The organism is Pseudescherichia sp. AS216 (assembly GCF_037152055.1).
Lineage (GTDB): Bacteria > Pseudomonadota > Gammaproteobacteria > Enterobacterales > Enterobacteriaceae > Pseudescherichia.
In genome coordinates this window covers 455,212-685,382 of the sequence record NZ_JBBCMV010000002.1, presented here as the reverse complement: position 1 = coordinate 685,382, position 230,171 = coordinate 455,212, and the positions used below count along the sequence as shown (strand labels likewise).

At 55.6% G+C, this 230,171-nt stretch carries 209 protein-coding genes, 7 tRNA genes, 7 pseudogenes and 1 other annotated feature (2 of these 224 only partly in view); of the genes and pseudogenes, 127 read left to right on the top strand and 96 right to left on the bottom strand.

The window, feature by feature from the left end; genetic code table 11:
- Window positions 1-426, bottom strand: the start of a protein-coding gene (locus tag WFN61_RS08815) for an MFS transporter (protein WP_144816630.1). It extends 1,029 nt beyond the left edge of the window; 426 of the gene's 1,455 nt are visible here — the first part of the coding sequence; it begins with the start codon at window positions 424-426; its stop codon lies off the left edge, out of view.
- Window positions 427-660: 234 nt separating this feature from the next.
- On the opposite strand from WFN61_RS08815, the gene WFN61_RS08810 reads away from it, so the two are divergent.
- On the top strand, window positions 661-1,503 hold the full coding sequence (locus tag WFN61_RS08810) for an AraC family transcriptional regulator (protein WP_144816628.1): 843 nt from the start codon (window positions 661-663) through the stop codon (window positions 1,501-1,503).
- 44 nt (window positions 1,504-1,547) lie between these two features.
- Window positions 1,548-2,144, top strand: a complete 597-nt coding sequence (locus tag WFN61_RS08805) for a LysE family translocator (protein WP_337038583.1) — start codon at window positions 1,548-1,550, stop codon at window positions 2,142-2,144.
- A gap of 2 nt (window positions 2,145-2,146) precedes the next feature.
- Here WFN61_RS08805 and WFN61_RS08800 read toward each other — a convergent pair whose 3' ends face one another.
- From WFN61_RS08800 to aspA, 5 genes are all read right to left on the bottom strand, one after another.
- Window positions 2,147-2,722 (bottom strand): transcriptional regulator, encoded by a 576-nt coding sequence (locus WFN61_RS08800; RefSeq protein WP_144816850.1) that lies wholly within the window; start codon window positions 2,720-2,722, stop codon window positions 2,147-2,149.
- Between the two features lie 47 nt (window positions 2,723-2,769).
- On the bottom strand, window positions 2,770-4,464 hold the full coding sequence (locus WFN61_RS08795) for a protein-disulfide reductase DsbD (protein WP_257758603.1): 1,695 nt from the start codon (window positions 4,462-4,464) through the stop codon (window positions 2,770-2,772).
- On the bottom strand, window positions 4,440-4,763 hold the full coding sequence (gene cutA / locus WFN61_RS08790; RefSeq protein WP_144816623.1) for a divalent cation tolerance protein CutA: 324 nt from the start codon (window positions 4,761-4,763) through the stop codon (window positions 4,440-4,442). Before cutA ends, WFN61_RS08795 begins: the two co-directional genes overlap by 25 nt.
- A gap of 124 nt (window positions 4,764-4,887) precedes the next feature.
- Complete coding sequence (locus WFN61_RS08785; RefSeq protein ID WP_144816620.1) at window positions 4,888-6,189, bottom strand: anaerobic C4-dicarboxylate transporter; 1,302 nt, start codon at window positions 6,187-6,189, stop codon at window positions 4,888-4,890.
- Between the two features lie 118 nt (window positions 6,190-6,307).
- The gene (gene aspA / locus WFN61_RS08780) at window positions 6,308-7,744 is read right to left on the bottom strand and encodes an aspartate ammonia-lyase (protein WP_042388716.1); all 1,437 of its coding nucleotides are present in this window, start codon (window positions 7,742-7,744) and stop codon (window positions 6,308-6,310) included.
- A gap of 303 nt (window positions 7,745-8,047) precedes the next feature.
- Here aspA and WFN61_RS08775 point away from each other — a divergent pair, with 303 nt between their 5' ends.
- Window positions 8,048-8,518 carry an FxsA family protein gene (locus tag WFN61_RS08775; protein ID WP_144816618.1) on the top strand — a complete coding sequence of 157 codons (471 nt, stop codon included), beginning with the start codon at window positions 8,048-8,050 and terminating at the stop codon, window positions 8,516-8,518.
- A gap of 50 nt (window positions 8,519-8,568) precedes the next feature.
- Here the strand turns inward: WFN61_RS08775 and yjeH are convergent, their stop codons facing one another.
- Window positions 8,569-9,810 (bottom strand): L-methionine/branched-chain amino acid transporter, encoded by a 1,242-nt coding sequence (gene yjeH, locus WFN61_RS08770; protein WP_312283090.1) that lies wholly within the window; start codon window positions 9,808-9,810, stop codon window positions 8,569-8,571.
- 178 nt (window positions 9,811-9,988) lie between these two features.
- Between yjeH and WFN61_RS08765 the strand changes: the two genes are divergently transcribed.
- The 3 genes from WFN61_RS08765 to WFN61_RS08755 all read left to right on the top strand — a co-directional run bounded on the left by WFN61_RS08765 (window position 9,989) and on the right by WFN61_RS08755 (window position 12,581).
- Complete coding sequence (locus tag WFN61_RS08765) at window positions 9,989-10,282, top strand: co-chaperone GroES (protein ID WP_042388708.1); 294 nt, start codon at window positions 9,989-9,991, stop codon at window positions 10,280-10,282.
- Window positions 10,283-10,325: 43 nt separating this feature from the next.
- Window positions 10,326-11,972 carry a chaperonin GroEL gene (groL, locus tag WFN61_RS08760; protein WP_312283089.1) on the top strand — a complete coding sequence of 549 codons (1,647 nt, stop codon included), beginning with the start codon at window positions 10,326-10,328 and terminating at the stop codon, window positions 11,970-11,972.
- Window positions 11,973-12,227: 255 nt separating this feature from the next.
- The gene (locus WFN61_RS08755; protein ID WP_144816614.1) at window positions 12,228-12,581 is read left to right on the top strand and encodes a DUF4156 domain-containing protein; all 354 of its coding nucleotides are present in this window, start codon (window positions 12,228-12,230) and stop codon (window positions 12,579-12,581) included.
- Window positions 12,582-12,686: 105 nt separating this feature from the next.
- On the opposite strand, the gene epmB is transcribed toward WFN61_RS08755, so the two are convergent.
- A complete protein-coding gene (gene epmB, locus WFN61_RS08750; RefSeq protein ID WP_337038540.1) occupies window positions 12,687-13,715 on the bottom strand; it encodes an EF-P beta-lysylation protein EpmB in 1,029 nt (342 codons plus the stop codon).
- A gap of 40 nt (window positions 13,716-13,755) precedes the next feature.
- Between epmB and efp the strand changes: the two genes are divergently transcribed.
- Both efp and ecnB read left to right on the top strand, forming a co-directional pair.
- Window positions 13,756-14,322 (top strand): elongation factor P, encoded by a 567-nt coding sequence (gene efp, locus WFN61_RS08745; protein ID WP_144816609.1) that lies wholly within the window; start codon window positions 13,756-13,758, stop codon window positions 14,320-14,322.
- A 178-nt stretch (window positions 14,323-14,500) separates the two neighbouring features.
- Window positions 14,501-14,647, top strand: coding sequence for a lipoprotein toxin entericidin B (ecnB, locus tag WFN61_RS08740; RefSeq protein WP_042388694.1), 147 nt, complete (start codon window positions 14,501-14,503; stop codon window positions 14,645-14,647).
- Between the two features lie 30 nt (window positions 14,648-14,677).
- Here the strand turns inward: ecnB and WFN61_RS08735 are convergent, their stop codons facing one another.
- Window positions 14,678-15,280, bottom strand: a complete 603-nt coding sequence (locus WFN61_RS08735) for a helix-turn-helix transcriptional regulator (RefSeq protein ID WP_313575331.1) — start codon at window positions 15,278-15,280, stop codon at window positions 14,678-14,680.
- A gap of 265 nt (window positions 15,281-15,545) precedes the next feature.
- Between WFN61_RS08735 and sugE the strand changes: the two genes are divergently transcribed.
- Window positions 15,546-15,863, top strand: a complete 318-nt coding sequence (gene sugE / locus WFN61_RS08730) for a quaternary ammonium compound efflux SMR transporter SugE (protein ID WP_257758600.1) — start codon at window positions 15,546-15,548, stop codon at window positions 15,861-15,863.
- Here sugE and blc read toward each other — a convergent pair.
- From blc to frdA, 5 genes are all read right to left on the bottom strand, one after another.
- The gene (blc, locus tag WFN61_RS08725) at window positions 15,860-16,390 is read right to left on the bottom strand and encodes an outer membrane lipoprotein Blc (protein ID WP_222888975.1); all 531 of its coding nucleotides are present in this window, start codon (window positions 16,388-16,390) and stop codon (window positions 15,860-15,862) included. The two genes, sugE and blc, sit on opposite strands and share 4 nt — an antisense overlap.
- Before the next feature lie 120 nt (window positions 16,391-16,510).
- On the bottom strand, window positions 16,511-16,870 hold the full coding sequence (gene frdD / locus WFN61_RS08720; RefSeq protein WP_312275159.1) for a fumarate reductase subunit FrdD: 360 nt from the start codon (window positions 16,868-16,870) through the stop codon (window positions 16,511-16,513).
- Window positions 16,871-16,879: 9 nt separating this feature from the next.
- On the bottom strand, window positions 16,880-17,275 hold the full coding sequence (gene frdC / locus WFN61_RS08715) for a fumarate reductase subunit FrdC (protein WP_257758656.1): 396 nt from the start codon (window positions 17,273-17,275) through the stop codon (window positions 16,880-16,882).
- Between the two features lie 10 nt (window positions 17,276-17,285).
- Window positions 17,286-18,020, bottom strand: a complete 735-nt coding sequence (locus WFN61_RS08710; protein ID WP_257758599.1) for a succinate dehydrogenase/fumarate reductase iron-sulfur subunit — start codon at window positions 18,018-18,020, stop codon at window positions 17,286-17,288.
- Window positions 18,013-19,803 carry a fumarate reductase (quinol) flavoprotein subunit gene (gene frdA / locus WFN61_RS08705; RefSeq protein WP_257758598.1) on the bottom strand — a complete coding sequence of 597 codons (1,791 nt, stop codon included), beginning with the start codon at window positions 19,801-19,803 and terminating at the stop codon, window positions 18,013-18,015. The genes WFN61_RS08710 and frdA overlap by 8 nt, the downstream gene beginning before the upstream one ends.
- A 240-nt stretch (window positions 19,804-20,043) precedes the next feature.
- Between frdA and epmA the strand changes: the two genes are divergently transcribed.
- Window positions 20,044-21,021 carry an elongation factor P--(R)-beta-lysine ligase gene (gene epmA, locus WFN61_RS08700; protein WP_257758597.1) on the top strand — a complete coding sequence of 326 codons (978 nt, stop codon included), beginning with the start codon at window positions 20,044-20,046 and terminating at the stop codon, window positions 21,019-21,021.
- A gap of 210 nt (window positions 21,022-21,231) precedes the next feature.
- Window positions 21,232-22,734, top strand: a complete 1,503-nt coding sequence (gene yjeM, locus WFN61_RS08695; protein ID WP_257758596.1) for a glutamate/gamma-aminobutyrate family transporter YjeM — start codon at window positions 21,232-21,234, stop codon at window positions 22,732-22,734.
- Window positions 22,735-22,814: 80 nt separating this feature from the next.
- Here the strand turns inward: yjeM and mscM are convergent, their stop codons facing one another.
- The 3 genes from mscM to rsgA form a co-directional block, all read right to left on the bottom strand.
- Entirely contained in the window at window positions 22,815-26,147 is a 3,333-nt protein-coding gene (gene mscM / locus WFN61_RS08690; RefSeq protein WP_337038539.1) for a miniconductance mechanosensitive channel MscM, read from the bottom strand.
- 36 nt (window positions 26,148-26,183) lie between these two features.
- The gene (asd, locus tag WFN61_RS08685; protein ID WP_222888969.1) at window positions 26,184-27,149 is read right to left on the bottom strand and encodes an archaetidylserine decarboxylase; all 966 of its coding nucleotides are present in this window, start codon (window positions 27,147-27,149) and stop codon (window positions 26,184-26,186) included.
- A 98-nt stretch (window positions 27,150-27,247) separates the two neighbouring features.
- Window positions 27,248-28,300: a small ribosomal subunit biogenesis GTPase RsgA gene (gene rsgA, locus WFN61_RS08680; RefSeq protein WP_144816584.1), complete on the bottom strand. Its 1,053-nt coding sequence runs from the start codon at window positions 28,298-28,300 to the stop codon at window positions 27,248-27,250.
- A gap of 94 nt (window positions 28,301-28,394) precedes the next feature.
- Here rsgA and orn point away from each other — a divergent pair, with 94 nt between their 5' ends.
- The 4 genes from orn (at window position 28,395) to WFN61_RS08660 (ending at window position 29,527) form a co-directional block, all read left to right on the top strand.
- Complete coding sequence (orn, locus tag WFN61_RS08675; protein ID WP_144816582.1) at window positions 28,395-28,940, top strand: oligoribonuclease; 546 nt, start codon at window positions 28,395-28,397, stop codon at window positions 28,938-28,940.
- 199 nt (window positions 28,941-29,139) lie between these two features.
- A tRNA-Gly gene (locus WFN61_RS08670) sits at window positions 29,140-29,215 on the top strand.
- A 76-nt stretch (window positions 29,216-29,291) separates the two neighbouring features.
- Window positions 29,292-29,367: transfer RNA gene (locus tag WFN61_RS08665), tRNA-Gly, on the top strand.
- A gap of 84 nt (window positions 29,368-29,451) precedes the next feature.
- Window positions 29,452-29,527: transfer RNA gene (locus WFN61_RS08660), tRNA-Gly, on the top strand.
- Window positions 29,528-29,797: 270 nt separating this feature from the next.
- On the opposite strand, the gene queG is transcribed toward WFN61_RS08660, so the two are convergent.
- Complete coding sequence (queG, locus tag WFN61_RS08655; protein ID WP_337038538.1) at window positions 29,798-30,937, bottom strand: tRNA epoxyqueuosine(34) reductase QueG; 1,140 nt, start codon at window positions 30,935-30,937, stop codon at window positions 29,798-29,800.
- On the opposite strand from queG, the gene nnr reads away from it, so the two are divergent.
- The 15 genes from nnr to WFN61_RS08580 all read left to right on the top strand — a co-directional run bounded on the left by nnr (window position 30,936) and on the right by WFN61_RS08580 (window position 48,631).
- Window positions 30,936-32,474, top strand: a complete 1,539-nt coding sequence (gene nnr / locus WFN61_RS08650; RefSeq protein WP_337038537.1) for a bifunctional ADP-dependent NAD(P)H-hydrate dehydratase/NAD(P)H-hydrate epimerase — start codon at window positions 30,936-30,938, stop codon at window positions 32,472-32,474. The genes queG and nnr overlap by 2 nt on opposite strands.
- Entirely contained in the window at window positions 32,467-32,922 is a 456-nt protein-coding gene (gene tsaE / locus WFN61_RS08645) for a tRNA (adenosine(37)-N6)-threonylcarbamoyltransferase complex ATPase subunit type 1 TsaE (protein WP_238081815.1), read from the top strand. Before nnr ends, tsaE begins: the two co-directional genes overlap by 8 nt.
- An 18-nt stretch (window positions 32,923-32,940) precedes the next feature.
- On the top strand, window positions 32,941-34,275 hold the full coding sequence (gene amiB, locus WFN61_RS08640) for an N-acetylmuramoyl-L-alanine amidase AmiB (RefSeq protein ID WP_144816574.1): 1,335 nt from the start codon (window positions 32,941-32,943) through the stop codon (window positions 34,273-34,275).
- 9 nt (window positions 34,276-34,284) lie between these two features.
- Complete coding sequence (gene mutL / locus WFN61_RS08635) at window positions 34,285-36,168, top strand: DNA mismatch repair endonuclease MutL (protein WP_337038536.1); 1,884 nt, start codon at window positions 34,285-34,287, stop codon at window positions 36,166-36,168.
- On the top strand, window positions 36,161-37,123 hold the full coding sequence (miaA, locus tag WFN61_RS08630) for a tRNA (adenosine(37)-N6)-dimethylallyltransferase MiaA (RefSeq protein ID WP_312282647.1): 963 nt from the start codon (window positions 36,161-36,163) through the stop codon (window positions 37,121-37,123). Before mutL ends, miaA begins: the two co-directional genes overlap by 8 nt.
- A gap of 96 nt (window positions 37,124-37,219) precedes the next feature.
- On the top strand, window positions 37,220-37,528 hold the full coding sequence (gene hfq / locus WFN61_RS08625; RefSeq protein ID WP_042388550.1) for an RNA chaperone Hfq: 309 nt from the start codon (window positions 37,220-37,222) through the stop codon (window positions 37,526-37,528).
- A 67-nt stretch (window positions 37,529-37,595) separates the two neighbouring features.
- Window positions 37,596-38,876: a ribosome rescue GTPase HflX gene (gene hflX / locus WFN61_RS08620; RefSeq protein ID WP_144816571.1), complete on the top strand. Its 1,281-nt coding sequence runs from the start codon at window positions 37,596-37,598 to the stop codon at window positions 38,874-38,876.
- A 66-nt stretch (window positions 38,877-38,942) separates the two neighbouring features.
- On the top strand, window positions 38,943-40,202 hold the full coding sequence (hflK, locus tag WFN61_RS08615) for an FtsH protease activity modulator HflK (protein WP_144816570.1): 1,260 nt from the start codon (window positions 38,943-38,945) through the stop codon (window positions 40,200-40,202).
- Window positions 40,203-40,204: 2 nt separating this feature from the next.
- Window positions 40,205-41,209, top strand: a complete 1,005-nt coding sequence (gene hflC / locus WFN61_RS08610; RefSeq protein ID WP_144816569.1) for a protease modulator HflC — start codon at window positions 40,205-40,207, stop codon at window positions 41,207-41,209.
- Between the two features lie 75 nt (window positions 41,210-41,284).
- Window positions 41,285-41,482: a DUF2065 domain-containing protein gene (locus WFN61_RS08605; protein WP_144816568.1), complete on the top strand. Its 198-nt coding sequence runs from the start codon at window positions 41,285-41,287 to the stop codon at window positions 41,480-41,482.
- A 102-nt stretch (window positions 41,483-41,584) separates the two neighbouring features.
- Entirely contained in the window at window positions 41,585-42,883 is a 1,299-nt protein-coding gene (locus tag WFN61_RS08600; RefSeq protein ID WP_144816567.1) for an adenylosuccinate synthase, read from the top strand.
- A 164-nt stretch (window positions 42,884-43,047) separates the two neighbouring features.
- Window positions 43,048-43,473 carry a nitric oxide-sensing transcriptional repressor NsrR gene (gene nsrR, locus WFN61_RS08595; RefSeq protein ID WP_144816848.1) on the top strand — a complete coding sequence of 142 codons (426 nt, stop codon included), beginning with the start codon at window positions 43,048-43,050 and terminating at the stop codon, window positions 43,471-43,473.
- A gap of 38 nt (window positions 43,474-43,511) precedes the next feature.
- Window positions 43,512-45,980, top strand: coding sequence for a ribonuclease R (rnr, locus tag WFN61_RS08590; protein WP_144816564.1), 2,469 nt, complete (start codon window positions 43,512-43,514; stop codon window positions 45,978-45,980).
- A 181-nt stretch (window positions 45,981-46,161) separates the two neighbouring features.
- Complete coding sequence (gene rlmB, locus WFN61_RS08585; protein WP_172462275.1) at window positions 46,162-46,884, top strand: 23S rRNA (guanosine(2251)-2'-O)-methyltransferase RlmB; 723 nt, start codon at window positions 46,162-46,164, stop codon at window positions 46,882-46,884.
- 112 nt (window positions 46,885-46,996) lie between these two features.
- Complete coding sequence (locus WFN61_RS08580; RefSeq protein WP_312282646.1) at window positions 46,997-48,631, top strand: isovaleryl-CoA dehydrogenase; 1,635 nt, start codon at window positions 46,997-46,999, stop codon at window positions 48,629-48,631.
- On the opposite strand, the gene WFN61_RS08575 is transcribed toward WFN61_RS08580, so the two are convergent.
- From WFN61_RS08575 to bsmA, 3 genes are all read right to left on the bottom strand, one after another.
- On the bottom strand, window positions 48,628-50,553 hold the full coding sequence (locus WFN61_RS08575; protein WP_312282645.1) for a methyl-accepting chemotaxis protein: 1,926 nt from the start codon (window positions 50,551-50,553) through the stop codon (window positions 48,628-48,630). The two genes, WFN61_RS08580 and WFN61_RS08575, sit on opposite strands and share 4 nt — an antisense overlap.
- Window positions 50,554-50,740: 187 nt before the next feature.
- Entirely contained in the window at window positions 50,741-51,016 is a 276-nt protein-coding gene (gene yjfN, locus WFN61_RS08570; protein WP_042388511.1) for a DUF1471 family protease activator YjfN, read from the bottom strand.
- A gap of 106 nt (window positions 51,017-51,122) precedes the next feature.
- Window positions 51,123-51,425: a biofilm peroxide resistance protein BsmA gene (gene bsmA, locus WFN61_RS08565; protein ID WP_337038535.1), complete on the bottom strand. Its 303-nt coding sequence runs from the start codon at window positions 51,423-51,425 to the stop codon at window positions 51,123-51,125.
- 226 nt (window positions 51,426-51,651) lie between these two features.
- On the opposite strand from bsmA, the gene yjfP reads away from it, so the two are divergent.
- The 3 genes from yjfP to WFN61_RS08550 all read left to right on the top strand — a co-directional run bounded on the left by yjfP (window position 51,652) and on the right by WFN61_RS08550 (window position 53,111).
- Complete coding sequence (yjfP, locus tag WFN61_RS08560) at window positions 51,652-52,389, top strand: esterase (protein WP_144816555.1); 738 nt, start codon at window positions 51,652-51,654, stop codon at window positions 52,387-52,389.
- 99 nt (window positions 52,390-52,488) lie between these two features.
- Window positions 52,489-52,758, top strand: a complete 270-nt coding sequence (locus WFN61_RS08555) for a hypothetical protein (protein WP_312177885.1) — start codon at window positions 52,489-52,491, stop codon at window positions 52,756-52,758.
- A 14-nt stretch (window positions 52,759-52,772) separates the two neighbouring features.
- Window positions 52,773-53,111, top strand: coding sequence for a type II toxin-antitoxin system RelE/ParE family toxin (locus tag WFN61_RS08550; protein WP_312235183.1), 339 nt, complete (start codon window positions 52,773-52,775; stop codon window positions 53,109-53,111).
- An 8-nt stretch (window positions 53,112-53,119) separates the two neighbouring features.
- Here the strand turns inward: WFN61_RS08550 and ulaR are convergent, their stop codons facing one another.
- Together ulaR and ulaG are read right to left on the bottom strand one after the other, a co-directional pair.
- Window positions 53,120-53,878 (bottom strand): HTH-type transcriptional regulator UlaR, encoded by a 759-nt coding sequence (gene ulaR, locus WFN61_RS08545; protein WP_312177853.1) that lies wholly within the window; start codon window positions 53,876-53,878, stop codon window positions 53,120-53,122.
- A gap of 106 nt (window positions 53,879-53,984) precedes the next feature.
- Window positions 53,985-55,049, bottom strand: coding sequence for an L-ascorbate 6-phosphate lactonase (gene ulaG / locus WFN61_RS08540; RefSeq protein WP_144816549.1), 1,065 nt, complete (start codon window positions 55,047-55,049; stop codon window positions 53,985-53,987).
- A gap of 351 nt (window positions 55,050-55,400) precedes the next feature.
- Here ulaG and ulaA point away from each other — a divergent pair, with 351 nt between their 5' ends.
- From ulaA to WFN61_RS08510, 6 genes are read left to right on the top strand one after another with little or no spacing between them, the layout of a single operon-like run.
- Window positions 55,401-56,801, top strand: coding sequence for a PTS ascorbate transporter subunit IIC (ulaA, locus tag WFN61_RS08535; protein WP_257758655.1), 1,401 nt, complete (start codon window positions 55,401-55,403; stop codon window positions 56,799-56,801).
- 12 nt (window positions 56,802-56,813) lie between these two features.
- A complete protein-coding gene (ulaB, locus tag WFN61_RS08530) occupies window positions 56,814-57,119 on the top strand; it encodes a PTS ascorbate transporter subunit IIB (RefSeq protein ID WP_144816547.1) in 306 nt (101 codons plus the stop codon).
- A gap of 9 nt (window positions 57,120-57,128) precedes the next feature.
- Window positions 57,129-57,596, top strand: a complete 468-nt coding sequence (ulaC, locus tag WFN61_RS08525) for a PTS ascorbate transporter subunit IIA (protein WP_312177859.1) — start codon at window positions 57,129-57,131, stop codon at window positions 57,594-57,596.
- A gap of 13 nt (window positions 57,597-57,609) precedes the next feature.
- Window positions 57,610-58,260 carry a 3-keto-L-gulonate-6-phosphate decarboxylase UlaD gene (locus WFN61_RS08520; RefSeq protein WP_337038534.1) on the top strand — a complete coding sequence of 217 codons (651 nt, stop codon included), beginning with the start codon at window positions 57,610-57,612 and terminating at the stop codon, window positions 58,258-58,260.
- A 9-nt stretch (window positions 58,261-58,269) separates the two neighbouring features.
- The gene (locus WFN61_RS08515) at window positions 58,270-59,136 is read left to right on the top strand and encodes an L-ribulose-5-phosphate 3-epimerase (protein WP_144816541.1); all 867 of its coding nucleotides are present in this window, start codon (window positions 58,270-58,272) and stop codon (window positions 59,134-59,136) included.
- On the top strand, window positions 59,123-59,809 hold the full coding sequence (locus tag WFN61_RS08510; protein ID WP_257758586.1) for an L-ribulose-5-phosphate 4-epimerase: 687 nt from the start codon (window positions 59,123-59,125) through the stop codon (window positions 59,807-59,809). Before WFN61_RS08515 ends, WFN61_RS08510 begins: the two co-directional genes overlap by 14 nt.
- Before the next feature lie 19 nt (window positions 59,810-59,828).
- Here WFN61_RS08510 and WFN61_RS08505 read toward each other — a convergent pair whose 3' ends face one another.
- Both WFN61_RS08505 and WFN61_RS08500 read right to left on the bottom strand, forming a co-directional pair.
- Entirely contained in the window at window positions 59,829-60,950 is a 1,122-nt protein-coding gene (locus WFN61_RS08505; RefSeq protein ID WP_257758585.1) for an MFS transporter, read from the bottom strand.
- A gap of 73 nt (window positions 60,951-61,023) precedes the next feature.
- A complete protein-coding gene (locus WFN61_RS08500) occupies window positions 61,024-61,233 on the bottom strand; it encodes a hypothetical protein (protein WP_257758584.1) in 210 nt (69 codons plus the stop codon).
- Window positions 61,234-61,600: 367 nt separating this feature from the next.
- Between WFN61_RS08500 and rpsF the strand changes: the two genes are divergently transcribed.
- From rpsF to WFN61_RS08475, 5 genes are all read left to right on the top strand, one after another.
- Window positions 61,601-61,996, top strand: coding sequence for a 30S ribosomal protein S6 (rpsF, locus tag WFN61_RS08495; protein WP_042388484.1), 396 nt, complete (start codon window positions 61,601-61,603; stop codon window positions 61,994-61,996).
- 6 nt (window positions 61,997-62,002) lie between these two features.
- Window positions 62,003-62,317, top strand: a complete 315-nt coding sequence (gene priB / locus WFN61_RS08490; RefSeq protein ID WP_042388482.1) for a primosomal replication protein N — start codon at window positions 62,003-62,005, stop codon at window positions 62,315-62,317.
- A 4-nt stretch (window positions 62,318-62,321) separates the two neighbouring features.
- Window positions 62,322-62,549: a 30S ribosomal protein S18 gene (rpsR, locus tag WFN61_RS08485; protein ID WP_000135199.1), complete on the top strand. Its 228-nt coding sequence runs from the start codon at window positions 62,322-62,324 to the stop codon at window positions 62,547-62,549.
- A gap of 41 nt (window positions 62,550-62,590) precedes the next feature.
- Complete coding sequence (rplI, locus tag WFN61_RS08480; protein ID WP_042388480.1) at window positions 62,591-63,040, top strand: 50S ribosomal protein L9; 450 nt, start codon at window positions 62,591-62,593, stop codon at window positions 63,038-63,040.
- A 155-nt stretch (window positions 63,041-63,195) separates the two neighbouring features.
- The gene (locus WFN61_RS08475) at window positions 63,196-64,125 is read left to right on the top strand and encodes a DMT family transporter (RefSeq protein ID WP_257758583.1); all 930 of its coding nucleotides are present in this window, start codon (window positions 63,196-63,198) and stop codon (window positions 64,123-64,125) included.
- Between the two features lie 85 nt (window positions 64,126-64,210).
- Here WFN61_RS08475 and WFN61_RS08470 read toward each other — a convergent pair whose 3' ends face one another.
- Window positions 64,211-64,852, bottom strand: coding sequence for a LysM-like peptidoglycan-binding domain-containing protein (locus WFN61_RS08470; protein ID WP_144816533.1), 642 nt, complete (start codon window positions 64,850-64,852; stop codon window positions 64,211-64,213).
- A gap of 232 nt (window positions 64,853-65,084) precedes the next feature.
- Here WFN61_RS08470 and fklB point away from each other — a divergent pair, with 232 nt between their 5' ends.
- Window positions 65,085-65,705 (top strand): FKBP-type peptidyl-prolyl cis-trans isomerase, encoded by a 621-nt coding sequence (fklB, locus tag WFN61_RS08465; protein WP_042388474.1) that lies wholly within the window; start codon window positions 65,085-65,087, stop codon window positions 65,703-65,705.
- Between the two features lie 311 nt (window positions 65,706-66,016).
- Window positions 66,017-67,429, top strand: a complete 1,413-nt coding sequence (cycA, locus tag WFN61_RS08460) for a D-serine/D-alanine/glycine transporter (RefSeq protein ID WP_312177870.1) — start codon at window positions 66,017-66,019, stop codon at window positions 67,427-67,429.
- Window positions 67,430-67,477: 48 nt separating this feature from the next.
- On the opposite strand, the gene ytfE is transcribed toward cycA, so the two are convergent.
- Window positions 67,478-68,140, bottom strand: coding sequence for an iron-sulfur cluster repair protein YtfE (gene ytfE / locus WFN61_RS08455; RefSeq protein WP_337038529.1), 663 nt, complete (start codon window positions 68,138-68,140; stop codon window positions 67,478-67,480).
- A gap of 178 nt (window positions 68,141-68,318) precedes the next feature.
- On the opposite strand from ytfE, the gene WFN61_RS08450 reads away from it, so the two are divergent.
- On the top strand, window positions 68,319-69,890 hold the full coding sequence (locus WFN61_RS08450; protein WP_144816527.1) for a methyl-accepting chemotaxis protein: 1,572 nt from the start codon (window positions 68,319-68,321) through the stop codon (window positions 69,888-69,890).
- 40 nt (window positions 69,891-69,930) lie between these two features.
- On the opposite strand, the gene WFN61_RS08445 is transcribed toward WFN61_RS08450, so the two are convergent.
- The 3 genes from WFN61_RS08445 to WFN61_RS08435 form a co-directional block, all read right to left on the bottom strand.
- On the bottom strand, window positions 69,931-70,869 hold the full coding sequence (locus WFN61_RS08445) for a DMT family transporter (RefSeq protein ID WP_257758581.1): 939 nt from the start codon (window positions 70,867-70,869) through the stop codon (window positions 69,931-69,933).
- A gap of 77 nt (window positions 70,870-70,946) precedes the next feature.
- Entirely contained in the window at window positions 70,947-71,771 is an 825-nt protein-coding gene (locus tag WFN61_RS08440) for an AraC family transcriptional regulator (RefSeq protein WP_312235187.1), read from the bottom strand.
- Window positions 71,772-71,851: 80 nt separating this feature from the next.
- Window positions 71,852-72,700 carry an SDR family oxidoreductase gene (locus tag WFN61_RS08435; RefSeq protein WP_257758579.1) on the bottom strand — a complete coding sequence of 283 codons (849 nt, stop codon included), beginning with the start codon at window positions 72,698-72,700 and terminating at the stop codon, window positions 71,852-71,854.
- A gap of 89 nt (window positions 72,701-72,789) precedes the next feature.
- Here WFN61_RS08435 and WFN61_RS08430 point away from each other — a divergent pair, with 89 nt between their 5' ends.
- Complete coding sequence (locus tag WFN61_RS08430) at window positions 72,790-73,176, top strand: winged helix-turn-helix transcriptional regulator (RefSeq protein WP_144816519.1); 387 nt, start codon at window positions 72,790-72,792, stop codon at window positions 73,174-73,176.
- Between the two features lie 46 nt (window positions 73,177-73,222).
- Here the strand turns inward: WFN61_RS08430 and WFN61_RS08425 are convergent, their stop codons facing one another.
- Window positions 73,223-75,169 (bottom strand): bifunctional 2',3'-cyclic-nucleotide 2'-phosphodiesterase/3'-nucleotidase, encoded by a 1,947-nt coding sequence (locus WFN61_RS08425; protein ID WP_337038525.1) that lies wholly within the window; start codon window positions 75,167-75,169, stop codon window positions 73,223-73,225.
- A 185-nt stretch (window positions 75,170-75,354) separates the two neighbouring features.
- On the opposite strand from WFN61_RS08425, the gene cysQ reads away from it, so the two are divergent.
- On the top strand, window positions 75,355-76,101 hold the full coding sequence (gene cysQ / locus WFN61_RS08420) for a 3'(2'),5'-bisphosphate nucleotidase CysQ (RefSeq protein WP_144816514.1): 747 nt from the start codon (window positions 75,355-75,357) through the stop codon (window positions 76,099-76,101).
- Between the two features lie 3 nt (window positions 76,102-76,104).
- On the opposite strand, the gene WFN61_RS08415 is transcribed toward cysQ, so the two are convergent.
- Window positions 76,105-76,662 carry a YtfJ family protein gene (locus tag WFN61_RS08415; RefSeq protein WP_222890669.1) on the bottom strand — a complete coding sequence of 186 codons (558 nt, stop codon included), beginning with the start codon at window positions 76,660-76,662 and terminating at the stop codon, window positions 76,105-76,107.
- A gap of 327 nt (window positions 76,663-76,989) precedes the next feature.
- On the opposite strand from WFN61_RS08415, the gene WFN61_RS08410 reads away from it, so the two are divergent.
- On the top strand, window positions 76,990-77,196 hold the full coding sequence (locus WFN61_RS08410) for a DUF1107 domain-containing protein (RefSeq protein ID WP_042388447.1): 207 nt from the start codon (window positions 76,990-76,992) through the stop codon (window positions 77,194-77,196).
- 104 nt (window positions 77,197-77,300) lie between these two features.
- On the opposite strand, the gene WFN61_RS08405 is transcribed toward WFN61_RS08410, so the two are convergent.
- Window positions 77,301-78,638 (bottom strand): hemolysin family protein, encoded by a 1,338-nt coding sequence (locus WFN61_RS08405; RefSeq protein WP_144816512.1) that lies wholly within the window; start codon window positions 78,636-78,638, stop codon window positions 77,301-77,303.
- Window positions 78,639-78,972: 334 nt separating this feature from the next.
- Between WFN61_RS08405 and WFN61_RS08400 the strand changes: the two genes are divergently transcribed.
- Both WFN61_RS08400 and WFN61_RS08395 read left to right on the top strand, forming a co-directional pair.
- Window positions 78,973-82,902, top strand: coding sequence for an RHS repeat domain-containing protein (locus WFN61_RS08400; RefSeq protein ID WP_337038523.1), 3,930 nt, complete (start codon window positions 78,973-78,975; stop codon window positions 82,900-82,902).
- 47 nt (window positions 82,903-82,949) lie between these two features.
- Window positions 82,950-84,080, top strand: a complete 1,131-nt coding sequence (locus WFN61_RS08395; RefSeq protein WP_337038522.1) for an RHS repeat-associated core domain-containing protein — start codon at window positions 82,950-82,952, stop codon at window positions 84,078-84,080.
- A gap of 47 nt (window positions 84,081-84,127) precedes the next feature.
- Here the strand turns inward: WFN61_RS08395 and msrA are convergent, their stop codons facing one another.
- Entirely contained in the window at window positions 84,128-84,769 is a 642-nt protein-coding gene (msrA, locus tag WFN61_RS08390; RefSeq protein WP_144816508.1) for a peptide-methionine (S)-S-oxide reductase MsrA, read from the bottom strand.
- 211 nt (window positions 84,770-84,980) lie between these two features.
- Here msrA and tamA point away from each other — a divergent pair, with 211 nt between their 5' ends.
- The 3 genes from tamA to WFN61_RS08375 are packed head-to-tail and all read left to right on the top strand — an operon-like array spanning window position 84,981 to window position 90,834.
- A complete protein-coding gene (gene tamA / locus WFN61_RS08385; protein WP_144816506.1) occupies window positions 84,981-86,714 on the top strand; it encodes an autotransporter assembly complex protein TamA in 1,734 nt (577 codons plus the stop codon).
- On the top strand, window positions 86,711-90,487 hold the full coding sequence (gene tamB / locus WFN61_RS08380) for an autotransporter assembly complex protein TamB (protein ID WP_337038521.1): 3,777 nt from the start codon (window positions 86,711-86,713) through the stop codon (window positions 90,485-90,487). Before tamA ends, tamB begins: the two co-directional genes overlap by 4 nt.
- A gap of 2 nt (window positions 90,488-90,489) precedes the next feature.
- Window positions 90,490-90,834, top strand: coding sequence for a gamma-glutamylcyclotransferase family protein (locus tag WFN61_RS08375; RefSeq protein WP_144816502.1), 345 nt, complete (start codon window positions 90,490-90,492; stop codon window positions 90,832-90,834).
- A 48-nt stretch (window positions 90,835-90,882) separates the two neighbouring features.
- Here the strand turns inward: WFN61_RS08375 and WFN61_RS08370 are convergent, their stop codons facing one another.
- Window positions 90,883-91,176 carry a hypothetical protein gene (locus WFN61_RS08370; RefSeq protein ID WP_337038519.1) on the bottom strand — a complete coding sequence of 98 codons (294 nt, stop codon included), beginning with the start codon at window positions 91,174-91,176 and terminating at the stop codon, window positions 90,883-90,885.
- A 165-nt stretch (window positions 91,177-91,341) separates the two neighbouring features.
- Window positions 91,342-91,872: an inorganic diphosphatase gene (gene ppa, locus WFN61_RS08365; RefSeq protein WP_042388429.1), complete on the bottom strand. Its 531-nt coding sequence runs from the start codon at window positions 91,870-91,872 to the stop codon at window positions 91,342-91,344.
- 309 nt (window positions 91,873-92,181) lie between these two features.
- Between ppa and ytfQ the strand changes: the two genes are divergently transcribed.
- The 5 genes from ytfQ to WFN61_RS08340 all read left to right on the top strand — a co-directional run bounded on the left by ytfQ (window position 92,182) and on the right by WFN61_RS08340 (window position 98,494).
- The gene (ytfQ, locus tag WFN61_RS08360; protein WP_042388427.1) at window positions 92,182-93,138 is read left to right on the top strand and encodes a galactofuranose ABC transporter, galactofuranose-binding protein YtfQ; all 957 of its coding nucleotides are present in this window, start codon (window positions 92,182-92,184) and stop codon (window positions 93,136-93,138) included.
- Window positions 93,139-93,292: 154 nt separating this feature from the next.
- The gene (ytfR, locus tag WFN61_RS08355; protein WP_144816500.1) at window positions 93,293-94,795 is read left to right on the top strand and encodes a galactofuranose ABC transporter, ATP-binding protein YtfR; all 1,503 of its coding nucleotides are present in this window, start codon (window positions 93,293-93,295) and stop codon (window positions 94,793-94,795) included.
- A 10-nt stretch (window positions 94,796-94,805) separates the two neighbouring features.
- The gene (ytfT, locus tag WFN61_RS08350; protein ID WP_238081746.1) at window positions 94,806-95,831 is read left to right on the top strand and encodes a galactofuranose ABC transporter, ATP-binding protein YtfT; all 1,026 of its coding nucleotides are present in this window, start codon (window positions 94,806-94,808) and stop codon (window positions 95,829-95,831) included.
- The gene (gene yjfF / locus WFN61_RS08345) at window positions 95,818-96,819 is read left to right on the top strand and encodes a galactofuranose ABC transporter, permease protein YjfF (protein ID WP_042388421.1); all 1,002 of its coding nucleotides are present in this window, start codon (window positions 95,818-95,820) and stop codon (window positions 96,817-96,819) included. Before ytfT ends, yjfF begins: the two co-directional genes overlap by 14 nt.
- A 109-nt stretch (window positions 96,820-96,928) precedes the next feature.
- On the top strand, window positions 96,929-98,494 hold the full coding sequence (locus WFN61_RS08340) for a methyl-accepting chemotaxis protein (RefSeq protein ID WP_238081742.1): 1,566 nt from the start codon (window positions 96,929-96,931) through the stop codon (window positions 98,492-98,494).
- A 44-nt stretch (window positions 98,495-98,538) separates the two neighbouring features.
- Here the strand turns inward: WFN61_RS08340 and fbp are convergent, their stop codons facing one another.
- On the bottom strand, window positions 98,539-99,537 hold the full coding sequence (fbp, locus tag WFN61_RS08335) for a class 1 fructose-bisphosphatase (protein WP_144816493.1): 999 nt from the start codon (window positions 99,535-99,537) through the stop codon (window positions 98,539-98,541).
- Window positions 99,538-99,709: 172 nt separating this feature from the next.
- Here fbp and mpl point away from each other — a divergent pair, with 172 nt between their 5' ends.
- Window positions 99,710-101,068, top strand: a complete 1,359-nt coding sequence (gene mpl / locus WFN61_RS08330) for a UDP-N-acetylmuramate:L-alanyl-gamma-D-glutamyl-meso-diaminopimelate ligase (RefSeq protein ID WP_144816490.1) — start codon at window positions 99,710-99,712, stop codon at window positions 101,066-101,068.
- 45 nt (window positions 101,069-101,113) lie between these two features.
- Here mpl and yjgA read toward each other — a convergent pair whose 3' ends face one another.
- On the bottom strand, window positions 101,114-101,665 hold the full coding sequence (yjgA, locus tag WFN61_RS08325; protein WP_144816488.1) for a ribosome biogenesis factor YjgA: 552 nt from the start codon (window positions 101,663-101,665) through the stop codon (window positions 101,114-101,116).
- Between the two features lie 94 nt (window positions 101,666-101,759).
- Here yjgA and pmbA point away from each other — a divergent pair, with 94 nt between their 5' ends.
- Together pmbA and cybC are read left to right on the top strand one after the other, a co-directional pair.
- Window positions 101,760-103,112 (top strand): metalloprotease PmbA, encoded by a 1,353-nt coding sequence (gene pmbA / locus WFN61_RS08320; RefSeq protein WP_144816486.1) that lies wholly within the window; start codon window positions 101,760-101,762, stop codon window positions 103,110-103,112.
- Window positions 103,113-103,145: 33 nt separating this feature from the next.
- Window positions 103,146-103,535: a cytochrome b562 gene (gene cybC, locus WFN61_RS08315; protein ID WP_337038515.1), complete on the top strand. Its 390-nt coding sequence runs from the start codon at window positions 103,146-103,148 to the stop codon at window positions 103,533-103,535.
- Between the two features lie 34 nt (window positions 103,536-103,569).
- Here cybC and WFN61_RS08310 read toward each other — a convergent pair whose 3' ends face one another.
- The 12 genes from WFN61_RS08310 to arcA (WFN61_RS08255) all read right to left on the bottom strand — a co-directional run bounded on the left by WFN61_RS08310 (window position 103,570) and on the right by arcA (WFN61_RS08255) (window position 114,261).
- Window positions 103,570-104,004, bottom strand: a complete 435-nt coding sequence (locus WFN61_RS08310; RefSeq protein WP_222888933.1) for a hypothetical protein — start codon at window positions 104,002-104,004, stop codon at window positions 103,570-103,572.
- Window positions 104,005-104,139: 135 nt separating this feature from the next.
- Window positions 104,140-104,604: an anaerobic ribonucleoside-triphosphate reductase-activating protein gene (gene nrdG, locus WFN61_RS08305; RefSeq protein WP_144816477.1), complete on the bottom strand. Its 465-nt coding sequence runs from the start codon at window positions 104,602-104,604 to the stop codon at window positions 104,140-104,142.
- Window positions 104,604-106,742 carry an anaerobic ribonucleoside-triphosphate reductase gene (gene nrdD, locus WFN61_RS08300; RefSeq protein ID WP_312633386.1) on the bottom strand — a complete coding sequence of 713 codons (2,139 nt, stop codon included), beginning with the start codon at window positions 106,740-106,742 and terminating at the stop codon, window positions 104,604-104,606. The genes nrdG and nrdD overlap by 1 nt, the downstream gene beginning before the upstream one ends.
- 259 nt (window positions 106,743-107,001) lie before the next feature.
- Window positions 107,002-107,388 (bottom strand): 2-iminobutanoate/2-iminopropanoate deaminase, encoded by a 387-nt coding sequence (gene ridA / locus WFN61_RS08295; protein ID WP_042388394.1) that lies wholly within the window; start codon window positions 107,386-107,388, stop codon window positions 107,002-107,004.
- 74 nt (window positions 107,389-107,462) lie between these two features.
- A complete protein-coding gene (pyrI, locus tag WFN61_RS08290; protein WP_257758572.1) occupies window positions 107,463-107,930 on the bottom strand; it encodes an aspartate carbamoyltransferase regulatory subunit in 468 nt (155 codons plus the stop codon).
- Window positions 107,931-107,947: 17 nt separating this feature from the next.
- Entirely contained in the window at window positions 107,948-108,880 is a 933-nt protein-coding gene (pyrB, locus tag WFN61_RS08285) for an aspartate carbamoyltransferase (RefSeq protein WP_144816469.1), read from the bottom strand.
- Window positions 108,873-109,019 carry a pyrBI operon leader peptide gene (locus WFN61_RS08280; protein ID WP_174435470.1) on the bottom strand — a complete coding sequence of 49 codons (147 nt, stop codon included), beginning with the start codon at window positions 109,017-109,019 and terminating at the stop codon, window positions 108,873-108,875. The genes pyrB and WFN61_RS08280 overlap by 8 nt, the downstream gene beginning before the upstream one ends.
- An 86-nt stretch (window positions 109,020-109,105) precedes the next feature.
- Window positions 109,106-109,597 (bottom strand): arginine repressor, encoded by a 492-nt coding sequence (locus WFN61_RS08275; protein ID WP_257758571.1) that lies wholly within the window; start codon window positions 109,595-109,597, stop codon window positions 109,106-109,108.
- A gap of 21 nt (window positions 109,598-109,618) precedes the next feature.
- Complete coding sequence (locus WFN61_RS08270) at window positions 109,619-111,022, bottom strand: YfcC family protein (protein ID WP_257758570.1); 1,404 nt, start codon at window positions 111,020-111,022, stop codon at window positions 109,619-109,621.
- A gap of 50 nt (window positions 111,023-111,072) precedes the next feature.
- Entirely contained in the window at window positions 111,073-112,077 is a 1,005-nt protein-coding gene (argF, locus tag WFN61_RS08265; protein ID WP_144816462.1) for an ornithine carbamoyltransferase, read from the bottom strand.
- 18 nt (window positions 112,078-112,095) lie between these two features.
- Window positions 112,096-113,025 (bottom strand): carbamate kinase, encoded by a 930-nt coding sequence (gene arcC / locus WFN61_RS08260; RefSeq protein ID WP_337038512.1) that lies wholly within the window; start codon window positions 113,023-113,025, stop codon window positions 112,096-112,098.
- Between the two features lie 15 nt (window positions 113,026-113,040).
- Window positions 113,041-114,261 carry an arginine deiminase gene (arcA, locus tag WFN61_RS08255; protein WP_337038511.1) on the bottom strand — a complete coding sequence of 407 codons (1,221 nt, stop codon included), beginning with the start codon at window positions 114,259-114,261 and terminating at the stop codon, window positions 113,041-113,043.
- Between the two features lie 668 nt (window positions 114,262-114,929).
- Here arcA (WFN61_RS08255) and WFN61_RS08250 point away from each other — a divergent pair.
- On the top strand, window positions 114,930-115,382 hold the full coding sequence (locus tag WFN61_RS08250; protein ID WP_144816456.1) for a YhcH/YjgK/YiaL family protein: 453 nt from the start codon (window positions 114,930-114,932) through the stop codon (window positions 115,380-115,382).
- A gap of 58 nt (window positions 115,383-115,440) precedes the next feature.
- Here the strand turns inward: WFN61_RS08250 and argF (WFN61_RS08245) are convergent, their stop codons facing one another.
- Window positions 115,441-116,445 (bottom strand): ornithine carbamoyltransferase, encoded by a 1,005-nt coding sequence (gene argF, locus WFN61_RS08245; protein WP_337038509.1) that lies wholly within the window; start codon window positions 116,443-116,445, stop codon window positions 115,441-115,443.
- Window positions 116,415-116,489, bottom strand: coding sequence for a hypothetical protein (locus tag WFN61_RS20960; protein WP_238085486.1), 75 nt, complete (start codon window positions 116,487-116,489; stop codon window positions 116,415-116,417). Before WFN61_RS20960 ends, argF (WFN61_RS08245) begins: the two co-directional genes overlap by 31 nt.
- 120 nt (window positions 116,490-116,609) lie before the next feature.
- Here WFN61_RS20960 and rraB point away from each other — a divergent pair, with 120 nt between their 5' ends.
- Window positions 116,610-117,035 (top strand): ribonuclease E inhibitor RraB, encoded by a 426-nt coding sequence (gene rraB, locus WFN61_RS08240; protein ID WP_144816452.1) that lies wholly within the window; start codon window positions 116,610-116,612, stop codon window positions 117,033-117,035.
- A gap of 65 nt (window positions 117,036-117,100) precedes the next feature.
- The gene (gene miaE, locus WFN61_RS08235) at window positions 117,101-117,859 is read left to right on the top strand and encodes a tRNA isopentenyl-2-thiomethyl-A-37 hydroxylase MiaE (RefSeq protein ID WP_337038508.1); all 759 of its coding nucleotides are present in this window, start codon (window positions 117,101-117,103) and stop codon (window positions 117,857-117,859) included.
- A gap of 2 nt (window positions 117,860-117,861) precedes the next feature.
- Here miaE and WFN61_RS08230 read toward each other — a convergent pair whose 3' ends face one another.
- From WFN61_RS08230 to pepA, 4 genes are all read right to left on the bottom strand, one after another.
- Window positions 117,862-118,368 (bottom strand): GNAT family N-acetyltransferase, encoded by a 507-nt coding sequence (locus tag WFN61_RS08230; protein WP_144816448.1) that lies wholly within the window; start codon window positions 118,366-118,368, stop codon window positions 117,862-117,864.
- A gap of 56 nt (window positions 118,369-118,424) precedes the next feature.
- Window positions 118,425-121,280: a valine--tRNA ligase gene (locus tag WFN61_RS08225; protein ID WP_312272852.1), complete on the bottom strand. Its 2,856-nt coding sequence runs from the start codon at window positions 121,278-121,280 to the stop codon at window positions 118,425-118,427.
- Window positions 121,280-121,723, bottom strand: a complete 444-nt coding sequence (holC, locus tag WFN61_RS08220) for a DNA polymerase III subunit chi (protein ID WP_222888918.1) — start codon at window positions 121,721-121,723, stop codon at window positions 121,280-121,282. The genes WFN61_RS08225 and holC overlap by 1 nt, the downstream gene beginning before the upstream one ends.
- 84 nt (window positions 121,724-121,807) lie before the next feature.
- A complete protein-coding gene (pepA, locus tag WFN61_RS08215; RefSeq protein WP_222888917.1) occupies window positions 121,808-123,319 on the bottom strand; it encodes a leucyl aminopeptidase in 1,512 nt (503 codons plus the stop codon).
- 256 nt (window positions 123,320-123,575) lie between these two features.
- On the opposite strand from pepA, the gene lptF reads away from it, so the two are divergent.
- The 3 genes from lptF to WFN61_RS08200 all read left to right on the top strand — a co-directional run bounded on the left by lptF (window position 123,576) and on the right by WFN61_RS08200 (window position 127,511).
- Window positions 123,576-124,676 (top strand): LPS export ABC transporter permease LptF, encoded by a 1,101-nt coding sequence (lptF, locus tag WFN61_RS08210; RefSeq protein WP_222888916.1) that lies wholly within the window; start codon window positions 123,576-123,578, stop codon window positions 124,674-124,676.
- Complete coding sequence (gene lptG, locus WFN61_RS08205) at window positions 124,676-125,758, top strand: LPS export ABC transporter permease LptG (protein ID WP_257758563.1); 1,083 nt, start codon at window positions 124,676-124,678, stop codon at window positions 125,756-125,758. The genes lptF and lptG overlap by 1 nt, the downstream gene beginning before the upstream one ends.
- A 109-nt stretch (window positions 125,759-125,867) precedes the next feature.
- On the top strand, window positions 125,868-127,511 hold the full coding sequence (locus WFN61_RS08200; RefSeq protein WP_257758562.1) for a dihydroxyacetone kinase subunit DhaK: 1,644 nt from the start codon (window positions 125,868-125,870) through the stop codon (window positions 127,509-127,511).
- 41 nt (window positions 127,512-127,552) lie between these two features.
- On the opposite strand, the gene ahr is transcribed toward WFN61_RS08200, so the two are convergent.
- From ahr to WFN61_RS08185, 3 genes are all read right to left on the bottom strand, one after another.
- Complete coding sequence (gene ahr / locus WFN61_RS08195; protein ID WP_144816434.1) at window positions 127,553-128,572, bottom strand: NADPH-dependent aldehyde reductase Ahr; 1,020 nt, start codon at window positions 128,570-128,572, stop codon at window positions 127,553-127,555.
- An 85-nt stretch (window positions 128,573-128,657) separates the two neighbouring features.
- A complete protein-coding gene (locus WFN61_RS08190; protein WP_337038506.1) occupies window positions 128,658-129,245 on the bottom strand; it encodes a class I SAM-dependent methyltransferase in 588 nt (195 codons plus the stop codon).
- Window positions 129,242-130,267, bottom strand: a complete 1,026-nt coding sequence (locus WFN61_RS08185; RefSeq protein WP_337038504.1) for an HNH endonuclease — start codon at window positions 130,265-130,267, stop codon at window positions 129,242-129,244. Before WFN61_RS08185 ends, WFN61_RS08190 begins: the two co-directional genes overlap by 4 nt.
- A 239-nt stretch (window positions 130,268-130,506) precedes the next feature.
- Here WFN61_RS08185 and WFN61_RS08180 point away from each other — a divergent pair.
- The 5 genes from WFN61_RS08180 (at window position 130,507) to WFN61_RS08160 (ending at window position 138,249) form a co-directional block, all read left to right on the top strand.
- Window positions 130,507-130,591, top strand: a tRNA-Leu gene (locus WFN61_RS08180).
- Window positions 130,592-130,789: 198 nt separating this feature from the next.
- Window positions 130,790-132,052, top strand: coding sequence for a tyrosine-type recombinase/integrase (locus WFN61_RS08175; protein WP_337038503.1), 1,263 nt, complete (start codon window positions 130,790-130,792; stop codon window positions 132,050-132,052).
- 202 nt (window positions 132,053-132,254) lie between these two features.
- Window positions 132,255-134,927 carry a DNA methyltransferase gene (locus tag WFN61_RS08170; protein ID WP_337038502.1) on the top strand — a complete coding sequence of 891 codons (2,673 nt, stop codon included), beginning with the start codon at window positions 132,255-132,257 and terminating at the stop codon, window positions 134,925-134,927.
- Window positions 134,928-134,967: 40 nt separating this feature from the next.
- A complete protein-coding gene (locus WFN61_RS08165) occupies window positions 134,968-136,983 on the top strand; it encodes a DEAD/DEAH box helicase (protein ID WP_032662498.1) in 2,016 nt (671 codons plus the stop codon).
- Between the two features lie 3 nt (window positions 136,984-136,986).
- Window positions 136,987-138,249 carry a GIY-YIG nuclease family protein gene (locus WFN61_RS08160; RefSeq protein ID WP_337038501.1) on the top strand — a complete coding sequence of 421 codons (1,263 nt, stop codon included), beginning with the start codon at window positions 136,987-136,989 and terminating at the stop codon, window positions 138,247-138,249.
- 155 nt (window positions 138,250-138,404) lie between these two features.
- Here WFN61_RS08160 and WFN61_RS08155 read toward each other — a convergent pair whose 3' ends face one another.
- On the bottom strand, window positions 138,405-139,610 hold the full coding sequence (locus WFN61_RS08155; RefSeq protein ID WP_337038500.1) for a helix-turn-helix domain-containing protein: 1,206 nt from the start codon (window positions 139,608-139,610) through the stop codon (window positions 138,405-138,407).
- Between the two features lie 12 nt (window positions 139,611-139,622).
- Window positions 139,623-140,291: a hypothetical protein gene (locus WFN61_RS08150; RefSeq protein WP_048215043.1), complete on the bottom strand. Its 669-nt coding sequence runs from the start codon at window positions 140,289-140,291 to the stop codon at window positions 139,623-139,625.
- A 303-nt stretch (window positions 140,292-140,594) separates the two neighbouring features.
- Between WFN61_RS08150 and WFN61_RS08145 the strand changes: the two genes are divergently transcribed.
- The 5 genes and pseudogenes from WFN61_RS08145 (at window position 140,595) to WFN61_RS08125 (ending at window position 146,446) form a co-directional block, all read left to right on the top strand.
- Window positions 140,595-142,748 (top strand): AAA family ATPase, encoded by a 2,154-nt coding sequence (locus tag WFN61_RS08145; RefSeq protein ID WP_337038499.1) that lies wholly within the window; start codon window positions 140,595-140,597, stop codon window positions 142,746-142,748.
- 2 nt (window positions 142,749-142,750) lie between these two features.
- The gene (locus tag WFN61_RS08140; protein WP_337038498.1) at window positions 142,751-143,659 is read left to right on the top strand and encodes a hypothetical protein; all 909 of its coding nucleotides are present in this window, start codon (window positions 142,751-142,753) and stop codon (window positions 143,657-143,659) included.
- A 175-nt stretch (window positions 143,660-143,834) separates the two neighbouring features.
- Window positions 143,835-144,942, top strand: a pseudogene (locus WFN61_RS08135) (IS3 family transposase); the annotation flags it as partial.
- Window positions 144,943-144,960: 18 nt separating this feature from the next.
- Window positions 144,961-145,164, top strand: a pseudogene (locus WFN61_RS08130) (type IV toxin-antitoxin system YeeU family antitoxin); the annotation flags it as partial.
- Window positions 145,165-145,957: 793 nt separating this feature from the next.
- The gene (locus tag WFN61_RS08125; protein ID WP_337038497.1) at window positions 145,958-146,446 is read left to right on the top strand and encodes a hypothetical protein; all 489 of its coding nucleotides are present in this window, start codon (window positions 145,958-145,960) and stop codon (window positions 146,444-146,446) included.
- A 159-nt stretch (window positions 146,447-146,605) separates the two neighbouring features.
- Here the strand turns inward: WFN61_RS08125 and WFN61_RS08120 are convergent, their stop codons facing one another.
- Window positions 146,606-147,121, bottom strand: a complete 516-nt coding sequence (locus tag WFN61_RS08120; RefSeq protein ID WP_337038496.1) for a hypothetical protein — start codon at window positions 147,119-147,121, stop codon at window positions 146,606-146,608.
- A gap of 745 nt (window positions 147,122-147,866) precedes the next feature.
- Between WFN61_RS08120 and WFN61_RS08115 the strand changes: the two genes are divergently transcribed.
- The 3 genes and pseudogenes from WFN61_RS08115 to WFN61_RS08105 all read left to right on the top strand — a co-directional run.
- Entirely contained in the window at window positions 147,867-148,511 is a 645-nt protein-coding gene (locus WFN61_RS08115; RefSeq protein ID WP_337038495.1) for an HNH endonuclease, read from the top strand.
- Between the two features lie 249 nt (window positions 148,512-148,760).
- Window positions 148,761-149,276: a DUF2778 domain-containing protein gene (locus tag WFN61_RS08110; protein ID WP_337038494.1), complete on the top strand. Its 516-nt coding sequence runs from the start codon at window positions 148,761-148,763 to the stop codon at window positions 149,274-149,276.
- Window positions 149,277-149,537: 261 nt separating this feature from the next.
- Window positions 149,538-149,642, top strand: a pseudogene (locus tag WFN61_RS08105) (DUF1493 family protein); the annotation flags it as partial.
- A gap of 376 nt (window positions 149,643-150,018) precedes the next feature.
- Here the strand turns inward: WFN61_RS08105 and WFN61_RS08100 are convergent.
- Together WFN61_RS08100 and WFN61_RS20955 are read right to left on the bottom strand one after the other, a co-directional pair.
- Entirely contained in the window at window positions 150,019-150,270 is a 252-nt protein-coding gene (locus tag WFN61_RS08100) for a MarR family transcriptional regulator (RefSeq protein WP_337038492.1), read from the bottom strand.
- A pseudogene (locus tag WFN61_RS20955) lies at window positions 150,267-150,437 on the bottom strand (colicin); the annotation flags it as partial. The pseudogene WFN61_RS20955 and the gene WFN61_RS08100, both read right to left, overlap by 4 nt.
- Before the next feature lie 608 nt (window positions 150,438-151,045).
- Here WFN61_RS20955 and WFN61_RS08095 point away from each other — a divergent pair.
- The 7 genes and pseudogenes from WFN61_RS08095 (at window position 151,046) to WFN61_RS08065 (ending at window position 161,671) form a co-directional block, all read left to right on the top strand.
- Window positions 151,046-151,471 carry a hypothetical protein gene (locus tag WFN61_RS08095; RefSeq protein ID WP_337038491.1) on the top strand — a complete coding sequence of 142 codons (426 nt, stop codon included), beginning with the start codon at window positions 151,046-151,048 and terminating at the stop codon, window positions 151,469-151,471.
- Between the two features lie 395 nt (window positions 151,472-151,866).
- A complete protein-coding gene (locus WFN61_RS08090; RefSeq protein WP_337038490.1) occupies window positions 151,867-152,193 on the top strand; it encodes a DUF1493 family protein in 327 nt (108 codons plus the stop codon).
- A gap of 26 nt (window positions 152,194-152,219) precedes the next feature.
- Window positions 152,220-152,557: pseudogene (locus WFN61_RS08085) on the top strand (DUF1493 family protein).
- A 167-nt stretch (window positions 152,558-152,724) separates the two neighbouring features.
- Window positions 152,725-156,237 carry an AAA domain-containing protein gene (locus tag WFN61_RS08080; protein WP_337038489.1) on the top strand — a complete coding sequence of 1,171 codons (3,513 nt, stop codon included), beginning with the start codon at window positions 152,725-152,727 and terminating at the stop codon, window positions 156,235-156,237.
- 28 nt (window positions 156,238-156,265) lie between these two features.
- A complete protein-coding gene (locus WFN61_RS08075; protein ID WP_337038488.1) occupies window positions 156,266-157,054 on the top strand; it encodes an MBL fold metallo-hydrolase in 789 nt (262 codons plus the stop codon).
- 274 nt (window positions 157,055-157,328) lie between these two features.
- The gene (locus tag WFN61_RS08070; protein WP_337038487.1) at window positions 157,329-160,247 is read left to right on the top strand and encodes an RHS repeat-associated core domain-containing protein; all 2,919 of its coding nucleotides are present in this window, start codon (window positions 157,329-157,331) and stop codon (window positions 160,245-160,247) included.
- Window positions 160,248-160,774: 527 nt separating this feature from the next.
- The gene (locus WFN61_RS08065; protein WP_312926173.1) at window positions 160,775-161,671 is read left to right on the top strand and encodes a manganese catalase family protein; all 897 of its coding nucleotides are present in this window, start codon (window positions 160,775-160,777) and stop codon (window positions 161,669-161,671) included.
- Between the two features lie 55 nt (window positions 161,672-161,726).
- Here the strand turns inward: WFN61_RS08065 and WFN61_RS08060 are convergent, their stop codons facing one another.
- The gene (locus tag WFN61_RS08060; protein ID WP_337038485.1) at window positions 161,727-165,428 is read right to left on the bottom strand and encodes an NAD(P)-binding protein; all 3,702 of its coding nucleotides are present in this window, start codon (window positions 165,426-165,428) and stop codon (window positions 161,727-161,729) included.
- 425 nt (window positions 165,429-165,853) lie between these two features.
- Between WFN61_RS08060 and WFN61_RS08055 the strand changes: the two genes are divergently transcribed.
- Window positions 165,854-166,759 (top strand): WYL domain-containing protein, encoded by a 906-nt coding sequence (locus tag WFN61_RS08055; RefSeq protein WP_144816395.1) that lies wholly within the window; start codon window positions 165,854-165,856, stop codon window positions 166,757-166,759.
- Here WFN61_RS08055 and symE read toward each other — a convergent pair.
- Window positions 166,756-167,067 (bottom strand): endoribonuclease SymE, encoded by a 312-nt coding sequence (symE, locus tag WFN61_RS08050; RefSeq protein WP_144816393.1) that lies wholly within the window; start codon window positions 167,065-167,067, stop codon window positions 166,756-166,758. The genes WFN61_RS08055 and symE overlap by 4 nt on opposite strands.
- A 205-nt stretch (window positions 167,068-167,272) precedes the next feature.
- On the opposite strand from symE, the gene WFN61_RS08045 reads away from it, so the two are divergent.
- From WFN61_RS08045 to WFN61_RS08030, 4 genes are all read left to right on the top strand, one after another.
- Window positions 167,273-168,394, top strand: coding sequence for a ribosomal protein uL16 3-hydroxylase (locus WFN61_RS08045; RefSeq protein WP_144816391.1), 1,122 nt, complete (start codon window positions 167,273-167,275; stop codon window positions 168,392-168,394).
- Window positions 168,395-168,477: 83 nt separating this feature from the next.
- Window positions 168,478-168,900: a fosfomycin resistance glutathione transferase gene (fos, locus tag WFN61_RS08040; protein WP_257758545.1), complete on the top strand. Its 423-nt coding sequence runs from the start codon at window positions 168,478-168,480 to the stop codon at window positions 168,898-168,900.
- A gap of 208 nt (window positions 168,901-169,108) precedes the next feature.
- Window positions 169,109-170,176, top strand: a complete 1,068-nt coding sequence (locus WFN61_RS08035) for an HlyD family secretion protein (protein WP_257758544.1) — start codon at window positions 169,109-169,111, stop codon at window positions 170,174-170,176.
- Entirely contained in the window at window positions 170,166-171,236 is a 1,071-nt protein-coding gene (locus tag WFN61_RS08030) for a DUF2955 domain-containing protein (RefSeq protein WP_144816378.1), read from the top strand. The genes WFN61_RS08035 and WFN61_RS08030 overlap by 11 nt, the downstream gene beginning before the upstream one ends.
- Here the strand turns inward: WFN61_RS08030 and WFN61_RS08025 are convergent, their stop codons facing one another.
- Window positions 171,237-172,508 carry a DUF445 domain-containing protein gene (locus WFN61_RS08025; RefSeq protein ID WP_257758543.1) on the bottom strand — a complete coding sequence of 424 codons (1,272 nt, stop codon included), beginning with the start codon at window positions 172,506-172,508 and terminating at the stop codon, window positions 171,237-171,239. It lies immediately after the preceding gene.
- 41 nt (window positions 172,509-172,549) lie between these two features.
- Window positions 172,550-173,071, bottom strand: coding sequence for a VOC family protein (locus WFN61_RS08020; protein WP_257758542.1), 522 nt, complete (start codon window positions 173,069-173,071; stop codon window positions 172,550-172,552).
- Between the two features lie 222 nt (window positions 173,072-173,293).
- Between WFN61_RS08020 and WFN61_RS08015 the strand changes: the two genes are divergently transcribed.
- Window positions 173,294-174,664, top strand: coding sequence for an NAD-dependent succinate-semialdehyde dehydrogenase (locus tag WFN61_RS08015; protein ID WP_257758541.1), 1,371 nt, complete (start codon window positions 173,294-173,296; stop codon window positions 174,662-174,664).
- Between the two features lie 32 nt (window positions 174,665-174,696).
- Here WFN61_RS08015 and WFN61_RS08010 read toward each other — a convergent pair whose 3' ends face one another.
- A complete protein-coding gene (locus tag WFN61_RS08010) occupies window positions 174,697-176,109 on the bottom strand; it encodes an aminotransferase-like domain-containing protein (RefSeq protein WP_144816369.1) in 1,413 nt (470 codons plus the stop codon).
- A 177-nt stretch (window positions 176,110-176,286) separates the two neighbouring features.
- Between WFN61_RS08010 and WFN61_RS08005 the strand changes: the two genes are divergently transcribed.
- From WFN61_RS08005 to WFN61_RS07995, 3 genes and pseudogenes are all read left to right on the top strand, one after another.
- Window positions 176,287-176,451, top strand: a complete 165-nt coding sequence (locus WFN61_RS08005) for a DUF1127 domain-containing protein (protein WP_257758540.1) — start codon at window positions 176,287-176,289, stop codon at window positions 176,449-176,451.
- A 27-nt stretch (window positions 176,452-176,478) separates the two neighbouring features.
- A pseudogene (locus tag WFN61_RS08000) lies at window positions 176,479-176,721 on the top strand (amino acid-binding protein); the annotation flags it as partial.
- Window positions 176,705-177,421 carry an ArsR/SmtB family transcription factor gene (locus WFN61_RS07995; RefSeq protein WP_257758539.1) on the top strand — a complete coding sequence of 239 codons (717 nt, stop codon included), beginning with the start codon at window positions 176,705-176,707 and terminating at the stop codon, window positions 177,419-177,421. The pseudogene WFN61_RS08000 and the gene WFN61_RS07995, both read left to right, overlap by 17 nt.
- A 34-nt stretch (window positions 177,422-177,455) precedes the next feature.
- On the opposite strand, the gene WFN61_RS07990 is transcribed toward WFN61_RS07995, so the two are convergent.
- From WFN61_RS07990 to WFN61_RS07965, 6 genes are all read right to left on the bottom strand, one after another.
- Complete coding sequence (locus WFN61_RS07990; RefSeq protein ID WP_257758538.1) at window positions 177,456-178,103, bottom strand: LysE family translocator; 648 nt, start codon at window positions 178,101-178,103, stop codon at window positions 177,456-177,458.
- 48 nt (window positions 178,104-178,151) lie between these two features.
- A complete protein-coding gene (locus tag WFN61_RS07985) occupies window positions 178,152-178,898 on the bottom strand; it encodes an AraC family transcriptional regulator (RefSeq protein ID WP_257758537.1) in 747 nt (248 codons plus the stop codon).
- A complete protein-coding gene (gene yjiA / locus WFN61_RS07980) occupies window positions 178,895-179,854 on the bottom strand; it encodes a GTPase (RefSeq protein WP_257758536.1) in 960 nt (319 codons plus the stop codon). The genes WFN61_RS07985 and yjiA overlap by 4 nt, the downstream gene beginning before the upstream one ends.
- 8 nt (window positions 179,855-179,862) lie before the next feature.
- On the bottom strand, window positions 179,863-180,057 hold the full coding sequence (locus tag WFN61_RS07975; protein WP_144816352.1) for a YbdD/YjiX family protein: 195 nt from the start codon (window positions 180,055-180,057) through the stop codon (window positions 179,863-179,865).
- A 55-nt stretch (window positions 180,058-180,112) separates the two neighbouring features.
- The gene (locus WFN61_RS07970; protein WP_144816350.1) at window positions 180,113-182,263 is read right to left on the bottom strand and encodes a carbon starvation CstA family protein; all 2,151 of its coding nucleotides are present in this window, start codon (window positions 182,261-182,263) and stop codon (window positions 180,113-180,115) included.
- 268 nt (window positions 182,264-182,531) lie between these two features.
- The gene (locus WFN61_RS07965; protein WP_337038478.1) at window positions 182,532-183,029 is read right to left on the bottom strand and encodes a DUF943 family protein; all 498 of its coding nucleotides are present in this window, start codon (window positions 183,027-183,029) and stop codon (window positions 182,532-182,534) included.
- A gap of 186 nt (window positions 183,030-183,215) precedes the next feature.
- Here WFN61_RS07965 and tsr point away from each other — a divergent pair, with 186 nt between their 5' ends.
- Window positions 183,216-184,883 carry a methyl-accepting chemotaxis protein gene (gene tsr / locus WFN61_RS07960; RefSeq protein ID WP_257758533.1) on the top strand — a complete coding sequence of 556 codons (1,668 nt, stop codon included), beginning with the start codon at window positions 183,216-183,218 and terminating at the stop codon, window positions 184,881-184,883.
- A gap of 74 nt (window positions 184,884-184,957) precedes the next feature.
- Here the strand turns inward: tsr and opgB are convergent, their stop codons facing one another.
- The 9 genes from opgB to WFN61_RS07915 form a co-directional block, all read right to left on the bottom strand.
- Window positions 184,958-187,249, bottom strand: a complete 2,292-nt coding sequence (opgB, locus tag WFN61_RS07955) for a phosphatidylglycerol--membrane-oligosaccharide glycerophosphotransferase (RefSeq protein WP_337038476.1) — start codon at window positions 187,247-187,249, stop codon at window positions 184,958-184,960.
- A gap of 201 nt (window positions 187,250-187,450) precedes the next feature.
- Window positions 187,451-187,951 carry a DUF2501 domain-containing protein gene (locus tag WFN61_RS07950; protein WP_257758531.1) on the bottom strand — a complete coding sequence of 167 codons (501 nt, stop codon included), beginning with the start codon at window positions 187,949-187,951 and terminating at the stop codon, window positions 187,451-187,453.
- Between the two features lie 72 nt (window positions 187,952-188,023).
- Complete coding sequence (gene dnaC, locus WFN61_RS07945) at window positions 188,024-188,761, bottom strand: DNA replication protein DnaC (RefSeq protein WP_144816340.1); 738 nt, start codon at window positions 188,759-188,761, stop codon at window positions 188,024-188,026.
- 2 nt (window positions 188,762-188,763) lie between these two features.
- Entirely contained in the window at window positions 188,764-189,303 is a 540-nt protein-coding gene (gene dnaT, locus WFN61_RS07940) for a primosomal protein DnaT (RefSeq protein WP_337038474.1), read from the bottom strand.
- A 123-nt stretch (window positions 189,304-189,426) separates the two neighbouring features.
- Window positions 189,427-189,855, bottom strand: a complete 429-nt coding sequence (locus tag WFN61_RS07935; RefSeq protein WP_042388279.1) for an organic hydroperoxide resistance protein — start codon at window positions 189,853-189,855, stop codon at window positions 189,427-189,429.
- Between the two features lie 90 nt (window positions 189,856-189,945).
- A complete protein-coding gene (locus tag WFN61_RS07930; RefSeq protein WP_144816335.1) occupies window positions 189,946-190,401 on the bottom strand; it encodes a MarR family winged helix-turn-helix transcriptional regulator in 456 nt (151 codons plus the stop codon).
- A gap of 63 nt (window positions 190,402-190,464) precedes the next feature.
- A complete protein-coding gene (locus WFN61_RS07925) occupies window positions 190,465-191,106 on the bottom strand; it encodes a TetR family transcriptional regulator (RefSeq protein WP_144816332.1) in 642 nt (213 codons plus the stop codon).
- 65 nt (window positions 191,107-191,171) lie between these two features.
- Window positions 191,172-191,645: a threonine/serine exporter gene (locus tag WFN61_RS07920; RefSeq protein WP_144816330.1), complete on the bottom strand. Its 474-nt coding sequence runs from the start codon at window positions 191,643-191,645 to the stop codon at window positions 191,172-191,174.
- The gene (locus WFN61_RS07915; RefSeq protein WP_144816328.1) at window positions 191,636-192,412 is read right to left on the bottom strand and encodes a threonine/serine ThrE exporter family protein; all 777 of its coding nucleotides are present in this window, start codon (window positions 192,410-192,412) and stop codon (window positions 191,636-191,638) included. Before WFN61_RS07915 ends, WFN61_RS07920 begins: the two co-directional genes overlap by 10 nt.
- Window positions 192,413-192,888: 476 nt before the next feature.
- On the opposite strand from WFN61_RS07915, the gene WFN61_RS07910 reads away from it, so the two are divergent.
- The 3 genes from WFN61_RS07910 (at window position 192,889) to WFN61_RS07900 (ending at window position 195,751) form a co-directional block, all read left to right on the top strand.
- On the top strand, window positions 192,889-193,626 hold the full coding sequence (locus WFN61_RS07910; protein ID WP_337038472.1) for a helix-turn-helix domain-containing protein: 738 nt from the start codon (window positions 192,889-192,891) through the stop codon (window positions 193,624-193,626).
- Window positions 193,572-194,252: a DNA-binding transcriptional activator BglJ gene (gene bglJ, locus WFN61_RS07905; RefSeq protein WP_257758528.1), complete on the top strand. Its 681-nt coding sequence runs from the start codon at window positions 193,572-193,574 to the stop codon at window positions 194,250-194,252. The genes WFN61_RS07910 and bglJ overlap by 55 nt, the downstream gene beginning before the upstream one ends.
- 155 nt (window positions 194,253-194,407) lie before the next feature.
- Entirely contained in the window at window positions 194,408-195,751 is a 1,344-nt protein-coding gene (locus WFN61_RS07900; RefSeq protein WP_042388263.1) for a PTS sugar transporter subunit IIC, read from the top strand.
- Between the two features lie 3 nt (window positions 195,752-195,754).
- Here the strand turns inward: WFN61_RS07900 and fhuF are convergent, their stop codons facing one another.
- The 6 genes from fhuF to rsmC all read right to left on the bottom strand — a co-directional run bounded on the left by fhuF (window position 195,755) and on the right by rsmC (window position 199,521).
- The gene (gene fhuF, locus WFN61_RS07895; protein WP_337038469.1) at window positions 195,755-196,543 is read right to left on the bottom strand and encodes a siderophore-iron reductase FhuF; all 789 of its coding nucleotides are present in this window, start codon (window positions 196,541-196,543) and stop codon (window positions 195,755-195,757) included.
- 100 nt (window positions 196,544-196,643) lie between these two features.
- Window positions 196,644-197,708, bottom strand: a complete 1,065-nt coding sequence (locus WFN61_RS07890; RefSeq protein ID WP_144816319.1) for a GGDEF domain-containing protein — start codon at window positions 197,706-197,708, stop codon at window positions 196,644-196,646.
- A gap of 324 nt (window positions 197,709-198,032) precedes the next feature.
- Window positions 198,033-198,118 (bottom strand) — tRNA-Leu (locus tag WFN61_RS07885).
- A 39-nt stretch (window positions 198,119-198,157) separates the two neighbouring features.
- Window positions 198,158-198,243, bottom strand: a tRNA-Leu gene (locus tag WFN61_RS07880).
- 29 nt (window positions 198,244-198,272) lie between these two features.
- Window positions 198,273-198,359: transfer RNA gene (locus WFN61_RS07875), tRNA-Leu, on the bottom strand.
- 133 nt (window positions 198,360-198,492) lie between these two features.
- Window positions 198,493-199,521, bottom strand: a complete 1,029-nt coding sequence (rsmC, locus tag WFN61_RS07870) for a 16S rRNA (guanine(1207)-N(2))-methyltransferase RsmC (RefSeq protein WP_042388257.1) — start codon at window positions 199,519-199,521, stop codon at window positions 198,493-198,495.
- A gap of 104 nt (window positions 199,522-199,625) precedes the next feature.
- Here rsmC and WFN61_RS07865 point away from each other — a divergent pair, with 104 nt between their 5' ends.
- From WFN61_RS07865 to deoD, 12 genes are all read left to right on the top strand, one after another.
- Entirely contained in the window at window positions 199,626-200,039 is a 414-nt protein-coding gene (locus WFN61_RS07865) for a DNA polymerase III subunit psi (RefSeq protein WP_144816317.1), read from the top strand.
- On the top strand, window positions 200,008-200,448 hold the full coding sequence (rimI, locus tag WFN61_RS07860; protein ID WP_222888864.1) for a ribosomal protein S18-alanine N-acetyltransferase: 441 nt from the start codon (window positions 200,008-200,010) through the stop codon (window positions 200,446-200,448). The genes WFN61_RS07865 and rimI overlap by 32 nt, the downstream gene beginning before the upstream one ends.
- Before the next feature lie 16 nt (window positions 200,449-200,464).
- Window positions 200,465-201,142 (top strand): pyrimidine 5'-nucleotidase, encoded by a 678-nt coding sequence (gene yjjG / locus WFN61_RS07855; RefSeq protein WP_144816312.1) that lies wholly within the window; start codon window positions 200,465-200,467, stop codon window positions 201,140-201,142.
- A 91-nt stretch (window positions 201,143-201,233) separates the two neighbouring features.
- Window positions 201,234-202,823: a peptide chain release factor 3 gene (gene prfC / locus WFN61_RS07850; RefSeq protein WP_257758526.1), complete on the top strand. Its 1,590-nt coding sequence runs from the start codon at window positions 201,234-201,236 to the stop codon at window positions 202,821-202,823.
- Window positions 202,824-203,168: 345 nt separating this feature from the next.
- A complete protein-coding gene (osmY, locus tag WFN61_RS07845; protein ID WP_042388246.1) occupies window positions 203,169-203,789 on the top strand; it encodes a molecular chaperone OsmY in 621 nt (206 codons plus the stop codon).
- A gap of 129 nt (window positions 203,790-203,918) precedes the next feature.
- The gene (locus WFN61_RS07840) at window positions 203,919-204,080 is read left to right on the top strand and encodes a DUF1328 domain-containing protein (protein ID WP_002437547.1); all 162 of its coding nucleotides are present in this window, start codon (window positions 203,919-203,921) and stop codon (window positions 204,078-204,080) included.
- 116 nt (window positions 204,081-204,196) lie between these two features.
- Window positions 204,197-205,270, top strand: a complete 1,074-nt coding sequence (locus tag WFN61_RS07835; protein ID WP_337038467.1) for a patatin-like phospholipase family protein — start codon at window positions 204,197-204,199, stop codon at window positions 205,268-205,270.
- Window positions 205,267-206,040, top strand: a complete 774-nt coding sequence (locus WFN61_RS07830) for a TatD family hydrolase (protein ID WP_312174703.1) — start codon at window positions 205,267-205,269, stop codon at window positions 206,038-206,040. Before WFN61_RS07835 ends, WFN61_RS07830 begins: the two co-directional genes overlap by 4 nt.
- 285 nt (window positions 206,041-206,325) lie before the next feature.
- The gene (deoC, locus tag WFN61_RS07825) at window positions 206,326-207,105 is read left to right on the top strand and encodes a deoxyribose-phosphate aldolase (protein WP_154058596.1); all 780 of its coding nucleotides are present in this window, start codon (window positions 206,326-206,328) and stop codon (window positions 207,103-207,105) included.
- Between the two features lie 93 nt (window positions 207,106-207,198).
- Entirely contained in the window at window positions 207,199-208,521 is a 1,323-nt protein-coding gene (deoA, locus tag WFN61_RS07820; protein ID WP_337038466.1) for a thymidine phosphorylase, read from the top strand.
- Between the two features lie 50 nt (window positions 208,522-208,571).
- A complete protein-coding gene (gene deoB, locus WFN61_RS07815) occupies window positions 208,572-209,795 on the top strand; it encodes a phosphopentomutase (protein ID WP_144816297.1) in 1,224 nt (407 codons plus the stop codon).
- A gap of 102 nt (window positions 209,796-209,897) precedes the next feature.
- Window positions 209,898-210,617, top strand: a complete 720-nt coding sequence (gene deoD / locus WFN61_RS07810) for a purine-nucleoside phosphorylase (protein ID WP_144816295.1) — start codon at window positions 209,898-209,900, stop codon at window positions 210,615-210,617.
- Between the two features lie 83 nt (window positions 210,618-210,700).
- On the opposite strand, the gene lplA is transcribed toward deoD, so the two are convergent.
- Both lplA and WFN61_RS07800 read right to left on the bottom strand, forming a co-directional pair.
- Complete coding sequence (gene lplA / locus WFN61_RS07805) at window positions 210,701-211,717, bottom strand: lipoate--protein ligase LplA (protein ID WP_222888859.1); 1,017 nt, start codon at window positions 211,715-211,717, stop codon at window positions 210,701-210,703.
- 65 nt (window positions 211,718-211,782) lie between these two features.
- Window positions 211,783-212,430, bottom strand: a complete 648-nt coding sequence (locus WFN61_RS07800) for a YtjB family periplasmic protein (RefSeq protein WP_144816291.1) — start codon at window positions 212,428-212,430, stop codon at window positions 211,783-211,785.
- 119 nt (window positions 212,431-212,549) lie between these two features.
- On the opposite strand from WFN61_RS07800, the gene serB reads away from it, so the two are divergent.
- From serB to nadR, 3 genes are read left to right on the top strand one after another with little or no spacing between them, the layout of a single operon-like run.
- A complete protein-coding gene (gene serB / locus WFN61_RS07795; RefSeq protein WP_337038464.1) occupies window positions 212,550-213,521 on the top strand; it encodes a phosphoserine phosphatase in 972 nt (323 codons plus the stop codon).
- A gap of 10 nt (window positions 213,522-213,531) precedes the next feature.
- A complete protein-coding gene (gene radA / locus WFN61_RS07790; RefSeq protein ID WP_144816286.1) occupies window positions 213,532-214,914 on the top strand; it encodes a DNA repair protein RadA in 1,383 nt (460 codons plus the stop codon).
- A 35-nt stretch (window positions 214,915-214,949) separates the two neighbouring features.
- Entirely contained in the window at window positions 214,950-216,182 is a 1,233-nt protein-coding gene (nadR, locus tag WFN61_RS07785; protein WP_238081573.1) for a multifunctional transcriptional regulator/nicotinamide-nucleotide adenylyltransferase/ribosylnicotinamide kinase NadR, read from the top strand.
- 31 nt (window positions 216,183-216,213) lie between these two features.
- Here the strand turns inward: nadR and ettA are convergent, their stop codons facing one another.
- Window positions 216,214-217,881 carry an energy-dependent translational throttle protein EttA gene (ettA, locus tag WFN61_RS07780; RefSeq protein ID WP_144816281.1) on the bottom strand — a complete coding sequence of 556 codons (1,668 nt, stop codon included), beginning with the start codon at window positions 217,879-217,881 and terminating at the stop codon, window positions 216,214-216,216.
- Window positions 217,882-218,040: 159 nt separating this feature from the next.
- Here ettA and sltY point away from each other — a divergent pair, with 159 nt between their 5' ends.
- Window positions 218,041-220,023, top strand: a complete 1,983-nt coding sequence (sltY, locus tag WFN61_RS07775; RefSeq protein ID WP_436880871.1) for a murein transglycosylase — start codon at window positions 218,041-218,043, stop codon at window positions 220,021-220,023.
- A 53-nt stretch (window positions 220,024-220,076) separates the two neighbouring features.
- Window positions 220,077-220,400: a trp operon repressor gene (gene trpR, locus WFN61_RS07770; RefSeq protein ID WP_312235090.1), complete on the top strand. Its 324-nt coding sequence runs from the start codon at window positions 220,077-220,079 to the stop codon at window positions 220,398-220,400.
- Here trpR and yjjX read toward each other — a convergent pair.
- Window positions 220,397-220,912 carry an inosine/xanthosine triphosphatase gene (gene yjjX / locus WFN61_RS07765; protein ID WP_312235091.1) on the bottom strand — a complete coding sequence of 172 codons (516 nt, stop codon included), beginning with the start codon at window positions 220,910-220,912 and terminating at the stop codon, window positions 220,397-220,399. The two genes, trpR and yjjX, sit on opposite strands and share 4 nt — an antisense overlap.
- A gap of 52 nt (window positions 220,913-220,964) precedes the next feature.
- On the opposite strand from yjjX, the gene gpmB reads away from it, so the two are divergent.
- Window positions 220,965-221,612, top strand: a complete 648-nt coding sequence (gene gpmB / locus WFN61_RS07760) for a 2,3-diphosphoglycerate-dependent phosphoglycerate mutase GpmB (protein WP_144816272.1) — start codon at window positions 220,965-220,967, stop codon at window positions 221,610-221,612.
- On the opposite strand, the gene robA is transcribed toward gpmB, so the two are convergent.
- A complete protein-coding gene (gene robA / locus WFN61_RS07755) occupies window positions 221,609-222,478 on the bottom strand; it encodes an MDR efflux pump AcrAB transcriptional activator RobA (RefSeq protein ID WP_144816269.1) in 870 nt (289 codons plus the stop codon). The genes gpmB and robA overlap by 4 nt on opposite strands.
- Before the next feature lie 210 nt (window positions 222,479-222,688).
- Between robA and creA the strand changes: the two genes are divergently transcribed.
- The gene (gene creA, locus WFN61_RS07750; protein ID WP_144816267.1) at window positions 222,689-223,159 is read left to right on the top strand and encodes a protein CreA; all 471 of its coding nucleotides are present in this window, start codon (window positions 222,689-222,691) and stop codon (window positions 223,157-223,159) included.
- Between the two features lie 56 nt (window positions 223,160-223,215).
- On the opposite strand, the gene arcA (WFN61_RS07745) is transcribed toward creA, so the two are convergent.
- Complete coding sequence (arcA, locus tag WFN61_RS07745; protein ID WP_144816265.1) at window positions 223,216-223,932, bottom strand: two-component system response regulator ArcA; 717 nt, start codon at window positions 223,930-223,932, stop codon at window positions 223,216-223,218.
- Window positions 223,933-224,027: 95 nt separating this feature from the next.
- Between arcA (WFN61_RS07745) and yjjY the strand changes: the two are divergent.
- The 6 genes and pseudogenes from yjjY to thrC form a co-directional block, all read left to right on the top strand.
- A pseudogene (gene yjjY, locus WFN61_RS07740) lies at window positions 224,028-224,171 on the top strand (protein YjjY).
- 399 nt (window positions 224,172-224,570) lie between these two features.
- Window positions 224,571-225,257 carry a tRNA/rRNA methyltransferase gene (locus tag WFN61_RS07735; protein WP_144816263.1) on the top strand — a complete coding sequence of 229 codons (687 nt, stop codon included), beginning with the start codon at window positions 224,571-224,573 and terminating at the stop codon, window positions 225,255-225,257.
- Window positions 225,258-225,468: 211 nt separating this feature from the next.
- The gene (gene thrL / locus WFN61_RS07730; RefSeq protein WP_257758653.1) at window positions 225,469-225,534 is read left to right on the top strand and encodes a thr operon leader peptide; all 66 of its coding nucleotides are present in this window, start codon (window positions 225,469-225,471) and stop codon (window positions 225,532-225,534) included.
- Window positions 225,470-225,590 (top strand) — a sequence feature (Thr leader region). (Overlaps the previous gene by 65 nt.)
- A gap of 24 nt (window positions 225,591-225,614) precedes the next feature.
- Window positions 225,615-228,077, top strand: coding sequence for a bifunctional aspartate kinase/homoserine dehydrogenase I (gene thrA / locus WFN61_RS07725; RefSeq protein ID WP_337038458.1), 2,463 nt, complete (start codon window positions 225,615-225,617; stop codon window positions 228,075-228,077).
- A gap of 1 nt (window position 228,078) precedes the next feature.
- Entirely contained in the window at window positions 228,079-229,008 is a 930-nt protein-coding gene (gene thrB, locus WFN61_RS07720; RefSeq protein WP_257758518.1) for a homoserine kinase, read from the top strand.
- Window positions 229,009-229,011: 3 nt separating this feature from the next.
- Window positions 229,012-230,171, top strand: partial view of a threonine synthase gene (gene thrC / locus WFN61_RS07715; protein ID WP_144816256.1) — the 5' portion only. Its footprint extends 127 nt past the window's final position; only the first 1,160 of its 1,287 coding nucleotides appear in the window; it begins with the start codon at window positions 229,012-229,014; its stop codon lies beyond the right edge, outside the window.

Below are 230,171 nucleotides of genomic sequence, written 5' to 3'. Positions count from 1 at the left end.
AAGAGAACCGTACGGAATGTTTACCAATGAATACACTAAATCCAGCGCCAGATAGACAATAAAAGCAAAGGGAACCGACCCTCTGATGCCGGGGATAGGGGTAAAAAGCAGAGCGGAGAGAATAACCAGCGGCACGCCCGCTCTTAAGAGCCAGGGACGATATTTCCCCGCTGCTGAAATTCTTTTATCAACATAGGTTCCCACCATGGGATCCCAAAAGACATTGATGATGCGGACGAAAAGAAATATAAACCCTGCGGTTGCTGTACCGATGGCGTTGACAGTCAACATATGCAGAGCAAGAAAGCCGCCTATTGTGCCAAAAACAAGGTTTTGCGCAAAATCCCCCATTCCATAACCAATACGTTCCCCGCGAGTTAATATATGGTATTCATCATGGTGATTTTTTAGTATGTCTCTACTCATTTGAATCACATCTCCGGTCTCTTATGAATGAGGGTTACTTTCTGACACAGATGACCGCGGAGAATCTATTGCGTTTTTATATTAATTAATTATGTTTTTTTGCTTCTGTGATCGTTCAAACTCTTCGGCAGTTTGCCGCCATCTCAGTTGTTTTTGTGCCGGGCTGCACAAATCTTCCAGACCTTTCAGGCTGAATGATTGATGCTACACTCGGGAATCATTCAGGAGGTTGATATGGCAGACTGGCTGGAGCTGCGACAGCATGCCGATACCGGCATCGAAACCATCCGTGCACACTTTGAGGGGCACGCCTACGATCCGCACTGGCATGACAGCTACCTGGTGGGCATCACCCTGACCGGCACCCAGCAGTTTCACTGCCGCCGCGAGCGCCATCGCAGCACGCCGGGGGATGCCTTTCTGCTGGAGCCGGGCGAGATCCACGACGGCGACGCGCCGGTAGAGGGCGGCTTTACCTACCTGACGTTCTATCTCGATGACCGCTGGCTAAGCGACACCCTGCGCGGCCTGTACGATGCCACGCCTTCAAGCTACTCGCTGCACTTTGACCAGACCATCGCCCGCGCGCCGCAGCTGGTGAACACTATCGCCCAAACCTTCTTCACTCTGCATAACGATGAGATGCGCATCGTGCAGCAGGGCATGATGGATGGACTACTGAGCCAGCTGACCCATCACTGCCAGTGGCGCAAGCGCCTCTCGGCACAGCGTCAGAGCGCGGCCATAGCCCACCGGGCGAGGGACTATCTCTACGCTCACCGGGGAGAGAACGTCGGGCTGGACGACGTGGCGCGGGAGACCGGTACCGATCGCTTCACACTCACGCGCTGTTTTAAGCGCGAGTTCCACCTCTCGCCGCACGCCTGGCTGATCCAGCTCCGACTGGCGAGCGCCCGCGCCATGCTGGCAAAAGGGGAACAGCCAGCCAGCGTTGCGGCGGCGTTAGGTTTTGCCGATCAGAGCCACCTCGGGCGCTGGTTCCAGCGGGCCTACCGTCTCTCCCCGGCGCGCTACCGCAGCCTGTGCACAAATCTTCCAGACGCGACAGTGAAATAAGGCGACAGTCAGGACAACGATAATAAGGAGTCCTGCCTGTGAATATGTTCTATACCTGGTTGCCGTTTATGCTGTTTGCCTTCGTGGCATCGATCACCCCTGGCCCCACCAACATTTTAATCTTATCCAGCAGCCAGCGCTTCGGCGTAATGGCCACGCTGCCTGCGGTAGTAAGCGCCTGCGTGGCCGCCAGCCTGATTGTCTTGATCTCTGGCGCGGGAGCGGGGAAGGCGCTGAGCCACTATCCGCTGGTGCGGGCGGGGATGAGTTGGGCAGGGGTGCTGTGGCTAAGCTGGATGAGCTGGCAGCTATTTCGTGCTCCGGCGACGGCGCTGGATGGCGAGGCGCAGAGGCCCTTTAGCGTTCGGGCGGCAGCCATGTTGCAGCTGATTAACCCGAAAACCTGGATGATGGCGCTGGCGGTGGTGAGCCTGTTTGCGCCCCACGGAACGCATCCGCTGCGGGAGATCGCCGTGATGGCGCTGCTGTTTCTGATTATCTCCCAGCTCTGCCTGACCGTCTGGGCGTTCGGCGGCAGAGCGGTGAACCAAATCTTTCGCACCCCCGCCTCGCTGGTCTGGTTTCAGCGGGCGATGGCGCTCTGTTTACTGCTCTCTGCGTGGGCGGGTCTGCTGATCTGATATCAGGTCAGCGCGCCGCCCATGCGGCACTGGGCAAAGCGAAGAATGTCCTCTGCCAGCCGGTAGGCGGTATCAACGTCGACCTGGCTACGGTTGACCAGCATCCGGCTGAGGCAGCCTTCCAGCACCAGCTCCATCTGCTTGGCGACCATCGCCGGATCGTCCACCTCCAGCGCCGTCAGCAGCTCGTGGGTGTAGTCGTATGCCGCACTTTTTTGCTGATCCGCCAGCTGATGGATCGGGTGGGCCGGATCCGGATAGATCGTGCAGGCCGCAATGAACAGGCAGCCCGGATAGCGATGGTTGGTGACGCACTCGGTAAGCGCCGTATAGCGGGCCAGCAGCTTCTGCTCTTTGCTTAGCTCATCGTTTAACAGCATCTGCCTGCGCCAGGCGTCAACCTGCTGGCTGAGGTGGCGCAGCGCATCATAATGCAGCGCCTCTTTATCGGGCCAAAAGCGCAAAAACTCGTCCAATGGATAATTAAGACGTTCGGCGATAATTTCGGGCGTCGTGGCAGCAAGGCCTTCGAGCTCAAGCCACTGCAATGTTTTCCCTAAGACGTCTTCACGTTGCACGGTGTTCTCCTGCGTTTTTAGAACCATTTTTCCACTCCTGGTGTAGTTTATGGCTGGCGATTGCGCAAATGTCTACTAAATGCTTCCGCGTCCATAAATCCTGCCACCCGTTGCGCAGGCTGCGCGTTGCCCTGGGCGTCAAAGAACAGAATTGTCGGCAGGCCCGGCACGCCAAGATGGCGAAGCAGGGCGGCATCCTCGGCGCTGTTGGCGGTCACGTCCGCCTGCAGCAGCACCGTCTCCTTCAGCGCCGCCTGTACCTGCGGATCGCTGAAGGTATACTTCTCAAACTCTTTGCAGGCCACGCACCAGTCGGCGTAGAGGTCGAGCATGACCGGTTTACCCTTGGCCTGTGCCAGGGCCTGGTTCAGCTCATCTACGCTGGCGATGCGGGTAAAGTTCAGGTGCGCCTGCGGGACGGAGGTGCTAACGCCAAACGCCCAGTCCTGTAGCGGCTTCGCACTGACCAGCGCCGCGCCCAGCAGGACGATCTGTAGCACGCGTATCCCACGCCGAGTACCACCCAAACAGGTGATAAACCCCCAGCTGAAAAACGCCACGGCGAGCAGCGACCAGAGGCGCAGGCCCCATGTCTCGCCCAACATACGCTCCAGTAAAAATACCGGCAGGGCAAGGATCGCAAAGCCAAAGGCGATTTTGACCTGCTCCATCCACGGGCCGCTTTTCGGCAGCAGGCGGTTGCCAAACAGCGTTACCAGGATGAGCGGGATGCCCATGCCGAGCGCATAAAGATAGAGGGTGCCGCCGCCGAGCCACAGGTTACCGCTCTGGGCGATATAGAGCAGGATAGCGCTGAGCGGTGCGGTGGTGCAGGGTGAGCAGATCAGCCCAGCGATGGCCCCCATCGCAAAGACGCCGCCCGGCGAGCCGCCCTGCTGGCGATTGCTCATCAGGCTCAGGCGCGTCTGAACAGATGACGGCAGCTGGAGGGTGAACAGACCAAACATCGACAGCGCCAACAGGGTGAAAATCACCGACAGGCCAACTAAGACATAGGGATGCTGGAGCGCCGCCTGAAACTGTAGCCCGGCGGCGGCCACAACGAGGCCCAGCGCGGTGTAGGTGAGGGCCATGCCCTGCACATAGAGCACGGTCAGCAGCAGCGCTCGTCCGGTAGAGAGACGCGCTTTGCCCCCCAGCACGATGCCGGAGATGAGCGGGTACATCGGCAGCACGCAGGGAGTAAAGGCGATGCCAATGCCGATCAGCAGCGCCCACAGCGCCGAGAAGGGCAGCGCGGGCGCGGCCGTGGCCGTGACAGGGGCAGATTGATCCGGCACGCTATGCGCCAGCGGCTGCACCTCACTGATCGGCACAACCTTTGTCTCCGGCGGATAGCAGAAGCCCGCCGCCGCGCAGCCCTGCCAGGTGACGGTCAGCGTCGCCGCTTTGTTAGCCGAACGCACCGTCACCGGCAGGCTGAGCCGCTGGCGATAGATTTCGCTGGTGCCAAAGAATTCATCTTTGTGACTTTCGCCTTTTGGGAGCTGGAGCGGGGCGATCTCCGCCTGCGCGGGCGTGACGCTGATCTGCTGGCGATAGAGGTAGTAGCCCTCTTTGATCTGCCAGTTGAGCGTCAGGTCGTGCTCATTTTGCTGAAAATCGAAGGTAAACGCGCTATCTGCGGGAACAAACTTCCCGGAGCCGGGCGCGTCAAACAACCCGGCAAAGGCGGACGTACTGCAAAACAGCAGGATTAACGTAAGGATGCGTTGAGCCATGAGAGGTAATCATTGTCTCCATGTGCGACGGGCAGCACTAATAGTTCGGGGGTTTGATACGGATGGTGCGATTTCAGGCAGGCCAGCAGCGCCTCCTGATGGGCGGCGCTGCTTTTCAGCAGCATCTGGACTTCATACTCCTGCTCCAGCTTACCTTCCCAGTAGTAGAGCGAAGTAGCACCGGGCAAAATCGTCACGCAGGCGGCGAGTTTATCCGCCAGCACTTTCGCCGCCAGGTCCTGGGCGGTAGCTTCATCCGGGGCGGTACAGAGCACAACGACGGCATCAGGCGTATTCATCGGCAATCTCGTATCAGACGAAAAAAGCCACTATAGCACGCCGCTGGGCGCGGATTAATCAACCGGGCCGCCAGGCAGCCCGATTTTAACGACATTTACACCATCATGCCTGTTACAAAACAGGCTACAAAACAAGGCCGCCAATCACGAAGCCCAAAATGACGCACAGGGCGATGGCGATCACGCCGGGGATCAGGAAGGCGTGGTTGAAGACATATTTGCCGATGCGGGTCGAGCCGGTGTCGTCCATCTCTACCGCCGCCAGCAGCGTCGGGTAGGTGGGCAGCACAAACAGGGCCGACACGGCGGCGAACGAGGCGATGGCGGTCAGGGGGGTAACGCCGAGCAGCAGCGCGGCGGGCATCAGCGCTTTGGTGGTCGCCGCCTGGGAGTAGAGCAGGGTGGCAGCAAAAAAGAGTACTACTGCCAGCAGCCACGGATAGCTGTGGAGCAGGTCGCCTGCCACGCTCTGGATATCCTCAATGTGGGTTTTCACAAAGGTGTCCCCAAGCCAGGCCACACCCAGCACGCAGATACAGGCGCTCATCCCGGATTTAAACGTGCTGGCGTTAAGTATCTCCCCAGTGTCTATCTTGCAGCTCAGGCAGATCAGCGTGGCGATGGTGAGCATGAAGACCACAATCGCCTCGTTGCGCGGCAATACCGGATTGGTAATCAGCCCCACCGTCGGGCTGATAATGGTGGCGTAAACCATCACTGCGACAATGCCGATCAGAAACAGCATCACCGAGCGTTTGGCGTGCGGCTTAAGCTGAAAAACCTGATTTCCGCGCAGCTTCACTTCACCCTTGGCCAGCCGCTCCTGATAGACCGGATCGTCTTTTAGCTCTGCGCCGAGGAAGTTACACACCACGGCGGTGAGCATGATAGCGATCAGGGTAACAGGAATGCAGATCGCCAGCAGGGTCAGGTAGCTAACGCCCAGCGGTTCGAGGATCCCGGCGAAAAACACTACCGCCGCGGAAATGGGCGAGGCGGTAATGGCGATCTGCGAGGCTACTACGGCGATAGAGAGCGGGCGAGAGGGGCGAATGCCTTGCTCTTTTGCTACCTCGGTGATCACCGGCAGGGTAGAGAACGCGGTGTGCCCGGTACCGGCGAGAATGGTCATAAACCAGGTCACCAGCGGGGCGAGAAAGGTAATGTATTTAGGGTGACGGCGCAGCAGGCGCTCCGCCAGGCTAACCAGGTAGTCCATCCCCCCGGCCACCTGCATCGCGGCAATCGCAGCGATCACCGCCATGATAATTTCGATAACGTCAAAGGGGATCGCGCCAGGCTTGATCTGGAAAAAGAGCGTCAGGACGAGCACGCCAAGCCCACCGGCAAAGCCGATGCCGATCCCGCCGAGTCTGGCACCTAAGTAAATCGCCAGCAGGACAATCACAAGTTCCGCAGCAAACATAGTTGGCTTCCTTGATGTGTTTACAAGTTGATATTGATTTGTTGAATTTTAGTAGCGCCCAGAAACAAAAAGGCACGTCATCGCTGACGTGCCTTTGAGGTCTTACCCGGTTGAACGGTTACTGTTCGTTCTCATCTGTATACCGTTTTGCTTTATAAGCCGGGTGCATCAGGTTTTGCGCCGAGAAGATATCATCCAGCTCCGCCTCGGTCAGCAGGCCGCGTTCAAGCACGACCTCACGCACGCTCTTGCCCGTTTCGGCACAGATTTTACCCACAATATCGCCGTTGTGGTGACCGATAAACGGGTTAAGGTAGGTAACGATGCCGATTGAGTTATAGACGTAGCTCTCGCATACCGCTTTGTTGGCGGTAATACCGTTGATGCATTTCTCCAGCAGGTTGTAGCAGGCATTGGTCAGAATATGGATTGACTCAAACATTGCCTGGCCGATGACCGGCTCCATCACGTTGAGCTGCAGCTGGCCAGCTTCGGAGGCCATGGTGACCGTGATGTCGTTACCGATCACCTTGAAGCAGACCTGGTTCACGACCTCTGGCACGACCGGGTTGACCTTCGCAGGCATGATAGAGGAGCCAGCCTGCAGCTCCGGCAGGTTGATCTCATTCAGGCCAGCACGCGGGCCGGAGGAGAGCAGGCGCAGGTCGTTACAGATTTTAGAGAGCTTGACCGCCAGGCGCTTCAGCGAGCTGTGAACCATGACGTATGCGCCGCAGTCGGAGGTGGCTTCGATCAGATCTTCCGCCGCAACCACCGGCAGGTTGCTGACTTCCGCCAGCTTCTGTACCGCCAGCTGCTGATAGCCGTCCGGGGTGTTCAGACGAGTACCGATCGCCGTTGCCCCGAGGTTGACCTCCAGCAGCAGTTCGGCGGTGCGCAGCAGGTTGCGCGTCTCTTCATTGAGCAGAACGTTAAAGGCGTGGAACTCCTGGCCCAGCGTCATCGGCACTGCATCCTGCAGCTGGGTGCGACCCATTTTCAGAATGTCTTTGAACTCAACGGCCTTGTTCTGGAACCCTTCTCCGAGCTGGTTAATGGCATCTACCAGCTTAACGATAGAGGCGTAAACTGCAATGCGGAAACCGGTCGGGTAGGCGTCGTTGGTGGACTGGCACTTGTTAACGTGGTCGTTCGGGTTCAGGTACTGGTAGTCGCCTTTCTGGTGGCCCATCAACTCAAGGCCGATGTTTGCCAGCACTTCGTTGGTGTTCATATTCACGGAGGTACCCGCGCCGCCCTGATAGACGTCGACCGGGAACTGATCCATGCATTTACCGTTATTCAGGACTTCATCACATGCGGCGACGATGGCATTGGCCACGCTTTTGGGAATGGTGTGCAGCTCTTTGTTTGCCAGCGCTGCGGCTTTCTTGACCATCACCATGCCACGTACAAATTCAGGGATGTCGCTGATTTTGTTGTTGCTGATGTAGAAATTCTCAATCGCTCTCAGAGTGTGGATGCCGTAGTAAGCGTCCGCTGGTACTTCCCTTGTGCCCAACAAATCTTCTTCGATACGAATGCTGTTTAACATGTGAACCTTCTTTTTCAAGCTGCGAATGAATGTACTAAACACACAGTACATCTGGGGTTTTGTGTGTTTGCTGACCGACGATTATTTCCTTAATCGGCCACGTACCCGGGATCATATGCTGATGATAGCGAAATGCCGTAATCTGGATCACTTATTATCTTAGTCGTTGCATTAGTTTTAATAATTTGTGAAATGCATCACCGGGCAGAGATTTTCAGACAACCTGGCGTGCAATCCTATTGAATTATGCCTATTAAGCACCATCTCAGTAAGAAGCACGCCGCAAACCTACAGGAGACGCCAGTGCGCTGGATACCACTAATTGCAATATTTTTATACGTTTACATCGAAATCTCGATTTTTATCCAGGTCGCCCACGTCTTTGGCGTCCTGCTCACGCTGGTGCTGGTGATCTTTACCTCAGTCATCGGTATGTCGCTGGTGCGAAACCAGGGCTTTAAAAATATTTTACTGATGCAGCAGAAGATGGCCGCCGGAGAGAGCCCCGCTGCGGAGATGATCAAGAGCGTATCGCTGATGATTGCCGGGCTACTGCTGCTGCTGCCGGGCTTCTTTACCGATCTGCTCGGCCTGCTGCTGCTGCTGCCACCGGTGCAAAAATTACTGACCCTGCGCCTGCTTCCGCATCTGCGTTTCTCCCGGATGCCGGGTGGCGGTTTCAGCGCCGGTAGCGACGGCGGTCAGACTTTTGACGGCGAGTACCAGCGCAAGGACGAGTACCGCGACCGTATCGATCATAAAGACGATAAATAACCAGCGGCCGGGTAAGCGCAGCGCTGCCCGGCGTTATTTAATGCATAATTTTAATGGGCACTGCCGCGCTTGGGTAAAAACCACCACAGCGCCGCCAGCATAATAGTGGCATACAGGCTCTTCCAGCCCACCATCGCCAGCAGTAGCAGACAGAGCAGGGCGCCCACCGCCGCCAACGCGCGATAGCGCCCCTTCAGCAAACGACATCCCGCCAGCATACACAGCAGATAGATCATGATGAAAATGCCGTTGGCGTAGATAATCAGCGCGTCGAGGTTGATCTCCAGCGCATAGATAACCAGCGTGCTGATAACGCAGCAGATCAGCACCGCATTCAGGGCATTAAAGGGGATCTGGCGTTTTGAGAGCTGTGCCAGGCGACCCTGCGGGTTGTACATTGCCTGTGACCAGACCAGACGGGCGAAGCTCTGAATGTAGATGTTAAGGCTGGCAAAGCAGGCCAGATAGCCAATTACGCAGGCGATCCACAGCGCCTTCTCACCAAACAGCTGCACCACGATCCCCGGCAGGGAGGCTGCGGCAGCACGATCGACGCCATACGCGTCAAAGTGCAGCACAATCACCGTGCAGGCCCAGTAGACGAAGCCGGCCAGCAGCAGGCCAATCATCAGCGCGCGGGGGAAGTCCCGTTCCGGACGCTTGAATTCAGAGGCTAAGTGGGCAAACGCTTCCAGACCCACGAAGCACCAGAACATCACCGACAGGGCGGCAAACAGGCCAGACGCATCGACCTCCTGTGGGGCAGGGAAGGGAATTTCAGCGACCGTAAGATCGCCATACCACCAGACGGCGGCGATCAGCGCCACGATCAGTCCAGCGACCAGGGTTTGCAGATTGGCGCTGGAGCTGGCCCCCCGCGTTCCCACCGCCCATACCAGCAACAGCGTGCCCAGCTCCGCCATCAGCAGCATTGGACCGTGCCAGCCAAACAGCGCCTGCCAGAAGCCGGCGGCAATGTGCAGTGCGGCGGGCAGTCCCACCGGGATCACTGACAGAAAGAGCCAGCCCGTGACGCGTTCAAGACGCGGACCAAACGCCATGCCGACAAAATGGGCCACGCCGCCCGCGCTGGGAAAGTGCCGCCCGAGCAGAGCGAAGACAATCGCAATGGGGAAAACCAGTACGATCAGCACCGGCCATGCCCACAGGCTGTTGTTGCCCGCCACCAGCGCCGCCAGCGCCGGTACGGCAAACACGCCGGTACCTAACAGTGAGGTCGATAACAGCCCCACGCCCTGAGCCAGTCCCAGCTCCTGTTTTAAGCCACTCATCTATTATTATCCTGCCCCTGTCCAAAGAGCGATGATGGTAACATTTTCACAAATTTTTTTTCGTTGGCCCCTTGAAGGGTGAAAGCCCCATCCCCATCTCTCTCGTCACCAGCCGGGAAGCGAAAAGGAACCGGCGTCATCCATAACCGATACTGACTTTCTCAAAGGAGAGCTATCAATGAGTATTCGTCCACTACATGACCGTGTCATCGTCAAGCGTAAAGAAGTTGAGTCTAAATCAGCTGGCGGCATCGTTCTGACCGGTAGTGCTGCTGGTAAATCTACTCGTGGCGAGATCATCGCTGTCGGTAAAGGCCGCATCCTCGAAAACGGATCCGTGCAGCCGCTGGACGTGAAAGTCGGCGACATCGTTATTTTTAACGATGGCTACGGCGTGAAAGCAGAGAAAATCGACGATCAGGAAGTGCTGATCATGTCCGAGTCTGACATTCTGGCAATTGTTGAAGCGTAATCCACGCGCGAACTGAACCATACGAATTTAAGGGAAAAAGAAAATGGCAGCTAAAGACGTAAAATTCGGTAACGACGCCCGTGTGAAAATGCTGCGCGGCGTAAACGTGCTGGCAGATGCAGTGAAAGTGACCCTGGGCCCGAAAGGCCGTAACGTCGTTCTGGATAAATCTTTCGGTGCACCGACCATTACTAAAGATGGTGTTTCCGTTGCACGTGAAATCGAACTGGAAGATAAGTTCGAGAACATGGGCGCGCAGATGGTGAAAGAAGTGGCCTCCAAAGCGAACGACGCTGCGGGCGACGGTACCACCACTGCAACCGTACTGGCTCAGTCCATCATTACTGAAGGCCTGAAAGCCGTTGCTGCGGGCATGAACCCGATGGATCTGAAACGCGGTATCGATAAAGCCGTTATCGCCGCCGTTGAAGAGCTGAAAACCCTCTCCGTACCGTGCTCTGACTCCCGTGCTATTGCTCAGGTAGGCACCATCTCTGCTAACTCCGACGAAACCGTGGGTACCCTGATCGCGCAGGCGATGGAAAAAGTGGGCAAAGAAGGCGTGATCACCGTTGAAGAAGGCACCGGTCTGCAAGACGAGCTGGACGTGGTAGAAGGTATGCAGTTTGATCGTGGCTACCTTTCCCCTTACTTCATCAACAAGCCGGAAACAGGTTCTATCGAACTGGAAAGCCCGTTCATCCTGCTGGCTGACAAAAAAATCTCCAACATCCGCGAAATGCTGCCGGTGCTGGAAGCCGTTGCTAAAGCAGGTAAACCGCTGCTGATCGTTGCTGAAGACGTTGAAGGCGAAGCGCTGGCGACCCTGGTAGTGAACACCATGCGCGGTATCGTTAAAGTTGCTGCGGTGAAAGCACCGGGCTTCGGCGATCGTCGTAAAGCCATGCTGCAGGATATCGCTATCCTGACCGGCGGTACCGTCATCTCTGAAGAGATCGGTATGGAGCTGGAAAAAGCAACCCTGGAAGACCTGGGTCAGGCAAAACGCGTTGTGATCAACAAAGACACCACCACCATCATCGATGGCGTGGGTGAAGAAGCGGCGATTCAGGGCCGTGTTTCTCAGATCCGTCAGCAGATCGAAGAAGTTACCTCTGATTATGACCGTGAGAAACTGCAGGAGCGCGTAGCGAAACTGGCAGGCGGCGTAGCGGTAATCAAAGTCGGTGCAGCTACCGAAGTTGAAATGAAAGAGAAAAAAGCCCGCGTTGAAGATGCCCTGCACGCAACCCGTGCTGCGGTAGAAGAGGGCGTGGTTGCCGGTGGTGGCGTGGCGCTGATCCGCGTAGCAAGCAAACTGAGCGAGCTGCGTGGCCAGAACGAAGACCAGAACGTCGGTATCAAAGTTGCGCTGCGCGCAATGGAAGCACCGCTGCGTCAGATCGTGCTGAACTGCGGTGAAGAGCCGTCAGTTGTTGCCAACACCGTGAAAGCAGGTGACGGTAACTACGGTTACAACGCGGCGACCGAAGAGTACGGCAACATGATCGACATGGGTATCCTGGATCCGACTAAAGTGACCCGTTCTGCTCTGCAGTACGCGGCCTCCGTTGCCGGTCTGATGATCACCACCGAGTGCATGGTGACCGACCTGCCGAAATCTGACGCGCCTGACTTAGGTGGCGCTGGTGGTATGGGCGGCATGGGTGGAATGGGCGGCATGATGTAATGCCCCCCTCCGCCCGGCATCCTTCAGGCCGCAGGTGTGTTGGCTGCGTTCACGCACCCCAGTCACTTACTTTAGTAAGCTCCTGGGGATACGCGACCTTGCCGCCTTCCTGCAACCAGAATGATTTGGGCGGGCATCCGTCATAATGAGAAACCCTCGGGCAGAAATGTCCGGGGGTTTTTCTTTTGGTCATCTTTTTAGTATAAGGTTTAGACACGGACAGGTTGTGTCCAGCTGATAACAACGAGGAATAAAATGCGCATGAAAGTTTCTGCAGGGATCGTAGGTGCGGCACTGCTGCTGGCGGGCTGTAGTTCTGGCAACGCCCTCACCGCAGGTGGGCAGAGCGTTCGCTTTGTTGAAGATAAGCCGGGCGCGGAGTGTCACTATATTGGCACCGCGACGGGCAAGCAGAGCAACTGGCTCTCAGGCCAGCACGGCGAAGAGGGTGGCTCCATGCGCGGCGCGGCGGTAGCGCTGCGTAACCACGCCGCTGAGATGGGTGGCAACGTCCTCTACAGCGTTACCAGCCCTACCCAAGGCTTTATGTCGAGCTTTGTGCCGACCGCCAGCGAAATGAACGGCCAGGTCTATAAGTGCCCGAACTGATTAGGGGCGGTGCGTTTGGTAGGCCCGGTAAGCGTAGCGCCACCGGGCGTTATGATACTGACGCTGCAACGCCGGGCGGCACTGCGTTTGCCCGGCCTACGGGGGCTAGCTCTGCCTGAGCTGTAAATCCAGCGGCGTTTTGCTCGGCTCGCCGCCGATCTCCCGTGCCAGTCGCGGCACCATATAGCCTGATACCAGCGTCAACAGCTCGCGCATAATCTGGCGGGCTTCATCATCTGTCACCATAAAGTGCGCCGCGCCCTGAACCTTATCCAGCACGTGCAGGTAGTAAGGCATCACGCCCGCATCAAACAGCGCGTTGCTGAGATCCGCCAGCGTCTGGGCACTGTCGTTAACGCCGCGCAGCAGCACGCTCTGGTTAAGCAGCGTCACGCCCGCAGCGCGTAGCGTTGTCATGGCCTGGCGAAACGACGAATCAATCTCCTGAGCGTGGTTAATGTGGTTAACCAGTAGGATCTGCAGTGACGAGCGGGCAAAGCGTGACGCCAGCGCGTCGGTGATGCGCGCCGGGATCACAATCGGCAGCCGACTGTGAATGCGCAGGCGCTTCACGTGCGGGATAGCCTCAAGCTGGGTCAGCAGCCACTCCAGTTCATGATCTTTTGCCATCAGCGGATCGCCGCCGGAGAAGATGATCTCATCCAGCTCAGGATGCGCGGCGATATAGTCCAGCGCGGCCTGCCAGTTGCGCTTGTTGCCCTGATTATCGGCATAGGGGAAGTGGCGACGGAAGCAGTAGCGGCAGTTTACCGCGCAGCCGCCCTTTACCAGCAGCAGGGCGCGGTTACGGTATTTATGCAGCAGTCCGGGGACAACGCTGTGCTGCTCATCAAGCGGATCGGTGCTGAATCCGGGGGCGGCAACAAACTCCTCCTGCGAGGTAAATACCTGTCTTAGCAGCGGATCGTTGGGGTTGCCACGCTCCATTCGCGCGACAAACGCTCGCGGGACGCGCAGGGCAAACAGGCGTTTCGCCGCCCGTCCTGCAAGCAGATTTTCATCGGCGTCTATATTTAACAGACGCAGTAGTTCATCCGGATCGGTAATTACATCGGCAAGTTGTACTAACCAATCTTCTCTGGATGGGGTATTTAGGGTTACAATATGCGCCATTTTGTGGCTTAGCTACCAGTTATCAATTTCAGAGGGCCTTATGGCGACTTACTATAGCAACGATTTTCGTGCTGGTCTTAAAATCATGATGGATGGCGAACCGTATGCGGTTGAAGCCAGTGAATTCGTTAAACCGGGTAAAGGCCAGGCTTTCGCCCGTGTTAAGCTGCGCCGTCTGCTGACCGGCACCCGCGTTGAGAAAACCTTCAAATCTACCGACTCCGCTGAAGGCGCAGACGTAGTAGATATGAACCTGACTTACCTCTACAACGACGGTGAGTTCTATCACTTCATGAACAACCAGACCTTCGAGCAGCTGGCTGCCGATGAGAAAGCGGTTGGCGAGAACGCGAAGTGGCTGCTGGATCAGGCTGAATGCATCGTGACCCTGTGGAACGGCCAGCCTATCGCTGTGACCCCGCCGAACTTCGTCGAGCTGGAGATCGTTGAAACCGATCCAGGCCTGAAGGGTGATACCGCAGGGACCGGTGGCAAACCCGCTACTCTCTCTACCGGTGCCGTTGTTAAGGTTCCGCTGTTCGTACAGATTGGCGAAGTGATCAAAGTTGACACCCGCTCTGGCGAATACGTCTCCCGCGTGAAGTAATTTATGCGCTAAGCCTGTCGGCGTGGCTCCCGCTGCGCCGATAGTTTTTCTACCCGCGTCTCTGCCTTGCCCCTCGCTCGAATTTTCTTAAAAAATCATCCTCTCCCGCCATTTTTTTGGATTTTGTCTATGCTTAAGTGGCAATACACAAATAACTTTGGCCTTAAAGGAAGATATTATGGTTAAGAAAACAATTGCAGCGATCTTTTCTGTTCTGGTGCTTTCTTCAGCATTGACCGCCTGTAACACTACGCGTGGCGTAGGTGAAGATATTTCTACCGGCGGTAGCGCTATCTCTGGTGCAGCAACTAAAGCCCAGCAGTAATCCCGGACGGTACGGCTGCTTGTCGTACCGTTACCTCACGCCTTCCGGCAGCGACAGGAACGGCGTAAAACGATTACACATCCCCAACTTCATCCGAATATTGCGCTTGTAGGTGTAGACGGTTTTCCCGTTAATGCCGAGACGGCTGGCAATACAGTGATTATTTGTCCCTTCCATCCACAGCGATAACACCTTCTCCTCCTGACGCGTAAGCAGCGGTGCAGCGGTCTGTGGCTCGGTATAAACAGGTCGTGCCAGCAGGGCAGTATCAATCGACTGCGCGAGCTTCGCCAGCGAGTCGGTTTTAGCCAGGCGGGCCGCGATTGGAAACTGCTGACAGTAATTTTCCATGTCGGCGTTATGACCGGACTGAAATAAAATAAGCTTGCTACGATCGCTGCAGGCCATGAGCAGGGATGAGAGCTGTTGAACATGGTGCAGATCGCCAGCGAAACCGTAGAGATCGGCAATAACCAGATCCGGCTGCCACTGCATAGCATGCTCTTTTGCCAGCATCAGGTTGTTCAGCCCGGTAACGACAACGGGAGTGGAAAATAAACCAGCTTGATTGAGCCATATCTCCAACCCTAAACGGGTGAAATAACAACGGTCAATCAAAAGAATTTTCAGCATGTCTTTATTCGCAGTCAGGATAGGGGTGACGGCTTGCTGCTAGCAGAAAGCACGCTATCATAGGGGGGAGCGCTAAAGGGTAAATGCGGGAACTCCGCTGCTAACTACCTCTATTTCTTGCTTTAAAGAGGCAAAACAGAGGGATTTATTAAAAAGTTGAAAAACAGAGCACCCCAGGCGACAATTCTTTCTTCACCTCAGCCTTGTGGGACGACCCACAAGCGCCATGTTTCACCGGGGACGGCCCCACAGTCGGGAGCCTGTTATGTCCTGGTTCATTCTGTTTATTGCGGGTTTGCTTGAAGTTGTCTGGGCCATCGGCCTGAAGTACACCCACGGTTTTACCCGTTTGATCCCCAGCCTTATTACCGTCAGTGCGATGATCGTCAGCATTATGATGCTGTCGTGGGCAATGAAAACCCTGCCGGTCGGTACGGCCTACGCCATCTGGACCGGCATCGGTGCGGTTGGCGCGGCAACCGCAGGTATTCTGCTGCTGGGTGAGTCAGCCAGCCCGGCGAGGATCATCAGCCTGGCGTTGATCGTTGCCGGGATTATTGGTCTGAAGCTCAGCACCCACTAGCGGTTCTGCGGTACCCAAATTAACTTTTCTACGGCAAATCCCTGGCGAGTCGCGGTATCCAGCAGCTGCTGTTTTACCTTGTCAGGGATAGTACGGGTGCGTGACAGGATCCACAGGTAGTCACGGTTCGGGCCGCAGACCAGCGCATGCTGGTACTCTTTATCCAACGCAATCACGTTATAGCCGCCGTAGAACGGGCCAAAGAAGGATACCTTCAGCGCGGCGCGATCCGGGCTGCCGGTAAAGTAAGCTTTGCCGTCAGTGGACTGCCACATTCCCCGTGACGGGTTGTAGCCTTTATTGATGACGTTGATCCCGCCATCGTCGCGTAGCGTATAGGTAGCGGTGACGTTAGTCAGACCGCGCTCAAAGCGATGGTCGAGGCGGGCAATCTCGTACCAGGTACCGATATAGCGTTTAGCATCGAAATGCTCGATAACCGTCACGCCAGAGGGCGGAGTAGGGGAACTACAGGACACTACGACAAACGCAGCGGCAACGGCAGCAACAACGGGTAGCAGACGCATGGCATTTTCCTTACAGGCTTTTTGCTAAGTGTAGAACCTGACTAAAGAAAATCTATTTTTACAGCGCAAGATATTTGCAGAATGCGATGCCCGACAGCGTTCCGCCGGGCATTACAGCTGTTAAAGGGTGATAACGCCAATCAGCGTGACAACGCTTAAGATCGCCGCCAGGCCATAGAACACCCATTTACCGTGGGGAATGTGGATTTTAAGATCGTGCATGCCGTGATGAATGCGATGCAGGCCGCACCACAGTGGCAGGACAATCATCAGAAAGATAAACGCCCGACCAATGAGGCTTTGCGCAAAGGCCAGCACCCGATCGTAGCCCAGCGCCTCGCCTGGATAGAGCCCGAGCGGCAGCAGAATGCCAACCAGCAGCACGATGACGGGCGCGACGATTGCGCCCCACATCCCGCCTGCGCCAAACAGCCCCCAGAATACCGGCTCGTCAGCACGTTTTGGGTTTGGGTTAATCATGAGGCCTCCTTACCAGAAGAGTGCAATAAACAGGATCGCTACGCTGACCAGCGCCGTGACGGCCCACAGCGCCCTGATGACCGGCTGCGACCCCAGCTTCTCACCTTTTACGATGACGGTAGCGGCTTTCGGGGCCAGCTCAAACCAGGTTTTAGTGTGCAGCAGCGCGGCGGCAAGCGTCAGCAGATTCAGGATAATCACGACGGGGTTTTGCAAGAAACCGACAAAGCCCGCCCATGACTCCGGGCCATGCTTCAGCGCAAACAGGCCGTAGATCAGCACAATGCTGAACCAGACCGTGGGCACTGAGGTGCCTTCGCGCAGCATGTAGAAGCGGTAAAAGGGCAGGCTTTTCCACCAGCCTGACGGCATCGGCTGCACCCAGGGTTTACGTTTCGTTGTCATCATGCGCTCCTTAGCGTGGTTTCAGGGTGGCGATCAGAAAGTCTTTTGAGCTCTCTACCTTACCCTGCTGAATAGCCGCCGCCGGATCGACATGCTTCGGACAGACTTCTGAGCAGTAGCCGACAAAGGTACAGCTCCAGACGCCGTTCTCGCCGTTTAGCTGCGCCATGCGATCCCGCTTGCCGCGATCGCGGCTGTCTTCGTTATAGCGATGGGCCAGGGTAATCGCCGCCGGGCCGATAAACTCCGGATTCAGGCCAAACTGCGGGCAGGCGGCATAGCACAGCCCGCAGTTGATGCAGCCGGAAAACTGGTGGTATTTCGCCATCTGCGCTGGCGTCTGGCGGTTAGGCCCCTGCTCCGGCGTGCGGAGATTACCAATGATGTAGGGCTTGATGGCCTCCAGGCTCTCGATAAAGTGGGTCATATCCACCACCAGATCGCGTTCAATGGGGAAGTTACCCAGCGCCGCCACCTTCATGCCCTTCGTGTAGTCGCGAAGGAAGGTTTTACAGGCCAGCTTCGGCACGTTGTTTACCATCATGCCGCAGGAGCCGCAGATAGCCATGCGGCAGGACCAGCGGTAGCTCAGGTCGGGCGCGAGGTTATCTTTGATGTAGCCTAGCGCGTCCAGCAGCGAGGTCTGTTCATCGTAGGGCACCTCATAAAATACGCTGTGCGGAGCGGAGTCGACCTCCGGGTTGTAGCGCACCACCTCAACGTTCAGGTTTTTCATCTCAGCCATTCGCCTTCTCCTTGTTCTCGGCGGCTTCCGCTTCCCCACCGTAGACGCGTTTCGCCGGCGGTAGCGTGGTAATGTTGACATCGCTGTAGTCAAGGCGCGTTGTGCCATCGGCATCGCGGAAGGCGAGGGTATGTTTCAGGAAGTTGACGTCGTCACGCTCGGTGCAGCCTTCGTCCAGACGCTGGTGTGCCCCGCGCGACTCTTTGCGGGCCAGGGCGGAGTGCGCCATACACTCGGCGACGTTCAGCCCGTGTCCCAGCTCAATGGTGTAGAGCAGCTCGGTATTAAAGACGCTGGAGGTGTCGGTCACGCGCACGCGCTTAACGCGCTCCTGCAGCTCTGCCAGCTTGTCGACGGTTTTCTGCATCAGCTCTGGGGTTCGGTAGATACCGCAGCCCTCCTCCATCGACAGGCCCATCTCATCACGGATTTTTGCCCAGCTCTCGTTACCCTGCTGGTTAACCAGTGCGTTGAGACGCTGCTCGACATCAACCGCCTGAGCAGTGAGAGCGCTATCGGCAGCGGTACCCGCGGCACGTGAATGCGCAATGGCGCGCTCCCCGGCAAGACGACCAAACACCACCAGCTCCGCCAGCGAGTTTGAGCCGAGACGGTTGGCACCGTGCAGGCCGACCGAGGAGCATTCGCCCACGGCAAACAGCCCTTTAATGCGCGTCTCGCACTGGCTGTCGGTCTCAATGCCGCCCATGGTGTAGTGGGCGGTAGGCCGAACCGGGATAGGCTCTTTCACCGGATCGACGCCGACATAGGCCTTAGCCAGCTCACAGATAAAGGGCAGGCGCTCAAGAATTTTCTTTTCGCCAAGGTGGCGCAGATCGAGGTAGACCACGTCACCGCGCGGAGTGGAGATAGTGTTGCCCTTACGCCACTCGTGCCAGAAAGCCTGGGAGACTCTGTCGCGTGGGCCCAGCTCCATATATTTGTTCTTTGGCTCGCCCAGCGGCGTTTCCGGCCCCATGCCGTAGTCCTGCAGATAACGGTAGCCATCTTTATTAACCAGAATACCGCCTTCACCCCGGCAGCCCTCTGTCATCAGAATGCCGGAGCCCGGCAGGCCAGTGGGGTGATACTGCACGAACTCCATATCGCGCAGCGGTACGCCGTGAGCCAGCGCCATTCCCATGCCGTCGCCGGTGACGATGCCGCCGTTGGTGTTATAGCGATAGACGCGCCCCGCACCGCCGGTGGCCATCACCACCGCGTTGGCGCGGATCTGCATTAGGGTGCCTTCCATCATATTCATGGCGACCAGGCCGCGAACCTGCCCGTCGTCCACGAGGATATCAAGGACAAAATGCTCGTCGAAGCGCTGGATCTGCGGAAACTGCAGGGAGGTCTGAAAGAGGGTGTGCAGCATATGGAAGCCGGTCTTATCGGCGGCGAACCAGGTGCGTTCGATCTTCATCCCGCCGAAGCGGCGCACGTTGACGCTGCCGTCCGGGCGGCGGCTCCACGGACAGCCCCACAGCTCAAGCTGGGTCATCTCCGTCGGACAGTGGTGGACAAAATAGTCGACCACGTCCTGCTCGCACAGCCAGTCGCCGCCGGCTACGGTGTCGTGAAAATGGTACTCAAAGCTGTCATGATCCTGCGTGACGGCAGCAGAGCCTCCCTCGGCCGCCACCGTGTGGCTGCGCATGGGGTAGACCTTTGAGACAAGGGCGATTTTCGCATTGGGATCCGCCTGGGCGGCCGCAATAGCAGCGCGTAAACCCGCACCGCCAGCGCCTATAACGACGAGATCGGCTTGAAAAGTGTGCACGACATTCCTCCAGATTGGCTGTAAACAGTTCCACTGCTCCATTATGGGTACGCCAGTATACCCGTAGGGATCAGAGGGAAATTTGACGTGTTCGATTTTTTTGCCGATCTTTGCAGCCGTTTTTTGCTCTGGCCCGTCACGAAAAAGGGTTCTCATTGCGTAAATTTGCCGCACAGAATTTGTCTCCGGGTCGCCCGTCGAGTAGACTTCGTGCCCTTGTCTGACATCGGAGAACACACCATGAGTGAAACGGCAGCCTGGCGGCCGAGCGCATCTATTCCTAACCTGCTGAAACGTGCAGCAATAATGGCCGAGATCCGCCGTTTCTTTGTCGATCGCGGCGTGCTGGAGGTGGAGACACCCTGCATGAGCCAGGCGACGGTCACGGACGTTCATCTGTTCCCGTTTAAAACCCGTTTTGTTGGCCCAGGCCACTCTCAGGGACTGGATCTCTATCTGATGACCAGCCCGGAGTACCACATGAAGCGCCTGCTGGCTGCGGGCTGTGGACCGGTTTTCCAGCTGTGCCGCAGCTTTCGTAATGAAGAGATGGGGCGTCATCATAACCCTGAGTTCACCATGCTGGAGTGGTATCGTCCGCACTATGATATGTACCGGCTGATGAACGAAGTAGACGATCTGCTGCAACAGGTACTGGATTGCCCGGCGGCGGATTCCCTCTCCTACCAGCAGGCGTTCCAGCGTCATCTGGATATCGATCCGCTCTCAGCCGACAAGCAGCAGCTGCGTGATGCTGCGGCCAGGCTGGATCTGAGCAATATCGCCGATCGGGAAGAGGATCGGGACACGCTGCTGCAGCTGCTCTTTACCATGGGCGTTGAGCCGCACATTGGCAAAGATCGCCCGGCGTTTGTCTATCACTTCCCGGCAAGCCAGGCGGCGCTGGCACAAATCAGCACCGAAGATCATCGCGTAGCGGAGCGGTTTGAGGTCTATTTCAAAGGCATGGAGCTGGCGAACGGTTTCCATGAGCTGACCGACGCCCGTGAACAGCAGCAGCGCTTTGAGCAGGATAACCGCAAGCGGGTGGCCATGGGCCTCGAGCAGCAGCCTATCGATTACAATCTGCTGGGCGCGCTAGAGGCGGGTCTGCCGGACTGCTCCGGCGTAGCGCTGGGTATCGATCGTCTGGTCATGCTGGCGCTGGGCACAGAGACCCTGGCCGAGGTGCTGGCTTTTTCGGTCGATCGCGCCTGATTGTTATTGCCGGGCGGCGCTCTGCTTGCCCGGCCTACGGCAGTGCTGTAATAGTGCAAAATAAAATATTACTTTTTGTGCTAATTTCCTGTTTCATCTTTTGCTTTCCCTCCTGAAGTCACAATTTAAACCTGCCGCTTTGTTACTATCCAGCCGTTCGTTTGGGTAACTTTTTTACCCTCTCTTTCACCAGACAACATGGATAGATCTATGAGCGACAATCTAAAAAAGATGAGCCTGATGGGGCTTGTTCTCATGATATTTACGTCGGTTTTTGGCTTTGCTAACAGCGCCAGCGCGTTTTATCTGATGGGCCACAGCGCCACGCCCTGGTATATCTTTGCAGCCCTGTTCTTCTTCATTCCCTTTGCCTTGATGATGGCCGAGATGGGAGCTGCCTACCGTAAAGAGGAGGGCGGGATCTACTCGTGGATGGAGAACAGCGTCGGGTCACGCTACGCGTTTATCGGCACCTTTATGTGGTTTTCATCCTATGTCATCTGGATGGTAAGCACCGCCGCGAAGGTATGGGTTCCCTTCTCCACCTTTATCGTTGGCGCAGATATGACGCAGCGCTGGCACGTTGCTGGCTTACAGCCCACGCAGGTGGTGGGCGTTTTGGCCGTTGTGTGGATGGTGGTGGTAACCTTTGTGGCGGCCAAGGGTATTAATAAGATCGCCAAAATCACCGCCGTCGGCGGGATTGCCGTCATGTGTCTCAACCTGGTGCTGCTCCTTGCCAGCATCGCGATTTTATTGCTCAACGGCGGGCATTTCGCCGAGGCGATCAACTTTACTGCCTCGCCGAATCCGGGTTACCACTCCGATCTCTCTATGCTGTCGTTTATGGTTTTTGCCCTGTTCGCCTACGGCGGCATTGAGGCGGTAGGTGGTCTGGTGGATAAGACCGAAAACCCTGAGAAAAACTTCGCTAAAGGGATCATCTTTGCCGCGGTGGTGATCTCTATCGGCTACTCTCTGGCCATCATTCTGTGGGGCGTCAGCACTAACTGGCAGCAGGTGTTAAGCACCGACTCCACCAACCTGGGCAACATTACCTACGTGCTGATGGAGAGCCTGGGCGCAACGCTGGGCAACGCGCTGCACATGTCGCCTGAGGCAGCTAGCCTGACCGGCGTCTGGTTTGCCCGAATAACCGGTCTGTCGATGTTCCTCGCCTATACCGGGGCGTTCTTTACGCTGATCTACTCCCCGCTGAAGGCGATTATTCAGGGGACGCCAAAAGAGATGTGGCCTGCGCCGATGACGCGTTTAAACAAGAGCGGCATGCCTGAGACATCAATGTGGCTCCAGTGCCTGCTGGTGAGCCTGATCATTCTGCTGGTCTCGTTCGGCGGCGGTACGGCATCGGCGTTTTATAACAAAGTGACGCTGATGGCGAACGTCTCCATGACGCTGCCGTACCTCTTCCTGGCGCTGGCGTTTCCCTTCTTTAAGGCCAAAACGGATCTGCATCGACCCTTTGTGATTTTCAAATCCCGCAGAACGACGCTGGTGATGACCGCCATAGTTGTGCTGCTGGTGGCCTTCGCCAATATCTTTACGGTCATTGAGCCGGTGATTGAGAAAGGGGATTTGAGCAGCGCTCTGTGGATGGCGGGCGGGCCGATCTTCTTCTCGCTGCTGGCGCTGGGGCTTTATGAGCGCTACCAGCGGCGCATCAGTCGCGTGGGTGGGCTGTCACCCCGCTAAAAAAATGCCGCAGCGATTAAGCTGCGGCGTTGTTACTCAGTTTTGTGACGACTCAGTTTTGAAACTACTCAGTTTTGAAACTACAGGCTACCCGATGGGCGCTGGCCGCGTCCGGCAGAGCTTAACGTCCTGGCGGCGCGTTTGCCGTCAAGAGACTCCAGACGCATCTGGAACGGCGGGAACGGCAGGTCGATGCCGTGCTCGCGGAAGCCTTGCAGGATCAGCTGATGGATCTCGTGGCGCAGCGGCATCCGGTGGCCCATCTCAGCGGCATAGATACGCAGCTCAAAGAGCTGAATACCCTGCTGCAGATCTACCAGGAAGACCTCCGGCGGCGGGTTATCGATCACCAACGAGCAGCGCTCAGCGGCGGTGTAGAGCAGCTGGGTAACCTCTTCGCTGTTGGCATCGGAGGGCGCGGGAACGGTAAGCACCACACGCGTTACCGAATCCGACAGCGACCAGTTGATAAATTGCTCGGTGATAAACGCCTTATTCGGCACGATGATCTCTTTGCGGTCCCAGTCGCTAATGGTGGTGGCACGGGTGTTGATCTTCGTTACGCTACCGGTGAGATCGCGAATGGTCACGGTATCACCAATACGGATCGGTTTCTCAAACAGGATGATCAGGCCAGAGATAAAGTTGGCAAAGATCTCCTGCAAACCAAAACCTAATCCCACACCGAGAGCCGCTACCAGCCACTGCAGTTTTGACCACTCGATACCGATCATTGAGAAGCCCACCAGGCCACCGAACAGCATTAGCAGATATTTGGTGATGGTGGTGATGGCATAGCCCGTTCCCGGCGTCAGGTCGAGATGCTGGAGCAGCGCCAGCTCCAGCAGGGCTGGCAGATGCCGCACCAGCTGGGTGGTGATGATAAACACCAAAATAGCGATCAGCACCGCGCCGAGGGTGATCGGCTCCAGACTCTCTACGCCCTGTACCGTCGAGGTAACGTCCCACAGGGAGATATTCTCCAGGAAGCCAAACGCGGAGTGGATCTCTGACCACAGCACAATCACCGAGAGCAGGGCGATGAGCATCAGAATCGAGCGCACCAGCCGCAGCGACTGGGCGCTGATGGCATCAAGATCCAGCTCGCTTTCGTCCACCTCTACCGCGCCTTCCGTGCTGGTCGAGTGGGCCTGCTCCTCTTCGCCACGGGCGCGCTGGGCCAGAATTTCTGCCCGGCGATGTCTTGCGCGGTCAAAGGCCAGGCGGCGGCGCTGGATCAGCATCCAGCGGCGGATGATGTGATACACCACCAGCAGCAGGAACCAGATCGCCACCGAGGTCTCCAGACGGGCCAGCAGCGCCTGGGCGGTTGCCAGATAGCCCACGGCCGCCGCCAGCATCGCCGCCAGCGGGGCGCTCATCAGCAGGTTCCACAGCATGCGGTTAACCATGTTGTCGCCGCTGCCGGTTTTATCGACGTAGAGCGGGATCCCGGCGCGTTTCAGGCTTAGCGTCACCACGGCCAGCGCGCCGCAGATCAGCATAAAGCAGAGGCGGCCAAGGGAGCCGGAGAACTCCCGGTCGTTGAGATTATCAAACATGATCAGCGCCATAATCAGCGGCACGATCAGGCCGATACTCATCAGGTAGGAGCGCAGGCCGCGTGCGACCCGGCTGCGCGGCCAGCCAAAATGCACGACAAACAGGCCGGTCGGGCGGGCGAAGGTGGCGCAGATCATCACCACCCACAGCAGCGGCACGGTAGCGGTAACGCCGTCGCCAATCGCTACCGCCAGCGGATAGGGCCAGGCGGATCGCAGGCCGTAGCCGAGCGTCGCCCACAGCACCGGCAGCGGAGAGGCCACAAGAATCGACCAGAACACCGTGCGCAGCGTGAGCCAGAAGTGATCCTGTGTTACTTTGCCGACCTTCGCGCTGGAGCGCTCCAGGAAGCGGGTAAAGTGCTTGCGGGAGTAGACGCTGAAGCCTACCAGCACCAGCGCGCCAAACAGCGGCAGCAGCGTCTCTTTGCTGGTCAGCATCATCATCGTCGCCTTGCCGAGCTGGTTTACGGTATCCAGCGAGATGAGGCGACGCAGATCCTGCACGATTTCAATCGGCCAACTGAGCGTCATCGGACTGACGTCGGCGGTCCAGAAGAGATAGCGGTGGGTGGCTTCGTTGACCTCTTTTAGTGCATCCTCAAGCTGGCTGTTGGAGACCTTCAGCTTGGTCAGCTCAAGGATCAGCGTGTCACCTCCCTGCAGCAGAGAGGTGAGCAGCTCGCGCTGGGTGCGCAGCTGCGCCTCCAGGATACGGCTCTGCTCGGCGGTCAGCGGCTGCCCGTCCGCCTGGCGGATCTGGCGCAGCTGAGGCTGCTTGTTGAGCAGATCCTCATAGTGCATGCGGTGTACCCGCAGCTGGGCCATCTCGGTATCCAGCTGCTGCGGCTTCGGCATCTCCGGCAGCCGGGCCACCTGGGCGCGCAGCGCATCGCCGAGCATGTTAGAGACCCCCAGCCACTGGGCCTGCTCACGCAGCGTATTCAGGGCCTGGCGTACCTGCAACGTCTGGCCGGTCGCCTGGCGCTGCTGGGAGGCCACCAGATCCATCCGCTGGGCCTGCTGGTTGAGCGCCTGCGACAGCTCGCGGTTGATTTTGAACTGGTCAACGATGCGCGCAGGCAGGTTAGCGCTGTTCTCTGCCAGCAGCTCGGTGCTCTCCAGCGCCTGCTCGGCCTCGCGCTGACGCTGGCCGTTAAGCTGGTTACGCAGCGCCTGAAGATAGGCATCCAGCTGCTGGGCCTGCTTCTGGGCCAGCTCGGATCGCATCCGTGCCAGCTCTTGACGGTTATTCGCCGACAGCTGGGCAAGCTCCAGCTCATCCACCTGGGCTTTCAGCCTGGCGGAGGCCGCCTGCGCGCTCAGGGTCTGCGCCTGGGCCAGCGCGGTTGTACCGCTCTGCGTGCCGATGCGCCGCTCTACTTCGCTTAGCTGGCGGCGGGCGTCGGTCTGCTGCTGCGGAAGCTGGCTTAAGGAGTCATTGATCTCCCGGGCGCGCTCCTGCTCCTGCTGAGCCTGGCGCGTTTTTTCCAGCAGCTGGCTGCTGACCTGAAGGATCTCCTGGTTCAACGCATCGGTGCTAATGCCAGCCGGAACGGCTTTAGGCTCGTCGCGCAGGTTATTGAACTGGCTACGCAGCGTCTGGGAGAGTTTGGGGAAGTCGTCGATGACCTGCTGATACTGTTTAGTACGCTCAAGGGAGCCGTTACGCTCCTCAAGGGCATTCAGCGCGGACTGGAGCGCCTCCACGGTTTCCGCCTGCTCTGGTGAGGCGGCGGCCGCTTTAGCCTGCTCCAGCTCCTGGGTGATCTGTTTGGCGTCGGGGATCGTCGCAGCGTACGCCCCCGCGCTGAGGCACCATGCCATCAGAAATGCGATAATCAGGCGCACGTTGCTATACCTTTGTGAAAGTAAACCGTTGTTAGATCAAACCGGGTCTTTGTTGTCGTCTACCAGCGGGTTGGCGTCGTGCTCGGCGTCAATCTCTTCCTGCGGCAGCGGGGTAGGGGTGACGTCCGGGGCAACGGCCTCGGTAGAGTAAGCCAGCGGCTCGCCGATTTTAGTCACCGACAGGCTCTCTAAATGCTCTGCCAGCGCTACGCTGCCCGGTGCGAAGAGGTTAATCACCGTTGAGCCGAGCTTAAAGCGACCCATCTCCTGGCCCTTCAGCAGCGCCACCGCACCTTCGCTTTCGCCTTCCGGCCACGTCCAGCGTTTGATGATGCCTTCGCGCGGCGGCGTGATGGTGCCTGCCCAGACGGTTTCGATGCTGCCAACGATGGTCGCGCCAACCAGAATCTGCGCCATCGGGCCAAATTCGGTGTCGAACACGCAGATAACGCGCTCGTTACGGGCGAACAGGTTCGGTACGTTGCGCGCGGTGAGGTGGTTAACCGAGAAGAGATCGCCTGGAACGTAGATCATCTCACGCAGGATGCCGTTGCAAGGCATGTGAACGCGGTGATAGTCACGCGGCGACAGATAGGTGGTCGCGAAACTGCCGTCACGGAACTTGTCCGCCAGCAGATAGTTACCGGCCAGCAGCGCCTCAAGGCTGTAGTGATGGCCTTTGGCCTGCAGCAGCTTGTCGTTTTCGATACGGCCCAGCTGGCTGATCACGCCGTCGGCAGGCATCACCAGCACGTTGGGATCGGTGTTAAGCGGGCGGACTTCGTCGCGCAGCGGGCGAACAAAAAAGTCGTTAAAGGTGCGATAGCTGGCGGTATCCGGCTTTTGCGCCTCCTGCATATTGACCTTGTAGTATTTGACGAACAGATCGATGACCAGCTTGGTCAGCCATCCTCCGCGTTTGCTTGCGCCCCAGCCCGCGAGGCGAGTGAGCCACAGTTTAGGCAGAATGTATTGAAGCGAAAGTTTAAATGAGTCTAACAAGGTAGCCTCCAGGCTAGTATTTTGGTCGTTCCTGATCCGCAACGCAGCAGCGGACCCTTAAAAAAAGGGGACGATTTTAGCGATGCTCAGCTTAATTGTCAGTCGTCGGATTCAGAAAAGCTTTTACGCGTTTTTACCTGCGCCATGCTCTCCAGAATACGGTGATAGTTTTCAAACCGGGTTTCAGCAATGTCGCCCCTGTCAACGGCTTCCCGGATTGCGCAGCCAGGATCGTTGGCGTGCTTGCAGTCACGGTATTTACAGTGACCGAGATAGTCGTGGAATTCGACAAAGCCGCGGGTAATTTGTTCCGGCTCCAGGTGCCAGAGACCAAACTCCCGCACGCCAGGGGAGTCGATCACATCCCCGCCGTGCGGGAAGTGGTAGAGCCGCGCCGCGGTAGTGGTGTGCTGGCCGAGTCCCGAGTTGTCAGAGACATCGTTGGTGAGGATCTCTTCCTGTAATCCCAGCAGGGCGTTCAGCAGGCTCGATTTGCCAACGCCTGACTGGCCGGCAAAGATGCTGATGCGATCGGTCAGCGCCTCTTCCAGCGGTTTCAAGCCGTCCTGGGTATGACTGGAGACCATCAGAACGCGGTAGCCAATCTTACGATAGACATCCATCTGCTCGTCCACAAATGCCCTGCTTTCATCGTCCAGCAGGTCAATCTTGTTGAGCACGATGAGCGGTTCCACGTCCAGGGTTTCACAGGCCACAAGATAACGGTCGATGATGTTAGGCGACAGCTCCGGCAGAATAGCGGAGACAATGATGATCTGATCGATATTGGCAGCGATGGGTTTTACCCCGTCGTAAAAATCGGGGCGGGTTAGCACCGACGTGCGCTCGTGCACTGCCTCAACGATGCCTTTTACGTTAACGCCTTCAGCGGCGGCCTTGCCTGGACGCCAGACCACACGGTCACCGGTGACCAGCGAACGGATCGTACGGCGGATGTTGCAACGGTGAACGTTGCCATCGGCGGCTTCAACGTCGGCGTGCATACCAAAACGGCTAATGACAATCCCTTCGGCGGTTTCGCCAAACAGGTTATCGTCGTAATCCGGCTTCTCCGTAGACGTTTTAAGCCGACGCTGGTGGTTTGCTTTCACACGGCGCTGCTGGCCTTTGGAGAGTTTATTTTTACTCAATCGTACTGACTCCTGGTCGCCCCTGATGGGCAAAACCTCTATGATAGATGCTAATTTAGATAATTATAGTCGTGCGAGATGGGTGGAAAATAGCATGAGTGCAAATGAAAACAACCTGATTTGGATCGATCTTGAGATGACCGGGCTGGATCCCGAGCGCGATCGCATTATTGAGATCGCAACCCTGGTCACCGATGCCAACCTAAATATTCTGGCGGAAGGCCCGGTGATCGCCGTGCATCAGTCCGACGAACAGCTGGCGCTGATGGACGAGTGGAACGTACGCACCCATACCGGCAGCGGGCTGGTGGAGCGGGTTAAGGCCAGCACCCAGGGCGACCGCGCCGCCGAACTGGCGACCATTGCTTTCCTGAAGGAGTGGGTCCCGGCGGGGAAATCCCCGATTTGCGGCAACAGCATCGGTCAGGATCGTCGCTTCCTGTTTAAGTATATGCCAGAGCTGGAAGCTTACTTCCACTATCGCTATCTCGATGTTAGCACCCTGAAAGAGCTGGCACGTCGCTGGAAGCCGGACGTGCTCAACGGCCTGAAAAAGCAGAACACGCACCAGGCGCTGGATGATATCCGCGAGTCCGTGGCCGAACTGGCTTATTATCGCGAGCATTTTATTAAGCTGTAAGCGCAACATACCCGGCGGCACAGGCTTGCCGGGCATGTTGCATGCGATCCGATGTAAAAGTGTGCAATGTGACGAATATTGCAGCGTTTGAACTTAATTTCGCAAAATTCGCTTTGCAGGGGGTTGCAGCTAAAATGATTTCTCGTATAATGCGCCTCCCGTAACGATGAGAAATTAACGTTACGACAGCAACAAGTTTGCGGGAATAGCTCAGTTGGTAGAGCACGACCTTGCCAAGGTCGGGGTCGCGAGTTCGAGTCTCGTTTCCCGCTCCAAAAGTTGCTGCAAGCAGTACCATCCAACTCATTGGATTTCGAGCTGCAACAAGGCAGCTTGAAAGACGAAGATTAAGCGGGAATAGCTCAGTTGGTAGAGCACGACCTTGCCAAGGTCGGGGTCGCGAGTTCGAGTCTCGTTTCCCGCTCCAAAATTTGAAAGTATCGTAAGATACGCACCATCCTAATCACAGGATTTCGAGCTGCAACAAGGTAGCTTGAAAGACAAAGATTAAGCGGGAATAGCTCAGTTGGTAGAGCACGACCTTGCCAAGGTCGGGGTCGCGAGTTCGAGTCTCGTTTCCCGCTCCAAATTTTCTCTTCTGAATAAATTATCCACAGCGCAAATGCCTGCTGGCATCGTTTTATTTCTGTTTTGACATATTCTTGTAAACAGAGTTATCCACAAGGGTACTACCACCTCTCCTTGCGCATAAATGTTAACAATGTAAATAATATATTTGTAACTATATGAATTTAATAAATAAAATATTATTTCAAAATGTTAATGCGATCGCTTGACGAATTTTTCCGTATTGAATCGCAATAGTTTTTTATTTTTATGCACATCCTGTGGAAAGCTCAGGCGTCGCGCGGCAGCCCTTTTTCAACCACTCTGACCAGCCTCAACTTCTGCGGGAGCTGTACCTCGACCACGCAGGCGTTTCGCTTCTCAATCTGCTGCGCAATCGCCCACTCTATGTGCTCATCAAGAAGTGGGTGCTCACCTCGGCGTTGCTCCAGGGCCTGAATATTTGCCTCGTCCCAGGGGGCATTACCCAACGCCACCGCGACATTACGCAGCCAGCGTAGATGACCAATACGGCGAATAGCCGATCCCTCTGTGACCTTGAGAAAATGCGCTTCGCTCCAGCCAAACAGCGCGATCAGCTCCGGGGCGTGCAGCGCCTTACGCGGGCTAAAATCCTCTTCATCAGTAAGCTGGGAAAAACGGTTCCACGGGCAGATAAGCTGGCAGTCATCGCAGCCGTAGATGCGGTTGCCGATCAGCGGCCGGAACTCGGGAGGGATCGCTCCCTCCAGCTCAATCGTCAGGTAGGAGATGCAGCGGCGGGCGTCAACGGTATAGGGCTCAACAATTGCTCCGGTCGGGCAGATGGTCATGCAGGCCACGCATTTACCGCACTTCTCTTCAACCGGCTGGTCGATGGGCAGCGGGAGGTCGATAAGCAGCTCGCCGAGGAAAAAGAATGAGCCAGCCTCCTGGTTGAGAATAAGTGAGTGCTTACCCGTCCATCCCAGGCTCGCTTTTTCCGCCAGCGGACGCTCAAGCAGCGGCGCGGAGTCGACAAAGGGTCTAAAATTCAGCGAAACGCAGTGCTGCTGGATAGTTTCACCCAGTTTTTTGAGGCGGTTACGCAGGAGCTTGTGGTAATCACGGCCCAGCGCGTAACGGCTAACGTAACCGAGCGCAGGATTTTTTAGCGTGCTGGCAAAGGCGGCATTGGCTGGCAGGTAGTTCATGCGCACGCTAATCACCCGCAGCGTGCCGGGTAACAGCTCGTGGGGCCGGGCGCGCATCATGCCATGGCGTGCCATCCATGCCATTTCGCCATGATACTGCTTATCGAGCCATGCCTGGAGTTTCGGTTCGCTGGCGCTAAGATCGGTATCGGTAATGCCGACCTGTTGAAACCCCAGTTCGGTGCCCCACTGCTTAATGTTTTGCGCTAGCTGATTGAGATCGAGGGGCTGTGACATGACGGACCATACGTTGAAAAGTAGACTGAATAAAAACCGTACCACTATACCACACTCTATCTGGCCTGCGCAGGCGCTGCGCGAGGCTGAAAAAGAGGCGGCGGATAGTCTGGGGATTACGCTGTTTGAACTGATGCAGCGCGCCGGGGAGGCGGCATTTAGCGTAGCGCGTGCCGCGTATCCGCCATCACGCCGCTGGCTGATCCTCTGCGGCCACGGTAATAACGGCGGCGACGGCTACGTGGTGGCGCGGCTGGCAAAGGCGGCGGGCATAGAGGTGACACTGCTGGCGCTGGAGAGCGATAAGCCCCTGCCGGAAGAGGCGGAGCTGGCGCGTAGCGCCTGGCTGAACGCTGCCGGTGAGATCCATGCTGCGGACAGCGTCTGGCCGGAAGAGATCGATCTGATTATCGACGGCCTGCTGGGCACCGGTTTAACCGATGCTCCGCGCGAGCCGGCCGCGAGCCTTATTACCCGTGCGAATGACCATGCCGCCCCGGTTATTGCGCTGGATATTCCCTCCGGGCTAAATGCCCAGACTGGTACAACCCCCGGCGCAGTAATAAACGCTGCGCATACGGTGACCTTTATCGCCCTCAAGCCTGGCCTGCTTACCGGAAAAGCGCGGGATGTCACCGGCACCCTTCATCATCACGCCCTGGGGCTGGAGGGCTGGTTGTCAGCACAGGAAACGACGATTCACCGTCTGGAGGCCTCGCAGCTTGCGCAGTGGCTGCCGCCGCGCCGTCCTACGTCCCATAAAGGCGATAATGGACGGTTGGTGATTGTTGGCGGCGACCACGGCACCGCCGGGGCGATCCGCATGACCGGCGAAGCGGCGCTGCGAGCAGGAGCAGGGCTGGTCCGCGTCCTGACGCGCGTTGAGAATATCGCCCCGCTGATCGCTGCCCGACCGGAGCTGATGGTGCACGAGCTTACGGAAAAGCTGCTGGAAGAGAGCCTTGAGTGGGCGGACGTGGTAGTGATCGGTCCCGGCCTCGGCCAGCAGCCGTGGGGCAAAAAAGCGCTGCAAAAAATTGAGAATTTTCGCAAACCCATGCTGTGGGATGCGGACGCGCTGAACCTTCTGGCAATCAATCCCGATAAACGTCACAATCGCGTTATCACTCCGCACCCTGGCGAAGCTGCACGTCTGCTTAACTGTAGCGTGGCAGAAATTGAAAGCGATCGCTTACTTTCTACTCAGCGTCTGGTAAAACGTTACGGTGGCGTTGTCGTGCTGAAAGGCGCGGGTACTGTCGTCGCCAGCACAGACGGTGACGTCGGCATTGTGGATGCCGGCAATGCCGGGATGGGCAGCGGAGGGATGGGAGACGTGCTCTCTGGCATCATTGGTGCCATGCTGGGGCAGTCGTTTTCCCTGTATGAAGCCGCCTGCGTGGGCTGTGTGGCGCACGGTGCGGCTGCTGACTACCGCGCGGCGCGTTACGGCACCCGTGGGATGCTAGCAACCGATCTTTTTTCCGCGCTGATGCGTGTTATTAACCCGGATGTGATTGACGTAGACCATGATTAATCGAGTGATCCCTCTGCCCGACGAGCAGGCAACCTTAACGCTGGGCGAGCGCGTCGCGCAGGCCTGCAACGGCGCAACCGTCATCTACCTGTACGGTGATTTAGGCGCGGGTAAAACCACCCTGAGCCGGGGCTTCCTGCAGGCGCTGGGCCATCAGGGGAATGTAAAAAGCCCAACCTATACGCTGGTTGAACCCTATACCCTCGATAAGCTGATGGTGTACCACTTTGACCTCTACCGCCTTGCCGATCCTGAAGAGCTGGAATTTATGGGCATTCGTGACTATTTTGCCAACGATGCCATCTGCCTCGTCGAGTGGCCGCAGCAGGGGGCGGGCGTGCTGCCCGATCCGGATATCGAAATCCATTTAGAATACCAGGCCCAGGGGCGAGAGGCGCGCATTGCGGCCGTCTCCTCTGCGGGTGAGTCTTTACTGACGCGTTTGTAACTATTACAGGATGACGGGATGATCAGTCGCGTAAAATGCTGGGCCCTGGCTGCGCTGGTCGCGCTAAGCGCGCAGGCCACCGCCGCAAGTCTGTCGGATATTCAGGTCTCCAATGGTGATGACCAGGCCCGTATCACGCTGAGTTTTATGGGCGATCCGGAGTACGCGTTTTCCCAGGAGGGCAAACGCAGCGTGGCGCTGGATATCAAACAGACCGGCGTCATTCAGGGCCTGCCGCTGCAGTTCAGCGGCAACAATCTGGTAAAAAGCATTCGTTCCGGGACGCCGAAAGATAACCAGTCGCTGCGGCTGGTGGTCGATCTCACCGAAAATGGCAAAGCCCGGGCGGTAAAACAGCAGAACGGCGCGAACTATAAGGTGGTGTTCACCATTGATGCCGACGCGCCGCCTCCGCCACCGCCGCCGCCGCCAGTTGTAGCGAAACGCGTCGAGACGCCGGCAGTTGCACCCCGGCCAGCGGAGCCTGCCCGTAACCCGTTTAAAAATGAAAATGACCGGGTGACCAGCGTCACCAGCAGCAATACCGTGACGCGTCCAGCCATGCGCGCCAGCTCTGCTTCCGGTGATAAGGTGATCATCGCCATTGATGCCGGACACGGCGGCCAGGATCCTGGCGCTATCGGCCCAGGCGGCACGCGTGAGAAAAATATCACTCTCTCCGTGGCGCGCAAGCTGCGTACGCTGCTGAACAACGATCCGATGTTTAAGGGCGTGCTGACCCGCGACGGGGACTACTTTATCTCGGTAATGGGACGCTCAGACGTGGCGCGGAAACAAAACGCCAATTTCCTCGTCTCTATTCATGCCGACGCCGCGCCAAACCGTGACGCCACCGGTGCCTCGGTGTGGGTGCTCTCTAACCGCCGCGCCAACAGCGAAATGGCAAGCTGGTTAGAGCAGCACGAGAAGCAGTCTGAGCTGCTGGGCGGGGCGGGTGACGTGCTGGCGAACAGCCAGTCTGATCCCTACCTAAGCCAGGCGGTTCTCGATTTGCAGTTCGGTCATTCCCAGCGCGTCGGGTATGATGTGGCAACCAATATGCTCAGCCAGCTGTCACGTATCGGGTCGCTGCACAAGCGCCGCCCAGAACACGCCAGCCTTGGCGTGCTGCGCTCGCCGGATATTCCGTCGGTGCTGGTGGAGACCGGCTTTATCAGCAACCGCAGCGAAGAGCGTCTGCTGGACAGCGACGACTATCAGCAGCAGCTGGCGGAGGCTATTTACGCTGGGCTGCAAAGCTACTTCCAGGCGCATCCGATGCAGTCCGCGCCGCAGGGCGGTGCAGCACAGACCGCGAGCGCCGGATCGCCGGGGAGCGGCTTTTTTAACTAAGGAGATTTCATGCCGATTCAGGTCTTGCCGCCGCAGCTAGCGAACCAGATCGCCGCTGGCGAAGTGGTGGAGCGCCCTGCGTCGGTAGTGAAAGAGCTGGTTGAGAACAGCCTTGATGCGGGCGCAACCCGCATCGATATCGACATTGAGCGCGGCGGGGCGAAGCTGATCCGCATTCGGGATAACGGCAGCGGCATCGGTAAAGATGAGCTGGCGTTGGCCCTCGCGCGTCATGCCACCAGCAAGATTGCGTCGTTGGACGATCTGGAGGCCATTGTCAGCCTGGGCTTTCGCGGCGAGGCGCTGGCCAGTATCAGCTCGGTATCCCGACTGACGCTGACCTCCCGCACCGCCGACCAGCCGGAGGCCTGGCAGGCCTATGCCGAAGGACGGGAGATGGCGGTCACGGTGAAGCCCGCCGCCCATCCCCCTGGCACGACGCTTGAAGTGCTCGATCTCTTCTATAACACCCCTGCGCGCCGCAAGTTTATGCGTACGGAAAAGACCGAATTCGGCCATATCGATGAGGTGATCCGCCGCATCGCGCTGGCGCGTTTCGACGTCACGATCACCCTGAACCACAACGGTAAGATGGTGCGCCAGTACCGCGCCGTGCCGCCAGGAGGGCAGCGCGAACGCCGCCTGGGGGCCATCTGCGGTCTTCCATTTATGGAGCAGGCGCTGGCAATTGAGTGGCAGCATGGCGATTTAGCCATGCGCGGCTGGGTTGCCGATCCGAAAGCCACCACGGCGGCGCTGGCTGAGATCCAATACAGCTACGTCAACGGCCGCATGATGCGTGACCGGCTGATCAACCATGCTATCCGCCAGGCCTGTGAAGACAAGCTGGGGGCGGATCAGCAGCCCGCGTTTGTGCTCTACCTGGAGATCGATCCGCATCAGGTCGACGTTAACGTCCATCCTGCTAAGCACGAGGTGCGCTTCCACCAGTCACGGCTGGTGCATGACTTTATCTACCAGGGCGTCGCCAGCGTATTGCAGCAGCAGCTCGCTGCGCCGCTGGCGGACGAACCCGCACCGCGTCAGGTGCCGGAGAACCGTATCGCCGCTGGAAAAAACCAGTTTGCCCAGCCACCCGCCGCGCGTGAACCGGCTGCCCCACGCTACGCTGAGCCCGGCGCGCAGCCGCGCAGCCAGGGCGGCGGGGCAGGAAGTCAGGGCAGTGGATCGAGCAGCGCAGGTGGCGCAGGCTGGCCGAATGCCCAGCCGGGGTATCAAAAGCAGCAGGGGGCGCTCTACCGCAAGCTGTTAGAGACGCCGGACACGGCACCCGCGCCCGCCGCGCCGAAAACCGCAGCGCCGCTGCCTGCTTCACGTAGCCAGAGCTTTGGCCGCGTGCTGACCATCGTCAATGACGACTGTGCGCTGCTGGATCGTGAAGGTCAGCTCTGTGTTCTGTCGCTGACGGTGGCCGAACGCTGGCTTAAGCAGGCGCAGCTGTTACCGGTGGAGGGTACGCCGTGCAGCCAGCCGCTGCTGATCCCGGTGCGGCTCAAGGTGTCGGCTGAAGAGCGGGCCGTTTTAACGCGGGCGGCCACTATGCTGAGTGAAATGGGCATTGAGTTTCAGTCAGATGCGCATCATGTGACCATTCGCGCAGTGCCTTTACCCTTACGGCAACAAAATTTACAAAACTTGATTCCTGAACTGATAGGCTACCTGGCGCAGCAGACGACCTTCAGCGTGGCAGAGAGCGCCCAGTGGATTGCCCGCCGGCTAGGCAGCGAACGTCCCCAGTGGAATATCGCGCAGGCCGTGGCGCTGTTAACTGACGTTGAGCGGCTTTGCCCGCATCTGGTAAACGCGCCGCCGGGCGGTTTGTTACAATGTGTTGATATCACCCCGGCGATGAAAGCCCTGAAAGATGACTGACGTAAGTACTGATACCGCTAAGGCGAGCCTGCCTAAGGCAATTTTTTTAATGGGGCCAACCGCCTCCGGGAAAACGGCGCTGGCCATCGCGCTGCGTAAAGTTTTGCCAGTAGAGTTGATTAGCGTCGATTCTGCCCTTATTTATCAGGGGATGGATATTGGCACGGCAAAGCCAGACGCCCAGGAGCAGGCGACCGCGCCCCATCGGTTACTGGATATTCTCGATCCGGCACAGGCCTACTCCGCGGCTGATTTTCGCCGCGACGCGCTGGCCGAGATGGCAGAGATTACCGCCGCAGGTCGGATCCCCTTGTTGGTGGGGGGAACCATGCTCTACTTTAAGGCGCTGCTGGAGGGCTTATCGCCCTTGCCCGCGGCGGATCCTGCAGTAAGAGCTAAAATTGAACAGATGGCGGCAGAGCAGGGGTGGGAAGCGCTGCACAAGCGGCTGGCAGAGATAGATCCGCTAGCGAGTGCACGAATTCATCCGAACGACCCGCAAAGGCTTTCCCGGGCACTGGAAGTTTTTTTCATTTCGGGTAAAACTTTAACGGAACTGACGCAAACGTCAGGAGAAGCTCTGCCGTATCAGGTGCATCAGTTCGCCATCGCCCCGGCGAGCCGTGAACTGCTCCATCAACGAATTGAGCAGCGTTTTCATCAGATGTTGGCTTCAGGTTTTGAAGCAGAAGTGCGGGCGCTTTTTGCTCGTGGAGATTTGCATACGGACATGCCTTCCGTTCGTTGTGTGGGATATCGCCAGATGTGGTCCTATCTTGAAGGCGAGATCTCATATGAGGAAATGGTTTATCGAGGTGTTTGCGCGACGAGACAGTTAGCGAAACGCCAGATAACCTGGCTTCGCGGTTGGGAGGGCGTTCACTGGCTCGACAGTGAAAAGCCGGAACAGGCGCGAAATGAAGTATTACAGGTTATTGGTGCTAACGCAGACTGAATGTGTACAATTACATCGGATCGTGCGCAAAATTTTACGCAGTTTTCAGGGCCTTCGGGTTCAAAGTACAAAACAAGCATATAAGGAAAAGATAGAATGGCTAAGGGGCAATCTTTACAAGACCCGTTTCTGAACGCGCTGCGTCGGGAACGCGTTCCGGTTTCTATTTATTTGGTGAATGGTATTAAGCTGCAAGGTCAAATTGAGTCTTTCGATCAGTTCGTGATCCTGTTGAAAAACACGGTCAGCCAGATGGTCTATAAGCACGCAATTTCTACTGTTGTCCCGTCGCGTCCGGTTTCTCATCACAGTAACAACACCGGTGGCGGCACCAGTAACTATCACCATAGCAGCAACGCGCAGGGTTCTTCTGCATCACAACAGGACAGCGAAGAGACCGAATAAGGTTTTTTGCTGTTTTCCATGTCGGGGAGCCAGGTGTTCCCCGCTGGTATTCTAAGAGGGTTTACGCTTGTTTGACCGTTATGATGCCGGTGAGCAGGCGGTGCTGGTACACATCTATTTTTCGCAAGACAAAGATATGGAAGATCTCCAGGAGTTTGAATCCCTGGTCTCTTCAGCTGGCGTCGACGCAATGCAGGTGATTACCGGTAGCCGTAAAGCACCGCACCCAAAATATTTTGTTGGTGAAGGTAAGGCAGTTGAAATAGCGGACGCCGTTAAAGCATCGGGTGCATCGGTTGTGCTCTTTGATCACGCCCTAACCCCAGCCCAGGAACGAAACCTGGAGAGGCTGTGCGAGTGTCGTGTTATCGACCGCACCGGTCTCATTTTAGACATTTTTGCGCAACGTGCACGTACCCATGAGGGGAAACTGCAGGTTGAACTGGCGCAGCTGCGCCATCTGGCGACGCGCCTCGTGCGCGGCTGGACCCACCTTGAGCGTCAGAAGGGCGGGATCGGTTTGCGTGGTCCGGGTGAAACCCAGCTCGAAACCGACCGTCGTTTACTGCGCAACCGTATTACTCTGATCCTCTCGCGCCTTGAGCGCGTTAGCAAACAGCGCGAGCAGGGGCGTCGGTCGCGCGCGAAAGCAGATATCCCCACGGTATCACTGGTAGGCTATACCAACGCCGGTAAATCGACGCTGTTTAATCAGATCACCGAAGCGCAGGTCTACGCTGCGGACCAGCTGTTTGCCACGCTGGATCCGACCCTGCGCCGTATTGACGTTGCTGACGTTGGTGAGACCGTGCTGGCCGATACGGTAGGGTTTATTCGCCACCTGCCGCACGATCTGGTTGCTGCCTTTAAGGCGACACTGCAGGAGACGCGCCAGGCCACGTTGCTGCTGCACGTGATCGATGCCGCCGACCTCCGTCTGCAGGAAAATATTGATGCGGTGAATACCGTGCTCGAAGAGATTGATGCTCACGAGATCCCGACCCTGCTGGTAATGAACAAGATCGATATGCTGGATGAGTTCGAGCCGCGTATCGACAGGGACGATGAAAACAGACCGATTCGGGTTTGGCTGTCAGCACAAACCGGAGCGGGTGTACCACTGTTATTTCAGGCGCTAACCGAGCGTCTTTCCGGGGAGGTGGCTCAGCACACGCTGCATCTGCCTCCGCAGGAGGGGCGGTTAAGAAGCCGGTTTTATCAGCTTCAGGCGATAGAAAAAGAGTGGATGGAGGAGGACGGCAGTCTGGGTCTGCAAGTACGTATGCCGATCGTGGAGTGGCGTCGCCTCTGTAAACAAGAACCTGCATTGGTTGACTACGTAGTCTGACCTGGCGGCTTGCCTGAAGACATTTCCCCTCCAGGGGATAACGAATAACAAATATGGAGCACATACATGGCGTGGAACCAGCCCGGTAATAACGGACAAGACCGCGACCCGTGGGGAAGCAGCAATAATCAAGGCGGCAACTCTGGGGGAAATGGAAATAAAGGCGGTCGCGATCAGGGGCCTCCTGATTTAGATGATATCTTTCGCAAGCTGAGCAAGAAACTGGGCGGCTTTGGCGGCGGCAAAGGAACCGGCTCGGGCGGTGGTGGCGCTGCGCCAGGCCCGCGCAGCCGTATGGGTGGACGCATCGTGACTATCGTTGCGGTTGCGCTCGTCATCTTCTGGGCGGCCAGCGGTTTCTACACCATTAAAGAGGCGGAGCGCGGCGTCGTGACCCGTTTCGGCAAATTCAGCCATCTGGTGGAGCCCGGCCTGAACTGGAAACCGACCTTTATTGATAGCGTGACGGCGGTCAACGTGGAGTCGGTTCGTGAACTGGCGGCCTCCGGGGTGATGCTGACCTCCGACGAGAACGTGGTACGCGTTGAGATGAACGTTCAGTACCGCGTGACCGATCCTGAGCGCTACCTGTTTAGCGTGACCAGCGCTGACGACAGCCTGCGTCAAGCCACCGACAGCGCCCTGCGCGGCGTGATCGGCAAATACACCATGGACCGTATCCTGACCGAAGGCCGTACCGTGATTCGTAGCGATACCCAGCGCGAGCTGGAGGAGACGATTCGCCCGTACAACATGGGTATCACCCTGCTGGACGTCAACTTCCAGGCCGCCCGTCCGCCGGAAGCCGTGCAGGCCGCGTTTGACGATGCCATTGCCGCCCGTGAGAACGAGCAGCAGTCTATTCGTGAAGCAGAAGCCTACGCCAACGAAGTTCAGCCGCGTGCTAACGGTCAGGCGCAGCGTATCCTTGAGGAAGCGCGTGCTTACCGGACCCAGACTATCCTGGAAGCGCAGGGTGAAGTGGCGCGCTTTGCCAAGCTCCTGCCGGAGTATAAAGCGGCCCCGGAAATTACCCGTGAGCGTCTCTATATCGAAAGTATGGAAAAAGTGCTGAGCCACACCCGCAAGGTGCTGGTTAACGATAAGAGCGGCAACCTGATGGTTCTGCCGTTAGATCAGATGCTGAAAGGCGGCGCGCCTGCGGCAAAAGGTGATACCAGCGGGGCGAATAACCTGCTGCGCCTGCCGCCTGCGTCAAACACCAGCAGCAGCACCAGTAACGCACCGTCTGCTGGCCAGGGTGACATCATGGACCAACGCCGTGCTAACGCACAGCGTAACGACTACCAGCGTCAGGGGGAATAACGATGCGTAAGTCTGTAATTGCGATAATTATCATCGTGCTGGTAGTGCTCTACACCTCAATCTTTGTCGTGAAAGAGGGCGAGCGCGGCATTACGCTGCGCTTCGGTAAAGTGCTGCGTGACGATGAAAACAAACCACTGGTCTTTACGCCAGGCCTGCACTTTAAGCTGCCGTTTATTGAGGCGGTTAAAACGCTGGACGCGCGTATCCAGACCATGGACAACCAGGCCGATCGCTTTGTGACCAAAGAGAAGAAAGACCTGATCGTTGACTCCTATATCAAATGGCGCATCAGCGACTTCAGCCGCTACTATCTGGCAACCGGTGGCGGTGACGTCTCCCAAGCCGAAGTGCTGCTGAAACGTAAGTTCTCTGACCGTCTGCGTTCTGAAATCGGCCGTCTCGACGTAAAAGATATCGTGACCGACTCCCGCGGTCGTCTGACCCTGGAAGTACGCGATGCGCTGAACTCGGGCTCTGCCGGTACGGAAGATGAAGTGGCCACACCAGCCGCTGATGATGAAATTGCCAAAGCGGCCAAGCGCATCACGGCGGAGACCAACGGCAAGGTGCCGGTTGTGAACCCGAACAGTATGGCTGCGCTGGGTATCGAAGTGGTGGATGTGCGTATCAAGCAGATCAACCTGCCGAGCGAAGTCTCTGAGGCGATTTACAACCGTATGCGCGCCGAGCGTGAAGCGGTTGCCCGTCGTCACCGTTCACAAGGCCAGGAAGCGGCAGAGAAACTGCGCGCGACGTCTGACTACGAAGTCACCAAAACGCTGGCAGAAGCCGAGCGTGAAGGGCGTATTCAGCGTGGTGAAGGCGATGCGGAAGCGGCTAAGCTGTTCGCCGATGCATTCAGCCAGGATCCGGACTTCTACGCCTTTATCCGTAGCCTGCGCGCCTATGAGAACAGCTTCCAGAGCAATCAGGATGTGATGGTTCTCAGCCCGGACAGCGACTTCTTCCGCTACATGAAAACGCCTGACGCAGCGACACGCTAAGTCTGCCGTAGTCACTACTCTACTCAAACCACCGTCATCCTCAGGAGACGGTGGTTTTCTTTTGAAGGAAGCATAATGAACTCGACCATTTGGCTGGCGCTGGCATTAGTTTTGGTGCTGGAAGGGCTTGGCCCAATGCTCTATCCGCGCCTGTGGCGACGCATGATCGCCTCGCTGGCCCTGCTGCCGGATAACATTTTACGCCGTTTCGGTGGGGGATTAGTGGTTGCCGGGGTCGTGATCTACTATATGTTGAGGAAAACGATTGGCTAGAGAAATAGCACGCAGATTGGCCGAAATTTGCCGACAAAAAGTGCTGATTATCAGAAAAAGCGATGGTAGAATCCTTTTTTAAGCAAACGGTGATTTTGAAAAATGGGTAACAACGTCGTCGTACTGGGCACCCAATGGGGTGACGAAGGCAAAGGTAAGATCGTCGATCTCCTTACTGAACGTGCTAAATATGTGGTTCGCTATCAGGGCGGTCACAATGCAGGCCACACTCTCGTAATCAACGGTGAAAAAACCGTCCTCCATCTTATTCCATCAGGCATTCTGCGTGACAATGTGACCAGCATCATCGGTAACGGTGTGGTGCTCTCTCCTGCTGCGCTGATGAAAGAGATGAAAGGCCTGGAAGAGCGTGGTATTCCGGTACGCGAACGTCTGCTGCTCTCTGAAGCTTGCCCGCTGATCCTCGACTATCACGTGGCGCTGGACGTGGCGCGTGAAAAAGCGCGCGGTGCGAAAGCGATCGGTACTACCGGTCGTGGTATCGGCCCGGCTTACGAAGATAAAGTGGCTCGTCGCGGCCTGCGCGTTGGCGATCTGTTCGACAAAGAGACCTTTGCTACCAAGCTGAAAGAGGTGATGGAATATCACAACTTCCAACTGGTGAACTTCTATAAAGCCGACGCCGTTGACTACCAGAAAGTGCTGGACGATGTGATGGCGATTGCCGACATCCTGACCGGCATGGTAGTGGACGTTTCCGATCTGCTGGACCAGGCGCGCAAGCGTGGCGATTTCGTCATGTTCGAAGGTGCGCAAGGTACGCTGCTGGATATCGACCACGGTACCTATCCGTACGTGACCTCCTCCAACACCACCGCCGGTGGCGTGGCGACCGGCTCCGGCCTGGGTCCGCGCTACGTGGACTACGTGCTGGGGATCATCAAAGCCTACTCTACCCGTGTAGGCGCGGGTCCGTTCCCAACCGAGCTGTTTGACGACATCGGCGAGTTCCTCTGCAAACAGGGTAACGAGTTTGGCGCGACCACCGGTCGTCGTCGTCGTACCGGCTGGCTGGATATCGTTGCGATTCGTCGTGCTGTGCAGATCAACTCCCTGTCCGGCTTCTGCCTGACCAAGCTGGACGTGCTGGACGGCCTGAAAGAGGTGAAAATCTGCGTGGCTTACCGTCTGCCGGACGGCCGCGAAGTCACCACCACGCCGCTGGCCGCTGACGACTGGGAAGGTATCGAGCCGATCTACGAAACCATGCCAGGCTGGTCTGAAACGACCTTCGGTGTGAAAGAGCGCAGCGGCCTGCCGCAGGCGGCGCTGGACTACATCAAGCGCATCGAAGAGCTGACCGAAGTGCCGATTGATATTATCTCTACCGGCCCTGACCGCACCGAAACCATGATCCTGCGCGATCCGTTTGACGCGTAATGTGATGTGACTTTGCCCGGCGGCACTCTGCTTGCCGGGCCTACTTGCCCGCTTTTCACTTCTTCTATTCAAATAAATTAGCTGCTTACTCTCTGGCTGGTTTATCATCAATAATGTTAATACCAACTGGTATCCCGCGTTTTTCCCTTTATCCTGAGGTTGATGTGCAGTTAACGAGTTTCACCGATTACGGATTGCGTGCCCTGATCTATATGGCATCGCTACCGGAAGGGCGAATGACCAATATTTCTGAAGTGACGACGGTGTACGGGGTTTCCCGCAACCACATGGTCAAAATAATCAACCAGCTAAGCCGGGCGGGCTACGTCGCGGCTGTTCGAGGGAAAAACGGCGGCATTCGCCTGGGCAAGCCTGCTAATACCATCCGCATCGGTGACGTCGTGCGTGAGCTGGAACCGCTCACGCTGGTGAACTGCAGCAGCGCATTTTGCCATATTACCCCTGCCTGCCGTTTGAAGCAGGCACTCTCTAAGGCCGTGAACAGTTTTCTGATGGAACTTGATCACTACACGCTGGCCGATTTGGTTGAAGAGAATCAACCGCTGTATAAATTATTAATGGTGGAGTAAGAGAACGCTCTGCCAGAGCTGACAACGGAGGAACCGCTATGTCACATGATCCTTTCCAGGAGCGCGAAGCTGAGAAGTACGCGAACCCTATTCCTAGCCGCGAGTTCATTCTCGATCACTTATCAAAACGCGAAAAACCGGCTAACCGCGAAGAACTGGCGCAGGAACTGAATATTGAAGGCGAGGAGCAGCTGGAAGGGCTGCGCCGTCGCCTGCGTGCCATGGAGCGTGACGGGCAGCTGGTCTTTACCCGCCGCCAGTGTTACGCCCTGCCGGAACGCCTTGACCTGCTCAAGGGGATAGTTATTGGCCACCGCGACGGCTACGGCTTCCTGCGCGTTGAAGGCCGCAAAGATGACCTCTATCTCTCTAGCGAGCAGATGAAAACCTGCATTCACGGCGACCAGGTGCTGGCCCAGCCCCTTGGCGCAGATCGTAAAGGCCGTCGTGAAGCGCGCATCGTGCGCGTGCTGGTGCCGAAAACCGGCCAGATCGTGGGTCGCTACTTTACCGACGCAGGCGTAGGCTTTGTGGTGCCGGACGACAGCCGCATGAGCTTCGACATCCTTATCCCGCCGGAAGAGATTATGGGCGCGCGGATGGGCTTCGTGGTGGTGGTTGAACTCACCCAGCGCCCAACGCGACGCACCAAAGCTATCGGTAAGATCGTTGAGGTCCTCGGCGAAAATATGGGTACCAGCATGGCGGTGGATATGGCCCTGCGCACCCATGAGATCCCCTACATCTGGCCGCCTGCCGTTGAGCAAGAGGTGAGTAGCCTGAAAGAGGAGGTCCCTGAAGAGGCGAAAGCCGGACGGGTCGATCTGCGTAACCTGCCTCTGGTCACTATCGACGGCGAAGACGCCCGTGACTTTGACGATGCGGTCTACTGCGAGAAAAAACGCGGCGGCGGCTGGCGCCTGTGGGTAGCCATTGCTGACGTAAGCTACTACGTGCGTCCGGGCACCGCCCTGGATGACGAAGCACGCAGCCGCGGCACCTCGGTCTACTTCCCGTCGCAGGTAGTCCCGATGCTGCCGGAAGTGCTCTCCAACGGCCTCTGCTCCCTCAATCCGCAGGTGGACCGTCTCTGTATGGTCTGCGAAATGACCATTTCCACCAAGGGACGCCTGACCGGCTACAAATTCTACGAAGCGGTGATGAGCTCCCACGCGCGCCTGACCTATACCAAGGTATGGCATATGCTGGAGGGCGATCAGGAGCTGCGCGAGCAGTACGCGCCGCTGGTGAAACACATTGAAGAGCTGCATACCCTCTATAAAACGCTGAACCAGGCGCGGGAGGAGCGCGGCGGCATCTCCTTTGAGAGCGAAGAGGCGAAGTTCATCTTCAACGCCGAGCGCCGCATTGAGCGCATCGAGCTGACCGAGCGTAACGACGCCCATAAGCTGATTGAAGAGTGCATGATCCTCGCCAACATCTCCGCCGCCCGTTTTGTTGAGAAGGCGAAAGAGCCGGCGCTGTTCCGTATTCACGACCGCCCAACCACCGAAGCCATTACCTCGTTCCGCTCGGTATTGGCCGAACTGGGTCTGGAGTTGCCGGGCGGCAATAAGCCGGAGCCGGGGGACTACGCCGCGCTGCTGGAGTCTATTGCCGATCGCCCTGACCATGAGATGCTCCAGACCATGCTGCTGCGCTCCATGAAGCAGGCGATCTACGATCCGGAAAACCGGGGCCACTTTGGTCTTGCGCTGCAATCCTATGCCCACTTTACCTCGCCGATCCGCCGCTACCCGGACCTCTCCCTGCACCGCGCCATTAAGTACCTGGTCGCCAAAGAGCAGGGGCTTGAGGGTAACAGCACCCCGTCGGGCGGCTGGCACTATCCGATGGAAGCGGTATTGCAGCTGGGTCAGCACTGTTCGATGGCTGAACGCCGCGCCGACGAAGCGACCCGCGACGTTGCCGACTGGCTGAAGTGCGACTTCATGCAGGATCACGTGGGTAGCAACTTCCAGGGTGTGATTGCCAGCGTCACCGGCTTCGGTTTCTTCGTACGCCTTAACGAGCTGTTTATCGACGGCCTGGTTCACGTCTCCTCGCTGGATAACGACTACTACCGTTTCGACCAGGTGGGTCAGCGCCTGATTGGCGAATCCAGCGGCCAGACCTACCGGCTGGGCGATCGCGTTGAAGTGCGCGTCGAAGCGGTAAACATGGACGATCGCAAGATCGACTTTACGCTGATCTCCAGCGAGCGTGCTCCGCGCAACGTCGGCAAAACCGAACGCGAACGTGCTAAAAAAGGCGCGCCGGGTAAACCCAGCGGCCGTCGTCGCCAGGTCGGTAAAAAAGGTAACTTTGAGCCGGACAGCGAGTTCCGCCGCGAGAAAGGCAAGGGTAAAGGAAAAAACACCGACGGCACCCAGCCGAAGGTGAAGAAAGAGAAAGCGCCTGCGGCAAAAGCGCCTTCTGCGAAAACGCAAAAAATCGCCGCCGCGACGAAAGCAAAGCGCGCGGCAAAAAAGAAAACCGCTGAGTAACCTTATTCATCCCCTTTCTTCGTAAAGGGGATTTTTTTATTGTGCTTAACCAGCATCCGGGTAGGCTTTCAGCGGCGTACGGGCGTGAACGCGTAACGGGGAGGGACGCTGGGGGGCCTCGTGGGGTATAATGAGGCGGAAAGACCCTTTTAACCTCGATCGAGTACCCTTCATGAGTGAAATGATTTATGGCATCCACGCGGTGCAGGCACTGCTGGAACGCGCCCCTGAGCGCTTTCAGGACGTTTATATTCTGAAAGGACGTGAAGATAAACGTCTGATGTCGCTGATCCATGCTCTGGAAGCCCAGGGCGTGACTATCCAGGTGGCGAGCCGCCAGTTTATGGATGAAAAAAGCGAAGGCGCGGTGCACCAGGGGATCATTGCACGGGTGAAACCGGGACGTCAGTATCAGGAGAACGATCTGCCGGATCTGATCGCCAGCCTCGATCGCCCCTTCTTCCTGATCCTCGACGGCGTGACCGATCCGCATAACCTCGGGGCCTGCCTGCGCAGCGCCGACGCCGCTGGCGTCCATGCGGTTATCGTCCCGAAAGATCGCTCGGCCCAGCTTAACGCCACGGCGAAAAAAGTGGCCAGCGGCGCAGCAGAGAACGTGCCGCTCATCCGCGTGACCAACCTGGCGCGCACTATGCGTCTGCTGCAGGAAGAGAACATCTGGATCGTCGGCACCGCGGGCGAAGCGGATCATACCCTGTTCCAGAGCAAAATGACCGGCCCGATGGCGCTGGTGATGGGTGCAGAGGGCGAAGGCATGCGTCGCCTGACCCGCGAGCACTGCGATGAGCTGATCAGCATCCCGATGGCGGGCAGCGTCTCCTCCCTGAACGTCTCCGTTGCAACCGGCATCTGCCTGTTTGAAGCCGTCCGCCAGCGCGGCTAAGCTTCAGCGTTAACCTAACCACCCTGCGGGGTGGTTTTTTGTGACCCCTGCTGCGGTCGTAAAATTCTCCCTGTGCATACTTAGGGCACTGCCATTGAACAGGGGAGAGAGTATGCGCTGGCAAACCCATACCGTTTTCAATCAACCTATTCCGCTCAACAACAGCAACCTTTTTCTCTCTGATGCCGCGCTTCGCGACGCCGTTGCCCGTGAGGGCGCTGGCTGGGACGCTGAGCTGCTGGCCAGCATCGGGCAGCAGCTTGGCACGGCAGAGTCGCTGGAGCTGGGCCGGCTGGCGAACGCTAATCCGCCGGAGCTGCTGCGCTACGATCCCACCGGTGAGCGCCTCGACGACGTGCGCTTTCACCCGGCGTGGCATCTGCTGATGCAGGGATTGTGCGCTAACCGCGTTCACAACCTCGCCTGGGAAGAGGAGGCCCGCGCCGGAGCCTTTGTTGCCCGGGCGGCGCGCTTTGTCCTCCACGCCCAGGTGGAAGCGGGCACCCTCTGCCCAGTCACCATGACCTTTGCCGCCACGCCGCTGCTCCAGCAGGCGCTACCCGCAACGTTTCACGAGTGGTGCAAACCGCTGCTCAGCGATCGCTATGACGCCCATCTGGCCCCCGGCGGGCAGAAGCGCGGGGTACTGATCGGCATGGGGATGACGGAGAAGCAGGGCGGCTCGGACGTGCTCAGCAACACCACCCGCGCAGAGCCGCTGGAGCGCAAAGGTAGCGGCGAGGCCTACCGGCTGGTAGGACACAAGTGGTTTTTCTCCGTGCCGCAGAGCGATGCCCACCTGGTGCTGGCCCAGGCGAAAGGCGGACTCTCCTGCTTCTTTGTGCCGCGTTTTCTGCCCGACGGCACGCGCAACGCCCTGCGTCTGGAGCGCCTGAAAGATAAGCTCGGCAACCGCTCCAACGCCAGCAGCGAGGCGGAGTTTTTAGACGCCACCGGCTGGCTGCTGGGAGAGGAGGGAGATGGCGTCCGGCAGATCCTCAGGATGGGTGGCCTGACACGCCTCGACTGCGCCCTGGGCAGCCACGGCCTGATGCGCCGGGCCTTCTCCGTTGCGCTCTACCATGCCCATCAGCGGCAGGCGTTTGGTAAGCACCTGGTCGATCAGCCCCTGATGCGCGACGTGCTCTCCCGCATGGCGCTGCAGCTGGAGGGGCAGACGGCGTTTCTTTTCCGTCTGGCGCGGGCCTGGGAGAGCCGGAAGAGCGTGCAGGAGACGCTGTGGGCGCGGCTGTTTACCCCGGTGGCGAAGTATGCAGTGTGCAAGGCGGGGATCCCTTTTGTTGCCGAGGCGATGGAGGTACTCGGCGGCACGGGCTACTGTGAGGATAACGAGCTGCCGCGCCTCTACCGGGAGATGCCGGTTAACAGCATCTGGGAGGGATCGGGCAATATCATGTGTCTGGACGTGATGCGGGTGCTCGGCAAGCAGCCCGGCGTGATGGATCTATTGAGCGGCTCCTTTGGCGAGGTAAAGGGTCAGGATCGCCACTTCGATCGCGCCTGGCGACGGCTGCAGCAGCGGCTACATCGACCGCAGGAGGCGCAGGCCCGGGAGATTACCCAGCAGCTCTACCTGCTGGCCGCCGGGGCGCAGATGCTGCGCTACGCCTCACCGCCTGTCGCCCAGGCATGGTGCCAAACCATGCTGGATACCCGCGGTGGCGCGCTGCTTAGCGCTCAGGTGCAGAACGACCTGCTGCTGCGCGCCACGGGCGGGGTAGGTTAGAGGCGGAACAGGCTCACCAGCTGCTTCAGATGCGCGCCTTTTTCCCGTAGGGTCTGGGCCGTCTCTTCGCTGCGGGATACACGTTCGGCGTTGACGTGGGTCGCATCGCCAATGTGGGTCATCGCCAGGTTAACCTGGTTAATCCCTGCCGACTGCTCGCGGGAGGCGTGGTTAATCTCCGTCACCAACTGGTTGATATTGTCCATGTGGTCGATGATCGACGTCATGGCCTGACGCGTCTGCTCAGAGAGCGTGTGCCCTTCGGTGACCTTTTGCAGGGTATCATCGATCAGCGTCTCGATCTCTTTTACGGCGTTGGCGCTGCGGGCCGCAAGGGCGCGAACCTCCTGAGCCACCACGGCAAAGCCTTTCCCGTGCTCACCGGCGCGTGCGGCCTCAACCGCGGCGTTAAGGGCGAGAATGTTAGTCTGGAAGGCAATGGACTCAATCACCTGAGTGATATCCGCAATACGCTGGGAGGCGCTGCGGATATCGCTCATGGTCGCTACCGCACGTCCTACCGTCTGCCCGCCGCTCTGCACCGCCTGCGAGGTTTCGTTCACCAGATGCTGCGTCTGCTCCATGCTGGCTGCGTTTTGCTGTACGGTGGCGGCAAGCTGCTCCATGCTGGCAGAGGTCTCCTCCACGCTGCTCGCCTGCTTGTTGATTTGATCGCTGATTTCGCTGCTGTCCGCCGCCAGCGCATTAGTAGCGAAGTGAATATCGCCTGCTGCCTCGCGGACCTGCTGCACCATGTTTTGCAGGCCATTACCGATGCCGTTGATAGCGTGGATCAGCTGGCCCACTTCATCCTGACGCGTTGAGGTGAGGGAGGCACGCAGATCCCCGGAGGCGTAGGTCTGGGCAAGGGCCGTGACCTCACGCAGCGGGCGAGTCAGCCAGCGGCGGGTGATGATGACAAACAGCACGGCAAAGAGCAGAGAAACCAGCGCGCCGGCAATCAAAAATTGGTTGCGCAGACGCGTCACATCCTGCAGCAGTACGGCCTTATCGACTTCGCCAACAATTGTCCAGTTCCAGCCCGGCAGGGCACTCCAGGAGACCAGCATGGTGCGCCCATCCTGAGTTTTACGCTCCAGCGTACCGGAGGCCAGGGTCAACAGCTGCTGCTCAGCGTCCTCGCCCCACTGCGGACGCTGCCCCTCTTCGCGGGCATGGAACAGCCAGGTGCCATAGTTTTTACCGGCGCTGCGGTTCAGAACGAAGAAATGCCCGCTCTCGCCCAGTCGACGCTGCAGGATCTTGTCACGCATGATGTCCCAGGAGCGGGTGATATCTACGCCAACGAACAGGATAGCAATGGTTTTACCGCTGGCGTCCTTCATCGGTTGATACTGGGTGATGTAGCGCTTGCCAAACAGCAGCGCGAGGCCGCGATAGATATCACCGCGCAGGACGGGAGCCAGTGCCGGGCTGGCGCTGTCGAGCTGCGTACCGATAGCACGCTCGCCGTTCTCTTTACGCAGTGAGGTCGCCACGCGCACAAAGCTATCGCCGTTGCGCACGAACAGGGTCGCAATCGAGCCGGTGCGCTGGAAGAAGTCGTCCGGTATCGCGTTATTTTCGTGCAGCTCCGTCTCGCCGCCCTTCAGTAAGGGAACGGTGAGGCCGTTGATAGTACGGGTTTGTGTTGTATCGAGAGAGACCGGCCGGGGGATAAAGGTGCTGAACTGGCGGGTGTAGCGTTCGACCTCATCGCTGAGGCTGCTGCTAAACATTTCGACCATATCGGCCACGCCGGTAGCCTGGCTATGCAGATCTTCAGTAGCCAGCACTTCAAGCTGCTGGCTTGCCTTGTGGCTCATCAGAGAGGTAAACAGCAGAAAAAGTGCTGCGACGCTGACGCCCGTCAGCAACGAAAGCTTTGTGCCTAAACCAGCACGTCGAATAAGAGCGTTCATAGGATGTCCGTTGCCCGAGAAGTGTGGCTCGTTCAACGGCAGTTAGGCGCTAACATTTAGCAGATCTGTGTAACAAAATGTTACGTAAATGTATTGGCACACTCACAATATGGTAATTAAAAAGCAACAAAATGAGTAGCCACCGTTTTTAGGGGGCCAGCTTACAATGTGATCAAACCGAACGGGCTTAGGCGTAGAGGATCGCCTGTGCCTGCCAGCTATTGGCACTCTGCACCTCATCCATTTTGATGATGCGGTACCAGGACGCGCCCTGTTCGTCGGCTTTCAGGGCAATGGCACGCTCAACATCCTGTACGCTGCCGGAGACGTTGCTCACGGAAATAAGGCCAATCTCATTCAGGCCAGTCACACAATCGGCGCTGGCAAACTCTGCAGACTGCGCGGTGGTGCTCACTAAACCGACGGAAAGCAGCAGCGACGTTAAAGCAAGAGATCGTTTCATAAATCCGCTCCTTTTACATGTTCCTGACCGACCCTGAATGATTGTAAGCGGGAAAAAGTCTACGGACGCAAAGCAGTGTAAATATCCTTTAAAAAACAATGAGCCATTACTGACGATACAAAATAGCCTGTCCATATCGCTGGCCGGGGACCACCGTTTCATCATCTAAGAGAATGACATAGTAGTCCGCCTTCATGGCCGCCGCTTTGGCTTTGATTTCCGACTCGACGTCCATCGGCGATCCACGCACCATCACGCTAATGGTCTCCATCTTTTGCAGACCCGCCGTCTGGTTGCGGCTAATCTCCTGCGGGTGGTCGCTCACTGGCGGGGCCGGATGCGGCGTATTTTGCAGCATGCTACAGCCGCTGAGGCTCAGCGCTAAAAAAAGTGGTGTAAACCGATGCATAGCTTTCCCTCATTTCCCGTTAGCCCTGTCCCGTTAGCGATAGTGTAGTGCTTCCTTTAATAACCTTATGGAGAATGTTCCCATTTTGTTAGCTCTCACGCTATTTTCCGCTGTAAATAATGCGAAAGCGTAATGTACTTCTCACTGTTTTCTTGTACGCGCAGCGGCAGCGGCTTGCGTAGAGCAGGGGGACGTGGCATACCAAGGGCTTTATCAGGAGATCGCCATGATTGAACTTGAAACGCGCCAGCTGGCAGGCATTGAGATCCTGCACGCCGCACCCACCGGAAAACTCACCGTTCCCCTGCCTACGGTGGTGTTTTATCACGGCTTTGGCTCATCAAAGCTGGTTTACAGCTACTTCGCCGTTGCGCTGGCGCAGGCAGGTTTTCGGGTCGTGATGCCCGATGCGCGCGATCACGGAGCACGTTTTAACGGTGACGAGCAGGCGCGGCTGGGTCAGTTCTGGCAGATCCTACAGAGCAACTTTGATGAGTTTCCGGCGCTGCGGGATGCGCTGGCGCATGAAGGCTGGGTTGCAGAGGAGCGTCTGGCGGTGGGCGGCGCGTCAATGGGTGGCATGACGGCGCTTGGCCTGATGTCGCATCACCCAGAGCTGGTGTGCGTCGCCAGCCTGATGGGATCCGGCTACTTTACCTCACTTTCCCAAACGCTGTTCCCCCCGCGCGCAGAGACGGCCGCGGAGCTTAGCGAGATTGTCGCCCCGCTGGCCGACTGGGACGTGGCGGATCGTTTGGCACAGCTTGCTTCCCGTCCGCTGCTGCTGTGGCACGGTGAAGACGATGACGTCGTCCCGGCGGCTGAATCGTACCGCCTGCATCGGGCGCTACAGGATGCAGGCCTGGATCGGCATCTTACCTGCCGCTGGGAGGCGGGGGTTCGCCATCGCATCACCCCAGCGGCGCTGGAGGCGGCGGTAAGTTTTTTCAAAATGTATCTTTGATCTTGGTGGATAAATAAGTACAAAATTTTACCACGCAGAGCTTATACTATGACAACGCGCTACGCCTTTGGCGTTATTTTTATTAAGTGGAAGCAGCCTATGTCACAAACCATGTCCCAGAAAATTGCCAGAGATAGCCTTGGGAATGCTACTACCTTTGAGGGCGGGGTCTACGTAACGAAAAATGGTGTAGCAGAACTCTTCATACAAACCGTCGCCGAGCGCGAGGCCGAACTCAGGGAAATCGAGCAAGAGAAAAATATAAATGCCCTCTTTAAACTGAGCATGCAAGCGAAAAAAGAGATCGCGGAAGGCAACGGTATGACGCCTGAAGAGGTGTTAGAGAGGCTGCGTGCTGCAAGACGTTAACAGGGAGAAGTTACGTGGCAAAACCGTATTCAGTCGCCGTCGCGCCGTTGGCGCTACAGTGCCTGGCAGACATTGAGTCATACAAAAGTGGAACTATTGGTGCGCAGCAGGCTGCCCGCTTCGTTGATAACCTGCTGCTGGACTCAGTTGCGTGCATTATCCAGGATCCTAAAAGGTATCGCTTTAACGTCTATCTTTCAGATCGTGGACTCATGTTACGTGAACGGCTTGATGTTGAAGGTGAATATCGCGTGCTCTACGATTTTGACGGCACGCGTATTGAGATACTGCTCTTTATCAGTATGAAGCAGGATTTTAGCAAGCTGCTTTATCGCTACAACATACTGAAATAGTTGCTTTTCTAAACGCGCATCACCTTAACGCCCTGCGCTTCAAGCTGCTTAACAATCTCCGGGCTGGCCTGCTTGCCGGTGATCACGATAGCGATCTGATTAGCGCGGCTAAAGAGCATTCCGGCGCGCTCGCCGACCTTGCTGCTGTCCACCAGCACCACCAGCTTGCCCACAACGTTAAGCATCTTCTGTTCGGCCATCGCCGTCAGCATATCGGTTTTATAGAGGCCGTCGGCGGTCAGACCGATGCCGCTGGTAAACATCCAGTGCCCGGCATAGAGGCTGTTTTCGCTGCCCTGCGGGCTCAGGGTAATGGACTGGCTCTTGTTGTACTGCCCGCCCATGATCACCACGCTCTCGTGCTCCTGATCGATCAGGTAGTTCGCCAGCGGCAGGTAGTTAGTGATGATCTGGATCGGCCTGCCGCACATTTCACGGCCCAGTAAAAAGGCCGTTGAACCGCAGTTGATCACCACGCTTTCGCCCGCGCTGACCAGCATCGCCGCCGCTTTAGCGATACGCATTTTCTCATCAAGATGCTGCGCCTGATGGATGTTCATTGGCGACCAGCGCGGTCGCTGCTGGCTAATGATGGCTTCTGCGCCGTTGCGGACCTTTTTTAGCCTGCCGCTCTCATCAAGTTTATTAATGTCGCGACGCGCCGTAGCGGGAGAGACGCCAAGCCGGTCAATGACCTGCTCTACGGTCACAAACCCGGTCTGCGCCAGCTGTTCAAGTAAAATTTGGTGTCGTTGCGCTTCCGTCATGAGCTATGCCGATTAAACATGATTTTTTACGATATTATTTGAAATAGTCGTGAATTACTAAGCCTACAGCGAAAAAGTGCCGGGCTTAGCCGGCACGCTCTGCGCTTTACAGGAAGGATTTAAACGGCAGGTCAGGCTCGCAGGTAAAGCAGTCGTCAAACCCGCGTGGGAAGTGGAACTCAAAGTTATCCTTGTCCAGCGGCCAGGTGAACTTGCCGCCCGGCTGCCAGATAAAGGGCTTAAAGCCATACTTCAGGCGATCTTTTTTCATCTCCCACAGGACACGGATCTCCTGCGGATCGGCCTGGAAGTTTGACCAGATATCGTGATGGAACGGAATAACCACTTTGCTGTTCAGCGCTTCCGCCATGCGCAGGATATCGGCGCTGGTCATCTTATCGGTAATGCCGCGCGGGTTCTCGCCGTAGGATCCCAGCGCAACGTCTATCTGATGCTCGTTGCCATGCTTCGCATAGTAGTTGGAGTAGTGGGAGTCGCCGCTGTGGTACAGGGAGCCGCCCGGGGTCTTGAACAGATAGTTTACGGCGCGCAGATCCATGCCGTCCGGCAACACGCCTGCGGCTTTTTGATCCACCGGTAGGGTGATCAGCGCCGTACGGTCGAAGGCATCCAGGGCGTGGATCTCAATATCCTTCACCTTCACCACGTCACCGGGTTTCACGACGATGCAGCGCTCCCGGGGCACGCCCCAGCCGACCCACAGATCGACGCAGGTTTGCGGCCCGATAAAGGGTACGTCGCTGGCGCAGTTCTGCATCACGGCGGCGGCGACGTTAACGTCGATATGATCGTTGTGATCGTGTGTGGCCAGTACGGCGTCGATCTCACGGATAGCAAAAGGATCGAGCACAAACGGCGTGGTGCGCAGGTTTGGCTGAAGCTTTTTCACGCCAGCCATGCGCTGCATCTGATGGCCCTTTTTCATCAGCGGGTTGCCGTGGCTCTGCTTACCCGTACCACACCAGAGATCGACACAGACGTTAGTGCTGCCCTCTGATTTAAGCCAGATCCCGGTGCAGCCCAGCCACCACATAGCAAAGGTGCCAGGAGCGACGCGCTCCTGCTCAATCTCTTCATTTAGCCAGCTACCCCACTCTGGAAAGGTACTCAGGATCCAGGATTCACGGGTAATGGTCTCCACTTTACTCATCGCGCTACTCCTTACAGGTAGTCAATATAAAGCATTTTATGATTACTTTTGATTTATGTTGTCACCGTTTTATCAACAGCGCAACGGAAAAATGTGGCTTAAAAAAAGCGTCAAGATAAGACGTTCCGACGCCAATCCTGCTTTAAATATGCAATTTGTTAATTAAGTAACTGATTTTAATGATTATTATATACATACATTTATTGTCGTATGTAATGTAGGGAAATAAATTGCGTGGCGTATCACAAATAATCATATTCAATCTTTTTGTGATTATTTCTGATGGGTAGAGTAGTGGCACACTCTGTGATGGGTCGCAAGATCCGCTACATTCACTCTCTGGAGAGCGTTATGGAGACCCTCTACACCCTCTTTACCGTGTTCTTTAACCAGGTCATGACCAACGCCCCGCTGCTGCTGGGCATTGTCACCTGCCTGGGCTATATGCTGTTGCGTAAAAGCGTGAGCGTTATTATCAAGGGCACGATCAAAACGATCGTCGGTTTTATGCTTCTACAGGCCGGATCCGGGATCCTTACCAGCACCTTTAAACCGGTCGTAGCCAAAATGTCAGAGGTCTACGGCATTAACGGTGCCATCTCTGATACCTACGCCTCTATGATGGCCACTATCGACCGCATGGGAGATGCCTACAGCTGGGTGGGTTATGCGGTGCTGTTGGCGCTGGCGCTAAATATTATTTACGTCCTGTTCCGGCGCATAACCGGTATCCGCACCATTATGCTGACTGGCCACATCATGTTTCAGCAGGCGGGGCTGATCGCGGTCTCCTTCTATATCTTCGGCTATCCGATGTGGACCACCATTATCTCTACCGCCGTGCTGGTCTCCCTCTACTGGGGGATCACCTCGAACATGATGTACAAGCCGACCCAGGAGGTCACCGACGGCTGTGGCTTCTCCATCGGTCATCAGCAGCAGTTCGCCTCCTGGATTGCCTATAAAGTTGCCCCCTATTTGGGCAAAAAAGAGGAGAGCGTTGAGGATCTTAAGCTGCCGGGCTGGCTGAATATCTTCCATGACAACATCGTCTCAACGGCCATTGTGATGACGATTTTCTTTGGCGCCATTCTGCTCTCCTTCGGCACCGACGTGGTTCAGGCGATGGCGGGTAAAACCCACTGGACTATCTATATCCTGCAAACCGGTTTCTCCTTCGCAGTTGCCATCTTCATCATCACTCAGGGCGTGCGCATGTTTGTCGCCGAGCTCTCTGAGGCGTTTAACGGTATCTCCCAGCGGTTGATCCCTGGCGCCGTGCTGGCGATTGACTGTGCGGCAATCTATAGCTTCGCGCCGAACGCGGTGGTGTGGGGCTTTATATGGGGCACCCTCGGCCAGCTGATCGCGGTTGGCATCCTGGTGGGCTGCGGCTCGTCCATCCTGATCATTCCAGGCTTTATTCCGATGTTCTTCTCAAACGCCACCATTGGCGTCTTTGCCAACCACTTTGGCGGCTGGCGCGCGGCGCTAAAAATCTGCCTGGTTATGGGGATGATTGAAATCTTCGGCTGCGTGTGGGCGGTGAAGCTTACAGGTATGAGCGCCTGGATGGGCATGGCGGATTGGTCAATTCTGGCACCGCCAATGATGCAGGGCTTCTTCTCAATCGGTATCGCTTTTATGGCCGTCATTTTGCTTATTGCGCTGGCCTATATGTTCTTCGCAGGACGCTCGCTGCGTGCTGAAGAAGATGCAGAAAAACAACTGACAAAACAGTCTGCTTTATAAGGAGTTTTGGTTATGACCGTACGTATTCTGGCTGTATGTGGTAATGGGCAAGGCAGCTCCATGATCATGAAAATGAAAGTGGATCAGTTTTTAACCGAGGCAAATATTGATCACACGGTGAACAGCTGCGCAGTAGGGGAATATAAAAGTGAACTGAACGGCGCGGACATCATCATTGCCTCTACCCATATCGCCGGTGAAATTTCCGTTTCCGGCAATAAGTATGTGGTTGGCGTACGCAACATGCTGTCGCCTGCTGATTTCGGCCCGAAGCTGCTGGAGGTGATCAAAGAGCACTTCCCGCAGGATGTGAAGTAAGGACACCTCATGAAACTACGTGATTCGCTGGCACAGAACCACTCTATTCGTTTGCAGGCAGAAGCTGAAACCTGGCAAGACGCCGTAAAAATAGGTGTCGACCTGCTGGTGGCTGCCGACGTGGTGGAGCCGCGCTATTACCAGGCCATTCTCGATGGCGTCGAGCAGTTTGGTCCCTATTTTGTGATCGCCCCAGGGCTGGCCATGCCCCATGGCCGCCCGGAGGAGGGCGTCAAAAAAACCGGTTTTGCCCTGGTGACCCTGAAGAAGCCGCTGGCGTTTAACCACGACGATAACGACCCGGTCGATATCCTGATCACGATGGCGGCCGTCGATGCCAATACCCATCAGGAGGTCGGCATCATGCAGATCGTTAATTTATTTGACGATGAAGCCAATTTTGATCGCTTACGTGCCTGCCGTACCGAGCAGGAGGTTCTTGATTTAATTGATAACGCCACTGCGGCGGCAGTTTAAAAGGAAGACGACGATGCCATTACCGATGTTACAGGTCGCGCTGGATAACCAGACCCTCGCCGATGCTTATGCCACTACACGGCTGATTGCCGAAGAGGTAGACATCATTGAAGTGGGTACCATCCTCTGCATAGGGGAAGGGGTACGTGCAGTGCGCGATCTTAAGGCGCTCTATCCACATAAAATTGTGCTGGCCGACGCTAAAATTGCCGATGCCGGGAAGATCCTCTCGCGTATGTGCTTTGAGGCCAACGCCGACTGGGTCACGGTGATCTGCTGTGCGGATATCAACACCGCCAAAGGCGCGCTCGACGTCGCCCACGAGTTTAACGGCGATGTGCAGATCGAGCTGACCGGCTTCTGGACGTGGGAGCAGGCGCAGGCCTGGCGGGACGCGGGCATTCAGCAGGTAGTCTACCACCGCAGCCGCGATGCGCAGGCGGCGGGCGTTGCCTGGGGCGAGGCGGATATCAGCGCGATCAAACGCCTGGCGGACATGGGCTTTAAGGTCACCGTCACCGGCGGTCTGGCGCTGGAAGATCTGCCGCTGTTTAAGGGCATTCCCATCCACGTGTTTATCGCCGGGCGCAGCATCCGCGACGCTGCCGATCCAGTGCAGGCCGCGCGGCAGTTTAAACGCTCAATCGTCCAGCTGTGGGGTTAAGGAGCGGCTATGCTGTCGAAAACTGTGCCGCTTGGCATCTATGAAAAAGCGCTCCCTGCTGGGGAGTGCTGGTACGAACGTCTTACTCTGGCGAAAACGCTGGGCTTCGACTTTGTTGAAATGTCGATCGACGAAACCGACGCCCGGCTGGCTCGGCTGAGCTGGAGCCAGGAGCAGCGTCTGGCGCTGGTAAAAGCGGTTGCCGACACCGGGGTGCGGGTTCCCTCCATGTGCCTGAGCGCCCATCGCCGCTTTCCGCTGGGCAGTGAAGATGACGCGGTGCGCACCCAAGGGCTGGAGATTATGCGTCGCGCCATTCAGCTGGCGCAGGACGTCGGTATCCGCGTGATCCAGCTGGCGGGCTATGACGTCTACTATCAGCAGGCCAACGACGAGACGCGCCGCCGTTTTCGCGATGGTTTGAAGGAGAGCGTCGAGATGGCCAGCCGTGCGCAGGTCACGCTGGCGATGGAGATCATGGACTACCCCCTGATGAACTCTATCAGCAAAGCGCTTGGCTATACCCACTACCTGAACAACCCTTGGTTCCAGCTCTATCCGGATATCGGCAACCTCTCGGCATGGGACAACGACGTGCAGATGGAGCTGCGGGCGGGCAGCGGGCATATCGTGGCGGTGCACGTGAAGGATACGCAACCCGGCGTCTTTAAAAACGTTCCTTTCGGCAGCGGCGTGGTGGATTTTGAACGCTGCTTCCGCACGCTGAAAGAGAGCGGCTATTGCGGGCCTTATTTGATCGAGATGTGGAGCGAGACGGCGGCCGATCCGCTTCAGGAGGTGGCCGCGGCGCGGGCATGGGTATGCGAGCGTATGGCGCGCGCCGGACTGCTGGAGGATGGCCATGCAGCAGCTTAAACAGCAGGTTTTAGCCGCCAATCTGGATCTCCCGCGCTACGGCCTGGTGACCTTTACCTGGGGTAACGTCAGCGCCATCGACAGAGCGCGTGGGCTGGTGGCCATCAAGCCCAGCGGCGTGTCCTATGACGCGCTGAAGGCTGACGATATCGTAATAGTGGATCTGCAAGGCGACGTTGTGGAGGGCACATTGCGACCCTCTTCCGATACCGCTACCCATCTGGCGCTCTATCGCCGCTATCCCTCCCTCGGCGGGGTGGTGCATACCCACTCCACGCACGCCACCGCCTGGGCGCAGGCCGGGCTGGCGATCCCGGCGCTGGGCACTACCCATGCAGACTACTTCCTGGGAGATATCCCCTGCACGCGGGCGTTAACCGAGCAGGAGGTGCAGGGTGAGTATGAGCTGAACACAGGCAGGGTGATTATCGAAACGCTGAAGGAGGGCGAGCCGCTGCATACCCCAGGCGTGGTGGTGTATCAGCACGGTCCCTTTGCCTGGGGCAAAGATGCGCACGATGCGGTGCACAACGCGGTAGTGATGGAGGAGGTGGCGCGGATGGCGTGGATCGCACGCAGCATCAACCCTGGTCTGAAGCCCATCGATGGCTATCTGATGGATAAACACTTTATGCGTAAGCATGGCGCACACGCCTACTATGGGCAAAAGTAGTGGGCAGAAGTAAACGTGCTTAATGCTGCTGGTATGCCGCAGGAGTGAGCCGCATACCCAGCAGCGTAATCACGCAGATGATGGCCCCCGCGTAGAAGGTGGAGGCAGCGCCCAGTGTCTCCCACAGAATGCCCGCGCCGGTGCTGGCCAGCAGCATCGCGATGCCGCTAATGAGATTAAACATGCCAAAGGCGGTCCCGCGCAGCGCCGACGGGGCGGTGTGGGCGATCATGGCAGCCAGCAGGCCCTGGGTCATACCCATATGGATCCCCCACAGGCCAACGCCGATCAGCAGCGTACTCCAGTGCTGGCTGAGTGCCAGGGTGATGTCAGCGGCAATCAGTACCAGCAGCCCGGCTTGTAACAGGCCGCTATGGCTCATGCGGTCTGAGAGCTTGCCAAACGGATAGGCCGTCACGCTGTAGACCAGATTCATGGCGACCATGACCAGTGGGATAGCGAAAAGCGGAATCTCCATCTGATTGGCGCGCAGAACAAGAAACGCCTCGCTAAAGCGTGCAAGGGTAAAGATGGCTCCTAAGCCCACGACCCACCAGTAGGCGGGACTAAGCTGTTTTAGGCTCTCCCGGCGCAGCGGGTTAGTACGCTTATGGGCAACGGGGGTCTTTGGCTCGCTCAGGCCAAACCAGAGCAGGGCGATGGACATGACGCCCGGAATAACCGCCACCCAGAAGATAGCCTGAAAATCGTTGTGCCAGAGAAACATCAGCGCCACCGCCAGCAGCGGCCCGAGAAAGGCGCCCACGGTATCCAGCGACTGACGTAGTCCGTAAGCCGCGCCGCGGATCTCCGGCGGTGTAACGTCGGCCACCAGCGCATCCCGCGGCGCACCGCGAATGCCTTTGCCGACGCGGTCGATCATCCGCGCAGTAAGAATCATGCCCGATGAGCCTGCGAGGGCGAAGAGTGGCTTGCTTAATGCGCCAAGGCCGTAGCCGAGCATGGCCAGCCCTTTGCGTTTACCAAGGTAGTCGCTGAGCACGCCAGAAAAGACTTTAATAATCAGGGCGGTGGCTTCGGCTAGCCCCTCAATGATGCCGATAATAATCACGCTGGCACCGAGGGTGGTGGCCATAAACAGCGGCAGCAGGCTGTGGATCATCTCTGATGAGACATCCATAAGCAGGCTAACGCCGCCGAGAACCCAGACGCCTTGCGGAATACGACTCAGCGTCGAGGAGCGGTATTCGGTTTTAGTCCTTTGCAGCGTGTGCCTCGCTCTGTTGCGTTGGGGGCTGGTCGGCTTCGCCGTCAGCGGCGTGATTGTGGTTTATATATACTACGCCTAAGCTCATCACGTCATCCATATTACGTTCCGGATGCGGATCGACATAGATGCCCGCCGTTGCGCTGGTACTCAGCAGCAACGCGGTCAGTAACAAAATAGTGATTCTTTTCATCATATTGCACCCCAACTCACCCATCAACAACTCTCTGATGCGCGATCGTAGAGGAGACGTTCCTCACTCGCGTTCGGGCTTATATAAAGTGTATGTCCTGGCGGGCAAACTCACCGCGATCGTTTCTGTTGTAGTTGCGCAAAAAAGTTGTGCAAAAATTCACCGCAATGCTGATTGACCAAGCTTAGCCTCGCCAGAAAAGGGCGCTTTACGCTTTGTGCGAATTATTTGTGCAATCACCTTGAGTTCGTCAGGCTTCGCAAGTATGATTACGCGTCAATTTTTCAGCCGCCTTTCAAACACGTTCCTTGCTTCCATGGGCCGCGGCTGACCCTGACAGGAGGCTGAATAATCCGTAAGGAGCAATTCGATGCGTCATTACGAAATCGTTTTTATGGTCCATCCTGACCAGAGCGAACAGGTTCCGGGCATGATCGAGCGTTACACTGGTGCTATTACTGCAGCAGAAGGCACGATCCACCGTCTGGAAGACTGGGGCCGCCGTCAGCTGGCTTATCCGATCAACAAACTGCACAAAGCACACTACGTTCTGCTGAACGTTGAAGCGCCGCAGGAAGCGATCGATGAGCTGGAAACTAACTTCCGCTTCAACGATGCCGTTATCCGCAGCATGGTTATGCGTACCAAAAACGCTGTTACTGAAGCATCTCCGATGGTTAAAGCGAAAGACGAGCGCCGTGAGCGTCGCGATGATTTCGCTAACGAAACCGCAGATGCTGAAGATGCTGGGGATTCTGAAGAGTAATTTCTGATGACCAACCGTCTGGTGTTGTCCGGCACCGTGTGCAGGATGCCCCTTCGCAAGGTCAGCCCATCAGGAATACCTCACTGCCAGTTCGTGCTTGAGCACCGCTCTGTGCAGGAGGAAGCCGGTTTTCACCGGCAGGCGTGGTGTCAAATGCCTGTAATAATCAGCGGGCAAGAGAACCAGGCCATTACTCACAGTATAACGGTCGGTAGCGCAGTTACCGTGCAGGGGTTCATTAGCTGCCATAAGGCAAAGAATGGCCTGAGCAAACTGGTTCTGCATGCCGAGCAGATTGAATTGATAGATTCTGGAGACTAGCCAAATGGCACGTTATTTCCGTCGTCGCAAGTTCTGCCGTTTCACCGCGGAAGGCGTTCAAGAGATCGACTATAAAGATATCGCAACGCTGAAAAACTACATCACCGAAAGCGGTAAGATTGTCCCAAGCCGTATCACCGGTACCCGTGCAAAATACCAGCGTCAGCTGGCTCGCGCTATCAAACGCGCTCGCTACCTGTCCCTGCTGCCGTACACTGATCGTCATCAGTAATCGGGCACGGTCCATTAATACGACTTTGAGAGGATAAGGTAATGCAAGTTATTCTGCTTGATAAAGTAGCAAACCTCGGTAGCCTGGGTGACCAGGTTAACGTTAAAGCGGGCTACGCTCGTAACTTCCTGGTACCACAGGGCAAAGCTGTTCCTGCTACCAAGAAAAACGTTGAATTCTTCGAAGCACGCCGTGCTGAACTGGAAGCTAAACTGGCTGACGTTCTGACCGCTGCTGAAGCTCGCGCTGAGAAAATCAACGCACTGGGCACCGTTACCATCGCGTCTAAAGCAGGCGACGAAGGTAAACTGTTCGGTTCCATCGGTACTCGCGACATCGCTGATGCTGTAACTGCAGCTGGCGTTGACGTAGCTAAGAGCGAAGTTCGCCTGCCGAACGGCGTTCTGCGTACTACCGGTGAGCACGAAGTGGACTTCCAGGTTCACAGCGAAGTGTTTGCTAAAGTTATCATCAACGTGGTTGCTGAGTAATCTGCGACTCTCGTTTGAGATAACACCGAAACGCCTGCCTCGTGCAGGCGTTTTGCTTTTTGCGACCCCGCCGACACTCCCAACGGTGCTGGGTATCAATTCCTCACCCCTTCACTGATAATAAATCAAAACACGATTTTAATTTTGGTGAGGAAATGGAAACAGTCTCTTCAGTACCGGTTTTCGCCCGTAGAAACGTCGCCTACGCCGGGGCTACGCTCTGCTGTCTGCTCTGGGGCAGCTCCTATCCCGCCATTAAGAGCGGCTATGAACTCTTTGCTATCGCCACCGACGATATCCCCTCGAAGATCGTCTTTGCTGGCTATCGCTTTCTGTTTGCCGGTGTTCTGCTGCTGCTGTTTGCCATGGCGCAGCGCAAACCCATCGCCCGGCTCAGCCAGCGCCAGTATGGGCAGATCGCTATTCTCGGTCTAACGCAAACCTCGATTCAGTACATCTTCTTCTATATCGGCCTCGCGTTTACCACCGGGGTGAAAGGCTCAATCATGAACGCCACGGGCACCTTCTTCAGCGTGCTGCTGGCCCACCTTATCTATAAAAATGACAGGCTCAGCTACAACAAGAGCATCGGCTGCGTGCTGGGCTTTGCCGGGGTGATGCTGGTGAACGTCAACCCTTCGCTGCTGGATTTCAGCTTTAGCATGATGGGGGACGGTTTTGTGGTACTGGCGGCGTTTATACTGTCGGCCTCGATGCTGTATGGTAAACGCATCTCGCAAACCGTCGATCCAACGGTAATGACCGGCTGGCAGCTGGCGTTTGGCGGTGGGGTATTGGTGCTGGGGGGCTATCTTACCGGCGGCACGCTGGCGGTGCATAGCATGAAGGCGGCGGTGCTCCTCGGCTATCTGACGCTGCTCTCATCCATCGCCTTTGCCCTGTGGAGCGTTCTGCTGAAGTACAACCGCGTCAGCATGATTGCGCCGTTTAACTTTGTCGTCCCGGTGGCGGGCACGGTGCTGTCGGCGATCTTCCTTGGGGAGAATATCCTGGAGATGAAATACGCCATTGCGCTGGTGCTGGTCTGCTCGGGGATCTGGTGGGTTAATAAACCCAAAGCATGAATCGGGAAAACGCCGGATGGCGCTTCGCTTATCCGGCCTACAACAGAGATCGCCCCATTAAGCATCCGTGCTACTGGGCATAATATTAGCGGGCGCGGATAAAGCTGCCGTTGGCCTGGCGGGTAAACAGCACGTCGCCATCGCCGGTTTCAATCGTCAGGCCGGTAACCACACCGCTGGCGTTCTGGCGGATCTTCACCACCTGACCGGTTTGCAGCGTGCTGAGCGGCTTGCCGTTGCCCTCGACCTGTGCCATCGCGTAAACATCCGTTGCTGGCAGGTTATGATCGCGGAACAGCTGGGCCAGGGTTTGACCCGATGCGATGCGATAGGTCCGCCACTGCTGATCGATACCCCCTGACTCCTGGAAAGGCTGCACGACACTGTTCTGTGTCGGCTGCGGCTGCGTCTCTTCCGGCTGCTCCTGCTCCTGGATCGGCTCCGGGGCCACCGGTGCAACCAGCTGGGGATCGCTCACCGTAGGCGCTAGCTGCGGCTGGGCGTTGGTGGACGGCTGGGAAGGGGCGATATCCAGCTGCGCGTCGCGCCTGACGGGCGCATCATCGCCGCTGTCCCCGGAAGGCAGCAAAAGGCCGATGACTACAAGCAGCGCCGCAATGATGATGCCGCGACGGTGCGCAGGGGGCAGCGGATCCATAATGCGAAAGTTATCCGGCGCGTACCAGATTTTCGCCAGAGTCGGTTTCAGTGCAAATCGCCCGGGCATGGCTTTCCTCCTGCTCCGCGTCGTTATTTTCCTGTATCACTGAGTATAGATTGCTAACTGCCTGACTCGCGTAGTAAAGCGCTCTTTCGTGACCTGGGATCGGGAATAATCTTACCCCTCTCTATTGTTTCTTTTTCGCTGCGATTTGTCACCCTCCCTGCGACAAAGTTTTACCCGGTGCGGCGTGGCTGCTATGCTGCCCGCTACTTTTAATACGATGAAAGGAAAACCCATGACAACCCCGACGTTTGACACTATCGAAGCACAGGCAAGTTACGGTATCGGCCTGCAGGTAGGCCAGCAGCTGAGCGAGTCTGGCCTCCAGGGCCTGCTGCCGGAAGCGCTGGTTGCCGGTATTGCCGACGCGCTGGCAGGTAAACAGCCTGCTGTGCCGGTGGATGTTGTTCATCGTGCGCTGCGTGAAATTCACGAGCGTGCCGATGCGGTGCGTCGCGAGCGTTTTGCCGCGATGGCTGAAGAGGGCGTGAAGTATCTGGACGAGAACCGCGAGCGTGAAGGCGTGAACAGCACCGAATCTGGCCTGCAGTTCCGCGTGATCAAGCAGGGCGAGGGCGCTATCCCGGCGCGTACTGACCGCGTGCGCGTGCACTACACCGGTAAGCTGACGGACGGTTCAGTCTTTGACAGCTCCGTCGCCCGTGGCGAGCCGGCTGAGTTTCCGGTTAACGGCGTGATCCCAGGCTGGATCGAAGCGCTGACCCTGATGCCGGTAGGCTCTAAGTGGGAGCTGACCATTCCGCAGAACTTGGCCTACGGCGAACGTGGCGCGGGCGCATCGATCCCGCCGTTCAGCACCCTGGTGTTTGAAGTCGAGCTGCTGGAAATCCTGTAACGCCGCTAAACGATTCCTCTCCCCAAACGGGGGGAGGAAGCAATACCTCCGCATATCCTCCACGCTTTACACAAATGTCGATACTTAATCTTGCAAATGCTTTTTTTGCGTGTATTTTTGTGAGCCAAATCAAGTTAGGGTTGTGATATCACACTCATTTTTAACATAAGTGTAACATTGCTTTTAAATCGCAGTATTCATCCCTCCGATTCTTACCTAATATCGATGAGTCCACATTCAGGCGCCCTGCGCGTCAGTAATGAAAGGCCAGAAGAGCCTCAACAACACAGACAGGTACAGGAAATAAACACATGGTAGATCAAATCAAAGTCGCTACCGACGAGCAGGCCCCGGCCGAGCAGTCGCTACGGCGTCATCTCACTAACCGTCATATTCAGCTTATTGCCATTGGGGGTGCCATCGGTACCGGGCTGTTCATGGGATCGGGTAAAACAATCAGTCTTGCCGGCCCGTCGATCATATTTGTGTATATGATCATCGGCTTTATGCTCTTTTTCGTGATGCGCGCCATGGGCGAGCTGCTGCTGTCGAACCTTGAGTACAAGTCGTTCAGCGACTTTGCCGCCGATCTGCTTGGCCCGTGGGCGGGCTACTTTACCGGCTGGACCTACTGGTTCTGCTGGGTAGTGACCGGTATGGCGGACGTAGTGGCCATCACCGCCTACGCCCAGTTCTGGTTCCCTGGCCTGTCGGACTGGGTAGCCTCGCTGGCGGTGATTGGGCTGCTGCTGAGCCTTAACCTGGCGACGGTGAAGCTGTTCGGCGAGATGGAGTTCTGGTTTGCGATGATTAAGATCGTCGCTATCGTGTCGCTGATTATCGTCGGCGTGGTAATGGTCATGATGAACTTCCAGTCACCAACCGGCGTTGAGGCCTCTTTTACCCACCTGTGGGATGACGGCGGCTGGTTCCCGAAAGGGCTGAGCGGCTTCTTTGCTGGCTTCCAGATTGCGGTCTTTGCCTTTGTCGGTATCGAGCTGGTGGGCACCACGGCGGCGGAAACGAAGGATCCAGAGAAGTCACTGCCGCGCGCGATTAACTCTATCCCTATCCGTATCATTATGTTCTACGTCTTCGCGCTGATTGTGATCATGTCCGTGACGCCGTGGAGCTCCGTAGTACCGAACAAAAGCCCGTTTGTGGAGCTGTTTGTGCTGGTGGGTCTGCCAGCGGCGGCGAGCATCATCAACTTTGTGGTGCTGACCTCGGCGGCCTCTTCGGCGAACAGCGGCGTCTTCTCCACCAGCCGGATGCTGTTTGGCCTGGCCCAGGATGGCGTGGCACCAAAGAGCTTCGGCAAGCTGTCGAAGCGCGCCGTACCGGCAACCGGCCTGACCTTCTCCTGCATCTGCCTGCTGGGCGGCGTGGTGATCCTCTACGTTAATCCGAGCGTGATTGAAGCGTTCACCATGATCACCACCGTGTCGGCGATCCTGTTTATGTTCGTCTGGACCATTATTCTCTGCTCGTATCTGGTCTACCGTAAGCGCCGTCCAGAGCTGCACGCGAAGTCCATCTACAAGATGCCGCTGGGCAAGGTCATGTGCTGGGTATGCATGGCGTTCTTCGCCTTTGTACTGGTGCTGCTGACCCTGGAAGAGGATACCCGTCAGGCGCTGATCGTTACGCCGCTGTGGTTTGTGGTGCTGGGGGCGTTCTGGCTGCTAGTCGGCAAGAAGCGCGTAGAGAGTTTCCGCAAGTAAGAGAGTCTGTAGGCCCGGCAGGCGTAGCGCCGCCGGGCAATACAAGGTTTACTCCCCCGCTAGCGCACGCGGGAAGAGCACGTTATTCTCCAGGCTGATGTGCTCCATCAGATCGTCAATCAGCTCGTTAATCCCGTTATACATCGCCCTCCACGTTGTGCAGGCCTCCGGCGGCGGCGTTACGTTATGAGTGGTGTGCTTGATCACCTCCAGCAGCTCGCCCGCCTCATCATGCTCGCTCTCCATTACGCTAACTGGTCCCGCCGCATGGCTGCCCTGACCCTGTTTGATCATCGGAAAGAGGATCCGCTCCTCTTTCATCATGTGGTTAGTGAGCTCCTCATGCAGCATGGTCAGGTATTTGGCCAGCCCGCGCGGCACGTTCGGTTTATCGGCGTGTACGCGCTCAACCTTAGTGGCCTGAAGGATCAGCTCCGGCAGCTGCTCGCGGTGCCTGTCGTGATAGCGGACGATGATATGATCGATAATCTCGGCCAGCGGGGCCACGCGCCACTCTTTGTCCACCGGCTGCTCGGCCAGCTTCGTCAGCGCGGCCTCGATTTCTTCAACGTTTAGCGCTTTACGCTGGGCTGCACGGGCCAGCGTCTGCTTACCGCCGCAGCAGTAGTCCATATCGTACTGACGGAACAGGGCCGAGGCCCGAGGGATAGAGAGCGCCAGCTCACCTAAAGATTGATCGCGAAAGGCCATAGCAGTTACCTCGATGTGTAAATAATAAGATGTATTTTAAATACATCTTTAGAAAGGCGCTATAACCCTTTAGCGGCAGGGGTAAAAATGAGATGTACTTCACAATTTTGTTCAAGAAGCGGCCACGACTGCCGATAGATACAGGCCAGACAATATCCTGCATCCTAAAAGGCAATATATGTTTAAACGTATGAAAGTCATTACCCTGTTGATTTCAGTCCTGCTGGCGCTAGGCGTCATGCAGCTGATCTCAGCCAGCGTGTTCATTACCGCGCTCAATAACGATAAAGATAATTTCAATGTTTCTCAGCTCTCCAGCCAGAACGTGGCCGAGTTTACCGACGCATGGATTAGCCTGAACCAGGCCCGCGTGACCCTCAACCGGGGCATGCTGCGTCTGCAAAGCAGCGAGGCAAGCCAGATTAACGGCGGGCAGCTCAGCGAGCTGGTCACCATCGCGAAAAACCTGCTGGCAGAGGCGAAGGACCATTACGACAAATACTATGCGCTACCGGAAACCCCGGGAATGGATGAGCGCATGGCTGACCGTCTGGAAGAGCAGTATCGCAACTACTCTACGACCCTGACCCAGATGAATACCCTGCTGGCGCAGGGCGATCTGGCTGGAATGTTCAAACAGAACGCCGAGCAGAAACAGAAAGCGATGCAGGCGGTATACCGTGAATGGCGTCAGGCGCAGGCAGATCTGGCCAGCAAAGGCGTGAAAGATAACGAGAGCGACTACAAACGTATTCTGTGGATCCTCTCAGCCATCATGCTGGTGGTGATCGCCGTGATTATTACCAGCTGGATTGCGATGCGCCGTGTGCTGCTCCAGCCGCTGGATGAGGTGCTCGGTCACATCCGCGCTATCGCCGCAGGCGATCTGACCCGGCCGATTGCTGCCGAAGGTAAAAACGAAATGGCGCTGCTGGCTCATAACGTGAAGGAGATGCAGACGGCGCTGGCGAACACGGTTGGCGTGGTGCGTGGCGGGGCTGACGTGATCTATACCGGGGCGAGCGAGATCTCCACCGGCAGCAACGATCTCTCTTCCCGTACCGAACAGCAGGCGGCCTCTCTGGAAGAGACGGCGGCCAGCATGGAGCAGCTGACGGCGACCGTGAAGCAGAATGCCGACAACGCTCGTCAGGCCTCCCGTCTGGCGCTGGATGCCTCCTCTACCGCGAAGAGAGGCGGTAGCGTCGTAGAGAGCGTGGTGCGGACGATGGATGAGATCGCCACCAGCTCCCATAAGATTGCCCAGATCACCAACGTGATTGACGGAATTGCTTTCCAGACCAACATCCTGGCGCTGAACGCAGCGGTAGAAGCGGCGCGTGCCGGTGAGCAGGGCCGGGGCTTTGCCGTTGTCGCCGGCGAGGTACGTACCCTTGCCCAACGCAGCGCCCAGGCGGCGAAAGAGATTAAAGGCCTGATTGATGACTCTGGCGACCGCGTTGACGCAGGCTCTGCGCTGGTGAATCAGGCCGGGGAGACCATGGCAGAGATTGTTAGCGCCGTCACCCGTGTGACCGACATCATGGGCGAAATTGCCTCTGCTTCTGATGAGCAGAGCCGTGGTATCGATCAGGTCGGCCAGGCGGTAGCAGAGATGGACCGCGTAACCCAGCAGAACGCCTCGCTGGTGCAGGAGTCTGCCGCCGCCGCCGCTGCGCTGGAGGAGCAGTCTGCCCGCCTGAGCGAGGCAGTAGCGGTGTTTAAGATCGCTCGTGAAGGCAGCCGCTAATATTCTGATAACGTGCCGGGCGGCACTGCGTTTGCCCGGCCTACTGAACCGGTTTTCCCCTTACGGCCAGCGTGACACCCACGACCAGCAGCAGAATACCGGATGCGGTCAGCACGGGCGGCAGGCTTTGGCGCAGCAGGAAGGTATAGAGCAGTCCTGCTAATGTTTCGAAGACAATCAGCGGACCTAAAATCACCGTCGGCAGCTTCTGGCTGGCGATATTCCAGCACAGCGCACCCACCCACGAGCAGAGCACGGCGATCGCCACCATTAATCCAATGAATACCCAAGGGCGCGGTCCAAACGGCAGCGCAAAGTCAGGCCGATCCAGTTTTAACCAGCCGCATACCGCGACGTAGCCAATCAGCGAGACGGGCAGGGTCACCAGCGCCTGCGCCGTGGCCCACATCATCGGGTTTTTATCCGGATTCTCCCGCAGCCAGCGGGCGTTGCGCAGCGCATACCACGCCCAGCAGACCACTGAGATAGCAGCAAGCAGAATACCAGAGACGTAGCGCCATCCGTCCATATTTGCCACACCGTGCTGCAGTTCGGCGACGTTCACGCATGCCAGGCCAATAGCGATACACACGAGCGCGGGCACCATCTTCGACCAGGCCAGCTTGCCATCGCGATGGCTGTAGAGCAGGTTGGCAAAAACCGGGATCACCACCGGCAGCGTGCCGATAATCATGGTGGAGACAGGCGCGCCGGTACGTTGAATGGCGCTTGCCAGGCAGGCGTAATAGACCAGGTTGCCCATCAGGGTCAGTGCCAGCGCGGTGAGCCAGTCCCGGCGGGTTAGCTTTTGCAGGCGTTTACGCCCGAGCCACGCCAGCGGCACGGCGATCAGCCCCAGCGCCAGGTAGCGCCCCATCGACTGCAACAGCGCCGGGTACTCTGGCACAATCAACGGCCCGACAAAAATCAGTCCCCACATTAAGCCTGCAAGCAGGGCATACAGCACGCCGCTAATCATTTTTTCTCATCTACCTCATTTGAACCAGCAAGCAGTGTAGAGAGACCCAATGCAGGCGTATTGTACGAGATTGCGCATTAGCGCCGGGCCACCTGTTTCTGATAGCGCACCGGGGTGATGCCGTAGCGGCGGGTAAAGGTGCGAGTGAGGTGCGACTGATCGGTCAGGCCGGTAACGGCCGCAACCTCGGCAGCGGGCATGCCGTGGGTAAGAAAATCTTTCGCCCGCCAGAGGCGGATCGCCATCAGCATCTGGTGTGGCGTGACGTGGAAGTGAGCTTTAAACTGGCGCTGAAAGTGGTATGGACTCAACGAGACGACCTGCGCCAGCTCGTCTAGCGTCAGGGAGTGCATATAGTTGTCGTGCAGGTAGTCGCGAACGCGCTCAAAACGGTGGGCACCCTCTGCCAGAACGGGCGCATGGCGGGCCAGCGGGCGAAAGGTATCGATCAGATCCAGCAGCAGCCCCTGCTGCGCCAGCGGATCGTCGCTGTGCCAAAGACTGTGGATTAGGGTGCAGATTTGCCGGGAGCGGAGCGGATCGTAGCGGGTCGCGTCGGCGAACCACCAGTGGCGGATACCGGTCACCTGCTCCAGCAGATCCGGCTCAAGGTAGATCATTCGGTATCGCCAGCCGTCGTCGGCTGCCGCCTCGCCGGTGTGAAGTTCATCAGGGTTCATGGTGACGACCGAGCGAGCCGGGGCGACATGCTGTGCGCCGCGATAGCGAAAACGCTCTGCGCCGGCCTCTATAGTGCCGATGCCAAAGGCTTCGTGAGTATGAGGTTCAAAGGCGTAGCGGGAGATATGCGCATGATAAAGCTCCACGCCAGGAAGCTGCGCCAGATGGCGAAAGCGGGCGCTGTCTCTCTCATCGCTGAACTGCTCCGGTACACCTTGCACTGGCTCTCTCCACGCGGGTCATCGCTTCATTATCAGGAATGACCCGCCGGGATGCCACAAAAATTAACGACGCTGTAACGTCAGACGATTGCACGAATGCTGTCGCGAATCGGCGTGGTAGGGCGGCCAATCAGCGTGCTCAGCGTGCGGCTGCTGTCAAACAGGCCGCCTTTTGCCGCACCCGCGTCAGAGTCCGCCAGCAGGTTAGCAAACGCCTCCGGCAGGCCTGCGCCTTTCAGGGCAGCAGCAAAGTCGGCTTCGCTCAGGTTTTGATAAACCACCGGTTTGCCGCTCTGCTTGCTGAGCTCGGCCGCCAGCTCGCTGAGAGTCCAGGACTCGTCGCCCGCCAGCTCGTACACCTTGCCCGCGTGGCCTTCACTACTGATGACTTTAGCCGCCGCTGCCGCATAGTCACCACGGGTGGCGGAGGCGATTTTGCCCTCGCCGGCGGAGCCGATGAATACGCCGTGCGCTAACGCCGCCGGGGCGCTGGCCAGATAGTTTTCGCTATACCAGCCGTTACGCAGCAGGGCGTAGGGAATGCCGGAGGCCGCCAGATACTGCTCGGTATCCACGTGCTCAACGTGCAGGCCCAGCGGAGATCGATCGGCATGCAGCAGACTGGTGTAGGCAATGAATTTTACGCCTGCCGCCTTCGCTGCATCGATAACGTTGCGGTGCTGAACCGCGCGCTGGCCCACTTCGCTAGAAGAGATCAGCAGCAGCTTATCAACGCCCTCCAGGGCGGCGGTGAGCGCTGCCTGGTCACCATACTCGGCCTGGCGCACAATAACGCCCTGTTGAGCCAGGGTTTCGGCTTTCGCTGGGTTACGCACGATGGCCACCAGCTGGCTGGCGGGAACGGTTTTCAGCAGTTCGGTAAGGGTGAGCTGACCCAGGTGGCCAGTTGCGCCGGTAATTGCAATCATGGAATTTTCCTTCTTGTGGGTAGTGAGTTATGGCACACTAGCACTCTAACTAACTTTTAGTAAGTACGTACAAAAAGGTAAGTATGAAAATGGCGACTACACCTCAGACGCTGAGTGAACGACTGCGCGAAGGAAACCTGTTCGCCGAGCAGTGCCCCTCCCGGGATGTGCTTAAACACCTGACCAGCCGCTGGGGCGTGCTGGTGATGGTGGCCCTGCGCGACGGTACGCATCGCTTTAGCGATCTGCGCCGCAAGATGGGCGGCGTCAGCGAGAAGATGCTGGCGCAAACCCTGCAGTGGCTGGAGCAGGACGGCTTTATCAACCGGGTGGCTTATCCGGTCGTGCCGCCGCACGTTGAGTACAGCCTGACGCCGCTGGGTGAAGAGGTGAGCGAGAAGGTGGCCGCGCTCGCCGACTGGATCGAGCTGAACCTGCCGGAGGTGCTGGCGAGGCGTGACGAGCGGGCGGCGTAGGGGGAGGAAAACGCCCGGCGGCGCTCACGCTTGCCGGGCCTACGGGTTACTTCGCGTTTAGATTAACTTTGTAGATGGCGAACCCAATGTCGTCGCTGCCGACCTGAGTCATCGGGTACTGGGCCTTCTCTTTGATAAACGCTGCTGCTTTAGCGGAGGGGGAGGTCTCAAAGCGAATATCCAGCGGCGTGTCGCTGTGGATCGGAGCAAGACGCCAGTTGTTGTCTGCCGCCGGGTGGATTGCTTTCGTGCGGGCTGACTCAGCGCTAATCCAGGCTGCCAGCACGGCGCGGTTCTCATCCGGCGAAGCAAACGCAATATGTCTGTCGCCGGTCCCGGCAAATTTGCCGCCGTAGGCGCGATAGTTATTGGTCGCTATCAGGAAGGTGGCGTTGGGATCGATAGGTTTGCCGTTAAAGGTTAGCTTTTTGATGCGCTCCGCCTGTGGATTCAGGCTCTGGCACTCACCGTCGTACCGCGCGGGCTGGGTCACGTCGACCTGGTAATTAACGCCATCAATCACGTCGAAGTTATAGGTCCGGAAGGTATCCCAGTTAATCAGCGACTGCGGTTTGCTGCTGTGGGGATCGATCTGGTTAAACTGCCCGGCAGAGCACTCCAGCCACTCCTTTACCTCTTTGCCGCTTGCCTTCACCACCACCAGCGTATTGGGGTAGAGGTAGAGATCGGCGGCATTACGGAAGGTCAGCTGGCCCTTCTCGACCTCAACAAAGCTGGCCGGGTCGTTTTTGCGGCCGCCAGCTTTAAAGGGCGCGGCAGCGGAGAGCACCGGCAGCGAGGCCAGATCCGGATCGCCCTGAATATAGTGCTCAACGTAGGCCTTCTGCGCCATGTTGACTACCTGCACGGTGGGATCGTCCTGCACCAGGGAGAGATAGCTGTACATGTTATCGGCGGACTGCCCGATAGGCTTGCCGACAAACTCGCGGGTGGCATCATGGGATGCTTTGAGAACGGATACCAGCTTGCTGTCCTCTGCCGCCAGCGACCTCTTCGCCGCCGCGTCGTAGATAGGGCGGGCCTCGGCGCGCGAGTGGGTTACCTTCCACGTGCCGCTATCGTTATTCAATACCAAATCGACCACGCCAAGATGATCGCCCCACATGCCTGGCATTACCGCCGGTACGCCGTTCAGGGTGCCGTTGGCGATATCTGCGCCTTTAATTGCGGCAAAATCTTTACCGGGAAATACCGCGTGGGCGTGGCCAAAGAGGATGGCGTCAACGCCGGGTACTTCACTGAGATAGTAAACCGAGTTCTCCGCCAGCGCCTTATAGGGCTCTGCCGACAGCCCGGAGTGAGCGATTACTACCACTACGTCCGCCCCTTTGCTGCGCATCTCTGGAACATACTTGCGCGCGGTTTCGGTAATATCGTTCACCGTCACCTTGCCGCTGAGGTTGGCCTTATCCCAGGTCATGATCTGCGGCGGCACAAAGCCGATATAGCCAATACGCAGGGTCTGCGTTTTGCCCTCTTTATCCTTAACCGTGGTCTCTTTAATCAGGTAGGGGGTAAACAACGGCTGCTGGGTTTTTACGTCAATAATATTGGCGTTCACGTAGGGAAATTTCGCTCCCGCCAGCGCACGGTGCAGGTAATCCAGCCCGTAGTTAAACTCATGGTTGCCGAGGTTACCTACCGCATAATCGAGGCTGTTCATCGCTTTATAAACGGGATGCACCTCGTTCGGGCTTAACCCTTTTGCCGCCATATAATCCCCCAGCGGGCTGCCCTGAATCACGTCGCCGTTATCTACCAGCACGCTGTTTGTGGCCTCCTGGCGGGCGGCATTAATCAGCGTAGCGGTGCGTACCAGGCCGAACTTCTCCGTTGGCGTATCCTTGTAGTAGTCAAAGTCCATCATGTTGCTATGCAGATCGGTCGTTTCCAGCAGGCGGAGATCCACGGTGGCGGCCTGGGCCCCGACCGCCGTCAGCATGGCCAGGAACGTTGCACTAAACTTAATCATCAGAGCGTCCTTTTAGATCTAGTCCACAAAAGAAAATGTATTTACATCTGGTTGCTTACAGATTTGTGAATCTTGCCATAAAAGTGAGCAATAAAACCGCAGGCGTGGTCACAGATGGCAGTTCTGGTCGTGATAGGGTATAAGTAAAACAACGAGTTAAAACCACTGACATAGAGAGGTGGAAAATGTTAGACGCAATTTGTCAGCTCGCGCGGGAAGCGGGGGAAGCTATCATGCAGGTTTACGACGGGAACAGCCCGATAGACGTGAACCGTAAAACCGACGATTCACCGGTGACCGCGGCGGATCTTGCCGCTCACAAGGTGATAGTCGAAGGTTTGCAAGCACTTACACCGGATATTCCGGTGCTCTCCGAAGAGGACCCTCCGGCCTGGGACGTTCGCCAGCACTGGCAGCGTTACTGGCTGGTGGATCCGCTGGACGGCACCAAAGAGTTCATTAAGCGCAACGGTGAGTTTACCGTTAATATCGCGCTGATCGAAGAGGGTAAGCCAGTGCTGGGCGTCGTCTATGCCCCGGTGCTGAAAGTGATGTACAGCGCGGCGGAAGGGAAGGCGTGGAAAGAGGAGAACAACATCCGTAATCCAATCCAGGCGCGTGAAGCCCGCCCACCGCGCGTGGTGATCAGCCGCTCGCATGCCGCGAATGATGCCGAGCTGAAGGAGTATCTGGAGCAGATGGGTGAACACCAGACTACGGCGATCGGCTCGTCGCTCAAGTTCTGTCTGGTGGCTGAGGGTGAGGCGCAGCTCTATCCGCGCTTTGGGCCTACCAGCGTCTGGGATACCGCCGCAGGTCATGCGGTAGCGGTGGCTGCCGGGGCGCACGTCCATGACTGGCAGGGAAAAACGCTGGACTACACGCCGCGTGAATCCTTCCTCAACCCCGGTTTCCGCGTCTCTGTCTTTTAATCTTTAGCTCTCCAGCAGCTTACGCAGCAGGGCAATAACCTGCTGCGACTCCTGCTGGGTCAGTGCGCCATCTTTGGCGTAATGTACTCGGCCCTCTCTATCCAGCACCACGACGGCGGAGCTCTCCTCCTCCAGCTGCCAGGCCTTGCGCGTGACCCCATCACTGTCGACGATAAACTGTGACCACGGGTAGAGCTGCTTGTTGCTCTCAATGCTGCTGCGCACAAACATTGCAGAGCCGGGGATAGCATCATCAGTATTTATAATTGTGGTGGTCTGATACCTGTCGTGCGGCAGATTGGCCGATTTGATTGCTTCGATCAGCGCTGCATTTTTCTCTTTCGCCGAGGTGCGGCCAGCAATGTGCATCACCACGCGAACTTTTCCGTTCAGCTGCGCGCTATTCCATTTTTTATAGCTAAACTTATTGTTATCGAAGACCAGCTCTCCCCGATCGGCCACGCCAACCGGGGGCACGCGCTGATTCTCTTCAAAACGGTGAGCCGAGGCCACCAGCGGCAGCAGCAGGCAGGTTACAGCCAGTGTATTGCGTAACGTCATCATGTTTCCCTTATTCAGTGCAGGTGATCCGACCACTTGGTCTCTGCTTTTAATGATAAGTGCAATTAATCTTCTTTTCTCGCAAATGGGGTGCCAGTTTGCGGGCGGACGCACACATTTGCGTAAAAACCCTGCCTTATACTGTCGTGCTCGGTGCCTGGGGTAGAAAATTCTGATTAATTGTAATCAAACGGTAAATAAACTTATGCATACTGGGTATCAATGAGTTTGTGGTCTATAGTCACTGGGCAACAAAATTTGCGTTCATTAAAGTCGAGCCAATTGTGGCGTCGCTTGGGCGTAAGATTCAGCAGGAGAGAAAGAAGAATGAAAATTTTCCAACGTTACAATCCGCTCCAGGTAGCGAAGTACGTGAAGATCCTGTTCCGTGGACGGTTGTATATCAAGGACGTAGGCGCTTTTGAGTTCGACAAGGGTAAAATCCTGGTCCCAAAAGTGAAAGACAAGCAGCACTATTCTGTAATGTCTGAAGTTAATCGCCAGGTTATGCGACTGCAAACCGATATGGCGTAAGCAACGTACTATATAAACGTACTATGTAAACGTGCTATGCAGTAGTTCATTAACATAATAAGACGGCCCCTAAAGGGGCCGTTGATGTTTCTGAGGAAGAGGCTTTACGCCGCGCTTTGGTTTTCAGCGTCCGGCAGTTTCGGCGTCAGCGTGGTAGGTTTGCTGTCGAGGCGAGTCACCAGCAGCTGGTCGATACGGTAGTTATCGATATCCACCACCTCAAACTTATAGCCCGAGAACTTCACTGAATCGGTGCGTTTCGGGATTTTACGCAGCATGAACATCATAAATCCGCCGATGGTTTCGTAGTTACCCGACTGTGGGAACTCGTCGATATCCAGCACGCGCATGACGTCATCAATAGGCGTACCGCCATCGATAAGCCAGGAGTTCTCATCACGAGCAACGATCTGGTCCTCCTGCCCCTGACCGACCAAATCCCCCATCAGGGTGGTCATCACATCATTGAGGGTGATGATACCTACCACCAGCGCATACTCGTTCATGATCACCGCGAAGTCTTCCCCCGCTGCCTTAAAGCTTTCTAGCGCCTCAGAGAGGGTAAGGGTATCCGGCACGATCAGCGTATTGCGGATCTGCACGCCGCTGTTCAGCGCCAGGCTCTGGTTAGCCAGCACGCGGTTAAGCAGATCTTTTGAGTCGACGTAGCCCACGATGTGATCGATATCCTGATTACAGACCAGGAACTTGGAGTGCGGATGCTCCGCCACCTTGCTCTTCAGGCTCTGCTCATCTTCGTGCAGATCGAACCAGATGACGTTTTCGCGCGAGGTCATGGATGACGGCACGGTGCGCGACTCCAGCTCAAACACGTTCTCAATCAGTTCGTGCTCCTGCTTACGCAGCACGCCCGCCAGCGCTCCGGCCTCAAACACCGCGTAGATGTCATCGGAGGTGAGGTCGTCCTTGCGCTCCATCGGCAGCTTAAAGATGCGGAAGATAACGTTGGACAGCCCGTTAAAGAACCACACCAGCGGACGGAAGATGAACAGGCAGAAGCGCATCGGGTTGATGATGCGCAAAGCCACGGCTTCAGGCGCAATCATACCGATGCGTTTCGGGGTCAGGTCGGCGAAAAGAATGAACAGGCCGGTAACCAGCGAGAAGGAGAGGATAAAGCTCAGCCGATCCGCCAGCTCGGGCGACACGACATTTGATAGCACGTCATAAAACACCGGCGAGAAGGCCGCATCACCGACGATACCACCGAGAATAGCCACGGCGTTAAGGCCAATCTGCACGACGGTAAAGAAGGTGCCGGGGTTTTCCTGCATTTTCAGGATGCGCTGGGCATTGATATTGCCATCGTCGGCCAGCAGCTTAAGTTTGATTTTACGGGAGGCCGCAAGCGAAATCTCCGACAGCGAGAAGAACGCACTTACGGCAATCAGGCAAAGTATCAGTAGAATACTGTTTAACATATCTTATCCAGCCATTGGCCAGATCCTCAAGAGGGGAAAGTTGAAAATCCATGTAATACATCAGGTTAAACGCCGATCCACGGCGAGTGGATCTGCGATCCTGGGGTAGTATAGCGTAAGGCAGGGGAGGGCTGCCAGCGTCGTCAGTACACTGTTTGTACAGTAGCCAGTTTTAAACCTGCTAAGTAGTCGGATTTGCTCTTATTACATCATCTAAATATCAGTCATGGCACGCCAAAAAACGGGCTTTTTAAATAAATTAGAAAACACTAGTTTTATACGTGCCCGCTTATTTTCCCTTATTAATAATTTATTTTATTGCTGAGGTACCGCCATGAGTGCAAATTACTATTCACAAACGCCCAACTTTCTTAGCGCCTCTTCTGAGGATGTCGATCCCCGTACCCGCCTGTTTAGCTTTCAGCACTCCCTTGGCCAAATCATTGGTAATAGCGCCATGGGGCCGGAGCTGACTTTTTCTATCGGCTATTCGGCTACCTCAGGCACTGACTATTATGATTTGGGTATCGGGATTGCGCCAGCGCTGACTCTTTTTGATTATAACAACGGACAGCTTTCGCTGGCATCGGGGGAGAGCTACACAGTAGATGCCTCAGTGAACCCACCTATTGTCCGGCAAAATAAGATGCGCACCTTTGATTTCATTCGGATAAGCAATCCGGACGGTAGCGATGGGTTTAGGGTAATAGAAAATGATGGCAGCGTGACCGATTTAACTGAATATGATTCGGGTATTTATGTCACGACCAGAATATATAACGCGCTGGGGTACTCGTTAAATATTAACTGGGATTTTACGTCCTGGGGCTGGGGGATTGACTCCATTATCGATGACAGCGGCGTAACGCACTTAAAATTCGATCATGATGCCGGGCCTGCCCTGACCTTTTATCCTGGCTCAAGTGAGGAGTACACTATTACCCTGCAAAAATCGAATGGCTATCTGTCAGCTATTTCTCACTCTGGGTTACCGGAAGGCCAGTGGCAATATTTTTATGAAGATGTGGGAATGGGGAACGGGCTGCTTACCCTGACTAAAACCCAGGCGATTACCGGATTAATTAAATCTGTAACCTATAACAGTGGCACAACCAATGGTCTGATGCTGTTTCCGGCTCAGTCCGGGGAAGGTTCACTGCCAGCTGTCACTGAGTTGGTCATCGACCCTGGTTTTGATCAGCCACAAATGATTACAACCTATACGCCAGATACCCCGCAGGGTTTCCCTAACTATCTGGGCTACGATGCGCCGCAGGGCGGCCAGTGGGACGCCTCAACCGACTATGTTTATAGCCTGGCGGGGCAGGACTATTTCTACTCCACAACGCTGATACAGGCCGACAGCGATGGGCAGGCGATTACCACTACCTATACCTACAATAACTACCATCTTCTGAGCAAGCTGGAGGTAGCGCAGGGTGAAACATATTACTCTGCTGAAACTTACTACTATGCCGATGCCTGGCAGGTCGATCATCCTGATACCAGCTACGACGATCTACCTGCGCAATATCAGTATCCGCAAACGCAAACATTGACGTGGACGGACAGCAGCGGCACGCGTAGTGAATTGACGCAATACCAATACGATGATTTTGGCAATCTGACGCAGCAGATCGATCCCGACGGTATCCAGACCGACTATGAGTATTACAGTGCGGACGGTGAAGCAGATAGCGCTGACGGCTACACCGGCTGCCCTGCCGATCCTAATGGCTTCGCCAACCTGGTGAAAAGTAAAAAGATCACTCCTGCTCCTTCTGATTATGACGACGTCCCTGTTCGGGCAACCTACACTCACTATAGCGTTCTTGACGCGTTAGATGATCGGCCTATGGCAACGGCAATCGTCAAAGATAAAGAGTCGCTGGTGAAATTGCTCGACAGTAGCAAACAACCATTAACATCGCTAAATACACAATATTATTCAGACGATAAAACATCATTTGAATATGGGCATATCCAGAGCAAAAACACAACTGTTTATAGTACCGACACACAGGGAACAACGCCCTATTCAGCAATCCAGACACATGATTATGACTTAACCGATGGCGTTCTTGAAAGTAAAATGACATTGGTAAGCTTCGATAATATTTCCTTGACCGGTATTATGGCACGTTCAATCTATTCAGGGAAAATTAACGCGTTAACGGATTTTTTAGGCACACCGCATACCTACTATTATGATGAGGCTGGGCGTTTCTCTTCTATGATAACGCATGAAGGCAATGCTGATTATGAAAGAAAACTTAGCGTTGATTATTCAATGACATCGCTGAGTACCAATTTTACGAATTATAATGATAATGTGTCTCGTCTCAATTATGATGCTCTTGGTCGGGTGATATCACTTGAAAAAAGTGCAACCGAACAGATTAATCAGGAGTTTAGCACAGTATTATCACGTAGCTATGACTCACTTGGTCGGATCCTTTATGAGACCATAACGGACAGTTATCTGGACGATCAGGGTAAGATTCAATGCGCTGTAATTAATATTAAAAACCAATTCAACAACTGGGCACAGATCTGCGCGCATGATTTTTTCTCGGACGTTAACGATCCTGAAGCCAGCGTCTGGCTGACCCGGATGCTGCAATTTGATGCTGTCGGTAAAGACTATAAAAAATTTTTACAATCTGCAGCAGGCCATAAGGCCTCAAAAAGCACGCTATCGCTTAATGATATGAATGTCCCGCAATCTATTACTGTTTATGATAAAAACGATAATATCTATTCTACGACGCACTCTTCCTATGATGGTTTGAAGCGCCTTCGTCACGCCGTCGATCCGATGGGTCATGCAGTTGATTATGAATACGATGATTTCGATCGCGCATATAAAACAACGTATGCGGATGGTACTACTATAAAACAGGAGTATGCTCCTCATTTTAGTATTGCCATAGTTCAGAAGATAACCGTTATCGACACGGATGGGACAGCCTATGTGATGGGTACACGGGAGATTGATGGTTTAGGCCGGATACATAACTCGACGGTAGGTGGTCGATATGAAGTCTATACATATAGCGATAATACTCCCGACCCTCGTACCCTTACCGATAGTCTAAACAGGGTCTTTACCTATGGGTACGATCCTATGCTGGAGAATGCTCTAACCTCTATTACTGCGGATGACAACGGGCAAAGCACAGAGCAAACCTATACCTATTTTAAAAATCGGGGGTTACTTGATACCGTTATCGAAACCGGGCAGCAAGAAAACTCGTATACATGGTTTACATCCGGACAGGTCAATACTGAAACTGTAGCCAATAGCCTTGGTAATAAAACGCCGGTTTACAAATGGAGCGTAATGAATAAACCGGTGAGCTATACCGACATTGCAGGTAATATACAGTGGATAAGCTATAACCTTTCAGGAAAAGATGCAGGCAAGCCGCTTACTATTAGAGACCCTGCTGTCACGCTCACTTTTTCCTATGATGAATTTGGCCGACTCCAGACACAAATAGCTGAAACGAGCAATGGCTCAGCCAGCCTTGAGACAACGATTGGCTATGATGATTACGGCCGTGAACAGTCTCGTACGCTCACGCCTAACAGTGGCGAGGCTATTACTATCACCACCGGATACTATGAAAACAATCAAATCTCAAATGTTACTATTACGCAAGGAAAAACAACGCTTAGTGATAACCAGTATTATTACGATTCACGTAATCGGCTTCGGCAGCATGACTGCAGTGGTAGCATATTGCCAAAAGATGGTTATGGGGTGGAGTTTACTTCGCAGGTTTTTGAATATGATTGCCTGAATAATATTAGAGCCTGCACGACGGTCGGCAGCAACGGCGCTACGGATAAAGCCACTTTTAAATATATTAATAGCGGCGATTCATCTGCTATATATATTAATAATGACGATGCAACCCAACTTACCTCAATCACACACAGTGGTAACCCTGCATATCCACCTGTTATTAATTTGGCTTATTATGATGATGGGCGCCTGAAAATTGATGAAGCTGGCCGGACGTTACACTATGATGCATCGGGTCGTCTATTTAGCATAGAGACAACAGATGGTAGTCAGGCGGGCTACGGCTACGATGGTCTGCATAACCTTGTCTTCCAGTCGATAAATAGTCAGGAGCAGTATCTTTATTACCGTGGTTCGCAACTGGTTAATCAGATTCGCCAAAGCGAGCAGCAGCAGGATCGTATTATCTCTGGCCTGGCAGGCAATGCTGCGGTAAGTCACGAACAGCTATAGCTATGAGAGTGTTGTTGGTAGAATATCTAATCACTGGAGCGTAAATTATGTCTTTACAACTCATTGGTACTAACCAGACTAATAGTACGCTGCTGGCTTATGACGGTGGCACCCAGCAGGTTAATCTCTTTTCTACTTTTGGTGCTGCTGATAAGCCACAAAATGGCCAGCTTCCTGGCTTTAACGGTGAGCGCCCGGATCCTTTAACCGGCACGTCGCATTTAGGCAACGGCTATCGTGCCTATAACCCGATATTAATGCGTTTTAACTGTCCGGACAGCGAAAGCCCATTCGGGGTAGGGGGAATTAATCCTTATGCTTATTGTGAGGACGATCCCGTAAACTTTACCGACCCAAGTGGTCATGGGATTTTAAAATTGTTTACCTTTGGCTTTGCATCTCTTTTTCGACATCTTTTTGCAGATGAAACTGCTGACGCTTTTGCAAGCACCGTAGCTAAAACAACAAGTAATGTATTGACATATGGTACACAGGTATCTTCAGCCCTAACTAACTATATTGCTTTCGCTGTAGCTAGTAACAATCCTCAAGCAGCGATGAAATTAGAAAAGGCTTCTTATGCTTTGGGTATAATAAACTCAGTATCAACATTATACTCTTCTTTTAATTACATTTCTAAAAAAATTAAGGCTTCAAGAATCAACAGATCGTTAGATAAATTCATGAAGGATGTCAAAAAATCACTCACTAAGTTTGATGAGCTTGGTAATGTACAGCATACAAGTAATGATATAGCGGACATGCTGGAACATAATTTAGCAAATAATTTAGTAGATGAAGTTGCAGAGGTTGCTGAAGAGCTTACTGAAGAGTTCCTTGATACCGAAATCAACATTCGAACAAAAGCTGAAAGCATCGATCATGGTCTCAGTAATGCTAAACTATTATATGAAACGATAAATTTTACAGCAAGTTTGACATCTACTGTTTTCAATATAGCCAGTGAGTCGATAAGGAAAAATAATCCCCAAAAAGCAGAGGATTTATCATATGTGTCGTCTATTTTTGGCAACATTGATTTAGGGATGGGGCTTTTCGGAACTATTCACGGCTTAAAAGAAAAAGTGTTGTGGATTCATGATAAAGGGCGTCAATTTCACAGCTATGCTAAGTTTAAAATAAGTATTCTAAAATTAGATAGTTCATCAGAAGCTTAATTCGCTTTAATAAAATGCGCCACGCTTGCGTGGCGCATTTACAACAGCTATACCGTCTGCGGCGGCAGGCACACCCCAATCCCACCGATCCCACAGTACCCGTACGGGTTCTTGTGCAGATACTGCTGGTGATCGTCCTCAGCATAGTAGAACGGCCCGGCGGTTTTGATCTCGGTGGTCACCTGACGATCGTCCCCGGCGCTACGCATTGCCTGCTGGAAACGGGCCAGGCTCGCCTTCGCGGCTGCTTCCTGCTCCGGCGTCAGCGGGTAGATGGCCGAGCGGTACTGGGTTCCGTGGTCGTTGCCCTGGCGCATGCCCTGGGCCGGATCGTGATTCTCCCAGAAGACCTGTAGCAGCTGCTCGTAGCTAATCACGCTCGGGTCATAGACCACGCGCACGGCTTCGGCGTGCCCGGTCTCGCCGGAACAGACTTCACGGTAGGTGGGATTCGGCGTATAGCCGCCCGCGTAGCCTGCTGCGGTGCTGTAGACACCGGGCAGTACCCAGAACAGGCGCTCCACGCCCCAGAAGCAGCCCATCGCAAACAGCGCGGTCTCCATCCCTTCGGGTACATTGGTCATCGAGTGTTCGTTAACGGCATGCAGACTGGCTACCGGCATAGGTGTATTGCGTCCTGGCAATGCATCCGCTTGAGTAACGAGGTGCTTCTTATCAAATAGACTCACGGTGTGGCCTCCCAGGAACAGATCTGTGATCAAGGTTGTAACGCAGCGTTGAATTGAACACAATAAATGCTGCAAATACGGCTAGATTTAAACATTAAGAAGTATTGGGCTAGCCAGCCATTTTTCAACCCACTATGGTGGGTATTTGTTTAGCCGGGGAGCGGCATTTCGGTTTCCTTACCTTCAGGGAGCCTGATATTCAGGAGAGAACGTGCCACACATCCGACTGATAGGTTTCACTACCCTGCTGCTGGTGAGCGGAACGGCCTTAGCGGCAAACGTCCGTTTACAGGTAGAGGGGTTATCGGGCGCGCTGCAAAAAAACGTTCGTGCCCAGCTCTCAACCATCGAGAGTGATGAAGTAACGGCGGATCAGCGTTTCCGCGCTCGCGTTGATGATGCCATCCGCGACGGACTAAAAGCGCTAGGCTACTATGAGCCAACCATCGATTTTGAACTGCGTCCACCGCCGGCGAAGGGCCGCCAGGTACTGATCGCCCGCGTCTCGCCCGGCACGCCTGTGCGCGTCGGAGGAACGGATGTGATCCTGCGCGGCGGAGCGCGCACCGACAGTGACTACCTCGACCTGCTAAAAACCCGACCGGCGATTGGCACGGTGCTGAACCATAACGACTACGACAGCTTTAAGAAGGGCCTTACCAGCGTCGCGCTGCGCAAAGGCTACTTCGACAGCGCCTTCAACAAAAGCCAGCTCGGCATCGCCCTCGATCGCCATCAGGCATTCTGGGATATCGACTACGATAGCGGGCAGCGCTACCGCTTCGGCAAGGTGACTTTTGAAGGCTCGCAGATCCGCGACGAGTATCTGCAAAACCTGGTGCCCTTTAAAGAGGGCGACGAGTACCAGACCAAAGATCTGGCGGAGCTAAACCGCCGCCTCTCTGCTACCGGCTGGTTTAACTCGGTGATTGTTGCTCCAGAGTTTGAAAAATCGCGTAAAACCAAGGTGCTGCCGCTGCACGGGGTGGTTTCGCCCCGCACGCAGAATACGATAGAGACCGGGGTGGGCTACTCTACCGACGTCGGTCCGCGCGTGAAGGCCACCTGGCGCAAGCCGTGGATCAACTCCTACGGCCACAGTTTTACTACTTCCACCAGCATCTCCGCGCCCGAACAGCAGCTCGACTTTAGCTACAAGATGCCGCTGCTGAAGAATCCGCTGGAGCAGTACTACCTGGTGCAGGGCGGCTTTAAGCGTACCGATCTCAATGATACCGAGGCGGACTCCACCACCCTGGCGCTCTCCCGCTACTGGGATCTCTCCAGCGGCTGGCAGCGCGCCATTAACCTGCGCTGGAGCCTGGATCACTTTACCCAAGGCAGCGTGACCCATACCACCATGCTGCTCTACCCTGGCGTGATGATTAGCCGGACCCGCTCGCGCGGCGGCCTGATGCCGACCTGGGGCGACTCCCAGCGCTACTCCATCGACTACTCCAACACGGCCTGGGGGTCCGACGTCGACTTCTCGGTCCTGCAGGCGCAGAACGTCTGGATCCGTACCCTCTACGATCGCCACCGCTTTGTGGTGCGCGGCAACCTGGGCTGGATCGAAACCGGCGATTTCGATCGGGTGCCACCGGATCTACGCTTCTTTGCTGGGGGCGATCGCAGCATCCGTGGCTATAAGTACAAATCGATCTCGCCAGAGGATAGCGAAGGCAAGCTGAAGGGGGCTTCCAAGCTGGCCACCGGCTCGCTGGAGTATCAGTACAACGTGACCGGCAAGTGGTGGGGCGCGACCTTCATCGACAGCGGCGAGGCAGTGAGCGATATCCGCCGCAGCGACTTTAAAACCGGTGCAGGCGTGGGCGTGCGCTGGGAGTCGCCGGTCGGGCCGATAAAGCTTGATTTTGCCCTGCCTATCGCCGACGACGACAAGCACGATCTACAGTTCTACATCGGTCTGGGGCCTGAATTATGAGTTTATGGAAGAAGATAAGCCTCGGGGTGGTGGTGTTTATTGTGCTGCTGCTGGGGGCGGTGGCGTTTCTGGTGGGCACCACCAGCGGGCTGCATATTGTGTTCAAGGCCGCGAACCGCTGGGTGCCAGGGCTGGAGATTGGCCAGGTTACCGGCGGCTGGCGTGACCTGACTCTGCGTAATATCCGCTATGACCAGCCCGGCGTGGCGGTTAACGCCGGAGAGATCCACCTTGCGGTAAAGCTTGCCTGCCTGCGGGACAGCAGCCTGTGCGTTAACGATCTGTCGCTAAAAGACATTAACGTGACGGTAGATAGCACTAAGATGCCGCCTGCCGCTCAGGTGGAAGAGGAGGATAGCGGGCCGCTCGATCTCTCTACTCCCTATCCGATTACCCTCAGCCGGGTGGCGCTGAACAACGTTAATATCAAGATTGATAACACCACCGTTTCGGTGATGGATTTCACCACCGGGCTGAACTGGCAGGAGAAAAACCTGACCGTTAAGCCAACCTCGTTACAGGGGCTGCTGATTGCCCTGCCGAAGGTGGCCGACGTGGCGCAGGAGCAGATCGTCGAGCCGAAGATCGAGCAGCCGAAGCCCGAGGAGAAGCCTCTGGGTGAAACGCTGAAGGATCTCTTCTCTAAGCCAGTGCTGCCGGAGATGACCGACGTCCATCTGCCGCTCAACCTCAATATTGAAGAGTTTCGCGGCGAGCAGCTGCGTCTTACCGGTGATACCGACATTGTGGTGCGCAGCCTGCTGCTGAAGGTGAGCAGCATCGACGGCAACACCCGACTCGACGCCCTTGATATCGACTCAAACCAGGGCACCGTTAACGCCACCGGCACGGCGCAGCTGAGCAACAGCTGGCCGGTGGATATTACCCTCAACAGCACATTGAACGTCGATCCTCTGAAGGGCGAGAAGGTGAAGCTCAAGGTCGGCGGCGCGCTGCGCGAGACGCTTGACGTGGGGGTTAACCTCTCCGGCCCGGTGGACATGGTGCTGCGGGCGAAGACGCAGCTGGCAGAGGCGGGGCTGCCCCTGAACCTGGATATCATTAGCGAGCAGCTCTACTGGCCCTTTACCGGCGAGCGACAGTATCAGGCTGACGACCTGCGGCTGAAGCTGAGCGGTAAGATGACCGACTACACCCTCTCGTTCCGCACGGCGGTGAAAGGGCAGCAGGTTCCGCCTGCGACCATCACGCTGGATGCGAAAGGCAACGAGCAGCAGATCAATCTCGACAAGCTGACCATCGCCGCGCTGGAGGGCAAAACCGAGCTGAAGGCGCTGCTCGACTGGCAGCAGGCCATCAGCTGGCGTGGGGAGTTAACGCTTAACGGCATCAATACGGCTAAAGAGGTGCCCGACTGGCCGTCGAAGCTCAACGGCCTGATTAAAACGCGCGGCAGCCTCTACGGCGGCAGCTGGCAGATGGAAGTGCCGGAGATGAAAATTACCGGCAACGTCAAGAACAACAACGTAAACGTCAACGGCTCGCTCAAGGGCAACAGCTATATGCAGTGGACCGTACCGGGCCTGCACCTTGAGCTGGGGCGCAACAGCGCCGACGTTAAGGGCGAGCTGGGGGTTAAGGCGCTGAATCTCGACGCCAACATCGATGCACCGGGGCTGGATAACGCGCTACCGGGCCTGGGCGGCACGGCGAAGGGGTTAGTCAAAGTACGGGGCACGGTGGATGCGCCGCAGGTGCAGGCGGATATCACCGCCAACAACCTGCGCTGGCAGGAGCTCTCCATCGCCCGCGTGCGCGTTGAGGGTGACATAAAATCTACCGACCAGATCGCCGGGAGTCTCACCGCCCGCGTAGAGCGCATCGTTCAGCCGGGCGTTAACCTGAGCCTGGTCACTCTGGATGCCAAAGGCAGCGAAAAGCAGCACGAGCTGAACCTGCGGGCGCAGGGCGAGCCGGTGTCCGGCCAGCTACGCCTGGCGGGCAGCTTTGACCGTGCTCACCAGCGCTGGAAAGGGACCCTGAGCGATACGCGTTTTGCTACGCCGGTCGGGCCGTGGTCGCTGAATCGCGCCATTGCCCTCGACTACCGTGGCGAGGAGCAGAAGGTAAGCATTGGGCCACACTGCTGGACCAACCCTAACGCGGAGCTGTGCGTGCCGCAGACCGTGGACGCAGGCGCAGAGGGACGGGCGGTGGTTAACCTGAACCGCTTCGACCTGGCGATGCTGAAACCCTTTATGCCAGATACCACCCAGGCCAGCGGATCGTTCAGCGGCCGGGCGGACGTCAGCTGGGATACCACCAAACCGGGACTGCCGCAGGGTGAAGTGACCCTGGCCGGGCGCAACGTGCGGGTGACGCAGACCGTTAACGATGCGCCGCTGCGAGTCGCATTCGATACGCTTAACCTCAACGCGAAGCTGCGCGACAACCGCGCCGATCTCGGGTGGATGATGCGCCTGACCAATAACGGCCAGTTTGACGGCCAGGTGCAGGTCACCGATCCTCAGGGGCAGCGCAACCTCGGCGGCACGGTGAATATCCGCAACTTCTCCATCGCGATGATCAACGCCATCTTCTCCCGTGGTGAGAAGGCGGCGGGTACGCTCAACGCTAACCTGCGGCTGGCGGGCAACGTGCAGAGCCCGCAGCTGTTTGGCCAGATGGGGCTGAACGGCGTGGATATTGACGCTAACTTTATGCCGTTTGAGATGCAGCCCAGCCAGGTAGCGATGAACTTCAATGGCCAAAGTTCGACTCTGCAAGGGGTGGTCCGCACTCGACAGGGCGAGATTAACCTAAGCGGTAATGCCGACTGGAGCCAGATCGACAACTGGCGTGCACGGATCGCGGCGAAGGGCAGCCGGGTACGGATTACCGTCCCGCCGATGGTTCGCCTTGACGCGTCCCCGGACGTGGTATTCGAAGCTACGCCGCAGCTCTTCACCCTCGACGGCAGCATTGATGTGCCATGGGCACGCATTGTGGTCCACGACGTACCGGAGAGCGCGGTAGGGGTTTCCAGCGACGAAGTGATGCTTAACAGCCAGCTGCAGCCGGAGGAGCCGCAGACCGCAGGCATCCCGATCAACAGTAATTTAACCGTTCACGTGGGCAATAACGTGCGTCTGGACGCGTTTGGCTTAAAAGCACGCTTAACGGGCGATCTTAAAGTTGCTCAGGATAAACAAGGACTTGGCTTAAATGGACAGATTAATATTCCTCAGGGTCGCTTCCATGCGTACGGTCAGGATTTGATTGTGCGCAAAGGTGAGTTATTGTTCTCGGGTCCGCCGGATCAACCTTTGCTTAACATCGAAGCGATCCGTAACCCGGAATCCACTGAAAACGACGTTATTGCCGGCGTACGTGTGACCGGAACTGCCGACGAACCTAAGGCTGAGATCTTCTCTGACCCGGCGATGTCGCAGCAGGAAGCACTCTCCTATCTGCTTCGCGGCCAGGGGCTGGAGAGCACACAGAGCGACAGCGCAGCGATGACGTCGGCGCTGGTGGGCCTGGGCGTTGCCCAGAGCGGACAGGTTGTGGGTCGAATCGGCGAGACCTTTGGCGTCAGCAATCTGGCATTGGACACGCAGGGCGTAGGCGACTCCTCCCAGGTGGTGGTCAGCGGCTATGTTCTGCCGGGATTGCAGGTGAAGTATGGCGTGGGTATTTTTGACTCTCTGGCGACGCTCACGTTACGCTATCGCCTGATGCCTAAGCTATATCTGGAAGCGGTGTCTGGCGTAGACCAGGCACTAGATCTGCTCTATCAGTTTGAGTTTTAGCAATGCGAATATTTGTTTACGGCAGTTTACGACGCAAGCAAGGTAACAGTCACTGGATGACTAATGCTCAATGGCTGGGCGATCACAGCGTTGAGAATTATCAACTTTACAGTCTGGGGCACTACCCAGGTGCGGTGCCCGGTCCGGGCCATGTGCTGGGTGAAGTTTACCGTATTGACGCCGAAACCCTGGCCGAGCTGGATCAGCTCCGCACCGCGGGCGGGGAGTACAAGCGTCAATTGATTCAGACACCGTACGGCAGTGCATGGATGTACGTGTACCAGCTGTCGGTGGATGAACACACGCGGATAGAGACCGGGAACTGGTTAGACAGGGATCGGGACTAACAGCAGCGCCACCTTCGGGTGGCGCTGTTTTTTCTAACGACCCGCGTTTTAGTTTTCTCTATCGGCGCGTCGCTTTTTTAAAAACAGCGGGACAAACAACATGATATACGGCGCAATCAGCCATAGCAGACACAGCGCTCGCGAGTAACCGTGATAGTTGATGCAGCGCGTGTTGCTTGAGATAACGGGCAGGAAAAAGAGTAAAAAAATCAGAATGGCATAATCGCTTTGGTAGGGGAGCCATAGGTAGAGCAAAAACCAGGCAAGCTGAAATGCCATGATGCAGAGATACTGCCACTTGCTGTCTTTGCCGTAACAGTCAAACGCCTTTATGTATCCCATTTTTATGCTTTGAAGAAAGAAACGTAGCATGTAAAACGCTCATATTGACGAAAATAACCAGTCCTGAAGCGATAATAAAATCCGTCGGGTCAGTTTACTAATATGTCTTATTATACAGGGCACAAAAAAGCCCCAACGCGTGGGGCTTGATGACAATAATAACTATTACTTCTTCGCAGCGCGTTCGAAAGAGGCCACGATTTCAGCTTTCGCCGCTTCGGCGTTATCCCAGCCGTCAACCTTAACCCATTTGCCTTTTTCGAGATCTTTGTAGTGCTCGAAGAAGTGGGTGATCTGCGCTTTCAGCAGTTCCGGCAGGTCGTTCACGTCTTTGATGTGATCGTACTCTTTGCTCAGCTTGGTGTGCGGAACCGCAACCAGCTTGGCATCTTCGCCCGCTTCGTCGGTCATCTTCAGCACGCCAACCGGGCGGCAACGCACCACTGAACCCGGCTGCAGCGGGTACGGGGTTGGGACCAGAACGTCAACCGGGTCACCGTCCAGAGAGAGGGTGTGGTTGATGTAGCCGTAGTTACACGGATAGAACATCGCGGTAGACATAAAGCGGTCAACGAACAGCGCGCCAGTGTCTTTGTCGATTTCGTATTTGATCGGATCGGCGTTTGCCGGGATCTCGATAACTACGTAGATGTCTTCTGGCAGATCTTTACCCGCCGGTACGTTCAGTAAGCTCATGTTTGTTTCCTTTAAAATGTGTGGCAAACAAGTGCCGGGTATTATAGCCAACTCACGCCGAAAGTCTTCGCCTGTTTTCGCTTTCCCCCTGCCAATCGCGCGTTTCTCAGACCATTCACATAACCGAAAAGTACATAACCTCAGCCGCATTTTTCATAGCAAAATGAAAGCGATTACAAACTTGTGATTAACGTTTTATTTACTTTTTTGAAGTGTGATGTAACGCAATTCGTTACATCTTCCATTCGCTATAGTCTCTTCGCGAACATCTTTTAGCCAAACAATAATCACCCCTACGAGGACGTTATTATGTGGAAGCGCTTACTTCTGGTCACAGCAGTCTCAGCAGCCATGTCGTCTATGGCGATGGCAGCCCCGTTAACCGTCGGTTTTTCACAGGTCGGCTCCGAATCCGGCTGGCGAGCCGCTGAAACCAACGTCGCGAAAAGCGAAGCGGAAAAACGCGGTATTACGCTGAAAGTCGCCGACGGTCAGCAAAAACAGGAGAACCAGATCAAGGCGGTACGTTCGTTCATCGCCCAGGGCGTGGACGCCATCTTTATTGCCCCGGTAGTGGCGACCGGCTGGGAGCCGGTGCTGAAAGAGGCTAAAGATGCCGAGATCCCGGTGATCCTCCTCGACCGCTCCATTGATGTGAAAGATAAGTCGCTCTACATGACTACCGTTACCGCCAATAACGTGCTGGAAGGCCAGCTGATCGGCGAGTGGCTGATCAAAACCGTCGGCGATAAGAAATGTAACGTTGTCGAACTGCAGGGCACAGTAGGGGCGAGCGTAGCGATTGACCGTAAAAAAGGGTTCGCTGACGCCATCGCCAAAGCGCCAAACATCAAAATCATCCGCTCCCAGTCCGGCGACTTTACCCGCAGCAAAGGGAAAGAGGTCATGGAGAGCTTTATCAAAGCCGAGAATAACGGCAAGAACATCTGCATGGTTTACGCCCATAACGACGATATGGCGATCGGTGCTATTCAGGCCATCAAAGAGGCGGGCCTGAAGCCAGGCAAAGATATCCTGACCGGCTCTATCGATGGCGTGCCGGATATCTTTAAAGCGATGATTGAAGGCGAAGCCAACGCCAGCGTTGAGCTGACGCCGAACATGGCTGGCCCGGCCTTCGACGCGCTGGAGAAATTCAAAAAAGACGGTACCCAGCCTGAGAAAATGACCATGACCAAATCGACGCTCTACCTGCCGGATACGGCGAAAGAAGAGCTCGAGAAGAAGAAAAATATGGGTTACTGAGCCTGAACTTCATGGGCCATGGTAAACATGGTTTTGTAGGCCTGATAAGCGTAGCGCCATCAGGCAATGCCGCGCCGGATGGCGACGCAGGCGTCTTATCCGGCCTACAGGGTGCTGCGGCATCAAGTATCAGGTTCGTTTCGGGGAGGCCATCATGACCACCGACCAACACCAGGAAATTCTGAGTACCGAGGGGTTAAGTAAATTTTTCCCCGGCGTAAAGGCGCTTGATAACGTCAACTTTAGCCTGCGCCGGGGCGAAATTATGGCGCTCCTCGGTGAGAACGGGGCCGGTAAATCAACGCTCATCAAGGCGTTGACCGGCGTCTACCATGCCGATCGCGGCGTTATTCGCCTCGAAGGCCAGGCGATCTCGCCTAAAAACACCGCCCATGCCCAGCAGTTGGGCATCGGAACGGTCTATCAGGAGGTTAACCTGCTGCCGAACATGTCGGTGGCAGATAACCTGTTTATCGGCCGCGAGCCGCGGCGCTTTGGTTTCCTGCAGCGTAAAGAGATGGAGCGCCGTGCCACGGCGCTGATGGCCTCCTACGGCTTCTCGCTTGACGTGCGCGAGCCGCTGAATCGTTTTTCGGTAGCGATGCAGCAGATTGTTGCTATCTGTCGCGCTATCGACCTCTCGGCAAAGGTGTTGATCCTCGACGAGCCTACCGCCAGCCTCGATACCCAGGAGGTGGAGATGCTCTTCACCCTGATGCGCCAGCTGCGCGCCCAGGGCGTGAGCCTGATCTTCGTCACCCATTTCCTTGATCAGGTGTATGAGGTCAGCGACCGCATTACCGTTCTGCGCAACGGCGGCTTTGTTGGCTGCCGCGAAACCCGCGAGCTGCCGCAGATCGAGCTAGTGAAAATGATGCTGGGGCGCGAGCTGGAGAGCAACGCCCTGCAACGGGCGGGCCGGACGCTGCTCAGCGACAAGCCGGTGGCCGCCTTCACCGATTTTGGCAAGAAAGGCACCATCGCACCCTTTAACTTTGCAGTGCGCCCCGGCGAAATCGTCGGTCTCGCCGGGCTGTTAGGCTCCGGACGGACCGAAACCGCCGAGGTGATTTTCGGCATCAAGCCCGCCGACAGCGGCAGGGCGCTCATCAAAGGCAAGCCGCAGACCCTGCGCTCGCCGCATCAGGCGTCGTGCCTGGGGATCGGCTTCTGTCCGGAGGATCGCAAAACCGACGGCATTATTGCCGCGGCCTCGGTGCGGGAGAATATTATTCTCGCCCTGCAGGCCCAGCGCGGCTGGCTGCGGCCCATTCCCCGTCGGGAGCAGAATGAGATCGCCGAGCGCTTTATTCGCCAGCTCGGTATTCGCACCCCCAGCGCCGAGCAGCCGATTGAGTTTCTCTCCGGCGGCAACCAGCAGAAGGTGCTGCTCTCCCGCTGGCTGCTGACCAAACCCCAGTTCCTGATCCTCGACGAGCCGACGCGCGGCATCGACGTAGGGGCTCATGCCGAAATCATCCGGCTTATTGAAACCTTGTGCGCCGACGGCTTAGCGCTACTGGTGATCTCCTCTGAGCTGGAGGAGCTGGTCGGCTATGCCGATCGGGTGATCATCATGCGCGACCGCAAACAGGTGGCAGAGATCCCGCTCGCAGAACTTTCGGTTCCGGCGATCATGAATGCCATCGCGGCATAAGGAGTAGAGTGTGATGCCCCGTTCCCTTCCGCAAACCGGCCAGCCGAAGCGGCGCATAAGCTGGCCGACGGGTATGCCGCAGCTGGTGGCGCTGATCCTGGTGCTGCTGGTTGACAGCCTGGTTGCGCCGCATTTTTTCCAGATCGTTCTGCAGGATGGGCGGCTATTCGGCAGTCCCATCGATATTCTTAACCGTGCTGCACCGGTAGCGCTGCTGGCCATCGGCATGACGCTGGTGATCGCCACCGGGGGGATCGATCTCTCCGTGGGGGCCATCATGGCGATTGCGGGGGCGACGGCGGCTTCGATGACCGTCGCCGGGCACAGCCTGCCAATTGTGCTGCTGGCGGCCATCGGCAGCGGTGTGCTGGCCGGGCTGTGGAACGGCGTGCTGGTGGCCATCCTCAAGATCCAGCCTTTCGTTGCCACGCTGATACTGATGGTCGCCGGGCGCGGCGTGGCGCAGCTGATCACCTCCGGGCAGATCGTCACCTTCAACGCCCCCAGTCTCTCGTGGCTCGGCAGCGGCTCGCTGCTGCTCTTCCCGACGCCGGTGATTATCGCTCTGATAACGCTGGTGGTGTTTTGGCTCTTCACCCGCAAGACGGCGCTGGGCATGTTTATTGAAGCGGTGGGGATCAACATCCGCGCCGCCAAAAATGCCGGGGTGAATACCCGGGTAGTCGTGATGCTGACCTACGTCCTGAGCGGCGTCTGCGCCGCCATTGCTGGCATCATCGTCACGGCGGACATTCGCGGGGCGGATGCCAACAACGCCGGGCTGTGGCTGGAGCTGGACGCCATTCTCGCGGTGGTGATTGGCGGCGGCTCGCTAATGGGCGGGCGCTTCAACCTGCTGCTGTCGATTGTCGGGGCGCTGATTATCCAGGGAATGAACACCGGCATTTTACTCTCGGGTTTCCCGCCGGAGCTGAACCAGGTCGTGAAGGCCGTCGTCGTAATGTGCGTGCTGATTGTGCAGTCGCCGCGCTTTATCGATCTGATTAAGAGGAGCCGTGGTCATGATAAAACGTAACCTGCCGCTGATGATCACGCTCGGCGTGTTCGTGCTCGGCTATCTCTACTGCCTGACCCAGTTTCCGGGCTTCGCCTCGACGCGGGTTATCTGCAACATTTTGACCGATAACGCCTTCCTTGGGATTATCGCCGTTGGCATGACCTTTGTGATCCTCTCCGGCGGCATCGACCTGTCGGTGGGGTCGGTGATCGCCTTTACCGGCGTCTTTCTGGCGAAGGCGATTGGCTTCTGGGGCATCTCACCCCTGCTGGCCTTCCCGCTGGTGCTGGCGATGGGCTGCGCCTTCGGGGCATTTATGGGCCTGCTGATCGATGCCCTGAAGATCCCGGCGTTTATCATTACTCTCGCCGGGATGTTCTTCCTGCGCGGCGTCAGCTACCTGGTCTCTGAAGAGTCGATTCCCATTAACCATCCGATCTACGACACCCTCTCTAGCCTGGCGTGGAAAATTCCCGGCGGCGGTCGCCTGAGCGCGATGGGGCTGCTGATGCTGGGCGTGGTGGTGATAGGCATCTTCCTCGCCCACCGCACGCGCTTTGGCAATCAGGTCTATGCCATTGGCGGCAGCGCCACCTCGGCCAACCTGATGGGCATCTCTACCCGCAGTACCACGATCCGCATCTATATGCTCTCAACCGGGCTGGCGACGCTGGCGGGCATCGTCTTCTCTGTCTACACCCAGGCGGGTTATGCCCTGGCGGGCGTTGGAGTAGAGCTGGACGCCATCGCCTCGGTGGTGATTGGTGGCACGCTGCTCAGCGGCGGCGTGGGAACGGTATTAGGCACGCTGTTTGGCGTGGCGATCCAGGGGCTGATCCAGACCTATATTAACTTCGACGGCACGCTCAGCTCGTGGTGGACAAAGATCGCCATCGGCATTCTGCTGTTTATCTTTATCGCCCTGCAACGCGGCCTGACGGTACTGTGGGAGAACCGGCAGAACTCCCCGGTCACACGGGTGAGCATTCCGGCAACGAAGTCATAACTTTTTGATATGGTTAAAAAATAGCTAAAGCTTTCCCGGTAGCGGTCGATAACTGTTCGAATCAGCACTATTCACGCTACGAAGTCTCTCTGCTACCGGGATCACCATCATGCTTAGAACGCTTTCGATTCGCACTGGCCTGCTCTCTCTGCTGGCCGTAATGACGTTACTCCTCCTTCTGGTCAGCGGCATCGGTATTTATGCCCTTACCCAGAGCTCCTCCTCGCTACAGCGTATTAATCACCTTCAGGGTGAGCAGATGGCAAACCTCAACGAGGGCTATACCCTGATCCTGCGTGCGCGCAACGAAGCCGGACAGGCGGTGCGCATGATGGAGGTCGGGCTGCTGGACGACGCCGGCAAGTCGGTAAAAAACATCAATAGCGAGATCGCGCAGGCCCAAAAAGGGTTGCAGGAGACCATCGACGCGGGCGTCGAGGACGAGAGCGGCAAGGCCCTGCTGGCGGCGGTCGCCAAAAGCTATCAGGCCTACAATACCCAGGGTATCGTTCCCATGCTGAAGGCCCTCAATCAGCAGAGCGCGGACGACTACTACTCCCTGCTGGAGAATCAGCTGGTGCCGGTGTCGCGTCAGTTTGATAACGATATGCAGGCGTTTCTGAACTGGGGCGAAGCACGCGGCAAGGCCGAAGTGGACGCAGTACAGGCGAGTAAAAAACGGGTGATGGCGCTGATCGTCATCGCCGCGCTGGTGACCGCCGGCATCATTGCCCTGGCATGGCTGGCGCTGCGCCATATGCTGCTTAAGCCGCTTAACGTCTCTATTCAGCAGCTGGAGCAGGTGGCGGCGGGTAACCTGACGCCGATGCAGACGGAGATAACCAGCAAGGAGTTCTCCCGCCTCAACGCCGCCATTGAGAACATGCGTCACTCGCTGGTGGGGTCGGTGACCCGCGTTCGCGACGCCAGCGCTCAGATCGATACCGGCAGCCGGGAGTTAACCGCAGGCAACGTCGATCTGGCCCAGCGCACCGAGTCTACCGCCTCCTCCCTTGAGCAGACTGCCGCCAGCATGGAGCAGATCACCGCCACGGTGAAGCAGAACGCCGCCAACGCCGAGCAGGCGCACCAGCTGGCGAAGACGGTCTCTGACACCGCCGATCGCGGCAGCGAAATGGTCTGTTATGTGATCGAGAAGATGCAGGATATCTCCGGCAGTTCGGCACGTATCGCCGATATTCTTAGCGTTATCGACGGTATTGCCTTCCAGACCAACATTCTGGCGCTTAACGCCTCGGTAGAAGCGGCGCGGGCAGGGGAGCAGGGCCGCGGCTTTGCGGTCGTGGCGGGCGAAGTACGTAACCTCGCGAGCCGCAGCGCGGACGCGGCGAAAGAGATCCGCACCCTGATCACCGACTCGCAGACTCACGTTGGGGAGGGGAGCAATCTGGCAATGCAGGCCGGTGAGACAATGGATGAGATCGCCAGCGAAGTAACGCGCATGACGAAGCTGATGCGGGAGATCGCTAACGCGTCCCACGAGCAGAGTCGGGGTATTGAGCAGGTGAATATTGCGGTGAACCAGATGGATGAAACCGCCCAGCAGAATGCCGCTCTGGTGCAGCAGTCTTCTGCTGCGACCCACTCCCTGGAGCAGCAGTCCCGCGAGCTGGTGGCCGCGATGGCCTCGTTCCGCCTGCAGGCCGCAGGCTAAAACACGTTACCCTCTCCGGCCGGAGAGGGTAACGTTACTGCGCGTCAGGCGTCCGGGTACTCGCGCATAAAGCGCTCAACGTCCTCGACCATCGCGTTGGTCCCCACGAAGAACGGACGGCGCTGGTGCAGCGACTCCGGAATAATATCCAGAATACGCTCTTTACCGTCGCTCGCCTTGCCGCCCGCCTGTTCGGCCAGGAAGGCCATCGGGTTGCACTCGTACAGCAGGCGCAGCTTGCCTTCCGGGTGGGTTGCGGTGCTTGGATAGAGGTAGATCCCGCCTTTCACCAGGTTACGGTGGAAGTCCGCTACCAGCGAGCCGATATAGCGGGAAGTGTAGGGACGGTGGGTAAGCTTATCCTCTTCCTGACAGAACTTGAGGTACTTCTTCACGCCCTGCGGGAACTTAATGTAGTTGCCTTCGTTAATGGAGTAGGTCGTACCCAGCTCAGGGAACTGCATACGCTCCTGGCAGAGGGCAAAGACGCCAAGGGAGGGATCGTAGGTGAAAGCGTGTACGCCGCAGCCGGTGGTGTAAACCATGATGGTTGAGGAGCCGTAGAGCACGTAGCCCGCAGCCACCTGCTTGTTGCCCGGCTGCAGGAAGTCTTCCACGGTGACCGGAGTGCCTACCGGCGTGATGCGGTGGTAGATAGAGAAGATGGTGCCCACAGAGACGTTAACGTCAATGTTGGAGGAGCCATCCAGCGGATCCATCAGCACCACGTACTTCGCATGCTCATAGCCATCAAAAACAACGATCTCATCTTCTTCTTCTGAGGCAATACCGGCTACGATATTCCGCGCGCGCAGCGCCGCCTTCAGTTTCTCATTCGCGAACAGATCAAGTTTTTGCTGCACCTCGCCCTGCACGTTTTCGGCCCCACTGGCCCCCAGAATATCGACCAGCCCCGCTTTATTAATATCGCGGTGGATGATTTTGGCGCCCAGCTTTATCGCCGACAGCAGCGAGGTCAGTTCCCCGGTGGCATGGGAGAAATCATGCTGCTTCTCAACGATAAATTCACCTAACGTTTTCATAACACTTTCCCTGCAATTAATGTGGAGTAAAGCGACTGTAACCATACTAACAAAGATCCGAATTAATGCGCACAGGTGAATCGCGCCAGCCAGAGTGAGATTCCGCTTAAATGCGTTTCTCTGGGCCGGACATGTGAGTAAAATGGACGCCAGTTAAAATAAGGACCGACGTATGCGCATTCATATTTTAGGAATTTGTGGAACCTTCATGGGCGGGCTGGCGCTGTTGGCACGTGCTTTAGGTCATGAAGTAACGGGATCGGACGCCAATGTGTATCCGCCGATGAGCACCCTGCTGGAGAAGCAGGGCATCGCTTTAATTCAGGGTTACGACGCCAGCCAGCTCGATCCGGCTCCGGATCTGGTGATTATTGGTAATGCCATGACGCGGGGCAATCCGTGCGTTGAGGCAGTCCTGGAGAAGAGCATTCCCTATATGTCCGGCCCGCAGTGGCTGCACGACTTTGTGCTGCGCGATCGCTGGGTGTTGGCGGTAGCCGGTACCCACGGTAAAACCACCACGGCGGGCATGGCGACCTGGATCCTCGAAGCCTGCGGCTATCAGCCTGGCTTTGTGATCGGCGGCGTGCCGGGCAACTTCGACGTCTCCGCGCGCCTGGGCGACAGCCCGTTCTTTGTGATTGAGGCCGACGAGTATGACTGCGCGTTCTTTGATAAGCGCTCCAAGTTCGTACACTATGCGCCGCGCACGCTGATCCTCAACAACCTTGAGTTCGATCATGCCGACATCTTTGACGATCTGAAGGCGATTCAGAAGCAGTTCCACCACCTGGTGCGTATCGTGCCGGGGCAGGGCAAGATCATCCTGCCAGAGAACGACATCAATCTGAAGCAGGTGATGGCGATGGGCTGCTGGAGCGAGCAGGAGCTGGTGGGCGAGCAGGGCCACTGGCAGGCGAAAAAGCTCACTACCGACGCCTCGCAGTGGGAAGTGCTGCTGGACGGCGAGCGTGTGGGCCAGGTGAAGTGGGATCTGGTGGGCGAGCACAACATGCACAACGGCCTGATGGCGATTGCCGCCGCCCGCCACGTCGGCGTCACGCCGGCGGATGCGGCTAACGCCCTCGGCACGTTCGTCAACGCTCGCCGCCGCCTGGAGCTGCGCGGCACCGCCAACGGCGTCAGCGTCTACGATGACTTCGCCCACCACCCGACCGCGATTCTGGCTACCCTCGCCGCGCTGCGTGGCAAGGTTGGCGGCACGGCGCGCATTATTGCGGTGCTGGAGCCACGCTCGAACACCATGAAGATGGGTCTCTGCAAGGACGATCTGGCCCCGTCGCTGGGTCGGGCCGATGAGGTCTTCCTGCTGCAGCCGCAGCATATTCCCTGGCAGGTATCGGAAGTGGCGGAGGCCTGCGTGCAGCCTGCCCACTGGCATGTGGATGTCGATGCGCTGACGGATATGATCGTGAAAACCGCCCAGCCGGGAGATCACATTCTGGTGATGAGCAACGGCGGCTTCGGTGGCATCCACCAGAAGTTGCTGGACAGGTTAGCGCAGAAATAAGCGTTGTAGGCCGGGGAAGCGTTAGCGCCACCCGGCGTTTACACATTACTCTTCGGCTTCCGACAGCTCGCGCAGATACTGGAAGATCAGGCGCGCGGACTTCGGCGGCTTGTTGCCGTCGCGCTCTTTCTGCGCGTTACGGATCAGCGAACGCAGCTGCTGACGGTCAGCGTTCGGCCACAGGTTTAATACGTCCGGCACCGCGTCATCACCCTCGGCGATCAGGCGATCGCGAATGTGCTCCAGCTTGTGGAAGAACGCCACCTGCTGGTTATGGCGGTTTTTCAGCTTGTCCAGCGCCTGGCGAATCGGATCGACGTCGCGCTGGCGCAGCAGTTTGCCAATCAGCTGCATCTGGCGGCGGCGGCCCTCTTTCTTGATACGCTGCGCCAGCTCAATGGCCGCGCGCAGATCGTCATCCAGCGGGATCTTATCGAGGGCGTTCTTGCCCAGGTCTACCATCTCTGCGCCGAGGCGTTTTAACTCTTCCGCATCGCGCTTAATTTCACTTTTACTGACCCAGATGATCTCATCATCTTCATCGTTGATATCATCACCGGGTACGTCGTCGAGCCAGTCATCAGGCTGCTTGGTCATCTCAGGCTCCTTAAAAAAGAGGCTAATACTAACACCCTGGGAGCACACTGAGAATGGGTTCTCTGTTAGACTTCTTTAAAACTCCCCTTACATTATGGCATTGGCGATGAAAGTAATCACACAAGTTGCAGAGCAACGCAAAGCACTGGAAGAAGCCGTCTCCACCGCCCTGGGCTTAGCCGCAGGTAAATCAGACGGCGCAGAAGTGGCGGTATCAAAGACTACCGGTATTAGCGTCAGCACCCGCTACGGTGAGGTGGAGAACGTTGAATTCAATAGCGATGGCGCACTGGGCATCACCGTTTATCATCAAAACCGCAAGGGCAGCGCCTCGTCCACCGACCTGAGTCCGGACGCTATCGCCCGCACCGTGCAGGCGGCGCTGGATATTGCCCGCTACACCTCGCCGGATCCGTTTGCCGGCGTTGCGGACCGCGATCTGCTGGCGTTTGAGGCCCCGGATCTGGACCTCTTCCACCCGGCAGAGGTTACGCCGGATCAGGCCATTGAGCTGGCCGCCCGCGCCGAGCAGGCGTCGCTGAAGGCGGACAAGCGCATCACCAACACCGAAGGCGGCAGCTTCAACAGCCACTACGGGATTAAAGTCTTCGGCAACAGCCACGGCATGCTGCAAAGCTACTGCTCCAGCCGTCACTCACTCTCCAGCTGCGTGATTGCTGAAGAGAATGGCGACATGGAGCGCGACTACGCCTACACCATGGGCCGGGCGCTGGGGGATCTCAAGTCGCCAGAGTGGGTGGGAGACGAGTGCGCGAGACGCACCCTGGCACGTCTGGCGCCACGCAAGCTCTCCACCATGAAAGCACCGGTGATCTTCGCTAACGAAGTGGCCACCGGGCTGTTTGGCCATCTCGTCGGGGCGATTGCTGGCGGCGCGGTTTACCGTAAATCTACCTTCCTGCTGGACTCCCTCGGCAAGCAGATCCTGCCGGAGTGGCTGACCATTGAGGAGCACCCGCACCTGCTGAAAGGGCTGGCCTCAACGCCGTTCGACAGCGAAGGGGTACGTACCGAACGCCGGGACATCATCAAGGATGGCATCCTGACCCAGTGGCTGCTGACCAGCTACTCCGCACGCAAGCTGGGGCTGAAAAGCACCGGTCACGCGGGTGGCATCCATAACTGGCGTATTAACGGGCAGGGCCTTAGCTTTGAGCAGATGCTGAAAGAGATGGGCACCGGGCTGGTGGTGACCGAGCTGATGGGCCAGGGCGTGAGCGGTATTACCGGCGACTACTCCCGCGGCGCGGCAGGCTTCTGGGTAGAGAACGGTGAAATTCAGTACCCGGTGAGCGAAATTACCATCGCTGGCAACCTCAAAGAGATGTGGCGCAATATGGTGACCATCGGTGACGATATTGAAACACGCAGTAATATACAGTGTGGTTCAGTGCTGCTGCCGGAGATGAAGATCGCCGGGCAGTAAGCCATTTTTAACAATAATAAAAGGACATGAGCAATGCGGAAAATGTTGTTAGCGATGTTAGCAGTCTCCTCTTTCGTTCTGGCCTCTTCTGCCGCGTTTGCGGCAGATCTGGAAGAGGATATGGAGACCCTCAACGATAATTTGAAAGTGGTACAGAAAACCAGTGATGCGGCGGAGATGAAGGATGCATTAACCAAAATGCGTACCGCCGCGCTGGACGCCCAGAAAGCGACCCCGCCGAAGATGGAAAACAAAGCGCCAGACAGCCCGGAGATGAAGGACTTCCGCCACGGGTTTGATATTCTGGTTGGTCAGATTGACGGTGCGCTAGAACTTGCCAACGCGGGTAAGGTGAAAGAGGCGCAGGCGGCAGCGGAAGAGTTTAAAACCACCCGCAATACTTATCATAAGAAGTTCCGCTAATATAACGGCGGGAGTCACCTCCCGCCGGATCTCTCTATTCCACCCCGCCATCAGGGTTATGCCTGGCTTCGACCACCTTTACCTCCGCCGGGGAAATAACCTGCTGCAGATCCTGCCGCGTTATTCGCTGACCGGACAGGGTATCAATTATTTCTTCGCTGCCGTTTGGGTATTTAGTAATTGAAACGAGACGCCCGCCATACAGCGGAATACCGGTTAATTCCATCGTATAGTCGGTCTTCTTTATCTCCTCTTTTTTTATCTGCTGCTGTTTATCGATCTCATCCTGCGTTTTAGACGTGAGCGTAATCTTCGTGCTGCTGTCGTCAGAATTCGTCGTATTATTATCGCTATTAATCTCTGCTAATTTGCTGTTATTTAGCAGAGTAGATGGGTTATCGCCGTTAGATAAATGCGAATCACCCTGCGCACTGACGGCGCTTATTTTATCTATGCCATTCATCATCATCTCCGAAAAAAATATGCTGTGCAGAAGGCAGGGGAACAGTGCCCTCAAGGGAGGTGAATACATCTGCGTTGGGTAAACGAGACAGAAAAGTTATCGGCAATGAAGAGAAATGATTTAATAAAAGCCTGCGCCAGACTAGCGCAGGTAGTGGACAACCTGATTGCTGCTGCCGCGCCAGATCAGCATCGGATCCTTCAGATCCTGGACAAACTTACCGTCGATAAGCACGTTAATCAGATCGACGACGGCCAGCTGGTCGCGGCTTAGCTCATCCAGTTTATAGCCGGTCCAGACCCAGATATCCTTTCCGGGGCATTCGGCACGGATGCGCTGCACCAGCCGGAGGATATCCGGCACGTTTTGCGGATGGAGCGGATCGCCGCCGGAGAGCGAAATGCCCTGGCGTTTGATCCGCGTATCGTTGAGATCGTTAACGATGCGATCTGCCATCTCGGCGGTAAAGGGCTTGCCCGAGTTGAGCCGCCAGGTGCTTTTGTTATAGCAGCCGGGACATTCGTGTACGCACCCCGAAACGAATAGCGTGCAGCGCGTGCCGGGGCCGTTGACGATGTCGACCGGGTAATATTGGTGGTAATGCATTACCCAATCTGCCCGTTACCCAAATGCTTGACGCGGCGCTTCACCTCTTCCTGTTTGCCGGCGTTGAACGGGCGCGCGTCCGGGCTGCCTAAATAGCCGCAGACGCGGCGGGTTACCGAGACGCGGGCGGCGTCATGGTTGCCGCATTTCGGGCAGGTAAAGCCTTTACTGGTGCACTCGAACTCGCCGGTAAAGCCGCACTCGTAGCACTCATCGATGGGCGTATTGGTGCCGTAGTAGGGCACGTGCTGATAGCTGTAATCCCAGACATCCTCCAGCGCCTTCAGGTTGTGCTGGATGTTGGGATACTCGCCGTAACAGATGAAGCCGCCGTTGGCTAACGGTGGGTAGGGCGCTTCGAAATCTATCTTGTCGTAAGGGTTAACCTTCTTCTCAACGTCGAGATGGAAGCTGTTGGTGTAGTAGCCCTTGTCGGTGACGCCCGGCACTACGCCGAACTCGGCGGTATCAAGACGGCAGAAGCGGTCGCAGAGGTTTTCACTCGGCGTGCTGTAGAGGCTGAAGCCGTACCCGGTCTCCTCTTTCCACTGGTCTACCGCCTGGCGCATCCGCTCGACGATGGCGATGCCTTTGGCACGCAGGGCCTCGCTGTCGTACATGTGCGTCTCGCCAAACAGGGCGTTAATGGTTTCGTGAATGCCGATATAACCCAGCGAGATCGAGGCGCGACCGTTTTTAAAGATGGAGGAGATCTCATCGTCGGCCTTCAGCCGCACGCCGCAGGCCCCCTCCATGTAGAGAATAGGGGCCACGCGGGCTTTCACCCCTTCGAGGCGGGCGATGCGGGTCATCAGGGCCTTGCGGGCCAGCGCCAGGCGCTCGTCGAGCAGCGTCCAGAACGCCGCCTCGTTGCCTTTTGCCTCCAGCGCAATGCGCGGCAGGTTCAGGCTGATGACGCCAAGGTTATTACGCCCGTCGTGGATCTGTTCCCCGTTCTCATCTTCATACACGCCGAGGAAGCTGCGGCAGCCCATCGGGGTTTTAAAGGAGCCGGTCACCTTCACCACCTGATCGTAGTTGAGGATATCCGGGTACATGCGCTTGCTTGCACACTCCAGCGCCAGCTGCTTGATATCGTAGTTGGCATCCCCAGGCTTATGGTTCAGCCCGTCGCGGATGGCGAACACCAGCTTCGGGAATACCGCCGTTTTGCGGTTTTTACCGAGGCCAGCAATGCGGTTGCGCAGAATCGACTGCTGGATCAGGCGTGACTCCCAGCTGGTGCCCAGCCCGAAGCCAAAGGTGACGAACGGCGTCTGGCCGTTGGCGGTGTGCAGGGTATTGACCTCGTACTCCAGCGACTGGAAGGCGTCGTAGCACTCTTTCTCGGTGCGCGAGCGGGCGTAGCCGTCGGCATTCGGGATCTGCCACTCCGCCGCCGTTTTGCGGTGCTTGTCGAAGCTGGCCGTCACGAACGGAGCCAGTACCTCATCGATACGGTTGATGGTGGTGCCGCCGTAGATGTGGCTCGCCACCTGGGCGATGATCTGTGCGGTAACCGCCGTGGCGGTAGAGATAGACTTCGGCGGTTCGATCTCGGCGTTGCCCATCTTGAAGCCCTGGGTCAGCATCCCCTTCAGGTCAATAAGCATGCAGTTAAACATCGGGAAGAAGGGCGAGTAGTCGAGATCGTGGTAGTGGATATCCCCGCGCTCGTGGGCCAGCACCACGTCGCGCGGCAGCAGGTGCTGACGAGCGTAGTGCTTGGCAACGATGCCCGCCAGCAGGTCGCGCTGGGTCGGGATCACCTTGCTGTCTTTGTTGGCATTCTCATTGAGCAGGGCGGAGTTGGTCTGCTCTACCAGGCCACGGATCTCCTGATTCAGGCGGCCACGCTTCTCGCGGGCGATATCGCGGTCGTGGCGATACTCAATATAGGCCCGCGCCAGCTGCTTGTAGGGGCCAGCCATCAGCTGGTTTTCTACTGCGGTCTGGATCTCGCTGATGTCTACCTGCGATCGCGCCTGCATCTGCTGTCTGACCACCTCTGCGACGGTAGCGCAATAGTCCGCATCATCAACGCCCGCCGCAGCGGCGGCACGCAGAATTGCTTCCTGAATACGCTCTGATTTGAACTGTACCTTACAGCCATCTCGCTTCATCACATGCGGGGTCATGATCTCTCCATAGTTAAAATGTTTTTCGCGGCGCTGGGGAAATATTAGGCGATTAATACAATATGTAGCGCCGGGACGGCATTTTAAGTGCTACATATAGTGATTTGCATCAAACAAGTTTGCGATTTTATTGACGCAGGACAAGGTAAAACGGGGAGCGTACAGAGGGCGTGCGCTGGGGGAAATGTAAATATTCAGGAAGGAAACTGACTCCGTAGGCCCGGCAAGCGGAGCGCCGCCGGGCGGTACTACGCCGCTGTTAACGACGCACGGCGATCGCTTCGATCTCGATCTTCACGTCTTTTGGCAGGCGGGCGACTTCTACGCAGGAGCGCGCCGGGAAGGCGGCCTGGTGCTCGTTAAAGAACGCTTCGTAGGTGGCGTTAACGGTGGCGAAATCGTTCAGATCTTTCACGAACACCGTGGTTTTAACAATATCGCCTACCTTCAGGCCAGCGGCTTCTACGATAGCCTTAACGTTATCCAGCGACTGGCGCGCCTGGGCCGCGATATCCTCCGGCACGCTGCCGGTTTTTGGATCGACCGGGATCTGGCCGGACGTTAGGATCATATTGCCGAGATCGACCGCCTGAACGTAAGGACCAATGGCTGCTGGTGCATTTTCCGTCGCGATGATTTTTGTCATGATTTCTCCTGAAAGCGAATGGTATTGAGGTTCCGCGCCATTATAGGCAGCGCGGAGACGATGACCAATCTGAATTAACGGGTGTGTGACAGCACCACCGCGTGAGAAAACTCTTTCTCGCAATATTTGCACTTCAGAGCAATGTCGTTGGCGCGTTGCTTCACCGCAAAGCTGGAGAACACCGGCTCGGCATGGCTGATGCAGTTGCTGTTGGGGCAGATCAGCACCGCCTCAATGCGCGACGGCAGGTTAGGTCGCGACTTGCCTACCACCTCGTAGTCGTCGATGCGGTTTACCGTCGCCTGCGGGGCATACAGCGCCAGCTGGTTAACCTGCTCGTCGGTGAGGAAGGTATTTTCGATCTTGATCAGATCCTTGCGGCCCATCTCTCCCGAGGGCAGATTCAGACCGATGGTGATCCGCTGGTCGGTTTCGGTCAGCTTAAACAGAGTCAGCAGCTTAAAGCCCACCTGCGCCGGAATATGATCGATCACCGTGCCGCGCTTAATCGCTTCGACCTGCAGTTTATTGTCGTGTGTCATCTCGTTTCCCCCCTCTGTTAGGCCAAATCGCGGTTAAGCACCAGCGCCAGCAGCGCCTGGCGAGCATAGATACCGTTGCCCGCCTGCTGGAAATACCAGGCGTGCGGCGTCTTATCCACGTCGGTGGCAATCTCATCGACGCGCGGCAGCGGGTGCAGCACCTTCATGTTGCCCCGGGCGCTGTGCAGGTCGCTGGCACGCAGGACAAACTGCGCCTTCACGTTGGCGTACTCGGACGGATCCAGACGCTCTTTCTGCACGCGGGTCATGTAGAGGATATCCACCTCCGGGATCACCTCTTCAATGGTGGCATGCTGGCTCCAGGCAATCCCGCGCTCATCCAGCATATCGAGGATATACTGCGGCATCGCCAGCGCATCGGGGGCGATAAACAGGAAGCGGTTGCCGTTAAACTTCGCCAGCGCCTGGGCCAGCGAGTGGACGGTACGGCCATACTTAAGGTCGCCCACCATCGCGATGTTGAGGTTCTCCAGTCGGCCCTGGGTCTCCTGAATGGTGAAGAGATCGAGCAGGGTCTGGGTCGGATGCTGATTTGCACCGTCGCCCGCGTTCAATACCGGAATGCCGCCGGAGAACTCGGTGGCCAGCCGCGCTGCGCCCTCCTGCGGGTGACGCATCACGATGGCGTCAACGTAGGTGCTGATAACGGAGATGGTGTCCGCCAGGGTCTCGCCTTTTTTACCCAGCGAGGTGTTGCTGCTGTCGGAGAAGCCGACCACGCTTGCGCCCAGGCGGTGCATTGCGGTTTCAAATGACAGGCGGGTGCGGGTAGAGGCTTCAAAGAAGCAGCTGGCGATCACCTTATGCTTCAGCAGCTCCGGCTGCGGGTTTGCCTTCAGGCTCGCTGCGGTCTCCAGCACCAGTTCCAGTTCTTCGCGGCTGAGATCGTTTATGGAAATGATATGTTTCTGATAGAGCGGATTAGCCATGGTTATCTCCTGACGTCTGCGCAAAAAAAAGCCCCTCAAAAGAGGGGCTATAGAAATAGGTGAGCATTGGGAAGAAAAACGGCAGGCCAGCGCCCTCTTTCAGGCGCGGTGAGACAGTGTGTCGAACGGACTTGACCATGCTTCCTCCCGGCAAATTGTCCGCGATTATACTCAGCTCATAAGGCGAATCAAGAGATCGATGCGCTATTTATCAGAAGCAAACGGTTATTTTGCATATATATGCATTTTTAAGAGATGGTTAACGCGATTGCGCACCTGGGCGGTACGCTGCACGTCACGCGGGGCGACCCAGACAATGCTGCTGCCTGCCACCACGCCAAGGATCTCCGGCAGAGCGTGATAGTCCAGAATACGGGCTACCGCTCGCCCGTATCCTGCAGCGGTATGAATAAGAATAAACTCGCGATTGTGCTCGACGTTAAGCACCATATCGGAGAGGCAGCGCGCGGCATCCGGTGCCGGGCGCAGCTGCGGATTGAGGGCATAGATCCGCTGTCCCTTGGCATTGCGGATCTTGATAATCCCCAGCAGCTTCAGCAGACGTGATACCGTGGACTGGCTGATGGTTTCAAAGCCGTGCCGCTGAAGGTCCCGGCGGATCGCCTCCTGCGACAGGTAGCTCTTCTCGGTAACCAGCTGTCGGCAGGCAGCCAGCTGCTGCTGTTCCCTGGTGGAGCAGTCGCGATAGTCCTTCATGCTCTTTCCTCCCTGTTGTGGTTAAAGCAGCGCACCGAGGCTTAATATCAAACAGATCAATACGGTCAGCATCAGCAGCAGCGGCGCGACCCACTTCAGATAGCGAACGTAGGGCACCCGGGCAATCGCCAGCCCGCCCATCACCACCGCCGAGGTGGGGGTAACCAGATTGACAATGCCGGACGCGGCCTGGTAGGTGGTGACCACCAGATCGCGATCGACGCGGGCAAAATCCGCCAGCGGAGCCATGATCGGCATGGTCAGCACCGCCAGCCCCGAGGAGGAGGGCACCAGAAACGAGAGCACCACCTCCAGCCAGTACATCACGTTAATAAACACTATGCTGGAGAGGCCGCTCACCAGCCCCTCGGCGCTGTGCAGGATGGTATGGGTAATCATGCCCTTGTCCATCACCACCACGATACCGCGGGCAATGCCGATGATTAACGCCACGCCCAGCAGATCCCGCGCGCCGTCAATAAAGGTGGAGGTCAGCTCCTCCTCGCTCATGCGGGCCAGCAGCCCGGTAATAATGGCCGCCGCGAGAAAGACGCCGGAGATCTGCCCCATCCACCAGCCCAGCACCGCCACGCCGTAGATCATCACCGCAAAGGCGAGGGCGAAGATAACCAGGATCAGCTTGCGCGTGCCGGTGAAGGCCAGATCCTGCTGGCGCTTGCCGCCCAGGAAGTGGGCGATGTTCTCATCCTGCTTATCCGCCACGATGGACCGGCTGGGATCCTGCCGCACCTGGCGCGCATAGCGCATCACCCATGCGACGCAGATAAGCCAGCCCGCCACCAGCAGGGCCACGCGCAACCAGATGCCAGTGGTAAACGGAATGCCCGCTGCGTTGGCGGCAATCACCGTGGCGAAGGGGTTAATGGTTGAACCGAGCGTGCCAATGCCCGCTCCGAGCAGCACCGTAGAGGCGGCGACCAGCGGATCGAAGCGCGCCGCCATCATGACCGGCACCAGCAGGGTGTAGAACGGCAGCGACTCTTCTGCCATGCCGTAGATCGTACCGCCTGCGGCAAAGAGTCCCATCAGGATCGGGATCATCCACTCCTCGCGGCCGCTGAGCTTCTGCGTGACGCGTTCGATCCCGGCGTCAATGGCCCCGGTTTTATTGACGATCCCCAGAAAGCCGCCGATGATCAGCACAAACAGTGCGACGTCAATGGCACCTGCCTGACCGGTATCGGGATCGTACAGGCCGCTGATGGGGGCCATAATAACGGAAACGATCCCCTGCGGTTGGGCCGTAACGTGCGCATAGGTGCCCGCGACGGGGACCTCTTTACCCAGCGTCTCGTTCATAACCATCTGATAATGCCCGGCCGGGACAATCCAGCTCAGCGCGGCAACCAGCGCGATCAGAATAAATAGAATGGTGTAAGCAGAGGGAAATTTAAATCTACGCATAGGGTTCTCTCCCTGTTTGGGCGTCACAGGTGCTGCGACGCCCGGGGTGGTTACTCGCCGAGGGTCGCCACCATCACCGCTTTGATGGTGTGCATCCGGTTCTCTGCTTCATCGAACACGATGGAGTGGGCGGATTCGAACACCTCTTCGGTGACCTCCAGCCCCTTCAGGCCCCAGGCCAGCTCAATTTCGCCTCCCACGGTGGTGTGCTCGTTGTGGAAGGCGGGCAGGCAGTGCATAAATTTCACCTGCGGATTGCCGGTGGCCTCTATGACCTGCTGGCTGATCTGATAAGGTTTCATCAGGCTGACGCGCTCGCCCCACGCCTCTTTTGGCTCGCCCATGGAGACCCAGACGTCGGTGTAGAGAAAATCAACGCCGGTGACACCCTCAGCAACGTTCTCGGTCAGGGTGATGTTTGCCCCGGTATCCCTCGCCATCTCCTGGCACTGCGCCACCAGCGCCTCGTCTGGCCAGAACGCTTTTGGCGCCACCAGCCGAATATCCATCCCCATTTTGGCCGCGCCGACCATCAGGCTGTTGCCCATGTTGTTACGCGCATCGCCCAAATAGGCAAAGCGCAGCTCGGAGAGGCGTTTACCCGGTGCGTGTTCCAGCATGGTCATGAGATCGGCCAGGATCTGCGTGGGGTGAAACTCATTGGTCAGGCCGTTCCATACCGGTACTCCGGCGTACTCTCCCAGCTCCTCAACGATCGCCTGGCCGTAGCCGCGATACTCAATACCATCGTACATGCGACCCAGTACGCGGGCAGTGTCCTTCATCGACTCCTTGTGACCAATCTGCGATCCGCTCGGACCGATGTAGGTCACCTGCGCACCCTGATCAAAGGCGGCCACCTCAAAGGCGCAGCGGGTACGGGTCGAGCTTTTCTCGAAGATCAGCGCAATATTTTTGCCGCCCAGGGTCTGCTTTTCGCAGCCCGCTTTTTTGGCGGCTTTTAGCTCCATCGCCATATCAATCAGGAAGTGGATCTCATCGGGGGTAAAATCCAGCAGCTTGAGGAAATTGCGGTTTTTCAAAGCGATTTTCATACGTCGTCCTTAATCTGTTTATTGGAGAGGATCGTTGCGGATCAGGGTTCCGCGCTCGCCAGCCAGAATGACCGGGCCATCCGGCAGGGAGCCGATCCCGGCGATGCCGTTGCAGGTCTTGACAAAGCGGCAGCAGGCGGCAATTTTTGGCCCCATCGAACCGGCGTCGAAGGTAAACCCGCTCAGCTGCTGCGGGGTGGCCTCGGTGAGCGGGTGCTGCTCTGGAGTACCCCAGTTGAGATAGACCGCGTCGGCATCGGTGAGGATCAGTAGCGCGTCGGCCTCCAGCTGGCGGGCCAGCAGCGCCGCAGAGAGGTCTTTATCAATCACCGCTTCAATACCATGGAAGCCGTCAGCCTGCTCAACCACCGGCACGCCGCCGCCGCCGTTGCAGATCACCAGATGGCCACGCTGAAGAAGTGCCTCAATAGCATCGCGCTCGACGATGCGCATCGGCTGCGGGGAGGGAACCACGCGGCGGACATAGCTGCCGTCGGCTTTAAAGCACCACCCTTTTTCGGCGGCCAGCGCGTCGGCCTGCGGCTGGTCATACACCGGCCCAATGTATTTCGTGGGGTTGGCGAGGGCAGGATCGGCGGGGTCTACCGCCACCTGAGTCAGCAGGACGCTGACTTCGCATTTTGGCAGCCGGTTTTTCAGCGACTGTTGCAGCATGTAGCCAATCATTCCCTGACTCTCGGCCCCCAAAACATCCAGCGGATAGGGCGTAACGCCGGTATAGGCGCTGTTTTGCAGCGCCAGCAGACCCACCTGTGGGCCGTTGCCGTGCACCAGCACCACCCGCCAGCGCTGGGTAAGCTGAGCGATCGTCTCGGCGGCCAGATCGATATTTTTGCGCTGGATCGCGGCCTCCAGCGGCTCGCCGCGTTTCAACAGGGCGTTACCACCAAGGGCGACCACGAGGATCGGTTTCATCTCCGTTTTCATTCTCTGCTCCTTGCCTTAAATGGCGTCGCGTTCCAGCGGGCAGCTCATGCAGCGTGCGCCGCCGCGTCCGCGTCCCAGCTCATCCCCTGGAATAGGGAGAACGGTAATCCCTGCCTTGTCGTACTTCTCGTTGGTCCAGACGTTGCGCTCGTAGCCAACCACCACGCCGGGGCGCAGGGTCAGGACGTTATTGGCATCGTTCCACTGCTCGCGCTCGGCTTCAAAGGCGTCGCCGCCGGTGGTGATCAGCTGGATCTGCGTGACGCCGAGCGCTTTCTCCAGCGCCCGCAGCAGGGTGGTCTCCTGGCGACGGGCAGTGCCGCCGTGACCGTCGGGCGTTAGCGTCCAGCACTGCACGTCCGGGCGCACCACTTCCGGGTAGACGGAGAAGGTGTCGATATCGATGTGGGTCATCACCGTGTCGAGGTGCATACAGGAGCGGTGTTTCGGCAGCTCGACGGCGATAACGCGTTCGGCCTGGCGGTGGGTAAACAGAGCGGAGGCAAGGAACTCGACGCCCTGGGGCGTGGTGCGTTCAGACATGCCGATTAATACCGTACCCCGGCCAATGACTAATACATCACCCCCTTCCAGGGTAGCGTGGTCATAATTAATGTCTTCGTCGCCGAAATATTTAATAAAGTCGCCATTTATAAACAGAGGATGCCAGCGATAGATGGCCCGCAAATTATTGGTCTCACGCTGGCGGGCCGCTTTTGCCATAGGGTTTATAGAGACACCGTTATATATCCAGCAGGAGGTATCACGGGTAAAGAGGTGGTTAGGCAGCGGCTTCATAATAAAGTCATTTGCCGTATGAATATCAACAACCATATTACTGATCGACGTCGGTATTTCACCGTAGGTCAGTCCGCCGCTTAATCGTCGGGCCAGCTCGCGGTGGGGCATATCTGCCAGCCAGCCGCGTACATCGCTGGCAAAGGCAGGCCCCAGACGATAGTCAGAGACCTGAGTTTGCAGCAGCCACTCTTTGGCATCTGGCGTATCCAGCGTCTGGGTTAAGAGATCGGTGAGTAATAGCACATCAACGCCCTGCTCACGCAGGGTAGTAGCGAAAATATCGTGCTCTTCACCCGCGCGCTCAACGGATAATACATCATCAAATAACAGGTCCTGACAATTTGAGGGCGTCAGTCTTTTCAGGCTCAGATTAGGACGGTGCAGCATTACGCTGCGTAGTTGACCCACTTCCGATCCGACGTAGTGTTTTTCCATAACTATTCCTTACGTTTTCCGGCAATAAGAGAGAGACGCTATAAAATGCGTTATTTCATAGCGTGCGAGCTTCGCTGGATTTCGTGGCTATAATAGATGCCTGTTGCATTAATTATGTGATGTCGCTCACGGGTGAAGGGTAATGGAATAATCCAATTTGGTTTATTTGAGATGGTTCAGAGAAACCGTTTTTTATTGAAATAACGCAATGCATTGCTACGCATTAATACAGGGTAATATTTGTTATTGTTAAAGATGTGTGCGGGGTGTGTTTATTTGAAAATCTATATCCGATTGAAAATAAAGAAAATATTTTTGAGTGGTGCATGGATATTCATTTTTGGGTGTTTTTTATTTCTCTGTGCCAGACATTATAAAATAAATATGCTGCCGCCTTTAGCGATAAGCTGTGACGTAATGTGTGATCGTGCTGAGGTTTTTTTTATTAGTACTCGGTTTTCAGTAGCATAATTCTCAGCGGTATTAATATAAAGCGGCACTTATGCAAAGAGCGTGCATAATCGTGTTCTGTCTTTTAACAAAAAGTTAACTTATTTGCCAATAACTATGCGCTATCGCAAGGGTTCGCTAAAAAGGGGTGGTAGGGCAAGCAAAATTCTCGTATAAAAGTTAAAAATGAAACAACGTTTTATATCGAGAGGTTACGCATGATCACAGGCAACATTCACAACCTTCAGTCCTGGCTGCCGCAGGAGCTGGCCGAGGCCATTGAGTACGTCAAACAGCACGTTAACGACGCGACGCCAACGGGCAAGCACGATATCGACGGCTCACGCCTCTTCTTCCTGCTCTCGGAAGACATGACCGAGCCGTTTGCCAAACGCCGTGCGGAGTATCACGCCCGCTATCTGGATATTCAGATCGTACTGAAAGGCCAGGAGGGAATGACCTACAGCACCCTGCCAGCGGGTACGCCGGACACCGACTGGCTGGCAGATAAGGACATCGCGTTTTTGCCGGAAGGCGAGCAGGAGAAGACGGTGGTGCTGAGCGAAGGGGATTTCGTGGTCTTCTATCCAGGCGAAGTGCATAAGCCGCTGTGCGCGGTGGGCAATCCAGCCCAGGTGCGTAAAGTGGTGGTGAAAGTATTAGTGGCGTAGTCGGGCAATGCAAAAGCCGGGCGGCGCTGGCGCTGGCCCGGCCTACATGAGCAACGGTTTACCCGGCGAGGGTGGCAACCATGACCGCCTTGATGGTGTGCATGCGGTTTTCCGCCTGGTCGAACACGATGCTGTTCGGCGACTCAAACACCTCGTCGGTCACCTCCATTCCACCGTGAAGGCCATACGTCTCTGCCATCTGTTTGCCAAGGGCGGTCTGGTCGTCGTGGAAGGCGGGCAGGCAGTGCAGGAACTTCACCTGCGGGTTGCCGGTCAGGGCCAGCATCTGGCTGTTCACCTGATAGTCGCGCAGCAGCGCGATACGCTCGGCCCACTTCTCTTTGGCTTCACCCATCGAAACCCACACGTCGGTATAGATAAAGTCCGCGCCTTTGACCCCTTCGGCAATGTTCTCTGTCAGGGTGATGCTGCCGCCGTTCTGCTGCGCCAGGGCGCTGCACTCGGCCACCAGGCTCGCTTCCGGCCAGCAATCCTGGGGAGCCACCAGGCGCAGATCCAGCCCCACCAGCGCGGCGGCCTCCAGCATAGAGTTACCCATGTTGTTGCGCGCGTCGCCCGCGTAAACCAGCGTCATCTCGTTAAAAGCTTTGCCCGGCAGGTGCTCCTGCATGGTCAGCAGGTCCGCTAGCAGCTGGGTCGGGTGAAACTCGTTGGTCAGGCCGTTCCATACCGGAACGCCGGCGAATTCGGCCAGAGCCTCGACGATCTCCTGGCCGTGGCCGCGATACTGAATGCCGTCATACATGCGGCCCAGCACGCGGGCGGTATCCTTAATTGACTCTTTATGCCCGATCTGGCTCCCGCTTGGCCCTAAATAAGTGACGCGAGCACCCTGGTCATAGGCGGCAACTTCGAAAGAGCATCGGGTACGGGTAGAGTCTTTTTCGAAGATGAGCGCGATGTTTTTACCCGCCAGCTGCGGTACTTCATTGCCTTGTTTTTTATCTTTTTTGAGCTGGGCGGCGAGCTGGAGCAGGGCAGTAATTTCGGCAGGGGTAAAGTCGAGCAATTTTAAAAAGTGTTTCTGGTAGAACGCAGACATGTTTCCCTCACATGGCTCAAGCCAATTATTGAATTAAAATTCACTTTATATGTCTAAATATTCATTTGCAACCCTGTTCAACAAATCTTTTCCGTCAGGAGTGGAGGCATTGGCAACGGTATGTGAAAATAAGAGTATCTGCCGCACATTATGAGGAACAACCTATGGCAAACCAGGAACATCTGGAAGAGCAGCGTGAAGAGACCCGTCTGATTATTGAAGAGCTGCTGGAGGACGGTAGCGATCCTGATGCGCTCTATACTATCGAGCATCATCTCTCTGCCGATGATTTTGAAACGCTGGAGAAAGTGGCGGTAGAGGCGTTCAAAATGGGTTATGAAGTGACTGAGCCGGAGGAGCTGGAAGTAGAAGAGGGTGACACCGTGATCTGCTGTGACATTCTGAGCGAGTGCGCGCTGAATGCCGATCTGATCGACGCTCAGGTTGAGCAGCTGATGACCCTGGCAGAGAAGTTTGACGTTGAGTACGACGGCTGGGGTACCTACTACGAGGATCCTAACGGCGAAGAGGGTGATGACGAAGACGGCGAAGATTACGTCGACGAAGATGATGACGGCACCCGCCACTAAGTCACTCGGTAACACGCTTTGATTGTGCGTGCGGTAGCGCCCGCTGCCGCACTGCAAGGAACGCCATGGACTACGCCCAGATACTCGCCCCGATACACACTTTCCTGCACTGCCCAACGCCCCAGGCGTGGATCGACAAAGCCCGCGATCCGGCCAACCTGCCTCTGCTACTGACCGACCATATGGTGTGCGAGCTCAAGGCCGCGCAGACCGCGATGCTGCTGGTCCGCAAGTACGTGGCGGATAAGACCGGTGGCGAGACGCTGCTTGAGTGGCTCAAACCTTATGAGGCCTTCACCTTCCGTGAAGGGCCAGAGCCAGATTTTGTCGCCCTGCACCGGCAGATTGGTAAAGGTGTGATGCCGCAGACCAACGATCCCTGGGGCCGCCTGCTGATCGACAGCATGGTGCTGCTGATTAAAGAGGAGCTGCACCACTTCTGGCAGGTGCGCGAGGCGATGACGGTGCGGAACATTCCCTACATCAAGATCACCGCCAGCCGCTACGCCAAAGGGATGCTAAAGGAGGTGCGAACCCACGAGCCGCTCACGCTGATTGATAAGCTGATCTGCGGGGCGTATATCGAGGCCCGCTCCTGCGAGCGCTTTGCCGCCCTGGCACCCTATCTCGAAAAGGATTTGCAGAAGTTCTATCTGTCGCTGCTGCGATCCGAGGCGCGGCACTACGAGGACTACCTGACGCTGGCCCAGCAGATCTCAGCTCAGGATATCACTCCCCGGGTGCGCTTTTTTGGCGAGGTGGAGGCGGCGCTGATTGCCACCCCCGACAGCGAGTTTCGTTTTCACAGCGGTGTGCCGGTCTGATTTCAGGCCAGCGCTTTTAACATCCGCACTTCACAGTCGACGTGCCCGGTACAGCCCAGCGGCCCGTCGATGTGTTCAAAGCCCAGATGCTCGTAGAGGCCAATTGCCTCTTTCAGAAACGCGGTGGTCTCCAGATAGCAGCGGGTAAACCCTTGCGTACGGGCGTGATCCAGCGCGGCAAGCGCCAGCTTTTTCGCCATTCCTTTGCCGCGTACCGCGGGCAGGAAGTACATCTTCTGTAGTTCACAGATATCGGGTTCGCTGCACTGAAGTGGCGCGACCCCGCCGCCGCCCACCACCTGACCATCCTGCTCAATCACCCAGTAGGCGTGGCCCGGCTGGCTGTAGAGCGCGTACAGCTCGTCAAGATTGGGATCGGCAACGGTGTAGCCCTTGTCGGCGGTCAGGCCATACTCCGCTGATACCTGGCGAATAACGGCGGCGATAGCCGCATTGTCTTCAGGCGTGATGCGGCGCATGTGCAGTTGAGTGGCGGTTGCAACATTCATGGTGAGGCTCTTCGTTGATAAGTGCCCCTTACCGGAGAGGTAAGGGGCGAACGCGATTACAGCGCGCTGATGACGTCCTGCTGTTCGGCGAGTTTAACTTTCGCTTCGGCCAGGGCAGTCAGACGCTCACGCTCTTTGGCAACGACCGCTTCCGGCGCGCGCGCCACAAAGCCTTCGTTCCCCAGTTTGCTCTCGATACGACCAATTTCAACGTCCACTTTGGCGATCTCTTTTGCCAGACGCTCCAGCTCGGCATCCTTGTCGATCAGGCCAGCCATCGGGATCAGCAGCTCTGCGCCGTCGATGATCTTGGTCACGGAGACCGGGCCTTTATCATCGGCAGGCAGCAGGGTGATGCTCTCCAGACGCGCCAGGGTCTGCAGGAAGCTGCGGTTGTCGTTCACACGACGTACCGCATCGTTGCTGCAGCCGCGCAGCAGCAGTTCCAGCGGCTTCGCCGGGGAGAGGTTCATCTCGGCGCGGATGTTACGCACCGCGACAATCGCCTGCTTCAGCCACTCGGTATCCGCTACCGCCGCTTCATCAACCTGGGCGGCATCGAAGGCCGGGAAGGGTTGCAGCATAATGGTGTCGGCGTTGTTACCGGTAAGCACCTTCACGCGCTGCCAGATGGTTTCGGTAATAAACGGAATGATCGGGTGCGCCAGACGCAGCAGACCTTCCAGCACCGTGACCAGGGTGTTGCGCGTGCCGCGCAGCTCGGCTTCAGAGCCACCGTTCATCACCGGCTTAGTCAGCTCCAGATACCAGTCACAGAACTGGTTCCAGGTGAACTCATACAGGATGCCCGCCGCAATATCGAAGCGGAAGCTGTCCAGCGCTTCACGGAAGGCTTTCACCGTCTGGTTGAACTCGGCACGGATCCAGCGATCCGCCAGGGAGAGGGTCATCTCGCCGCCGTTGAAGCCGCAATCCTGCTCTTCGGTGTTCATCAGCACAAAGCGGCTGGCGTTCCACAGCTTGTTACAGAAGTTGCGGTAGCCTTCCAGGCGCTTCATGTCCCAATTGATGTCGCGGCCGGTAGAGGCCAGCGCCGCCAGGGTAAAGCGCAGGGCGTCGGTGCCGTGCGGCTCAATGCCGTTCGGGAACTGCTTCTCGGTGCGCTTGGCGATCTTCTCTGCCAGCTGCGGCTGCATCATGTTGCCGGTGCGTTTCTCCAGCAGATCCGCCAGGGAGATACCGTCCACCATATCCAGCGGGTCGATCACGTTGCCCTTGGATTTAGACATCTTCTGGCCTTCGTCATCGCGGATCAGACCGGTCATGTAGATGGTCTTGAACGGGATCTGCGGCTTGCCGTCTTCATCTTTGATGAAGTGCATGGTCATCATGATCATGCGGGCGATCCAGAAGAAGATGATATCGAAGCCAGAGACCATCACCGAGGTCGGGTGGAACTGACGCAGGGCGTCGGTGTTCTCCGGCCAGCCGAGGGTAGAGAAGGTCCACAGCGCGGAGGAGAACCAGGTGTCCAGCACGTCTTCGTCCTGGCGCAGGGCAACGTCGGCGCTCAGGTTATTCTCCTGGCGCACTTCCTCTTCCGTACGGCCCACAAAGACGTTGCCTTCGTTGTCGTACCAGGCCGGGATACGGTGGCCCCACCACAGCTGACGGGAGATACACCAGTCCTGAATATCGCGCATCCAGGAGAAGTACATGTTCTCGTACTGCTTCGGTACGAACTGGATATCACCGTTCTCAACCGCTTCCACAGCCGGTTTTGCCAGCACGTCGGCACGGACGTACCACTGGTCGGTCAGCATCGGCTCGATCACCACGCCGCCGCGGTCACCGTACGGTACGGTCAGGTCGTGGGGTTTAACCTCTTCCAGCAGGCCAAGGGCGTCAACGGCAGCCACTACCGCTTTACGGGCGGCAAAGCGCTCCAGCTTCTGGAACGCTGCCGGGATCTCGCTGGAGTAGACGTCGGTTTCGTTGCCTTTGGTGTCATACACCTCTGCGCTTTCACGGATATCGCCGTCAAAGGTCAGGATGTTGATCATCGGCAGGGCGTGACGACGGCCTACTTCATAGTCGTTAAAGTCGTGCGCCGGGGTGATCTTCACACAGCCGGTGCCTTTCTCCATGTCGGCGTGCTCGTCGCCGACAATCGGAATGCGGCGGTTAACCAGCGGCAGCACCACGAATTTACCGATCAGATCTTTGTAGCGCGGATCTTCCGGGTTCACCGCAACGCCGGTATCCCCCAGCAGGGTTTCCGGACGGGTGGTGGCGACCACCAGGTAATCTTTACCGTCAGCGGTTTTCGCGCCGTCGGCCAGCGGGTAGCGGATGTGCCACATGGAACCTTTCGATTCGCGGTTCTCGACTTCCAGGTCAGAGATCGCGGTGCGCAGCTTCGGATCCCAGTTCACCAGGCGCTTGCCACGGTAGATCAGATCTTCTTTATAGAGGCGAACGAACACCTCTTTCACGGCGTTGGAGAGGCCCTCGTCCATGGTGAAGCGCTCGCGCTCCCAGTCCACGGAGTTGCCGAGACGGCGCATCTGACGGGTGATGGTGCCGCCGGACTCTGCCTTCCACTGCCAGATTTTGTCGATGAAGGCGTCGCGACCGTAGTCGTGGCGGGTTTTCCCCTCTTCAGCGGCAATCTTACGCTCAACCACCATCTGGGTCGCAATGCCCGCATGGTCGGTCCCGGCCTGCCACAGGGTGTTTTTGCCCTGCATGCGCTGGTAGCGGATCATGGTATCCATGATGGTCTGCTGGAAGGCGTGGCCCATATGCAAACTGCCGGTCACGTTCGGCGGCGGGATCATGATGCAGAAGCTCTCCTGGCTCTCATCGCCATTCGGTTTGAAGTAGCCCTGCTGCTCCCAGTGCTCGTAAAGCGGCTGTTCGATATCTTGGGGGTTATATGTCTTTTCCATTATTTCCAGGTTGCCGTGTTCAGGTTGAAACCAGCCAGGCGATAGGCCTTATAGCGCTCGCGAGCCAGTTGTTTCAGAGTTTCTTCGTGAGGAACGAAGTCTACCACTTCTGTGAAAGCGGTGGCAAAATCTGCAAAGTTCACCCGCAGGCTAATCAGCAGATCGCGCGGGCTGCTGTTGCGCTTTTGCGGCCAGGCGATCTCCACCGGCGCACCGCCGCGCGGACCTTCGCCCGCCAGATTATGCGGCACAAAGCGCTCGGCCGGACGCGCCCACAGGGCTTCGTCGAGGCGCACCGCCTGCCGCTCATCTTCGCAGGCGATCAGTACGCGTTTCCCTGCGCGCCAACGTTCTGCGGCAATCTCACACACCAGTTGTTCAACGGCGCTTAAGCCATCCTGCTGCGTGTCATTGTCCAGAAGGTAGAACGTTGCATTCTTCATATATGGGGCTTCTTGTGGTCACTTTAAATGCGAAGCCGGGTGGCGCTACGCTTACCCGGCCTACGATTTACTGCCGTATAACGCTTACTCTTCGCCGTTAAAACCGGCGCGGTTCAGCAGGAACTGCGACAGCAGGGCGACAGGACGGCCGGTTGCGCCTTTGGCTTTGCCGGAGCGCCATGCGGTACCGGCGATGTCGAGGTGCGCCCAGTTGTATTTCCGGGTAAAGCGCGACAGGAAGCAGCCCGCGGTGATCGCCCCGCCAGGACGCCCGCCGATGTTTGCCATGTCGGCAAAGTTCGACTCCAGCTGCTCGTAGTACTCGTCGCTTAGCGGCAGACGCCACGCGCGATCCCCCGCCTGCTCGGACGCGCCGATCAGCTCGTGGGCCAGCGGGTTGTGGTTCGACATCAGGCCGGTGATGTGGTGGCCGAGGGCAATGACGCACGCCCCGGTCAGGGTCGCGATGTCGATCACCAGCTCGGGATCGAAGCGCTCCACGTAGGTTAGGACGTCGCAGAGCACCAGACGCCCTTCGGCATCGGTGTTCAGCACTTCCACGGTCTGACCGGACATGGTGGTCAGGACGTCGCCCGGACGGAAGGCGCGGCCACCGGGCATGTTTTCACAGCCTGCCAGCACGCCCACCACGTTCAGCGGCAGCTTCAGCTCGGCGACCATGCGCATCACGCCGTACACCGCCGCCGCGCCGCACATGTCATACTTCATCTCATCCATGCCTTCGGCAGGCTTGATGGAGATGCCGCCGGAGTCAAAGGTCAGCCCTTTACCCACCAGCACAATCGGACGCGCTTCGGCATCGCTGCTGCCCTTGTACTCGATGACCGACATCAGGGATTCGTTCTGCGAGCCCTGGCCTACGGCCAGATAGGAGTGCATCCCCAGCTCGCGCATCTGCTGCTCGCCGATCACCCGGGTGGTGATGTTCTCGCTGTTGGAGTCCGCCAGCTGACGCGCCTGCGAGGCGAGGTAGCCTGCGTTACAGATATTCGGCGGCATGTTGCTGAGATCTTTTGCCGCTTTAATGCCGCAGGCGATCGCCAGGCCGTGCTGAATAGCACGCTCGCCGCTGGTCAGCTCGCGACGGGTCGGCACGTTGAAGACCATTTTGCGCAGCGGACGACGCGGCTCGGATTTGTTGGTTTTCAGCTGATCGAAGCTGTAGAGGGTCTCTTTTGCTGTCTCAACGGCCTGACGCACTTTCCAGTAGGTGTTGCGCCCTTTAACGTGCAGTTCGGTCAGGAAGCAGACCGCCTCCATTGAGCCGGTATCATTCAGCGTATTTATCGTTTTCTGAATAACCTGCTTGTACTGGCGCTCGTCCAGCTCACGCTCTTTGCCGCAGCCAATCAGTAAAATGCGCTCTGAGAGGACGTTAGGAACGTGGTGCAGCAACAACGTCTGTCCCGGCTTGCCTTCTAGCTCTCCACGGCGCAGCAGCGCGCTGATGTAGCCGTCGCTGATCTTATCGAGCTGCTCGGCGATAGGGGAGAGCCGGCGCGGTTCAAACACGCCAACCACGATGCAGGCACTCCGCTGTTTCTCCGGGCTACCGCTTTTTACACTGAACTCCATGCACTACGCTCCTGAATCTTAAAGACAACAGCCGGGGCTACGGATAGAATTGCAAGCTTTCGTAACTCATGTCCGCTGTTGCGGTGACTTCGTGTTAATCTTAGTTCGACACGTCAGAACATATCCTGAAACGTGCATCCGCTAAGTTTCTTACATCTTAGCGATGCTTTCGACGACTCAAGAGAATAAATGACGTTTAAGCCATGAAACAAGCGATTTTCCTGCAAAAAGACGGGTTTTTACGGGCGTATTTATAGTGATAATCATAAGATATCTGGTTCGGGAGACGCTAAAAAGTCAACTTGCGATCCTATTCATCCTGCTGCTGATTTTCTTCTGTCAGAAGCTGGTGCGGATCCTCGGCGCAGCCGTTGACGGTGATATCCCGACAAATCTGGTGCTCTCCTTATTGGGGCTGGGCGTACCTGAAATGGCGCAGCTGATCCTGCCGCTTAGCCTGTTCCTCGGGCTGCTGATGACCTTTGGCAAGCTCTACACCGACAGTGAGATCACGGTGATGCACGCCTGCGGCCTGAGCAAGGCCGTGCTGGTGAAGGCCGCGATGGTGCTGGTGATCTTTACCGGCATTCTGGCCGCCGTTAACGTCATGTGGGCCGGGCCGTGGTCCTCGCGCCATCAGGATGAGGTGCTGGCGGAAGCCAAAGCCAACCCTGGCATGGCGGCGCTGGCGCAGGGGCAGTTCCAGCAGGCCACCGACGGTAACTCGGTGCTGTTTATCGAGAGCGTCAGCGGCAGCAACTTCCACGACGTCTTCCTCGCGCAGCTGCGACCTAAAGGCAACGCGCGTCCATCGGTCGTGGTAGCTGACTCCGGCCAGCTCTCGCAGCGCAAAGACGGTTCGCAGGTGGTCACCCTGACCAAGGGGACGCGCTTTGAAGGCACCGCTCTGCTGCGCGACTTCCGCATTACCGACTTCCAGGGCTACCAGGCGATTGTTGGCCATCAGGCGGTAGCGCTGGATCCGGACGATACCGAGCAGATGGACATGCGCACCCTGATGCACACCGACACGTCGCGGGCGAGCGCAGAGCTGCACTGGCGCTTAACCCTCATCTTCGCCGTGTTTGTCATGGCGCTGATGGTGGTGCCGCTCAGCGTGGTGAACCCGCGCCAGGGCCGCGTGCTGTCGATGCTGCCCGCGATGCTGCTCTACCTGGTCTTCTTCCTGGTGCAGACCTCGCTGAAGTCCAACGGCGGCAAGGGCAAGCTCGATCCGATGATCTGGATGTGGGCAGTGAACCTGCTCTATCTGGCGCTGGCGGTTGCGCTGAACCTGTGGGACACGGTGCCGATGCGCCGCATACGCGCCCGTTTCGTGCGTAAAGGAGCGTTATAATGCAGGCTTTTGGCGTACTCGATCGCTATATCGGTAAAACTATCTTCACCACCATCATGATGACGCTGTTCATGCTGGTGTCGCTCTCCGGCATCATCAAGTTTGTCGATCAGCTCAAACGAGCCGGGCAGGGGAGCTACGATGCACTGGGCGCGGGGATGTATACCGTGCTCAGCATTCCAAAAGATATTCAGGTCTTCTTCCCGATGGCGGCCCTGCTGGGCGCGCTGCTGGGCCTGGGGATGCTGGCCCAGCGCAGCGAGCTGGTGGTCATGCAGGCCTCCGGCTTTACCCGTTTTCAGGTGGCGCTGTCGGTAATGAAGACGGCGATCCCGCTGGTGCTGCTAACCATGGCCATCGGTGAGTGGGTCGCTCCGCAGGGCGAGCAGATGGCGCGGACCTATCGTACTCAGGCCATCTATGGCGGCGCAATGCTCTCTACCCAGCAGGGACTGTGGGCCAAAGACGGCAATAATTTTGTCTATATCGAGCGGGTCACCGGCAACAACGAGCTGAACGGCGTGAGCATCTACAGCTTCAACGACCAGCGTCGCCTGCAGTCGGTGCGCTATGCTGCCTATGCGATCTTTGATGATAAAGAGAAGTTCTGGCGTATGTCGCAGGTGGACGAGTCTAATCTGCAGGATCCGAAGCAGATCACCGGCTCTCAGACCGTCACCGGTACCTGGAAAACCACGCTCACGCCGGACAAGCTTGGCGTGGTGGCTCTGGAGCCGGATGCGCTCTCCATCAGCGGCCTGCGTGATTACGTTACCTACCTGAAGTCAACCGGGCAGGACTCTGGCCGCTATCAGCTCAACATGTGGAGTAAGATCTTCCAGCCGCTGTCGGTGGCGGTGATGATGCTGATGGCCCTGTCGTTCATTTTTGGTCCGCTGCGCAGCGTGCCGATGGGCGTTCGCGTGGTCACCGGGATCAGCTTCGGCTTCGTCTTCTACGTGCTGGACCAGATCTTCGGCCCGCTGACGCTGGTATACGGCATTCCGCCCTTTATCGGCGCGCTGCTGCCGAGCGCCTTGTTCCTCGCTATCAGCGTATTGCTCATGATGCGCCGGGCGTAATCCCGCCCTCCCCGCTCTTTTTTAGGGCGGGGAAAATCCCGCTTTAATACTTTGCGCTTCGTCACACCGTCTATGCTTTCCTTACGATGAATTAACCGCTCGGGAAGCTATGTCTAAATTTTTCTTCAACGACCGCAAGCAGCTGGTCAATGATGCCATCGAAGGCTTAATTATCTCCGCACCGCACGCTAACCTGGTGCGTCTCGATATCGATCCCGCTATCCGCATCGTTGCGCGCGGCGACTGGGACAAGGGCCGCGTGGCGGTCATCTCCGGCGGTGGCTCCGGCCACGAGCCCGCTCACGCCGGCTTCGTCGGTAAAGGGATGCTCACCGCCGCCGTCTGCGGAGACGTGTTCGCCTCCCCCAGCGTCGACGCCGTGCTTAACGCCATCGTCGCCGTCACCGGCGATCGTGGCTGCCTGCTGATCGTCAAAAACTACACCGGGGACCGCCTCAACTTCGGCCTCGCGGCGGAGAAAGCCAAACGCCACGGCCTGAAGGTGGAGATGGTGATTGTCGCGGACGATATCGCCCTGCCCGATAACAAGCAGCCGCGCGGCATCGCCGGCACGGCGCTGGTGCATAAGATTGCGGGCTACGCCGCCGAGCAGGGTAAATCCCTCGGCGAGGTGCGGGCGATAGCCCAGCAGGCCAGCGACAGCGTCTGGAGCCTCGGGCTGGCGATGGAGACCTGCAACCTGCCGGGCAGCGGCGAAGAGGAGGAGAACCGTATCCAGCGCGGCAAGGTCGAGCTGGGCCTCGGCATCCACGGCGAGCCGGGGGCCAGCATCGTCGACACCCACAACAGTAAAACCCTCATCGACACCCTCGTCGAGCCGCTGAAGGCAAAAGCGGGTAACGACCGTGTGGCGGTGCTGATCAACAACCTTGGCGGCGTCTCGGCCCTGGAGATGGCCCTGCTCACCAAAGAGCTGGCGCACTCGGCGCTCAAGGATCAGATTGCTTACCTCATCGGCCCCGCGCCGCTGGTCAGCTCCCTGGATATGAAAGGCTTCTCGCTCTCGCTGCTGCGCCTCAACGATGAGTTCGAGCGCGCCCTCAACGCCGACGTTGAGACCGTCGGCTGGCAAAAAGCGGTGGCCTTTGCCCCGGTGCGCACGGTTAAGCACAATGCGATTAACACCGGCATTGAGACCCAGCCCTCTGACAACCCTGGCGTTCGCGCCATCGTTAACGCCGCCACCGAGACGCTGATTAGCCTGGAGAACCGGCTCAACGCGCTGGATGCTAAAGTAGGCGACGGCGATACCGGCTCGACCTTTGCCGAGGGCGCGCGGGATATCGCCCAGCAGCTTGAGCAAGGCAAGCTGCCGCTGGATAACAGCGCTCAGCTCTTCCAGCTCATTGGTGAGCGGCTGGCGACGGTGATGGGGGGCTCCAGCGGGGTGCTGATGTCGATATTCTTCACCGCTGCCGGGCAGGCGATTCACGACGGGGAGAGCATCGCCGATGCGCTGTTAAAAGGCCTCAAGCAGATGAAGCACTACGGTGGAGCGGATCTGGGTGACCGGACGCTGATCGATGCCCTACAGCCTGCGCTGGAGGCGTTGCAGAGCCAGGATCTCAGCGCTGCGGTCGCGGCGGCGAAAGAGGGGGCAGAGAGCACCGCGAAGATGCAGAAAGCGGGCGCGGGGCGCTCGTCATACGTGAACAGCGACAGCCTGACCGGCGTTACCGATCCGGGTGCGGTAGCGGTAGCCGAGGTCTTTGCTGCTCTAGTGAAGGCGTAACCTTTACTGCCCGGCGACCTGCGCCGCCGGGCGTTTACAACTTAAAAATCTGCCTTCAACACTACGCGATAACGGGCCTTGCCGTCACGAACGTGCTGCAGGGCCTCATTGATCTGCGACATTGGGAACAGCTCGGTCTGTGGCGCAACCTTGCTACGACCGGCGAAGCGCAGCAGCTTGCGCAGTTCGTACGGTGTGCCGGTTGCTGACCCGGAGATGCTGCGGTCGCCACCGATCAGGGTGAAGGCCGGAACCGGAAGCGGCTTCAGCACCGCGCCAACGGTGTGGAAGTTTCCGCCGTGAGCCAGTGCCTCGAAGTAGGGCTGCCAGTTCAGGTCGACGTTAACGGTGTTGATAATCAGATCGAACTGACCCGCCAGGGCTTTCAACGCCTCTGGATCGCGGCTGTTCACTACCTTATCTGCCCCGAACCCTAGCACTTCCTGCTCTTTCGCCGGGTTAGAGCTGAACGCCGTCACCTCGCAGCCCATGGCGTGCAGCAGTTTAATAGCGATATGGCCCAGACCGCCGATACCGATCACCCCGACGCGGCTGGTGGCGGTGATGTTGTGCATCAGCAGCGGTTTAAATACCGTGATGCCGCCGCAGAGCATTGGCCCGGCGGATTCAATATCGATGCTGTCCGGAAGCGGGATCACCCACTGCCAGTCGGCACGGATCTTTTCAGCAAAGCCGCCGCGGTTAAGGATGGTCGGGGTCGCGCCTTCCAGACAGTTGATCTGGTTGCCGCTGATACAGGCATCGCAGTGGCCACAGCTGCGTGCCGTCCAGCCGATACCCACACGCTGGCCCACCTTCAGACCTTTATCCTGCGCCGCGCTGCCCAGGGCTGCCACGCGACCAATCACCTCGTGCCCGGCGACCAGCGGATACTGGGACATGCCCCACTCGTTGTCGATCATCGACAGGTCAGAGTGGCAGATGCCGCAGTAGTCGACCTGGACCTCAACGTCCCCGGCCTGCAGTTCCCCGGCGTCGTATTCGTACAGCTCCAGTTCGCTCCCGGCTTCTTTGGCAGCATAGCTTTTGATTTTGCTCATTGTGGTTTCCTTTGGTTCAGCGTTGATTAGGAAGTGTAGAGCATGGGGTAGGGCGGCGCATCGGCGGAAGGTGCGGGATGGCAGTCTATTCAGACAGATGCTTACGCAACAGGGCGTTCAGCCAGACCTCGTCGCGATCGGGACGTTTGTCCTGCGTCGTCCACTGCTCGATGATGCTCACCTGCGGCACGGCGGCTACCACTGCCTCAAGCCCGGCCTCATTCAGATCGGTAAAGTGCCGCCCCTCTTTTTCCCGCTCGCCGACACCGTATTTAAACGACAGATACCAGACCCCGCCCGGCTTCAGGGCGCGGGCGAGACGCTGCATCGCCTCGGGCAGCTCAGCCTGAGGAAGATGCAGCAGCGAGGCGCAGCACCAGATCCCGTCGTAGCGCTCTTTGGCCTCTAGCGCGTTAAATGTCATCTGCCTCACCGGCAGGCCGGTATAAGCCGCGGCAAGCTCTACCATCTCCGCCGAGGCGTCGAACGCCTCCACCTGATAGCCCAGCACGCTGAAAGCTTTAGCGTCGCGCCCGGAGCCACAGCCTGCGTCCAGCACTCGTCCACCGGGAACAACCCGGTTCAGGAAGGGCGCGTAAAGGGAGGCCATATCCACTCCCACCGTCGCGTCGAAAAACGTCTGCGCGTTGCGCTGGTAATAGGTCATTGTCATCTGAACATCACCTCTCCGGCGGCATCCGGCTGCCAGATACGGAACCGGCAGGCGAGGGCGGTGTTCCAGGTATCGTTTAAAAACGTGCGGCGCACCGGCTCGCTCTTGCCGGTCTGATTAATGATCGCCTCATGCAGCGGCAGCCTGCTGTTAATAAAATACTCGTTGCGGGCATGGAGACGATACAGCAGATCGAGGGCGGGAACCTGCGCGAACTTGCCATTCTCGCCCCGGTTGCAGTACTGGCAGGCCAGGACCAGGTTCCAGACGCCATTGAGGTTCATCCCCGGCATCTGCCTCTGGGCCACCAGCGGGATAAAGTGATCCACATCAGCCAGCAGCGGATGCCCGGACTCCAGGCTTATTGGCGCGTTGCAGTAGAAGCAGTGCCCCTTCTGATAGCCGTTCAGGCTGTTGCGGCAGCTGGTGAGCGAGATGCGGTAGCTGTTTAGCTGGGTGAAGAGGGTTTCACTCCCGGCATCATAATGGACGTCCAGCAGCTGCGGAGGCAGATCCATCTCCCAGGCCTTCTCCACCAGCCGCCAGCGGGCGTCGGTTTCATGCACCAGGTTGTGGAACTGCTGCGTCTCCGTCAGGCGATAGAACTCATCTGTCAGGCGGATGCCCTTGTGCTCCCGACGCTCGTTGATGAAGAACTGCTTCTCCAGCGGCCCGCCGTTGACGTTGTGGAAGGCATCCAGCACCACAGAGAAGCCGTAGCGAACCGTCATTCGATGCAGCTCATCCTCATCTATCTCACCCAAATTGTATTGCAGGCAGGCGGTAATCAGCTTGCCGGGTTTCTTGTCGTTGAGGATCTGCCGGGGGGCATGTTTCAGGTGCTCGCAGATATGCCTGCTGAAGGGCACGGCCAGGTCATCGAGCTTAATCATGGAGTCGCTGCGATCGACATCGTACAGGGCATGGGCCAGGGCGAACTTGTAGGTGGCGAAGTTGTTGCCGAAGAGGATCACGCCGCGCCAGTAGTTCTCCAGCGTGGGATCGACCTGATAGAAGCGCATGCCTGCATCCTGATATCTGTTGATGGGGTAACCCCAGCCAATAACAGAATCAAATAACAAACAGGGAGTAATGTAAACCTCGGATTGTGTTGCAGGTTTTTGCGAGCAAGGCCGAGAGGAGGAGGCGGGGATGAACAACGGTGGTTTTTTATGCGGTTAGCGAGACGGGTGGGAGGAGGTGCTTGCATGGCGATCCGCAACGGGTATAATGCAACCGCTATCTGTACATCCCCTTCAGTGCCGGAGTGGCGAAATCGGTAGACGCAGTTGATTCAAAATCAACCGTAGAAATACGTGCCGGTTCGAGTCCGGCCTTCGGCACCATCGGAACATCAATAGACGTCAACGGACGTCTTTTTTTGTGCCTGAAATCCAGTATCCGCAAGGCTTTCCTCGCTTTTTCATTCAACCTAAGTCAACCTGATTCAATCTACATCAACTTACTGATGCGGGTACAACTGCGGGTATATCCCGGTTCGATAATGTTTGTACCCACACAGAACCCTTGAAAGGATACTCATCATGGCTCTGAGTGATGTGAAGGTTCGTTCGGCTAAGCCTGAAGCAAAAGCCTATAAACTAACTGACGGTGAAGGCATGGTTTTGCTGGTTCACCCTAACGGTTCCAAATATTGGCGGCTTCGTTATCGTTTTGGCGGTAAGGAGAAGATGCTGGCGCTGGGGAAATACCCTGAAGTCTCGCTGGCCGATGCCAGGGGGCGCCGGGATGAAGCCCGTAAGCTAATAGCTAATGGCATCGATCCCAGTGAGAACAAGAAAGCCGTTAAGGTAGAGCAGGAGCAAGAGGCAATAACGTTTGAAGTGGTTGCCAGAGAATGGCACGCCAGTAATCAAAAATGGTCGGCATCGCATAGCGCTCGTATATTGAAAAGCCTTGAAGATAATCTCTTTGCTGCCATTGGGAAGCGAAACATTACGGAGCTTAAAACTCGGGATCTTCTTGTACCCATCAAAGCGGTGGAGTCATCCGGGCGTCTCGAAGTCGCTGCTCGTTTGCAGCAGCGTACTACCGCGATTATGCGCTTTGCTGTGCAGAGCGGATTAATCGACTACAACCCCGCTCAAGAGATTGCCGGTGCGGTTGCTACGGCGAAAAGACAGCATCGTGCGGCTTTGGAGCTTAATCGTATTCCTGAATTACTTCATCGCATTGATCACTACTCCGGTAGGCCGTTAACCCGGTTAGCTGTTGAACTCACCTTGTTGGTTTTCATCCTTTCAAGCGAGCTACGCTTTGCTCGCTGGTCAGAAGTGGATTTCCAAACTGCTATGTGGACGATTCCGGGCGAGCGTGAGCCACTGGAAGGAGTCAAGCATTCTCAGCGTGGTTCGAAGATGCGCACTCCACATCTTGTTCCTTTGTCGCGACAAGCTCTCGCTATCTTGGAAAAGATCAAAAGCATGAATGGGAACCGAGAGCTGATTTTCGTGGGCGATCACGATCCGCGTAAGCCGATGAGTGAGAATACGGTTAACAAGGCTTTGCGAGTGATGGGCTATGACACGAAAACGGAAGTCTGTGGGCATGGATTCAGGACGATGGCGTGTAGCTCATTGATTGAGTCGGGGCTGTGGTCGAGGGATGCGGTGGAGCGGCAGATGAGTCATCAGGAGCGTAGCTCTGTGCGGGCGGCTTACATTCATAAGGCCGAGCATCTGGGGGAGAGGAGGCTAATGTTGCAGTGGTGGGCTGATTATCTTGATGCGAATCGGGAGAAGGGAGTAAGTCCGTTTGATTTTGGGAAACTAGAGTCTACGCGGTAGTAACGGCTGCCTTGAGGATAAATTTCCGCTGAGGATTAGGTACTCTGAGCAAAGCCTGCCGTCTTGCGGTGGCAGGCATATGGCTTAAGTTTTCTATTTTTTGATACAACCTAGGTAACGCATTGGAACTACTTGATAAAATTTTCTTCGGTTAGAATGAGAGCATCATCCTCTACGGGTACTGTATTTTTTAGGAATAACAATGGCTGTTAATCAGGCGAAAATTTTTGAACATCTCGAACAACTGGTTGAAAACCCTGAGCAAGACGAATTTATCTACGGCTTTTTAACTGCTTTTGAGTTCCCTAAAGCTACCCTAAGTCTCATTCGGCAAGGCGGGGCGCGGAATGTTGCGAAAGTGCCTGGGCACGTTGGGTTAAAAAATAAGCTCTATTACCAACCAGTAGCCGATAGCGGTGATATCGATTCTGCTTTTGAGCAACGTATTGCCGATATGTCTATTGCAAAAAATAAGATCCGCTTTGTTCTAATAACAAATTTTGTTCGTTTTTTAGCCTGGGACACACTGACACAGGAACGTCTTGATATTGAGTTTGAAGAGTTACCACGTAACTACGGTTTTTTCTTACCGCTGGTAGGGTTGGAAAAGGCTATTCTCAATAGTGAAAACCCGGCCGATGTGAAAGCCGCTGAGAAGATGGGAAAGCTGTTTGATCTTATCAAGGAGCGTAATGATTTAAGCAAAGCAGAAGATATTCACGCGCTTAATGTTTTCCTGACTCGTTTGTTGTTTTGCTTTTTTGCCGAAGACACGGGCATCTTTGAAAAAGGTCAGTTTACTTCCGCAGTTAAGAGCTACACCGCCGAAGATGGCAGTGATTTAGATCAGTTTCTGACAGACCTGTTTGCCGTGATGAACAGCAAACCGAATAGCAAATTACGCCTGTCACTTCCGATTCATTTAGCCGCATTCCCTTATGTTAATGGTGGTTTATTCGCCAGTGATGAGCCTGTTCCAGAGTTGGGGTTGAAGGGCAGACGTATCTTACTTGAATGCAGTGCAATGGACTGGAGTGAGATTAACCCTGACATTTTCGGCAGCATGTTCCAAGCTGTGATTGATGTGGAGCAGCGTAGCCGCTTAGGACAGCATTACACTTCATACAGCAATATCATGAAGGTTATACAACCATTATTTCTGGAGCCATTGCGTTCAGAGCTTGAAAAACAACGCACAAACACGAATGGTCTCAAACGGTTGCTTCTCCGTCTGGGGAAAATGAAAGTTTTTGATCCTGCGTGTGGTTCAGGAAACTTCTTGATTGTCGCCTATAAAGAACTGCGTCTTTTGGAGATGGATGTTATTCAAGCACTTTTAGAAAGTGATCCGCAATCGATCTTTATGAGTAGTATCCATCTTGATCAGTTCTATGGTATTGAAATTGATGATTTTGCCTGTGAGATAGCACGTCTATCTCTCTGGCTTGCGGAGCATCAGTTAAATAAACAATGGGAAGAACACATTGGTTCAGCACCACCAGCATTACCGTTGCGTTCATCAGGTAAAATTTGGAGCGGTAACAGTCTGCAAAAAGACTGGCAGGAAGTATGTCCAAAAAAGGTTGATGATGAAGTTTATGTGATTGGTAATCCTCCCTTTTTAGGGACGGTTGGTCGTTCGGAGCTACAGCGTTCTGATATGCAGAAAGTGTTTAGCAACTTCAAAACAATAGGTGGTTTGGATTTTGTTGCATGTTGGTTCTGGAAGGGTGCGCAATATATCCAAAATAGCCACGCTGAACTAGCTTTAGTGGCCACTAATTCTCTTTGTCAAGGGGAGCAAGTTGCAACTCTATGGCCACCGATTTTCGCGCTAGGGTTACATATTCATATTGCGTATCAGACATTTACTTGGGCGAACAATGCACGTGATAAGGCCGCAGTGCACGTAGTTGTTATTGGTTTATCAGGAAAAAGTAAAACGCGCCAACTTTACCAATTAGTGGATGCTAATTGGCACAGTAAACTGGTCGGTAATATAAGCCCTTATCTGGTTGAAGGAAGCAATATCGTTGTGGAGTCGAAATCCAAACCAATAATAAAAGATGTTCCTCAATTATTATTTGGAAATAAACCTACTGACGGTGGTCATTTGCTGATGAATAGTCACGAACGGGATAAGCTTCTTGAAGTGGAGCCACAAGCTGCCCGTTGGATAAAGAAGGTTCTGGGAGCTGATGAATTTCTAAATGCGAAAGAGCGTTGGTGCTTATGGCTAGCAGACATAACGGATGCTGAGCTTAGAGCTATGCCGCACGTTTTCAACCGGGTTCAAAAGGTGGCTGAAGCTCGACGGAAAAGCCCTGATAAAGGAGCTCAAAAAATGGCTGAGCGTCCTCATCAATTCAGGGATTTAAACAATCCTGATGATTATATATTGATTCCAAGTGTTTCATCGGAGAGAAGAACATATATACCTATAGGTTTTTATGATGCAAATGTGATTTCAACTAATGCAAACTACATTATTCCTAATGGTACATTGTACGAATTTTCCATCCTCACCTCTTTAATACACAACGACTGGATGCGGTTAGTCGCCGGGCGTCTAAAAAGTGACTACCGCTACTCAGCGAAAGTGGTTTACAACTCGTTCCCATGGCCTGACGTGACTGATGCGCAGCGTAAATCTCTTATCGATCTAGCCAAATCGGTGTTACTAATACGTGAGAATTATCCAGAAAGCACTCTGGCTGAGTTATATGATCCGCTTAAAATGCCAGCTGACCTTTTAGAAGCCCATCAGGCACTGGATAAGTTCGTTGATCGTCTCTATCGTGACAAACCATTCAAGGACGCCACTGAGCGTTTAAGCTGCTTGCTACAGCGTTATGAATCATTGACTAAAGCATAAGCTTTCGCTCTGCCAGCCAGGGCATACAGAGGATTGCATTGTGGAAAATATTTTACAGGTGACTTACGGCCAGACTGGGCAAAGTGCGCGTCTTAATGATTTTGGTATGCGGGAAATGCAGGCACGAGCCTTTGAACAGCGCAACAACCCTTATCTACTTATCAAAGCTCCGCCAGCGTCTGGTAAATCGAGAGCATTAATGTTCCTTGCCCTGGATAAGCTTGTTAACCAGGGTTTACGCAAAGCTATTGTCGCTGTCCCTGAAATGTCCATCGGTGGTTCGTTCAAAGATACTGCGCTCACGGAGCATGGTTTCTTTGCTGACTGGAAAGTGAAACCTGAAAATAATCTGTGCATTGGCGGTGGAGAGGCTGGGAAGGTTGAAGCTTTTAAACGATTTATGGCGAGCCCTGACGACATTCTGGTCTGTACTCATGCTACTCTGCGTTTTGCTTTCGATAAGCTGAATGTTGAATCGTTTAATGATTGCCTAGTTGCAGTTGATGAGTTCCATCATGTCTCCGCGGATGAAAACAACCGTTTGGGTAATTTGATTGATGCTCTGATGAAAGGTTCTAATGCACATATTGTTGCAATGACGGGTTCTTACTTCCGAGGGGATACCGTACCCATTTTGCAACCCGAAGATGAAGCTCAGTTCACGAAAGTGACCTATACCTACTACGAACAGCTCAATGGATACCATTATTTAAAATCTTTAGGCATTGGCTACCATTTTTATCAGGGTTCATACATCAAGGCACTACCTTCAGTGCTGGATGCTAGCAAAAAAACCATCATCCATATTCCCAATGTTAATTCCGGCGAATCAACAAAAGATAAACATGCTGAGGTTGATGCCATCCTGGATGCGCTGGGTGAGGTGAAGCTGCAAGAGCCAGATACCGGTATCTATCGAGTGAAACGCAAAAGCGATGGCAAGTTATTACGTGTAGCGAATCTGGTTGATGATAACCCGGCAGAAAGACCGAAAGTACAGGCGTATCTGCGTAATATCCACTCTGCCGACGATATGGATATCATTATTGCGTTAGGTATGGCGAAAGAGGGGTTTGACTGGCCTTTCTGTGAGCATGTGCTGACCATTGGTTATCGCAGCTCGATGACAGAGATTGTGCAAATAATTGGGCGTGCGACACGCGATTGTGAAGGCAAAACTCACGCACAGTTTACTAATCTTATTGCTCAGCCTGATGCTCAAGATGATGACGTTAAAGTATCAGTAAACAACATGCTTAAGGCCATCACCACCTCGTTGTTGATGGAGCAGATCATGGCTCCAAATATTCAATTTAAACCACGATCTCAATGGACTGGCGAGCCGTTACCTGCCAATACTGTTCTGGTTGATGATCATGCATTACCGGTATCAGACAAGGTTCTAACAATCCTTAACGGCGGTAAAAACGAGATCCTGGCGGCACTAATGGCGAATGAGCAGGTGGTTAAAGAGGCTATTACCGAGTCAACACCGCCTGAGGTAATTACTCAGGTAGTGTTACCATCGGTGATACAAACGCTTCACCCTGACCTGACTGAATACGAACTAGAACAGGTTCGCAGCGGTATTTTGCAGAGTCTTTTTGTTGGCCAATGTGGTGGGTTAGTTGATGAAGCCGATTTGCCGTCGGATGCCATCATTGATAACGGCCAAGGTCAGCGTTCCGGCAATTCGAATGATTCATTAAACGTAAACAATCAGTTTATAAAAATGGGTGATAAATTCATCAATATTGAAAACTTAAATATTGACTTAATTGATGCGGTAAATCCTTTCCACGGTGCTTATGAGATTCTATCAAAATCAGTCACCGCGACGATGCTAAAAACTATTCAGGAAGCAGTCAGAGCGAATCAGGCGCAGGTATCTGAGGAAGAAGCTGTGATGCTCTGGCCAAGAATTAAAGCGTTTGCCAGTGAGCATAAAAGGGAGCCATCGCTGAATGCCAGTGACGCAATAGAGGTTCGTTATGCAGAAGCGTTAGCTTACATCCGAAAAATGAAACAACAGCGTATTGTGCGACAGGAACCGTAACTTATGCTCAGACTTTCACCTCTTCAAGTTCGTCAAAAAGTGACAATTGATGACATTTTTTCTGAACCAGACGATCTTGGTTTACTCGTAGTCGAACCACTAAAAATATATTCCTCTACGGGTAATCTTCCTGTAAGCAGATTAGAAGAGATTAATGCATTTTATGTGGTTCATGGGCGTCCACCTCTACCCGATTCGGAGGAATTTAAGGAAACGTTGCTAGCACAACGTTTGAGGGCTCTCAAAGATAACAAGCAGTATCGCGAGATGTTGCAGCCATTTGATATTCATGGCTTACTCGCAGGTGGAAATAACGAGAATACCCTCGAATCAGCTGTATCATTCTCTGTTCCTCCCGGCGAGGTTGATAGGTCGGAGTTGGTTACCTCTCTGGACGATATCTTTGCTGATGATGATGATGGATTGCTCTCATTTGCTGAGCCCGATATTTTCACGTTAAAACATGTTCCGGTTGAAAAGAAAACACAACCTGACGAAATTGCCAAACGACAGCCGTGCCCAGATTTTTATCGATTTTCCCCACTGTTTGAGACAGTCCAAAATGGTCTGAAAACGGGAGCGTTTTCATTTGTTCGCTTCCGCCATGAGTTAAAAATTCATGAAGGTGATTTTTTTATCCTCAATGGGGTTATGGGCTATGTAGATAAAGTTGGTGAGCGACTGGAGGAATATGGACCTTGGAATGCCCGTTTACATTTGGTGTTTGAAAACGAAACTGAGATGAATATGCTCTTCCTCTCGCTTACGCATGGTCTGGTACGAGATACAGAAGGTCGTAAAGTTGTTTTGAATGGACAGTCAATACGTCCTGATGAAGCTCCGGTTCCGACAGGATATGTCTATGTCCTCGCCACGCATAGCGACCAGCCAGCTCTTCAACGTTTTAAACCTGATTTGTATAAAATTGGCTTTACAGAGGGAACTATCGAAGAGCGCATTAAACACGCTGAAAAAGATAAAACCTTCCTTGAAGCACCCGTTCGTATAGTCATGACCACGCAATGCTTCAACATCAATACTCACAAACTTGAAGCTCTTATTCATGGTTTTTTAGGTAAGCAACGGCTCAATATCACGCTACGGGGGGGGGATGGACAAATTTATCATCCTCGCGAATGGTTTCATGCGCCTTTAGCGACTGTGCTCTCTGTGATCAAGTACATTCTTGACGGTACAATTTCGCAATACCGGATGGACAATACGACAGGGAAGATTGTGGCGAAGAAAGATACTGGTCATTCGTGAAACTGGTGGTAACCAGTTGCCAAACGATTCCAGCATTCCAATTCTGTATAAGTTATTTATACATAACAAGATTTGCTCCAAGCTATATAAGCTGACACTACCCTAGGAATTGTAGCGTCAGCCTTCATCGGCAATTTCAGCGCAGCATCAGTTATTTAAGGTTTGCGAGTGAACAAATTGACAACATTTGATTTCTCATCCTCTCTTACTGCAGGTGTCAGACTATTCTTGAGTTTAATTTTTGAATTAATATCAAGTAATGGTTTATCTGCTAAATATCCGCGTGGAAGAGAAAGAATATCTTCGGCATCAACACGGGACATGCTTAAAGTTTCAAGTAAGGTTGATTTAGAGAATGTGTTTGTTTCAAACAACAAATTGATACATCGAGGCAGCAATCTCACTGACTCTGGTTTGCGAAGATCATCAAGTGGTTCGCCTTTTCTCCAGCCTCGAGCAGAAACGCTTTTATATAGGCGCTGGTATTCTAGCGGAGAAATGAGTTCCAATGATTTAGCTCTATGAATCATGGATTGAGCAGACATTCCCCAACGAGTTTTCAATGAAATAAAGTTCTCAAGCGTTGGAAACGGAGGTAATTCTACCGAAAATGCTTCCTCTGGTAACATCAAACATGCTGCAAATTTATGTGCTTGCTCCTCAATTGGTTTAAAATTGACAGAATCAAGCCTTTCGACATATCTGTGCAATACGACGTGTCCAAGCTCATGTGCAGCGTCAAAACGACTTCTGTAATAATTATCTTTGTCACTGGCAAGAATAATGTAAGGACGACTCTCTGACTCATTCCATTGAGAATATCCATCCATCATTGCGTTTCCCTGTTCAAAACGAGAACATACAACTCCGGCATTTTCAATAATCAAAAGCAAATCGGTAATAGGGGCTATACCTAATCCCCACTGCTGACGGCATTTTGCAGCCATCAATTCGATCATTTCATCATCAATTGCACGGTAATCTGTAACCTCTAAATGAGGAACATCTACTTCAGGATAATCAAGGTATTCCTGTAAAGTTGCAGAAACCTCCTGCAACCACCCCATGTAACGCTCAGAAGCATTGCACAAATCTTTCGCTGTGTTTGCCATAGTTCTGAAGAAAACTGGATTGTTCTCTTTTTTCACCGTTGGTTTGATAAACCATGTGACAGGACAGTTCAGAACCTGTCCCAAGATCGCAATGACTTCTGCATCAGGAGAATGACTGCCATTCTCCCATTTCGTAATCGTAGAGGGGGAACGGTCAACCAAACGACCCAAATTAATTTTAGATAATCCTCGAGCTTCACGAAGCTGAGTTAATCTTTCCGGCTGAAATCCCGTTATTCCCACTCTCATAATTTCACCACGTTAGCCTTCCTGTTCTTTCAGGCGTTTCTTCAGCTGTGGAATAACCTTGTCTGGTATAACTACAGCTTGTTCAGTATGGTAAAGCTCAAGCAGCTCGCTTACTGAACGGTTAAAGTGATACCCCTTCATATTTGTAAAGGGAACGACAATCCTTAGGTCCAGCATGTTATCTTGCGAATGACCGTGAGGTGGGTTGATATTTAAGACCAACATTCCTAGAGTGCCAACTCCACCTTCTGATTGATCACGTTCGCTAAATAAATCTGGCGTATATCCTTCAAAACTCTCGTTTAATTCTGCTAATAAAGAACGATGTTTTGCACCTCGAATGCACTTTTCATCATAGTTCAGCCCGATTCGACTAATCTTCACTCCTGCAGAGTTCACTATGATGTAGCTCTCACCTTTAGGTGTCGTGTCCACGTCACAACAAACAATACCCGAGTTTTCTGCAGCTCTTCGAAAAGCTGCATTTAGTACATAATGTCGTGCTTGAGGGCGAAAGCGTGATTGTTCTGGCTCACCTAGTTTTGCAATGCTTCCCATTGTAAGTGCATTTGCAGCCACGTAGGCGGTATGGAGTTCTTCTTGGATGTTAAGCCAGAATTCTCGCTGAAAAGCATTTACGATCAGTCCGCTAATGTCCTTTTGCACGTCATCTTTACTCATTTAGATACCCTGATTGCGTTAAGCAGATTTAATCATAGTTTTTTTTCGTTTTGACGGCAAGCTGAGTTCTTGAGTCTGAGAAGACGGAGGCTAATTTGTTATAAAAATGTGTCATTGGAACGAATTTACGGCAGAACACCGTAGCCTTAACACCACGGATTGGAAATGGCTGAATATCTTAGAGTCAAGGTTCTGATTTTTGTGGAGGAAGTTACTTTTAACTAGGTTGAACAAGCGTAAAATCATACTCATTAAAACAATCTTTTGTCGGGTCGCAACTCTGCCCAGCTTGCTAGGAATTACATGAGAAAGATTAGAAGACTCAAAGCCGATACCCCTAGTATCTTAAAATCTGGACGTCTTGTTGAAGAAGTGAGCAAGTTAAGAAAATATTACCTCCAATCAGAGGAGTTGCGCCGCTATAGCCGCCCCCCGGTCAATAAAGAAATTTTCTATGATGAGAGCGTGCGTGTTTCGCTACGCAAAACATTCCATGGCTGTTGTGCTTGGTGCGAGACCTATCTAGCTCCTAGAGAAGAAGAAATTGTTCATTTTCGGCCTATCGGGAACGCCAGAGGACTAAATGATGATGAAAGCATAGAGTCTTACGGTTGGTTGGCTTATATTTGGGATAACCTTTTTTTGTCTTGTACCGAGTGTAACCGCGCGCAACGAAATTATTTTCCTGTGGAGTCTGTACGTGCTCCAGTCCTTTCTACTTGGGAAGAAGCCAACTCATTGGAGAGAGTGTTACTTATCAATCCATGTCGAGATGACCCTCTCCGTCACCTTTCACTTAGCTCAGATGGGTCGCTGCAGGCCTTAACGGATAAAGGTGAGCACACTCTGCTAATTTTTAATCTGAATCGGTCAGAACTCGTTTTTGCTCGGGCGGAACAAATTCGCATTGTTCGCGCTATGGTTTTTGAGAATAATGGATCTGTTGAAGAGTTCAATAGCTATCATTCAAGTGATAAATGCCTTGTCGGTGTTACAAATTTTATTGTTTCTATGTTCCTAAAGGAATACTCCAGAAGACAAGGAACCTATTCTACTATTAAAATCGAGTCTTTCATAAAGGATAGTCTACAGAATTATCATTTTAATTTTGACTATTCGATAAATACTCCAGTTGAAATATATGAAGATTCTATTGCGCTGAAAATTTCGTCCGACTATTATGATAGGCTTGCTAGAAAAATAGGTGATGAGGGCAAAGCCTCCCGCCATCTAAAAACTATCGAAATTCGTGATTTTAAAGGGATAAATAAATTCACTTTGAATATGAAACATGGTGAGTCGAAATCTCTTGCGCCTTGCGTGATGTTACTTGGCGAAAATGCTACAGGTAAAAGCTCAATTCTTCAATCAATAGCACTTACAATGATGACAGAATCTCAACGTAGAAAGTTGCACCTTAGTTACGACGATTTTATTTCTAGAGATAGAGGTGAATGGACGGTCGATAATATTCAACCCGCGGTAATTAAATTAATATTTAATGATGGATTTAATTGTGCTTTTCAGATAGATGAAAATTTTAATGCCAGCGGTGAGGGTTCTGAGAATATTGTCTTTCTTGCCTATGGAGCTAGACGCTTTGTTAAGCCACTTAAACGTGCCAGTCAAGGAAATGGCATTATCTGCCAAACTCTTTTCAATCCGGTAGCCTTACTTTCAAATCCAACTAAATGGCTGCAAGAATGTGATGAGATTGTATTTCAATCTGTGGCTAGGGCCATGAAGGAGATCCTTGCCTTAAAGCAGGATGACATAATTTATCGTAATGAACTTAGACATGTCATGGTCCATGCTCACAAACGTAACACTCCTCTTGAAAATATGAGTGATGGCTATAAGGCTCTGTTTTATGTTGCTATTGACATTATGCGCCATATGCTAAAACGTTGGGAAAATTTAGAATATGCATCAGGCATCGTTATTATTGATGAAATTGAAACGCATCTTCATCCCCGATGGAAAATGCAGATAGTGGGTGCCTTTCGACGAGCAATGCCGGGTGTTCAGTTCATATTTACAACCCATGATCCTCTTTGTTTGCGAGGGATGTTTGATGGTGAAGTTCATGTACTAAAGCGTGATGAAATATACTCAATTACTGAGGAGGAAGATTTACCTGGATTCCAGGGGTTGAGAACGGAACAACTATTGACATCTGAGTATTTTGGCCTTCTCTCGACTGATGATCCAGATCTTGAGCGGAGACTAGAAGATATTACCAGGAAAGAAGGAAGTAATCAGGCGGAATATATTCGTCATATAGAAAAAGAACTTAGTGAAATAACTGTACTTGGTACGACTCTTAGTCAACGAGTAGTCCATGAAGCATTGGCGCGATATTTAATTTCAGTAAAACGAAAGATGCCTGAAGCCAAAGATGTGAAAGAGGATGCGATCAGAGCAATCCTTAATGTCCTTGAGCAAAAAGGCTATTGATAATGATTAAAATCGATCGCTCAGTTCAACCGGTGCCAGTCTCACTAACCACGGCAGGTAATGTTGTTGATAATGAACGTATTGCTGCACGAAGATATTACGCAGTCGTACCAGCCCCCAGTAAAACGTATAAATTTAAGCGATATAAAGAAGAGGATATCGTCGAAGCCTTGGAACATCTTTTTCACGGTAAATGTGCCTATTGCGAGAGTAAATACATAGGTACCCAGAAAATGGATGTTGAGCATTATCGTCCGAAAGGAAAGGTGAACGAAAGTCAGGGACATCCAGGTTACTGGTGGCTAGCGTTGGAGTGGGAGAATTTATTGCCATCCTGCATTGACTGTAATCGCCGCCGAGGGCAAAAATCCTATACTTTGCAAGAGGATGGCACATTTGTCTTTATCGATGATACAGAAAACGCAGGTAAAGAATGCGCATTTCCTGTCTCCGGAGTCTATCGAGCGCAGGGGAGACAAGATGATCTTACACTTGAAATACCTTTACTTATAAATCCCTGTGAACATGACCCTAGAGATCATCTTCGCTGGCATATTAACAATTTGAAGCTCCCCCTACTGCTCGCGAATTCGGTGCAGAACCTGCCTGATGAGAGAGGAGTAAAAAGTATTGAAATTATGGGATTAAATCGTTTTGGACTTGTGACTAAGCGTGCTGAAGTACTGCAACCTGTTGTAGTACAAATTAATAGTATTTTCGAGTTAATAGATATTACAGCGACGTTACCACCCTGCGAGGCTCGAGATAGATATCTTACGAAGATCGGGCGGGATATTGATACATTGCAGACCTGCTATGAACCTGGCCGGGAATATGCTGGAATGATTAAATCTTACATTGATTCACATATGGATACTCTAAAAGGAGAACTTGCTAGATTATTGGCATGACCTTAACGATGTATAAGCCCATATAGCAATGGCTGATTATCTCAGTGAATGCCCTCAAATAAATAATGTCACAGCCTGCATATTAGCAGGCTGTGATGTAAGTATCCCGCATAATTGTGCCATTCATATTTAGAGATCATCCGGCATAATCAATCTGCCAACGAAGGAGATCGCTATGCGTAAAGCCCGTTTTACTAAGTATCAGATCATTGCTGTGATTAAGTCGGTTGAAGCCGGACGAACCGTTAAAGATGTCTGCCGGGAGGCCGGTATATCTGAAGCTACCTACTACAACTTGAAGTCCAGATACGGCGGCATGGAGGCTTCTGATATTAAAAAGATCAAGGATCTTGAGGACGAGAATCGGCGTCTCAAACAGATGTTTGCCGACCTGAGCCTTGAGAACCGGACGCTGAAAGACGTTATCGAAAAAAGCTTTAACACCAGCCTTTAAGCGTGAGCTGGTCACTTATCTGATAACGACATTTGGACTCAGTATCCGTCAGGCCTGCCGGAGTCTGAACCTGAGCAGAACGGTTTACCATTACCGTCCGGATACCACGCGTGACGAACCCGTTATTGTCGCGTTGCAGGCAGTGGTCGAGCGATACCCACGATACGGTTTTCCGAAACTTTTTCAGGTTCTGAGGCGGCAGGGGCACCCGTGGAATCACAAAAGGATTCACCGTATTTATTGTCTGCTGAAACTGAATTTTCGCCGTAAGGGCAAACAGCGCTTGCCGGTGCGTAATCCCTTGCCACTGGCCACACCGGAAGCGCTGAACCAGAGCTGGTCTGTCAATTTTATGCATGATGTCCTGGTCTGTAGCCGTCGTTTTCGCACGTTCAATGTCGTTGGTGACTTTAACCGTAAGGCGTTGTCGATTGAAATCGATCTAAATCTGCCAGCTCTGCGCGTGGTCTGTGTACTCGACAGGATCGCGGCAAATCGCGGCTATCTGATCATGCTACGCATGGATAATGGTCCGGAATTTATCTCACTTGCACTGGCTGAATGGGCAGAGCAACACGCAGTAAAAGTAGAATTTATTCAGCCGGATAAGTCGACGCAGAACGCTTTTATTGAGCGCTTTAACCGAGCATACCGTACAGAAATACTCGATTTTTGTCTGTTCAGAATGCTGCATGAAGTGCGGAAAATCACGGAAAAATTGGTGTCAGAATATAACTGTGAACGCCCTCATGAATCACTGAACAATATGACGCCAGAGGAATATCGGCAACACAATAATTTGGCCGGTATCTCAAAAAATGCCTGGAACTTAAAGGGGTCTATTTACAAATTCAGTAACGCAGAATGTTTGAAGTTGGATGAAGTATTCCCACGTTTTATCAGCCAGATGGAATCGATGTTGACCACTGGTGAAATGAATCCTCGCCATGCCCACTGTGTCACCCTGTACTACAACGGTTTCACCTGCGAAGCCGATACACTTGGCAGTTGCGGCTACGTATACATCGCCGTTTACCTCACTCAACGTTAACTACTTTAACAGGAGCAAATATGAAAACTCAACTTGGAATAATACTGAGAGTGGGAGCTTCTAGGTAATAAGAAACTGGAAAGCAAGGTTCGATATCTTGGCATTGAAGTCAATGGTACGTTAGAGATCCCTGAGTTGATTGAAATCTAAGCTTGGCAGGGCTGCTGCAGCCCTTCCGTAAATGGTCGTTGCTGACTTGTCGGGGAACCAGAGATAATAGTGGCATAGGTAGACTCAGGATTGCGTCAATGTGGAAAAAGGGACTAGGTTAGTTTCAGAGTATTAGCAACAGTTCTAACTATAACATTACTCTGTTAACCCGCAGATGTATCACGAAAGTGATTGTGCTGATATCTAGCGATTTCTTTATGAGATTTTTAAACCAAAAATGACTGAGGATGTGTATTAATTCAGTTAATTGGTATGTCATGTGATAAATTTTTAGTTGGTCTAAAAGACTGCTCTTAAGGTATAAATTATAACTAAACAGGGTGTGAGATGATATATAAAGCCACCGTTAATAAACTTGCAACCTTTAACTCCAAACTTGATATGTCTCAAAAAATAATAATAAATCTTATTGTTGTAGTTGTCATTTGTTTTTTTATTGATGTTCTGAGGCTAGACTGTTTGCGCAAGGGATTCTTTATGTTGACTTTGATATACTGGAGCTTTTCAGTGTTCTATGGTCTGGTTGGTATATATAAAAACTGTATGAAACAATATTGGGTAAAGGAGTTTTAATATTGGGAGTACACTTTGTTTGAATTTTGCCTTATGTCTCTCAGGTGTTGTGAACAATGATATAACTTCCGTTTCACCAACAAACTTCCCTCACTCTTTGATATTTATTTCGGCTGCGATGATTCCTTTGATAGTGCCTCTTGGTATGATCTTAATGTTCGCGGTTATTTTAGTGTCAGCACCCATATGGAGTTGGTTTTTTGTTTATGACGATAAACTTAAAAAAATGTTAATACCAGGATATGAACCTAATCAGCAGAGGTTTTTGCACAAAACCACTTTAATAATCCAAATTATATCTTTAATAATTTATTGTGCTTTTATTTTTCAATTTGCACGACTCACAGGTAATGATTATATATCCTATATTAATAATAAATCTCAAGCAATGATTTACACACTTGAGATGTTTGATAAAAGTCCATGTGCCAACATTAATATTGGTAAGGTTTCCTTTTTAGGTGATGGCAATGTGCTGGTTGCGATTAAAAATAATGGTAAATACTCATTCAAAGTCATGGAGTGCGAGATAAAATAGTAAAGAATGCTTGTTATGGCTATAACATTCAATTTTAATAGGGAGCTTTGTCATTGTCTTAGCTTCCTTTGCGTCGCATATTTCATATCTTGGGATGTGATGGTGCTAATTCGAGTATGCCTATCATTACTAAGCACTTTTTTTTGCTAAAATAAAAACCTAAACTTCTTTCGAACCCAGACTTACAGACAACTGCCAGTTCTTGGAATTGGCCCTATTTATTATTTTGGGTATTGTTGTCACCAATTTATCTCCCGTTATTTTGTTGTGTAGTACAACTATATGCCTATCGCCGAGAAGTTCTGATGCTATTATTTCATTCTCAGTGATGGCAAAGAAGAAATTCCTGAAGTCAGGATTGGTAACCCTTTTTTGATTGCAGGTTTTTAGTTCAATAAATGTTAATGATTTTAATATTCCGGCCAAGGAGCTAACGTCACTAAAGTCGACGCTTATATTTTCAGGGATAGAAATAAAATCAAAACTTGATGCCTTTATTTCAATACCTTCATACTGCTTCAGCGCAGCTAGCAGATTTTTCATGTCTTTCCCTTTAGGTCTTTTTATCCATAAAGCTTGCGAGTCAAGGAAGCTACGTTCCCCTAACATTCCATTTTCTGAAGAATATCTGGGGATATGTGCCCTTTTTGATTCAATCAATTTAAGTAGACCCACCGTGATTTCCTTTTAGTTTAATATTGCATACGGAAATTTATCACATTTCATTTTTAAGGCAATATTAAACTACTATTACTCTTCCGATTGCGGGGAAAAATGGAACTCATGAGGGGCCGATTGTCGCTCATCGAGACGACAAGTTCTTCGATACAGCTCGTCTTGTGCCAAAGGATGTCGATGTTAATATTTGGACGTATCGATGGATGGGCGAAAGTTAGGAGGTATGATGGTAACTAGGGAAAGCATGAAACTATGGATCATAGAGTGTCTTCGGGAACGGGGGGGTAGTGCTTGGCCACGTGAAGTTTCAAAGTACGTATGGGACAGATACGAGGCGGAGCTTAGGGATTCGGGCGATATGTTGTATACGTGGCAATATGACATTCGTTGGGCCGCTCAACAATTGAGAAACGGGGGCACTCTGAAACCAGTAAATAGACGCAGAGATTTGCCATGGGAACTAGCATAGCAAGGGTTAATGTTCATTTCGCGGCCATACCTGACTTTGCTCTGAATGGATGGGAATTGATACCTCTGAAGAAAACTTTCCTTCCTGCCTGAATCTTGCTTTGATAGCCATATCGGTGTTCTACTGGTATGGCTTTATACCTACTTGCAATGTCTATTTTTTGTACGGATTTTAACTTGTGGGTACAAGTGCGGGTATAACCATTTATTCCTGCTTTTAAACTACATTGATATCAGTGTATTCGGTGTGAAATTCGAGTCCGGCCTTCCTCATATGAAAAAACTCCCCAATAGCCTCCCCCGCGAAGCCATCCTCGCCGCAGCCCATGCCTATGACTCTGGTCATCTCCATGCCTTCGCTGACTCCCGTGACTACGACGTCATCATCAACGACCGCCGTTACCCACCAAAAGCCATTGTCGGCCTCGCTGCCTCTGCGCTCACCAGCCTTATTTTCACCCCAGCAGACTTCAGCGGCGGGATAAAATCAAAGTGCGTTAGGCTACTCACCGATCAAGGTTTCCAGATCGTCCACAAAAACGAACTTATCGAACCAAATCTCTTCCCAGACGAGATCCAGCAGAAAGCCACTTACATCGAAGGGGCCGCCGTTCAGGTAACGGTTAATCGTTACGAACGCGACCAAAAGGCCCGCCAGGCCGCGCTTGAGTGGCATGGGTATCAGTGCAAGGTATGCGGTCTTGACATGGCCAAGGTGTACGGTGAAATCGCGAAGGGCTTTATCCATGTGCATCACCTTATCCCTTTATCAGAGATAAAAGAGAACTACCTGGTTAACCCTAAAACCGATCTCATCCCCGTCTGCCCCAACTGCCATGCAATGCTGCATCGGCAGGATCCACCACTGTCCCCCGAAGCTCTAAATCGCCACATGAAGACCCAACTTCATAAATCCTAATCCTTAAACTTCATCCAAAGCATTTAACTGGGGCCTTTAACATGAATATATAATTTCAGACTTCCATTCATATTGATTTACCCACTTGGATATGTGAAAAATAAATTGGTCATAAGCGTTACACGTTCTCCTAATATCTAAAAAGATTAGTTTTTTTATGAAATTATAACTTTGCTCTGGATTGATTGATAAACAAGTCCTACTATAACCATAAATTAATAGTGGGTTTATGTTATGCAAATATGTAGGATGGATTATAATGATGTTTCACCAGACCGGAAAAGACTGAAGCTTCACATCTACGGTGTAGGCACTTTCCCAGTGTTCTCAGGCATAGAGCCAGTTACCAATGTTGCAGAGTGTGCTTTTAAAAAGAACGCAGCTCTACCTGTTGGGACTTACTGGATTGTTGATGCGCCAAAAGGGAGTTATTCTAATAGAGCTGAAAGGTTAATAAAGGATTACAAAAACGGTACATATCATGCAGTATGGTTTGGGTTATATAATGCATTAACAATGAGTGACCATGTTTTTATTCATGGTGTTGATAGGGGATGTTTTCGACTTCATCCTTTGCGGCCAAACGGGGAAGGTGAGTCATGGGGATGTATCACTTTTTATAACATTACGGATTTTCAGTTAGTAAGACAGTCACTACTTATGCGTAAAAAAATCCGCGTTCCAGGGGGGAAGGGATTAATGGCTTATGGACGTATAGATGTAACAGGACGGAGTGATTATGCATCATGCAAGATTGATTACTAACGTTCTGACTGGCGTGCTCTGCTTTGTGGCTTCATTCTTTATCGTTTTGTTTCCTTTAGGCGTGTGGTCGACTATCTATCTCAAGTCAGCAACGATTTTCTAAATCGCACTGGCTTAGGGTTTGCGGACGGGGAAGCCGATCCCTCATTCCTTTGGGTACTACTAACGCTCATGCTCATAGTCACTGCTCTCCTGATGTTTTTTATCCATAAACTACGCAAAAGGTAGAAAAGTAGCGTGACGAGGCAGCTTCTCGCATCCCTCGATACCGATCTTGATCTTGAAGATATCGACGCCAGTGAACTCATGAATACGTTTTGCAGTGAACTACACGTTGAAAGAGGCAACTTCAAGATCGAAACCTACTAACCCGATATACCTTTTTCATGGAACCCACTCTGGCATATCGACATGGGGTGAGTCTTGGTGTTCAAGCTCTTCCAATAGTCGATACCCGCGTTCTGATACCTTATAGTGTTCCATACCAGCCGGGACTCTAAGGATAACGTCAACTAATCCCGCTTCGGATAAGCCCCTCACCAGCTGGGCAACATTACCGATACCCTCCATGTTTCGCATTTCCATAGCGCGATCAAGATCATACCAGTTCCAGTTTACGTCACTTCTGGAGGCTAACAGCTTAAGAATGTTTAACTCAGTATTGTTTACCATAATGGTGCATATAGATCATAAGTATTTGCGCTAGTTATTCAGTTAACTTCAAGTGAGGTAGCCATTGGCTCTACTGTGCTTCCTGTTTACTTAGAAACTGATGCCCTTGAACTGATACTCGATACCGAGGCTTAGCGTTTTCTTCGCTGTAAACGATATCAACCATTCCATTATTCACCAGGCTCGTTACGATGTTCGCAACGTTGCTAAATCCGGGGATGCCTCCCACAGCAAGTGTGCGATCTAGTATCATCCAGGTCCAATCAATGTCCTTTTGTGCCATCACTTTCAAGACATTAAATTCAGTATTATTTATCGTCATTTTATTGCATCCGGGTGAAATAGATCATCATCATTAATTCCAAAATCCTCTAACGTTGCTGTATGAGCATTGTTCCATAGTTCATAGCCAGCAACACCTTCCGGCTCACCACTTTCCCAACCTAAATTACAGTACCGCTGAAACTCTCGACACTCATGAGTATAGTGCTAGTGCATCCCGGTATGCCATCCAGGCGCACTGATAATGGAACTGGCGATACTTGCTGACAAAGAGCTCGTAACTCTCCGGCAGATCCCTGGATGTGATAATTCGGTTGGGTAGATCAGTATATGCGAGGTACTGTTGCGCAAATTTAGGATGCAGTATGTGGGGAATGTCTTCAAGGTAAACGTCCTCCAATGATTTTGCTTGGTAGTTACGAAACATAATATTCCTTGTAGCGCCGCCATCGTCTATTGCAGAGCCTGCACGGTCTAAATATGCCTGTGCTGTTGGCGTGTATTAATGAATCCATTAATAAAATTCATTCTGGTTTTGGATGAACTATACCGGACACTTCCTGTAGTGAACCCAGCCGTCGGCCATGCCAAATCTGAATATTGAGCTTTATGTAACTCTTTAACGTTGCATCTTTAAAACCTGAGTTAACTATGGAATTTATACGAAGTTATAGCAATAACCGAATTGTAATGAACTTTATTTATATACAAGGATGTTTGCTCGGTCATTACAGGAGTTATTACTAATTCATATTCACTTTCTTAGTGAAACATAACGTGTATAATCAATTTGAAAAAACCATAATCAGGGTTATATGCTGAAAATACTGAGATGGGTTAGCGCCGCCATCATCACCGTACTCATCTTGGGGTGGCTGTTCGTCTGGTTGGTTGCGTCAGGTATTGATGAGACTACGACTTACACGAAGAACGACTTCTTCAGTTTTCACACGCTGACGGACAAAGAGATCGAGAAAGCCCCCCGTATATCTGGCGATTACTACTTTAAATCACAGCCCGGCGATGGGTATGCGTCAACCAACACGATTATCTTTAAGGGAGCATCAAACGTTGAACCATTACGGGTATATCTAAAAAAATTAGGATACACCAGGCAGAGAACAGATTCAGAGGCGGCGGAAACCTGGATAAAGCCTGAGGAGGTTAACAGCGATCTATTTTATCTTTACTCCAACGCTGCTACCGGTGAGGTCGAGCTATCAAAGGAGATGAATAACTAACGATAAATGCTCGAGTCTTTAGCTCAGCCCAATGTATGGGTGTAGACGCCATGAGGCATTTAACACCCTTGTCGATAACGTAATGGAGGCGATCGGCAGTGATAAAATCTGCTCGTAATCGTTGGGCTATCCGGCTACTAAACGTTTTACTGTTCCTTGCCATCTTTATTGCGGTAGGCCGTACTCTGGGCGATCCCTATAACTGGGTTAACGACGCCTTAGCCGATAAGCTAGCTAACCTGATTTACGGGTATGGCAATGTAGGCGGTGAAGAGATAGACGATGTCTATTTTTATATTGATGTTGTCTCAGTTGTAGCAATCGCTACCGTTCTCTACCTGATAGTAGTTAAGCTAATTAGAAGACTCAGGAACAGGACGAGGCAACGATAGCTTATGGTAGACAACATTGAGCAGCAAGTTTATGAGCTTATACGCCCCTATGCTGGCGTCTATTTATTTAGCTTCGAGCCGGTAGAGCTAACGCTTGAAAGCGATCTCGATGCCGATTTGTATCTTGAAGATCTCGATGCCAGCGAGCTCATGGATACGTTTTTCAGTGAACTGCACGTAGAACGGGGTAACTTCAACATCAAGACCTACTATCCCGATATCCCTTTTTCATGGAACCTGTTTAAGAAAATGGAACCTGTTCCCGTGCCTGCTTTTACTATCGGCATGCTGGTCGAGTCAGCAAAAGCCGGTAAGTGGCTATATGATTAGTCGATAGCGAGAAAAGAGGGCAGAGCATGGTAACTGATAGCGAGGTATTAGAATTCTTTCGGGACGATTTGCCTGGAATGGGAACACTGACGGGTAAAATGATCCCTTTGCAGCTTGATGATGCGCTACAGGCTTATACTGAGTTTGACGATCTCTCTCTAACTATTGATAAATATAGCAAAAAATACGAAGTGGACGTATCGGTTATTGATTACTCTGCCTACTATCCATGGGAGATAGAATGGTTTTTCGTAAGTGGTTTACTCAGAAGCCAATCAGGCAAACCGCAGAACCGTTAACGGTGAAAATGTTTGCAGAATCAGCCAGGGCGGGCAAGTGGCTATACGCGAAGGCGTATCAGTAGTAATCAAACCCTTTCATCGCCCATGTACGCGTAACCCGGTCGTCATTTAACCCCGCAAAAACCTCCCCAAACCATTGCACTCATCCTCCTGACGTGGACAATGTTTATCCATCGGCTGTTTTTATAACAGCGAAACCAATAATTTGCATAAAGCAACAGGACAGGCGATGGACAGTAACACTTCAGGGTTCGCCGCATACTGGCGTAACTCGCTGGCGGATGCGGAGTTCGGCAAGGGGACGTTTGAGCGTAAGGACGTCGGCGGTTTTACTCAATGGAACGAGAGAAGTTCCGGACGCCTGAGCGAGGAGATTGTCAGCGCTCTTTTTACAGGCGAGCGAGACGATGTCAAAACGGTAGACGTCGTGCTGCGGCCCAAGGTTTACTTCCAACTAATAAAGCATGGCAAGGAACGTACCGCGGGCGCACCGGAGGTGATTACTCCGCTAGTGACTTCGGCGGTCGTAAACCGCGAAGGTTTTTTGTTTCCCACGCCTGCTACCTCCATTCCCCGCGATCTGCTTGAGCCGCTGCCGAAAGGGGCGCTCTCAATCGGCGAAATCTCCTGCTACGACCGTTATAAAACCACACACCCCTCGTTCTCTGCCAGCGCTGATGAGTTTGATGCGGACGCTGAAACCGATGAGCAGCGGCAGGCCCGGCACGCTCGCTACTGTCAATCCTGGCAGCGCTATCTGGACGATGCTGGGGCGCTGTTGAAAGCCGTCGCCGGACCCTGGCTGGCTAACCCCGAGCAGTATGAACCCGCCGACTATGGCTATTTGGTTAAGAAGACTCAGCCCGGCGGTGCTAGTTTTCATATCCTCGCGCTCTACGATCATCTGCTGGTCAGTCAAAAAGATGTGCCGCTGTTTAAGCGCTTTGCCGCGCGGGAGAACGTTACGACCGAACCGCTGCTGTCGTCGGGCGCAAAGTTCAGCGAACGGCTGGGTCACTCTGGAGACCGGTTCCCGCTGGCGAAGGCCCAGCGCGATGCGTTGAGCCATTTCCTTGAGAGCCAGGAGGGCGACATCCTGGCAGTTAACGGCCCTCCCGGTACAGGTAAAACCACGTTGCTGCTCTCTATCATCGCTACCCAGTGGGCGAGGGCCGCGCTGGAGCAGGGCGAGCCGCCAGTGATCGTGGCGACATCTACCAACAATCAGGCGGTCACCAATATCATCGAGGCCTTCGGGAAGGATTTTGCCACCGGAACCGGGCCGATGGCGGGGCGGTGGCTGCCGGAGGTGAAGAGCTTCGGGGCTTATTTCCCGTCACGTAGTAGAAACCCCGAGGCTACCAAAAAGTATCAAACCGAAGACTTCTTCAGGCAGGTAGAGTCCAAAGAGTATGTTGAGGATGCGCAGGCGTTCTATTTAAGCCGGGCCAGGGCAGCCTTCCCTGATGAGACGTGCGACTCCCCGGAAACCGTTGTGAAGCTGCTCCACGGCCAGCTCAAAGCTCAGGAAGATAAATTAACGGCACTCCTGGCGGCCTGGAAGACGTTGAACGAGGCCCGGAAAAAGAGAGCTGAGATCGACGATGATATCGTTCAGTATCTTGCTGATAAGGCGCAGCTGCTTACCGCGCAGGCGGAAGAGATCGAAACCCTCACCAGTGTTAAAACTGAATGGGATGATTATCGTGCCAAAGAGTCGCTACTCTACTCTTTATGCTCATGGATCCCGGCCATCCGCAGCAAGCGGTTCTATATGATTAAGCAGCGTCTTGAACCTAAGCTGAAGCGCCCGATGGAGGGGAGCGAGTGGACCGATCCGAATGCTATCGAGGGCACAATCAATGCGCTGCGGAAAGCGGCAACAGAACGCCGTGATAAATATCAGCAGCAGATAGATAAAGCTCAGACAGCTCTGCTTGAGGAGCATCAGGCAGAGCAGACATGGCAGACGCATCTACGCGGGCTAGGCTATAACGGCAGCCAGACGCTGAGCTTTGCCCAGGCCGATGAGCTGGCGGACACGCAGGTCCGTTTCCCGGCGTTCCTGCTGACGACCCACTACTGGGAAGGCCGCTGGCTGATGGATATGGCTAAAATTCGCGATACGGTTGCGGAGCAGCGCAAGAATGGGGCGATAGCCGTCACCGCTCGCTGGCAGCGAAGAATGAAGCTGACACCCTGCGTAGTGATGACCTGCTACATGCTGCCTGCCTCTATGAAGGTCTTTGAGAATAAAGGTGATAAGGGATGGGAGGCGAACTATCTCTACGGTTTTGCCGATCTACTGATCGTCGACGAGGCGGGGCAGGTGCTACCGGAGGTGGCCGCCGCGTCATTTGCGCTGGCGAAGAAGGCGCTGGTGATCGGTGACACCAAACAGATCCCGCCTATCTGGAACATTTTACCGGCGATCGACATGGGCAATATGCTGGCAGGGAAGCTGCTGCCGGGCGCTACCCAGGATGAGATCGCTGCATCCTATGCTGCCGTTGCTCAAACAGGTAAAAGCGCCGCATCCGGCAGTGTGATGCGAGTGGCCCAGCTGGCTTCGCGCTATCAGTACGATCCGGAGCTGGAGCGTGGTATGTATCTCTACGAGCACCGCCGCTGCTTTGACGACATCATCGGCTACTGTAACGCGCTGTGCTACCACGGCAAGCTCCAGCCCAAAAGAGAAGACAAATCCTCCACGCTGCTTCCGGCGATGGGGTATCTGCACATTGATGGCAAAGGCGAGCTGGCCAGCAGCGGCAGCCGCTACAATATGCTGGAGGCCGATACCCTCGCCGCCTGGCTGCTTGATAATCGGGAACGCATTGAGAGCCACTACCGGAAGCCCATTCAACAGGTAGTAGGGATCGTGACGCCGTTTAGCGCTCAGGTCTCTACTATTAAGCGGGCACTGGGTGATCACGGGCTCTTCGCAGGCAGCGAGGAAAATACCCTGACCGTCGGAACGGTGCATTCATTGCAGGGGGCTGAGCGAGCCATCGTGATCTTCTCTCCAGTTTACTCCAAGCATGAGGACGGCGGATTTATCGACAGCGACAGCAGCATGCTGAACGTGGCGGTCTCCCGGGCGAAGGACAGCTTCCTGGTCTTTGGCGATATGGATCTGTTTGAGGTTCAGCCGGCTTCATCCCCGCGTGGGCTGCTGAAAAAGTATCTGTTTGCCGATGAGGACAACGCTCTCTCCTTTGCCTACAAGAAGCGCAAAGATTTAGAGACGAGGGAGACGCGGGTCTACACCCTGCACGGCGTTGAGCAGCACGACAGCTTCCTCAACCAGACGCTGGAGAAGGCCGACAAGCAGATCACCATCGTCTCGCCGTGGCTGACCTGGCAGAAGCTGGAGGAGACCGGCTTTTTAGCATCGATGCTTCAGGCCCGTGAACGGGGCATTAACGTTACCGTCATCACCGATAAGAGCTATAACACGGCTGACAAGGACTATGAAAAGCGCAAAGAGAAGCAGCAAAATCTGACGGCGGCATTAGAGCAGCTGAAAGCCGTGGGCATCGCTACCCGGCTGGTGGACCGCGTACACAGTAAAATCGTCATTGGTGATGACGGCCTGCTGTGCATCGGCTCGTTTAACTGGTTTAGTGCGACGCGCGAGGCAAAGTATGAAAAATACGATACCTCAATGGTCTACGACGGCGGTAATCTGAAGCGGGAGATAGAGGCTATTAATAGTAGCCTTGCGAAACGGCAGGCCTGAATTTTAACTGAACAAGGAGGTTCTACTCATGCTGAAAGTGACCGTGTTACTGGAAAACCGAAAAGCAAAGCATGCCGAGGGGCTAAGCTGTCGGCCAGGGCTAAGCCTGTTAATTGACGATGGTGAAACGAGGATACTCTTCGATACCGGGCCAGATGCCGCGTTTATACACAACGCTAAAAAGATGGGCGTGTCGCTTGATGGTATTGACTGGGTTGTTTTATCCCACGGCCACTACGATCACTGCGGTGGGCTGAGGCATCTTCAAAATCTTCCTAAGGTGCTGTGCCACCCCGGCGTGTATGACCATAAATACGCAGGTGTGAAATTTTTAAGCCGCTTCATAGCAATCAAGAAGATATCTACTCAGTTACCCTCTGATCAGAAGAGTTTTCATTTCACAAAAGAGCCTTATGAGATAAGCAATATGTTTATCTGGTCTGGCGAAATCGCATCAGTTAAAACCTACGGCTATATCAAAAAGGAAAGGTTGGTACCTGATACACTCAAGGATGAAGGTGCTCTGATATATAAGTCAGATAAAGGTCTGGTGATTTTTACCGGCTGCGGGCATAAAGGAGTTAAGAATATTATTGAGCACTCCAGGAGGCTGACCGGAGTAAAAACTATTTACGCAATCGTAGGTGGGATGCATTTGCGACATGCTATGCCGTGGCGTCTTATGTTTTTGCGGAACTATATCCAAGATGTTAACCCTAAGCAGGTCCTTACCTGCCACTGTACCGGGAGATGGGGAAAGTTATGGATGCCAGGTGCAGAGGAGATTAATACAGGAGATGTTATACAAATACTATAGCATTCCACATTTATGACCAGATAATAAAAAACTAATGTTAATGCTCTATTACTTTTTCTTACAAATGGAGAGAGGGCATTAAAAATGTTGTTACTGCCTGATTTTCTCAGGTCAATTTCAGCGACTCCCGCAGCAGACGCGGCGTGCAGGCTCCTCTATTTTGGGGCAGTACTACCTAAAACTGCACATCTGAGCGCTGTAAATGATTTTATGCTGACTAATAACTTCTTCTCTTTTATTTAATCTTGCCATCTTGCTCGCCAGGGAGTCAGCTATGAATAATTCAACAGTCGCAACCAGTACGCCGGTGGTCAGCGTGCATGATAACCGGGGGCTGGCCGTGCGTGCCCTTAACTGGAACCGGGAGCAGGCTTCTGACCCGCTGCGCCTGCTGGTTACTCATTCACAGGCGGACGATGCCACCCGGACGGTGTCGCTGCGTGACCCGCGCCTTTTTGCCGCCCGGGCTCAGGGTGCCACGGCAGCGAACCTGCACTCTGTGCCGTCGCTGGCGGGCCAGGTGCTGCGGCGGGAGAGTACCGACAGCGGGATGCAGGTGACCCTGTTCGATTCGGCAGGCCGCCTGGTGTGGAGCCGCGACGGACGGGGCACGGTGCAGACCCTGGCGTACGATGAGCTGGGGCGGCCACAGAGCGGCGGCGAGCAGCTGAACGGGAGCGATGAGATCCGCGTCAGCTGGCGCAGCGACTACGGCGACAGCCATCCGGCAGATGACGGCTCGCAGGACAATAACCTGCGCGGTGTGAGCGTGGCGCACTACAACGGCGGCGGCCTGCTACAGGTGAACTCAGTGGCTCTCAGCGGGGCGGTGCTCCGCCAGGGGCAGCGCTTCCTGGTTTCGGCAGAGGATTTACCGGACTGGCCTGAAGATGAGACGGCGCGGGAGACGCTGCTGGAGGCAGACGTATATGCCACGACCACAATCGCCGACGCCCGTGGTGCTACCCTGAACCAGACGGATGCGAGGGGCCATGTGCAGGCCTGGCGCTATGACGTCAGCGGCAGTGGCTGCCATCAGACGGTGACCCCGGCAGACGGGACCACGCAGACCCTGCTGGATGCCGTGACCCGGAGTGCGGCGGGCCAGGTGCTGACCGAGCGGGCCGGCAACGGGGTGACCATCACCTACGGGTATGACGAACAGAACCAGTGGCTTGAGAGCATCACAGCCCGGCGCACGGATAACACCCTTCTTCAGGCGCTCAGCTACGGATATGATTTCACCGGCAACGTCACCTCGGTGACCGACGGCACGGTGGCAGCGGGCTATTACCGCAACCAGACCACGGACGGGACGCGGACGTTTATTTATGACGCGCTGTACCAGCTGCTGAGCGCCACCGGACGGGAGAACGCCGGCAACACCGGGATGCAGTATGCCAGCCTGCCGGTGCCGGCAGACGACAGTCAGTACGTCAGCTACACCCGCAGCTACCACTACGACGACAGCGGGAATCTCTCCATCCTGACGCACGCCGGGGCAGCCCGTTTCACCCGCACCATGACCACAGAGAGCACCTCGAACCGCAGCGTACAGCAGAACGACGGCGGAGCGCAGACCCCGGATGAGGTCAGCAGCTGGTTCGACAGTAACGGTAATTTGCTGCAGCTCCAGGCGAGCGCCTCCGGCAGCGACGGGCTGGCGTGGGACGGCAGCAACAACCTGCAGGCGGTGACCCTGGTGAGCCGCAGCAGCGGGGATAACGACCGGGAGGTGTACCAGTACAGCGGCAGTGAGCGGATACGCAGGCAGACCCGCACCCTGGTGAACGGCGACGCCGGGCTGTGGCGCGTGGATGAGGTGCGCTACCTGCCGGGGCTGGAGCTGCGCATGAGCTGGCAGGAGACGGCAGACGGTGACAGTCCGCCGTCAGAAGAGCTGCACGTGCTGACCAGCCAGGCGGGGCGGGCGGGTATCCGGGTGCTGCACTGGGAGACAGGCAGGCCGGACGGTATCAGTAATAACCAGGTGCGCTGGAGCGTGGACGACAACATCGGCTCGCTGGCGCTGGAGCTGGATGCAGAGGGCCAGCTTATCAGCCGGGAGGAGTACTACCCCTTCGGCGGCACGGCGGTGTGGTCAGCGCGCAGTGAAACCGAAGCCAGCTATAAAACCATTCGCTACTCCGGCAAGGAGCGGGACGGCACGGGGCTGTACCACTACGGCCACCGCTACTACGCCCCGTGGCTCTGCCGCTGGGTGAGTGCCGACCCGGCAGGCGAGGTGGACGGCCTGAACCTGTTCCGGATGGTGAAAAATAATCCGGTCTCTCTCTTTGACCCGGATGGCAATATGCCTGTTTTTGCTTGTATGGGACAGGGGCTGGCTAAAAGAGAGAAGTTCGCGCAAAAAATTGAACAAGAAAGTACCAAATACCCGGACATGGATATCCCGAAGAGGCTTCATATGATATGGATTGGTACCAGAAATATTAGTTCTGTAAATACTCAGTTAACAAAAGATACCGGAATGCTCAACAGGGATTACGATATAACTCTCTATTTTGATAGCGGCATTCAGGGACACGAATCTGCTATGAGGGATCTTCAGGAGAATTTCAGGGATACATATATCAATGTCAGAGATATTCGTACCCATGCGCATTATGATGAAATGAAAGCCCACCCCGCATTTAAATATTATGAGGAGGCGGTCGCAGGCAAGCGCTATGCACAAGCCAGCGATCTGCTACGGTTATTTTTGTTGAAATTTGACGGGGGCATCTATAAAGACATTGATGATACCCAGAAACAACCTTTTGGTCAGCTCTCTGGGCCGGGAGGCATAATGGTGAATGAAGAGTATGCTGCCTCCGCTGATAAAGCCCAGGCTATCCCTAATACGCCTATTGCCGTAACGGAGAATAATCCTGTTATCGACAGAACGCTCGATTTAGCGGCTGAGAACTATCAGGCTGGCGTGGAAAACGTATTAAAACTTGCCGGGCCCGATGTACTTACCCAGGCGATGTATGAACTGTTTCCTGGTTTGAATATGAAGGAGTTCAACCGCACTCTCGATCTGTTCACAGAGGAAAAGAAAAAAATGCTAGGTAGCAAGGTTAAAAACTTAGAGCTGCAGGAGATTAATCTGTTGCTTAAACCGTATAAAAATATGAAGAGTTTAAACAGATTTGTCCAGAATGGTGCGGATCACTCCTGGGCAGCATAGCCTTTAGCATATTAAGCTTGCGCGAAGAGAGCTTAAGCACAAACGGGGTATAAATAACCGAAGGTGGCCTGCAAAAGGATAGTTTGCAGGCCACCTGGCCAAAACTGCCCGCCCGCTGAAGATGGGCGTTGAGCAGGCGATCGTCGCAGCGGCATCGTGCTGGCGGACACGTCATCACATTTGCGACGCTTGGATATATTAGGATCCTCTAAACATAAATCTAAACACGCTCTTTGAAGTCCTTTCCCTTATAAAACAAATGCATCAATGTATATTGAAAAATATTATTATTTTTGTAAATGGTTATTTCTTTAAACCTGTTTTATTCTGCAATCGCCTGCTTAAGACAAATCTTAAAATCTTAAGGATGACTCAATACCACGGCTGAATTTCAATCATGGGCTATCCTTATAAGCGGTACGACGACTTTTATGAAAATTTAAGGTTTTCATATTTAAGCAGTTATTTATTCTTCATTCAGCAGCTGTGAACGATGCTGGAAAATAAATAATCACTGGAGTGAGCCTATGTTCAGACATGTAAAGCAATTACAGTACACAGTACGCGTAGCCGAGCCCAATCCCGGTTTAGCTAACCTCCTGCTTGAGCAGTTTGGTGGACCACAGGGTGAACTGGCCGCAGCGTGCCGCTACTTTACTCAGGGGCTGGGCGATGACGATCCGGGCCGCAAAGACATGCTGATGGACATCGCTACTGAAGAGCTAAGCCACCTCGAAATCATCGGCTCTCTGGTAGGGATGCTCAACAAGGGCGCGAAAGGCGACCTGGCTGAAGGTACAGATCAAGAAGCCGAGCTTTATCGTAAAATCACCGGTAACGGTAATGACAGCCATCTGACCGCACTGCTGTACGGCGGTGGTCCGGCGCTGACCAACTCTGCGGGCGTACCTTGGACCGCAGCCTATATCGATACCATCGGTGAAGTGACCGCTGACCTGCGCTCTAACATTGCCGCTGAAGCGCGCGCAAAAATCATTTATGAGCGCCTGATCAACATGACGGACGACCCGGGCGTGAAAGATGCGCTGGGCTTCCTGATGACCCGCGAAGTTGCGCACCAGATCTCCTTTGAAAAAGCGCTCTACTCGATCCGCAACAACTTCCCGCCAGGAAAACTGCCGCCGATCGAACAGTACGCTAACACCTACTTCGATATGTCTGAAGGTGGTGAAGTGCGCGGTAGCTGGAACTCAGATGAAAACTTTGAGTACGTAACTAACCCGCAGCCGGCCGTTGACGGTGGCGATGGCATGGCCAGCGTTAACCTACCAGGGCCGCAGCAGGCGAACCTGGACGCGCTGAAGCTGCGTACCGCATCTGACCCGTCGGTGAACCCGGTTACCGGGACCGATCTGGGCTCGGTTCCGCCGATTGAGAACGAGACCGCTAAAAAAGCGCCGTAATCATCGGTAAGTAATAAAAAACCCGGAAGCAAATGTTCCGGGTTTTTTTATGGCCTTAGGCTCCCGCCCCGCGTCGGCTGACGCTGTTTTTCACCTTCTCAGCGGCATTTTTCCCGGCAATAAACGCATGATCGGAGTTGTAGTACTCCCACTCGCTGTAGCGGCCCGCCAGCACAATATCCTGGGTCAGCAGCCACTGGCGCACCGTCTCAACGTTTTTTGACCGCTGGTGATCGTAAACCACGTAGGCGTAGGGAATATCCAGCTGATTAGCCACCAGCACCTCATCCTCTGCCGTAAAGATGCCGACCTCAATACACTCGGCAATGCAGCGGTCTATCAGCGCCTGACCATCAACCGGCAGCGGTTTATGTTCGGAGTAGGTGATCTCGCAGGTCAGGCCGCAGCCGCCCGGCGGATTACACTCTGGGCTGGTATTTCCCTGCACAAAGATACGGTGAAAAATGGTGTCGCCAGCAAAGTAGATCCAGTGCTTATCAGTGAGATCGGCCCGACCAATGCCGAGGTTCACACAGCGCACCGAGACATGGTGCAGCCCGTTCGCCGCTGCGATCACCTCGTCCGGAGCCTCATCGCCAATAATGCGAATGAGCTCGGGAAGCGGCATGGTGCTAATCAGCTGTTCATAGTGGAACTGCCTGCCGTCGGCGAGAACGGCAATATGCTGGTTCGCCAGAATATGGGTGATCTCGCTGTTGGTCTCTACCACGCCTTTGATGTGCGGCAGAAACGCCGACATCAGCGCCTGGAAGCCCCCTTTCAACGGGTAGCCAAAGCGAGCGTTTGGCCCCATCGGCTTGCCGACCGGCTCTACTGCACCCTCAACGATCTGGGCAAGATCCGGTAGCGGCACGCGTCCGCCAAGCCAGGAGGTCTCCATCTCAGAGAGCGGCACGGTCCACAGCTTCTGGTTATAGGGGATAGCAAAATGCCTGGCGATACCCGCCCCCCAGACCTGGTAGATAAAGCGTTCGAAGTTCTCTGGCGGCGTGTCAGCCGTGCCGCTGTACTTGGCTTCAATGGCACCGAGAATACACTCTTTGATGGTTTCGGTCGGTAGGCCATACAGCGCACCCTGGAAAGGGTACCGGGTGTAGACGCCGTCGGTGTAGATCCAGGCCTCGCGCATCTGCCAGTGCAGGTTGTCACCCAGCAGCATGTCATACAGCTCCAGCACATAGGGATCGTTGGAGAACATGATATGCCCGGCGTAATCGAAGGTAAAACCGCCGTCTTCAATAGAGCGGCACCAGCCGCCGACGCTGTCGTTGCGCTCCAGCAGCACCGCCTGCGAGCCATAGTGATACGCCGCGCTCAGGCCCGTGGGGCCACCGCCGAGGATCAGGCAGCGGGCCGAAATCGCGTTTTCGCTGCGAGCGGGTTTCGGCTTAAGCGCCATGTTTTTCCGCGCTGCATCATTTGCCGCCTGCGCGGCAGGTGTGGCGATCCGCTGCAGGGAGGATTTTGCCATCGCTTTCTCCATCAGGCCGTGCATTGCCTGCGCCGTGACGTCCCAGGAGGTGCTGTCGACAATCCGCTTCATCTCACGCTGCATCGTCTGCCTGGCTTCGGGCGTCAGTGCGAGCATTTTTTCGCAGGCGCGTACAAAGCCAGCACGATCGTAGCCAATGGCGACCACATGCTTATAGGGCTCGACTACATCGGTAATTGCCGTGCTCACCACCGGCAGCAGGGCGGCCATATACTCAAGCACCTTGGTCGGGCTGATGTAGCGCGTCGAGGCGTTGAGGGCGAACGGCATCAGGCAAACATCCCACCCGGCCAAAAACTGCGGCAGAGCCTGGTAAGGCTGCATGCCGAGATAGTGGATATTAGGACGCTGGGGCAGGGTGGCCGGATCGATTTTGACGACCGGCCCGACCATGATCACCTGCCACTCCGGATGGGCATCGGCAATCGCGGCCACCAGATCGAGATCCATACGTTCATCAATAACGCCACAATACCCTAAGCGCGGGTGCGGCAGGTCCTGGATCAGCGGATGATAGTTGTTGCGATCGAGCGCCTGCTCAAAGTGGATGGCGTCGACGCTGCTGGTAAAGCAGTGGATATTTTCATGCCGTCCTGACTTTGCCGCATAGAGGCTAGGGCCACCGGTAAAGACGATATCGGCCCGGTTAAGCAGGGCGGACTCGCGCTGTAAAAGCTGTCTGGGCGCATTCTCAAACGCGGCCAGCTCATCCATACAGTCGTAGATCACCAGAGAGGGATTAAAGACCGCCAGCAGCGGTAGCGCCATCGGCGTATAGAACCAGACCAGCGGCGCTTCATTTTCATCGACGATATCCGCCAGCAGCGGCTGGAGATAGGCAATCTGACTGTCGTGGAAGCCATGTACCTGGAGCGGTGTATGTGGTTTTATCACAGTCACATTGGGCGCAGGATGCGTCATGCTCAGGTTAGCAGGCGGAGGCGCGAACGTTGGCTCTTCAATAAAGTAAATCTGGTAATGTTTCGCCAGCCGGGTCAGGAGATGCTGCGGGCGCTGAAAGACAAAGTCCCAGCGCAGATGGCTAAAGATATACAGTTTTTTCATAGGGTCGCTACTATTCTTAGCGTCATTCAGATCGCATAGTCGGGATTGGAACAGACCCAGCGTGTGCTGCGCCTTTTGTAAGGCTGCGGCATAAACAGGATCAAGTATGCGTGCCAGTGGGTCCGTGCCCTGATGGTCAAGTTCCCATAGTCCGCTGCGATGCCAACGGCTCAAATCCTCCCAGTCTGGCCGGTCGATGGCGGGATAAAGACACACCCCCTGTAGCTCGACGCCCGCCAGCTGCGCCTGGGCTACCTCTGCCGCTATCTGGCTTATCCATGCACCGCGTCCGCTGCCAACGTGGCTGGTCTCAGCCAGCAGGATCGGGCGCTCATAGCGACGATAAAGCGTTTCTAACATCTGGCTGAGACGGACACGCCTGGGATCGCCAAGGTGCCACCACAAGCGTGCATTGCTGCCGCTCTCCCACTGGTTATCGTGGTAGTAGTTCGCCCCAATAAGATCGAGGTAACGAGGCGCACCGCCCAGTTCCGGTTCTGTTCTGCCTGAAAGCATGTCCCAGGTTTGATACTGTGAGTTGTAGTGGCCTGCTGTCGCAGCCAGCGACTCCGGGCTCTGGTCTGGCGCGGTCAGGTGGATAATGGGATCGCAGTGCAAAACGCGTGCACGCGGATCGGCAGCCCAGATCGCTTCGCAGGCTGCTATGGTGGCGCGTATCAGCTGACGCTTGCTCTCTTCACCAGTGGCGATGCCCGGCGGCGCAGAGCAGCGGAAAAACCCTACCGAGAGGGCCCAGCTGGTGAAGGAGATCTCATTGACCGGCGAGTAAACGGGCGAAGAGACGTACCGGGGCGCTAAAAAATGCGCCAGTGCACCGCACAGCCGTGCAAAGCGGGGCACAAAATCGGGTGAAAAAATATCGGTGTCGTCTGGCCAGCCGTAGTGACAGATCGTCCAGCAAATTTGTATTCCGGCCTCGTTTGCAGCCTGCATCTTTTCGGCAACGGATGAAAAATCATATCCGTGCGCGGTTTCAACAAGACGCCAGCCTACGCTCTCCCGTACCGTTGAAATATTTAACTTCTTTAATGAAATATAATCGCTTAGCACTCTGGCATTGTGCCCGGTAACGTCATTCATTGAGAGCGGCATACCTTGACCGTTTCGATGGTCGGCACCCTCGTAACCCGCTTGCCAGAAGCTGTCAAATATTGGCATCCCGCTCTCTCCTGCATTTTTATTTTTTGTGATCCGTAACCGAATAACTTTTTATAATGGGCAGTGCCGTTTACCGAAGCGGTAATCGATAAACTTTAAGAAATTTAAGCGTATATCCAGTAAATTATATTTTCACTCATGCTTTTGCATGGGCAATTATTAATGGTAATAGTGTGATAAATATATTTTTGTTAATTTTGGTTAAGTATAGTGCTGGCAATCCTTTTTACCAGTTGAGTCTTGCTAAAGAGTGATAAGAAATTATTAGAGATAGTTATATATGCAATGCACCATCAATAAAAAGTGTGATTTTTATAGCGAGTAAATACTCAGTTAAAAAAATTATTATAGTTTTCAAGGCCGCTGCCGTTAATTATTATGACCTTAACCTCTTTCGAGGCCCTTCTCTTCCGGGACGTAAACCAATGAAGGATAACGGCAGTACAAAATACGACCTGCTTATTGAGCGCCTGTGTGAAACGTTTGGTGCACTCTACCAGGGTGTCACTATCGATAAAAACTGGCTGTGCGAGCGGTTTGGCATTGCAGAGCGAACCGCCTATCGGGATCTCGCCAGGCTTGCCCATGTGCTGGACGAGGTATCGAATGGACGCTTTAAGTTAACGGCGAATCTGCTGCCGTCGCTCCATGCCGGTCATCTGGCAGAGTTCGCCAGCTTTGTCGGCGTTGCACATCTTTTCCCGCATCATGATGGCCAGTCTCTACGTAAGCGCATGAACAGTGCCGACAATATTGCTATTCACGGTGCCAGCAGCCGGGAGAATCAGCAGTATGGCGATCTCATGAATAGCCTCGATAATGCGATAACCTCCCGCACGGAAGTCACCTGCTTTTACCGCGAAAAAAACCGTCGTCTGCAGCCGTATCGGCTCATCAACCACTATGGCCTCTGGTATCTGGCCGCAGTCGAGCAGGGTTGCCTGAAGTCATTTGAGCTGGCGCGGATTGCAGAGTTTGCCACAACGCAAACGACATTCGAGCTGGAGGCTGACGTCGTTGAAGAGCTTGAAACGACCCCCGGTATCCGCTTTGGTAAAAGAACCGAGGTGACGCTGCACGTCTCTGCCCATGCGGCCACTTTCGTAACGCGCCGCCCGCTTTTCCCCGCCCAGCGTCTGCTGAAGGAGCATAAGGACGGCAGCATTACCATTGCGACGGCGATCAGTGACCAGGACACGCTGTTTCGCTGGTTACGCTACTGGCTGCCCGACATTCGCATCGTTGGCCCGGCCACGTTGAGCGCGGCTTTCACGCAGGATCTACAGACACGCTGCGAACCCGCTCTACACGAACAGCTACAGGACGCTTAATTTACCCGTCTTTTTGCCGCGACCAGGTCGATGTAGTCCTGCACCTGGCGCTGCTTTCGTGGAGAGAGCTTGCTGATTTTCCGCACCGACTGCACCAGCTCCTCTTCAACGGGTTTAGCGATGAGCACGATGCAACCGTTCAGCACCCTGACATCCATCTCCGTACCGGTTGGAAAACCGGCCTCTTCCAGCCACTGGCCTTTTATGGCGATGGCAGGCACATGGGCATGGTCATGAAAGCGTGTCGCGTAACTGACGGTTAAACGGCGTTGGGTAACGGGTTCTATAAGACGATTGTCATCTGCCATGATAATGGCTCCTTAGCGAGAAAGAGGCAGAGCGCCGAAAAGAGAATAACTGTAATTATATACAGTATTTTTCGACTGACTATTTAGAAAAACTCAAATTACTATTTAGAAACAGTGGGGTTGCCACTCTCTTGACCCATGACAAGGCAGCGTCGGTCACGGCCTCTTTATAATCAGGGACATTTCCTCTCTCTGGTGTGAACCCATGGCTTACCAACTCGATCTCAACTGGCCTGAATTTCTTGAAAAATACTGGCAAAAACAACCGGTTGTTTTAAAAAACGCGCTGCGCAACTTCGTTGATCCTATCAGCCCCGACGAGCTGGCAGGGCTGGCAATGGAGCCAGAGGTCGACAGCCGTCTGGTTAGCTTTCACAACGGCCAGTGGCAGGCCAGTAACGGCCCGTTTGAGCACTTTGATCACCTGGGCGAAACCGGCTGGTCGCTGCTGGCGCAGGCCGTCAACCACTGGCACATGCCCTCCGCCGAGCTTGTGCGTCCGTTTCGTGCGCTGCCGGACTGGCGCCTGGACGATCTGATGATCTCCTTCTCCGTTCCCGGCGGCGGCGTGGGCCCGCATATCGATCAGTACGATGTCTTTATCATTCAGGGGATGGGCAGCCGCCGCTGGCGGGTGGGCGACAAGCTGCCGATGCGCCAGTTCTGTCCGCATCCGGCGCTGCTGCACGTTGATCCCTTCACGCCGATTATCGATGAAGATCTTGAGCCGGGCGATATTCTCTACATCCCGCCCGGCTTCCCACACGACGGCATCACCCATACCACCGCGCTGAACTACTCCGTTGGCTTCCGGGGGCCTAACGGCAGAGATCTGCTCAGCAGCTTTGCCGATTACGCGCTGGAAAACGATCTTGGCAGCGAGCATTACAGCGATCCCGATCTCACTTGCCGCGATCATCCGGGGCGGGTGGAGGGCTATGAACTCGATCGTCTGCGTGCGATGATGATCGAGATGATCCAGCAGCCTGAGACGTTTAAACAGTGGTTTGGCAGCTTTGTGACTACACCGCGTCACGAGCTGGATATCGCTCCCGCCGAGCCGCCCTATGAACAGGATGAGGTGTTGGACGCGCTGCTGGGGGGAGAGTGCCTGAGCCGCCTGAGCGGCTTGCGGGTGCTAAACATCGGCGGCAGCGTCTTCATCAACAGTGAGCCGCTGGAGATGTCCGATCCCGCAGCGGCGGATGCGCTCTGTCGCTACACCACCCTCGGCAAAAACGAGCTGGGCGCGGCGCTGGGTAATCCGCTCTGCGTGGCGGAGTTGACCGCGCTGATTAACCAGGGCTACTGGTACTTCGACGAGTAAGCGTGTGCGAAGATAGCTCGATATGCCCGGCGGCGCAGGCTTGCCGGGCCTACATAGTTATCCACTGTAAAAAGGAGAAGGGTGTGCTGAAAGGCTTGAACCACCTCACGCTGGCCGTCGTCGATTTAAGACGCAGCGTCGACTTTTACCAGCGTCTGCTGGGACTCGAACTCCACGCGCAGTGGGATAACGGCGCGTACTTTAGCTGCGGGGATCTGTGGCTATGCCTGTCGGTCGATGCGGCTCGCCAGCAGGTTGCATTAGCTGAAAAAGACTACACGCACTACGCCTTCAGCATTGCCGCGCAGGATTTTTCGGCCTTTGTTGCCAGGCTAGAGCAGGCCGAAACGGTATTCTGGAAAGAGAACAGGAGCGAAGGCGACTCCTGCTATTTTCTCGATCCAGATGGACACCAACTGGAGATCCACGTGGGCGACTTAGCCCAGCGTCTTGCTGCCTGCAGGCAGAGGCCCTACGCGGGTATGCGTTTTACCTCCGATACATAGCGTTTCAGGTTCGCTTCGTTCTCATATTTATAACGGTAACCGCGCTGGGACAGGGCTGTTACCTTTCGCATTCCATGCTCTTTACCTGTTCATTTCTTGATAGTTTCCCTGATAAGCATTAGCTTACCCCGCTTTTGTCAACCGACGCCGCTGGCATGCCTGGTGCGCCGCTGCATCACCTGCACTAACACCGTAAGACATAATAATTATGATGACGCCTGAACAAAAATTCGCCCGCTGGGTAAGGGTCAGTATTGCCTCTTTCCTGCTGATGTTTGTCTATTTTATCGTTGCGGATATCTGGATCCCGCTGACGCCGGACTCCACCGTGATGCGCGTGGTATCGCCCGTTTCCGCCCGCGTTTCGGGCTATGTCGCCCAAGTTTATGTGCATAACAATAGCCAGGTGAAGAAGGGCGATCTGCTGTTTGAGCTCGACCGCACGCCGTTTATCAACCGCGTCGAGGCGGCGCAGATTGCGCTGCGGCAGGCGCATCTGACAAACCAGCAGCTGGATGCGCAGATTGCCGCCTCGCAGGCGAGCCTGACCAGCGCCCAGCTTACCGCCCGTAACGACAAGTCCACCTTCGATCGCTATCAGCGTCTGAGCACCACGCAGAACGTCTCCCAGCAGGATCTCGATAAGGTTCGCACCGCGTGGCAGTCCAGCGAGCAGGCGGTCAGTAACCTACAGGCAAACATCCGCGCGCTGCACATTCAGCGCGGCGATCGGGACGATGGCCATAACGTTACCCTGCAGAAGTACCAGAACGCGCTGGAAGAGGCGCAGCTTAACCTTGGCTGGACGCAGATCCGCGCTGAAGCGGATGGCACCATCAGCAACCTGCAGCTTAGCCCCGGCTGGTACGCCTCTGCCGGATCGGCAGCGCTGGCGCTGGTGAGCAATAACACCGATATCGTGGCCGACTTCCGTGAGAAGAGCCTGCGTCATACGAAACCGGGGACGGATGCCGCGGTGGTCTTTGATGCGCTGCCGGGGCAGGTGTTCCATGCCCGGGTTACCTCCCGCGACGCTGGGATCCTGGCGGGCCAGGAGGCAGTGAACGGCGAGCTATCCCAGCCGGAAACCTCTAACCGCTGGGTGCGCGATGCTCAGCGAATGCGTATCCACGTGGTGCTGGATGAGCCGCTGGCGCAGCCGCTGCCGACCGGCGCGCGCGCCACCGTTCAGCTCTACAACAGCGAAGGGCCGTTTGCCCATTTCTTCTCCGGCCTGCAAATCCACCTGGTTAGTTTGCTGCATTATGTCTATTAGTACGCTGGCCCGCGTTTTTTCGCCTCACGATAAGGTCGTCTACTCGGCGAACGATTTCCGCCAGACGCTGCGTATTGCGCTGGCAGGGACGCTGGCCCTGAGCATTTCGAGCTTCTACAACGTTCAGTACGGCGTCTTCTTTGTGGTCTATCCGCTGATGCTGATGTCGCTGGTGCCGGTCTTCAATGGCCACGTGGCGAGGCAGTTTATCTTCAGCTCGGTCATCAACTGCATTGAGATGGTGCTGATCATCGGCTTTCTGTCGCAGTGGCCGGTGATCATGACGCTGGTGGTCTTTGCCCTGTACGTGGTGCGCTTTCGCTTTATGAGCCAGGGGCCGCTGTTTCTCTTCGGTTCGATGGGCGTGGTGTGCCAGAGCACGATGCTCAACTTTATGAGCTATCCCACTAACGACTGGCACGTGCTGTTCTTCTCGAATATTGAGGCCTGCGTGATGGCGGTCTGTCTGAGCGCACTGCTGCACTACCTGATCCCGGACGTCGAGCCGCGTATGCGCCCGCCGGTTATCGAGAAAGACGCTGCCCGCATCCGTCATGAGTCTCTGCTCTCCGGGACCGTGGCAACGGTGATCTTTATCGTTTTCCAGGTGTGTAACCTCAGCGACTCGCTGTCGGCGCTGATGGCGGGCGTGCTCAGCCTCTTCCCGATGAGCTATCGTGGCGCGGTACTCAGCTCAATATGGCGAATCGCGGGCGTGGTGCTGGGGTGCGTCTATATTCTGCTGATCCAGCTGGTGCTCTACGATCACAGCAGCCATATGCTGCTGATGATGCCGCTGATCTGTCTCGGTCTGGGGATTGGTGCGCGACTGCATACCATGGAGAAGGTGGGGGCGGGCGTGGGCTTTGCCAGCATCACCACCCTTGGGATCATGTTCGGCCAGAATATGCACCCTAATCAGGACCTGGTGTTCAGCGATCTCTACCGTATCGTCTCGGTCACCGTGTCGCTGTTCATTACTCTGACGCTGGTATTCCTGGTCCACATACTGCTCAACCGCTTCGCGGCAACGCGCTACGTGATACCGCCGCCGGCTTAATCAGGCAGCCAATAGCCCCGGCAGCTGCGACAGGAGCCACAGGATCAGTCCAATGGTACCGCCCACCAGCGTGCCGTTGACGCGGATAAACTGCAGATCTTTGCCGATGTTGAGCTCGATCTGCTGCGACATCTCTTTTGCATCCCAGCTCTTGACCGTATCGCTGATGTGACGGGTGAGGAACTGGGCAAACTCCGGGGCCACGCTGCGGGCGGCCTGCTCAAGGTGCTGATTAAACGAGGCGCGCAGGGCGTCGTCCGCTACCAGCGTTTCGCCAAACCACTGTCCGGCCTCGGCGATGCGCAGCTGCACTTTTGAGTTTTCACTCTCCATATCGGCCTTCAGCCAGTTGCGCAGATCTCCCCACAGCTCACCCAGATAGCGGTTAAACGCTTCGTCCTCTTTCAGGTAGGTCTTGGTGCTCTCGGCGCGGGCGGCCATCTCTGGATCGTTCTTCAGCCGTTCGATAAGCTTCAGGGTGGCTTTGTCAAAGGCCTGACGGATCTGGTGGCCCTGGTCGTGACTAATGTCATCCAGCAGGGAGTTCACCGCGCTGGAGACCATCTCCGCGCTCTGCTCTCCCAGCCACTCGGTAGGCAGCAGCATCGCCTTACGGGGATGCTCGGTCTTCAGCCAGCGCACAATATGGTGGGCAATAAAGTCGCGGGTGCTCTGGCGCTGGATCAGCGTCAACAGCTGGGCGATCAGCGAGTCCAGTAGCACCTGATGACGGTTGTTTTTAGTCAGGCTCTCCAGCACCAGCGCGGTGGTGCCAGAGAGATCGACCTTGTCGATCGCCTTGTGCACGGCGCGCTTGAGCAAGTTCTGGATGCGGGCATCGTCGGTAAGATCGAGAAAGCCGCTCATCACCTGCAACAGGTGCTGACCCACCCGGCGGGCGTTATCCGGCTGGCTGAACCAGGTGCCGATCATCAACGCGGGCTCGTGACGGCGAATCAGCGCGATCAGCGACTGGGTATCAAGAAACTTCTCCTGCACAAAAATGCCAAGATTGTCGCCGATCCGCTCCTGATTTCGGGGAATGATCGCCGTATGGCGAGAGATGAAGGGCAGCGGCACGCGGCGAAACAGCGCCACCACCGCAAACCAGTCGGCCAGCGCGCCGACCATTGCCGCTTCGGCGACGGCCTTCACTGCACCTACCAGACGGGTGGGCGGCAGAAAAAGGGTGGCAGCAAAGGTCGCCGCAGCGATCAGCAGCAGCGACAGGGCCAGGCGCTTGGCGCGTTTAAGTTCGGCTAATTTATCCATCTACTCATCATAGATCCCTGACGACTAAATAGAAATCCCGATCAGGGTTTCCAGCGCCGTGAGGCAGTCTCTTTCTCGTAGGGCATCGGCGAGGGACGGGAGATAAACTCTACGATGCCGCCCCAGGGCGTGCTGCCGTAGCAGAACTGATTGCCGTCGCCATACTCGGTGGGGAAGGTAAGCGGCTTGGGCTCGGTGAACATCTTGCCGCCAGCCTCCTCGAAGCGCTGCGTTGCCTGCTCGATATTATCGGTATAGACCGCAAAATGTTGCAGGCCATAATCGCTGGCCCGCTGGGGGCGATCCTGATCCGGCCCCTGCATCTCAAACAGCTCAATGCCCGGACCGTTGTGCAGTTTCAGCATCCTGACCGCTTTCACCTGGGTGCCCGGAGCAAGACGCAGCGTGTGCTGCTGGGCGTCCTGATCAATCTCCTGACCAATAGAGACAGACTCATAGAGCAGCTCTGCACCCAGGGCGGCACAGAAGAAGGTGGTTGCCTGCTTGATGTCCGGTACGGTAATGCCGATATGGTCCATACCACGAATAGTCGCTTCACTCATGATTGCCCCCGATGCCTTGTCGTGATGAATAGCCAGTGATTTTATCCATGCGTTTAAGCGTAGAAGCTGAACGTACTATCGTGCAAACGCTGGGCTATTCTCTGCTTTGTAGAGCATTCAGAACCGTCTGTTTATGCCGGATAATCCATGCACCATCACGCATCTCAACTACCCTTATTATCCTTATCAGCATCTTTTACTGCTAACCAGGAGGTATTTGAGATGGCCTATCAGACAGTGAATCCATCCACAAATCAGCTTGTTAAAGAGTATCCGTCCCATACTGATGCGGATATCGAGGCGGCGCTGACAAAAGCGGATGCGCTATACCACTCCTCATGGTCAAAGGGCGATATCGAGAAGCGTCTACCAGTGCTGCTTAAGCTTGCCAATCTGCTGGAGGAGCGTTCCGAGGAGCTGGCGAAAATTGCCACCCAGGAGATGGGCAAACTGATCGAGCAGAGCCGCGGCGAAGTCAAACTCTGTGCGAGCATTGCGCGCTACTACGCCGACAATGCCAGCACCTTCCTTGCGCCGGTGAAATACAACTCCGATCTGGGCGACGCCTGGGTTGAGCATCATCCCATCGGCGTGTTGATGGCGGTTGAGCCGTGGAACTTCCCTTACTATCAGCTGATGCGCGTTCTGGCTCCGAACCTGGCCGCCGGTAACCCGATTATCGTTAAACATGCGAGCATTGTGCCGCACTGTGCGGAGATCTTCGAGCAGCTGGTACGGGATGCAGGTGCGCCGGAGGGGGCTTACACTAACCTGTTTATCTCTTCGGACCAGGTGTCCAATATCATTGCCGACGATCGCGTTCAGGGCGTGGCGCTGACCGGCTCTGAAACCGCAGGCAGCGCGGTAGCGGCGCAGGCGGCCAAAAAACTGAAAAAAGCGACCCTTGAGCTGGGCGGCAACGACGTATTTGTGGTGCTGGACGACAGCGATCTGGATAAGGCCGTTGAGGTAGGCGTCACTGCGCGTCTGCAAAACGCAGGGCAGGTTTGTACCGCCGCGAAGCGTTTTATTGTGCAGGAGTCGATTGCCGATAAGTTCCTTGAGAAATACACCGCCGCCTTCCGCCAGGTGAAGATTGGCGACCCGATGGATGAGTCCACTACCTTAGGCCCGCTGTCGTCGAAGGACGCGCTGGAAACCCTGACCAAACAGGTTAACGAGGCGGTGAAAAACGGTGCGACGCTGCACTTTGGCGGTAAGCCCGTTGAGCGCGAAGGCAACTTCTTTGAGCCGACGATCCTGACCCACATCACTCGCGACAATCCGGCTTATTTCGAAGAGTTCTTTGGCCCGGTGGCGCAGATTTATGTGGTCAAAGATGACGACGAGGTGGTGCAGCTGGCCAACGACTCACACTACGGGCTGGGCGGCGCTATCTTCAGCCAGAATATCGACCGGGCAAAAGCCCTGGCGTCACGTATCGAGACCGGGATGGTTTACATCAACTCCCTGACCGATACCGCTCCGGAACTGCCGTTCGGCGGCGTTAAGCGCTCCGGCTTTGGCCGCGAGCTGTCAGATCTGGGGATCAAAGAGTTCGTGAACCAGAAGTTGGTCGTGGTCAGTAAATAAGTGACTCCCGCCCCCTCCTGCCAGGGAGGGGGTTATTCCATTGCTACTTTTATCGCATTGCCCAGTTTTTCCATTACCGCATGATGCTTCTCGTTTGGCGGTAATGCGCAGTTAATTCGCACGCAGTTGCGATACTTCCCTGATGCCGAAAATAGCGATCCTGGTGCGACCTGGATTTTCAGTCGGCATAGCTGTTGCGCCACGCAGACCATGTCGACCTGCTCGGGCAGCTCAACCCATAGCATGAATCCACCTTTCGGGCGGGTGATACAGACCCCTTCCGGAAAATATTCCCGTACCCAGCAGGTATAGATCGCCATGTTACGCTGGTAAAGGTGGCGCATCCGTCTGATATGACGATGGTAATGCCCCTCTTTGATAAAGTGTGCCGCTGCCAGCTGGGTCACGGGCACATTGCTACCCAGCACGGCATACTTCATCTGCAAAAAACGATCGTGGTAGCGGCCAGGCACAATCCAGCCCACGCGCAGGCCTGGCGCAACGGTTTTGGTAAACGAGCTGCACAGCATGACCCGGCCATCAATGTCCCAGGAGTGGATTGTCCGTGGACGGGGGTACTCAGTCGCCAGTTCGCCATAGACGTCATCTTCAAAAATCACGATGTCATGGCTCTGGGCAAGGGCAAGGAGCGCCCGTTTACGCGCGTCCGGCATAATAAACCCCAAAGGATTATTACAGTTCGGCACGGTAATGACCCCCTTGACCGGCCACTGGGCAAGCGCCAGCTCCAGCGCCTCAATGCTCATGCCCGTTTCTGGATCGGTCGGGATCTCAATGACCTTAACGTTGAGGCTCCGTAGAAGCTGCATGGTGCCGTAGTAGGCGGGCGACTCGACGGCGATAATATCCCCAGGCTGGCATACTGCCAGCAGGGCCAGTGATAATCCGCTCTGGCTGCCGCTGGTGACGATAATATCCTCCGCGCTCACCACCGAGCCACCGTCTAACATCAGGCGGGCAATCTGCTCCCGTAGCTCCTGACGACCGGTGAGGGAGTCATAGCCAAGCACCTCATTGAGATTATGCTGCACCAGGCGTTTTAGCTCGCGCCAGAGCGGTTGCAGGCTGGGCTGCTCAATGTCGGGCGCGCCGCTGCTGAAGGGAGTAATCTCTTTATCCCTGTGCCCCTTTAACATATCGATCACCTGATCCCACTGGGTGATCTCAACTGGACGCTGTACCGGACGCGACATATGCGGCACGGGGGGCTGAACCTTACGCGGGGCAACAAAATAGCCGGAGCGCGGCTGCGGGGTAATAAGCTGCCGTGTTTCCAGGGTTTGATATGCCTGCTGAACGGTACTGATGCTCACCCCATGCTCCTGGCTCAGGCTGCGAACCGACGGGAGTTTTTCGCCATGACGATACAGGCCTTGCTCAATACGCTCGGCTAAGAGCTCTGCCAGACGTTGGTAACGTGCCATGCTGTATCTTTCCTTTTTGCCATACAGATAAAAAAACCAGTACAGATACGCGCTGGTTTCGCTGTGCAGATACCGTTTTAGCGCATCTGTATGGAAAACAAAATCGTTTTGTGAGTCTGTATTGTTCTACCCGAAATCCATGAAGATAGTGTCTCAGCCAGCGAGAGGAGACACAGAATGGAATTTCATGAAAACAGAGGTAAAAGACCCTTTATCGGCTTCGCCATCCTCTGGCGAGCAATCAAAAAATGGCATCTGCGGAGCCAGGCGCAGCGTACCCTACAAAAAATGAGCAATGCGCAGCTAAAAGATATTGGGCTGGGGCGCGGGGAAGTGGAGTAGCATCGTGCGCCGCAGCCACACTTCGCCGCCCGCCGGGTGCTGACCGATGCCGGATTTGATGTCAAAAACGTTAGCCCGCCCCTGATTAGAAAGCTACGCCAGGCGCGTCCGGGCGAGCTGGGTGAAATTGCTGATGCAATTGCCCGTAGCGGCGTTAATATTCTGGTTCAGTACAGCGATCACAGTAACCGGCTGATCCTCCTAACCGATGATAACGCGCGGGCCGCAGCGGTAACGATAAAATGGGACGTGAATGAGCCTCACCCGTAAGCAGTACGACGAGCATCCTGATGGGGTGCTCGAACAGGCCATGTCAGCGGTTGCCGCTGCCCTCGCCGATCCGTCCCGGGTCAGCATGCTCTGCGCGCTGATGGACGGGCGGGCATGGACGGCTACCGAGCTGAGCGTAGTGGCGGACATTGCCCCCTCTACCGCCAGCGGGCATCTGACAAAGCTGCTCGGTAGCGGCCTGATCCGCTGTCTCTCCCAGGGACGGCACAGATATTACAGCCTGGAAAATCGTGAAATAGCCGGGCTTATCGAGAACTTGATGGGCGTCTCTATGCGTGCCCAGCCAGCACGCGCTTCCAGTACTCCCTTACGTCTGCGCCATGCCCGCACCTGCTACGATCACCTCGCCGGTGAGGTGGCCGTAGGCGTCTATGCCTTTATGGTTGAGGCGCAGTGGCTTACCACGGACGGCGATACGCTAACGCCAGAGGGGCGAGAGCAGCTCCTGGGCTTGGGCGTAAAGCTCAATCCTCGCCCGCGGCGCAAGGCCTGCTGTCCCTGTCTGGACTGGAGCGAGCGGCGGTATCATCTTGGCGGCGACGCTGGCGCAGCCCTGCTGGCGCTGTTTCTTGAAAAGCGCTGGCTGAGTCAGGCTCCCGGCTACCGTGAGCTGACGGTCACTGAGCGAGGCCGGACCGTGCTACAGCAGCTGTTCCGCATCGATTTCACTTATTGCTGAAAATACCTCATAGTCAACGCCACGCTTGCCGAGCCTAGGGGCCGGCAAAAAAACACGTTGCTAAAATCCATAGCCCAAACCCCATCAGCACCGCACCGGCGATCCGCTCGATAACGACCACCGCCGCCGAGAGGCGTTTTTGCACCGGCGGCAAACCAATCAGCATCACCACCAGCAGATCCCACATCAGCACCACCATGACCATCCAGATGCCGCTTACCGACTGCTGGAGCAGCGTAACGTTGGGCCCCAGCAGCGAGGCCATCAACGCCAGGTAGAAGAGGGCGTTTTTGGGGTTGAGCAGCGCCGAAGCCAGCCCCATCAGCACCTGCTTCACCAGCGACGGGCGACCAGCATCGACCCCTTGTAGCGCCAGATTGCCCGGCCTGCTGCGAATAAGATGGCTGCCAATCCATAGCAGGTACGCCGCTCCGGCCACTTCGATAAGGGAAAACAGCAGGGGAGCGCGCCGCAGCTCACTCCAGCCAACAATTGCCAGCGCGATATAGACGGCGTTGCCCGCGGCGATGCCCACGCACAGTCCAAGGCTGCCGCGCAGACGGTAGCGGATTGCGTAGCCCGCCAGCAGAAAGAAATCCGGGCCGGGACTGAGCAGGGCGACAAAGTGCGACAGCGCCAGCATGGCAAACGCAGCGGGAAACAGGGTGTGTAACAACTCCATAGCGACCTCATAAAGTAAACCTGAGGCCATCCTACGGCGCGCGGAGCATTAATTATTGTCAGATATTGATCGGCCCGTGGCGTACTGGCGCGGCGTGGCGGCGGTATAGCTGACGAAGGTCTTATGGAAGTGGCTCTGATCGGCAAAGCCGCTCTGGTAGCCAGCGTCGGCAATATCCGCCCCGGCGCGCAGGCGTGTTTTGGCAAACTCAATCCGGGCGCTATTGAGAAAGGTGATGGGCGTCAGGCCAAGATCCTGCTTAAAAGTGCGGATCAGCGTCTCTTTGCGTAGGGAAAAGCGGTGGGCCAGCGCATCCAGCGAAGGCGGAGCCACCAGGTTTTCAAGCAGCGTTTCCTGCAGCTGCAGGCTGCTGGGGCGCAGCGTTGCAGGCTGGACGGATCCAGCGGGAAGCGCGGCGAGCAGGGCCTCGACTGCGTGAGAAGAGAGGTTCTCAATGGCTTGCAGATAGTGACGGAACAGGGATTCACTCTGAACAATCTGAAGCGCAGGCTGACAATCCGTTTCGATATAGAGCATATGATAACTGCGAGGCTGCCCATCCACCGGATTGCAGCTGTGCGGAGCATGTGCGGGAATGACGATCAGATCCCCCGGCGAGAGCAGATACGTTTCGCCGTTACAGACGCAGCGGGTCTGCCCCTCGACGATGGCACCGATCGACAGCTGAGCGTGGCTATGCGTCTTGTATGCCTGGCGGCTCTGCCAGGTGGAGCGTAACTCCACCCCTGGCAGCAGCGGCGAGCGCCAGAAGGTTTGCGGGATATCGCGGGTCACCGGGTTTTTAACTCAGCAAAGGCCGCTCGGATCTCCTCCTCCGGCAGCTGGACGCCGATAAACACCAGCGTGCTGTGCGGCGGCTCGTCGTCCCAGGGGCGGTCCCAGTCGGCGCTGTAGAGGCGCTGCACGCCCTGAAACAGCAGGCGGTTGGGTTCGCCGTCGATCCACAGCATGCCCTTGTAGCGCAGCAGCCTTTCCGCAAAGCTGAGCAGCAGGTTCTCCATCACCCGGGAGACCGCGCCAATCTCTACCGGATAGTCCAGCTCCACGACGATAGACGAAATATCGTTCTGCTTCTCCGCCATAAAGTGGAAGCGCGGCGTCGCCGGCACGACGTTCTCCTCCAGCATAAAGCCGTTGGTGTTAAACAGCAGCGCCAGGTCGATGTCGCCGTGGGTGACGGTGTAGATCGGTGCCCGGGCGTTGATGCGCTGTAGCCGCTCGCGCAAGGCGTCGGCGCTGCCCGCCACGTCGGTTTTGGTCAGCAGAATGCGATCGGCATAGCCTACCTGCGACTGGGCGAGAGTAAACTGGTTCATCTGCCCGTCGGCGTGCACCGCATCCACCAGGGCAATGACGCCGTCCAGCAGGTAGCGCTGGCAGAGGATTTCATGGGAGAAGAAAGTCTGGATAATCGGGCCGGGGTCGGCCATGCCGGTGCACTCGATCACCAGCCGGTCAAAGGCGATATCGCCCCGGTCAAGGCCGTCGAGCAGATCCAGTAGGGCGCTCTCCAGCTCGTTGGAGCGAGAGCAGCAGATGCAGCCGTTAGTCAGAGTTTTGATCTGCGTGGCACGATCGCCAATCAGCTGATCGTCAACGGAGACCTCGCCAAACTCATTCTCAATGACCGCAATTTTGTAGCCGTGCTGCTCGTTGAGGATGTGGCGCAGCAGGGTCGTTTTGCCTGCGCCAAGAAAACCGGTAAGAAGCGTTACTGCAATGGGTGTCATAGTGTCTCCTAACAGCAGCTGCTTCCGCCGCTGCCGTAGCGTGCTTCCTGTCGCTCGCGGAAGAACTCGTTATAGGTCATGTAGGGCTTATCCGGGTGATTGGTCTTCATATGATCGACGTAGTTATCATAGTCAGGAATTCCAATCAGCATTTTCGCGGCCTGGCCGAGATACTTTTTTGCTTCACCTAAGTTACCAAACATGTGGCGTTCCTGATATTGAAAAAGCCCGGCAAGGTTGCCGGGCCTACGTTAACGATTAGTGGTGTGAAGAGGTCTTCACGCCGCCTTCCGGCACTGGCACGTACGGCGTCTCTTTATCCGTACGGGCCGTGCTGTTGCGGGCCTTCATCCAGGTTTTGAACCCGTAGAAGATGATGCTGTAGACCACCACCAGGAAGAGGATGCTCAGTCCGGCGTTGGTGTAGTTGTTGACCACGATATGGTTCATGTTCGCCACTTCCTGGGCGGTCAGCTCGCTACCGGCGGCAATACGTGCTTTGTACTGGTTCGCCATGTAGAAGAAGCCTTCCATCTGCGGGTTGTCGCTGAACAGCTTCAGCCCCAGTGCCCAGGTGGTGCAGATCAGCAGCCAAACGGCTGGAACCACGGTCACCCAGATGTACTTAGTACGCTGCATCTTAACCAGCACCACGGTACCCAGCACCAGCGCCACAGCGGCCAGCATCTGGTTGGAGATGCCAAACAGCGGCCACAGGCTCTTCACGCCGCCCAGCGGATCGACCACGCCCTGATAGAGCAGGTAACCCCAGAGGCCAACGCAGCCTGCGGTACCGATAATACCCGCGACCAGAGAGTCGGTTTTCTTCAGGAACGGCACGAAGTTACCCAGCAGATCCTGAAGCATAAAGCGTCCGGAGCGGGTCCCGGCATCCAGCGCGGTAAGGATAAACAGCGCTTCGAACAGAATGCCGAAGTGGTACCAGAAGCCCATGTCCGCCCACGGCAGAATTTTGTGGAACACGTGGGCGATACCGACCGCCAGCGTCGGCGCACCGCCGGCGCGGTTCAGTACGGACGGCTCACCGATATCCTTCGCGGTTTGCAGGATCTGCTCTGGGGTGATGACAAAGCCCCAGGAGCTGACCGTAGCGGCCGCATGGGCAGTAACGTCTTGCAGCTGAGCCATGATCGCCGGGGCGTTCGCGCCGCCCAGCTCGTGCAGGTTCGGCATTACGATACCCAAACCGGCAGGCGGGGTGTTCATGGCAAAGTAGAGGCCCGGCTCGATAATCGAGGCCGCCACCAGCGCCATAATCGCTACGAAGGACTCCATCAGCATCGCGCCGTAGCCGATAAAGCGGGCGTCGGTTTCACAGGCCAGCAGCTTCGGCGTAGTACCAGAGGCGATCAGCGCGTGGAAGCCGGAGACGGCGCCACAGGCGATGGTGATAAACAGGAACGGGAACAGCGCGCCTTTCCACAGCGGACCAGTACCATCAATATACTGGGTCATGGCTGGCATCTTCAGCTCAGGGTTGAGGATCACAATACCAATCGCCAGGCCGACGATAACGCCGATCTTCAGGAAGGTCGCCAGGTAGTCACGCGGGGCGAGGATCAGCCATACCGGCAGCAGGGCGGAGACAAACGCATAGCCAATCAGGGTGAAGGTGATGGTGGTGTCTTTAAAGGTCAGCGCCGGGCCCCAGTACGGGTCGGCTGCAATCACGCCGCCGAAGTAGATAGACGCCACCAGCAGCACGATACCAATCACCGACACTTCGCCCACGCGGCCCGGGCGCAGGAATCGCATGTAGATCCCCATAAACAGCGCGATCGGCACGGTGGAGCAGACGGTGAAGACGCCCCACGGGCTTTCCGCCAGCGCCTTAACGACGATCAGCGCCAGCACGGCGAGGATGATGATCATGATCAGGAAACAGCCGAAGAGGGCGATAGTGCCCGGCACGGGACCCATCTCCTCTTTGATCATCTCCCCGAGCGAGGCCCCGTTACGGCGGGAGGAGATAAACAGCACCATAAAGTCCTGTACCGCACCGGCCAGCACTACGCCCGCCAGCAGCCAGAGTGTACCGGGCAGGTAGCCCATCTGCGCGGCCAGTACCGGACCGACCAGCGGCCCCGCCCCGGCGATAGCGGCAAAGTGGTGACCAAACAGCACGTTACGGTTGGTGGGCACGTAGTTCAGGCCGTCATTGTTGATGACTGCCGGGGTGGCGCGGGTCGGGTCGAGCTTCATGACCTTCTGCGCGATGTAGAGGCTGTAGTAGCGATAAGCAACGAGGTAAACGGAGACCGATGCGACAACGATCCACAGGGCGCTTACGTTTTCACCCCGCCGTAAGGCGACAACCGCCAGACAGAAAGCACCGATGATCCCGAGGATCATCCAGGGTACGTGCTTGAGTAGCTTTTTATTATCCATATCAGACCTGGCTATAGGAAAAAGATTACAGGAGTAGGAGGCGTTAAATTAATAAATTTTCCCTGAGGATCATGACAAACGGCGAGCAGAAAACGGGCAATAAGTGGCCGAGCGGTTGAATGTGAGGGGTAAGCGGTCGCAGGAGAGCGATAAGCGGTTTTAACGGGGCGTGAACAGGAAAAAGAGTGTGATGTGGATCACTGGCTAAACCGCAGACCGATGTCGATTTTGCTTAGTAAGACCCCAGTTCAAATGGGGCCTTATACATTTATGACTTAACAGCTATCGTTTTATCACCTACTTGTATATCTACACTGCCATCCCTGTTGCCTTCAATGCGCATCAGTAAATCTTTATCTATGCATTTACTGTCATCGTTATTGAAGCACTGCATATCCTGGGTGTCAGCGTTAAAAATTCTGATGTCGCCATTTGGCTTTGCTTTAAATCCGTCACCATAATCCCAGACGCTGATGTACCAGTCTCCGTTTTTAGCTGGAACAGGGATGCTGAACTTTTCCTTCAGAATCTGCTTATGGTCTTGCCACCAATCTACCTTCCCATTGTCAGTAAGGGGAAAGTGTTTAACCGCAACATTAGCAAAGTTTAATTCCCGATCGACGGCCATGATTTCACTTTCCCGAAAAAGGCTGATGTAGCCGACAACAACAGCCAACGCAACAATGATGAAAGCTGCTGATTTTTTCCCTAAACGCTGGCAGACAGAAGCCGTTCTGAGAAAAGTAGAATGTGTGACTGTTTCCATGTCATCAATCTCCTTTGCTGACTAATCGCTCAAGTCTAAACCACGACGAATAAAAAAAGCACTCCGAAAAATGGTCGTATGTGCCGTGCACAGGTTGCATGGCGATCAACGCAACACACAACTATTCGGTAAAGTTTTCCTGTTCCAGGCCGAAAAACTGTTATCCCTCTAAAGGAATGAGAAAACATGTTAAACCGTATCAAAATTGTGACCAGTTTACTTCTGGTCCTTGCACTATTTGGCTTGTTACAAATCACCTCCGGCGGACTGTTCTTCAGCGCGCTGAAACACGACAAAGATAACTTCACCGTTCTGCAAACCATCCGTGAGCAGCAGTCCACGCTTAACGGTAGCTGGGTTGCCCTGCTGCAGACCCGTAACACGCTTAACCGTGCCGGGATCCGCTACATGATGGATCAGAACAACATCGGCAGCGGCACCACCGTCGCCGAGCTGATGCAGATTGCCAGCGCCTCCCTGAAACAGGCGGAGCAGCGCTGGAACGAGTATCAGGCTCTGCCGCACGATCCGCGTCAGAACGAAGCCGTAACCCAGGAGATCAAGCGCCAGTACGATATCTATCACGGTGCGCTGGCTGAACTTATCCAGCTGCTGGGCGCAGGCAAAATCAACGAGTTCTTTGACCAGCCAACCCAGGGTTACCAGGATGGATTTGAGAAAGAGTACGTCGAGTTCCTGAAGCAGAATGACCAGCTGTACGATCTCGCCGTCGCGGACAACAACAGCTCCTACAGCATGGCTATCTGGATCATTATCGGCGTGCTGCTGGCAGTGCTGGCGGTGATCGTTGCCGTCTGGTTCGGCATCAAAAACGTGCTGATCTCTCCGCTCAACCGTCTGGTGGAGAGCATCCGCCATATCGCCGGTGGCGATCTGGTGCAGAAGATCGACGTGCACGGTGCTAACGAGATGGGCCAGCTGGCAGAAAGCCTGCGTCACATGCAGGGCGAGCTGATGCGTACCGTGGGTACGGTGCGTACCGGTGCGAATGAGATCTACAGCGGCGCAAGCGAAATCGCGATGGGCAACAACGATCTCTCCTCCCGTACCGAGCAGCAGGCTGCCTCTTTGGAAGAGACCGCTGCCAGCATGGAAGAGCTGACCGCGACCGTGAAGCAGAACGCCGAAAACGCCCGTCAGGCGAGCCATCTGGCACTTAGCGCCTCTGAGACCGCGCAGAAGGGCGGTAAAGTGGTGGATAACGTGGTGCAGACCATGCGTGACATCGCTGGCAGCTCGCAGAAAATCGCTGACATCATCAGCGTGATCGACGGCATCGCTTTCCAGACCAACATTCTGGCACTGAACGCGGCGGTAGAAGCGGCACGTGCCGGTGAGCAGGGTCGTGGATTTGCGGTGGTGGCAGGTGAAGTACGTAACCTGGCCCAGCGCAGCGCCCAGGCCGCTCGCGAAATTAAGAGCCTGATCGAAGACTCCGTAGGCCGCGTAGAGCTGGGCTCAACCCTGGTTGAGAGCGCCGGTGAGACCATGGACGAGATCGTTAATGCGGTAACCCGCGTAACAGACATCATGGGCGAAATCGCCTCTGCGTCCGACGAGCAGAGCCGCGGTATCGACCAGGTGGGTCTGGCGGTGGCCGAGATGGATCGCGTTACCCAGCAGAACGCCTCACTGGTACAGGAATCTGCCGCAGCCGCGGCGGCGCTGGAAGAGCAGGCGAGCCGTCTGACCCAGGCCGTAGCGGTGTTCCGCATTATGCAGGATCAGCGTAAAGAGGCCCGTGACCAGGCTATCATCGCCAAAGCCTCAGCGCCGCTGGCGACCCGCAAACCGGCCGTTGCCGACGCGGGCGATAACTGGGAAACCTTCTAAGTTGTCATAATCATAACGCCGGGTGGCGCTGCGCTTACCCGGCCTGCGTTACGATCCTACCCAACCGGGGGCCGCTAGCCCTCGGTTTTTACTACCTTAATCTCCACCATCCCAATCCCCAATCTGCGCGGCGAGTGGCCGAGAATATTCCCTTCGTTGGTGGACTGCGGATCCGGCGGCACAATAGTCAGCGTATTACTGTGCGACGGGTTATGGAACCGCAGCGTGGTGGTTGAGACATCGTTGCCTAAAGTTAGTATCTGCTCACTATCACCTATCCGCACTGGGATCGGTTTGTTAGCGTTCGGGCCATAGGCTTTAGCTGTGATCACCAGATCGAAATTCTCCGGCAGCGGCGCGTTGTACTCAATCTTCACCTCTTCACCAAGCTGCGCGTTGGACCAGCGCCCCCAGCTCTCCGGGCGAGAGATGCCGCTGAACTGCTTCACCTCTTCCGGCGCGCCCGCCACGTTGAAGATAAAGCTGTCTGCTTTGTAGCGAACGTCATTATCCACCACCTTGAGCATATCCACGTTGCGCTGATAGCGGGCGGTGTCGATGATCGTATCTTTAAACGCGGTTTTGCCTTGCCACTGGGCGCTGTCGACGTGCTGTACCCTTTGTTGACCGCCCAACTGGCCCTGCGAGACGCACCAGTCGGTGGAGAGCGCCAGCTGCTGGGCCCACATCTGGGCCATCTTGTAGCAGCGGTCGATCCAGACAAAATTATCCCGTGGCGCGAAGTCGGCGAGCTGGAAGCGCAGCGGCGCAGAGTACTCGCTCTCTGGCAGCGGCTCTACGCGCTGGTCCGAGACGCGAATCAGCAGCGGCAGGCGGAAACGGCTGCCGGAAAACGCAATCATCTCCTTGTCGCGATCAACGGTGAAGTCCTTCATCTCTTTGGGGAAGTTCCACAGGCGAATGATATCCGGCTTCCACGCCAGTACCTTCTCTTTCATGTTCAGGAACGACTGGGAGAGCGACTGGCCCGAGAGGCTGCTGCGTCCGAGGCCAAGGAAGTTATCCCCGCCGAGGATATCCAGCACGGTGGCACCGTTATCCATGGTATTGCGTTTCAGGCCCACGACGTCCTGGACAGGCTGGTCGCCGCGCAGCACAAAGAAGAGGTTGTTACGATCCTGCTTGCTGAGGTACTTCCACGCGGTGTTGTTCATCGCCAGATGATCGGAGGAGACCACAATCACCGTATCCTTAAACCACGGCGAGGCTTTGATCTTGTTGATCAGCGCGGCGATATGCTGCTGGCTGCAGGTGACTGCGCTAAAGGACTGGTTCGCTTTACCGTCGATGGCGTAGCTTTTCCGCTCGCAGCTGCGCGAGACAAAGCCGTCGGGATGATGGGTATCAACGGTCAGGGCAAACAGCGAGAAGCGTTTGCCGCTCTGGGAGAGCTGCTGATACTGCTGCCACACCTCGTCCAGCACGGTGTCATCGTAGAAACCCCAGTCGTTGCGGTAGGTCGGATCGGCAACGCGGCCTTTCAGCTCCTCCGCACCAATAAGATGGTCAAAGCCGTGGGATTTTAAAAAGACATCTTTCCCGGCAAAGCGCAGGTTTGCTCCCTGCACGAAGTGGTTCTCGTAGCCAGAGTTCTTCAGGATATCGCCGAGGCAGAGATTGTGCGGGAAGAAGCTCGACATAGAGGCCGAGGCGTTCCCCTCGAAGGGTGCAAACAGCGGAATGCCGCACTGGGAGGCGACCATCCCGGCAATGGTGTAGTCGGTGCCCGGCAGCTGCGCGGTATGGGTAAAATCCAGCCCCTCATCTTTCAGCGCGCCCAGCTCCGGCGTCAGGCCAGGAAAGGCCGCGCTGTCAAAGTAGGTACGCTCCAGGCTCTCGCCGTAGATATAGACCAGGTTGAGCGCCGGCTGCGGAATGCTTTTTGCGGGCTCTTTATACCAGACCGCGAAGTCCGGGTCCCCCGCCCGGGACTGGGACTTGACCAGCTCGGTAATCTGCCGAAAAGCCGGACTGGCATCGACCGAACCCAGGGCCAGCAGCAGCGCCAGCAGGCTGTAGCCGACGTGCAGCGGGTGATGGCGGCGACGGCGCAGGATCCAGCCGAGGGCAAAAAAGAGTGCCAGCAGGCCGATGATCAGCGCTGCGCCGGGCAGAATATACTTACTCACCCCCGCGCCGGTCAGGCTGTTGGTAATGGTGTAGAGCACCGCGTCGTTAATGCCGTCGCCGGTAAAGTAGTCGCTGGCGTAGAGGGCAATATTAAGCACCACAAAGCAACCCAGTACGGCAAGGATCGCGGTAAACCACCAGGTATTGCGGCCTGCCTTCAGAGAGTAGATGGCTATTGAGGCAATAAACAGCACAAGAGAGAGAAGTTCAGACAACGGTCAATCCTCAATAGCAGCAGCCGAATGTTGCAGGGAAAACACTTTAATGGCGAATTCACATAGCTGCAATTCTAGCGTCACACTCACTACATTCTATTAAGAAAAGGTTTAGAGAGCGGGGTTTTATGAGCGATGTCTCATTTTGTAAAGGAGACGCGCCTGCCGTGCAGGGTGGGCAGACGCGCTAAGGCGTGATAATCAGGAGAGGAAGTTCATACCCTGCTTCAGCACCAGGTCGCAGGCCTTGGTTTTCACCTTCTCTGCCAGCGGCGTGCTGCCGATATTATTCAGATTCAGCTGCTCACCGTCTTTGGTGTTGAGCATCCCCTGCAGGCCCTCAAGGAAGTTAGTATCTTCCTTCTGCTCCGGCGCGCTCAGGCCCAGCTTCTCCAGCACCTGGCTTTTGATATTCTCTGCGCTGGTCACCGAGGCCAGCTTGTTTTTGGCGCAGTATCCCATGATGCCCGCGGCGTTATTCATGGTGTCAGCGCTCAGCGCCTGGTTACCGCTATTCAGCAGGCCGCCAAGCGCAGAGAGCGAGGTCCCGCTCTGCTGCGTCGACGTGGCCGAACCCGCGTTCTGGCTCAGCTGGGTCGCTGCGCTGTTCAGCTGCTCCTGCCAGGTGGCAGCGTGAGAGAGGGAAGAGAGCAGGGCGCTCGCGATCGCGACGCTGCACAGTAAACGTTTGGCTGATTTCATGTGGCATAACCCGTTAGGATGGACCAGGGCAGTATATACCGGGAGACCCGCCAGACCGCGCCAGGAAAGCTCTTAATACTCTTTGCCGGTGACGCGGCTGCGGTAGCTATCCCAGTTAAAGTTAACCCACAGGCTGTTGCCGAGGCGCATGCGATCCATCACCCGTTCGCCAAGCAGTCGGGTCATGTCCGCCACGTTGTTGTTGGTCAGCATGCCGGTTGGGCGCTTGGAGGAGGAGCGACGATCGACAATCTGGTTGATGATCACCTTCTCGTAGCGTGACTCTGACTGGACGCCGATCTCGTCGATCACCAGCAGATCGACCATGCTGAGATCGTTGATCAGCTGCTCTTCGCTGGTCTCCCGGCTGCTGAAGGTCTCTTTCATCGCAGACATGATGTCGGCCACGGTAATGATCAACACCGACTTACCGCGCAGCAGCAGCTCGTTGCAGATCGCCGCCGCAAGGTGGTTTTTTCCCGTGCCGGGCTTGCCGGAGAAGACAAAGCTGGCAATGTTGCCGTCAAACTCCTCGACGTACTGGCGCGCCTTGCTCAGGGCGTTCATCTGCCCCTCGTTTTCAACCTTATAGTTATCAAAAGAGCAGTTCTGATGCAGAGGACGGATGCCGGAGCGGTTGAAGGTACGCTGCATCTTCATCGCCCGATTTTCCCGGGCAATCGACGCGGAGCGGATCTCGCCCTGCTCTTTTTGCCAGGCCAGCAGCTCTTCACCGGTGGTAAATGCCGGTTTCACGTGGGCAGGCATCATCTTTTGCAAACGCTTCATCATTTCGCCGACGTCTTTCATGATTAACCTCTGAAACCTGGTGGGACCTGGTTATCCGGCTCGGAAACCGCGTTGATATCGCGCTTAACGCTGCCTGTCAGGCTACCGCGGCCGATCTGCACGCTGCGGGCCAGCTTCTGCTGCCACTGCATATGGTGAAACACCTTGCCTTCGGCCTGCCAGTAGGTGACAAACGAGGCCAGCTCTTCATGGGTCACGGGCTGGTTCAGGGCAATGCCCCACAGCGCGGCCAGGCGCTGAAAATCGGGATCCGGCTGCCAGCCTGCGTACATGGCGAATTTTCCCATCGGCACGCTGGGCGGCGTCTCGGTCGGCTCGCTAAAAAACTGCTGATCGAGGGCGATATCGCTGGCCGGGCGCTGCAGTCGGGCTTCCAGTTCCAGCAGCTGCGCCAGACGCGCGGGCGTCAGGGCATAAAACGCCGGGGCGTTATCCGCAAAAACGGCCACCATCCCCTCACGGGACTGGGTCAGGACGCGGGCGTGATCGTGCATAAACGCGTCGATACCGATGACATTGGTGGAGAGGATTCTGGAAGACATAGCGCTATCTCAAGCTAAAAACAGAGCGGAAAGATCCGCGGGTGATATGTGCTCATAGTAGCACAGAGAGGGGGCGCTTTTATAGGCCAGGCAAGCGTCGCGCCGCCCGGCCTTGCGAACATATTAGGCGATAATGTTCAGCGTGACATCGATGTTGTTGCGGGTGGCGTTGGAGTAAGGGCAGACGATATGCGCCGCGTCGACCAGCTTCTGCGCTTCGGCCGCATCCATACCCGGCAGGTGAATATTCAGCTTCGCTTCGATACCAAAACCGGTTGGCAGCGGCCCGATGCCGACTTCACCTTCAACAAAGGCCTCTTTCGGCATGGCGATTTTGTCGCGGCCAGCAACAAATTTCATTGCGCCAAGGAAGCAGGCGGAGTAGCCCGCAGCAAACAGCTGCTCTGGGTTAGTGACGTTGCCGCCCATGCCGCCCATCTCTTTCGGTACGCCCAGCTGCACGTCCAGCACGCCGTCAGAGGAGGTCGCACGGCCGTCACGGCCACCGGTTGCTTTGGCTTTTGCGGTGTAGACTACTTTTTCTAAAGACATGGCAGGTTCCTTATTTTCGCTGTTATCACTATATGCACTATAAAATAGTGCGCTATTTATATGTTGTACATAAGGCCGTCAGGGACGGCGCTATGCGCGGTGAAGCTGATGGCGCAGCGTCTCCAGCTCGTGCTGAAGGGCGGCCAGTGAATCTGTATCGCAAGCGGCGGCGCAGCGTACCGATTCTGGAATAGTAAGCGCCTGCTCATGCAGCGCCCGTCCCGATTCGGTCAGCGTGACGGCGACCTGGCGTTCATCCTGACGTGAGCGCTGGCGAACAATCAGCCCGGCGCTCTCCAGGCGTTTCAGCAGCGGCGTCAGGGTGGCAGAGTCGAGAAACAGCTGCTCGCCAATCTCTGACACGGTAATGTCGTCCCGCTCCCACAATACCAGCATCACCAAATACTGCGGGTAGGTGAGGCCTAGCGGCGCTAAGAGCTGCCGATAGAGTTTATTCAGCGCCAGGTTTGCGGAGTAGAGCGCAAAGCAGAGCTGGTTATTCAGGGCCAGCGGCGCATCCGCCGGAGCCGTCGATTTCGTCTTCATGAAAAGAATATAGATAGCACACGATTTAATTGCAAGTTATATTTTTGTGGCAAGGCAAATCCATCACGGGCAGACATAGCGCAGCACCACCTGCACTGCCATCGCGCGGTAGTACGCCTGCTGGGCCTGGCTGTCCGCTCCCTCTTCAAACAGCAGCGTAAAGGTGTAGCTGTTCGCCACGTAGTGGAAGCTGAAGCTGCTCATCAGACGGTGCACGTCGCGGGCATTCACGCTGCGGCTGAAAAGCTGCTTTTGCTGGCCGCGCTGTAAGATATCCTCCAGCAGGATCAGCGCGCTGCGGTTTACCTTGCGCAGATACGCCGACTGCTGCATGTAGCGTCCGCGCTGCATGTTCTCCATACAGATAATGCGAATAAAATCGGGATGCGCAGCATGATAATCAAAGGTGCTCTCTACCAGCTCAACCATCGCCTCTACCGGCGGCAAGCGCGTTAGGTTAAGGCGCGTTTCGCTGGCGCGGATCTGGGTATAAACATACTCAAGCACCTGCAGATAGAGGGTCTCTTTGGTCTTAAAGTGGTAAACCACCATCCGCTTGGTGGTGCCCGCCTTTTCGGCGATCTGCTCCATACGCGCGCCGTTCAGGCCATACTCGGCAAATAGCGCAATGGCACTGGTGAAGATTTTGTCTTTCAGGCTAGACTCGTCCAGTTTCTCCGGTAAATAAACGCCTTCGTGCTTCACATCCGCCTCTTTTTGGCCGCAACAGGAACAGGGATTATTACCAGGGCGCAGGCAGAACACAAACCTCAAACGCGGGGGCGCTTACGGTAGATCCACAGTCCAGGTACTGACAGGCCGACAGAGAGCGCTGCGACAATGGAGGTTGCCTTGAGAAAGTTGGTCAGCAGCAGGATCATCAGCGTTTCGCTGTAGCCCAGATGGCCTATCTTCACTGCGGAGATCATCGCCGTATAGGCCGAGATCCCCGGAAACATCGGGATCACCGCCGCGACGGTAAAGACTTTAGGGTGGGCAAGATACCAGCGTGACCAGCGGATACCGATGCAGCCAACCAGCATGGCAGCGATAAAGGTCGACCATTCAACGTTGATGCCGCTGGTCATCATCACCATTCGCGCGCCGTGGCCGATGGCACCCAGCAGGGCGCACCAGGGCAGAGCACGCTGCGGCACGTTGAACACCATGGCAAAGCCAACGGCAGGAATCGCAGAGAGGATCATGTCCTGCGCCAGCGCCAGTAGAAAATCAATCATACCCATCCGCGTAGCCCCCATAGCGTCATGGCCATCACCACCCCGATACAGGTCGCCAACGTCAGCAGGCTGGCAATGGCCCAGCGTGCCAGTCCGGTGTTGATATGACCTTTAAACATGTCGGCAACGGCATTAATGAGCGGAAAGCCGGGAACCAGCAGCAGGACGCTGGCCGCCATCGCTACCGTTGACGTCTGTAAGAAGGCGGGCAGGGTAAGCATCAGCCCCGAGACGGTGGTAGCCACAAAGGCCGTCAGGCAGAAGTTGATCTGCGGATGCAGATGCCGCTGGGCTAGCGTCAGACGTACATACATGGCGACGCTGCTGGCACAGAAGGTGATGGCTGCGCCATCCCAGCCGCCGTTATTCAGTTTGCAGAAGCAGGCGCAGGAGAGGCCCACTGCCAGCGTGACCAGCCAGCGTGAATAGCGTAGCGGCTTGATCTGGTTAAAGCGCCGTTCGACGCCTCTCTCATCCAGCAGCTTATGTTCGGTCATAATGACGATGTGCTGCACCTCAGTGACCACGTGCATATTGATGCCGCGATCGCTGTTTTTACGCGTTGAGGTCAAACACTGGCCGTTCTGAATGGTGGTGAGCACAATAGCGTTCGCGGCGATGGCGCTCTCTACACCATCCATTCCCAGCGCGAGGCCAAGGCGGGTAGAGAGCTCTTCCACCAGCGCGCTCTCTGCGCCGTGCTGTAATAGAAGAAGGCCGCACTGAATGCACAGCCGCGTTACGGCCCGCTGTTGATCCCGATCTGCTTCCATGGTTTGCCCTGGCAACGTAGCGAAATAGCAATAGGGTGAAATAGAAAACCTATTTTTAACACAACGTGCTACCTGTCCGGCGCTGTGATAGATCAATATTTAGCTAATTAATCAATTTATCGCGATGCTTGCCATTCGATCCGCTCACCGTCTGCTACTGAGGCGGACAAAGCCAGATTAATATTCATATTATCTATATATTTAAATTTGCTTACTCTATATTGTACTTTTTTAACGTGTCAGCCATTATTTTTTTCAGTAAAGATGTGCAATATTAGGGTAGGGGTAGAAGAATTTTCCCTCTGATGACTGACGCCAGTCGACACGATAAAAAGGTTATAAGTAATCTTAATCCTGTGCGTTACCTACAGTACTAACGCTGTACAGACGATTCATTCGCTCATCGATTTATTCATGATTGTTATTTCGATGGGCGAATAAATAAATCCTGGTTTTTGAATGGAAGCGGAGGTGGTATGTTACCCGAAAAATATAGGTGTGCAGTGATCGTAAGCAAGGCGCCACTAATACAGCGTGGTTTCGTTGCCATTATGGACGATGCCTTTTCTGAGTATGAAGTTGTCTGCTGCTCAGCCCGGCAGGAGGTGACATTCTCCCTGCTCCAGCGCGCAAGCGTTGTGTTTGTCGATCTTACCAACGATCTGCATAAGGCGCGCAGCGCCTGCAGGGAATACGCCGCGATGATGCTGCATATTACTGAAACGCATTGGTTTTTTATGGTTCCCTTGCAGGTTTACCCTATGGCAGTAGAGCAGCTGTTACGATCGGAGAGCACGCTGCTTTCCAGTATGGAACCCCTCGAAGGTATTATTAATGCTATTCGCAGCGGTAGCCGACGCGCAGGAGAAATTAGCGAAGTACTTTTATCTCCTCATGATGGCGACCTCGCTGATGAAAACACACCCGCAGTATCTTTAACCTATTCAGAACGACAGGTATTACGACTTCTTGGTAAAGGATGGGGTATTAATCAGATTGCCGCCATGCTGAAAAAGAGTAATAAAACGGTTAGCGCACAGAAAAATAGTGCCATGCGCCGTCTCTGTTTGCGGAGCAATGCAGAGCTATTTGCATGGATTAACAGTAGTCAGGGTGCAAATGTATTAAATTTAAATACAAGCTATGGAGATGATGGACAATGGAAACAGATGGGAAAAGCAAACACGTTGCCATTATTGAGCGATGTGCCATAAGCGAGGCTGGACTAAGCCAGCTATTTCCAGCAGCAGCGCATTTCCACTTTCACTTTTTTAAAGATTATGCGACGTTCCTTAGTGCGATGGTATGGGCTCCCTGCATTTCACTTATCTATTCACTATCGGGGATCAGAACAGAGAGGTTAACCTGTCTCAGAGCGCTAAACCATATGGAGAAAAATTACCCCGACCGGCAGCGTATTGTTCTGGCTGGGAATCAGATGGAGAAGCGTCTGATAAGTGATTTTTCGCCTACAGCACTGCACGGTATTCTCAGTAAAACCATGCCGTTGGAGCTGGTGCGGCGGCAGCTGTGGACGTGGCTCAACGAGAACCATCAGCAGGACGATAACGTGCTCAACCTCTGGTATTACAGCTACGATCAGGTGCTGACCCAGACCGAGCGCGATATTGTTTTCTGTACCACGCAGGGCTACTCAATTGTGGATATTGCCCGCTACTTCAGACGGAATATTAAAACCATTCGTGCCTATAAGCTTACTCTTATGGCGAAATTGGGCGTACGTAACGATGCAGAGCTGCTCTATGCTGCGGACATTCTTATACATATGCGAAAAACGCTGAATGAGCCCGACGCACCTCAACGGCGGATAACGGCCTAACTGTGAGGTAAATCCTGGTTATACACAGGGTGGCAGGCCGATTATCGATCCTCTTCACAATCACGGAAACCGGTTACAGTAACCGGTTGCACAGTACAGATCGGAGACTGATACTCATTTTGCCATTCCATATTTCGCCTGACCGGAGAGCCAAAATGTCTGCCAACCACGCTGCGTTTAACCTGATCTTCCGTTTTGTTGAAAATTATGTCAGCCCCATCGCCGGACGCATCTCTGCTCAGCGTCATGTGATGGCAATTCGTGATGGTTTTATCTCGGCAATGCCCTTTATGATTGTCGGATCCTTCCTGCTTATTTTTGCCTATCCCCCGTTTTCACCGGATACCACCTGGGGCTTCGCGCGCGGTTGGCTCGATCTGGCCAAGCAGTATGAGGGGCGGATCCTCACCCCGTTCGATATGACCATGGGGATCATGTCGATCTACATCTGTGCCGCCATCGCTTACAACCTCGGCAAGCACTACGTGAAGTCTCACCAGCTCGACCCCTTCATGTGCGCCATGCTCTCGCTGATGGCGTTCTTGCTGGTAGCAGCGCCAAAAACCGACAGTGCCTTGCCGGTGCATAGCCTCGGCGGCACCGGGATCTTTACCGCTATCCTGGTCGCCATCTACTGTGTGGAGCTGATGCGCTTTTTAAAAGCGCACAACATCGGTATCCGCCTGCCGGACCAGGTTCCGCCGATGATCAAAAACTCGTTCGATCTGCTGATCCCGGTATTAGTGGTGGTGCTAACGCTCTACCCGCTGAGCCTGTTTATCCAGTCAGAGTTCTCGGTGCTGATCCCACAGGCGATTATGGCGCTGTTTAAACCCCTGGTGGCCGCCGCTGACTCGCTGCCTGCCATCCTGCTGGCGGTGTTGATTGGCCACCTGCTGTGGTTCGCGGGCATTCACGGGGCGGCTATCGTCTCCGGCATGCTGCAGATGTTTTGGTTAACCAACCTGGGGATGAACCAGACTGCCCTGGCGCAAGGCGCACCGCTGCCGCACATCTTTATGGAGGCGTTCTGGACGTTCTTTATTGTGGTCGGGGGCTCCGGAGCGACAATGGGGCTAGTGATCTGCTATCTGCGTAGCCGCTCCGTACACCTGCGCTCGATTGGGCGGCTCAGCATTGTCCCCAGTTTCTTTAACATCAACGAGCCCGTTATCTTCGGCACGCCTATCGTCATGAATCCGGTCTTTTTTATCCCCTTCCTGCTCGCACCGCTGGTTAACTCGGTGATTGCCTGGGGCGCAATGAAAATGGATCTGATTGGGCGGGTCATTGCCGTTGTACCCTGGACCGCACCGGCACCGATTGGGGCTGCGTGGGCGCTGGGCTGGGACTACCGGGCGGCCATCCTTGTGGTGCTGTTGGCCGTGGTCTCCGCCGTGATCTACTTCCCGTTCTTTAAAGTGTACGAGAAGCAGCTTCTGGAGCAGGAGGCGCAGGAGTCACAGCGCGCAGAGGGTGAGAGCCAGCAGGTTGCGTAGAGGTTATTTAAGCGTACAGTCGCCGCACTGCTGGACATCCGGCAGGCGGTAGCGCTGACAGCAGGTACGACGCGTCAGCACGCCTTCACGCAGCACAACGGTGCGCCAGAGGGGGTTATCCATGCCGCTCGCCAGCGTTTTGTCGAAAAAGCAGAGCTGGCGCAGGGCGCTCACTCTGGCATCGCCGAGCAGCGGCTTCATCTCATTCAGATACCAGTTGATAAGATAACCGGTATTGCTCCAGATAAGCTTGCCGTTGATCTCGCCGGTGGCTTCCAGGGCCTGCACGACCGGCAGCATCGCCGAGACAATGAGTTTCTCAATGCGACCCCGATCGTCTAGCAGCGTGGTGTAGCGATCGGCATGCACGTCGGCCCAGAAGCAGGCCGCGCGGCCCGTTTCATGGAATTCCACGTGGAAATGTTCGGGGGAGACATCCAGCGCAGTGTCGTGCGCCAGCAGGGCCAGCATCAGCGGCGGAACCAGCAGGCCCAGATACCACTGCGCCCACAGCGAGAGGAGCGGTTTCCCTTCGCGAGGCTGATTCGGCTGGTTGCGGTAGATATGATCGCCGTAGTCGGCCAGCAGCGTGCGCAGCGCGGCGGGGCGCTGCCACTGTGCCAGGGTCATCGCCTGATGCGGCGGCGGCTCGTCGAGACGGATAACCTCCAGCATATGCGGACGCTGGCTGGACATTGTTTCGCGTAAGGCACTGGCAAGCGTTGGCGCAGCGCTGTACAGCGGGGTTCGCCAAATCAGATCGTTTGCCAGCAGTTCGGAACGTTGCGCCATAGGAGGTTAGACCGGAATCTAAATGATAATGATTGCCAATCCTAACCACAGGCAAGCGCAAGCGCAACATTTTTGTCACTAAACGCGGGTCTGTTTGCGTTTATGCCATCTGCAGCTCACCGCTGACCAGAATAGAGTTGCGGCCTAAATGCTTCGCTTCGTACAGCGCCTTATCCGCTTTGCCCAGCGCGTCCTCAATATCTTCGTCCAGCAGAGGGGCGATACCGATGCTAACCGTGACGTTGGTTGCCACGCTCTCATTAAACATATGCGGGATTTTAAGATCGAAAACCTGCTGGCGAATGCGCTCGGCGGTAGTTCGGGCGTGCTCCAGATCGACGTTACTCAGCAGGATCATAAACTCCTCGCCACCGAAGCGGGCCACGATATCCCGGGAGCGCACGGCATCACGGATGGCAGCAGAAACGCGGATCAGCGCCTGGTCACCCATCATATGGCCGTAGTGATCGTTGTAAGCCTTGAAGTGGTCGATATCCAGCAGCAGCACGAACTGCCTGCCGTCATCATGGGCGAGCAGGTTATCGAGCTTATTTTGCAGGCCGCGGCGGTTATAGAGGCCGGTCAGCGGATCGAGCATGCTTAAATCGTTCAGCGTCTTGCGCTCATCCAGCAGCCTGTACATCAGATCCTGGGCAAAGCTTTCATTACGCCGCTGAATCACATGCTGGATGGTGATGCCGACTACCGGCAGGGCGAGGCAGTAGAGCACTCTTAGCCAGGCGTTACCGTCGCTAAGCCAGAGGCAGGTCAGGCTGACCGGCAGGGAGTGCAAGATAAACGCGCTGATATTGTTAGAGAAAGCGATAGTCCCAATGAATAATACGCTTAATAACGCAATTAAAAGATAAGCCGGATCCTGGTGACCGATAGCTGAATATTTCACGCTAACGTGCCACGCCCACAGAGTGCCAAATAAGATCGAAATGAGCGGAATATTTATTTTCTTCTCAGATTGCCATCTATGCCAAAGCAGCAGCGCAACGCTGGCGGTGAAGAGCAGCCCGAGCGGCAGCGTCACGCCCCTGGCGCTGCTCAGCGGCAGCAGGTATGAGAAGAGGGCCGAAACGGCATTGAGAAACAAGAATAACCGCAGCGATAATTGATATTTCTTGTTACAGAGGTTATGCCAGGATTGTGCTGTCATGTGTAATGTCGTTATTTATCTGCAATATATGAAAAGTTATGGTTGGCAAAATGAGAAATAACGCGTGAATAAAAATTCGCGAAAAGAGTAATAAATTATTATGTATTTTCCGAGGCGCACAATTTATCACCTTCATGAATGTCTGTCATTAACAGATGTAGAAAATTACTGCACTGGTCGACCAGGTGACAGAAAGCGAATGGAGCAGGCTATTTTCGGCCGTAGTTGCCGTTGGGTATCGTGCGGGTGCGGGTAATGATGACGTTGGAAAAGCAGAGGAAGCGAGTAAAACCGGGAGAGCGTATTGGGGGAGAGCAAGATAAGTGGTGCGAGGGGGGGGACTCGAACCCCCACATCCAAAGGACACTAACACCTGAAGCTAGCGCGTCTACCAATTCCGCCACCTTCGCACAGCTATCTTACTTTTTTACTGTTTGATATCGCCTCGTTGGTGCGAGGGGGGGGACTCGAACCCCCACATCCTAAGGACACTAACACCTGAAGCTAGCGCGTCTACCAATTCCGCCACCTTCGCCCAGTGCGAGCAATATCAATCGTGATTTATGGTGCGAGGGGGGGGACTCGAACCCCCACATCCGTAAGGACACTAACACCTGAAGCTAGCGCGTCTACCAATTCCGCCACCTTCGCAGACCATCGATACTTTTAAAGTATCGTAACCACGGAGGCGCATTCTAGATGTTTTATACCGTTCGTCAACAGTTAATTATGGGGGTGAGGGCAACTGATGCAAAAAACGCCGGTTCGCCCGGCGTTCAGATGTTTAACGCTTCGCCTGGCGGGTCATTACCGTACGGTAAACCTTAAACCGCCCGGTCTGGGCCAGCACTTCGTGGAAGCCAAAGGTCTCATCCAGCACCTGGGGATAGGGCAGGAAGGCGTTGGCCACAATCCGCAGCTCGCCGCCGCTGTTCAGATGGCGTACCGCGCCGCGGATCAGCGTCTGCGCTGCCTCCAGGCTGGTCTGCAAACCATCGTGGAACGGCGGGTTAGAGATGATCATATCGTAACGTCCGGTCACCTCAGAGAAGACGTTGCTGGCAAAGACCTCGCCTTCAAAGCCGTTGGCTGCAAGCGTTGCACGGCTGGCTTCCACCGCCGGTGCGCTGACGTCACAGAGCGTCAGGCGGACCTTTGGTGAGTGGCTAGCCAGCACCGCAGAGAGCACGCCCGCGCCGCAGCCGATATCCAGCACCTTGCCTTTGGTGTGCGGCGTCAGGGTAGAGAGCAGCAGTTGGCTACCGCTGTCCAGACCATCACGGCTGAACACGCCCGGCAGCGTGTGGATAGTCAGATCGTCCAGCGTATAACTACCACCAAACGCGGCGGCATCAAACGCAGGCTGCTTCTCCAGACGGCCATGGTACAGGCCGCAGCGGCGCGCGCTGTCGACCTTGTTCAGCGGACAGTACTCCGCCAGCATCTGCTCGGCGCTGCGCACGCCGCTGCGGTTCTCGCCGACCACAAAAATATCGGTGCCCAGCGGCAGCAGGGAGAGAATGTTCATCAGCTGGAACTGGGCTTCCGGCTTGTTCTTCGGCCAGTAGTAGATCAGCGTATCGCTGTCGCCCACGTCGGCCTGCTCTGCCACAAGGCTAAAGCGGGCGTTGTCGCCCAGCTGGCGGCTCAGCACCTGCCAGTGGTGGAACTGTTGGGTATGGGCGCGGCTCTCAGCGGTATCCAGACGCGCGGGCAGATCGTCCTGCATATCTCCGGCAAACAGAACGCGGCTCTCTTCGAAATCATCACTGTGACGCAGCAAGACTTCACTTGCCGGGGTTAAAGCAGACATGAAACAGCTCCTTAATAAACTCAGCGCTGGATTATAGTTGTTTGTTGGCGCAGATACGACGAATTTGCTATATTTGCGCGCCTGACTTACAGGAGTGACCCGCTATGATTTCCCGACGCGACTGGCAGCTACAGCAGCTGGGCATTACCCAGTGGTCTTTGCGCCTGCCTACGGCGTTGCAGGGCGAAGTCGCTGTGTCACTGCCCGCGCATATCCGTCTGGTGATGGTGGCAAACACGCTTCCGGCGCTCAGCGAGCCGCTGGTGGGTGATATTCTGCGGGCGCTGACGATAACCCCGGATCAGGTGCTGCAGCTGACGCCCGACCGCGTGGCGATGCTGCCCCCGGAGAGCCGCTGTAACAGCTGGCTGCTGGGTACTCACGAGGCGCTGACGCTGGAAGGCGCCCGCGTCCACTCTCCCGCGCTCGATGAACTGCGGGCAAACCCGGCGGCACGAGCCGACCTATGGCGACAAATCTGCGAGTATGAACACGATTTCTTCCCTCAGCACGGCTGACCTCACGCACGCTTTTGCCATTGAGCAACGCGCCCATGCTTTTCCGTGGAGCGAAAAGACCTTCGCCAGTAATCAGGGTGAACGTTACCTGAACCTGGGCCTGACGGTTGACGAGACGCTGGCGGCGTTTGCCATTACCCAGGTCGTTCTTGACGAAGCCACGCTGTTTAATATCGCGGTCGATCCCGCGTTTCAGCGCCGGGGGCTGGGGCGTGCGCTGCTTGAGCATCTTATTAGCGAGCTGGAGAAGCGTGACGTACTGACGCTGTGGCTGGAGGTGCGGGCCTCAAACAGCGCGGCTATTGCCCTCTATGAAAGCCTGGGCTTTAACGAGGCGACAATTCGCCGCAACTACTATCCAACCGCTGACGGGCGCGAAGACGCCGTAATTATGGCTTTGCCGCTTTAATCAAAAAGGTAATGTAATGAACTGGGACTGGATCTTCTTTGACGCCGACGAAACGCTGTTTACCTTCGACTCATTCAGCGGACTACAGCGGATGTTTCTCGACTACAGCGTGACCTTTACCGCTGAAGATTTTCAGGACTACCAGGCCGTCAATAAGCCGCTGTGGGTGGATTACCAGAACGGCGCTATCACCTCTTTGCAGCTTCAGCATCAGCGTTTCCAGAGCTGGGCAGACCGCCTCAGCGTGCTGCCAGGCGATCTTAACAGCGCCTTTATTAACGCGATGGCCGAAATTTGCGCCCCGCTGCCGGGAGCGGTCTCGCTGCTGAACGCCCTGCAGGGCAAGTGCAAGATGGGCATTATTACCAACGGCTTTACCGCGCTACAGCAAATTCGCCTCGAGCGCACCGGCCTGCGCGACCATTTTGACCTGATTGTCATCTCCGAGCAGGTTGGCGTGGCGAAGCCGCACCCGCGCATCTTTGACTACGCCCTGGAGCAGGCGGGCAATCCCGCGCGTTCCCGCGTGCTGATGGTGGGCGATACCGCCGAGTCCGATATTCTGGGTGGCATGAATGCCGGATTAGCCACCTGCTGGCTCAATGCGCACAACCGCACGCTGCCGGAGGGGATCAACCCGACCTGGACCGTGACCTCGCTGAGCGAACTGGAGCAACTCCTGTGTAAACATTGATTGCCTGCCTCCCATTGCTGGGTAAAATAGCCGCATTTTCCTGTTTCATGATGCGCGGCCTGGTGCCGCGTTTATATAAGAAGATTTGATTATGACGTTGTCTCCTTATCTGCAAGAGGTGGCCAAGCGCCGTACTTTTGCCATTATCTCTCACCCGGACGCCGGTAAAACCACCATCACTGAAAAGGTGCTGCTGTTCGGACAGGCGATCCAGACCGCCGGTACGGTAAAAGGCCGTGGTTCGAGCCAGCACGCAAAATCCGACTGGATGGAGATGGAAAAGCAGCGTGGTATCTCCATTACCACCTCCGTGATGCAGTTCCCGTATCACGACTGCCTGGTGAACCTGCTGGACACCCCGGGGCACGAAGACTTCTCTGAAGATACCTACCGTACCCTGACGGCGGTGGACTGCTGCCTGATGGTTATCGACGCCGCGAAAGGGGTTGAGGATCGTACCCGCAAGCTGATGGAAGTGACCCGTCTGCGCGATACGCCGATCCTGACCTTTATGAACAAGCTCGACCGCGACATCCGCGACCCGATGGAAGTGATGGACGAGGTAGAGAGCGAGCTGAAGATTGCCTGCGCACCGATTACCTGGCCGATTGGCTGCGGCAAGCTGTTTAAAGGCGTTTACCATCTCTATAAAGATGAAACCTACCTTTACCAGACCGGTAAAGGGCACACCATCCAGGAGGTCCGTATTGTTAAGGGCCTGGATAACCCGGATCTCGACGTTGCGGTAGGTGAAGAGCTGGCCGCACAGCTGCGTGATGAGCTGGAGCTGGTGAAGGGCGCGTCTCACGAGTTCGACAAAGAGCTCTTCCTCGCCGGTGAAATTACCCCGGTGTTCTTTGGTACCGCGCTGGGTAACTTCGGCGTTGACCACATGCTGGACGGTCTGGTCGAGTGGGCACCCACGCCGATGCCGCGTAAAACCGATACCCGCGAAGTGGAAGCTAAAGAGGAGAAGTTCTCTGGCTTCGTCTTTAAAATTCAGGCCAACATGGATCCGAAACACCGTGACCGCGTGGCGTTCCTGCGCGTCGTTTCCGGGAAATATGAAAAGGGCATGAAGCTGCGCCAGGTGCGTATCGGTAAGGATGTGGTGATTTCCGACGCGCTGACCTTTATGGCGGGCGACCGTTCGCACGTTGAAGAGGCGTATCCGGGAGATATCATCGGCCTGCACAACCACGGTACGATCCAGATCGGCGACACCTTCACCCAGGGCGAAATGATGAAGTTCACCGGTATCCCGAACTTTGCCCCTGAGCTGTTCCGCCGCATCCGCCTGCGCGATCCGCTGAAGCAGAAGCAGCTGCTCAAAGGGCTGGTTCAGCTCTCGGAAGAGGGCGCAGTGCAGGTGTTCCGTCCGATTGCCAATAACGATCTGATCGTTGGCGCGGTTGGGGTGCTGCAGTTCGACGTGGTAGTTGCGCGCCTGAAGAGCGAATACAACGTGGAAGCGATCTACGAATCGGTTAACGTGGCGACCGCCCGCTGGGTAGAGTGCAGCGACGTGAAGAAATTCGAAGAGTTCAAACGTAAAAACGAGGTCCAGCTGGCGCTGGACGGCGGGGATAACCTGACCTACATCGCGCCGACCATGGTCAACCTGAACCTGACGCAGGAGCGTTACCCTGACGTTCAGTTCCGTAAAACGCGCGAACACTAATCTCCTCTCTTCTCCAGAGCACGGCAGCCGCCGTGCTCTGTCACTTTCCCTGTCTTATTAGTCCCTTGCGGAATGTTCTTAAATAGCCCGCTTTTTGCTTTTATCGCCTGTTTTTTATCTTCTCTCCCAAGCGCTTTTTAAATTGTTGGCTATATTTAACAAAGTGATTACCAGACGTGTGGATGAATGCACTGTTCAATGCGTGAATAAAAGCGTTTCATCCCACACTCTTTTTTAGTCACATGATTAATCGCTGTACGACAGGGTGTTACTCACCTTAGCAGCAAAGTGGCCTTGATGGCTGCTCAAAGCCCAAAACGTGGGCAAACTGAAAGGAATAGATCGATGACTATGACAAGACTGAAGATTTCTAAAACCCTGCTGGCTGTTGTATTAGGTTCTGTTGTTGCAAGCGGTTCTGCCATGGCAGAAACCAGCGCAACTGACAAAGCGCAATCTTCGGCGCACAGCGCAGGTGAAAAAATCGATAGCTCTATGAATAAAGTCGGTAACTTCATGGACGACAGCGCGATCACCGCCAAAGTTAAAGCAGCTCTGGTCGATCACGACAGCATTAAGAGCACCGACATCTCCGTCAAGACTGACAAAGCTGTTGTCACCCTGAGCGGTTTCGTTGAGAGCCAGGCGCAGGCTGAAGAAGCGGTAAAAGTTACTAAACAGGTTGAGGGCGTCAAGTCCGTTAGCGATAAGCTGCACGTACGCGATGGCAAAGACTCTTCTGTGAAGGGCTATGCAGGTGATACTGCGACCACCAGCGAAATTAAAGCTAAGCTGTTAGCTGATGACATCGTTCCGGCACGTAAAGTGAAAGTTGAAACCACCGATGGTGTGGTCCAGCTGTCCGGTACGGTTGATTCCCAGGCACAAATCGAACGTGCGGAGAGCATCTCCAAAGCGGTCGATGGTGTGAAAAGTGTGAAAAACGATCTTAAAGTTAACAAGTAATCTCAGAATGCGATCCCCCGCGTTGTAACGGGGGACGTGAGCATCACACCGAGTAAGTATCGCCGGTGAGTAGCCTGAGCGCTCACTAACAGCGGTAAAGTTAACTATGGTAAAGGAAAGGAGAATCTTATGTTTCGTTGGGGCATTATATTTCTGGTTATCGCGTTAATCGCCGCTGCTCTGGGCTTTGGTGGCCTGGCCGGTACGGCAGCAGGTGCAGCAAAAATTGTTTTTGTTGTCGGGATCATTCTGTTCCTGGTCAGCCTGTTCATGGGACGTCGGCGTCCATAGCGAGCCGTGAATTCCCGCTAATCGTAAAGCCAGTCCTTGTGACTGGCTTTCACGGTTTTAGAACGCAGGAAATTAGGATAAGCTATTAATAATTAAAACAATGAAAGGAAGGCAGGGTGGGGCAGCGAATTCCCGTTACGCTCGGCAATATAGCGCCGCTGGCGTTGAGATCCTTTCGCCCGGGACGGCTCGCCTTAGTGTGTGAAGGCGGCGGTCAACGAGGCATTTTTACTGCCGGCGTGCTGGACGAATTCATGCGCGCGAAATTCAATCCCTTTGAACTCTTCTTCGGCACCTCTGCCGGAGCACAAAATATCTCGGCCTACCTCTGTAATCAGCCCGGTTACGCGCGCAAGGTCATCATGCGCTACACCACTTCCCGTGAATTCTTCAATCCGGTGCGCTTTGTGCGCGGCGGCAACCTGATCGATCTCGACTGGCTGGTGGAGTCTACGGCCAGAGATATGCCGCTGGCGATGGATACCGCTGCCCGCCTGTTTGACGTCGGCAAGATGTTCTATATGTGCGCCTGCCGCGGCGATGACTACACCCCAGGCTACTTCTCGCCGACCAGTCAAACCTGGATGGATCTGATCCGCGCCACCAGCGCTATCCCCGGCTTTTACCGCAGCGGCGTGATGCTGGACGGAATTAACTATCTCGACGGCGGTATCAGCGACGCTATTCCGGTGCAGGAGGCAGCAAAGCGGGGGGCGAAAACCATCGTGGTGATCCGCACCGTGCCGTCGCAGATGTACTACACACCGCAGTGGTTCAAGCGCATGGAGCGCTGGCTGGGCGAGGGCAGCTTGCAGCCTTTCGTGAACCTGGTTCACCACCATGAGAACAGCTATCATGCGATCCAGCAGTTTATTGAGAAGCCCCCCGGCAAGCTGCGGATCTTTGAGATCTATCCGCCGCGCCTGCTAAAGAGCATGGCCCTCGGCAGTCGCCTGCCCGCGCTGCGTGATGATTACAAGATGGGGCGGCTGTGCGGTCGTTACTTCCTCGCCACCGTTGGCAAGCTGCTGGTAGACGAGCCGCCGCTGCTGCGCCATGCGCCAAGAATTATTACCCCGGCGACGGTAGTGGTGCCGCCTGCGGTAGTGGCAAACGATGCGCTGACCACTACGCTGGTCGACGCGCCGCAGGCCAACGATACGACCTTTAGCAACGAGAATTCGGCATGACGCAACGCTTTATCGATACCCACTGTCACTTTGACTTTCCGCCCTTTACCGGCGAGGAGGCGCAGAGCCTGGCTCAGGCCAGAGCAGCGGGCGTTGAGGCGATTATCGTGCCCGCCACCGAAGCGGCAAATTTTTCCCGCGTGCTGGCGCTGGCAGAGCGATTTGACGCCGTCTATGCCGCGCTGGGACTCCATCCGATCGTGATAGAAAACCATACGCCAGCCTGCATTGACAGACTGGCCGAGCAGCTGGCCGCCCGGCCTACCCGGCTGGTGGCGATAGGCGAGATTGGGCTGGATCTCTATCGGCAAGATCCGCAGTTTGATAAGCAGGAGCAGATCCTTGATGCGCAGCTGCGGCTGGCAAAGCAGTACGATCTGCCGGTGATCCTTCACTCCCGACGCACCCATGACAAGCTGGCGATGCACCTCAAGCGTCATAGCTTGCCGCGTACCGGCGTCGTACACGGCTTTGCGGGTAGCCTGCAACAGGCCCAGCGCTTTGTTGAGATGGGCTACCGAATTGGCGTCGGGGGCACGATCACCTATCCGCGGGCGAGTAAAACCCGCGACGTTATCGCTCGCCTGCCGCTCTCCTCTCTACTGCTGGAGACCGATGCGCCGGATATGCCGCTCAACGGTTTCCAGGGGCACCCCAACCGCCCCGAGCAGGCCGCCCGCGTCTTTAGCACACTCTGTGAGCTGCGTCCGGAATCCCCTGACGAGATAGCTGCTACGCTTCTTGATAATACGCATCAAGCGTTTATGTGAAAATTTTATCATTTCTCTCCCGCCTGGAGCGATATTACGCCGATATGTCGCGTTTAACGGCGCTGTTATGTTAGAATTCTAACATGCCAGCCGTTCCGGATATTGCCGCAATGAACGGCTTAAACAGTGACGTATCTCACATTGATATTGTGCAACCTTGCATGAAGTTTTCATTAAATGTGATGTGCATCGAAGTGTCGTGGCGGGAGGATGTTAGAATAGTAACAGACCCGCCCGGTTAAACAATGAACCGGCAAACGCCGTCTTCAGCTTCTGGAGAGTGTTATGACTGATTTAACTGCAAGCAGCCTGCGCGCATTGCAACTGATGGATTTGACCACCCTGAACGATGATGACACCGATGCGAAAGTCATCGCCCTGTGCCATCAGGCGAAAACCCCGGTAGGTAACACCGCCGCCATCTGCATCTACCCGCGTTTTATTCCGATTGCGCGTAAGACGCTGAAAGAGCAGGGTACGCCGGAGATCCGCATTGCCACGGTGACGAACTTCCCGCACGGCAATGACGATGTTGAGATCGCCCTGGCAGAGACGCGCGCGGCCATTGCCTACGGCGCGGACGAAGTGGACGTAGTGTTCCCGTATCGGGCGCTGATCGCCGGCAACGAGCAGATCGGTTTCGATCTGGTTCAGGCCTGTAAAGCCGCCTGTGCAGAAGCCAACGTGCTGCTGAAGGTTATTATCGAAACCGGCGAGCTGAAAGAGGAGGCCCTGATCCGTAAAGCTTCCGAAATCGCTATCAAAGCAGGCGCGGACTTTATTAAAACCTCCACCGGTAAGGTGCCGGTAAACGCTACCCCGGAGAGCGCGCGCATTATGCTGGAAACCATTCGCGACCTGGGCGTAGAGAAAACCGTGGGCTTTAAACCGGCGGGCGGCGTGCGTACGGCGGAAGACGCCGCGCAGTTCCTGGCCATTGCCGACCAGCTGTTCGGCGCAGAGTGGGCTGACTCACGCCACTACCGCTTTGGCGCGTCCAGCCTGCTGGCGAGCCTGCTGAAGGCCCTCGGCCACGGCGACGGCAAAAGCGCAAGCAGCTATTAATCAATACCGTTGGGTCTCCTCGTAGGCCCGATAAGCGGAGCGCCATCGGGCATATGCTGATGGCCTCCGCGCCAGCTCATCAAGGGGGTTACCTTGTTTCTCGCTCAAGAAATCATTCGAAAAAAACGCGATGGCCACGCCCTCAGCGACGAAGAGATCCGCTTTTTTATCAACGGCATTCGTGATAACACCATTTCAGAAGGTCAGATCGCCGCGCTGGCGATGACCATCTTTTTCCATGACATGACAATGCCGGAGCGCGTCTCTCTGACCATGGCGATGCGCGACTCGGGTACGGTGCTGGACTGGAAAAGCCTCAGCCTGAACGGCCCGATTGTCGATAAGCACTCTACCGGCGGCGTGGGCGATGTAACCTCCCTGATGCTCGGCCCGATGGTGGCAGCCTGTGGCGGCTACGTGCCAATGATCTCCGGACGCGGTCTGGGACACACCGGCGGCACCCTCGACAAGCTGGAAGCCATCCCCGGCTTTGACATCTTCCCAAGCGATAGCCGCTTCCGGGAGATTATTAAGGACGTCGGCGTCGCGATTATCGGCCAGACCAGCTCCCTTGCCCCGGCGGACAAGCGCTTTTACGCCACCCGCGATATTACCGCCACGGTTGACTCTATTCCGCTGATCACCGCCTCTATTCTGGCGAAAAAGCTGGCGGAAGGGCTGGATGCGCTGGTAATGGATGTGAAAGTGGGCAGTGGGGCGTTTATGCCGACCTATGAACTGTCTGAAGCACTGGCCGAAGCCATCGTTGGCGTTGCCAACGGCGCAGGCGTACGTACTACGGCTCTGCTGACCGATATGAACCAGGTCCTGGCCTCCAGCGCCGGTAACGCGGTGGAAGTGCGCGAGGCGGTGCAGTTCCTGACCGGTGAATACCGCAACCCGCGCCTGCTCGACGTCACCATGGCGCTGTGCGTGGAGATGCTGATCTCCGGCAAGCTTGCCCGCGACGACGCCGATGCCCGCCAGCAGCTGCAGGCGGTGCTGGACAACGGCAAAGCGGCAGAGATCTTTGGCCGGATGGTGGCTGCGCAAAAAGGCCCCGCTGACTTCGTAGAAAACTACGCAAAATACCTGCCGACGGCGACCCTCAGCAAGGCGGTCTACGCCGATACCGAAGGGTTTGTCTCGGCGATGGATACCCGTGCGCTGGGCATGGCGGTGGTGTCGATGGGCGGCGGTCGTCGCCAGGCTTCTGACAGCATCGACTATAGCGTCGGCTTTACCGATATGGCGCGTCTGGGAGATAGCATTGACGGCCAGCGACCGCTGGCGGTGATCCACGCCAAAGACGAGGCCAGCTGGCAGGAAGCGGCGAAAGCCGTGAAGTCCGCCGTCACGTTAGACGATCAAGCTCCCGAAACCACGCCAACCGTCTATCGTCGTATTACTGAATAGCTGTATACTGATCTGATCGACTTAATTTGAAGCACTAGTACGGAGAAAATATGAAACGTGCATTTATTATGGTGCTGGACTCTTTCGGCATCGGCGCTACCGAAGATGCGGACCGTTTTGGTGATGCAGGCTCTGATACGCTCGGCCATATTGCCGAAGCCTGTGCCAAAGGCGAAGCTAACACCGGCCGTCAGGGCCCGCTGAACCTGCCTAATTTAACCCGTCTGGGCCTGGCGAAGGCGCATGAAGGCTCAACCGGCACTATTCCTGCGGGGATGGACGGTAACGCAGAGATCGCTGGCGCTTACGCCTGGGCGCATGAGCTCTCTTCCGGGAAAGATACGCCGTCGGGCCACTGGGAGATTGCCGGCGTGCCGGTTCTCTTTGACTGGGGCTACTTTTCCGACACCGAGAACAGCTTCCCACAGGAGCTGCTCGACAAGCTGGTAGAGCGCGCCGGGCTGCCGGGCTATCTGGGCAACTGCCACTCCTCCGGGACGGTGATTCTGGATCAGCTCGGTGAAGAGCATATGAAAACCGGCAAGCCGATTTTCTACACCTCTGCGGACTCGGTGTTCCAGATCGCCTGCCATGAAGAGACCTATGGCCTGGATAAACTCTACGAGCTGTGCGAAATTGCCCGTGAAGAGCTGACCGAAGGCGGCTACAACATCGGCCGCGTGATTGCGCGTCCGTTTGTTGGCGACAAAGCAGGTCACTTCCAGCGTACCGGTAACCGTCACGATCTGGCGGTAGAGCCGCCGGCTCCGACCGTTCTGCAGAAGCTGGTAGAAGAGAAAGATGGCCAGGTGGTATCGGTAGGCAAAATCGCCGATATCTATGCCCACGTCGGTATCACTAAAAAAGTGAAAGCTACCGGCCTGGACGCGCTGTTTGACGCCACCGTGAAAGAGATGAAGGAAGCAGGGGATAACACCATCGTGTTTACCAACTTCGTTGACTTCGACTCCTCCTGGGGGCATCGCCGGGATGTATCAGGCTACGCGGGCGGCCTTGAGCTGTTCGACCGTCGCCTGCCGGAGCTGTTAGCGCTGGTGGAAGAGGGAGACATCATTATCTTCACCGCCGACCACGGCTGCGACCCGACCTGGACCGGTACGGACCACACCCGCGAGCATATCCCGGTGCTGATCTACGGCCCGAACGTCAAGCCTGGCTCGCTGGGCCACCGTGACACCTTCGCGGATATCGGCCAGACGCTGGCATCGTATTTCGGTACGTCGCCAATGGAATATGGCAAAAATATGCTGTAATGCTTTTGCCCGGCGGCGCTGCGCTTGCCGGGCGTACGTATCTTGTAGGCCGGATAAGGCGTAGCCGCCATCCGGTGCAAAAATGTAAAAAAAGGAATGAAAATGGCTACCCCACACATTAACGCCGAGATGGGCGATTTTGCTGACGTTGTGCTGATGCCGGGCGATCCGCTGCGTGCCAAACATATCGCGGAAACCTTCTTTGAAGACGTGCGCGAAGTAAACAACGTGCGCGGGATGCTGGGCTACACCGGCACCTACAAAGGCCGTAAAATCTCGGTGATGGGTCACGGGATGGGTATTCCGTCCTGCTCTATCTATACCAAAGAGCTGATCACCGATTTTGGCGTGAAAAAGATCATCCGCGTAGGCTCCTGCGGCGCGGTACGCGCTGACGTTAAGCTGCGTGACGTGGTGATCGGCATGGGTGCCTGCACCGACTCTAAGGTGAACCGTCTGCGCTTTAAGGATCATGACTTTGCGGCGATTGCCGACTTTGACATGGTGCGCAACGCGGTAGACGCGGCTAAAGCGCTGGGCGTTGACGCCCGCGTCGGCAACATCTTCTCTGCCGATCTCTTCTATACGCCGGATCCGACCATGTTCGACGTCATGGAAAAATATGGCATTCTCGGCGTGGAGATGGAAGCGGCAGGGATCTACGGCGTAGCGGCAGAGTTCGGTGCGAAAGCGCTGACTATCTGCACCGTCTCCGACCATATTCGTACTCACGAGCAGACTACCGCTGCCGAACGTCAGACGACCTTCAACGATATGATTAAGATCGCGCTGGAGTCCGTACTGCTGGGCGACAAAGAGTAAGTTTGTTCTCGCCCGGCGCGCTGTGCTGGACGGGCCTGCGAAACCTGTAGGCCCGGTAAGCGTAGCGCCACCGGGCGTTTCCGTTATCTGACCGCGTTACCCATCCATTCCGCTAGCTCCCGCAGCTCTCTCTCCTGCTCGGGAAAATCCCCTATTAGCGCATCGCATGCCTGCTGCAGCCTGGCCGCACGATAAGGGCAGCCCTGCAGGCTCGCCGCCAGCGCTTCCAGCGGTGCCGGGTTCAAGCTATCGGTAAAGATCTGCGCGCGCGTGATATGTCCTCGCTCGACGTCGAAATGCAGCTCAACCCCACCCCAGGTGAAGCGCTCATCCAGCAGATGGCTAAACGAGGGGGCCTGACCAAAGTTCCACTCCCAGCTGCTCTGGCGGGCAAAGGTGTCGGCAAAGTTCGGCAGATCCGGCGTCTTGTCCGGAGAGATAATCTCCGCAGCGACACGTTCGCCGTAGTGGGCAAAAAAGGCCTCAGTGACCGCGGCGCAGATCGCCTCATGGGTGATACCCGGCAGCAGATCGACCAGGTTCGCCACCCGCCCGCGCACCGAGGTAATGCCCTTGGCCTGGAGCTTTTTCTTATCAGGGTTAAGGTAGTTCGCCAGCCGGCTCAGATCGGCATTAAGCAGCAGCGTTCCGTGGTGGAAGCCACGATCCGGGGTCTCGCGATAGGCCGAACCGGAGACTTTGCGATCGCCCTCCGCCGTTTTGACCACCAGATCGTTACGTCCTGAGGCTTCCGCCGCTACGCCCAGGGCGTTGAGGGCGTTGAGCACAATGTGGGTAGAGATGGTTTTGTCATACTCCGGCTTCCCCGCCATAAAGGTAAAGCAGGTATTGCCAAGATCGTGAAACACCGCGCCGCCGCCGCTGCTGCGCCGGGCGAGGCGGACGTTATCCTCCTCCATGCGCCGGGTATTGCACTCTTTCCACGGGTTTTGCGCCCGGCCAATCACCACCGTATCGGCGTTGCGCCACAGAAAGAGCACGCGCTGGGTAGCGGGCATCTGACGGAAGATAGACTCCTCTACCGCCAGGTTAAACCAGGGATCGTACGAATCAGAGATAAGCAGACGTAATGTGGACATGGCAGCTTTCCTTTTCTTTATTTGTCCCCATATTAACGACAAAGCGGCGCGTATGCATACCCGGCCTACGGCTCGCGTTTCTCGCTCTCTTCCTCTTCCGGTACCGACCGGCTGGCGGTGAGCAGGAAGGGTGACTGCTGCCAGCGGGTTCGCTTGCCCTGCAGCAGCGTACGGGTCAGCACCACGCCAATCGCCAGCGACAGGAGCAGCATCAGGCGGAGGATATTTGTGGTATTATCGACCTGTTTTGCTTCGGTCGGTAGGGTATGGGTGTCGAGGGTCAGACGCAGGTAGCCGAGCGGGCCATTTTTCCCCTGTATGGGTTCAACAATCTGCTGGTTGAAGTAGCCGCCGGCTTTTTTTCCGTCCAGCGCCAAACGGTCGCGGACGTCGACGCTCTCTCCTGAACGTGCAATCAGATCGCCCTGCTCATCGTAGACGCCTGCGTCAAGAATGCGGCTCCCTTCGGTGAGCTGGCGCAGCAGCGCGCTAATCGGCTTCTCGTCCGGCGTTTCGCTGCGCATCAGCGGCGTGAGGTTCAGGGTCACCTGGTGCGCCAGGGTACGGGCCAGCTCTTCAAACTGCGGGTTACGCGCCCGCTGATGGCTCTGGCTAAACCACGATGCCCCCTGCATCAGCGCCACCAGCAGGGCGAGACAGATGAGCACAATTACAGCGCGATGCAGCCGGAATCTCAGTTTTGCGCGGGCCATATTCTTACCTGATGAAAATTTGAGGTTAGCATGTTGCCAGAAGCGATGATTACAGGGTAGCCTCATGCGTTATTTTTACCCGGATGCGTTTGGCCGCACGTGTTTTTACAGGAGCTTTAATGTCTAACAGTTTAACCTGGCGCGACCTGCCCGAAGCCGTTTCTCAGTGGCCTGGGCTGCCGCTCTCTTTAAGCGGCGACGAGGTGATGCCGCTCGATTATCACGCGGGTCGCAGCGGCTGGCTGCTCTATGGCCGCAGCCTGGATAAACAGCGGCTGACGGCGTATCAGCGCTCCCTTGGCGCGGCGATGGTGATCGTCGCGGCCTGGTGCGTCGAGGATTACCAGGTGATCCGCCTGGCCGGATCGCTGACGCCGCGGGCGACGCGTCTGGCGCACGAGGCCGGTCTGGACGTTGCGCCGCTGGGTAAGATCCCACACCTGCGCACGCCGGGCCTGCTGGTGATGGACATGGACTCCACCGCGATCCAGATCGAGTGCATCGATGAGATCGCCAAACTGGCGGGCACCGGTGAGAGGGTCGCCGAGGTGACCGAGCGGGCGATGCGCGGCGAGCTGGACTTTACCGCCAGCCTGCGCAGCCGCGTCGGCACTCTCCGGGGGGCCGATGCCAGCATCCTGCACCAGGTACGCGACGGCCTGCCGCTGATGCCGGGCCTGACCCAGCTGGTGCTGAAGCTGGAGACCCTGGGCTGGAAGGTGGCTATCGCCTCTGGCGGCTTTACCTTCTTTGCCGACTACCTGCGCGACAGGCTGCACCTGACCGCTGCCGTGGCGAACGAGCTGGAGATTGTCGATGGCAAGCTGACCGGCCACGTGGTGGGTGACATTGTGGATGCGCAGTACAAGGCGGCCACGCTGCTGCGCCTGGCGCAGGAGTACGATATCCCGCTGGCGCAAACCGTCGCGATCGGCGACGGGGCTAACGATCTGCCGATGATCAAAACGGCAGGGCTGGGGATCGCCTATCACGCGAAACCCAAAGTGAATGAGAAGACGGAAGTCACTATCCGTCACGCTGACCTGATGGGCGTTTTCTGTATCCTGTCGGGCAGCCTGAACCAGAACTAACGAGGTAAACGTGGCGAAAGCTCCAAAACGCGCATTTGTCTGTAATGAGTGCGGTGCGGATTATCCGCGCTGGCAGGGGCAGTGCAGCGCCTGTCAGGCATGGAACACCATCACCGAGGTGCGCGTTGCGGCGTCTCCGACGGTTGCGCGCAACGAACGACTGAGCGGCTATGCCGGTAACGCAGGCGTGTCGAAGGTGCAGAAGCTGTCAGAGATTAGCCTGGAAGAGCTGCCGCGCTTCTCCACCGGCTTTAAAGAGTTTGACCGCGTGCTGGGCGGCGGCGTCGTGCCGGGCAGCGCGATCCTGATCGGCGGTAACCCTGGGGCAGGCAAGTCGACGCTGCTGCTGCAAACCCTGTGCAAGCTCTCCGAAAACATGAAGACGCTGTACGTCACCGGGGAGGAGTCACTCCAGCAGGTGGCGATGCGCGCCCATCGGCTGGGGCTGCCGACCGCTAACCTGAACATGCTCTCTGAAACCAGCATCGAGCAGATCTGCATGATTGCTGACGAAGAGCTGCCGAAGCTGATGGTCATCGACTCGATCCAGGTGATGCACATGGCGGATATCCAGTCGTCGCCGGGCAGCGTGGCCCAGGTGCGTGAGACGGCGGCCTACCTGACGCGCTTCGCCAAGACGCGCGGCGTCGCCATCGTGATGGTGGGTCACGTTACCAAAGATGGCTCGCTGGCGGGGCCGAAGGTGCTGGAGCACTGTATCGACTGTTCGGTGCTGCTGGACGGCGACGCCGACTCGCGCTTCCGTACCCTGCGCAGCCACAAAAACCGCTTCGGTGCGGTGAACGAGCTGGGCGTCTTTGCCATGACCGAGCAGGGCCTGCGCGAGGTCAGCAACCCGTCGGCCATCTTCCTCAGCCGGGGCGACGAAGTCACCTCTGGCAGCTCGGTAATGGTAGTCTGGGAGGGCACCCGTCCGCTGCTGGTGGAGATCCAGGCCCTGGTGGATCAGTCGATGATGGCCAACCCGCGCCGCGTGGCGGTGGGTCTGGAGCAGAACCGGCTGGCGATCCTGCTGGCGGTGCTGCATCGCCACGGCGGGCTGCAAATGTCAGATCAGGATGTGTTTGTGAACGTCGTCGGCGGGGTGAAGGTCACCGAGACCAGCGCCGACCTGGCGCTGCTGCTGGCGATGGTCTCCAGCCTGCGCGACCGCCCGCTGCCGGACGATCTGGTGGTGTTTGGCGAAGTAGGGCTGGCCGGGGAGATCCGTCCGGTGCCGAGCGGCCAGGAGCGTATCGCCGAGGCGGCGAAGCACGGCTTCAAACGGGCTATCGTCCCTGCCGCCAACGTACCAAAAAAACCACCGGCCGGGATGCAGGTGTTTGGCGTGAAAAAATTGGCCGATGCGCTAAGCGTCTTTGACGACTTATAATTACCACTACGATTTTGCAGGAGGCACCGTAATTTATGTCGTCATTTGACTATCTGAAAACCGCCATCCGCCAGAAGGGCTGCACATTACAGCAGGTGGCGGAGGCGAGCGGCATGACCAAGGGCTACCTAAGCCAGCTGCTCAACGCCAAGATCAAAAGCCCCAGCGCACAGAAGCTGGAGGCGCTGCACCGCTTCCTCGGACTGGCGTTTCCCCGGCAGCAGAAAAATATCGGCGTGGTGTTTGGCAAGTTTTACCCGCTGCACACCGGCCATATCTATCTGCTGCAGCGTGCCTGCAGCCAGGTAGATGAGCTGCATGTCATCATGGGCTATGATGAGACCCGCGACCGGGCGCTGTTTGAGGAGAGCGCCATGTCCCAGCAGCCCACGGTGTCCGACCGCCTGCGCTGGCTGCTACAGACCTTCAAATATCAAAAGAATATCCGCATCCACGCCTTTAACGAAGAGGGGATGGAGCCCTACCCGCACGGCTGGGACGTGTGGAGTAAAGGAATCAAAGCCTTTATGGATGAGAAGGGGATCCAGCCCAACTGGATCTACACCTCCGAAGAGGCGGATGCCCAGCAGTATGAGAAACATCTCGACATCGAGACGGTGCTGATCGATCCCAAACGTACCTTTATGAATATCAGCGGCGGGCAGATCCGCGCTAACCCGTTCCGCTACTGGGAGTACATTCCCACCGAGGTGAAGCCGTTCTTTGTACGCACGGTGGCCATTCTCGGCGGCGAGTCGAGCGGCAAGTCGACGCTGGTGAATAAGCTCGCCAACATCTTCAATACCACCAGCGCATGGGAGTACGGGCGCGACTACGTCTTCTCCCACCTTGGCGGTGATGAGATGGCCCTCCAGTACTCCGACTACGACAAGATCGCCCTCGGCCAGGCCCAGTACATCGACTTTGCGGTGAAGTACGCCAATAAGGTGGCCTTTATCGATACCGATTTCGTGACCACTCAGGCGTTCTGCAAAAAGTATGAGGGGCGCGAGCACCCGTTCGTGCAGGCGCTGATCGACGAGTACCGCTTCGATCTGGTGATCCTGCTGGAGAACAATACCCCGTGGGTCGCCGACGGCCTGCGCAGTCTCGGCAGCTCGGTGGATCGCAAAACCTTCCAGAGCATGCTGGTCTCAATGCTTAACGACAATGGGATCGACTTTATCCACGTCGAAGAGTCAGACTACGACGGGCGTTTTCTGCGCTGCGTGGAGCTGGTGAAAGAGATGATGGGCGAGCAGGGATAAAAAAACGGCCTTCCGAGGAAGGCCGCTATCATTACTTGGCGATACGTTTGTACTTGATACGCTTCGGCTCCAGCGCATCTGCGCCGAGAGTGCGTTTCTTGTACTCTTCGTACTCGGTGAAGTTACCTTCGAAAAACTCCACTTTACCTTCGTCCTGGTAGTCCAGAATGTGGGTAGCGATACGGTCGAGGAACCAACGGTCGTGCGAGATCACCATCGCACAGCCCGGGAACTCCAGCATGGCGTTTTCCAGCGCGCGCAGGGTTTCGATATCCAGGTCGTTGGTCGGTTCATCGAGCAGCAGCACGTTACCGCCAACCTGCAGCAGCTTGGCCAGGTGCAGACGGCCACGCTCACCGCCGGACAGTTCGCCTACGCGTTTGCCCTGATCGACACCTTTGAAGTTAAAGCGGCCCACGTAGGCGCGGCTTGGCATCTCGGTGTTGCCGATCTTCATGATATCCAGCCCGCCGGACACTTCTTCCCACACGGTTTTGCTGTTATCCATGGCGTCACGGAACTGATCCACGGAGGCCAGCTTAACGGTTTCACCCAGGGTGATGGTGCCGCTGTCAGGCTGTTCCTGACCGGACATCATGCGGAACAGGGTAGATTTACCCGCGCCGTTCGGGCCGATGATGCCAACGATAGCCCCTTTCGGTACCGAGAAGCTCAGATCGTCGATCAGCACGCGGTCGCCGTAGGATTTACGCAGGTTGCTCACCTCAACGACTTTATCCCCCAGACGTGCGCCAGGCGGAATAAACAGTTCGTTGGTTTCGTTACGTTTCTGGTATTCGGTGTTGTTCAGCTCCTCAAAGCGGGCCAGACGGGCTTTGCCCTTGGACTGACGGCCTTTGGCACCCTGACGCACCCACTCCAGCTCTTTCTCAATGGATTTACGGCGGGCCGCTTCCTGAGAGGCTTCCTGGGCCAGACGCTGATCTTTCTGCTCCAGCCAGGAGGAGTAGTTACCCTCCCACGGAATGCCTTCACCACGGTCAAGCTCAAGGATCCAACCGGCAACGTTATCGAGGAAGTAACGGTCGTGGGTAATGGCCACCACGGTGCCTTCGAAGTCGTGCAGGAAGCGTTCCAGCCAGGCTACGGACTCGGCGTCCAGGTGGTTGGTCGGTTCGTCGAGCAGCAGCATGTCTGGTTTTTCCAGCAGCAGGCGGCACAGCGCCACGCGGCGGCGTTCACCCCCGGAGAGCTTCTCAACTTTTGCATCCCAATCCGGCAGACGCAGGGCATCAGCGGCGCGCTCCAGCTGCACGTTCAGGTTGTGGCCGTCGTGGGCCTGGATGATCTCTTCAAACTTGCCCTGCTGGGCCGCGAGCTTATCGAAGTCAGCGTCCGGCTCTGCGTACTTAGCGTATACCTCGTCGAGGCCTTTCAGGGCGTTAACCACCTCGGCCACGGCTTCTTCAATGGATTCGCGCACGGTGTGCTCTGGGTTCAGCTTCGGCTCCTGCGGCAGGTAGCCGATTTTCAGACCGGGCTGCGGGCGGGCTTCACCTTCGATGTCGGTATCGATGCCGGCCATAATGCGCAGCAGGGTGGACTTACCCGCACCGTTGAGACCGAGGACGCCAATTTTTGCGCCCGGAAAGAAGCTCAGCGAGATATTTTTCAGAATATGACGTTTCGGCGGAACCACTTTGCCGACACGATGCATGGTATAAACGAATTGAGCCACGTTGGACTTCGCCTCTTTTATCGTAATGTGAATGGTACTCAAGTGCGGAGTGTAGCGGTTTTTGGGGTGCAATCCCAGCCAGCTGCGTCACGAGTGTTAAATCAGGCCAAAAGTAAAAAAGTGTTCAGCGCGTGGCGAATTAGCTTATGCCTGGTTAGCATGAAGAGGTTATGCGCCAACAAATTTATTTCTAAGGAGAAAGTGCCTGTGAATGCTAAACCTGTCGCCTGGCGACTGCTGGTCGTCGGCTGCTGCATGCTGACGGTAAGCGGCCTGGCACGCGCTGACTCACTGGATGAGCAGCGAAACCGCTATGCACAAATCAAGCAGGCGTGGGACAACAAGCAGATGGACGTCGTGGCGCAGCTGATGCCCGAGCTCAAGGACTATCCTCTCTATCCTTATCTGGAGTACCGTCAGATCAACAGCGATCTGATGAACCAGCCGGCCGTTGCGGTGAGCAACTTTGTGCAGGCCAATCCGACGCTGCCCTCCGCCCGCAACCTGAAGTCGCGCTTTGTTAACGAGCTGGCGCGCCGGGAGGACTGGCGCGGCCTGCTGGCGTTTAGCCCGGACAAGCCCGCGACCACCGAAGCGCAGTGCAACTACTACTACGCCAAATGGAACACCGCCCAGCCGGACGCGGCGTGGGAGGGGGCAAAGACGCTCTGGCTGACCGGAAAGAGCCAGCCTGACGCCTGCGATCGGCTGTTTGGCGCGTGGCGCGCCTCCGGCACGCAGGATCCGCTGGCCTTCCTCGAACGCATCCGGCTGGCGATGAAAGCGGGCAATACCCGCCTCGTTCTCCTGCTGGCGAACCAGATGCCCAGCGAATACCAGACCATCTCCAGCGCCATTATCGATCTGGCAAACGATCCCAACAGCGTGTTGACCTTCGCGCGCACCACCGGCGCGACCGACTTTACCCGGCAGATGGTCCAGGAGGCGTTTGAGAGCGTTGCCCGTCAGGATGTCGAAAACGCGCGCCTGATGATCCCATCGCTGGCCTCGGCGCAGCAGCTCAACGAGGAGCAGACCCAGGCGCTGCGGGATATCGTTGTCTGGCGGCTGATGGGCAACGACATCACCGAGGAGCAGGCGCGCTGGCGCGACGATGCCATTATGCGCTCCCAGTCAACGGCGCTGGTAGAGCGCCGGGTACGACTGGCGTTAGGTACAGGCGATCGCCAGGGGCTCAATACCTGGCTGGCCCGCCTGCCCATGGAGGCTAAAGAGAAAGAGGAGTGGCGCTACTGGCAGGCCGATCTACTGCTGGAGCGCGGCCGGGAGGAGGAAGCCAATACCATCCTGCACGATCTGATGCAGAAGCGCGGCTTCTATCCTATGGTTGCCGCGCAGCGCCTTGGTGAAGAGTATCAGCTAAAGATCGACAAGGCGTCAGGCGAGCCGGATCCGCAGCTGGTGCAGAGTCCAGAGATGGCGCGGGTACGCGAGCTCATGTTCTGGGGCCTCGATAACACCGCACGCAGCGAGTGGGCCAACCTGGTCACCGGCCGCACGCCGCAGGAGCAGGCCCAGCTGGCGCGCTACGCCTACGATCGCCAGTGGTGGGATCTGGGCGTGCAGGCGACCATCGCTGGCAAGCTGTGGGATCAGCTGCAGGAGCGCTTCCCGCTGGCCTGGCGCGATCTCTTTGAGCGTTATACCAGCGGTAAGGATATTCCCCAGAGCTATGCGATGGCGATTGCTCGCCAGGAGAGCGCCTGGAATCCGAAGGCGCGCTCACCGGTTGGCGCCAGCGGTCTGATGCAGGTGATGCCGGGCACGGCAACGCATACGGTGCAGATGTTCAATATTGCGGGCTACAGCGATCCTGCCCAACTGCTGGATCCGCAAACCAATATTGATATCGGCACCAGCTACCTGCAATACGTCTATAACCAGTTTGGTAATAACCGCATCTTTGCATCGGCGGCCTATAACGCCGGGCCTGGACGGGTGCGGACCTGGCTTGGCAACAGCGCCGGACGCATTGACGCAGTAGCGTTTGTGGAGAGCATTCCCTTCTCAGAGACGCGGGGCTATGTGAAAAACGTGCTGGCCTATGATGCCTATTACCGCTACTTCCTGGGTGGGAAACCGACTCTGCTAACCGCCACGGAGTGGGGCCGCCGTTACTGATCCGGCGGTTTGTGTTATGCTGTTGTACTCGTCAACGAGTATGGCAGCCTAACATGACCCAGCAATCCCCTTATTCAGCAGAAGTAGCCGAACAGCGTCATCAGGAGTGGTTGCGCTTCGTCGAACTGCTTCAGCACGCCTATGACCAGGATCTGCACCTGCCGCTGCTTAATCTGATGCTGACCCCCGACGAGCGCGAAGCGCTGGGCACGCGGGTACGCATTATTGAGGAGCTTCTGCGCGGTGAAATGAGCCAGCGGGAGCTTAAAAACGAGCTGGGCACCGGCATCGCGACGATTACCCGTGGCTCTAACAGCCTGAAAGCCGCCCCGCCAGAGCTGCGTCTGTGGCTGGAGAAGGTGCTGCTGAAGGGCTAGCGGTACGCCGCATGGTGAAACGGGCTCAGGGCCAGGATCACCGCCTGATGGTAAACGCTGCTCCGCGTCAGCACGCCGTGGGTGAAGACACCTATCGCCCCCTCTTTACGTCCAATCTCATCAATACCGGTGACCTCTGACATCACCGGCCCGAGCGCCTCTCCGGCACGCACGCGGCTCAGTATGGCCGCCGGCAGTGGCAGGGTGGCGGAACGCGCTTCGCCGCGCTGCTTCCGGCTCTCTATCACCACCCAGCTAAAGGTGCTGTCCTCATCTATTCCTGCTTCAATGGCCACCCAGAAGTCGGCGTCGGGCCGCGCCTGACGGGCGTTCTCCACGCGGTTACGTGCGCCAGTCCGCGTTTCTGTGCTGCCAAGCGGCTGTTCTGGTACGCCGCTCTCGACGGCCACGGACTCGATATGGCAGGATCCTTCGCCGAAAATCTCGCTAAACGCGTGCAGAATCGCCTTAATTTTGGCGGGATTAGTGGTAGCTGAGATAACATGGTGCATAATCTAAACAACTCATATAAAAAATTTCATCGCAGTATAACGGATAAAAAGCATGTTACAGGTATACCTTGTTCGCCACGGTGAAACGCAGTGGAACGCCGAGCGTCGTATTCAGGGTCAGTCAGACAGTCCGCTGACGGCCAAAGGGGAGCAGCAGGCACGCCAGGTGGCCGAACGCGCAAAAGCGCTGGGGATCACCCACGTTATCGCCAGCGATCTGGGGCGCACGCAGCGCACGGCAGAGATCATTGCCGACTACTGCGGGTGTGAGATTTCGCTGGATGCCCGCCTGCGCGAGCTGGATATGGGCGTGCTGGAGCGGCGTCCTATCGAGTCGTTGACCGAGGAAGAGGAGCAGTGGCGTCGTCAACTGGTCAACGGCACCTCCGATGGTCGTATTCCCGACGGGGAGTCGATGCAGGAGCTGAGCGATCGTATGCATGCGGTGCTGGCCACCTGCCTCGACCTGCCGGAAGGGAGCCGCCCGCTGCTGGTTAGTCACGGTATGGCGCTAGGCTGTCTGGTCAGCACTATCCTTGGCCTGCCCGCCTGGGCGGAGCGTCGGCTGCGGCTGCGCAACTGCTCTATCTCGCGCATTGATTATCAGCAGAGCCCGTGGCTAGCCTCAGGATGGGTCGTGGAGACAGCGGGTGACGTTTCGCACCTGGATGCGCCCGCGCTGGACGAGCTACAGCGTTAACGCCGGACAGGGATCAGATATTCGCAGCGAAGATACAGCGGTGGTGTCTGGTTCCTGGCTTCATCACGTGGGAAGAAACGTTCGATATCCAGTCCCCTGCGCCGGGTGAGGTTGAGCATCGGCATACAGGTGCCGTAGACCGTTAAGATAAACTGCTGGAGCCCGGTGCCCGGTCCTTCATAGGTAAACATCACGTACTCGCCGCTCTGCAACAGCAGAGGAAAAGCACCTTGCAGATGGCCGTTTGCCATCTCGGGCGTGACGGCTGTGGTGTAGAGCACCTCCTGCTCGTCATCCTTCTCCAGGCTCGGACGCGGCTCATGCAGACCGTACAGCTCAGCGGGCAGGGCAGGCGAGTTGCCTAAAAACTCACGCCAGAACTGGATCCGCATCTCATGCCGGAAGGCGGAGATCTCTTCCAGCGAGCAGGTATAACTCTGGGTGATCCCCATCAACGGCGTTTCGGGTAGGGTAATAAACTCATGTTTGGGCAGAGAGAACTCACCCAGATGCAGCGGGGGACGAATGCCTGACGCACTCCAGTCAGGAGAGCGGCGATAGTGCGCGGGCGTCAGGCCAAACTGTTTCTTAAACGCACGGGTAAAGGTCTGCTGGGAGTCGAAACGGTACTGCAGGGCAATATCGAGGATCGGGCGGGCGGTCAGACGCAGCGCCACGGCGGCTTTCGACAGTCGCCGCGCGCGGATATAGGATCCAATTGCCCGGCCGGTGACATCCCTGAACATTCTTTGCAGATGCCACTTGGAATAACCTGCCTTGATCGCCACATTATTCAGAGTCAGCGGTTGATCGAGGTGATCCTCCAGCCAGTCAAGTAGATCGCGAATAATCCCAGCCTGATCCATACAGTATCCTCATCCTTAAAACGGTCATACTCAGCAGCGGAGCTGAGCGAATAATATCATTCCCTGCTATTTTAGCATTCAGTGTTTTTTTTGAGTAAGCGTGCGCTTTTAACGAGGAGCAGTGCAAAAAATCTTAACCAATTGAATTGCAAGTATTTAGCTGTACAGGAAAAATAGTAACATAACGTAATATTCAAATATGGTAACAATATGAAATACAAGTGCTTAGCAATACTCTTCGCGCTAGGTCTCGTAGGCCAGGCTGCGCAGGCTGAAGAGATTGGGTCGGTTGATACTGTCTTTAAAGTCTTCGGACCGGATCATAAAATTGTGGTTGAAGCCTTCGACGATCCCGATGTTAAAAACGTGACATGCTATATCAGCCGGGCGAAAACTGGCGGTATCAAGGGCGGATTAGGGCTGGCAGAGGATACCTCCGACGCCGCGATCTCCTGTCAGCAGGTAGGGCCGATTGAGCTGAGTGAGAAGGTGAAGGGCGGGAAAGCGCAGGGAGAGGTGGTGTTCCAGAAACGTACCTCACTGGTCTTCAAGAAGTTGCAGGTGGTACGTTTCTACGACGCGAAGCGCAACACGCTGGCCTACCTTGCCTACTCCGATAAGGTCGTAGAAGGGTCGCCGAAGAACGCGCTAAGCGCCGTGCCGATTATGCCGTGGCATTAATTTGTGACCGTAGGCCGGGCAGACGCAGTGCCGCCCGGCATTACAGTGACTGAGCCTTACTCCTGCAGATCGCCGCAGAAGCGGTAGCCTTCGCCGTGAATAGTGGCGATGATCTCCGGCGTATCCGGCGTCGATTCGAAATGTTTACGAATACGGCGGATAGTCACGTCAACGGTACGATCGTGCGGCTTCAGCTCGCGACCGGTCATCTTCTTCAGCAGATCGGCGCGGGTCTGGATCTTGCCTGGGTTTTCGCAGAAGTGCAGCATGGCGCGAAACTCACTGCGCGGCAGTTTGTACTGCTCGCCGTTCGGGCTAATCAGCGAGCGGCTGTTGATATCCAGCTCCCAGCCGTTGAATTTATAGCTGTCAACGCTGCGGCGCTCTTCGCTCACCGTGCCCAGGTTCATGGTACGGGAGAGGAGGTTGCGCGCGCGAATGGTTAATTCGCGGGGGTTAAACGGTTTGGTGATGTAATCATCCGCGCCAATCTCGAGGCCGAGGATCTTATCGACTTCGTTATCACGGCCTGTGAGGAACATCAGGGCGACGTCTGCCTGTTCGCGCAGTTCACGCGCCAGCAGCAGGCCGTTTTTGCCCGGCAGGTTGATATCCATGATCACCAGGTTGATATCGTTATCAGAAAGAATCTGATGCATTTCAGCGCCATCAGTCGCTTCAAAGACATCGTATCCTTCTGCTTCGAAAATGCTCTTCAGCGTGTTGCGAGTAACTAACTCGTCTTCAACAATAAGAATGTGCGGGGTCTGCATGTTTGCTACCTAAATTGCCAACTAAATCGAAACAGGAAGTACAAAAGTCCCTGACCTGCCTGATGCATGTCGCAAATTAACATGAACGGCGTAACATGACTAAAGTACGTAAATGGCGTTCTTGATGCACTTTCCATCAACGTCAACAACATCATTAGCTTGGTCGTGGGTACATACTCCCTTTGGACCCGACAGTGTCAAAAACGGTTGTCATCCTACCCATTTTAACAGCAACATAACAGGTTAAGACGCACCGGACACCCAATAAAACTACGGTTGGTTGACATATATCAAGTTCAATTGTAGCACGTTAACAGTTTGATGAAATCATCGCATCTTATTACTAGCGTTTATAACATCTTTTCAATAAACAGGTAGTTACAGCCTTTAATTAATAAGTTTGCTGAATCCACCAAGGGATTGTTCTCATCATGTAGATTACCATGCGTTACAGAGGGATAATCCTGTTCTGTTAACATACTGGCAGCTAATTAACCCAGTAAATAGTGTAGTAATTTTTAAGCTTTACCTGACACAAATTCAGTGATTTCTGTTACGTTTTTGTAAATTTGTGATGCGTAATAACTTGATGTTGATTGCCTTTTTAGCCCGTCCTCGGGCACACCAGAGAGTAACCCATGCATGTAGCAATAGTACTCGTTTCACCCGCCAGGCCCGAAAACGTTGGCGCGGCGGCCCGGGCCATGAAGACCATGGGCTTTAGCGATCTGCGTATCGTAGACAGCGAAGCCCACCGGCAGGAGAGCGCGCGCTGGGTGGCCCATGGCTCTGGCGATATTATTGATAACGCACGGTTTTTCCCGACGCTCGCCGATGCCCTGACCGATATCGATTTTACGGTGGCCACTACCGCCCGCAGCCGGGCAAAGTTTCACTACTACGCCACGCCCGCTGAACTGGTGCCGCTAATGCAGGAGAAGAGCCAGTGGATGGACCGCGCCGCGCTGGTGTTTGGCCGGGAGGATTCGGGTTTAACCAATGACGAGCTGGCCCTGGCTGACATTCTCACCGGGGTTCCCATGGTTGCCGATTATCCCTCGCTGAATCTTGGACAGGCCGTGATGGTTTACTGTTACCAGTTAGCATCGTTAATGCAACAGCGCAGCGAACCGGTAGTGGTCCAGCGTGAAGCGCAGCTCAAGGCGCTGCGTCTGCGGGCACGATCGCTACTGGGGACGCTGGGCGTTGCGGATGACGTCAAATTAGCCGACTGGCTGGAGCAGCGGCTGGGCCTGTTTGAGCAGCGGGACACGGCGATGCTGCACCGTTTGCTGCACGATATCGAAAAAAAACTTGCAGAGTAAAACGCTGTCATCGTTTTTTATTATGGTAAAAGATGCTGATATCGCTTTTTCATCCGGTGAGAGTGCGGAGGAAAGTGCGGTCAGCGCAGCGCGACCTGCGCAGGCGATGAAAAGGGCAAAAAGCAAAAATTCATTGACTCAGGCAGGGATATACTTTAACCGTATAGCTATACAAGACAGACAGATAAATATAACAGAGCACACAACATCCATGAATAGCATCAGCACGCTGACAATTATTACCACCACCATTACCACAGGTAACGGTGCGGGCTGACGCGTACAGGAAACACAGAAAAAAGCCCGCACCTGAACAGTGCGGGCTTTTTTTTCGAGCAAAAATCAAGGGGTAATACCATGCGAGTGTTGAAGTTCGGCGGTACGTCAGTGGCAAATGCAGAACGTTTTCTGCGTGTTGCCGAGATTCTGGAGAGCAATGCCAGGCAGGGGCAGGTTGCCACCGTGCTGTCTGCCCCGGCCAAAATTACCAACCACCTGGTGGCGATGATTGAGAAGACCATCGGGGGCCAGGATGCCGTACCCAACATCAGCGACGCAGAGCATATTTTTGCCGACCTGCTTGCAGGCCTGGCCGAGGTTCAGCCCGGTTTCCCCCTTGCCCGGCTGAAACAGCAGGTTGAGCACGAGTTCGCGCAAATCAAACACGTTCTGCATGGGATTGCTCTGCTGGGCCAGTGCCCGGACAGCATCAACGCCGCCATCATCTGCCGAGGGGAGAAGCTCTCGATTGCGATTATGGCCGGGCTACTGGAAGCCAGGGGGCATAAGGTCTCGGTGATCGATCCGGTAGAAAAACTGCTCGCCGTGGGCCACTATCTCGAATCTACCGTGGATATCGCCGAATCCACCCGTCGCATCGCCGCCAGCCAGATCCCCGCAGACCATATGATCCTGATGGCCGGCTTCACCGCAGGCAATGAGAAGGGCGAGCTGGTCGTGTTGGGGCGCAACGGCTCCGACTACTCTGCCGCCGTACTGGCCGCCTGCCTGCGCGCCGACTGCTGTGAGATCTGGACCGACGTTGACGGCGTCTACACCTGCGACCCACGTCAGGTGCCCGATGCCCGACTGCTGAAATCCATGTCCTACCAGGAGGCGATGGAGCTCTCCTACTTCGGCGCGAAGGTGCTGCATCCACGCACTATTACCCCTATCGCCCAGTTCCAGATCCCCTGCCTGATTAAAAATACCGGTAACCCGCAGGCGCCCGGTACGCTGATCGGCGCCACTTCCGATGACGACGGCCTGCCGGTTAAGGGGATTTCTAATCTCAATAACATGGCGATGTTCAGCGTCTCCGGCCCCGGGATGAAAGGGATGGTCGGGATGGCGGCGCGGGTATTTGCCACCATGTCACGGGCTGGGATCTCGGTGGTGCTGATTACCCAGTCCTCGTCCGAGTACAGCATTAGCTTCTGCGTGCCGCAGGCCGACTGCGCCCGTGCGCGCCGGACGCTGGGGGATGAGTTCTACCTTGAGCTGAAAGAGGGGCTGCTGGAGCCGCTGGCGGTCATGGAGCGGCTGGCGATTATCTCGGTGGTCGGCGACGGCATGCGTACCCTGCGCGGCATCTCGGCTAAATTCTTCGCCGCGCTGGCCCGCGCCAATATCAACATCGTGGCGATTGCTCAGGGCTCTTCTGAACGCTCTATCTCGGTGGTGGTCAGCAACGACGACGCCACAACCGGCGTACGCGTTACCCATCAGATGCTGTTCAACACCGACCAGGTGATTGAGGTGTTCGTGATTGGCGTCGGTGGCGTCGGCGGCGCGCTGCTGGAGCAGCTCAAGCGTCAGCAGAGCTGGCTGAAGGGCAAGCATATCGATCTGCGGGTCTGCGGCGTAGCGAACTCAAAGGCGCTGCTGACGAACGTGCACGGCCTGAACCTGGATAACTGGCAGGCGGAGCTGGCAGAAGCGAAAGAGCCGTTTAACCTCGGCAGGCTGATCCGCCTGGTTAAAGAGTACCATCTGCTCAATCCGGTGATCGTGGATTGTACGTCCAACCAGACAATGGCCGATCAGTACGCCGACTTCCTGCGCGAAGGCTTCCACGTGGTGACGCCGAACAAGAAAGCCAACACCTCGTCGATGGCCTACTACCACCAGCTGCGCCACGCCGCCGCCGGGTCGCGCCGCAAGTTCCTGTACGACACCAACGTTGGGGCAGGGCTGCCGGTGATTGAAAACCTGCAAAACCTGCTCAACGCGGGCGATGAGCTACAGCGTTTTTCCGGGATCCTTTCCGGATCGCTATCCTTTATTTTCGGTAAGCTGGACGAAGGTATGAGCCTCTCGCAAGCGACCGGGATCGCACGGGATCTGGGCTATACCGAGCCGGATCCGCGGGACGATCTCTCCGGCATGGATGTAGCGCGCAAGCTGCTGATCCTCGCCCGCGAGACGGGGCGCGAGCTGGAGCTGACGGATATCGTTATCGAGCCGGTGCTGCCGGCAGGCTTTGACGACAGCGGCGACGTAAACAGCTTTATGGCCCGTCTTCCACAGCTTGATGATGCCTTTGCTGCTCGGGTGGCAAAGGCGCACGATGAGGGTAACGTGCTGCGCTACGTAGGGAATATTGAAGAGGATGGCGTCTGCCGGGTGAAAATCGCCGAGGTAGACGGCAACGATCCGCTCTATAAAGTGAAAAACGGTGAGAACGCGCTGGCGTTCTACAGCCACTACTATCAACCGCTGCCGCTGGTGCTGCGCGGTTACGGTGCGGGCAACGATGTGACGGCGGCAGGCGTTTTTGCCGATCTGCTGCGCACCCTCTCATGGAAGTTAGGAGTTTAACATGGTGAAAGTGTATGCCCCGGCCTCCAGCGCCAATATGAGCGTTGGCTTCGACGTGCTTGGGGCGGCGGTAACGCCGGTGGATGGCGCCCTGCTGGGCGACGTCGTCACGGTGGAGGCGGCCGATGGTTTTAGCCTGCACAATGTGGGGCGCTTTGCGGATAAGCTCCCCCCGGAGCCGCGGGAAAATATTGTCTATCAGTGCTGGGAGCGTTTCTGCCAGGAGATGAATAAAACTATTCCGGTGACTATGACGCTGGAAAAAAATATGCCGATTGGCTCGGGGCTCGGCTCCAGCGCCTGCTCCGTGGTTGCCGCGCTAGTGGCGATGAACGAGCACTGTGGCAAGCCGCTGAACGATACGCGCCTGCTGGCGCTGATGGGCGAGCTGGAGGGACGCATCTCCGGCAGCATTCATTACGATAACGTAGCTCCCTGTTTCCTCGGCGGCATGCAGCTGATGATCGAAGAGAACGGCATTATCAGCCAGCAGGTGCCAGGCTTTGATGAGTGGCTGTGGGTGCTGGCCTACCCGGGGATCAAGGTCTCCACGGCAGAGGCTCGGGCGATTTTACCCGCGCAGTATCGCCGCCAGGACTGCATTGCCCACGGGCGACATCTGGCTGGGTTTATTCACGCCTGCTACTCTCGCCAGCCGCAGCTGGCCGCGAAGCTGATGAAAGACGTGATTGCCGAGCCGTACCGGGCCCGCCTGCTGCCGGGCTTTAAAGAGGCGCGTCAGGCGGTGGCAGAGATTGGCGCGCTGGCGAGCGGTATCTCTGGGTCGGGGCCGACGCTGTTCGCGCTCTGCGACCGGCCGGACACCGCGCAGCGCGTAGCAGACTGGTTGAGTAAACACTATCTGCAGAATCAGGAAGGCTTCGTTCATATTTGCCGGCTGGATACAGCGGGCGCACGCGTACTGGGATAATTAATGAAACTCTACAACCTTAAAGATCATAACGAGCAGGTCTCCTTTGCCCAGGCGGTAACGCAGGGGCTGGGTAAACAGCAGGGACTTTTCTTCCCTCACGATCTGCCCGAGTTCAACCTGACCGAAATCGACGAGATGCTGGAGCAGGATTTCGTTAGCCGTAGCGCAAAGATCCTCGCCGCCTTTATTGGCGATGAGATCCCTCAGGAGCTGCTGGAGGAGCGCGTGCGGGCGGCCTTTACCTTCCCCGCCCCGGTGAGCAAGGTTGAGGAGGACATCGGCTGTCTGGAGCTGTTCCACGGCCCGACGCTGGCGTTTAAAGACTTTGGCGGCCGCTTTATGGCGCAGATGCTGACCCACATTAGCGGCGATAAGCCCGTCACCATCCTGACCGCGACCTCCGGCGATACCGGCGCGGCGGTGGCGCACGCCTTCTATGGCCTGAAAAACGTCCGCGTGGTGATCCTCTACCCGCAGGGCAAAATCAGCCCGCTACAGGAGAAACTCTTCTGTACGCTGGGGGGCAACATCGAGACGGTGGCTATCGACGGCGACTTTGACGCTTGCCAGGCGCTGGTCAAGCAGGCCTTTGATGATGAAGAGCTGAAGCAGACCTTGGGGCTGAACTCGGCGAACTCTATCAACATCAGCCGCTTGCTGGCGCAGATCTGCTACTACTTCGAGGCGGTGGCGCAGCTGCCGCAGGAAGCGCGCAACCAGCTGGTGATCTCTGTACCCAGCGGAAACTTTGGCGATCTCACCGCAGGCCTGCTGGCGAAATCGCTGGGCCTGCCGGTGAAGCGCTTTATTGCTGCCACTAACGCCAACGACACCGTGCCGCGCTTCCTGAAAGCAGGGGAGTGGAGCCCGAATACGACCCAGGCGACGCTCTCCAACGCCATGGATGTTAGCCAGCCGAACAACTGGCCGCGCGTGGAGGAGCTGTTCCGCCGTAAGATCTGGCGTCTGAACGAGCTGGGCTATGCTGCCATCGATGACGAAGTGACCAAAGCCACCATGCTGGAGCTGAAAGAGAAGGGGTATCTCTCCGAGCCGCACGCGGCAGTGGCCTACCGCGCTCTGCGCGACCAGCTGCATCCGGGCGAGTACGGCCTGTTCCTCGGCACCGCGCATCCGGCGAAATTCAAAGAGAGCGTCGA

Coding starts and splice junctions, on each gene's coding strand:
- nnr (WP_337038537.1), top strand. CDS start 30,936: ATGACGGACCATACGTTGAAAAGTAGACTGAATAAAAACCGTACCACT.
- nrdD (WP_312633386.1), bottom strand. CDS start 106,742: ATGACCCCGCATGTGATGAAGCGAGATGGCTGTAAGGTACAGTTCAAA.
- ulaR (WP_312177853.1), bottom strand. CDS start 53,878: ATGACGGAAGCGCAACGACACCAAATTTTACTTGAACAGCTGGCGCAG.
- deoB (WP_144816297.1), top strand. CDS start 208,572: ATGAAACGTGCATTTATTATGGTGCTGGACTCTTTCGGCATCGGCGCT.
- serB (WP_337038464.1), top strand. CDS start 212,550: ATGTCTAACAGTTTAACCTGGCGCGACCTGCCCGAAGCCGTTTCTCAG.
- WFN61_RS08025 (WP_257758543.1), bottom strand. CDS start 172,508: ATGGATAAATTAGCCGAACTTAAACGCGCCAAGCGCCTGGCCCTGTCG.
- WFN61_RS07965 (WP_337038478.1), bottom strand. CDS start 183,029: ATGGAAACAGTCACACATTCTACTTTTCTCAGAACGGCTTCTGTCTGC.
- WFN61_RS07865 (WP_144816317.1), top strand. CDS start 199,626: ATGATTTCCCGACGCGACTGGCAGCTACAGCAGCTGGGCATTACCCAG.
- WFN61_RS08340 (WP_238081742.1), top strand. CDS start 96,929: ATGCTTAGAACGCTTTCGATTCGCACTGGCCTGCTCTCTCTGCTGGCC.
- yjfF (WP_042388421.1), top strand. CDS start 95,818: ATGATAAAACGTAACCTGCCGCTGATGATCACGCTCGGCGTGTTCGTG.
- yjgA (WP_144816488.1), bottom strand. CDS start 101,665: ATGACCAAGCAGCCTGATGACTGGCTCGACGACGTACCCGGTGATGAT.
- cycA (WP_312177870.1), top strand. CDS start 66,017: ATGGTAGATCAAATCAAAGTCGCTACCGACGAGCAGGCCCCGGCCGAG.
- hfq (WP_042388550.1), top strand. CDS start 37,220: ATGGCTAAGGGGCAATCTTTACAAGACCCGTTTCTGAACGCGCTGCGT.
- tsr (WP_257758533.1), top strand. CDS start 183,216: ATGTTAAACCGTATCAAAATTGTGACCAGTTTACTTCTGGTCCTTGCA.
- ecnB (WP_042388694.1), top strand. CDS start 14,501: ATGGTTAAGAAAACAATTGCAGCGATCTTTTCTGTTCTGGTGCTTTCT.
- WFN61_RS07915 (WP_144816328.1), bottom strand. CDS start 192,412: ATGGAAGCAGATCGGGATCAACAGCGGGCCGTAACGCGGCTGTGCATT.
- deoD (WP_144816295.1), top strand. CDS start 209,898: ATGGCTACCCCACACATTAACGCCGAGATGGGCGATTTTGCTGACGTT.
- WFN61_RS08575 (WP_312282645.1), bottom strand. CDS start 50,553: ATGAACGCTCTTATTCGACGTGCTGGTTTAGGCACAAAGCTTTCGTTG.
- miaE (WP_337038508.1), top strand. CDS start 117,101: ATGGACTACGCCCAGATACTCGCCCCGATACACACTTTCCTGCACTGC.
- rlmB (WP_172462275.1), top strand. CDS start 46,162: ATGATTTATGGCATCCACGCGGTGCAGGCACTGCTGGAACGCGCCCCT.
- WFN61_RS08075 (WP_337038488.1), top strand. CDS start 156,266: ATGCTGAAAGTGACCGTGTTACTGGAAAACCGAAAAGCAAAGCATGCC.
- WFN61_RS08810 (WP_144816628.1), top strand. CDS start 661: ATGGCAGACTGGCTGGAGCTGCGACAGCATGCCGATACCGGCATCGAA.
- trpR (WP_312235090.1), top strand. CDS start 220,077: ATGACCCAGCAATCCCCTTATTCAGCAGAAGTAGCCGAACAGCGTCAT.
- WFN61_RS07890 (WP_144816319.1), bottom strand. CDS start 197,708: ATGACAGCACAATCCTGGCATAACCTCTGTAACAAGAAATATCAATTA.
- WFN61_RS08710 (WP_257758599.1), bottom strand. CDS start 18,020: ATGGCTGAGATGAAAAACCTGAACGTTGAGGTGGTGCGCTACAACCCG.
- amiB (WP_144816574.1), top strand. CDS start 32,941: ATGATCAGTCGCGTAAAATGCTGGGCCCTGGCTGCGCTGGTCGCGCTA.
- ytfQ (WP_042388427.1), top strand. CDS start 92,182: ATGTGGAAGCGCTTACTTCTGGTCACAGCAGTCTCAGCAGCCATGTCG.
- WFN61_RS08185 (WP_337038504.1), bottom strand. CDS start 130,267: ATGCGCTTCTATCAGGTCGATCCCACGCTGGAGAACTACTGGCGCGGC.
- lplA (WP_222888859.1), bottom strand. CDS start 211,717: ATGTCCACATTACGTCTGCTTATCTCTGATTCGTACGATCCCTGGTTT.
- WFN61_RS07800 (WP_144816291.1), bottom strand. CDS start 212,430: ATGGCCCGCGCAAAACTGAGATTCCGGCTGCATCGCGCTGTAATTGTG.
- WFN61_RS07990 (WP_257758538.1), bottom strand. CDS start 178,103: ATGGAGTTGTTACACACCCTGTTTCCCGCTGCGTTTGCCATGCTGGCG.
- WFN61_RS08475 (WP_257758583.1), top strand. CDS start 63,196: ATGGAAACAGTCTCTTCAGTACCGGTTTTCGCCCGTAGAAACGTCGCC.
- WFN61_RS08060 (WP_337038485.1), bottom strand. CDS start 165,428: ATGCCAATATTTGACAGCTTCTGGCAAGCGGGTTACGAGGGTGCCGAC.
- WFN61_RS08230 (WP_144816448.1), bottom strand. CDS start 118,368: ATGAATGTTGCAACCGCCACTCAACTGCACATGCGCCGCATCACGCCT.
- rpsR (WP_000135199.1), top strand. CDS start 62,322: ATGGCACGTTATTTCCGTCGTCGCAAGTTCTGCCGTTTCACCGCGGAA.
- WFN61_RS08250 (WP_144816456.1), top strand. CDS start 114,930: ATGATCACAGGCAACATTCACAACCTTCAGTCCTGGCTGCCGCAGGAG.
- arcC (WP_337038512.1), bottom strand. CDS start 113,025: ATGAAAACGGAGATGAAACCGATCCTCGTGGTCGCCCTTGGTGGTAAC.
- WFN61_RS07830 (WP_312174703.1), top strand. CDS start 205,267: ATGACGCAACGCTTTATCGATACCCACTGTCACTTTGACTTTCCGCCC.
- ahr (WP_144816434.1), bottom strand. CDS start 128,572: ATGAGCAAAATCAAAAGCTATGCTGCCAAAGAAGCCGGGAGCGAACTG.
- miaA (WP_312282647.1), top strand. CDS start 36,161: ATGACTGACGTAAGTACTGATACCGCTAAGGCGAGCCTGCCTAAGGCA.
- WFN61_RS07935 (WP_042388279.1), bottom strand. CDS start 189,855: ATGTCTTTAGAAAAAGTAGTCTACACCGCAAAAGCCAAAGCAACCGGT.
- WFN61_RS08035 (WP_257758544.1), top strand. CDS start 169,109: ATGATGACGCCTGAACAAAAATTCGCCCGCTGGGTAAGGGTCAGTATT.
- WFN61_RS08510 (WP_257758586.1), top strand. CDS start 59,123: ATGCAGCAGCTTAAACAGCAGGTTTTAGCCGCCAATCTGGATCTCCCG.
- WFN61_RS08555 (WP_312177885.1), top strand. CDS start 52,489: ATGTCACAAACCATGTCCCAGAAAATTGCCAGAGATAGCCTTGGGAAT.
- WFN61_RS07920 (WP_144816330.1), bottom strand. CDS start 191,645: ATGGGTATGATTGATTTTCTACTGGCGCTGGCGCAGGACATGATCCTC.
- WFN61_RS07910 (WP_337038472.1), top strand. CDS start 192,889: ATGTTACCCGAAAAATATAGGTGTGCAGTGATCGTAAGCAAGGCGCCA.
- WFN61_RS08445 (WP_257758581.1), bottom strand. CDS start 70,869: ATGATTAGCGGCGTGCTGTATGCCCTGCTTGCAGGCTTAATGTGGGGA.
- yjfP (WP_144816555.1), top strand. CDS start 51,652: ATGATTGAACTTGAAACGCGCCAGCTGGCAGGCATTGAGATCCTGCAC.
- ulaB (WP_144816547.1), top strand. CDS start 56,814: ATGACCGTACGTATTCTGGCTGTATGTGGTAATGGGCAAGGCAGCTCC.
- WFN61_RS08190 (WP_337038506.1), bottom strand. CDS start 129,245: ATGACAATGACCTATTACCAGCGCAACGCGCAGACGTTTTTCGACGCG.
- nadR (WP_238081573.1), top strand. CDS start 214,950: ATGTCGTCATTTGACTATCTGAAAACCGCCATCCGCCAGAAGGGCTGC.
- cysQ (WP_144816514.1), top strand. CDS start 75,355: ATGTTAGACGCAATTTGTCAGCTCGCGCGGGAAGCGGGGGAAGCTATC.
- yjjG (WP_144816312.1), top strand. CDS start 200,465: ATGAACTGGGACTGGATCTTCTTTGACGCCGACGAAACGCTGTTTACC.
- WFN61_RS08080 (WP_337038489.1), top strand. CDS start 152,725: ATGGACAGTAACACTTCAGGGTTCGCCGCATACTGGCGTAACTCGCTG.
- WFN61_RS08310 (WP_222888933.1), bottom strand. CDS start 104,004: ATGATGATGAATGGCATAGATAAAATAAGCGCCGTCAGTGCGCAGGGT.
- bsmA (WP_337038535.1), bottom strand. CDS start 51,425: ATGCATCGGTTTACACCACTTTTTTTAGCGCTGAGCCTCAGCGGCTGT.
- WFN61_RS08015 (WP_257758541.1), top strand. CDS start 173,294: ATGGCCTATCAGACAGTGAATCCATCCACAAATCAGCTTGTTAAAGAG.
- WFN61_RS08020 (WP_257758542.1), bottom strand. CDS start 173,071: ATGAGTGAAGCGACTATTCGTGGTATGGACCATATCGGCATTACCGTA.
- WFN61_RS08225 (WP_312272852.1), bottom strand. CDS start 121,280: ATGGAAAAGACATATAACCCCCAAGATATCGAACAGCCGCTTTACGAG.
- sugE (WP_257758600.1), top strand. CDS start 15,546: ATGTCCTGGTTCATTCTGTTTATTGCGGGTTTGCTTGAAGTTGTCTGG.
- WFN61_RS08450 (WP_144816527.1), top strand. CDS start 68,319: ATGTTTAAACGTATGAAAGTCATTACCCTGTTGATTTCAGTCCTGCTG.
- WFN61_RS08580 (WP_312282646.1), top strand. CDS start 46,997: ATGCGCTGGCAAACCCATACCGTTTTCAATCAACCTATTCCGCTCAAC.
- rplI (WP_042388480.1), top strand. CDS start 62,591: ATGCAAGTTATTCTGCTTGATAAAGTAGCAAACCTCGGTAGCCTGGGT.
- WFN61_RS08735 (WP_313575331.1), bottom strand. CDS start 15,280: ATGCTGAAAATTCTTTTGATTGACCGTTGTTATTTCACCCGTTTAGGG.
- WFN61_RS08175 (WP_337038503.1), top strand. CDS start 130,790: ATGGCTCTGAGTGATGTGAAGGTTCGTTCGGCTAAGCCTGAAGCAAAA.
- WFN61_RS08765 (WP_042388708.1), top strand. CDS start 9,989: ATGAGTATTCGTCCACTACATGACCGTGTCATCGTCAAGCGTAAAGAA.
- ulaA (WP_257758655.1), top strand. CDS start 55,401: ATGGAGACCCTCTACACCCTCTTTACCGTGTTCTTTAACCAGGTCATG.
- WFN61_RS08515 (WP_144816541.1), top strand. CDS start 58,270: ATGCTGTCGAAAACTGTGCCGCTTGGCATCTATGAAAAAGCGCTCCCT.
- WFN61_RS08200 (WP_257758562.1), top strand. CDS start 125,868: ATGTCTAAATTTTTCTTCAACGACCGCAAGCAGCTGGTCAATGATGCC.
- WFN61_RS08415 (WP_222890669.1), bottom strand. CDS start 76,662: ATGACGTTACGCAATACACTGGCTGTAACCTGCCTGCTGCTGCCGCTG.
- rimI (WP_222888864.1), top strand. CDS start 200,008: ATGAACACGATTTCTTCCCTCAGCACGGCTGACCTCACGCACGCTTTT.
- epmA (WP_257758597.1), top strand. CDS start 20,044: ATGAGTGAAACGGCAGCCTGGCGGCCGAGCGCATCTATTCCTAACCTG.
- WFN61_RS08270 (WP_257758570.1), bottom strand. CDS start 111,022: ATGCGTAGATTTAAATTTCCCTCTGCTTACACCATTCTATTTATTCTG.
- deoC (WP_154058596.1), top strand. CDS start 206,326: ATGACTGATTTAACTGCAAGCAGCCTGCGCGCATTGCAACTGATGGAT.
- WFN61_RS08785 (WP_144816620.1), bottom strand. CDS start 6,189: ATGTTTGCTGCGGAACTTGTGATTGTCCTGCTGGCGATTTACTTAGGT.
- lptG (WP_257758563.1), top strand. CDS start 124,676: ATGCAGGCTTTTGGCGTACTCGATCGCTATATCGGTAAAACTATCTTC.
- WFN61_RS08805 (WP_337038583.1), top strand. CDS start 1,548: ATGTTCTATACCTGGTTGCCGTTTATGCTGTTTGCCTTCGTGGCATCG.
- dnaC (WP_144816340.1), bottom strand. CDS start 188,761: ATGAAAGACGTCGGCGAAATGATGAAGCGTTTGCAAAAGATGATGCCT.
- WFN61_RS07970 (WP_144816350.1), bottom strand. CDS start 182,263: ATGGATAATAAAAAGCTACTCAAGCACGTACCCTGGATGATCCTCGGG.
- yjeH (WP_312283090.1), bottom strand. CDS start 9,810: ATGAGTGGCTTAAAACAGGAGCTGGGACTGGCTCAGGGCGTGGGGCTG.
- rpsF (WP_042388484.1), top strand. CDS start 61,601: ATGCGTCATTACGAAATCGTTTTTATGGTCCATCCTGACCAGAGCGAA.
- WFN61_RS08070 (WP_337038487.1), top strand. CDS start 157,329: ATGAATAATTCAACAGTCGCAACCAGTACGCCGGTGGTCAGCGTGCAT.
- WFN61_RS08470 (WP_144816533.1), bottom strand. CDS start 64,852: ATGCCCGGGCGATTTGCACTGAAACCGACTCTGGCGAAAATCTGGTAC.
- orn (WP_144816582.1), top strand. CDS start 28,395: ATGAGTGCAAATGAAAACAACCTGATTTGGATCGATCTTGAGATGACC.
- aspA (WP_042388716.1), bottom strand. CDS start 7,744: ATGTTAAACAGCATTCGTATCGAAGAAGATTTGTTGGGCACAAGGGAA.
- ulaG (WP_144816549.1), bottom strand. CDS start 55,049: ATGAGTAAAGTGGAGACCATTACCCGTGAATCCTGGATCCTGAGTACC.
- WFN61_RS08160 (WP_337038501.1), top strand. CDS start 136,987: ATGCTCAGACTTTCACCTCTTCAAGTTCGTCAAAAAGTGACAATTGAT.
- ytfR (WP_144816500.1), top strand. CDS start 93,293: ATGACCACCGACCAACACCAGGAAATTCTGAGTACCGAGGGGTTAAGT.
- WFN61_RS08430 (WP_144816519.1), top strand. CDS start 72,790: ATGGCGACTACACCTCAGACGCTGAGTGAACGACTGCGCGAAGGAAAC.
- fklB (WP_042388474.1), top strand. CDS start 65,085: ATGACAACCCCGACGTTTGACACTATCGAAGCACAGGCAAGTTACGGT.
- robA (WP_144816269.1), bottom strand. CDS start 222,478: ATGGATCAGGCTGGGATTATTCGCGATCTACTTGACTGGCTGGAGGAT.
- WFN61_RS07975 (WP_144816352.1), bottom strand. CDS start 180,057: ATGTTTGGTAACTTAGGTGAAGCAAAAAAGTATCTCGGCCAGGCCGCG.
- blc (WP_222888975.1), bottom strand. CDS start 16,390: ATGCGTCTGCTACCCGTTGTTGCTGCCGTTGCCGCTGCGTTTGTCGTA.
- WFN61_RS08005 (WP_257758540.1), top strand. CDS start 176,287: ATGGAATTTCATGAAAACAGAGGTAAAAGACCCTTTATCGGCTTCGCC.
- WFN61_RS08115 (WP_337038495.1), top strand. CDS start 147,867: ATGAAAAAACTCCCCAATAGCCTCCCCCGCGAAGCCATCCTCGCCGCA.
- frdD (WP_312275159.1), bottom strand. CDS start 16,870: ATGATTAACCCAAACCCAAAACGTGCTGACGAGCCGGTATTCTGGGGG.
- WFN61_RS08605 (WP_144816568.1), top strand. CDS start 41,285: ATGAACTCGACCATTTGGCTGGCGCTGGCATTAGTTTTGGTGCTGGAA.
- WFN61_RS07735 (WP_144816263.1), top strand. CDS start 224,571: ATGCATGTAGCAATAGTACTCGTTTCACCCGCCAGGCCCGAAAACGTT.
- pyrB (WP_144816469.1), bottom strand. CDS start 108,880: ATGGCTAATCCGCTCTATCAGAAACATATCATTTCCATAAACGATCTC.
- yjeM (WP_257758596.1), top strand. CDS start 21,232: ATGAGCGACAATCTAAAAAAGATGAGCCTGATGGGGCTTGTTCTCATG.
- WFN61_RS08110 (WP_337038494.1), top strand. CDS start 148,761: ATGGATTATAATGATGTTTCACCAGACCGGAAAAGACTGAAGCTTCAC.
- argF (WP_144816462.1), bottom strand. CDS start 112,077: ATGAAAATCGCTTTGAAAAACCGCAATTTCCTCAAGCTGCTGGATTTT.
- WFN61_RS08505 (WP_257758585.1), bottom strand. CDS start 60,950: ATGGATGTCTCATCAGAGATGATCCACAGCCTGCTGCCGCTGTTTATG.
- WFN61_RS08520 (WP_337038534.1), top strand. CDS start 57,610: ATGCCATTACCGATGTTACAGGTCGCGCTGGATAACCAGACCCTCGCC.
- WFN61_RS08170 (WP_337038502.1), top strand. CDS start 132,255: ATGGCTGTTAATCAGGCGAAAATTTTTGAACATCTCGAACAACTGGTT.
- queG (WP_337038538.1), bottom strand. CDS start 30,937: ATGTCACAGCCCCTCGATCTCAATCAGCTAGCGCAAAACATTAAGCAG.
- sltY (WP_436880871.1), top strand. CDS start 218,041: ATGAAGAGGTTATGCGCCAACAAATTTATTTCTAAGGAGAAAGTGCCT.
- thrB (WP_257758518.1), top strand. CDS start 228,079: ATGGTGAAAGTGTATGCCCCGGCCTCCAGCGCCAATATGAGCGTTGGC.
- WFN61_RS07930 (WP_144816335.1), bottom strand. CDS start 190,401: ATGAAGACGAAATCGACGGCTCCGGCGGATGCGCCGCTGGCCCTGAAT.
- ulaC (WP_312177859.1), top strand. CDS start 57,129: ATGAAACTACGTGATTCGCTGGCACAGAACCACTCTATTCGTTTGCAG.
- arcA (WP_144816265.1), bottom strand. CDS start 223,932: ATGCAGACCCCGCACATTCTTATTGTTGAAGACGAGTTAGTTACTCGC.
- bglJ (WP_257758528.1), top strand. CDS start 193,572: ATGGAAACAGATGGGAAAAGCAAACACGTTGCCATTATTGAGCGATGT.
- pyrI (WP_257758572.1), bottom strand. CDS start 107,930: ATGACACACGACAATAAACTGCAGGTCGAAGCGATTAAGCGCGGCACG.
- pepA (WP_222888917.1), bottom strand. CDS start 123,319: ATGGAGTTCAGTGTAAAAAGCGGTAGCCCGGAGAAACAGCGGAGTGCC.
- WFN61_RS08500 (WP_257758584.1), bottom strand. CDS start 61,233: ATGATGAAAAGAATCACTATTTTGTTACTGACCGCGTTGCTGCTGAGT.
- rraB (WP_144816452.1), top strand. CDS start 116,610: ATGGCAAACCAGGAACATCTGGAAGAGCAGCGTGAAGAGACCCGTCTG.
- creA (WP_144816267.1), top strand. CDS start 222,689: ATGAAATACAAGTGCTTAGCAATACTCTTCGCGCTAGGTCTCGTAGGC.
- fhuF (WP_337038469.1), bottom strand. CDS start 196,543: ATGGCGCAACGTTCCGAACTGCTGGCAAACGATCTGATTTGGCGAACC.
- pmbA (WP_144816486.1), top strand. CDS start 101,760: ATGGCATTGGCGATGAAAGTAATCACACAAGTTGCAGAGCAACGCAAA.
- tamB (WP_337038521.1), top strand. CDS start 86,711: ATGAGTTTATGGAAGAAGATAAGCCTCGGGGTGGTGGTGTTTATTGTG.
- WFN61_RS08030 (WP_144816378.1), top strand. CDS start 170,166: ATGTCTATTAGTACGCTGGCCCGCGTTTTTTCGCCTCACGATAAGGTC.
- cybC (WP_337038515.1), top strand. CDS start 103,146: ATGCGGAAAATGTTGTTAGCGATGTTAGCAGTCTCCTCTTTCGTTCTG.
- WFN61_RS08600 (WP_144816567.1), top strand. CDS start 41,585: ATGGGTAACAACGTCGTCGTACTGGGCACCCAATGGGGTGACGAAGGC.
- WFN61_RS08275 (WP_257758571.1), bottom strand. CDS start 109,597: ATGAAGGACTATCGCGACTGCTCCACCAGGGAACAGCAGCAGCTGGCT.
- WFN61_RS08095 (WP_337038491.1), top strand. CDS start 151,046: ATGCTGAAAATACTGAGATGGGTTAGCGCCGCCATCATCACCGTACTC.
- hflC (WP_144816569.1), top strand. CDS start 40,205: ATGCGTAAGTCTGTAATTGCGATAATTATCATCGTGCTGGTAGTGCTC.
- dnaT (WP_337038474.1), bottom strand. CDS start 189,303: ATGTCTTCCAGAATCCTCTCCACCAATGTCATCGGTATCGACGCGTTT.
- WFN61_RS07950 (WP_257758531.1), bottom strand. CDS start 187,951: ATGAAATCAGCCAAACGTTTACTGTGCAGCGTCGCGATCGCGAGCGCC.
- WFN61_RS08435 (WP_257758579.1), bottom strand. CDS start 72,700: ATGATTGCAATTACCGGCGCAACTGGCCACCTGGGTCAGCTCACCCTT.
- symE (WP_144816393.1), bottom strand. CDS start 167,067: ATGGCAGATGACAATCGTCTTATAGAACCCGTTACCCAACGCCGTTTA.
- arcA (WP_337038511.1), bottom strand. CDS start 114,261: ATGGAAAAACACTACGTCGGATCGGAAGTGGGTCAACTACGCAGCGTA.
- tsaE (WP_238081815.1), top strand. CDS start 32,467: ATGATTAATCGAGTGATCCCTCTGCCCGACGAGCAGGCAACCTTAACG.
- WFN61_RS07900 (WP_042388263.1), top strand. CDS start 194,408: ATGTCTGCCAACCACGCTGCGTTTAACCTGATCTTCCGTTTTGTTGAA.
- WFN61_RS08405 (WP_144816512.1), bottom strand. CDS start 78,638: ATGTTAAACAGTATTCTACTGATACTTTGCCTGATTGCCGTAAGTGCG.
- WFN61_RS08100 (WP_337038492.1), bottom strand. CDS start 150,270: ATGACGATAAATAATACTGAATTTAATGTCTTGAAAGTGATGGCACAA.
- ridA (WP_042388394.1), bottom strand. CDS start 107,388: ATGACAAAAATCATCGCGACGGAAAATGCACCAGCAGCCATTGGTCCT.
- prfC (WP_257758526.1), top strand. CDS start 201,234: ATGACGTTGTCTCCTTATCTGCAAGAGGTGGCCAAGCGCCGTACTTTT.
- rnr (WP_144816564.1), top strand. CDS start 43,512: ATGTCACATGATCCTTTCCAGGAGCGCGAAGCTGAGAAGTACGCGAAC.
- hflK (WP_144816570.1), top strand. CDS start 38,943: ATGGCGTGGAACCAGCCCGGTAATAACGGACAAGACCGCGACCCGTGG.
- WFN61_RS08280 (WP_174435470.1), bottom strand. CDS start 109,019: ATGGTCAAGTCCGTTCGACACACTGTCTCACCGCGCCTGAAAGAGGGC.
- nrdG (WP_144816477.1), bottom strand. CDS start 104,604: ATGCATTACCACCAATATTACCCGGTCGACATCGTCAACGGCCCCGGC.
- WFN61_RS08375 (WP_144816502.1), top strand. CDS start 90,490: ATGCGAATATTTGTTTACGGCAGTTTACGACGCAAGCAAGGTAACAGT.
- frdC (WP_257758656.1), bottom strand. CDS start 17,275: ATGACAACGAAACGTAAACCCTGGGTGCAGCCGATGCCGTCAGGCTGG.
- WFN61_RS08795 (WP_257758603.1), bottom strand. CDS start 4,464: ATGGCTCAACGCATCCTTACGTTAATCCTGCTGTTTTGCAGTACGTCC.
- argF (WP_337038509.1), bottom strand. CDS start 116,445: ATGTCTGCGTTCTACCAGAAACACTTTTTAAAATTGCTCGACTTTACC.
- WFN61_RS08410 (WP_042388447.1), top strand. CDS start 76,990: ATGAAAATTTTCCAACGTTACAATCCGCTCCAGGTAGCGAAGTACGTG.
- WFN61_RS08400 (WP_337038523.1), top strand. CDS start 78,973: ATGAGTGCAAATTACTATTCACAAACGCCCAACTTTCTTAGCGCCTCT.
- WFN61_RS08425 (WP_337038525.1), bottom strand. CDS start 75,169: ATGATTAAGTTTAGTGCAACGTTCCTGGCCATGCTGACGGCGGTCGGG.
- mpl (WP_144816490.1), top strand. CDS start 99,710: ATGCGCATTCATATTTTAGGAATTTGTGGAACCTTCATGGGCGGGCTG.
- priB (WP_042388482.1), top strand. CDS start 62,003: ATGACCAACCGTCTGGTGTTGTCCGGCACCGTGTGCAGGATGCCCCTT.
- WFN61_RS08010 (WP_144816369.1), bottom strand. CDS start 176,109: ATGGCACGTTACCAACGTCTGGCAGAGCTCTTAGCCGAGCGTATTGAG.
- WFN61_RS08145 (WP_337038499.1), top strand. CDS start 140,595: ATGAGAAAGATTAGAAGACTCAAAGCCGATACCCCTAGTATCTTAAAA.
- cutA (WP_144816623.1), bottom strand. CDS start 4,763: ATGAATACGCCTGATGCCGTCGTTGTGCTCTGTACCGCCCCGGATGAA.
- WFN61_RS08055 (WP_144816395.1), top strand. CDS start 165,854: ATGAAGGATAACGGCAGTACAAAATACGACCTGCTTATTGAGCGCCTG.
- ytfE (WP_337038529.1), bottom strand. CDS start 68,140: ATGGCCTTTCGCGATCAATCTTTAGGTGAGCTGGCGCTCTCTATCCCT.
- WFN61_RS08045 (WP_144816391.1), top strand. CDS start 167,273: ATGGCTTACCAACTCGATCTCAACTGGCCTGAATTTCTTGAAAAATAC.
- mutL (WP_337038536.1), top strand. CDS start 34,285: ATGCCGATTCAGGTCTTGCCGCCGCAGCTAGCGAACCAGATCGCCGCT.
- holC (WP_222888918.1), bottom strand. CDS start 121,723: ATGAAGAATGCAACGTTCTACCTTCTGGACAATGACACGCAGCAGGAT.
- ppa (WP_042388429.1), bottom strand. CDS start 91,872: ATGAGCTTACTGAACGTACCGGCGGGTAAAGATCTGCCAGAAGACATC.
- WFN61_RS08755 (WP_144816614.1), top strand. CDS start 12,228: ATGCGCATGAAAGTTTCTGCAGGGATCGTAGGTGCGGCACTGCTGCTG.
- WFN61_RS08065 (WP_312926173.1), top strand. CDS start 160,775: ATGTTCAGACATGTAAAGCAATTACAGTACACAGTACGCGTAGCCGAG.
- WFN61_RS08395 (WP_337038522.1), top strand. CDS start 82,950: ATGTCTTTACAACTCATTGGTACTAACCAGACTAATAGTACGCTGCTG.
- yjiA (WP_257758536.1), bottom strand. CDS start 179,854: ATGACACCCATTGCAGTAACGCTTCTTACCGGTTTTCTTGGCGCAGGC.
- yjfN (WP_042388511.1), bottom strand. CDS start 51,016: ATGAAACGATCTCTTGCTTTAACGTCGCTGCTGCTTTCCGTCGGTTTA.
- osmY (WP_042388246.1), top strand. CDS start 203,169: ATGACTATGACAAGACTGAAGATTTCTAAAACCCTGCTGGCTGTTGTA.
- WFN61_RS08150 (WP_048215043.1), bottom strand. CDS start 140,291: ATGAGTAAAGATGACGTGCAAAAGGACATTAGCGGACTGATCGTAAAT.
- WFN61_RS07995 (WP_257758539.1), top strand. CDS start 176,705: ATGAGCCTCACCCGTAAGCAGTACGACGAGCATCCTGATGGGGTGCTC.
- WFN61_RS08370 (WP_337038519.1), bottom strand. CDS start 91,176: ATGGGATACATAAAGGCGTTTGACTGTTACGGCAAAGACAGCAAGTGG.
- rsmC (WP_042388257.1), bottom strand. CDS start 199,521: ATGTCTGCTTTAACCCCGGCAAGTGAAGTCTTGCTGCGTCACAGTGAT.
- fbp (WP_144816493.1), bottom strand. CDS start 99,537: ATGAAAACGTTAGGTGAATTTATCGTTGAGAAGCAGCATGATTTCTCC.
- thrA (WP_337038458.1), top strand. CDS start 225,615: ATGCGAGTGTTGAAGTTCGGCGGTACGTCAGTGGCAAATGCAGAACGT.
- WFN61_RS08090 (WP_337038490.1), top strand. CDS start 151,867: ATGGTAGACAACATTGAGCAGCAAGTTTATGAGCTTATACGCCCCTAT.
- WFN61_RS07840 (WP_002437547.1), top strand. CDS start 203,919: ATGTTTCGTTGGGGCATTATATTTCTGGTTATCGCGTTAATCGCCGCT.
- groL (WP_312283089.1), top strand. CDS start 10,326: ATGGCAGCTAAAGACGTAAAATTCGGTAACGACGCCCGTGTGAAAATG.
- efp (WP_144816609.1), top strand. CDS start 13,756: ATGGCGACTTACTATAGCAACGATTTTCGTGCTGGTCTTAAAATCATG.
- WFN61_RS08155 (WP_337038500.1), bottom strand. CDS start 139,610: ATGAGAGTGGGAATAACGGGATTTCAGCCGGAAAGATTAACTCAGCTT.
- gpmB (WP_144816272.1), top strand. CDS start 220,965: ATGTTACAGGTATACCTTGTTCGCCACGGTGAAACGCAGTGGAACGCC.
- WFN61_RS08140 (WP_337038498.1), top strand. CDS start 142,751: ATGATTAAAATCGATCGCTCAGTTCAACCGGTGCCAGTCTCACTAACC.
- yjjX (WP_312235091.1), bottom strand. CDS start 220,912: ATGCACCATGTTATCTCAGCTACCACTAATCCCGCCAAAATTAAGGCG.
- epmB (WP_337038540.1), bottom strand. CDS start 13,715: ATGGCGCATATTGTAACCCTAAATACCCCATCCAGAGAAGATTGGTTA.